219 protein-coding genes and 2 tRNA genes (1 of these 221 cut by a window edge) are annotated in these 226711 nt (G+C 66.8%); 142 read left to right on the forward strand and 79 right to left on the reverse strand.

Going from position 1 to position 226711, the window contains the following annotated elements:
• Positions 1 to 107: 107 nt before the first annotated feature.
• The 6 genes from OLX02_RS00005 to infA form a co-directional block, all read right to left on the reverse strand.
• A complete protein-coding gene (locus OLX02_RS00005) occupies positions 108 to 629 on the reverse strand; it encodes a tyrosine-type recombinase/integrase (RefSeq protein ID WP_264419286.1) in 522 nt (173 codons plus the stop codon).
• A gap of 171 nt (positions 630 to 800) precedes the next feature.
• Positions 801 to 876, reverse strand: a tRNA-Phe gene (locus tag OLX02_RS00010).
• Between the two features lie 106 nt (positions 877 to 982).
• Positions 983 to 1150: a DNA gyrase inhibitor YacG gene (gene yacG / locus OLX02_RS00015; protein WP_264419287.1), complete on the reverse strand. Its 168-nt coding sequence runs from the start codon at positions 1148 to 1150 to the stop codon at positions 983 to 985.
• Positions 1147 to 2139, reverse strand: coding sequence for a ribonuclease E/G (locus tag OLX02_RS00020; protein ID WP_264419288.1), 993 nt, complete (start codon positions 2137 to 2139; stop codon positions 1147 to 1149). Before OLX02_RS00020 ends, yacG begins: the two co-directional genes overlap by 4 nt.
• Entirely contained in the window at positions 2132 to 2734 is a 603-nt protein-coding gene (locus OLX02_RS00025) for a Maf family protein (protein WP_264420290.1), read from the reverse strand. The genes OLX02_RS00020 and OLX02_RS00025 overlap by 8 nt, the downstream gene beginning before the upstream one ends.
• A gap of 11 nt (positions 2735 to 2745) precedes the next feature.
• Entirely contained in the window at positions 2746 to 2991 is a 246-nt protein-coding gene (gene infA / locus OLX02_RS00030) for a translation initiation factor IF-1 (protein ID WP_264420292.1), read from the reverse strand.
• A gap of 256 nt (positions 2992 to 3247) precedes the next feature.
• On the opposite strand from infA, the gene OLX02_RS00035 reads away from it, so the two are divergent.
• Positions 3248 to 5794 (forward strand): TonB-dependent receptor domain-containing protein, encoded by a 2547-nt coding sequence (locus OLX02_RS00035; protein WP_264419289.1) that lies wholly within the window; start codon positions 3248 to 3250, stop codon positions 5792 to 5794.
• Between the two features lie 21 nt (positions 5795 to 5815).
• Here OLX02_RS00035 and OLX02_RS00040 read toward each other — a convergent pair whose 3' ends face one another.
• Positions 5816 to 6202, reverse strand: coding sequence for a PilZ domain-containing protein (locus tag OLX02_RS00040; protein ID WP_264419290.1), 387 nt, complete (start codon positions 6200 to 6202; stop codon positions 5816 to 5818).
• An 85-nt stretch (positions 6203 to 6287) separates the two neighbouring features.
• Between OLX02_RS00040 and OLX02_RS00045 the strand changes: the two genes are divergently transcribed.
• The 4 genes from OLX02_RS00045 to OLX02_RS00060 all read left to right on the forward strand — a co-directional run bounded on the left by OLX02_RS00045 (position 6288) and on the right by OLX02_RS00060 (position 11458).
• Positions 6288 to 7973 carry a hypothetical protein gene (locus OLX02_RS00045; RefSeq protein WP_264419291.1) on the forward strand — a complete coding sequence of 562 codons (1686 nt, stop codon included), beginning with the start codon at positions 6288 to 6290 and terminating at the stop codon, positions 7971 to 7973.
• Positions 7974 to 8015: 42 nt separating this feature from the next.
• Positions 8016 to 9959 (forward strand): excinuclease ABC subunit UvrC, encoded by a 1944-nt coding sequence (uvrC, locus tag OLX02_RS00050; protein ID WP_264419292.1) that lies wholly within the window; start codon positions 8016 to 8018, stop codon positions 9957 to 9959.
• Positions 9960 to 10082: 123 nt separating this feature from the next.
• On the forward strand, positions 10083 to 11000 hold the full coding sequence (locus tag OLX02_RS00055; protein WP_264419293.1) for a hypothetical protein: 918 nt from the start codon (positions 10083 to 10085) through the stop codon (positions 10998 to 11000).
• Positions 11000 to 11458 carry a hypothetical protein gene (locus tag OLX02_RS00060; RefSeq protein ID WP_264419294.1) on the forward strand — a complete coding sequence of 153 codons (459 nt, stop codon included), beginning with the start codon at positions 11000 to 11002 and terminating at the stop codon, positions 11456 to 11458. The genes OLX02_RS00055 and OLX02_RS00060 overlap by 1 nt, the downstream gene beginning before the upstream one ends.
• 9 nt (positions 11459 to 11467) lie before the next feature.
• Here OLX02_RS00060 and OLX02_RS00065 read toward each other — a convergent pair whose 3' ends face one another.
• From OLX02_RS00065 to OLX02_RS00080, 4 genes are all read right to left on the reverse strand, one after another.
• Positions 11468 to 12370 (reverse strand): acyl-CoA thioesterase, encoded by a 903-nt coding sequence (locus tag OLX02_RS00065; protein WP_264419295.1) that lies wholly within the window; start codon positions 12368 to 12370, stop codon positions 11468 to 11470.
• 145 nt (positions 12371 to 12515) lie between these two features.
• Positions 12516 to 14612 carry a sodium-translocating pyrophosphatase gene (locus OLX02_RS00070; protein WP_264419296.1) on the reverse strand — a complete coding sequence of 699 codons (2097 nt, stop codon included), beginning with the start codon at positions 14610 to 14612 and terminating at the stop codon, positions 12516 to 12518.
• Positions 14613 to 14722: 110 nt separating this feature from the next.
• Positions 14723 to 15601 (reverse strand): thiamine-phosphate kinase, encoded by an 879-nt coding sequence (thiL, locus tag OLX02_RS00075; RefSeq protein ID WP_264419297.1) that lies wholly within the window; start codon positions 15599 to 15601, stop codon positions 14723 to 14725.
• A 4-nt stretch (positions 15602 to 15605) separates the two neighbouring features.
• Positions 15606 to 16412: a crotonase/enoyl-CoA hydratase family protein gene (locus OLX02_RS00080; protein WP_264419298.1), complete on the reverse strand. Its 807-nt coding sequence runs from the start codon at positions 16410 to 16412 to the stop codon at positions 15606 to 15608.
• A 102-nt stretch (positions 16413 to 16514) separates the two neighbouring features.
• On the opposite strand from OLX02_RS00080, the gene OLX02_RS00085 reads away from it, so the two are divergent.
• The 9 genes from OLX02_RS00085 (at position 16515) to OLX02_RS00125 (ending at position 24718) form a co-directional block, all read left to right on the forward strand.
• Positions 16515 to 17654 (forward strand): acyl-CoA dehydrogenase family protein, encoded by a 1140-nt coding sequence (locus OLX02_RS00085; RefSeq protein ID WP_264419299.1) that lies wholly within the window; start codon positions 16515 to 16517, stop codon positions 17652 to 17654.
• Between the two features lie 10 nt (positions 17655 to 17664).
• Positions 17665 to 18630 carry an acyl-CoA dehydrogenase family protein gene (locus tag OLX02_RS00090; protein WP_264419300.1) on the forward strand — a complete coding sequence of 322 codons (966 nt, stop codon included), beginning with the start codon at positions 17665 to 17667 and terminating at the stop codon, positions 18628 to 18630.
• Positions 18631 to 18720: 90 nt separating this feature from the next.
• Positions 18721 to 19893, forward strand: a complete 1173-nt coding sequence (locus tag OLX02_RS00095; RefSeq protein WP_264419301.1) for an acetyl-CoA C-acetyltransferase — start codon at positions 18721 to 18723, stop codon at positions 19891 to 19893.
• A gap of 23 nt (positions 19894 to 19916) precedes the next feature.
• Complete coding sequence (locus OLX02_RS00100) at positions 19917 to 20702, forward strand: SDR family NAD(P)-dependent oxidoreductase (protein WP_264419302.1); 786 nt, start codon at positions 19917 to 19919, stop codon at positions 20700 to 20702.
• A gap of 64 nt (positions 20703 to 20766) precedes the next feature.
• Positions 20767 to 21639 carry a crotonase/enoyl-CoA hydratase family protein gene (locus tag OLX02_RS00105; protein WP_264419303.1) on the forward strand — a complete coding sequence of 291 codons (873 nt, stop codon included), beginning with the start codon at positions 20767 to 20769 and terminating at the stop codon, positions 21637 to 21639.
• Entirely contained in the window at positions 21636 to 22283 is a 648-nt protein-coding gene (locus tag OLX02_RS00110; protein WP_264419304.1) for a TetR family transcriptional regulator, read from the forward strand. Before OLX02_RS00105 ends, OLX02_RS00110 begins: the two co-directional genes overlap by 4 nt.
• A complete protein-coding gene (gene mtnP / locus OLX02_RS00115) occupies positions 22264 to 23145 on the forward strand; it encodes an S-methyl-5'-thioadenosine phosphorylase (RefSeq protein WP_264419305.1) in 882 nt (293 codons plus the stop codon). The genes OLX02_RS00110 and mtnP overlap by 20 nt, the downstream gene beginning before the upstream one ends.
• 110 nt (positions 23146 to 23255) lie before the next feature.
• Positions 23256 to 23714 carry a MarR family winged helix-turn-helix transcriptional regulator gene (locus tag OLX02_RS00120; protein WP_264419306.1) on the forward strand — a complete coding sequence of 153 codons (459 nt, stop codon included), beginning with the start codon at positions 23256 to 23258 and terminating at the stop codon, positions 23712 to 23714.
• Entirely contained in the window at positions 23711 to 24718 is a 1008-nt protein-coding gene (locus OLX02_RS00125; RefSeq protein ID WP_264419307.1) for a fumarylacetoacetate hydrolase family protein, read from the forward strand. The genes OLX02_RS00120 and OLX02_RS00125 overlap by 4 nt, the downstream gene beginning before the upstream one ends.
• An 82-nt stretch (positions 24719 to 24800) precedes the next feature.
• Here the strand turns inward: OLX02_RS00125 and OLX02_RS00130 are convergent, their stop codons facing one another.
• The 7 genes from OLX02_RS00130 to OLX02_RS00160 form a co-directional block, all read right to left on the reverse strand.
• On the reverse strand, positions 24801 to 25838 hold the full coding sequence (locus OLX02_RS00130) for a type II secretion system F family protein (RefSeq protein ID WP_264419308.1): 1038 nt from the start codon (positions 25836 to 25838) through the stop codon (positions 24801 to 24803).
• 17 nt (positions 25839 to 25855) lie between these two features.
• On the reverse strand, positions 25856 to 26827 hold the full coding sequence (locus OLX02_RS00135; protein WP_264419309.1) for a type II secretion system F family protein: 972 nt from the start codon (positions 26825 to 26827) through the stop codon (positions 25856 to 25858).
• A gap of 70 nt (positions 26828 to 26897) precedes the next feature.
• Positions 26898 to 28169: a pilus assembly protein CpaE gene (locus OLX02_RS00140; RefSeq protein ID WP_264419310.1), complete on the reverse strand. Its 1272-nt coding sequence runs from the start codon at positions 28167 to 28169 to the stop codon at positions 26898 to 26900.
• 3 nt (positions 28170 to 28172) lie between these two features.
• Complete coding sequence (locus OLX02_RS00145) at positions 28173 to 28832, reverse strand: CpaD family pilus assembly protein (RefSeq protein WP_264419311.1); 660 nt, start codon at positions 28830 to 28832, stop codon at positions 28173 to 28175.
• A gap of 14 nt (positions 28833 to 28846) precedes the next feature.
• The gene (locus OLX02_RS00150) at positions 28847 to 30388 is read right to left on the reverse strand and encodes a type II and III secretion system protein family protein (protein ID WP_264419312.1); all 1542 of its coding nucleotides are present in this window, start codon (positions 30386 to 30388) and stop codon (positions 28847 to 28849) included.
• A 56-nt stretch (positions 30389 to 30444) separates the two neighbouring features.
• Positions 30445 to 31476, reverse strand: a complete 1032-nt coding sequence (cpaB, locus tag OLX02_RS00155; protein WP_264419313.1) for a Flp pilus assembly protein CpaB — start codon at positions 31474 to 31476, stop codon at positions 30445 to 30447.
• Between the two features lie 81 nt (positions 31477 to 31557).
• Complete coding sequence (locus tag OLX02_RS00160) at positions 31558 to 32046, reverse strand: prepilin peptidase (protein WP_264419314.1); 489 nt, start codon at positions 32044 to 32046, stop codon at positions 31558 to 31560.
• Between the two features lie 109 nt (positions 32047 to 32155).
• Here OLX02_RS00160 and OLX02_RS00165 point away from each other — a divergent pair, with 109 nt between their 5' ends.
• From OLX02_RS00165 to OLX02_RS00175, 3 genes are all read left to right on the forward strand, one after another.
• The gene (locus tag OLX02_RS00165; protein WP_264419315.1) at positions 32156 to 33121 is read left to right on the forward strand and encodes an alpha/beta fold hydrolase; all 966 of its coding nucleotides are present in this window, start codon (positions 32156 to 32158) and stop codon (positions 33119 to 33121) included.
• Between the two features lie 8 nt (positions 33122 to 33129).
• On the forward strand, positions 33130 to 34233 hold the full coding sequence (locus tag OLX02_RS00170; RefSeq protein WP_264419316.1) for an NAD(P)/FAD-dependent oxidoreductase: 1104 nt from the start codon (positions 33130 to 33132) through the stop codon (positions 34231 to 34233).
• Positions 34234 to 34305: 72 nt separating this feature from the next.
• Positions 34306 to 34488 (forward strand): YegP family protein, encoded by a 183-nt coding sequence (locus OLX02_RS00175; protein WP_264419317.1) that lies wholly within the window; start codon positions 34306 to 34308, stop codon positions 34486 to 34488.
• Between the two features lie 43 nt (positions 34489 to 34531).
• Here OLX02_RS00175 and rnhA read toward each other — a convergent pair whose 3' ends face one another.
• Genes rnhA through ispH form a run of 3 tightly spaced genes read right to left on the reverse strand, consistent with a single transcriptional unit; the run spans position 34532 to position 36920 of the window.
• Positions 34532 to 34963, reverse strand: coding sequence for a ribonuclease HI (gene rnhA, locus OLX02_RS00180; protein WP_264419318.1), 432 nt, complete (start codon positions 34961 to 34963; stop codon positions 34532 to 34534).
• Positions 34960 to 35931: a homoserine kinase gene (gene thrB / locus OLX02_RS00185; protein ID WP_264419319.1), complete on the reverse strand. Its 972-nt coding sequence runs from the start codon at positions 35929 to 35931 to the stop codon at positions 34960 to 34962. The genes rnhA and thrB overlap by 4 nt, the downstream gene beginning before the upstream one ends.
• 11 nt (positions 35932 to 35942) lie before the next feature.
• Entirely contained in the window at positions 35943 to 36920 is a 978-nt protein-coding gene (gene ispH, locus OLX02_RS00190; protein WP_264419320.1) for a 4-hydroxy-3-methylbut-2-enyl diphosphate reductase, read from the reverse strand.
• A gap of 164 nt (positions 36921 to 37084) precedes the next feature.
• On the opposite strand from ispH, the gene OLX02_RS00195 reads away from it, so the two are divergent.
• The 9 genes from OLX02_RS00195 to tatC all read left to right on the forward strand — a co-directional run bounded on the left by OLX02_RS00195 (position 37085) and on the right by tatC (position 44580).
• On the forward strand, positions 37085 to 37753 hold the full coding sequence (locus OLX02_RS00195) for a hypothetical protein (protein WP_264419321.1): 669 nt from the start codon (positions 37085 to 37087) through the stop codon (positions 37751 to 37753).
• 79 nt (positions 37754 to 37832) lie between these two features.
• The gene (argS, locus tag OLX02_RS00200) at positions 37833 to 39581 is read left to right on the forward strand and encodes an arginine--tRNA ligase (RefSeq protein ID WP_264419322.1); all 1749 of its coding nucleotides are present in this window, start codon (positions 37833 to 37835) and stop codon (positions 39579 to 39581) included.
• Positions 39582 to 39585: 4 nt separating this feature from the next.
• Positions 39586 to 40389 (forward strand): SPOR domain-containing protein, encoded by an 804-nt coding sequence (locus OLX02_RS00205; protein WP_264419323.1) that lies wholly within the window; start codon positions 39586 to 39588, stop codon positions 40387 to 40389.
• Positions 40390 to 40535: 146 nt separating this feature from the next.
• Positions 40536 to 41552: a beta-N-acetylhexosaminidase gene (gene nagZ / locus OLX02_RS00210; RefSeq protein ID WP_264419324.1), complete on the forward strand. Its 1017-nt coding sequence runs from the start codon at positions 40536 to 40538 to the stop codon at positions 41550 to 41552.
• A gap of 10 nt (positions 41553 to 41562) precedes the next feature.
• Positions 41563 to 42402 carry a segregation and condensation protein A gene (locus OLX02_RS00215; protein WP_413630021.1) on the forward strand — a complete coding sequence of 280 codons (840 nt, stop codon included), beginning with the start codon at positions 41563 to 41565 and terminating at the stop codon, positions 42400 to 42402.
• The gene (gene scpB, locus OLX02_RS00220; RefSeq protein ID WP_264419325.1) at positions 42399 to 43004 is read left to right on the forward strand and encodes an SMC-Scp complex subunit ScpB; all 606 of its coding nucleotides are present in this window, start codon (positions 42399 to 42401) and stop codon (positions 43002 to 43004) included. Before OLX02_RS00215 ends, scpB begins: the two co-directional genes overlap by 4 nt.
• 55 nt (positions 43005 to 43059) lie before the next feature.
• A complete protein-coding gene (locus OLX02_RS00225; RefSeq protein WP_264419326.1) occupies positions 43060 to 43308 on the forward strand; it encodes a Sec-independent protein translocase subunit TatA in 249 nt (82 codons plus the stop codon).
• A 25-nt stretch (positions 43309 to 43333) separates the two neighbouring features.
• Positions 43334 to 43753 (forward strand): Sec-independent protein translocase protein TatB, encoded by a 420-nt coding sequence (tatB, locus tag OLX02_RS00230; RefSeq protein ID WP_264419327.1) that lies wholly within the window; start codon positions 43334 to 43336, stop codon positions 43751 to 43753.
• On the forward strand, positions 43750 to 44580 hold the full coding sequence (gene tatC / locus OLX02_RS00235; protein WP_264419328.1) for a twin-arginine translocase subunit TatC: 831 nt from the start codon (positions 43750 to 43752) through the stop codon (positions 44578 to 44580). Before tatB ends, tatC begins: the two co-directional genes overlap by 4 nt.
• A 283-nt stretch (positions 44581 to 44863) precedes the next feature.
• On the opposite strand, the gene OLX02_RS00240 is transcribed toward tatC, so the two are convergent.
• Positions 44864 to 46603 carry an amidohydrolase gene (locus OLX02_RS00240; protein WP_264419329.1) on the reverse strand — a complete coding sequence of 580 codons (1740 nt, stop codon included), beginning with the start codon at positions 46601 to 46603 and terminating at the stop codon, positions 44864 to 44866.
• A 132-nt stretch (positions 46604 to 46735) separates the two neighbouring features.
• Positions 46736 to 47650, reverse strand: a complete 915-nt coding sequence (locus OLX02_RS00245) for an NAD(P)-dependent oxidoreductase (protein WP_264419330.1) — start codon at positions 47648 to 47650, stop codon at positions 46736 to 46738.
• Positions 47651 to 47821: 171 nt separating this feature from the next.
• Here OLX02_RS00245 and OLX02_RS00250 point away from each other — a divergent pair, with 171 nt between their 5' ends.
• The 5 genes from OLX02_RS00250 (at position 47822) to OLX02_RS00270 (ending at position 56955) form a co-directional block, all read left to right on the forward strand.
• Entirely contained in the window at positions 47822 to 48172 is a 351-nt protein-coding gene (locus tag OLX02_RS00250) for a hypothetical protein (RefSeq protein WP_264419331.1), read from the forward strand.
• A gap of 45 nt (positions 48173 to 48217) precedes the next feature.
• Entirely contained in the window at positions 48218 to 49477 is a 1260-nt protein-coding gene (locus tag OLX02_RS00255) for a threonine ammonia-lyase (protein WP_264419332.1), read from the forward strand.
• A gap of 218 nt (positions 49478 to 49695) precedes the next feature.
• Complete coding sequence (locus OLX02_RS00260) at positions 49696 to 50541, forward strand: arginyltransferase (protein ID WP_264419333.1); 846 nt, start codon at positions 49696 to 49698, stop codon at positions 50539 to 50541.
• A gap of 31 nt (positions 50542 to 50572) precedes the next feature.
• Positions 50573 to 52735 carry an autotransporter assembly complex protein TamA gene (locus tag OLX02_RS00265; protein WP_264419334.1) on the forward strand — a complete coding sequence of 721 codons (2163 nt, stop codon included), beginning with the start codon at positions 50573 to 50575 and terminating at the stop codon, positions 52733 to 52735.
• Positions 52735 to 56955, forward strand: coding sequence for a translocation/assembly module TamB domain-containing protein (locus tag OLX02_RS00270; protein WP_264419335.1), 4221 nt, complete (start codon positions 52735 to 52737; stop codon positions 56953 to 56955). The genes OLX02_RS00265 and OLX02_RS00270 overlap by 1 nt, the downstream gene beginning before the upstream one ends.
• A 100-nt stretch (positions 56956 to 57055) precedes the next feature.
• Here the strand turns inward: OLX02_RS00270 and OLX02_RS00275 are convergent, their stop codons facing one another.
• Together OLX02_RS00275 and OLX02_RS00280 are read right to left on the reverse strand one after the other, a co-directional pair.
• On the reverse strand, positions 57056 to 58480 hold the full coding sequence (locus tag OLX02_RS00275; RefSeq protein ID WP_264419336.1) for an aldehyde dehydrogenase family protein: 1425 nt from the start codon (positions 58478 to 58480) through the stop codon (positions 57056 to 57058).
• 116 nt (positions 58481 to 58596) lie between these two features.
• Positions 58597 to 58746 (reverse strand): lmo0937 family membrane protein, encoded by a 150-nt coding sequence (locus OLX02_RS00280; RefSeq protein WP_264419337.1) that lies wholly within the window; start codon positions 58744 to 58746, stop codon positions 58597 to 58599.
• Between the two features lie 197 nt (positions 58747 to 58943).
• On the opposite strand from OLX02_RS00280, the gene OLX02_RS00285 reads away from it, so the two are divergent.
• Positions 58944 to 61190 (forward strand): putative bifunctional diguanylate cyclase/phosphodiesterase, encoded by a 2247-nt coding sequence (locus OLX02_RS00285; protein ID WP_264419338.1) that lies wholly within the window; start codon positions 58944 to 58946, stop codon positions 61188 to 61190.
• Between the two features lie 7 nt (positions 61191 to 61197).
• Here the strand turns inward: OLX02_RS00285 and OLX02_RS00290 are convergent, their stop codons facing one another.
• From OLX02_RS00290 to OLX02_RS00315, 6 genes are all read right to left on the reverse strand, one after another.
• Positions 61198 to 61776 carry a lysozyme gene (locus OLX02_RS00290; protein WP_264419339.1) on the reverse strand — a complete coding sequence of 193 codons (579 nt, stop codon included), beginning with the start codon at positions 61774 to 61776 and terminating at the stop codon, positions 61198 to 61200.
• 177 nt (positions 61777 to 61953) lie between these two features.
• Entirely contained in the window at positions 61954 to 62454 is a 501-nt protein-coding gene (locus tag OLX02_RS00295) for a CHAP domain-containing protein (protein ID WP_264419340.1), read from the reverse strand.
• 211 nt (positions 62455 to 62665) lie between these two features.
• Positions 62666 to 64075 carry a type I glutamate--ammonia ligase gene (gene glnA, locus OLX02_RS00300; RefSeq protein WP_264419341.1) on the reverse strand — a complete coding sequence of 470 codons (1410 nt, stop codon included), beginning with the start codon at positions 64073 to 64075 and terminating at the stop codon, positions 62666 to 62668.
• Positions 64076 to 64214: 139 nt separating this feature from the next.
• The gene (locus OLX02_RS00305; protein WP_264419342.1) at positions 64215 to 64553 is read right to left on the reverse strand and encodes a P-II family nitrogen regulator; all 339 of its coding nucleotides are present in this window, start codon (positions 64551 to 64553) and stop codon (positions 64215 to 64217) included.
• A gap of 260 nt (positions 64554 to 64813) precedes the next feature.
• Positions 64814 to 65644, reverse strand: coding sequence for a type I methionyl aminopeptidase (gene map / locus OLX02_RS00310; RefSeq protein WP_264419343.1), 831 nt, complete (start codon positions 65642 to 65644; stop codon positions 64814 to 64816).
• Positions 65645 to 65695: 51 nt separating this feature from the next.
• Complete coding sequence (locus OLX02_RS00315; protein ID WP_264419344.1) at positions 65696 to 66538, reverse strand: DUF4163 domain-containing protein; 843 nt, start codon at positions 66536 to 66538, stop codon at positions 65696 to 65698.
• A gap of 53 nt (positions 66539 to 66591) precedes the next feature.
• On the opposite strand from OLX02_RS00315, the gene OLX02_RS00320 reads away from it, so the two are divergent.
• The 4 genes from OLX02_RS00320 to OLX02_RS00335 all read left to right on the forward strand — a co-directional run bounded on the left by OLX02_RS00320 (position 66592) and on the right by OLX02_RS00335 (position 69982).
• Positions 66592 to 67998 carry a leucyl aminopeptidase family protein gene (locus OLX02_RS00320; RefSeq protein WP_264419345.1) on the forward strand — a complete coding sequence of 469 codons (1407 nt, stop codon included), beginning with the start codon at positions 66592 to 66594 and terminating at the stop codon, positions 67996 to 67998.
• Between the two features lie 72 nt (positions 67999 to 68070).
• Positions 68071 to 68442 carry an SH3 domain-containing protein gene (locus tag OLX02_RS00325; RefSeq protein WP_264419346.1) on the forward strand — a complete coding sequence of 124 codons (372 nt, stop codon included), beginning with the start codon at positions 68071 to 68073 and terminating at the stop codon, positions 68440 to 68442.
• Positions 68442 to 69374, forward strand: a complete 933-nt coding sequence (gene argC, locus OLX02_RS00330) for an N-acetyl-gamma-glutamyl-phosphate reductase (protein ID WP_264419347.1) — start codon at positions 68442 to 68444, stop codon at positions 69372 to 69374. The genes OLX02_RS00325 and argC overlap by 1 nt, the downstream gene beginning before the upstream one ends.
• A gap of 5 nt (positions 69375 to 69379) precedes the next feature.
• Positions 69380 to 69982 carry a DJ-1/PfpI family protein gene (locus OLX02_RS00335; protein ID WP_264419348.1) on the forward strand — a complete coding sequence of 201 codons (603 nt, stop codon included), beginning with the start codon at positions 69380 to 69382 and terminating at the stop codon, positions 69980 to 69982.
• 84 nt (positions 69983 to 70066) lie between these two features.
• Here the strand turns inward: OLX02_RS00335 and OLX02_RS00340 are convergent, their stop codons facing one another.
• Positions 70067 to 70384 (reverse strand): 2Fe-2S iron-sulfur cluster-binding protein, encoded by a 318-nt coding sequence (locus tag OLX02_RS00340; RefSeq protein WP_264419349.1) that lies wholly within the window; start codon positions 70382 to 70384, stop codon positions 70067 to 70069.
• A 110-nt stretch (positions 70385 to 70494) separates the two neighbouring features.
• Between OLX02_RS00340 and OLX02_RS00345 the strand changes: the two genes are divergently transcribed.
• A complete protein-coding gene (locus OLX02_RS00345) occupies positions 70495 to 71112 on the forward strand; it encodes a DNA-3-methyladenine glycosylase family protein (RefSeq protein ID WP_264419350.1) in 618 nt (205 codons plus the stop codon).
• A gap of 38 nt (positions 71113 to 71150) precedes the next feature.
• Entirely contained in the window at positions 71151 to 71951 is an 801-nt protein-coding gene (locus OLX02_RS00350; RefSeq protein ID WP_264419351.1) for an SDR family oxidoreductase, read from the forward strand.
• 6 nt (positions 71952 to 71957) lie between these two features.
• Here the strand turns inward: OLX02_RS00350 and OLX02_RS00355 are convergent, their stop codons facing one another.
• Positions 71958 to 72251: a 4a-hydroxytetrahydrobiopterin dehydratase gene (locus OLX02_RS00355; protein ID WP_264419352.1), complete on the reverse strand. Its 294-nt coding sequence runs from the start codon at positions 72249 to 72251 to the stop codon at positions 71958 to 71960.
• Positions 72252 to 72316: 65 nt separating this feature from the next.
• Between OLX02_RS00355 and ccmA the strand changes: the two genes are divergently transcribed.
• The 31 genes from ccmA to OLX02_RS00510 all read left to right on the forward strand — a co-directional run bounded on the left by ccmA (position 72317) and on the right by OLX02_RS00510 (position 105099).
• Entirely contained in the window at positions 72317 to 72892 is a 576-nt protein-coding gene (gene ccmA, locus OLX02_RS00360) for a heme ABC exporter ATP-binding protein CcmA (protein WP_264419353.1), read from the forward strand.
• Positions 72889 to 73566 carry a heme exporter protein CcmB gene (gene ccmB / locus OLX02_RS00365; RefSeq protein ID WP_264419354.1) on the forward strand — a complete coding sequence of 226 codons (678 nt, stop codon included), beginning with the start codon at positions 72889 to 72891 and terminating at the stop codon, positions 73564 to 73566. The genes ccmA and ccmB overlap by 4 nt, the downstream gene beginning before the upstream one ends.
• Before the next feature lie 73 nt (positions 73567 to 73639).
• Positions 73640 to 74638, forward strand: coding sequence for a cysteine synthase A (locus OLX02_RS00370; protein WP_264419355.1), 999 nt, complete (start codon positions 73640 to 73642; stop codon positions 74636 to 74638).
• Between the two features lie 84 nt (positions 74639 to 74722).
• Positions 74723 to 75025: a hypothetical protein gene (locus tag OLX02_RS00375; protein ID WP_264419356.1), complete on the forward strand. Its 303-nt coding sequence runs from the start codon at positions 74723 to 74725 to the stop codon at positions 75023 to 75025.
• Positions 75026 to 75141: 116 nt separating this feature from the next.
• A complete protein-coding gene (locus tag OLX02_RS00380; RefSeq protein WP_264419357.1) occupies positions 75142 to 75798 on the forward strand; it encodes a GldG family protein in 657 nt (218 codons plus the stop codon).
• Positions 75799 to 76111: 313 nt separating this feature from the next.
• Entirely contained in the window at positions 76112 to 76612 is a 501-nt protein-coding gene (locus OLX02_RS00385; RefSeq protein ID WP_264419358.1) for a division/cell wall cluster transcriptional repressor MraZ, read from the forward strand.
• Positions 76609 to 77607: a 16S rRNA (cytosine(1402)-N(4))-methyltransferase RsmH gene (rsmH, locus tag OLX02_RS00390; RefSeq protein ID WP_264419359.1), complete on the forward strand. Its 999-nt coding sequence runs from the start codon at positions 76609 to 76611 to the stop codon at positions 77605 to 77607. The genes OLX02_RS00385 and rsmH overlap by 4 nt, the downstream gene beginning before the upstream one ends.
• Positions 77604 to 78416 carry a hypothetical protein gene (locus tag OLX02_RS00395; RefSeq protein ID WP_264419360.1) on the forward strand — a complete coding sequence of 271 codons (813 nt, stop codon included), beginning with the start codon at positions 77604 to 77606 and terminating at the stop codon, positions 78414 to 78416. Before rsmH ends, OLX02_RS00395 begins: the two co-directional genes overlap by 4 nt.
• The gene (locus OLX02_RS00400; RefSeq protein WP_264419361.1) at positions 78413 to 80137 is read left to right on the forward strand and encodes a peptidoglycan D,D-transpeptidase FtsI family protein; all 1725 of its coding nucleotides are present in this window, start codon (positions 78413 to 78415) and stop codon (positions 80135 to 80137) included. Before OLX02_RS00395 ends, OLX02_RS00400 begins: the two co-directional genes overlap by 4 nt.
• A complete protein-coding gene (locus OLX02_RS00405) occupies positions 80134 to 81585 on the forward strand; it encodes a UDP-N-acetylmuramoyl-L-alanyl-D-glutamate--2,6-diaminopimelate ligase (protein ID WP_264419362.1) in 1452 nt (483 codons plus the stop codon). Before OLX02_RS00400 ends, OLX02_RS00405 begins: the two co-directional genes overlap by 4 nt.
• On the forward strand, positions 81582 to 83051 hold the full coding sequence (locus OLX02_RS00410) for a UDP-N-acetylmuramoyl-tripeptide--D-alanyl-D-alanine ligase (RefSeq protein WP_264419363.1): 1470 nt from the start codon (positions 81582 to 81584) through the stop codon (positions 83049 to 83051). Before OLX02_RS00405 ends, OLX02_RS00410 begins: the two co-directional genes overlap by 4 nt.
• Positions 83052 to 84116, forward strand: coding sequence for a phospho-N-acetylmuramoyl-pentapeptide-transferase (gene mraY, locus OLX02_RS00415; RefSeq protein ID WP_264419364.1), 1065 nt, complete (start codon positions 83052 to 83054; stop codon positions 84114 to 84116).
• Positions 84113 to 85459, forward strand: a complete 1347-nt coding sequence (gene murD, locus OLX02_RS00420) for a UDP-N-acetylmuramoyl-L-alanine--D-glutamate ligase (RefSeq protein ID WP_264419365.1) — start codon at positions 84113 to 84115, stop codon at positions 85457 to 85459. Before mraY ends, murD begins: the two co-directional genes overlap by 4 nt.
• Before the next feature lie 53 nt (positions 85460 to 85512).
• Complete coding sequence (locus OLX02_RS00425) at positions 85513 to 86691, forward strand: FtsW/RodA/SpoVE family cell cycle protein (protein WP_264420294.1); 1179 nt, start codon at positions 85513 to 85515, stop codon at positions 86689 to 86691.
• On the forward strand, positions 86688 to 87884 hold the full coding sequence (gene murG, locus OLX02_RS00430) for an undecaprenyldiphospho-muramoylpentapeptide beta-N-acetylglucosaminyltransferase (protein ID WP_264419366.1): 1197 nt from the start codon (positions 86688 to 86690) through the stop codon (positions 87882 to 87884). Before OLX02_RS00425 ends, murG begins: the two co-directional genes overlap by 4 nt.
• The gene (murC, locus tag OLX02_RS00435; RefSeq protein ID WP_264419367.1) at positions 87881 to 89293 is read left to right on the forward strand and encodes a UDP-N-acetylmuramate--L-alanine ligase; all 1413 of its coding nucleotides are present in this window, start codon (positions 87881 to 87883) and stop codon (positions 89291 to 89293) included. Before murG ends, murC begins: the two co-directional genes overlap by 4 nt.
• Positions 89290 to 90186 carry a UDP-N-acetylmuramate dehydrogenase gene (murB, locus tag OLX02_RS00440; RefSeq protein ID WP_264419368.1) on the forward strand — a complete coding sequence of 299 codons (897 nt, stop codon included), beginning with the start codon at positions 89290 to 89292 and terminating at the stop codon, positions 90184 to 90186. Before murC ends, murB begins: the two co-directional genes overlap by 4 nt.
• Positions 90183 to 91148 carry a D-alanine--D-alanine ligase gene (locus OLX02_RS00445; RefSeq protein WP_264419369.1) on the forward strand — a complete coding sequence of 322 codons (966 nt, stop codon included), beginning with the start codon at positions 90183 to 90185 and terminating at the stop codon, positions 91146 to 91148. The genes murB and OLX02_RS00445 overlap by 4 nt, the downstream gene beginning before the upstream one ends.
• A gap of 5 nt (positions 91149 to 91153) precedes the next feature.
• Positions 91154 to 92143 (forward strand): cell division protein FtsQ/DivIB, encoded by a 990-nt coding sequence (locus OLX02_RS00450; RefSeq protein WP_264419370.1) that lies wholly within the window; start codon positions 91154 to 91156, stop codon positions 92141 to 92143.
• A 4-nt stretch (positions 92144 to 92147) separates the two neighbouring features.
• The gene (gene ftsA, locus OLX02_RS00455; RefSeq protein ID WP_264419371.1) at positions 92148 to 93428 is read left to right on the forward strand and encodes a cell division protein FtsA; all 1281 of its coding nucleotides are present in this window, start codon (positions 92148 to 92150) and stop codon (positions 93426 to 93428) included.
• 177 nt (positions 93429 to 93605) lie between these two features.
• Positions 93606 to 95132 (forward strand): cell division protein FtsZ, encoded by a 1527-nt coding sequence (ftsZ, locus tag OLX02_RS00460; RefSeq protein ID WP_264419372.1) that lies wholly within the window; start codon positions 93606 to 93608, stop codon positions 95130 to 95132.
• Positions 95133 to 95244: 112 nt separating this feature from the next.
• On the forward strand, positions 95245 to 97425 hold the full coding sequence (locus OLX02_RS00465) for an SPOR domain-containing protein (RefSeq protein ID WP_264419373.1): 2181 nt from the start codon (positions 95245 to 95247) through the stop codon (positions 97423 to 97425).
• Between the two features lie 183 nt (positions 97426 to 97608).
• On the forward strand, positions 97609 to 98112 hold the full coding sequence (locus OLX02_RS00470; RefSeq protein WP_264419374.1) for a YbjN domain-containing protein: 504 nt from the start codon (positions 97609 to 97611) through the stop codon (positions 98110 to 98112).
• Positions 98113 to 98173: 61 nt separating this feature from the next.
• Positions 98174 to 98983, forward strand: a complete 810-nt coding sequence (proC, locus tag OLX02_RS00475) for a pyrroline-5-carboxylate reductase (protein WP_264419375.1) — start codon at positions 98174 to 98176, stop codon at positions 98981 to 98983.
• A gap of 124 nt (positions 98984 to 99107) precedes the next feature.
• Entirely contained in the window at positions 99108 to 99848 is a 741-nt protein-coding gene (locus OLX02_RS00480) for a Bax inhibitor-1/YccA family protein (RefSeq protein ID WP_264419376.1), read from the forward strand.
• A 161-nt stretch (positions 99849 to 100009) separates the two neighbouring features.
• Positions 100010 to 100789, forward strand: coding sequence for a hypothetical protein (locus OLX02_RS00485; protein ID WP_264419377.1), 780 nt, complete (start codon positions 100010 to 100012; stop codon positions 100787 to 100789).
• A 139-nt stretch (positions 100790 to 100928) separates the two neighbouring features.
• Positions 100929 to 101004, forward strand: a tRNA-Ala gene (locus OLX02_RS00490).
• A 169-nt stretch (positions 101005 to 101173) separates the two neighbouring features.
• The gene (obgE, locus tag OLX02_RS00495; RefSeq protein WP_264419378.1) at positions 101174 to 102235 is read left to right on the forward strand and encodes a GTPase ObgE; all 1062 of its coding nucleotides are present in this window, start codon (positions 101174 to 101176) and stop codon (positions 102233 to 102235) included.
• 107 nt (positions 102236 to 102342) lie between these two features.
• Complete coding sequence (proB, locus tag OLX02_RS00500; RefSeq protein ID WP_264419380.1) at positions 102343 to 103476, forward strand: glutamate 5-kinase; 1134 nt, start codon at positions 102343 to 102345, stop codon at positions 103474 to 103476.
• Positions 103476 to 104396: an NAD-dependent epimerase/dehydratase family protein gene (locus OLX02_RS00505; RefSeq protein ID WP_264419381.1), complete on the forward strand. Its 921-nt coding sequence runs from the start codon at positions 103476 to 103478 to the stop codon at positions 104394 to 104396. Before proB ends, OLX02_RS00505 begins: the two co-directional genes overlap by 1 nt.
• A gap of 28 nt (positions 104397 to 104424) precedes the next feature.
• Entirely contained in the window at positions 104425 to 105099 is a 675-nt protein-coding gene (locus tag OLX02_RS00510) for a spermidine synthase (RefSeq protein WP_264419383.1), read from the forward strand.
• 7 nt (positions 105100 to 105106) lie between these two features.
• On the opposite strand, the gene OLX02_RS00515 is transcribed toward OLX02_RS00510, so the two are convergent.
• The 10 genes from OLX02_RS00515 to OLX02_RS00560 all read right to left on the reverse strand — a co-directional run bounded on the left by OLX02_RS00515 (position 105107) and on the right by OLX02_RS00560 (position 114881).
• Entirely contained in the window at positions 105107 to 106738 is a 1632-nt protein-coding gene (locus OLX02_RS00515; RefSeq protein ID WP_264419384.1) for a hypothetical protein, read from the reverse strand.
• Positions 106739 to 106821: 83 nt separating this feature from the next.
• Positions 106822 to 107634 (reverse strand): phosphoadenylyl-sulfate reductase, encoded by an 813-nt coding sequence (locus OLX02_RS00520; protein ID WP_264419385.1) that lies wholly within the window; start codon positions 107632 to 107634, stop codon positions 106822 to 106824.
• Between the two features lie 31 nt (positions 107635 to 107665).
• Positions 107666 to 108094 carry a DUF934 domain-containing protein gene (locus tag OLX02_RS00525; RefSeq protein ID WP_264419386.1) on the reverse strand — a complete coding sequence of 143 codons (429 nt, stop codon included), beginning with the start codon at positions 108092 to 108094 and terminating at the stop codon, positions 107666 to 107668.
• Entirely contained in the window at positions 108087 to 109721 is a 1635-nt protein-coding gene (locus OLX02_RS00530) for a nitrite/sulfite reductase (protein ID WP_264419387.1), read from the reverse strand. Before OLX02_RS00530 ends, OLX02_RS00525 begins: the two co-directional genes overlap by 8 nt.
• A 2-nt stretch (positions 109722 to 109723) precedes the next feature.
• Complete coding sequence (locus OLX02_RS00535; protein ID WP_264419388.1) at positions 109724 to 110020, reverse strand: DUF2849 domain-containing protein; 297 nt, start codon at positions 110018 to 110020, stop codon at positions 109724 to 109726.
• A complete protein-coding gene (gene cobA / locus OLX02_RS00540; RefSeq protein WP_264419389.1) occupies positions 110017 to 110799 on the reverse strand; it encodes a uroporphyrinogen-III C-methyltransferase in 783 nt (260 codons plus the stop codon). The genes OLX02_RS00535 and cobA overlap by 4 nt, the downstream gene beginning before the upstream one ends.
• A 74-nt stretch (positions 110800 to 110873) precedes the next feature.
• Positions 110874 to 111803 carry a mechanosensitive ion channel family protein gene (locus tag OLX02_RS00545; protein WP_264419390.1) on the reverse strand — a complete coding sequence of 310 codons (930 nt, stop codon included), beginning with the start codon at positions 111801 to 111803 and terminating at the stop codon, positions 110874 to 110876.
• Complete coding sequence (gene metC, locus OLX02_RS00550; RefSeq protein ID WP_264419391.1) at positions 111800 to 113056, reverse strand: cystathionine beta-lyase; 1257 nt, start codon at positions 113054 to 113056, stop codon at positions 111800 to 111802. Before metC ends, OLX02_RS00545 begins: the two co-directional genes overlap by 4 nt.
• A gap of 69 nt (positions 113057 to 113125) precedes the next feature.
• The gene (gene sseA / locus OLX02_RS00555) at positions 113126 to 113971 is read right to left on the reverse strand and encodes a 3-mercaptopyruvate sulfurtransferase (RefSeq protein WP_264419392.1); all 846 of its coding nucleotides are present in this window, start codon (positions 113969 to 113971) and stop codon (positions 113126 to 113128) included.
• Between the two features lie 130 nt (positions 113972 to 114101).
• On the reverse strand, positions 114102 to 114881 hold the full coding sequence (locus OLX02_RS00560; protein ID WP_264419393.1) for a hypothetical protein: 780 nt from the start codon (positions 114879 to 114881) through the stop codon (positions 114102 to 114104).
• Here OLX02_RS00560 and OLX02_RS00565 point away from each other — a divergent pair.
• From OLX02_RS00565 to OLX02_RS00575, 3 genes are all read left to right on the forward strand, one after another.
• Positions 114871 to 115206, forward strand: coding sequence for a hypothetical protein (locus OLX02_RS00565; RefSeq protein ID WP_264419394.1), 336 nt, complete (start codon positions 114871 to 114873; stop codon positions 115204 to 115206). The genes OLX02_RS00560 and OLX02_RS00565 overlap by 11 nt on opposite strands.
• A gap of 232 nt (positions 115207 to 115438) precedes the next feature.
• On the forward strand, positions 115439 to 115894 hold the full coding sequence (queF, locus tag OLX02_RS00570; protein ID WP_264419395.1) for a preQ(1) synthase: 456 nt from the start codon (positions 115439 to 115441) through the stop codon (positions 115892 to 115894).
• A gap of 5 nt (positions 115895 to 115899) precedes the next feature.
• Positions 115900 to 116901: a zinc-dependent alcohol dehydrogenase family protein gene (locus OLX02_RS00575; RefSeq protein ID WP_413630022.1), complete on the forward strand. Its 1002-nt coding sequence runs from the start codon at positions 115900 to 115902 to the stop codon at positions 116899 to 116901.
• 11 nt (positions 116902 to 116912) lie between these two features.
• On the opposite strand, the gene OLX02_RS00580 is transcribed toward OLX02_RS00575, so the two are convergent.
• The 8 genes from OLX02_RS00580 to OLX02_RS00615 form a co-directional block, all read right to left on the reverse strand.
• Entirely contained in the window at positions 116913 to 117242 is a 330-nt protein-coding gene (locus OLX02_RS00580) for a hypothetical protein (protein WP_264419396.1), read from the reverse strand.
• 254 nt (positions 117243 to 117496) lie between these two features.
• Positions 117497 to 119110: a TolC family outer membrane protein gene (locus tag OLX02_RS00585; protein WP_264419397.1), complete on the reverse strand. Its 1614-nt coding sequence runs from the start codon at positions 119108 to 119110 to the stop codon at positions 117497 to 117499.
• Between the two features lie 13 nt (positions 119111 to 119123).
• Entirely contained in the window at positions 119124 to 120470 is a 1347-nt protein-coding gene (locus OLX02_RS00590; protein ID WP_264419398.1) for an HlyD family type I secretion periplasmic adaptor subunit, read from the reverse strand.
• Positions 120467 to 122224 (reverse strand): type I secretion system permease/ATPase, encoded by a 1758-nt coding sequence (locus OLX02_RS00595; protein WP_264419399.1) that lies wholly within the window; start codon positions 122222 to 122224, stop codon positions 120467 to 120469. The genes OLX02_RS00590 and OLX02_RS00595 overlap by 4 nt, the downstream gene beginning before the upstream one ends.
• Positions 122225 to 122368: 144 nt before the next feature.
• Positions 122369 to 123325: a sensor histidine kinase gene (locus OLX02_RS00600; protein ID WP_264419400.1), complete on the reverse strand. Its 957-nt coding sequence runs from the start codon at positions 123323 to 123325 to the stop codon at positions 122369 to 122371.
• A gap of 204 nt (positions 123326 to 123529) precedes the next feature.
• Positions 123530 to 123901 (reverse strand): hypothetical protein, encoded by a 372-nt coding sequence (locus tag OLX02_RS00605; protein WP_264419401.1) that lies wholly within the window; start codon positions 123899 to 123901, stop codon positions 123530 to 123532.
• Between the two features lie 86 nt (positions 123902 to 123987).
• Positions 123988 to 124611, reverse strand: a complete 624-nt coding sequence (locus tag OLX02_RS00610) for a response regulator (RefSeq protein WP_264419402.1) — start codon at positions 124609 to 124611, stop codon at positions 123988 to 123990.
• Positions 124608 to 126263, reverse strand: a complete 1656-nt coding sequence (locus OLX02_RS00615) for a sensor histidine kinase (protein WP_264419403.1) — start codon at positions 126261 to 126263, stop codon at positions 124608 to 124610. Before OLX02_RS00615 ends, OLX02_RS00610 begins: the two co-directional genes overlap by 4 nt.
• Positions 126264 to 126378: 115 nt before the next feature.
• Here OLX02_RS00615 and OLX02_RS00620 point away from each other — a divergent pair, with 115 nt between their 5' ends.
• Genes OLX02_RS00620 through OLX02_RS00635 form a run of 4 tightly spaced genes read left to right on the forward strand, consistent with a single transcriptional unit; the run spans position 126379 to position 128592 of the window.
• Positions 126379 to 127077 carry a helix-turn-helix transcriptional regulator gene (locus OLX02_RS00620; protein WP_264419404.1) on the forward strand — a complete coding sequence of 233 codons (699 nt, stop codon included), beginning with the start codon at positions 126379 to 126381 and terminating at the stop codon, positions 127075 to 127077.
• A 54-nt stretch (positions 127078 to 127131) separates the two neighbouring features.
• The gene (locus OLX02_RS00625; protein WP_264419405.1) at positions 127132 to 127488 is read left to right on the forward strand and encodes a hypothetical protein; all 357 of its coding nucleotides are present in this window, start codon (positions 127132 to 127134) and stop codon (positions 127486 to 127488) included.
• Between the two features lie 44 nt (positions 127489 to 127532).
• The gene (locus OLX02_RS00630) at positions 127533 to 127979 is read left to right on the forward strand and encodes a hypothetical protein (RefSeq protein WP_264419406.1); all 447 of its coding nucleotides are present in this window, start codon (positions 127533 to 127535) and stop codon (positions 127977 to 127979) included.
• 58 nt (positions 127980 to 128037) lie between these two features.
• Positions 128038 to 128592 carry a MarR family winged helix-turn-helix transcriptional regulator gene (locus tag OLX02_RS00635; RefSeq protein ID WP_264419407.1) on the forward strand — a complete coding sequence of 185 codons (555 nt, stop codon included), beginning with the start codon at positions 128038 to 128040 and terminating at the stop codon, positions 128590 to 128592.
• A gap of 45 nt (positions 128593 to 128637) precedes the next feature.
• On the opposite strand, the gene OLX02_RS20150 is transcribed toward OLX02_RS00635, so the two are convergent.
• Complete coding sequence (locus OLX02_RS20150) at positions 128638 to 128904, reverse strand: glycine zipper 2TM domain-containing protein (RefSeq protein WP_319641216.1); 267 nt, start codon at positions 128902 to 128904, stop codon at positions 128638 to 128640.
• Between the two features lie 125 nt (positions 128905 to 129029).
• Complete coding sequence (locus OLX02_RS00645; protein ID WP_264419408.1) at positions 129030 to 129878, reverse strand: kinase; 849 nt, start codon at positions 129876 to 129878, stop codon at positions 129030 to 129032.
• 62 nt (positions 129879 to 129940) lie between these two features.
• On the opposite strand from OLX02_RS00645, the gene OLX02_RS00650 reads away from it, so the two are divergent.
• The 44 genes from OLX02_RS00650 (at position 129941) to OLX02_RS00865 (ending at position 165269) form a co-directional block, all read left to right on the forward strand.
• A complete protein-coding gene (locus OLX02_RS00650; protein WP_264419409.1) occupies positions 129941 to 131014 on the forward strand; it encodes a hypothetical protein in 1074 nt (357 codons plus the stop codon).
• A gap of 310 nt (positions 131015 to 131324) precedes the next feature.
• The gene (rpsL, locus tag OLX02_RS00655) at positions 131325 to 131696 is read left to right on the forward strand and encodes a 30S ribosomal protein S12 (protein ID WP_010127208.1); all 372 of its coding nucleotides are present in this window, start codon (positions 131325 to 131327) and stop codon (positions 131694 to 131696) included.
• A gap of 95 nt (positions 131697 to 131791) precedes the next feature.
• Positions 131792 to 132262, forward strand: coding sequence for a 30S ribosomal protein S7 (gene rpsG / locus OLX02_RS00660; RefSeq protein WP_264419410.1), 471 nt, complete (start codon positions 131792 to 131794; stop codon positions 132260 to 132262).
• Positions 132263 to 132348: 86 nt separating this feature from the next.
• Positions 132349 to 134421, forward strand: a complete 2073-nt coding sequence (gene fusA / locus OLX02_RS00665; RefSeq protein WP_264419411.1) for an elongation factor G — start codon at positions 132349 to 132351, stop codon at positions 134419 to 134421.
• A 138-nt stretch (positions 134422 to 134559) separates the two neighbouring features.
• Positions 134560 to 135750, forward strand: coding sequence for an elongation factor Tu (gene tuf, locus OLX02_RS00670; protein WP_264419412.1), 1191 nt, complete (start codon positions 134560 to 134562; stop codon positions 135748 to 135750).
• A 151-nt stretch (positions 135751 to 135901) separates the two neighbouring features.
• Positions 135902 to 136213: a 30S ribosomal protein S10 gene (rpsJ, locus tag OLX02_RS00675; RefSeq protein WP_068072885.1), complete on the forward strand. Its 312-nt coding sequence runs from the start codon at positions 135902 to 135904 to the stop codon at positions 136211 to 136213.
• 284 nt (positions 136214 to 136497) lie between these two features.
• The gene (rplC, locus tag OLX02_RS00680; RefSeq protein WP_264419413.1) at positions 136498 to 137256 is read left to right on the forward strand and encodes a 50S ribosomal protein L3; all 759 of its coding nucleotides are present in this window, start codon (positions 136498 to 136500) and stop codon (positions 137254 to 137256) included.
• Between the two features lie 3 nt (positions 137257 to 137259).
• Entirely contained in the window at positions 137260 to 137883 is a 624-nt protein-coding gene (gene rplD, locus OLX02_RS00685) for a 50S ribosomal protein L4 (RefSeq protein ID WP_264419414.1), read from the forward strand.
• Positions 137876 to 138181 carry a 50S ribosomal protein L23 gene (locus OLX02_RS00690; RefSeq protein WP_264419415.1) on the forward strand — a complete coding sequence of 102 codons (306 nt, stop codon included), beginning with the start codon at positions 137876 to 137878 and terminating at the stop codon, positions 138179 to 138181. The genes rplD and OLX02_RS00690 overlap by 8 nt, the downstream gene beginning before the upstream one ends.
• A 10-nt stretch (positions 138182 to 138191) precedes the next feature.
• Positions 138192 to 139028: a 50S ribosomal protein L2 gene (gene rplB / locus OLX02_RS00695; RefSeq protein ID WP_264419416.1), complete on the forward strand. Its 837-nt coding sequence runs from the start codon at positions 138192 to 138194 to the stop codon at positions 139026 to 139028.
• Positions 139029 to 139034: 6 nt separating this feature from the next.
• Complete coding sequence (gene rpsS, locus OLX02_RS00700) at positions 139035 to 139313, forward strand: 30S ribosomal protein S19 (RefSeq protein ID WP_264419417.1); 279 nt, start codon at positions 139035 to 139037, stop codon at positions 139311 to 139313.
• On the forward strand, positions 139313 to 139690 hold the full coding sequence (gene rplV, locus OLX02_RS00705) for a 50S ribosomal protein L22 (RefSeq protein ID WP_264419418.1): 378 nt from the start codon (positions 139313 to 139315) through the stop codon (positions 139688 to 139690). Before rpsS ends, rplV begins: the two co-directional genes overlap by 1 nt.
• A 2-nt stretch (positions 139691 to 139692) precedes the next feature.
• On the forward strand, positions 139693 to 140388 hold the full coding sequence (gene rpsC / locus OLX02_RS00710; protein WP_264419419.1) for a 30S ribosomal protein S3: 696 nt from the start codon (positions 139693 to 139695) through the stop codon (positions 140386 to 140388).
• Positions 140389 to 140409: 21 nt separating this feature from the next.
• Entirely contained in the window at positions 140410 to 140847 is a 438-nt protein-coding gene (rplP, locus tag OLX02_RS00715) for a 50S ribosomal protein L16 (protein WP_264419420.1), read from the forward strand.
• Positions 140848 to 140855: 8 nt separating this feature from the next.
• Complete coding sequence (gene rpmC, locus OLX02_RS00720) at positions 140856 to 141062, forward strand: 50S ribosomal protein L29 (RefSeq protein WP_264419421.1); 207 nt, start codon at positions 140856 to 140858, stop codon at positions 141060 to 141062.
• Between the two features lie 10 nt (positions 141063 to 141072).
• Entirely contained in the window at positions 141073 to 141342 is a 270-nt protein-coding gene (gene rpsQ, locus OLX02_RS00725; protein WP_264419422.1) for a 30S ribosomal protein S17, read from the forward strand.
• A 65-nt stretch (positions 141343 to 141407) separates the two neighbouring features.
• The gene (rplN, locus tag OLX02_RS00730) at positions 141408 to 141776 is read left to right on the forward strand and encodes a 50S ribosomal protein L14 (RefSeq protein WP_264419423.1); all 369 of its coding nucleotides are present in this window, start codon (positions 141408 to 141410) and stop codon (positions 141774 to 141776) included.
• A complete protein-coding gene (rplX, locus tag OLX02_RS00735) occupies positions 141776 to 142093 on the forward strand; it encodes a 50S ribosomal protein L24 (protein ID WP_264419424.1) in 318 nt (105 codons plus the stop codon). The genes rplN and rplX overlap by 1 nt, the downstream gene beginning before the upstream one ends.
• Entirely contained in the window at positions 142086 to 142667 is a 582-nt protein-coding gene (gene rplE / locus OLX02_RS00740) for a 50S ribosomal protein L5 (protein ID WP_264419425.1), read from the forward strand. Before rplX ends, rplE begins: the two co-directional genes overlap by 8 nt.
• Positions 142668 to 142694: 27 nt before the next feature.
• The gene (gene rpsN / locus OLX02_RS00745) at positions 142695 to 143000 is read left to right on the forward strand and encodes a 30S ribosomal protein S14 (protein WP_264419426.1); all 306 of its coding nucleotides are present in this window, start codon (positions 142695 to 142697) and stop codon (positions 142998 to 143000) included.
• Between the two features lie 10 nt (positions 143001 to 143010).
• Positions 143011 to 143406: a 30S ribosomal protein S8 gene (gene rpsH, locus OLX02_RS00750; RefSeq protein ID WP_264419427.1), complete on the forward strand. Its 396-nt coding sequence runs from the start codon at positions 143011 to 143013 to the stop codon at positions 143404 to 143406.
• Positions 143406 to 143939, forward strand: a complete 534-nt coding sequence (gene rplF / locus OLX02_RS00755; RefSeq protein WP_264419428.1) for a 50S ribosomal protein L6 — start codon at positions 143406 to 143408, stop codon at positions 143937 to 143939. The genes rpsH and rplF overlap by 1 nt, the downstream gene beginning before the upstream one ends.
• Entirely contained in the window at positions 143939 to 144289 is a 351-nt protein-coding gene (gene rplR, locus OLX02_RS00760; RefSeq protein WP_264419429.1) for a 50S ribosomal protein L18, read from the forward strand. The genes rplF and rplR overlap by 1 nt, the downstream gene beginning before the upstream one ends.
• A 2-nt stretch (positions 144290 to 144291) precedes the next feature.
• Positions 144292 to 145005 carry a 30S ribosomal protein S5 gene (rpsE, locus tag OLX02_RS00765; RefSeq protein ID WP_264419430.1) on the forward strand — a complete coding sequence of 238 codons (714 nt, stop codon included), beginning with the start codon at positions 144292 to 144294 and terminating at the stop codon, positions 145003 to 145005.
• 5 nt (positions 145006 to 145010) lie between these two features.
• Positions 145011 to 145187: a 50S ribosomal protein L30 gene (gene rpmD / locus OLX02_RS00770; RefSeq protein WP_264419431.1), complete on the forward strand. Its 177-nt coding sequence runs from the start codon at positions 145011 to 145013 to the stop codon at positions 145185 to 145187.
• A 92-nt stretch (positions 145188 to 145279) separates the two neighbouring features.
• A complete protein-coding gene (locus tag OLX02_RS00775) occupies positions 145280 to 146359 on the forward strand; it encodes an acyltransferase family protein (RefSeq protein ID WP_264419432.1) in 1080 nt (359 codons plus the stop codon).
• 100 nt (positions 146360 to 146459) lie between these two features.
• On the forward strand, positions 146460 to 146936 hold the full coding sequence (gene rplO, locus OLX02_RS00780) for a 50S ribosomal protein L15 (RefSeq protein ID WP_264419433.1): 477 nt from the start codon (positions 146460 to 146462) through the stop codon (positions 146934 to 146936).
• Positions 146937 to 147080: 144 nt separating this feature from the next.
• Positions 147081 to 148448, forward strand: a complete 1368-nt coding sequence (secY, locus tag OLX02_RS00785) for a preprotein translocase subunit SecY (RefSeq protein WP_264419434.1) — start codon at positions 147081 to 147083, stop codon at positions 148446 to 148448.
• A gap of 28 nt (positions 148449 to 148476) precedes the next feature.
• On the forward strand, positions 148477 to 149121 hold the full coding sequence (locus tag OLX02_RS00790) for an adenylate kinase (protein ID WP_264419435.1): 645 nt from the start codon (positions 148477 to 148479) through the stop codon (positions 149119 to 149121).
• A 54-nt stretch (positions 149122 to 149175) separates the two neighbouring features.
• Positions 149176 to 150132, forward strand: coding sequence for an SRPBCC domain-containing protein (locus OLX02_RS00795; protein ID WP_264419436.1), 957 nt, complete (start codon positions 149176 to 149178; stop codon positions 150130 to 150132).
• Positions 150133 to 150283: 151 nt separating this feature from the next.
• Complete coding sequence (gdhA, locus tag OLX02_RS00800) at positions 150284 to 151639, forward strand: NADP-specific glutamate dehydrogenase (protein ID WP_264419437.1); 1356 nt, start codon at positions 150284 to 150286, stop codon at positions 151637 to 151639.
• Between the two features lie 217 nt (positions 151640 to 151856).
• A complete protein-coding gene (locus OLX02_RS00805) occupies positions 151857 to 154274 on the forward strand; it encodes a beta strand repeat-containing protein (RefSeq protein WP_264419438.1) in 2418 nt (805 codons plus the stop codon).
• Positions 154275 to 154634: 360 nt separating this feature from the next.
• Positions 154635 to 155003, forward strand: a complete 369-nt coding sequence (gene rpsM / locus OLX02_RS00810; protein WP_264419439.1) for a 30S ribosomal protein S13 — start codon at positions 154635 to 154637, stop codon at positions 155001 to 155003.
• Between the two features lie 68 nt (positions 155004 to 155071).
• Positions 155072 to 155461, forward strand: coding sequence for a 30S ribosomal protein S11 (gene rpsK, locus OLX02_RS00815; RefSeq protein WP_008065643.1), 390 nt, complete (start codon positions 155072 to 155074; stop codon positions 155459 to 155461).
• A gap of 117 nt (positions 155462 to 155578) precedes the next feature.
• Positions 155579 to 156640 (forward strand): DNA-directed RNA polymerase subunit alpha, encoded by a 1062-nt coding sequence (locus OLX02_RS00820; RefSeq protein WP_264419440.1) that lies wholly within the window; start codon positions 155579 to 155581, stop codon positions 156638 to 156640.
• Positions 156641 to 156754: 114 nt separating this feature from the next.
• Entirely contained in the window at positions 156755 to 157180 is a 426-nt protein-coding gene (gene rplQ, locus OLX02_RS00825; protein ID WP_264419441.1) for a 50S ribosomal protein L17, read from the forward strand.
• Between the two features lie 150 nt (positions 157181 to 157330).
• Positions 157331 to 159487 (forward strand): prolyl oligopeptidase family serine peptidase, encoded by a 2157-nt coding sequence (locus OLX02_RS00830; RefSeq protein WP_264419442.1) that lies wholly within the window; start codon positions 157331 to 157333, stop codon positions 159485 to 159487.
• 89 nt (positions 159488 to 159576) lie between these two features.
• The gene (locus OLX02_RS00835) at positions 159577 to 161811 is read left to right on the forward strand and encodes a prolyl oligopeptidase family serine peptidase (protein ID WP_264419443.1); all 2235 of its coding nucleotides are present in this window, start codon (positions 159577 to 159579) and stop codon (positions 161809 to 161811) included.
• Positions 161812 to 161956: 145 nt separating this feature from the next.
• Positions 161957 to 162574 (forward strand): hypothetical protein, encoded by a 618-nt coding sequence (locus OLX02_RS00840; protein WP_264419444.1) that lies wholly within the window; start codon positions 161957 to 161959, stop codon positions 162572 to 162574.
• Positions 162575 to 162729: 155 nt separating this feature from the next.
• Positions 162730 to 163053, forward strand: a complete 324-nt coding sequence (locus tag OLX02_RS00845) for a DUF1476 domain-containing protein (RefSeq protein WP_264419446.1) — start codon at positions 162730 to 162732, stop codon at positions 163051 to 163053.
• Positions 163053 to 163286 (forward strand): BolA family protein, encoded by a 234-nt coding sequence (locus tag OLX02_RS00850; protein ID WP_264419447.1) that lies wholly within the window; start codon positions 163053 to 163055, stop codon positions 163284 to 163286. Before OLX02_RS00845 ends, OLX02_RS00850 begins: the two co-directional genes overlap by 1 nt.
• Before the next feature lie 26 nt (positions 163287 to 163312).
• On the forward strand, positions 163313 to 163639 hold the full coding sequence (gene grxD, locus OLX02_RS00855) for a Grx4 family monothiol glutaredoxin (protein ID WP_264419448.1): 327 nt from the start codon (positions 163313 to 163315) through the stop codon (positions 163637 to 163639).
• A 479-nt stretch (positions 163640 to 164118) separates the two neighbouring features.
• The gene (locus OLX02_RS00860; protein WP_413630026.1) at positions 164119 to 164913 is read left to right on the forward strand and encodes an NUDIX domain-containing protein; all 795 of its coding nucleotides are present in this window, start codon (positions 164119 to 164121) and stop codon (positions 164911 to 164913) included.
• Between the two features lie 86 nt (positions 164914 to 164999).
• The gene (locus OLX02_RS00865) at positions 165000 to 165269 is read left to right on the forward strand and encodes a hypothetical protein (RefSeq protein WP_264419449.1); all 270 of its coding nucleotides are present in this window, start codon (positions 165000 to 165002) and stop codon (positions 165267 to 165269) included.
• Positions 165270 to 165610: 341 nt separating this feature from the next.
• Here OLX02_RS00865 and OLX02_RS00870 read toward each other — a convergent pair whose 3' ends face one another.
• On the reverse strand, positions 165611 to 166075 hold the full coding sequence (locus OLX02_RS00870; RefSeq protein ID WP_319641217.1) for a MarR family transcriptional regulator: 465 nt from the start codon (positions 166073 to 166075) through the stop codon (positions 165611 to 165613).
• Positions 166076 to 166077: 2 nt separating this feature from the next.
• Positions 166078 to 166503, reverse strand: coding sequence for an organic hydroperoxide resistance protein (locus OLX02_RS00875; RefSeq protein ID WP_264419450.1), 426 nt, complete (start codon positions 166501 to 166503; stop codon positions 166078 to 166080).
• Positions 166504 to 166730: 227 nt separating this feature from the next.
• Between OLX02_RS00875 and OLX02_RS00880 the strand changes: the two genes are divergently transcribed.
• From OLX02_RS00880 to trxC, 3 genes are all read left to right on the forward strand, one after another.
• The gene (locus tag OLX02_RS00880; protein ID WP_264419451.1) at positions 166731 to 167231 is read left to right on the forward strand and encodes a hypothetical protein; all 501 of its coding nucleotides are present in this window, start codon (positions 166731 to 166733) and stop codon (positions 167229 to 167231) included.
• A gap of 102 nt (positions 167232 to 167333) precedes the next feature.
• Positions 167334 to 167663, forward strand: a complete 330-nt coding sequence (locus OLX02_RS00885; RefSeq protein ID WP_264419452.1) for an ArsR/SmtB family transcription factor — start codon at positions 167334 to 167336, stop codon at positions 167661 to 167663.
• Positions 167660 to 168094, forward strand: a complete 435-nt coding sequence (gene trxC, locus OLX02_RS00890) for a thioredoxin TrxC (protein WP_264419453.1) — start codon at positions 167660 to 167662, stop codon at positions 168092 to 168094. The genes OLX02_RS00885 and trxC overlap by 4 nt, the downstream gene beginning before the upstream one ends.
• Before the next feature lie 3 nt (positions 168095 to 168097).
• Here the strand turns inward: trxC and OLX02_RS00895 are convergent, their stop codons facing one another.
• The 4 genes from OLX02_RS00895 to OLX02_RS00910 form a co-directional block, all read right to left on the reverse strand.
• Complete coding sequence (locus tag OLX02_RS00895) at positions 168098 to 169519, reverse strand: efflux transporter outer membrane subunit (RefSeq protein WP_264419454.1); 1422 nt, start codon at positions 169517 to 169519, stop codon at positions 168098 to 168100.
• On the reverse strand, positions 169516 to 172650 hold the full coding sequence (locus OLX02_RS00900; protein WP_319641218.1) for an efflux RND transporter permease subunit: 3135 nt from the start codon (positions 172648 to 172650) through the stop codon (positions 169516 to 169518). The genes OLX02_RS00895 and OLX02_RS00900 overlap by 4 nt, the downstream gene beginning before the upstream one ends.
• 7 nt (positions 172651 to 172657) lie before the next feature.
• Positions 172658 to 173821 (reverse strand): efflux RND transporter periplasmic adaptor subunit, encoded by a 1164-nt coding sequence (locus tag OLX02_RS00905; protein ID WP_264419455.1) that lies wholly within the window; start codon positions 173819 to 173821, stop codon positions 172658 to 172660.
• 327 nt (positions 173822 to 174148) lie between these two features.
• The gene (locus OLX02_RS00910) at positions 174149 to 174826 is read right to left on the reverse strand and encodes a murein L,D-transpeptidase catalytic domain family protein (protein ID WP_264419456.1); all 678 of its coding nucleotides are present in this window, start codon (positions 174824 to 174826) and stop codon (positions 174149 to 174151) included.
• A 76-nt stretch (positions 174827 to 174902) separates the two neighbouring features.
• On the opposite strand from OLX02_RS00910, the gene OLX02_RS00915 reads away from it, so the two are divergent.
• Positions 174903 to 176069, forward strand: coding sequence for a L,D-transpeptidase family protein (locus OLX02_RS00915; RefSeq protein WP_264419457.1), 1167 nt, complete (start codon positions 174903 to 174905; stop codon positions 176067 to 176069).
• 7 nt (positions 176070 to 176076) lie between these two features.
• Here OLX02_RS00915 and OLX02_RS00920 read toward each other — a convergent pair whose 3' ends face one another.
• Both OLX02_RS00920 and OLX02_RS00925 read right to left on the reverse strand, forming a co-directional pair.
• The gene (locus tag OLX02_RS00920; RefSeq protein WP_264419458.1) at positions 176077 to 176670 is read right to left on the reverse strand and encodes a nitroreductase family protein; all 594 of its coding nucleotides are present in this window, start codon (positions 176668 to 176670) and stop codon (positions 176077 to 176079) included.
• 67 nt (positions 176671 to 176737) lie between these two features.
• Complete coding sequence (locus OLX02_RS00925; RefSeq protein ID WP_264419459.1) at positions 176738 to 177160, reverse strand: DoxX family protein; 423 nt, start codon at positions 177158 to 177160, stop codon at positions 176738 to 176740.
• A 259-nt stretch (positions 177161 to 177419) separates the two neighbouring features.
• Between OLX02_RS00925 and OLX02_RS00930 the strand changes: the two genes are divergently transcribed.
• The 3 genes from OLX02_RS00930 (at position 177420) to OLX02_RS00940 (ending at position 183757) form a co-directional block, all read left to right on the forward strand.
• Complete coding sequence (locus OLX02_RS00930; RefSeq protein ID WP_264419460.1) at positions 177420 to 179768, forward strand: TonB-dependent receptor; 2349 nt, start codon at positions 177420 to 177422, stop codon at positions 179766 to 179768.
• Positions 179768 to 181153: an alkaline phosphatase family protein gene (locus tag OLX02_RS00935; protein WP_264419461.1), complete on the forward strand. Its 1386-nt coding sequence runs from the start codon at positions 179768 to 179770 to the stop codon at positions 181151 to 181153. The genes OLX02_RS00930 and OLX02_RS00935 overlap by 1 nt, the downstream gene beginning before the upstream one ends.
• Before the next feature lie 213 nt (positions 181154 to 181366).
• The gene (locus tag OLX02_RS00940; RefSeq protein ID WP_264419462.1) at positions 181367 to 183757 is read left to right on the forward strand and encodes a TonB-dependent receptor; all 2391 of its coding nucleotides are present in this window, start codon (positions 181367 to 181369) and stop codon (positions 183755 to 183757) included.
• A 134-nt stretch (positions 183758 to 183891) separates the two neighbouring features.
• Here the strand turns inward: OLX02_RS00940 and OLX02_RS00945 are convergent, their stop codons facing one another.
• The gene (locus OLX02_RS00945) at positions 183892 to 186174 is read right to left on the reverse strand and encodes an ATP-dependent helicase (RefSeq protein ID WP_264419463.1); all 2283 of its coding nucleotides are present in this window, start codon (positions 186172 to 186174) and stop codon (positions 183892 to 183894) included.
• A 49-nt stretch (positions 186175 to 186223) separates the two neighbouring features.
• Entirely contained in the window at positions 186224 to 186478 is a 255-nt protein-coding gene (locus OLX02_RS00950; RefSeq protein WP_264419464.1) for a hypothetical protein, read from the reverse strand.
• Positions 186479 to 186851: 373 nt separating this feature from the next.
• Between OLX02_RS00950 and OLX02_RS00955 the strand changes: the two genes are divergently transcribed.
• Both OLX02_RS00955 and OLX02_RS00960 read left to right on the forward strand, forming a co-directional pair.
• Positions 186852 to 187517, forward strand: coding sequence for a hypothetical protein (locus OLX02_RS00955; RefSeq protein ID WP_264419465.1), 666 nt, complete (start codon positions 186852 to 186854; stop codon positions 187515 to 187517).
• Positions 187518 to 187705: 188 nt separating this feature from the next.
• Positions 187706 to 188965, forward strand: coding sequence for an MFS transporter (locus tag OLX02_RS00960; RefSeq protein ID WP_413630049.1), 1260 nt, complete (start codon positions 187706 to 187708; stop codon positions 188963 to 188965).
• A gap of 13 nt (positions 188966 to 188978) precedes the next feature.
• Here OLX02_RS00960 and OLX02_RS00965 read toward each other — a convergent pair whose 3' ends face one another.
• The 5 genes from OLX02_RS00965 to OLX02_RS00985 are packed head-to-tail and all read right to left on the reverse strand — an operon-like array spanning position 188979 to position 193596.
• Entirely contained in the window at positions 188979 to 190163 is a 1185-nt protein-coding gene (locus OLX02_RS00965; protein ID WP_264419467.1) for a glycosyltransferase, read from the reverse strand.
• Positions 190163 to 190693 (reverse strand): DUF2141 domain-containing protein, encoded by a 531-nt coding sequence (locus OLX02_RS00970; RefSeq protein ID WP_264419468.1) that lies wholly within the window; start codon positions 190691 to 190693, stop codon positions 190163 to 190165. Before OLX02_RS00970 ends, OLX02_RS00965 begins: the two co-directional genes overlap by 1 nt.
• On the reverse strand, positions 190690 to 191607 hold the full coding sequence (locus OLX02_RS00975) for a hypothetical protein (RefSeq protein ID WP_264419469.1): 918 nt from the start codon (positions 191605 to 191607) through the stop codon (positions 190690 to 190692). Before OLX02_RS00975 ends, OLX02_RS00970 begins: the two co-directional genes overlap by 4 nt.
• Positions 191608 to 191626: 19 nt before the next feature.
• Positions 191627 to 192784, reverse strand: a complete 1158-nt coding sequence (locus OLX02_RS00980; RefSeq protein WP_264419470.1) for a glycosyltransferase — start codon at positions 192782 to 192784, stop codon at positions 191627 to 191629.
• Between the two features lie 26 nt (positions 192785 to 192810).
• Positions 192811 to 193596 carry a polysaccharide deacetylase family protein gene (locus tag OLX02_RS00985; protein WP_264419471.1) on the reverse strand — a complete coding sequence of 262 codons (786 nt, stop codon included), beginning with the start codon at positions 193594 to 193596 and terminating at the stop codon, positions 192811 to 192813.
• Positions 193597 to 193996: 400 nt separating this feature from the next.
• Between OLX02_RS00985 and OLX02_RS00990 the strand changes: the two genes are divergently transcribed.
• On the forward strand, positions 193997 to 194665 hold the full coding sequence (locus OLX02_RS00990; RefSeq protein ID WP_264419472.1) for an RBBP9/YdeN family alpha/beta hydrolase: 669 nt from the start codon (positions 193997 to 193999) through the stop codon (positions 194663 to 194665).
• Here the strand turns inward: OLX02_RS00990 and glgX are convergent.
• The 8 genes from glgX to OLX02_RS01030 form a co-directional block, all read right to left on the reverse strand.
• Positions 194645 to 196465 carry a glycogen debranching protein GlgX gene (gene glgX / locus OLX02_RS00995; protein WP_264419473.1) on the reverse strand — a complete coding sequence of 607 codons (1821 nt, stop codon included), beginning with the start codon at positions 196463 to 196465 and terminating at the stop codon, positions 194645 to 194647. The two genes, OLX02_RS00990 and glgX, sit on opposite strands and share 21 nt — an antisense overlap.
• The gene (locus OLX02_RS01000) at positions 196462 to 198090 is read right to left on the reverse strand and encodes an alpha-D-glucose phosphate-specific phosphoglucomutase (protein WP_264419474.1); all 1629 of its coding nucleotides are present in this window, start codon (positions 198088 to 198090) and stop codon (positions 196462 to 196464) included. Before OLX02_RS01000 ends, glgX begins: the two co-directional genes overlap by 4 nt.
• A complete protein-coding gene (gene glgA, locus OLX02_RS01005; protein WP_264419475.1) occupies positions 198090 to 199535 on the reverse strand; it encodes a glycogen synthase GlgA in 1446 nt (481 codons plus the stop codon). Before glgA ends, OLX02_RS01000 begins: the two co-directional genes overlap by 1 nt.
• Positions 199532 to 200794, reverse strand: coding sequence for a glucose-1-phosphate adenylyltransferase (gene glgC, locus OLX02_RS01010; RefSeq protein ID WP_264419476.1), 1263 nt, complete (start codon positions 200792 to 200794; stop codon positions 199532 to 199534). The genes glgA and glgC overlap by 4 nt, the downstream gene beginning before the upstream one ends.
• Positions 200791 to 202974, reverse strand: a complete 2184-nt coding sequence (gene glgB, locus OLX02_RS01015; RefSeq protein WP_264419477.1) for a 1,4-alpha-glucan branching protein GlgB — start codon at positions 202972 to 202974, stop codon at positions 200791 to 200793. Before glgB ends, glgC begins: the two co-directional genes overlap by 4 nt.
• An 8-nt stretch (positions 202975 to 202982) precedes the next feature.
• On the reverse strand, positions 202983 to 205406 hold the full coding sequence (locus OLX02_RS01020) for a glycogen/starch/alpha-glucan phosphorylase (RefSeq protein ID WP_264419478.1): 2424 nt from the start codon (positions 205404 to 205406) through the stop codon (positions 202983 to 202985).
• 303 nt (positions 205407 to 205709) lie between these two features.
• Positions 205710 to 206240 (reverse strand): cytochrome b, encoded by a 531-nt coding sequence (locus OLX02_RS01025; RefSeq protein WP_264419479.1) that lies wholly within the window; start codon positions 206238 to 206240, stop codon positions 205710 to 205712.
• Entirely contained in the window at positions 206240 to 208264 is a 2025-nt protein-coding gene (locus tag OLX02_RS01030; RefSeq protein WP_264419480.1) for a TonB-dependent receptor, read from the reverse strand. The genes OLX02_RS01025 and OLX02_RS01030 overlap by 1 nt, the downstream gene beginning before the upstream one ends.
• A 250-nt stretch (positions 208265 to 208514) precedes the next feature.
• Here OLX02_RS01030 and OLX02_RS01035 point away from each other — a divergent pair, with 250 nt between their 5' ends.
• The 3 genes from OLX02_RS01035 (at position 208515) to OLX02_RS01045 (ending at position 211493) form a co-directional block, all read left to right on the forward strand.
• Complete coding sequence (locus OLX02_RS01035; RefSeq protein WP_264420331.1) at positions 208515 to 208679, forward strand: hypothetical protein; 165 nt, start codon at positions 208515 to 208517, stop codon at positions 208677 to 208679.
• 272 nt (positions 208680 to 208951) lie between these two features.
• A complete protein-coding gene (locus tag OLX02_RS01040) occupies positions 208952 to 210571 on the forward strand; it encodes a hybrid sensor histidine kinase/response regulator (protein WP_264419481.1) in 1620 nt (539 codons plus the stop codon).
• Position 210572: 1 nt separating this feature from the next.
• Positions 210573 to 211493 carry a response regulator gene (locus OLX02_RS01045; protein WP_264419482.1) on the forward strand — a complete coding sequence of 307 codons (921 nt, stop codon included), beginning with the start codon at positions 210573 to 210575 and terminating at the stop codon, positions 211491 to 211493.
• A gap of 51 nt (positions 211494 to 211544) precedes the next feature.
• Here OLX02_RS01045 and OLX02_RS01050 read toward each other — a convergent pair whose 3' ends face one another.
• Entirely contained in the window at positions 211545 to 212066 is a 522-nt protein-coding gene (locus OLX02_RS01050) for a Rid family hydrolase (protein ID WP_264419483.1), read from the reverse strand.
• Between the two features lie 328 nt (positions 212067 to 212394).
• Here OLX02_RS01050 and OLX02_RS01055 point away from each other — a divergent pair, with 328 nt between their 5' ends.
• The 4 genes from OLX02_RS01055 (at position 212395) to OLX02_RS01070 (ending at position 219155) form a co-directional block, all read left to right on the forward strand.
• The gene (locus tag OLX02_RS01055) at positions 212395 to 214932 is read left to right on the forward strand and encodes a TonB-dependent receptor plug domain-containing protein (protein ID WP_264419484.1); all 2538 of its coding nucleotides are present in this window, start codon (positions 212395 to 212397) and stop codon (positions 214930 to 214932) included.
• 90 nt (positions 214933 to 215022) lie between these two features.
• Positions 215023 to 216975 carry a tetratricopeptide repeat-containing sulfotransferase family protein gene (locus OLX02_RS01060; RefSeq protein ID WP_264419485.1) on the forward strand — a complete coding sequence of 651 codons (1953 nt, stop codon included), beginning with the start codon at positions 215023 to 215025 and terminating at the stop codon, positions 216973 to 216975.
• Positions 216976 to 217028: 53 nt separating this feature from the next.
• A complete protein-coding gene (locus OLX02_RS01065) occupies positions 217029 to 217484 on the forward strand; it encodes a c-type cytochrome (RefSeq protein ID WP_264419486.1) in 456 nt (151 codons plus the stop codon).
• 81 nt (positions 217485 to 217565) lie between these two features.
• Entirely contained in the window at positions 217566 to 219155 is a 1590-nt protein-coding gene (locus tag OLX02_RS01070; protein ID WP_264419487.1) for a flavin monoamine oxidase family protein, read from the forward strand.
• Between the two features lie 181 nt (positions 219156 to 219336).
• Here the strand turns inward: OLX02_RS01070 and OLX02_RS01075 are convergent, their stop codons facing one another.
• Positions 219337 to 219624: a UrcA family protein gene (locus tag OLX02_RS01075; protein WP_264419488.1), complete on the reverse strand. Its 288-nt coding sequence runs from the start codon at positions 219622 to 219624 to the stop codon at positions 219337 to 219339.
• Between the two features lie 254 nt (positions 219625 to 219878).
• Here OLX02_RS01075 and OLX02_RS01080 point away from each other — a divergent pair, with 254 nt between their 5' ends.
• The 3 genes from OLX02_RS01080 (at position 219879) to OLX02_RS01090 (ending at position 223823) form a co-directional block, all read left to right on the forward strand.
• The gene (locus tag OLX02_RS01080; RefSeq protein ID WP_264419489.1) at positions 219879 to 220793 is read left to right on the forward strand and encodes an aldo/keto reductase; all 915 of its coding nucleotides are present in this window, start codon (positions 219879 to 219881) and stop codon (positions 220791 to 220793) included.
• An 85-nt stretch (positions 220794 to 220878) separates the two neighbouring features.
• Positions 220879 to 221868 carry an NADPH:quinone oxidoreductase family protein gene (locus OLX02_RS01085; RefSeq protein ID WP_319641219.1) on the forward strand — a complete coding sequence of 330 codons (990 nt, stop codon included), beginning with the start codon at positions 220879 to 220881 and terminating at the stop codon, positions 221866 to 221868.
• Positions 221869 to 222419: 551 nt separating this feature from the next.
• Entirely contained in the window at positions 222420 to 223823 is a 1404-nt protein-coding gene (locus OLX02_RS01090; protein ID WP_264419490.1) for a M20/M25/M40 family metallo-hydrolase, read from the forward strand.
• Here OLX02_RS01090 and betI read toward each other — a convergent pair.
• Positions 223804 to 224406: a transcriptional regulator BetI gene (gene betI, locus OLX02_RS01095; RefSeq protein WP_264419492.1), complete on the reverse strand. Its 603-nt coding sequence runs from the start codon at positions 224404 to 224406 to the stop codon at positions 223804 to 223806. The two genes, OLX02_RS01090 and betI, sit on opposite strands and share 20 nt — an antisense overlap.
• Before the next feature lie 77 nt (positions 224407 to 224483).
• Here betI and OLX02_RS01100 point away from each other — a divergent pair, with 77 nt between their 5' ends.
• Together OLX02_RS01100 and OLX02_RS01105 are read left to right on the forward strand one after the other, a co-directional pair.
• Entirely contained in the window at positions 224484 to 225665 is a 1182-nt protein-coding gene (locus OLX02_RS01100) for an aromatic ring-hydroxylating oxygenase subunit alpha (RefSeq protein WP_264419494.1), read from the forward strand.
• Between the two features lie 29 nt (positions 225666 to 225694).
• Positions 225695 to 226711: the 5' portion of a phytoene desaturase family protein gene (locus OLX02_RS01105; protein WP_264419495.1), read on the forward strand. It continues 600 nt past the right edge of the window; only the first 1017 of its 1617 coding nucleotides appear in the window; its start codon is at positions 225695 to 225697; the stop codon falls past the right edge of the window.

The following is a 226711-nucleotide window of genomic DNA, read 5'->3' on the forward strand; positions in this document are numbered from 1 at the left end:
CAGCAGGCAAGACCCCGAAAGGAGAAACCCGCATCTTGACCCACCGATGATACTCGAAACATAACCTGCAGGCGGGTCACTTCTCGGTGAAAACCCCGGGTCACTTCTCAGCGGCAATCAACACTCCGCAGCCTGGTTGCGGTTTCGTAACGCCCACGGACCTCGATCGATCGCAGGACATCGAGCAGCTCCGGAGCAGTGATTTCCGCAATTGGTCGTTGGCCGAGCGTTGGCGTCGCCATGCTGACCATCCAACGAAGTTTTGCGAGAGTCTTTTCTGCGCGCCCTTCGAGCTGGAGGCGATCGAGCCATTCCTCGCTGATGACGCCGAAAGTTTCGATGAGTCGGGCAGTGGCTTCTCGCTCTCGGGCCTTCCGTTCCTCTGCGGGATCGCGCCCCAAGGCAAGGGCTTCTCGGGCTGCAGCCCGCAACTCGCGGGCCTTTGCCAGCGACAGGTCGGGAAAGTTTCCGAAGGAGAGTGTCTTCTGTTTGCCTGCAAAGCGATAGTTCATGCGCCACAGCCGTCCGCCGGTGGGAGTGACCAGCAGATACAGGCCCATCCCGTCGGTCAGTTTGTAGGCCTTAGCCTTTGGTTTTGCGGCATTTATCGCGGTTGCTGTGAGGGGCATGATGGTATCGCAATGATGGTATTTGCGGGGTACCATCAACGATACCATCAATCCGTCCGGCTGCAATTGGCAGTCAGAGGACCCAAGCGGGATCGATCTCCAAAGAAATGGCGGAAATCAGCCATTTTTTGGACGTATATGGAAGGTTCTGGATGCCTCGAAAGTAGGCAATGGTGCCCGGGGACGGAGTCGAACCGCCGACACCGTGATTTTCAGTCACGTGCTCTACCAACTGAGCTACCCGGGCATCGTCTCCGTCGCGCGCTTTCTGGCGGCTTCGGGCGTTGGAAGCGCGCCTATGGCGAAGCGATGACGGCTTGTCCAGCCCCGTCATGCAGATTTTTTGGGAAGCCCTATTCGGTGTCTTCGGGGTCGACCGGCGGGCCGGGCAGGGCGTAGCCGTCCTCCAGCCACCGCATCAGATCGCGATCGCGGCAGCGGGGGGAGCAGAACGGGCTGTGGGCTTCGCTGCGGGGCTTGCCGCAGATCGGGCAGCGCTTTTGCGAGGGACGGGTGGTCATGCGGGCACCGCCTGCGCGAAACCGGCGGCAAGGGCAAGCCCCGGTTGCTCGTGGCGGCGGATGGCGCGGCCGGTCCGCCGCGCGAGTTCGGTTTCCCACGCGGGCGAAACTGCGCGCAGCACGGCGGGGTGGGCGGTGAGCAGGAGGACGCCGGGTTCGGACACCCGTTCCGCCTGTCGCAGCAGGATGCGCGCGGCCGCTCCCACGGGATCGCGGGCGAAGCGCGCGACCAGAGAGGGGCGCTCCAGCCGCGCAACGAGCTGGACGAAGCCGTAGCCGTTCATGGCGGTGCGTTCACCGCGCCAGCCAGCCAGTGCTGATGTCAGAGCGGCGTCGACCGCCTGTCGGTCCTTGCGTTCCGACAGGGTGGGAAAGTCGATGCCGATCGAGCCGCCGATGTCCAGCCGGGGCAGGGCGGCGGCGATGGCGGGCACGGCGGCCAGCGCCAGGCCGGGCAGCGGAGGTGACCCGTCGATGTCGATCAGGGTCATTGCCGGGGTTGGGCTGATCGTCAGGCTGCCGCCGGGAAAGGCGATTTCGCCCGACATCGCTTCTTCGACCAGTTCGTGCCAGCCGGCCTCGTCGAAGCGGCGGTCGGTGGCGGGCATTGCGCGCACCGGATGATCCTCGTCCGCGAGCGTATGGAGCAGGGTGGGCGCGGGGCGGGGAGCCTCGTCAGCACCGGCGGGGCGGGCCTGTGCCAGCTTGGTGCGGCCGCGCTCGGCGATCGAGGCGCGGGTGACGCGCAGCAGCAGGTCGCGGCCCTCGGTGGCTTCGGGTGGCAGGGAATCGACCTGCGCGGTGGTACCGTCCGCGAAGCGTGCCATGCCGCGCCGCGTGCCGGCCAGCCGCCGGACGATCCGCGCGCGGGCGACGAGGCCAGGGCGCAGCGGTTCGCCCCAGTCGATCCTTGCGGCGAGAATGGTGCCGCCCTCGACCAGGATGGCGCGTTCCTCGCCGATCCCGGCTTCATGGAGCCATTCAGGCAATTGGCAGTCCTGCGGCGCGCAGCAGGCGGCGGGTTTCGAACAGGGGAAGCCCGACCACGCCCGAATGGCTGCCCGAAAGCCACGCGCAGAAGCCTTCGGCGCTGCCCTGGATGGCATAGCCGCCGGCCTTGCCGTGCCATTCGCCGCCCGCGATATAGGCGTCGATCTCGTCGTCCGTCAGGCGCTTGAAGCGCACCACCGTCTCGCTCAGCGCTTCGCGCAGGGTACCGTCGGGGGCGAGCGTGGCTATGGCGGAGAACACGCGGTGGCGGCGGCCCGAGAGCAGCGAAAGGCACTGGCGGGCGGTTGCCTCGTCCTCTGCCTTGGGCAGGATGCGGCGGCCGACGCCGACCACGGTATCGCCTGCGAGGATCAAGGCGTCTGGTGCCAGCGCGGCGGCGGCGCGGGCCTTTTCGGCGGCCAGCCGCACCGCGTGGCTGCGCGGCAGTTCGCGCGGATGAGCGCTTTCGTCGATATCGGCGGGGAGCACGCGGTCGGGCGTGAGGCCCAGCCGCGCGAGCAGTTCGAGCCGGCGCGGGCTGGCCGAGGCGAGAACCAGCGGTGCGCGCGGTTGCGGCGTTTCCGCCGGTGCGATGGGACTGGCGATCAGAAGCCGCCTGGGCCGCCGCGGCCGGGCATGAAGCGGTAGGTGATCCGCCCCTTGGTCAGGTCATACGGCGTCAGTTCGACGAGAACCTCGTCGCCCACAAGCACGCGGATGCGGTTCTTGCGCATCTTCCCGGCGGTGTGGCCGAGGATTTCATGGCCGTTTTCCAGCCGCACGCGAAACATCGCGTTGGGCAGGAGTTCGACGACCGCGCCGCGCATCTCGAGGAGTTCTTCTTTCGCCATAGGCGGGGTCAGCTGCCTTTTCGCTGGTCGGGGCAAATGAAACACGAGGTGCGGGCAATGGCCCGCGCGCCGCGCGCATAGCGGCCCGCAAGGCAAAAGAAAAGCCCGCCCGTTGCCGCCCGTTTCATGCTGCAACGCGACAAATTGATACGATTTGCCCGTTGTCCGGCCGGGACCGTCCGGCCAGCCTTTGTGTTGTCTCGTGAAGCCGTTTCGCACTGTTCGGCTTCCTTCCAGCAGGCAATCCAGATCGATGATGACCCGAAGCCTTTCCTCTCTTGCCGCAGCCACGCTGCTGACGCCTTTCGCCCCGGCCTTCGCGGCCGAAGGGCAGGATGCCCCTACGGCGACCGCGCCCGTGTCGATCGGAGGCGATAACCTGCCGGTCGACAGCAATGGCGACGGGGTGGACGATGCAGGCGAGATCCTGGTCGTGGCGACGCGGCTGAAGGGGCAGGTATCCTCGGTCCAGCCGCCGCTGGTGACGCTCGATGAAGAGGAAATCGCGTCTTACGGCGCTGGCTCGATCCAGGAACTGCTGTCCGCGCTGGCGCCGCAGACCGGATCGGGGCGCGGGCGCGGCGACGGGGCGCCGGTGGTGCTGCTCAACGGGATGCGGATTTCGGGCTTCCGCGAGATGCGCGGGCTGCCGCCCGAGGCGATCCGCCGGGTGGAAGTGTTGCCCGAGGAAGTGGCGCTGAAATACGGATACCGCCCCGACCAGCGCGTGGTGAACTTCATCCTGAAGGACAACTTCCGCAGTTTCGGCAGCGAGACCGACCTCAACCTGCCGGGCGGGGGCGGATATAGCGACTGGAAGCAGGAGTTGACGCTGGCGCGGATCGACAACGGCGCGCGGTTCAACGTGACCGGCACGTTCGAGGACCAGAGCCCGCTGACCGAGGGCGAGCGCGGTATCGTGCAGGCTGGCGGCGCAGGCACGGCGGTGACCGGAGATCCCGTGCCGGCCGACTATCGCACGTTGCTGGCGGATACGCGCAGCGCCGCGCTGAATGCCACACTGGCGAAGCCGCTGGGGGGCGGGGCGGGCCTGACCGTGAACGCGCTGCTCCAGCGCGACGACAGTCGGAGCCTGAATGGCCTGAATTCGGTGGTGCTGACGGACCCGGACGGCACCGCCTATGCGCGCAGTGTGCTGACGCCGGAACCGCTCGCCACGCGCAAGCGGACGACGACGATTTCGGCAGGCGCCGCACTGAACAAGCCGCTAGGCGGGTGGCAGCTCGCGTTGACGGCAGACGGTAGCCACGTCGTTACCGAAAGCACCATCGACAACCGCGCGGATCTTTCAGGATTGCAGGCGCTGGTCGATGCGGGGACGATTTCCGCGTCGGGTGCTTTGCCCGGCAGCGCGATCGCGGCAGTGGGGCCGGATCGGGCGCGCAGCCGCACCAACAGCTTCACCTCGCTTGCCACGCTGACCGGCCAGCCGCTGCGCCTGCCGGGGGGGGAGGCTTCGCTGACGGTCAAGGCGGGCTATGCCTATTCCGGCATCCGCAGTTCGGACACGCGAACCCTGAGCGGAGAGACCAGCCTGACGCGCGGGGACGCGCAGGCGGGGTTCAGCCTGGACCTGCCGATTACCAGCCGGCGGGAGAACTTCGGCGCGGGGGTGGGCGACCTCTCGCTCAACCTCAACGGCGAAGTGCATCACTTGTCCGATTTCGGGAGCCTGACCGACTATGGGGCGGGTCTGACCTGGGCACTGACCGAGAAGCTGTCGCTGTCCGCCAGTTATATCGCGACGCAGGCTGCACCGGGTCTTTCGGATCTGGGCGCGCCGACCACGGTGACCACGGGCGTGGCGCTTTATGACTTCACGCGGGGGGAATCGGTGCTCGCCACGGTGATATCGGGCGGCAATCCAAACCTGCAGAAGGAACAGCAGCGCGACATCAAGCTGGCTGCGAACTGGGATCTGCCGTTCCTCAAGAACTCGTCGCTGATCGTCGAATATTTTCGCAACCGGTCGACCAACACTACCAACGCCTTTCCGCTGCTGACGCCCGAAGTGGAAGCCGCGTTTCCGGGGCGGGTGGTGCGCGACGCGGCGGGTCGGATCGTCTCGGTGGACCAGAGCCCGGTGACGTTCGCCGAGGAGACAAGCTCACGGCTGCGTTTTGGCATCAATCTGTCGGGCAGTTTCGGCAAGCCCGACCCCAACGCACGGCGTGGCGGGATGCGGGGGATGATGGCCGGCGGTCCGCCTCCGGGCGGCGCCGGTGCGGGTGGTCCGCCTCTCGGCGGCGGTTTCGGGCGCGGTATGCGCGGCGGTGGCCCCGGCGGCGGTGGCGACGGGCGCGGACGGTGGAACCTGTCGCTGACCCACACCATCCAGTTCATGAACAGGGTGCAGATCGTCCCGGGCGGCGCGGTGCTGGACCTGCTGGACGGCGACGCCGTTTCGGGCGGCGGTGTGGCGCGGCACAGCTTTCAGCTGGAGGGCGGCGGGTTCTATCGCGGCTTCGGGCTGCGCGTGAACGGCACCTACACGGGTGGCACGCACGTCGATGCGAGCGGTGCGCCGGGATCGACCCGGCTGGACTTCGCCCCGATCGCCAAGGTCAACCTGCGGGTATTTGCCGATCTTGGCAGGCAGCCGAAGCTGGTCGAGAAGGTGCCCTTCTTCAAGGGCGCGCGGCTGTCGTTGGGCGTGGACAACCTTTTCGATGCGCAGCAGCGCGTGACGGACGCGAACGGCGATGTGCCGCTGCGTTACCAGCCGGGTTATCTCGATCCGGCGGGCCGGGTGTTCAAGCTGGAATTCCGCAAGCAGTTCTGACGCGGGAGGGACGTGGGGAAATCAGGAAGACCGGCGGCCGGTGACGAATTCCTGCGCCAGCCGTTCGCGGCGGCGGCGCTCGTGTTCGTTGAAGCTGTCGGCGAAGTGGCGCAGGCGCACCACGATGTCGAGCGGGAGACGTTCGTCGAAACGGAAGCCGACGCGCCCGGCGCGGACCCAGACCACTTCGCCAAACGCCTCGATACCGTTCACCACCATCACGCCTTCGGACCCGATCGCGGCGGGCGGAGACAGCATGATCCGCGCGCCTGTGCAGGAGACGTCCTCTAACTGGCCGACAAGATTGCCGCTGAGCAGCACCAGCGTGCAGGGAATGCCGAGACGGACGCGGGCATCGGCGCGGCGGCCGGTCTGGCGTGGCTGATGGAAAGATGGCGGTGCCGACATGGTGACATCCATCGCACCGGCAGTATTATCGCGGGGCTTCGGACGACCTCCGCAGCATCACGTAGGGTCGGCAGGGGGCATCTTGATGGGATTTGGCGGCGCGCGCACGCTTGTGGGCGGAAGTGCGGGCGACCCTGTCTGGCGCGAGCGGCTGGCGCTGCTGGCGGCGGTGCTGATCCCCGCGCTGTTCTATCTGCCCGGGCTTGGCCTCTATACCGATGACTGGGCATTTCTGGCGCTTTTCCGCGATGCCCCGCATCGCAGTGTGGCCGACCTCTACCAGGGCGCGCTGATCTACGACAATGTCGCGGTGCGGCCGCTGCAGATCCTGCTGTTCATCTTCTATGGCAAAGTCGCCCCCGGCAGCGTGCAGTTTCCGCACCTTTTCAACACGGCGATGTTCGCGCTGGCGGTGCTGGTGATGCATGACGCACTGCGCACCGTGCCGGCGATGCGGAAGGGGGCCGCCGATGCGCTGCTGCTGTTCGTCTGCCTGCCGGACTATCTGACGATCCGCCTGTGGTTCGCGGCGCATCAGGCGGCGTTGTCGCTGCTGCTCTTCGCGCTGGTGCTGCGGATCGTGCTGAGGTGCAGCCGTGAGGGCAGGGCGCCGCGCGCGCCGACTCTGGTCCTGCTGTTCGCGCTGGGGCTGGCAAGCAGCCTGTCCTACGAGGTTCTGAGCTTCACGATGTGTGCGATCCCGGTGTTCGCCCGCACGCTGCACGGTGTGGGGTGGCGCGATCTGCCGCGCGACCGGGCCGCACTGGCCATGTCGCTTGTGCTGGGTGCCGCAGTGTACCTCGCGATGCAGTTCAAGCTGGTGGTGGCAGCCGACATGGTGGCGACCACAAGTCCGCTGCACCTGCTGCGCGCGGTGGTGGTGGTGCCCGGCTGGGCGGCGATCAACCTGTTCGGTTCGATGGGGCTGGCCCTGCCGGTCTACGCGGTCAGGATGGCGCTGGGGCCGTTCGCTTCCCCGCTGGCGGCCGTGGCTGCATTGCTGGTGACGATGGTAATTGTTCTGGCGGCGCGGTCACGCGTGCCGTTCGGCGGATCGGCGACCGAAGAACCGGCAGTCAGTCCGTTGTTCCTCGTCGCTTGTGCGGTTCTGACGTTCGGATTGGGCCTTATGCCGCTGGTGCCTTCGATGTCCTACGGGTCAAGCCTGTTCGGCATCGGTAACCGGGTTGCGCTGGGGCCGGCGTTGTCGGTGGTGTTCGCGGCGTGGGCAGGGCTGCAATGGCTGGGGGCAAGGCGGCCGATGCTGGCCCGCGTGCTGTTCTGCACATGGTGCGCCTGCGGGATTTTCATGCAGGTTACCGTCGCGCGCACCTGGGGCGAGGCGTGGACGGTGCAGCAGGACCTCTATGCGCGAATGCGCGGGGCCTTGGGGGGGCTGCGCGATGGCGAGACGGTGCTGCTCTATGGTGCCTGCCCCTATCACGGCGCGGCGCCTGTCTTCAGTTCGAGCTGGGGGCTGGTCGACCGGCTCGCGCTCGACAGCGGGGCGCACGGTCTGAAGGCGGACACGATTACCGAAACCACGCGTGTGGCGCCCGACGGCATCCACATCGAGGAATACGGCGAGCCGACGCTGTATCCCTATGGCGACACGGTGGTGTTCGACGCACGCACGAACACCGTCCACCCGCTTCGCTCCCATGCCGAAGCCCTGCGCTTTTTCGGCCGCTTTCCCATTGATCGCTCGACGGGGTGCGCGTTCCGGGTGGCGGAGGGGGAATCGTTCCTCCGCTGGTGGCCGCAGCGCTGAAATTGGCTGGACCCGCGCGGAACAGACCCTATCTCACGACCCATGCCCCGTACCCCCGCCGGATCTCCGACCAGTCCCCAAGGTGCCGAACGCTTTCACGAAGAGAAGGCGACCTACACCGTGCGCGGGGCCGAACAGCCCGATATCGAGGCGGGCGTGGCCGCGATCCGCGAGGTGGTGCAGACGCTGAAGCCCAAGCCCGGCGTCTACCGGATGCAGGATGCGCGCGGCGAAGTGCTCTATGTGGGCAAGGCGCGCGCGCTGAAGAACCGGGTGGCGAGCTACGTCCAGGTCGACCGGCTGTCGAACCGGCTGCGGCGCATGGTCAGCCAGACGCGCAGCATGACCATCGTCACCACCAATTCGGAAGCCGAGGCGCTGCTGCTCGAAGCGCAACTGATCAAGCGCTATCGCCCGCCGTACAACGTGCTGCTGCGCGACGACAAATCGTTCCCATTCATCCTGCTGCGCGCCGATCACGCCTATCCGCGGATCACCAAGCATCGCGGCGCGCGCAAGGCCAAGGGCAATTACTATGGCCCGTTCGCCAGCGCGGGGAGCGTGAACACCACGATCAACGCGCTGCAGAAGCTGTTCCTGCTGCGCAGTTGCAACGATGGCTTCATGGCGCGGCGCGACCGGCCGTGCCTGCTCTACCAGATCAAGCGCTGTTCCGCCCCTTGCGTAGGCCGGATCGGCGAGGCGGAATATGGCGAGCTGGTGCGGCAGGCGAAGGACTTCCTGGGCGGAAAGTCCGGTGCTGTGCAGCGTGAGATCGAGGGGCAGATGGCAGAGGCGGCCGAATCGCTCGATTACGAGCGCGCGGCCATGCTGCGCGACCGGCTGCGCGCGGCGACGTTCATCCAGGGCAGCCAGGCGATCAATGCCGAGGGCGTGGGCAATGCCGACGTTTTCGCCTTGGCGGAGAAGGGCGGGCAGATCGGCATCCAGGCGTTCTTCATCCGTGGGGGGCAGAACTGGGGCCACCGCGCCTTCTTCCCCAGCCACACCGAAGGGCTGGAGCTGGAGGAAGTGATGACGGCGTTCCTCGCCCAGTTCTATGAGGAGGTGCCGCCCCCGCGCCTGATCCTGGTGGACCGTATCCTGCCCGAGGGGGAACTGCTGGCCGAGGCGCTGCACGAAAGCGCGGGCGGCAAGGTCGAGGTTTCGGTGCCGCAGCGCGGTGACCGGCGCCGGTTGATGGAGCAGGCCAGCCGCAATGCGGTCGAGGCACTGGAGCGGCGGCTGGCCGAAAGCGGGACCAAGGCGCGCACCAACCGCGAGATGGCCGAGTTCCTCGAACTGCCCGAAGTGCCGCAGCGCATCGAGATCTACGACAACAGCCACATCCAGGGCACCAATGCACTGGGCGCGATGGTGGTGGCCGGGCCGGAGGGGTTCCTCAAGGGCCAGTATCGCAAGTGGAACATCAAGGCGGCGCAATCGAACGACGATTTCGCCATGATGCGCGAGGTCTTCCAGCGCCGCTTTGCGCGCGCACAGGAAGACGATCCCGACCGCGAGAACGGCACCTGGCCCGATCTGGTGCTGATCGATGGTGGCAAGGGGCAGATGAGCGCGGTCAAGGAAGCGCTGGAGGAACTGGGCGTCGAGGATGTGCCGCTGATCGCCATTGCCAAGGGGCCGCACCATGGCCGCGAGGGGCGCGAAGTGTTCCATTTCCCTGACGGGCGTGAGAAGATGCTGCCCGTCAATTCGCCCGTGCTGTTCCACCTTCAGCGGCTGCGCGACGAGGTCCACCGCTTTGCCATCGGCGCGCACCGCGAAAAGCGCAGCCGCGCGATTACCGCCAGCCCGCTGGACGAAATTCCCGGCATCGGCCCGGCGCGCAAGCGGGCGCTGCTGCTGCACTTCGGCACGGCGGGCAAAGTGCGCGCGGCCAGCCTGGAAGACTTGCAGCGCGCCCCCGGCGTCAGCGCCGCGGTGGCGCAGACCGTCTATGACTTCTACCATCCCGGAGGGTGAAAACATCGTTTCCGGGCCGATAACCTGTCCTGTTGAAAGTCCGTGCAGGATGCTGGTGTAGCCCATGCACCATGGCGGCGCTTCGATCGGGAAACGGGGCGCACGATGGACGGGATCGGGCGCATGGCATCGGGACTTTCGCGGAAACGACTTTGCCTGACGGCAGCGCTGACGCTTGGTTGGCTGGCGATGGCGCCACTCGCGCAGGCGCAGGGCGTGCCACAGGCCGCCAATGGCGTCGGGTCGCCGTTCGAGCTGGCGTTCTGGCAATCGGTGGGCAACGGCGAGGATCCGGCGCTCTACGAAGCCTATCTCCAGCAATATCCCACCGGCACGTTCGCGCCGATCGCGCGGGCCAAGGTGGCGGCTCTGCGCAAGGCAGCGACGACGGTGGCAGCACCCGCCCCTGCACCCCAGGTTGCCTTGCCAGCCGCGTCGCCGGTCGCGCCCGCCGAGCCGACGCCCGTCAGCACGCCAAGGCCCGCGGGCAACGGACCCGCGCTGGCCATGGCGATGCCTATGCCGCTGCCAGCCGCGCCTGGAGCGCCGCTGCCGTCCCCGGCCGCATCGGCCGCCAGTGGCGCCATGCTGGGTCAGATGCTGGCGGAACTGGCGCGGTCGCAGGAAACGCCGGGCGCCGGCGCAACGTCGCTGCCCCCGGCGGTGGCGGCCGTCTCCCCCGTTTCGTCCCGCCATGCGCTACCGGCGCGTCCGCAACTGGCGCCGGTGCCGGACCTCACGCTGCCGACCAGCTTCTGTTCGGCAGACGAACGCAACCGGTTTCATGATGGCATCTACGCCCCCGCACTGGAGGCGGCGAAGCGCAACAACGATGCGGCTGTGGCCTATCTCACGCAGTTGCAGGGCATCTACGATGGCTACCAGCTGGGGCGCGACACCGAGGCGATGAATGCGCTGGCGGCGGAATCCCGCTCCTATCAGGCCGATGCGGCAGCGACGTTTTCGGCGCAGGCAGCGATGGTGCGCACGTTCGATGCCTTGATGGCGGTGCCGGTGCGCCCATGCGGCGCGGCGCGTTGATGCGCCAGGGCGCGGTGCTGGCGGCGGCGCTGGCCAGCTTGGTCGCGGGGCAGGCCGCGCAAGCGGCGAACTGCGCGGGGCCGGAGATCGCCGAGGCCGCGCGGGTGGTCGAATTCGAGGCGATGATGATGGCCGTGTCGCTGCGCTGTGCACGCGCGGGGGTGGATATGCGGCCGACGTTCGACCGGATGGTCGGCACCCATGCCGCGCGCTTCGGCGCGGCCGATACGGCGATGCACCGCTACTTCGCACCCGCCGGCCCGCGCGCTTTTGATCGCTACGCCACCGGCATCGCCAACAAGTATGGCGGCGGCGCAACCGACGGCGGCACTTGTCGCGTGTTCAACGGCCTTGCTGGCGAACTGGCCAGTCCTGCCAGCGACGGGCGCGTGCTGGGTGCGGTGGTGCGCGCGATGATCCGGATGCCCGAAGGGCTGGACTGTCCCGCCAAGCCCTGAAGCGCCCTATCAGGGCTTGGGTGTGATCGGGCGGATCAGGCCTTCCTGCGCGACATTGGCGACCAGCCGGTCGTCCTGCGTGTAGATCCGGCCGCGGTTGAAGCCGCGCGCCCGGCCCGCCCAAGGGCTGTCGCAGGTGTAGAGCAGCCATTCGTCGGCGCGGAAATCGTCGTGAAACCAGATCGCGTGATCTAGGCTGGCGCTCATCAGCGTGCCCTTGACCCAGCTGATGTCCTCGTGCGGCATAGTGCAGGTGCCGAGCAGGGTCATGTCGCTGGCATAGGCGAGCACTGCGCGGTGGATCTTGGGGTCGTCCGGCAGCGCGGCCGCCGAGCGGAACCAGACATGGGAAATCGCCTCGCGCGCGTCCTCGCGTATCCAGCGGCCGGGATCGACCGGACGCATCTCAATGGGGCGCTGGCGCAGGTTCTCGCGGAAGGTGCGGCCCACGGCCTCGGCGGCGCGGCGGCGCAGCGTGACTTCGTTTTCAAGCGTTTCCGGAGCCGGCACTTCGGGCATCGGTTCCTGATGATGGACGCCCGGTTCGCGCTTGTGGAACGAGGCGAGCATATTGAGGATCGTCTGTCCCTGCTGGCTGGCGACCACGCGGCGGTTGGAGAAGCTGCCGCCATCAAGGTCTCGCTCGACGCGGAAGTCGATCTCGAAATCCTCGTTGCCGCCCCGCACGAAATAGGCGTGGAGCGAGTGGACCGGGCGATCGTCCGGCACGGTGCGTTCCGCCGAAGCGAGCGCCTGCCCGATTACCTGCCCGCCAAACACGCGGCCGACGCCGCCTTTCTTGCGACGGCCACGGAATCGGTCGCCGCCGCGATCTTCGACATCAAGCAGTTCGAGGAGATCGGCGACAAGCTCTTCGGGCGAAAGCACGGGGGCGGGGGAATCGTTGCTCATCGCAACTCGATGCTACGACTTTACGTTTGCGTCAACGTCAATCGCGGGGTGCCAAACGACCGGCATCGCCAAAAAGCGAACCCCGCCCGGATCGCTCCGGACGGGGTTGCCTTCTCTCCCCAAACTCGGGTTGTCTGCGCGAAGGTTATCCCACCGCGTGACCTGCAAGAGCCGCGAGCAGAAGCAGCGCGACGATATTGGTGATCTTGATCATCGGGTTGACGGCAGGGCCGGCGGTGTCCTTGTAGGGATCGCCGACGGTGTCGCCCGTCACCGCGGCCTTGTGGGCATCGCTGCCCTTGCCGCCGAAGTGGCCGTCCTCGATGTACTTCTTGGCGTTGTCCCACGCGCCGCCGCCCGAGGTCATCGAGAGCGCGACGAACAGGCCGCTGACGATGACGCCGAGAAGCAGGGCCCCGAGTGCGGCAAAGCCGTTTTCGGCACCGGCCACCGCCGCGATCACGAAGTAGACCACGATCGGCGCAAGCACCGGCAGCAGCGAGGGAACGATCATTTCCTTGATCGCTGCCTTGGTGACCAGATCGACGGTGCGGGCATAGTTGGGGCGGCTGGTGCCGGCCATGATGCCCGGATCGTTGGCGAACTGTTCACGCACATCGACCACCACGTCGCCGGCGGCGCGGCCCACGGCGGTCATACCCATCGCACCGAACAGGTACGGGAGCAGCGCGCCGAGCAGCAGGCCGACGATGACATACGGGTTTTCAAGGCTGAAGTTGACGTTCAGCGACGGGAAGAATTCCCGCAGGTCGGTGGTGTAGGCGGCGAACAGGACGAGCGCGGCAAGGCCGGCCGAACCGATCGCATAGCCCTTGGTAACGGCCTTGGTGGTGTTGCCCACGGCATCGAGCGCGTCGGTCTTTTCACGGACCGAATCCTCGAGACCCGCCATTTCGGCAATGCCGCCGGCGTTGTCGGTGACAGGACCGTAGGCATCCAGCGCGACGACCATGCCGGCCAGCGCCAGCATCGCGGTGGCCGCATAGGCAATGCCGATCAGGCCGGCGAGCTGGTAGGCGATGATGATGCCGGCGCAGATCACAAGCGTGGGCAGCGCGGTGGCTTCAAGGCTGATGGCAAGGCCCTGGATCACGTTGGTGCCGTGGCCGGTGACCGAGGCCTTGGCGATGGACTTCACCGGGCGGTAGTTGGTGCCGGTGTAGTATTCGGTGATCCAGATGATCAGCCCGGTGATGGCAAGACCGACCAGCGCGCAGTAGAACAGCGTACGGCCGGTGAAGCCTTGTTCGCCGATCGGCGTTTCCATGCCGCCGAGCGCGTGGGAAATGGCCCACCAGATCGCCGGGATGGAAAGGACGGTGGTGACAAGGAAGCCCTTGTACATCGCGCCCATGATGTTGTTCGAGCTGCCGAGGCGGACGAAGTAGGTGCCGATGATCGAGGTGACGATGCACACGCCGCCGATCAGCAGCGGCAGGCTCATCAGCGCCATCAGGTTGTCGACGCCCTTCACCAGCAGTGCGGTGAGCACCATCGTGGCGCCCACGGTGACGACGTAGGTTTCGAACAGGTCGGCAGCCATGCCGGCGCAGTCGCCCACGTTGTCGCCCACGTTGTCGGCGATGACGGCGGGGTTGCGCGGATCGTCCTCGGGGATGCCCGCTTCCACCTTGCCGACAAGGTCGGCTCCGACGTCGGCCGCCTTGGTGAAGATGCCGCCGCCCAGACGGGCGAAGATCGACACGAGCGACGCGCCGAGCGCGAGGGTGGTGAGCGCGGTAACGACGGTGCGGTCGTTGGGGGCGAAGCCGGCGGGGCCGGTCAGATACCAGAAGAAGCCCGCGATCGCGAGCAGCGCGAGGCCCGCCACCAGCATCCCGGTGATCGCGCCCGCGCGGAACGCGAGCGTAAGGCCCGCCTGCAGCCCGCTTTGCGCGGCGGCAGCGGTGCGGACGTTGGCGCGCACCGAGACGTTCATGCCGATGAAGCCGGCCACGCCCGAAAGCACGGCGCCGATGACGAAGCCCGTTGCAGCGATGGGCTTGAGCGTGAGCGCGACGATGACGGCCACGACGACGCCGACGACGGCAATGGCGGTGTATTGGCGCTTGAGGTAGGCTTGCGCGCCTTCCTGGATGGCGCCGGCGATTTCCTGCATCTTCGCATTACCGGCGGGCGCACCAAGCACCTGCCGGCTGGTCACGAAGCCGTACACGACGGCCAGCAACCCCAATATGATTGCGGTTACGACTAAGTTCACGTTGGCATCCCCCTTATTCAACCGGCCCCGAAGGGCCGCACCCCGTCGTTGCGGGTTGACGGGGAGGCTATAGGTTTATTGGGGGTGCGCAAGCCTTTCGATGATCTCGGTCAATCGTGCTCGTAACCCAGCTTTCCTGCGGGCGGCGCGCCATCCAGCAGCAGCGAATCCGGCCCGGCGGGGAGGACGCGCCCGATGCGGTGCGCCAGGCAGGGAGGCGCAATGTCCGCGGGCAGGGTGAACAGCAGTTCGTAGTCGTCACCCCAGGAAAGCCCCTCGTCGATGCGCGCTGCGGGCAGGCCGGGGGCAAGCGGCACGGCGGTGCGGTCGATGGCGATGGTCACGCCGCTGGCCTGCGCCATGCGCGCAGCATCGAGCAGCACCCCGTCCGATACGTCCATCATCGCCGTGACCAGCGGGGCCAGCGCGCGCCCTTCGGCAAGGCGCGGGCGCGGGCGGCGGAAAGCGAGCGTGTCGACGTTGGTGCGGCCATCGCGCAGCGCCTCGAACCCCAGCATTGCCCCGCCGACCGGGCCGGTGATCCATAGGTCGTCGCCCGCGCGGGCACCCGAGCGCGAGGGGATGGCCCGGCTGGTCGCCCGGCCGAGCGCCGTCAGGCCGTGCGAACGCCGTCCCTCTCCGCCAACGGTGTCACCGCCGAGCAGCGGCACGCCGAACGCTTGTAGCACTTCCCCAAGGCCGGCGAGAAAACGCGCGTCATCGTTGCCCAGCGCATAGCCGAGGAGCACGCCGAGCGGCTCCGCCCCCTTGGAGGCGAGATCGGACAAGTTCACGGCGACGAGCTTCCAAGCCACATCGGCCGCGTCCTGCCCCGGCAGCCAGTGGACGCCTTCGACCATCATGTCGTGCGTGAGCACCAGCGTCTCGCCGCCGAAGGGCAGGACGGCGCAGTCGTCGGCCAGCCCGCGCGCCGCGGGCGAGGAGGCGATGCCGCGCAGGGCGGCGATGAACTGCGCCTCGCCCGTCACGGGGTCACTCGCCGGTGAACACGGGCGCGCGCTTTTCAAGGATCGCGGCGACGGCTTCCTTGTGGTCCTGCGTCTCGTGCGCGATGGCCTGGAACGCGGCGGAAAGTTCCAGCACATCGTGCGCGCGGGCGTGCTGGGCTTCGCGCAGCAGCTTCTTGGTGAGGCGCAGCGCGCGCGGGGAGTTCGCGGCAATTTCCTGCCCGAGCGCCACGGCGGCGTCGATCAGTTCGGCATCGGGCACCACGGTGCCGACAAGACCGATGGATTGCGCATAGGCGGCATCGAACGTGCGGCCGGTCAGGAACAGTTCCGCCGCCTTGGAATAGCCGACGATCTTCTGGAGCGTCCACGCGCCGCCGTCGCCGGGGACGATGCCCACCTTGATGAAGCTTGCCGCCATCTTCGCGCTTTCGGCAGCGACGCGCACGTCGCACAGGCAGGCAAGATCGAGGCCGAGGCCGATGGCATGGCCGTTGATCGCGGCGATCATCGGGATTTCACAATCCAGCATGGCGCGCGTGGCGCGCTGCACGCCGCGGCGATAGTTGGCGCGGGTGGAATCGGGCTGTTCCAGCACGCCGATGCCCTGACGTTGCTGCATCCCCTTGATGTTGCCGCCGCTGGAAAAGGCGCGGCCCGATCCGGTGAGCACAATGGCGCTGACCGAGCGGTCGTTGCCCAGCGCGAAGAAGGTTTCGACGATGTTGTCGCAGTCTTCGATGGTGCCGATGGCGTTCATCGATTCGGGCCGGCTCATGGTGAGCACGGCCACGCGGCCGTAGCGCTCGACGGACAGGAACGGGGTGGTCACGACGCATCTCCTCCAGGTTCGATTATTCGGCCGGTTTTCACGCTCATGAAAACGGACCTTTCGGTTTGCTGTTGATTCGGGGCTGCCATACGACAGTGGGCGATGCAAATATTCCCGCTCCACCCGTTCCGCCCGCAAGGCGATATCCCGGCGCTGCGACAGCAGGTGCGCGATCTTGTTGCGCAGCACGAAAACCGCTGGTCCGTGCTCCAGCGCGCGAACTGCTGGTTCAGCTTCGATGCCGAGTTCTCGAAGGCGCTTGGCGCGGCGGGGCTGCTCGGCATGACCTGGCCGAAGCAATATGGCGGGCACGAGCGGACCATGCTGGAACGCTATGTCGTGCTGGAGGAACTGCTTGCGGCTGGCGCGCCGGCGGGGCTGCACTGGATTGCGGATCGCCAGACGGGCGCGCTGCTGGTGCGCTATGGCACCGAGGCGCAGCGCGAGAAGTACCTGCCCGGCATGGCGCGGGGTGAAATCTACGCCTGTATCGGCCTGTCCGAGCCGAACTCGGGATCGGACCTTGCCAGCGTGCGGACATCGGCGCGCAGGACCCAGGAAGGTTGGCGCGTCAACGGCCAGAAGGTGTGGACCAGCGGCGCGCACAAGAGCCATGCCGCGCTGACCCTGCTGCGCACCGAGGAAGGCAGCGAGCGCCAGCAGGGCCTGTCGCAGCTGATGATCGATCTCGATACGCCGGGTATCACCATCCGTCCGATCATCGACATGACCGGCACCCACCACTTCAACGAGATCTTCTTTGACGACGTGCTGCTGCCGCTGGATGCGCTGGTGGGCGTGGAAGGGCAGGGCTGGAAGCAAGTCACGGCCGAACTTGCGCTCGAACGCTCGGGGCCTGAACGCTACCTTTCCAGCCACATCCTGCTGGTCGCGCTGATCGATGCCATCGGGCCGGAGCCGACGCCCGAAATCGCGCAGCAGATCGGCCGGCTCACCGCCGAGATGTGGACGCTGCGGCAGATGTCGATGTCGACCGCGGCCAAGCTCGATGCTGGCGAGGATCCCATCGTGGAGGCAGCGATCGTCAAGGATCTGGGCAACGCCTATGAGCAGGCGCTGCCGCGTCTGGTCCAGGCAGCGGTCGATGTTGATCTTGCCGGGAGCAGCGCGCTGTCGCAGCTGCTCGCCTATTACCTGCTGGCCGCGCCCAGCTTTTCCCTGCGCGGGGGCACGCCCGAAGTGCTGCGCGGGATCATTGCCAAGGGGCTGGGGCTCCGGTGAGGAATTTCCGATGAGCGAGAACCGCGCACTTCTTGTCGAGATGGCCGAAGGCCTGTTCGCCGACCTTGCCGGCGCATCTTTCGAGGCCGCCTGGCCGCGCGTGGCGGAGGCCGGCTTTGCAAGCCTGCTGGTGTCTGCCGATCAGGGCGGCTTCGGCGGTGACTGGGGCGACGTGCTGGCCGTGCTGCGGCTGGCCGGGCTGAACGCCGTGGCCGCGCCCGTAGCCGAACCGATCATCGCGCACGCGCTGCTGGCGCAGGCCGGCATCGCCGCGCCGGCCGGGCTGGTGACGTTGGTGGGGCGCAGCGGACGCACGCCCTTCGGCCGCCATGCCGACGCGGTGGTCTCGGTCGCGGACGGCGTGCTGTCGCTCCATGCCCGGGGCGCGTTCACGGTCGAGGAAGGCACGTCGCTGGCCGGTGAGCCGTCCGATCTGGTCAAGCTGACGGGCGCGCCTGCCGCAAGCGCGCCGTGCGCCGCCGATCTTGACGGGTTGGGGGCTTTCGCCCGCGTCGCGCAAGCTTCCGGTGCGCTGGAATCGGCGTTCACGCTGGCCATCGACCACGTCAATACGCGGGTCCAGTTCGGGCGCACGCTGGCGAAGTTCCAGGCGGTGCAACAGGCGCTGGCCGAATTTTCGGAGGAAGCAGCCGCAGTCGACGCCGCTGCTGCTGCCTGTGCCGCGGCGCTCGATGTCGGGGATGCCGGGTTCGAGATCGCGGCTGCCAAGATGCGGCTGGGCCTTGCGGTGGACCGCGCGACTCCGATCGCGCACCGGATGCATGGCGCCATTGGCTTCACCATGGAATATGCGCTCAACCGGTATACGCGCCGGCTCATGGCGTGGCGCAGCGAGTTCGGCAACGATGCGTTCTGGGCAGAGGCGCTGGGCCGCCGGGTGGCCGTTCTGGGTGGGCACGGGCTGTGGCGAGAGGTCGCCGCGCGGACCGACCGGCTGATCGGGCAGGAGGCCTGACACAAGAATCAGCGTGATGCCCGCTTGACCACCTCCTGTGTCCTGTTTAATCGTTCAATTAAATAGGATCGTTCGAGAGGAGTCGAAGTCATGGGCACCGCCTATATCGTTGATGCAGTGCGTACCGCCGGCGGGCGGCGCGGTGGTCGTCTGGCCGGGGTGCACCCGGTCGATCTCGCCGCGCACACGCTCGATGCACTCGTGCTGCGCAGCGGGATCGATCCCGCCGCCGTCGAGGACGTCATCATGGGTTGCGTGGGCCAGGGCGGCGAACAGGCCCAGCAGGTCGGCCGTATGGCGGTTCTGGCGTCGAAGGTTCTGCCGGAATCGGTTCCCGCCGTCACCATCGACCGCCAGTGCGGTTCCTCGCAGCAGGCAATCCACTTCGCCGCGCAGGCCATCATGAGCGGCACGCAGGACGTGGTGATCGCCGCGGGCATCGAGAGCATGACCCGCGTGCCGATGGGCACGCCCGCCATCCTGTTCATGAAGGAAGGCCTCGGCAACTACCGTTCGCCGGGCATCGTCGAGCGTTACGGCGAAGCGGGCTGGACCCAGTTCGGCGGCGCCGAGGAAATCGCGCGCAAGCACGGGCTGTCCAAGGACATGATGGACCAGTTCGCGCTGGAGAGCCATCTCAAGGCCAAGGCCGCGACTGAATCGGGCGCTTTCAATGCCGAGATCGTGCCGATCGACATCGAAACCCCGGACGGCCCGGCCAAGCACACCGTCGATGAAGGCATTCGCTTCGAAGCCACGCTCGAAGGCATCGCCGGCGTCAAGCTGCTCAGCCCCGAGGGCCGCCTGACGGCTGCAACTTCCAGCCAGATCTGCGATGGCGCCAGCGCCGCGCTGGTCGTCTCGGAAGCCGCGCTCAAGAAGTACAACCTCACCCCGCTCGCGCGCATCCACACGCTGGCCGTGACGGCTGGCGATCCGGTGATCATGCTGGAAGAGCCGCTGTTCGCCACCGACCGCGCGCTCAAGAAGGCGGGCCTCAAGATCGAAGACATCGACCTGTACGAAGTGAACGAAGCGTTCGCCTCGGTGCCGATGGCCTGGCTGAAGCACGTCGGCGCCGATCCGGCGAAGCTCAACGTCAATGGCGGCGCGATCGCGCTGGGCCACCCGCTCGGCGCTTCGGGCACCAAGCTGATGGCGACCCTGCTGCACGGCCTGAAGGCGCGCGGCGGCAAGTATGGCCTCCAGACGATGTGCGAAGGCGGCGGCGTCGCCAACGTCACCATCGTCGAGGCGCTCTGAAATTCCCGAGGGAGGATAATACCATGAATCTCGACAATACCGTTTCCGCCGTCATCACCGGCGGCGCCTCGGGCCTTGGCGCCGCGACGGCGCGCGCGCTGGCGGCCAAGGGCGTGAAGGTCGCCCTGTTCGACCTGAACAAGGAAAAGGGCGAAGCGCTCGCGGCTGAACTGGGCGGCGTGTTCTGCGAAGTGAACGTGACCAGCGACGAAAGCGTCGACGCCGGTTTCGCCAAGTCCCGCGCCGCGATTGGCCAGGAGCGTATCCTGGTCAACTGCGCCGGCACCGGCAACGCGATCAAGACCGCCAGCCGCTCGAAGGAAGACGGCTCGATCCAGCACTTCCCGATCGATGCCTTCAACATGATCATCCAGATCAACCTGGTCGGGACGTTCCGCTGCATCGCCAAGTCGGCGGCAGGCATGATGACGCTCGACCCGGTGGGCGAGTTCGGCGAGCGCGGTGCAATCGTCAACACCGCGTCGGTGGCGGCTGAAGACGGTCAGATGGGCCAGGCATCGTACTCGGCTTCGAAGGCCGGCGTCGTTGGCATGACCCTGCCGATCGCGCGCGACCTGATGGCCGAAGGCATTCGCGTCAACACGATCCTGCCGGGTATCTTCAACACCCCGCTGCTCGCTGCCGCGCCCGACAATGTGAAGGCCGCCCTGGCCGCGTCGGTGCCGTTCCCCAAGCGCCTCGGCGATCCGGCGGAATATGCCAATCTCGCGCTTTGCATGATCGAGACGGGCTACTTCAACGGTGAAGACGTCCGCCTTGACGGTGCCATCCGCATGGCGCCGCGCTGATCCAACGATAATGATGGGCCGGGGCGCAAAGACCCCGGCCCTTTTTCTTCCCCGGGAGAGGGCCATGACCGAATACAAGCAGATCAAGCTCGATATCGCGGATGGGGTTGCCACCCTGACGCTCCATCGCCCGGAGAAGATGAACGCCTTCACCGGCACGATGATGTCGGAAATCATCGACGCTTTCGATCGCACCGATGCCGATGACAGCGTGCGCGCGGTGATCATCACCGGTTCGGGCGACCGCGCGTTCTGCGCCGGCGCCGACCTGACCCCCGAAGACGGCAAGCACGTGTTTTCGAGCGGCGAGCAGGTGGCTGACCTGTCCGACCCGCGCGTGCGTGATGGCGGCGGATTGCTGACGCTGCGTCTCTACCAGTCGAAGAAGCCGATCATCGGCGCGATCAACGGCGCGGCCGTGGGCATCGGCGTGACGATGCAGCTGCCGTTCGACATTCGTCTCGCATCGACCAAGGCGCGCTTCGGTTTCGTCTTCGCCCGCCGCGGCATCGTGCCCGAGGCCGCTTCGAGCTGGTTCCTGCCGCGCATCGTCGGGATGCCGCAGGCGCTCGAATGGACCATGACCGGCCGCATTTTCGATGCCGAGGAAGCACTGCGTGGCGGGCTGGTGCGCTCGGTTCACGCGCCCGAGGATCTTTTGCCCGCAGCCAATGCGCTGGCACGCGAAATCGCCGACAACACCAGCTCGGTGTCGGTCGCGATGACCCGCGCGATGCTATGGCACAATCCGCAATACGATCACCCGATGAAGGCGCACCGGATCGACAGCCGGGCGATCTACACGCTCTCGCGCGGGGCCGATGCCAAGGAAGGTGTGGCCAGCTTCCTCGAAAAGCGCGCTCCCAGCTACCCTGCGCGTGTTTCTTCGGATATGCCCGACTTTTATCCGTGGTGGGACGAGCCGGGTTACGAATGAACGATACGACGGGAAGCACGGACAACGTGGAACAGCAGGGGGCGCGCGAGCTTTTGCTCGATACGGCTTCGGCCATCATGCGCGAAGGGGATCAGGTCGACATTTCGCTGTCGGAACTGTCCCTTCGCTCTGGGCTGAACTCGGCACTGGTCAAATACTATTTCGGCAACAAGGCGGGGCTTCTCAAGGCCCTGCTGGACCGGGACATGACGACTATCGTCCGTTCGGTCGATGCCCTGCTGGCGAAGGACGCGATGCCGCCCGAAGCCAAGCTGAGGCGCCATATCGGCGCCTGCATCGACACGTACTATGCCTACCCCTACCTCAACCGGCTGCTGATGCGGCTGGTGCGCGACAGCGATGAGGCCGAGGCGAAGCGAATCGCGGACAAGTATCTGACTCCCCTGGGGCAGGCTTACGACCGGTTCATCGGCTCGGGCGTGAAGGCGGGCGTGTTCCGGCCTATCGACCCGCAGCTGTTCTACTTCACCGTCACCGGGGCGGCGGACCGGTTCTTCTCGGCGCGGCTGGTGCTGAAGCATTGCTACGGCACTGACACGCTGACGCAGGAACTGCGCGACCGCTACCGCGAGCATACCGTCGACTTCATCATGGCGGGCATTCTTGCGCACCCGTCGGCCTGACGGCGGCTGGCGCATCGGTGTGATCGGCGGCTCGGGGCTCTATGCCCTGGGGATGCTCGATGACGTGCAGACGATCGAGGTCGGCTCGCCTTTCGGGCAGCCTTCGGGCCCGGTAACGCTAGGCCGGATCGGAGACGTCTCGTTTGCGTTCCTGCCGCGCCACGGGGCAGGGCACCGCATCTCACCCGAGGCGGTGAACTACCGCGCCAACATTGATGTGTTGAAGCGCTGCGGCGTGACCGACCTTCTCGCGATCTCGGCCATCGGTTCGCTGCGCGAGGAACTGGCCCCGGGCAGCTTCGTCGCGGTCGACCAGTTCATCGACCGGACGCATGCGCGGCCCCAGAGCTTTTTCGGTGAAGGGCTGGTGGCGCACGTGTCGCTCGCCGATCCGGTTTGTGCGCGGCTTTCCGCCATTGCCGCGGATGCCGCGGTGACGGCGGGCGCGGTGGTCCACCGCGGCGGGTGCTATCTGGCGATGCAGGGGCCGCAGTTTTCAACTCGCGCGGAAAGCCGGATGTACCGGCAGTGGGGCGCCGACGTGATCGGCATGACCGCGCTGCCCGAGGCCCGGCTCGCTCGCGAGGCGGAGCTGCCTTATGCGCTGCTGGGCATGGTCACCGATTACGACAGCTGGCGCGAAGGCGACCACGTCGAGGTGTCTGACGTGCTGGCGGTCATGCACGGCAATGCCGCTCTGGCGCGCGCGACCGTGGCCGGACTGGCCGCGGCGCTTCCCCAGGTGCGCGATGCCAGCCCGTTCGACCGGGCACTCGACGGCGCGATCATGACCGCGCCCGAACAGCGCGATCGGCAGCTGATGGCCAAACTCGACGCGATAGCTGGGCGTGTGTTGACGTAAAGAAAATTTCATTTGGTGATAGGCAGGCGCATTTTCTAAGGGGGCCTGCTCAATACGGGCGCCACATTCTTTCGCTTGCACGCAAGCTGGTTTCAGTGGATACCAATTACATGCCCGGAACTCACACCCGCCTCGCCGATTTCGTTCCCTATCGGATGGCCATCACCTCCAATGCGGTGAGCGGCCTGATATCGGACGAATATCGCAACGAGTTCGGGCTCAAACTGCCCGAATGGCGGATCATGGCGGTGCTGGGCGATGCCGGCGCGCTGACCCAGCGCGATCTCGTCCGCGCCACCTTGATGGACAAGGTCGCCGTGAACCGCGCGTGCAAGGTGCTGGAAGAGCGCGCGCTGGTCCAGCGCAGCCCCAACGTGGCGGACGGGCGTTCGCACCATCTCGAACTGACCGAGGCGGGCAGGGCGATGCATGGACAGATCTGGCCGCAGGCCTTGGCGATCTACGAGAAGATCTTCGCCGCTCTCACTCCGCGCGAAACTGACAAGCTGCGCGGGCTGCTCGACAAGTTGCTCAAGTCCGTGCGTACGCTGGAAGGGGACGTCAAGTGAAGCTCGCATCGCTGCCGCAGGGGCGCGACGGTCGGTTGATCGTCGTGTCGAACGACCTCGCCTGGTATACCGACGCTGATCATATCGTGCCCACGATGCAGGGCCTGCTCGATGAGTGGGAGCGTCATGCGCCCCATCTTGAAGCGCTGGCAATCGAGCTGGAGCATGAGGCCATCCCGCGCAAGCGCTTCCACGAGCGCGAGGCGGCGGCGCCGCTGCCACGCGCCCATCAGTGGGCGGACGGCAGCGCCTACGTCAATCACGTTGAACTGGTGCGCAAGGCGCGCGGTGCGGAGCTGCCCGAAAGCTTCTGGACCGACCCGCTGATGTACCAGGGTGCCAGCGATGACCTGCGCGGCGCGCGTGATCCGCTGGTCCTGCCGGATGAGGCATGGGGCGGCGATTTCGAAGCGGAAGTGGTGGTCGTGACCGGCGATGTCGCGCAAGGCGTATCGGCTGAGGAAGCGCGCGCTGCCGTCCGGCTGGTGGGGCTGGTCAATGACGTTTCGCTGCGCAACCTGATCCCCGCTGAACTCGCCAAGGGCTTCGGCTTCGTGCAGTCAAAGCCGGCCAGCCACTTCTCGCCAGTGTTCGTGACGCCGGAGACGCTGGGCGACGCCTGGCAGGGCGGCAAGCTGCACCTGTCTGTTTCGGTCGATCTCAACGACCAGCCGTTCGGGCGGCTGGCCGCGGCGGAGGACTGCACGTTCGATTTCGGAGTGCTGATCGCGCATCTGGCCAAGACGCGGAACATAGGCGCGGGCTCGATCGTCGGCTCGGGCACAGTCTCCAATCGCGATGCCGATGGATCGCCGGGCCGGCCGGTGGCGCAGGGCGGGCATGGGTATGCCTGCATCGCCGAACAGCGCATGGTCGAGCAGATCGCGACCGGCGTAGCGGCCACGCCGTTCCTGCGGCACGGCGACAAGGTGCGTATCGAAGTGCGCGACAAGGCCGGGCACAGCATCTTCGGTGCCATCGAACAGGTGGTCGTGCCGAGCTGATCGGTCCGCCTCGGCAGTAACATGAAAGGCCCCGGATCTTGCTGATCCGGGGCCTTTTGTTGTGTTGGCGGTTTACGCTGTGTCAGGAGGCAGGGGCGGGGGCCATGGCTCCAGGTTTCCCGCTGCCGCCCAGCATGCTGTCGCTGATCGAGCAGGCGGCAGGGCCGAGAATGACGATGAACAGCGTGGGCAGGATGAACAGGATGAGCGGCACGGTCATGATCGCGGGCAGACGTGCCGCCTTTTCTTCCGCGCGCATCATGCGTTCGTTGCGGAACTCGGCCGAGAGCACGCGCAGCGCGGAGGCGAGCGGCGTACCGTAGCGCTCGGTCTGGATCATGGTCGTGACCACGCCCTTCACCGATTCAAGATTGACGCGGTAGGCAAGGTTCTCGAACGCTTGGCGCCGTTCGGTGAGGAAGGACAGTTCGATCGCGGTGAGCGCGAATTCGTCGCCCAGTTCGGGATAGGCGCGGCCGAGTTCGCGCGCGACGCGGCTGAACGCGGCGTCGACGGTCAGGCCGGCCTCGGCGCAGATCACCAGCAGGTCGAGCGCGTCCGGCAGGCCCTTGCGGATTTCCACGGTGCGCTTGCCGACAAGGTTCTGGACGAACAGGTCCGGCCCCTTGTAGCCCGCGATGACGAGGATCGCGAAGACGGTGAAACGCTTCATCGAACCCCATTCGGGGAAGAAGTTGACCAGGTAGATCAGCACGAATGCGGTCAGGCCGAGCACGATCGGCCCGATCATGCGGCCCAGGATGACAGCGACGGCCCATTCCTTCTTGCGGATGCCGGCCTGCGCCAGCTTCTGCTGGACCACCTTGAGCTGGCTGTCCTGAAGCACGCGCAGCGATTCAAGGAACGAGCGGATCGAATCGGTCGTCTGGTTGCGGCGGACGATGCTGGCGCGCTTGCGCGCGTTGGCGGTGATGATGCCGGCCTTGAGCTGTTCGCGCCGTTCGTTGAGCGCCTTCACGCGCTTGGCCATCGGATCGCGGACCGTCACCGCGGCGTAGATTGCCAGCATGATCGCGGCGGCGGCGATGCCGACCATGATCGAGCCGACGGCGATCACGTCGAAGCCGAGCAGGGTGGGTCCTTGCGGGGTCCTGAGCATTACTTGTTGCCTCCCCGTCAGATTTCGAAGTTGACCATCTTGGCCATGATGAATGCGCCAAGGGAGAGCCAGATGAACCCGCCGATGCCGGCGATGATCAGGCGTTCGTCGACGAAAAACTTGCCGATGTAGGTCGGGTTGACCCAGTAGATCAGGCCGAACACGATGAACGGCAAGGCACCCACGATATAGGCAGAGGCTTTCGATTCCGAACTCATCGCGCGAATCTTGAGCTTCATCTGCGCGCGCTTGCGCAGCACGTCCGAGAGGTTGGCGAGCGTTTCCGCCAGGTTGCCGCCCGTCTCGCGCTGGATTGCCAGGGTGATGCAGAAGAAGCTGAACTCGGCCATATTGAGCCGGTCGGCGGTTTCCTGCAGCGATTCCTCCATCGTGCGGCCGACCCTGATGCGATCGTTGACGAGCTTGAACTCCTCGCCCACCGGACCGGGCAGTTCGACCGCGACGAGTTGCAGGGTCTCGCTGATCGGCAGGCCCGAGCGCAAGCCGCGCACCAGCAGTTCCAGAGCTTCGGGAAAGCGCGTGACGAACGAATCGAAGCGTTTGTTGATCGCTCGTCCGACGAGGAAGTGCGGCACGCCGGCGCCCACGACCACGCCGACGCCGAGCGCCAGCAGCGGCGCACCGGACTTGAGATAGACCAGCAGCAGCACCGCCATGCCCAGGCCGCCGGAGAAGTAGAGGTACTGGCTCAGCGTCCAGTTCCGGCCGGTGCGGTGCAGGCGCAGTTCCAGCGCTTCCAGCCGCGAGGCGGAGCCGGCAAGGCGGTAAGCTTTGGGTTTGCGCGCCGCGACCGCCTTGCGATACTGCGCCTCCACCTTGTCATTGGCGTTGTCCGAGTGGCGGAAGCGGACCTGCTGGAGCCGGCGCGCGCTTTCCTTGGTCGGCGAAGGCCCGCTGAACGCCGCATAGCCCAGCACCAGCACCGCCATGATGCCGATGGACATGATCAGGAACTGGACGATGTTCATCGGGCTATCCTGCCTTGTTCTTCACCAACCTGTTGGCGCCGTGCGGCCCCGCCGTCGGTCATCCCGCCGGTCACGCCGGGGTCTTGGCCTTCGGCGCCAGCATCTTCTTGAGGTCGAACCTGCCGAGCAGCGATCCCGTGGGCGTCTTGCGCGGCGTCTTGTCGACCTCGCCCTTTTCGTCCTGCAGCGCGATGATCGCCTCGCCAAGGTCGCGCATCATCACGCCGGCCTTGGTCCCGCGGTTCGCACCGACGAACGTCTGGCCCAGCTTCGCGGCGTTGGCCGCCGCCTTCACGTCGTAGGGGATCGTGAAGTTGATCTTGCGCTCGATCGAGGCTTCGAAATCCGACTTGCTGATCTCGCCCACGCCCGCGTGGACCTTGTTGGCGATGACCAGCGGGTGCGCATGGCTGGCGTTGGTCTTGAGCCATGAAAGCAGGCGGATCGCATCGCGCGCGCCCGCCAGCGTGAGCTCGGTGGTGACGACCACCACGTTCACGTCCGCCAGCAGGTGCGGGAAGTTGATCAGCATGTTGCGCGGCAGATCGATGATCGTCATCTCGAACGCGTGGCGGAATTCCTCCTCCAGCTGCACGAAAGCGCTGCCATCGGTCATCAGCGGGGCGCTGATCGGCGCTTCGGCCGAGAGAATCGCCAGATTGTCATTGGCGCGGATCATCGCGCGTTCGATGAACAGTCCGTCGATGCGGCTGGGATTGTCGATTGCGTCGGTCAGGCCGCGGCCTGGTTCGAGATCTAGCGTCAGCGCGCCGGTGCCGAAATGCACGTCAAGATCGAGCAGCGCGGTCGGCAGCTTGTGATCGCTGCTGAACAGCCACGCCAGCGACGTGGCCAGCGTGGAGGCGCCGACGCCGCCACGCGTGCCGACCACGGCGGTGGAGATGTGGCGCTTGACCGTGGTCGCGTCGTGGCTCTTGGGCGCGGTGAAGATCGCCTGCGCCTGTACCAGTGCATCGCGCACCTGGCCCGGCGAGAGCGGCTTCAGCAGGTAGTCCTGGATGCCCGAGGCGATGAGATCGCGGTAGAGGCGCACGTCGTTGACCTGGCCCACCGCAATCACGACGGTGCCCGGCTCGCACACTTCGGCCAGCGCGTTGATGTCGTTTAGCGGATCGCCGCTTTCCGACAGGTCGACCATCAGGATCGCCGGGCTGGCCGTGATCGACAGTGACTGGACCGCGTTGCGAAGGCCGCCCTTGGCGCACTTCTCGGGCTGCCAGCCCATGTCCACCGCGACCGGGCGCAGCACGTCGAGCGCCGCGTCGTCGCACATGAAGGCAGCAAACATGTCGCGGCTGCCGTTTTTCCAGGGTGCGCTCATGGATCAGTTACCCCCCCCTGCGGACTTGCTGGTCGAATTGACCTTGAGGCCTTCCTTCCCGGTCGGCTCCTGCGTGCGATAGGCGTCGATTGCCTTGCTCGAACTCATCACCACGGTATCGCCACGGCCGCGGGCGCCGCGCACAAGGTCTTCCTTGTTGGCGACCATCGCGGCGAGGTTCGCGTTGACCGCGCAGCCGTAGCCGGGCGAGGTCGCGTTGCGCGCGTTGGCGTCGGACTTCGCGGACCAGTCCGGGCAGCCCGGCACAGAGGCGACAGTGCGGGTGACCACGACCCGGACCGTGCCGGGATAGACATCGCCTTCGGTGACCGGGGCGGTTTCCGCGATCACGATGGCGAAGCGTGCGGCCACGGCCTCGATCGAGGCACGGGTGCCAGGTGAGCCGAGCGGATCGTCGATCGAGACGCGGTCGCCATAAGCGAGATCCATCGTCTCGAACCAGCCGGCGAGGCGACGCTGTTCGGCGACGGCCAGCGTGCCATCGGACTGCGTGGCGAGGTCGAGCACGTAGTTGTTGCGTTCGACCACCGGCTGGTGGACGCTGTCGAGCGAGGCGTTGGTCGCCATGCCGCCGCATCCCGAAAGGACCAGGGCGAGCGAGAGGGCGAGCGCGGCGCCGGCAAGAGGCTTGGTCGTGGGCATCCGGAAGTCCCTTCTCACTTGAGGTTGAAGCCGGGCGCGGCACCGCCGGACGCATGGTCCTTGGCGAGCTTGCGCGACTGGCGATCATCGGCGACCGGTGCGGTCGGGCGATCGAGCGCACCGACCTTCGGGTTCGACGGGGCGGGGCCCTGCTTCTCGCTCGGCTTGGGGCGATCGCCGCCGGTCACGCCGTTGTTTTCCTGGTTGCCGAGCAACTGGCTGAGCGCGTCGGCAGCGCGGAAGCCGTCGGTCGGCAGCTTGATTGCGCTCGCATCCACCGGCGTGACCAGATAGGGCGTCACCACGATCACCAGCTCGGTCTCGCCCTTCTTGAAGGCGGTCGAGCGGAACAGCGAGCCGAGGATCGGCACGTCGCCCGCCCCCGGCATCTTGGTGACGTTGTTCTGGTTGCCGTTGCGCATCAGGCCGGCGATCATGAAGCTCTGGCCCGAACCCAGTTCCACCGTGGTTTCGGCGCGGCGGATGGTGAGTGCGGGGATCGAGTAGCCGTTGAGGCTCACCGCGCCGTCCGCCGAGAGTTCGGATACTTCGGGGCGAACCCGAATGGAGATGCGCCCGTCCGCCAGCACCGTGGGGGTGTAGGCGAGGCTGACGCCGTACTTCTTGTACTCGATCGACGTGGCGCCGAGTCCCTGGCTGATCGGGATCGGATATTCGCCGCCGGCAAGGAAGTCCGCCGTTTCACCCGACAGCGCGGTGAGGTTCGGCTCGGACAACGTCGTGACGAGGCCGACCGTTTCGCCCGCATCAAGTGCGCCGAGGAGATCGAGGCCCAGCAATTTGCCCGCGCCGGCCAGCGTGGTTCCGCTCGAGTTGGGGGTTACCACGGTGGTGCCGTCGGAACCCTTGGTGCCGATCACCAGCGGGCCGCCGGCGGTCGCCTGCGGGTAGAAGGCGCGGCCCTGGCCCAGTCCGAACTTGAAGCCGCTGCTGGCGTCGGCACTCGTCCAGTTCATGCCGAGGTTGCGCACCAGCGTGCGGCTGACTTCGGCGAACTTGACGTGCAGGCTGACCTGAAGCGGCGTCGCCATCTTCAGGCGGCTGATGACGGTGGTCTTCTCGCCGACGAAAGCCTTGACCAGGCGCTCCGCCTCGGCCGCGTCTTCGGGCGCCGCGACGGTGCCGGTCAGCAGCACCGTGTTGTTCATCGTCGAGGTGGCGATGCGCGCTTCGGGCATGGCGAGATGAAGCATCTGGTCGATGCTGTCGAGATTGGTGCCGACCCGGACGTTGGCCGACCAGATCACGGCGCCGGCGGCATTGCTGGCATAGACCGTGGTCTCGCCGCCCGCCTTGCCGAACACGTAGAGCTGGTTGGCCGACTTGACCTGCACGTCGGCGATCTCGTCGTTGGCGACGAACACGTCGGCCATGCTGCCGGGCAGGGTGACAAGCTCACCGCGGCCGATCGACAGGGCGATGCTGCGTGCCGGGCTGGTCACGCTCTGCGCCTGGGCGCTGTCGAACGCGGGGACCGCGATGGCGCCTGCGGCGATGGTCGCACCCAGCAGGGTGGAAAGAAGCGGTGCCTTCATGATCTTGCCTTTCGCAAGCGGGCGGCGGAGAGCGGCGGTGTGGGCTGGGCGACGCATCAGCGGCTGCTCACCGGAACGGCTTCGGTCGTCTTGCCGCGAGTAATCCGGACCACCGGGCCGCGGGGGGCCATCGGGGCACCGCCCATTGCGGGGCCGCGCATCATCGGCGGAGCGGCGGGGGCAGGATCCTGGCGCGGTGCGCCGTTCAGTTCGGTCAGCGGCATGGTCTTGCGCTGGAAGCGCGAGACGTCGCCGCCGGTGACAAACGTGCTGCCACGGTCAAGCGGGCGGGTCATCGCGGCCTTGAGCAGGCGTTCTTCCTCGGCCTTGCTGGCACCGGCGGGAACCTTGACCGTACCGGAAGCGACCGCCTGTTCGAGTTCGGAGGAGTTGTCGGACAGCGAGCGGAGCGACAGGCTGATCGTGCCGATGGTCTGCGCCACCGCGACTTCTTCCGCGATCTTCGGCGTGACTTCGAGCGTGACGGTGCTGAACGTGCGGACGCGGGTCTTGCCTTCGACCATTTCCTGTTCGGTCGACTGGTCGGTGGCGAGCACGCGCAGGTTCTTGAGGATCGTTTCGGACGCCTTGAGCGCCTGTCCCTCGTTGACCTTGACGGTCTGCGTCAGGACCAGGTCGATGTGGTCGCCCGGGAAGACGAAGCCGGCGACGCCGGTGCGGGCGCTGACGGGGATGGTGACGGCGCGCATTCCCGGCTGCAGCGCGGCGGCCAGGAAGCCGCGGTCGCCCGGTGCGACCAGCGAGCCCTGCGTGACCGGCTCGCCGGCGGTGATGGGGTTGCGCACCACGGTGCCCAGCAGCTTGGCCATGTCCGCCTCGCCTTCGACGAAGTAGGCGTCCTGGACCATGTCCTTGGGCCAGTTCTGGTAGCCGATGGAGTCTGCGGTGATGATCGTGCCGACCGGCAGCCCGCGCTGTGCAACAAGCACCTTGGGGCCGAGCGGCATTTTCGCTGCGGCTTCCGCCTGCGGCGTGGACGCGCCGGAGAACAGGCTCCTGGCGGCAAAGGCGGTGCCGATCGCAACGATCAGTGCCCCCACCAGCAGCAACAGCTTCTTCTTGTCCATGGCTACAATCCCGCCCTGTTAAAACCGTGTCAAACGTTGTCCAAGTGCCCGTCTCAATCGGACAAAATGGTTAAAATTGGCCTATCCCGCGCTGGCCGCGTGCAATGCGGCAGCGAGTGTGGGGCTGAGTACCCACAGCCCGGCGCCGGCGATCGCCACGCCGTAGGGGATCTTGAGCTTGTCCTTGCGGCGCAGCGCGGTGTGCCACATGGCCAGGACCACGGTGAGCACGCCGCCGGCAATCGCCATGATGACGAGCAGCTTGAGGAACAGCATCGCCGGCAGCCACAGCGCCAGCGCGGTCAGCAGCTTCACATCGCCGCCGCCCATCATCTTCATCGCGAACAGGCCGGCGAGCGCAAAGAACGCGAGTGCCGCCACGCCCAGTTGCAATGCCACCTCTGGCCACAGGCTGAGGCCAGAAGCCCACCAGTACAGGGGGGCGCCAAGCGCCACCGCCGCGTTCAGCCAGTTGTCGATCTGGCGACGCCGGATGTCGGTGAAAGCAGCGACAAGCAGTGCGATTGCCAAGGCGCCGACCAGTGCGTAGACGAAGGTGTTTTCCTGCATGGTTTGAGGCCATACGGGGCAATCACTTACCAAACGGTAACCAAGATTATCCCCGGAACCGGGCGGATTTCCCGGTGGCGCGAAGGCAGGCAGGCACGCACTCGGGACCATGACGGACGCTTTCGACAGACGCAGCATTCCCCCCGCCGCGCACGAGGGAACGTGGCTCGCGCCCGATGGCTACGCGATCCGCCGGATCGACTGGCCGAGCCCGCCGGGCACGGGCCAGGCGGCGCCACGGGGATCCCTGCTGTTCCTTCCGGGACGCGCCGACTTTTATGAAAAGTATCTGGAAACACTGGCTTACTGGGCGGATGAGGGTTGGCACGTAACTGCCGCCGACTGGCGCGGGCAGGCCGGGTCCGGTCGCTTCACCAGCGACCCGTTGACGGGCCACGTCGAGGACTTTTCTGTGTGGGTGGAGGACCTTGCCGCGCTGTGGCGGGACTGGACCGAGACCACCCCCGGACCGCACGTGCTGGTGGGCCATTCGATGGGCGGCCACCTTGTGCTGCGCACGCTGGCGGAACGGAAAATTACACCCGATGCGGTTGTTTTAAGTGCGCCGATGCTCGGATTCGTCACGCCGATCCCCGCCTTTGTCCAGCACGCAGTCGCCCGATTGATGTGCCGTATTGGCGATTCGCGGCGCATGGCCTGGGCATCGAGCGAGAAGCCGGGCGCGAGTCTGGCCGGACGGGCCGCGCTGCTGACCCACGATGTCGATCGCTACGCCGACGAACTGTGGTGGAAGGAGCATCGCCCCGCGCTGGCGATGGGACCGGCGAGCTGGGGCTGGGTGGAGCGCGCCGCCGATTCGGTCGCGCGGCTTTCCGCGCCGGGGGTGCTGGAAGCGATCGAAACGCCGGTGCTGGTGCTGGCTGCTCGCTATGACGGATTGGTCGCGTGGAAGGCGTCCGAGCGCGCGGCGCGGCGTCTGCCGCGCGCGCAGCTGGCGGTCTGGGGGCGCGAGGGACGGCACGAGCTGCTGCGCGAAGTGGACGCGGTGCGCGACCGCGTGCTGGCTACCATCGACGACTTCCTTGACCGCATGGCCCCGCGCTTGCAGGGCTGATCGCCGACATGACCGAACATTTCGACGTCGCCATCATCGGCGCGGGCATGGCAGGCGCGAGCCTTGCCGCCGAATGCGCTCCCCATGCCCGTGTGCTGCTGGTCGAGGCGGAGGACGCGCCCGGCTACCACACTACCGGCCGCTCCGCCGCGTTCTGGGAAGAAGCCTATGGCGGGCCGGGCGTACTGCCGCTGACCGAGGCTTCGGGCCGGTTCCTGCGCGAGGGCGGCTTCCTTTCGCCGCGCGGCGCGCTCAACATCGGCCGCGAGGAAGACCGGACCAAGGTGGAGGCCTTCGTCGAGCGCTTCGCCCCGCTGGGGGTGACGGTCGAACTGCTGGAAGGCGCGGCGCTGGCGGCGCGTGTGCCGGGTCTTTCGCCCGCGTGGTGCGTGGCGGCGTGGGAGCCGGACTGCGCCGACATCGACGTGGCGGGCCTGCACCAGCACTATCTGGCGGTCGCCGCGCGCATCGGCAGCGTGCTTCGCGTGCGGGCTCGAATCGAACACATCGAGCGCGAGGGCGAGGCATGGCGGATCGCCTGGCGCGATGGCGAGGCGCGCGCAGGGCGGGTGGTCAATGCCGCCGGGGCCTGGGCAGACACGGTCGCGTCACTGGCGGGCGCGGCTCCGCTGGGCATCCGCCCGCTGCGGCGCACCGTGGTGCAATTGCGCACCGAGCCCGTCCCGCCGGCCGATCTGCCGCTGACCCTGGGCATCAACGAGGACTTCTACTTCAAGCCGCAAGGCGGGCGACTGTGGCTCTCGCCGCACGACGAGACGCCGGACGTGGCGCGTGATGCCGCGGCCGAGGAACTGGACGTGGCCATCGCCATCGACCGCATGAATCACGTGGTCGACTGGAAAGTCGAGGCGGTCGAACGACGCTGGGCGGGGCTGCGCAGCTTCGCGCCCGACCGGCTGCCAATCTACGGTTTCGATCCGGCGGTGGACGGATTCTTCTGGTTCGCCGGGCAGGGCGGCTTCGGCATCCAGACCGCACCGGCCGCCGCGCGGCTGGGCGCGCAGTTGTTGCTGGGCCTTGGTTCCGACGCGTTGACGGCGCGAATCGATCCTGCCGCCTATGCACCGTCGCGCTTCACCGCCGCGGCATAGTTACGGTTTGTGCGCGCCGGGCTGCGTGCTATTCCCCGCCGGGGGCTTGGACGCACAGCTGGGAGAGCCGCAGTGGCGCACCGTTTCGAGATCCGTAAGAACAAGGCGGGCGAGTTCGTCGCCTATTTCTGCTACAACAGCGAAACGATTTTCTGGACCGAGGGCTATGCCTCGAAGGCCAGCGCGAAGAACGCGATCGATTCGATCCTGAAGAACGGGCCGACGGCTGAAGTGGTGGACACGACCACGGCCTGACGCCGCCAGACTCCCCCTCCTCGCCCGGGGAGGGGACTGGACATCAGGCGGCCAGCGCGGCGTCGCTCGCCAGCTTGTCCACTCGCTCGTTTTCGGGGTGGCCGTCATGGCCGCGCACCCAGACCCATTCGACCTCGTGCGTTTTTACCGCCGCGACGAGTGCACGCCACAGGTCCTCGTTCTTGACCGGCTTGTTGTCGGCTGTCTTCCAGCCCTTCTTCTGCCAGCCGAACACCCACTTGGTGATGCCGTCCAGCACGTAGCGGCTATCGGTGTGGAGCGTGACCTTGCACGGCGATTTCAGCGCTTCCAGCGCGCGGATCGCGCCCATCAGCTCCATGCGATTGTTGGTGGTGAGCTTTTCCGAGCCGACCAGTTCGCGCTCGTGCTCGCCCATGCGCAGCAGTGCGCCCCAGCCGCCCTTGCCCGGATTGCCCTTGCATGCGCCGTCGGTGAAAATCTGGACGTGCTTCATGCGAACACCTGCGGGTTGGCGACGTAGAATTGCAGCCGGCGGGCGAAGGCCAGCGGGTCCTTCTTCGTCACCAGCGCATCGGCGGGCGTGTTCAGCCAGTCGTAGGCGCGGCTCATGATGAAGCGCATCGCCGCGCCTTGTGCGAGCAGGGGCAGGGCCGCGCGTTCCTCTGCGGAGAGCGGACGTTCGGCCTCGTACCCGGCAAGCAGCGCTTCCGACAGGTCGGGGCGGAAACCCGTGCCGCTGGCGTCGAAACACCATGCGGCGTGAGTCACCGCCACGTCGTAGGCGGCCATGTCGTTGCAGGCGAAGTAGAAGTCGATCAGCCCGGTGACGGTGTCGCCCAGCATCAGCACGTTGTCGGGGAACAGATCGGCATGGATGACCGTGCGCGGCAAATCGCCCGGCCACGCGCTGGCGAGGCGGGGGAGGTGCCCGGCCACGATCTCCGCCAGTTCGGGGGCGATCTGGGCAAGCCCGTCCGGCCCGCATTCGGCGGCCAGTCGCTGCCATTCGGCCACGCCCATGCCGTTGGCACGGTTCCCGGCGAAGCCTTCGGCGCGCAGGTGCATCTGCGCCAGCGCCCGGCCCACCGCGCGTGCCTGTCCTGGCGTGGGATCGCTCACTGAAACGCCTGGCAGATATTCGATGAGCGCCAACGCCTTGTCGCCCCGCATCCGGTAGAGGTTGCCCTCGCGGTCGTGGATCGTGCGCGGTACCGGGCAACCCTGCGCGGCCAGATGGTCGAGCAGCGAGAGGAAATAGGGCAGGTCGCCCAGCTCGATGCGAAACTCGTACATCGTCAGGATGAAGCGCGCGCCGCGCCCATCCTGGCCGGTGGTGTCGATCAGCCAGTTGCTGTTCGACACGCCTTCCGCGATGCCCTTGGCCGAAACCAGTGTGCCGACATCGAACGCGTCGATCAGCGCCGCCATGTCCTCGGCGCCGAGGTGCGTATAGACTGCCATGGTCCCGCCTCTCAGCCGACCAGCTGGCGCGGCAGCTTGAACACCATGTGCTCCTCGGCGGTGGTCACCGTTTCCTCGGTCACGGTGCGCCACTGGGCCACGCGGTCGGCCACCTCGCGCACCAGCAGCTCGGGCGCGGAGGCCCCGGCGGTGAGGCCCAGCGTTGTCACGCCGTCGAGCCAGCTTTCCTCGATCTCGCTCGCGCGCTGAATCAGACGCGAGCGCGTGCCCTCGCGCTCGGCCACTTCGACCAGCCGCAGCGAGTTCGAGCTGTTGGGCGCGCCGATCACCAGCACCAGCTGGCACTTCGCGGCGATGGCTTTCACCGCGGCCTGCCGGTTGGAGGTGGCGTAGCAAATGTCTTCGGCGCGCGGCCCCACGATCTGCGGGAAGCGCGCCTTCAGCGCCGCGATGATCTCGGCGGTGTCATCGACCGACAGCGTGGTCTGCGTCAGGAACGCGAGCGGCGTGCCGGCGGGAAAATCCAGCCCGGCCACGTCTGAGACGGTCTCCACCAGCGTGATCGATCCTTCGGGCACCTGGCCCATCGTGCCGATCACTTCGGGGTGGCCCTTGTGGCCCACGAACAGGATGTGCTTGCCCGCTTCCACCTTGCGCTCGGCCTGGCGGTGGACCTTGCTCACCAGCGGACAGGTCGCGTCGAGCCAGTCCAGGCCACGCGCCGTGGCGGCCTCGGGCACGATCTTGGGCACGCCGTGCGCGGAAAAGACCACGGGGGCGCCATCGGGCACTTCGTCGAGTTCCTCGACGAAAACGGCGCCCTTGGCCTTCAGGCTGTCGACCACGAACTTGTTGTGGACGATCTCGTGCCGCACGAACACGGGGGCACCATACAGATCGATAGCGCGCTCGACGATCTCGATGGCGCGGTCGACGCCGGCGCAGAAGCCACGCGGCGCTGCGATCAGAAGCTGGAGCGGGGGCTTTGCGGCCATCGGCGCGGCGGAGTCTGGAAAGCTGGCGTTCATCGGCGCCCCCTTAGCAGCGGCGGCGCGTCAGCGGTAGCCCGCTGGCGCCGGGCAGGCCGGTCCGGGCGACCATTGCCGAACCCGGCGACGGTGGGTAGAGGTGACGCGCAAGCCCGGTGCCGCATTCGGCGCCGCACGGTTCGTCTATTGAGGAAATTGCGCCCATGATCGCCACGCCCCGCCGTCTTGCCGTGATCGGCGCTTCCCTGCTGGCGGTCGCGCTTTCCGGTTGCTCGAAGAACAAGGGCGAACTCGTGGTGGACGACAGCGTGGGCGTGACCGCGCTGCGCAGCCCGTGCCCGGTGGTGGCGATCCCCGAGATGACCGGCGACGTCACGCTCTTCTCGGTGCCCGGCCGCACCGATTCGGCAGCCATCGACGTGACGGCGGCGATCACCAACCTGCGCAGCACCTGCAACGATGCGGCCGGCGAGCCGAAGCTCTATACCGAGGCGACGTTCGACGTGCTTGCCCGCCGCGCCGACACCCGCGGCGCACGCCATGTCGACCTGCCCTATTTCAGCACCGTTGTGCGCGGGGGCAACGCCGTGATCTCGAAGCGGATCGGCACCATCGGCATCGATTTCGCCGACGGGCAGGAACGCGCCAGCGCGCAGGGCCGCGCCGGGTCCTATGTCGATCGCACCGAGGCGACTCTGCCCAAGCCGATCCGCGATCGCCTGTCGAAGAAGCGCCGCGCCGGCGATCCCGATGCCGCCGTCGACCCGTTGGCCCAGCCGGACGTGAAGGCCGCGCTCGCCAGGGCCAGCTTCGAACTGCTCGTGGGCTTCCAGCTGACCAACGACCAGCTCGCCTACAACGCCACCCGCTAAGGCCGCGGGCCCGGCGAGCGGGCCAGCCGCACAAGCGCATGGTGGCGCTTTGGCTCAAGGTCCGCTAACGGCCCGTCCCATGACGAGCCACACCATTCCGCTGTTCGCCGAAATCGCGAACGTTATCGACGCCGCGCTCGATGCGCTCGAAACCGCTGGCACGCTGCCTGCCGGCCTGCCGCGCGGTGCGGTGACGTGCGAGCCGCCGCGCGATCCCAGCCATGGCGACATGGCCACCAACGCCGCGATGGTGCTGGCCAAGCCCGCCGGCACCAATCCGCGCGCGCTGGCCACCGCGCTGGTCGATGAGCTGACGAAGGACGCGCGCGTCACCTCTGCGGAAATCGCCGGCCCCGGCTTCATCAACCTGCGCCTCGCGCCCGCCGCGTGGATCGACGAACTGGCGCTGATCGCGCGCGCCGCCAACGACTATGGCCGCTCGGGCATGGGCGGCGGCAGCGTGGTCAATGTCGAATATGTTTCGGCCAACCCGACCGGCCCCATGCACATGGGCCACTGCCGCGGCGCGGTGGTGGGCGATGCGCTGGCTGCGCTGCTCGAATATGCCGGGCACGAGGTCATCCGCGAATATTACGTCAACGACGCCGGCGCGCAGGTCGACGTGCTCGCGCGGTCGGCGCACATCCGGTACCGCGAGGCGCTGGGCGAGGCCGTGGGCGAGATTCCCGAAGGCCTCTATCCGGGCGACTATCTGGTTCCTGTGGGACAGACGCTCGCCGCCGAATTCGGGGACAAGTACGCCGCCGCGCCGGAAGCCGAATGGCTCGTGCTGTTCCGCGAGAAGGCTGTTGCCGCGATGCTGGTGATGATCCGCTCGGATCTCGCGCTGCTGGGCATCCACCACGACCTGTTCAGCTCCGAAGCCGAGCTTCAGGCATCGGGCAAGGTCGATGCGGCCGAAGCCTGGCTGCGCGCCCACGATCTCGTCTACGACGGGTTGCTTGAGGCACCCAAGGGCAAGACGCTCGAGGACTGGGAGCCGGTGGAGCTGCCCCTGTTCCGCTCGACGAAGTTCGGCGACGATCAGGATCGCCCGATCAAGAAGTCGAACGGCGCGTGGACCTATTTCGGTGCCGATCTCGCCTATCACTTCCAGAAGGCGCAGACCGCCGACGCGCTTGTCGATATCTGGGGCGCCGACCATGCCGGCACGGTCAAGCGGATCAAGGCTGCCGTTGCCGCGCTGACCGGCGCGGAGGGCAAGCCCAAGCCCTTCGAGGTCAAGCTGGTGCAGATGGTCCAGCTGCTGCGCGATGGCCAGCCGGTCAAGATGTCGAAGCGCGCGGGCACGTTCGTGACGCTGGCCGATGTCGTGCGCGAAGTGGGCAAGGACGTGGTGCGTTTCACCATGCTCACCCGCAAGCCCGACGCGCAGATGGACTTCGACTTCGCCAAGGTGGTCGAGGCGAGCAAGGACAACCCGGTGTTCTATGTGCAGTATGCCCACGCGCGCATCTGCTCGACCCTGCGCAAGGGCGCGGCCGAGGGCTTCGGCCCGTCGGATGCGAACCTGCCGCTGCTGGGCGAAGAGGAACTGGGCGTGATCAAGCTCGCCGCGCAGTTCCCGCGCGTGGTCGAAGGCGCTGCCGCCGCGCGCGAGCCGCACCGCGTGGCCTTCTTCCTCGCCGATCTGGCCGCCGCGTTCCATGCTTTCTGGAACGTGGGCAATGATCGGCCGGACAAGCGGTTCATTGTGGCACAGGATGCCCGCCTGACCGAGGCACGCCTTTTCCTCGCCGCGCAAATCGGGCAGGTAGTCCGCAATGGCCTCGCCCTGCTCGGGGTGGAGGCCGCCGAGGAGCTTTGACGCGATGGTAAATGGGGTGAACGGGGCAAGTGGGGCCGGAAACGGCCTGCACAACGACTGGGACGAGCATCTGCCCGAGGATGAGCCGCTGGAAGCCGGGCCGAATGCCGCGCGCCCGGGCGATCCCACCCCGTTCGACGAAGATCACCGCGCTTCGGCCGATCGGCTCGCGCTCGGCGACGAGGAACGGTTGCCGTGGCTGGAAAGCGCCGACGATGTCGATCTTGACGAGCCGCTGGCCGATAACGGCCGGCTGGTCGGCTTCGGCGTGCTCGCCGTGATCCTGCTCGCCGTGATCGTTGGCGCGATCTACTGGGCCTCGCACCGCGCCAGCGCGCCGGCGCAGGCTGATGGCAGCCTGATCGAGGCGAGCAAGGAACCCTACAAGATCGCGCCCAAGGAGCCGGGTGGAAAGACCTTCCAGGGCACCGGCGATTCGAGCTTCACCGTCAGCGATGGTGGCCGTCCGGTTGCCAACATCGCGGGCAGCACGGCACCAGCGCCGACGCCGTCGGCAGCACCCAAGCCCGCGCCTTCGGCCAGTGCGGCCCCGGCACCCGCGCCTGCGCCCAGCGGCATTGGCGTCCAGATCGGCGCTTTTTCCAGCAGCGCCGCCGCGGAAGCCGCGTGGAGCAAGCTGTCCACCACGCACGAGGCGCTCAAGGGCCTGAACCACCGCGTTGTCGAAGGCCGCGCGGACATCGGCACCGTCTATCGCCTCCAGGCGCTCGCCGGGGATGTGGGCGCCGCCAATACGCTGTGCGGCACGCTCCAGTCGGGCGGCCTGAAGTGCCAGGTGAAGCGCTGACCTGACCTGATCCTCCCCGTTGGCGCAAAGGCGCGGATGGGGAGGTGGCAGCCGCGGCAAGCGGCTGACGGAGGGGCGGGGGCTTTTCCCCCGCCAACGCCCCGGTCGCCCTTGCCAAACCGCCGTAAATCCGCGATTCTCCGGCCATGCTACCGGCGATCTTCGGCCTTTCCGGACTGGCCCTCACCGATGACGAGCGTGCCTTCTTCCGCGATGCGGACCCGGCGGGCTACATCCTGTTTGGCCGCAACGTCGAAAGCCGCGCGCAGCTGCGCGCGCTGACCGACGAACTGCGCGCGCTCCATGGACGGGACCGCACGTTCATCTCCATCGACCAGGAAGGCGGCCGTGTCGCACGGATGAAACCGCCGGTCTGGGCGGCCTATCCGCCGGGCGAACGCTTCGACCGGCTCTATGACCTGGCCCCAGCCAGCGCGATCGAAGCGGCGCGCGCCAATGCCGAGGCGTTGGGGCTGGACCTTGCCGAGGCGGGGATCTCGGTCGACTGCCTGCCTTTGCTCGATGTCCGCCAGCCGGGTGCGCACGACGTGATCGGCGACCGTGCGCTGGGCTGCGAGCCGCTGCGGGTCGCAGCGTTGGGCCGCGCCACGCTCGACGGGCTGGCGCGCGCCGGAGTGGCGGGCGTGGTCAAGCATATGCCCGGCCACGGCCGCGCGCTTGCCGACAGCCACAAGCAGCTGCCCACCGTCACCGCCTCCGCCGACGAGCTGGAGCTCGATCTGGCGCCCTTCCGCACGCTGAAGGATGCGGCGATCGCGATGACCGCACACGTGCGCTACACCGCGTGGGATGCGCAGAACCCCGCGACCCAGTCGCCTTTCGTGATCGACGAGATCATCCGCAAGGCCATCGGCTTTGGCGGCCTGCTGCTCACCGACGATCTCGATATGCAGGCACTGGACGGCACCGTGCCCGAACGCGCGGCGCGCGCGCAGGCGGCGGGATGCGATCTGGCGCTCAACTGCTGGGCGAAAATGGACGACATGGTCGGCATTGCCCGCGCGCTTGCATCGATGAGCGCGGAAACGCGGGTCCGACTGGACCGCGCGCTCGCGCCCACCGCACCGTTCGACGGACCGGCCGACCTCGGCAAGCAGGCGGCGCTGGCCGAAAAGCGCGACCGGCTGCTCGCACTGGCATGACAGCCGCGGGATGATGGACGACGTCGCCCCCGCCAACCTCCCAGTCCCCAGCCTGTTCGACGGCGACGAGGCATGGGACGGCCTGCCTTCCGGCGGCGCGGCGGGCGGTGAAGGCGGCGCGCTCTATCTTGAGCTGGAAGGGTGGGAAGGGCCGCTCGACTTGCTGCTCGACCTTGCGCGGCGGCAGAAGGTGGACCTGCGCACGATTTCGATCCTCGATCTGGTCGACCAGTATCTCGGATATATCAACCAGGCCGAGGCGCTGCGGCTGGAACTGGCCGCCGACTACCTCGTGATGGCGGCGTGGCTGGCCTATCTCAAATCGCTGCTGCTGCTGCCGCGCGATCCGGAAATGCAGCCCAGTCCGGAAGAACTGGCGCTCAAGCTGCAATTGCGGTTGCAGCGGCTGGGCGCGATGCGCGAGGCGGGGGCGCGGCTGATGGCGCGCGACCGGCTGGGGCGCGATGTCTTCGCGCGGGGTGCGCCCGAGGGGCTGCGCGTTGATCGCCGGAACCGCTGGCAGTGCGAGCTGTTCGACGTGATCCAGGCCTATGGCACGGTCAAGGCGCGCACAGTCCCGGTGGTGCACATGGTGCGCGAGCGGCCGGTGATGACGCTGGAATCCGCGCTTTCGCGCGTTGGGGCCATGCTCGGCACTTCGCTCGAATGGCGCGAGCTGCGCAGTTTCCTGCCGTCCGGCGAAGGGGAGGGGTGGGACAACCCGCAACTGCGCCGTTCCGCGCTCGCTTCCAGCTTCGTCGCCGCGCTGGAACTTGCCAAGCAGGGCAAGGCCGAACTGGTGCAGGACGAGATCTTCGGTCCGTTGCTGCTGCGTGCGGTGGCGGCGTGAGCGCGCCCGATGATCTGGTCCGCGCGGTGGAGGCGACGCTGTTCGCGGCGGACAGGCCCTTGAGCGTGGACGAGATTTCCCGGCATCTTGGCGGTGCGTCGGTGCGGGGCGCGCTGGCCGAATTGCAGGCGCACTATGCCGGGCGCGGCGTCGAACTGGTCGAGCGCGGCGGGCGGTGGCATTTTCAGACCGCCGGCGATCTGGCGCACCTGTTGCGCCGCGAGAAGGAGGACGTGCGCCGTCTATCGCGCGCGGCGACCGAGGCGCTGGCGATCATCGCCTATCACGAGCCGGTCAGCCGTGCCGAGATCGAGGCGATCCGCGGCGTGCAAACTGCCAGGGGCACGCTCGACGTGCTGATGGAGGCGGGCTGGGTGCGGATCGCGGGACGGCGCGAGGTGCCGGGGCGGCCGACGATCTATGCCACGACGGGCGAATTCCTCGCGCATTTCGGCCTTTCTTCGCGCCGCGACCTGCCGGGAATCGAGGAATTGCGCGCCGCTGGCCTGCTCGACCCGGTGGACGACGCCTTTGCCGTATTGACGGGAGGCATGGAGGACGACAGGGGCGGCAGCGCCGATGGGGAAGATGAATCTTCCTGACTTGCTGGCAGTTTGCCTCGGCATGTCCTATCTGTAGGACGAAGGAGAATTTACGATGGGTGGCCTTTCCCTACCGCACCTGATCATCCTGGCGCTGGTGGTTCTGATCCTGTTCGGCCGTGGTCGCATTTCCGAAATGATGGGCGATTTCGGCAAGGGAATCAAAAGCTTCAAGCAGGGCATGAACGAGGAAACCGATCGTCCGGTGGTTCCGCCCTCGGCGCAGATTCCGCAGCAGGCACCGCCGCCGGCCGCGCCCGTGCAGACCCCTGCCGATCCGCAGAACACCAACGGAAACGCCTGATTTCGTCCGCTTTCCGGGGTAGCCGATGTTCGATATAGCACCTTCGGAGCTGTTGTTGGTGGTCATTGTGGCGATCGTGGTGATCGGCCCGAAGGACCTGCCGCTGGCCTTGCGCACGGCGGGCCGATGGATCGGCAAGATCCGCCGCGTTTCCAATCACTTCCGTTCCGGCATCGAGAACATGATCCGCGAAGCGGAGCTGGAGGAGATGGAACGCAAGTGGAAGGAGCAGAACGCGGCGATCATGTCCGCGCATCCCGGCACCGATCCTGCCGCCGGCCAGACGCCGGACGCTGCTGCGGACCAGAATAGCGTTCCCGTTCAATCGGTTGCGCCTGAACTGGCGCCGCACGCGCCGACCGACCCGAACCATACCCGAACGACACCTGACGGCACCGAAAGCGCGCCGGACACCACCGGCCGACACCCGGCGGCGCCCCGATGATCGCGCCCGTGATCAAGGATCTGGACGAGACCCAGGCACCGTTGCTCGATCACCTGCTCGAGCTGCGCACCCGGCTGCTGCGCTGCGTCTACGCGCTCGCGATCGCATCGGCGGCTAGCTATTATTTCGTCGACCAGATCCTTGCGATCCTGGTCCATCCGCTGTCGGCCGCGTTCCCGGACGGGCATGGCAAGCTGATCTACACCAAGCTCTATTCGGCGTTCTTCGTGAACCTGAAGGTGGCGCTGTTTTCGGGCTTCCTGTTCAGCTTCCCGGTGGTGGCCAACCAGCTGTGGGCCTTCGTGGCGCCGGGGCTGTATGCGCGCGAGAAGAAGGCGTTCCTGCCGTTCCTGGTGGCGACGCCGGTGCTGTTCGCGATGGGCGCAAGCCTGGCCTACTTCATCGTCATGCCGACCGCGTTCAAGTGGTTCATCGGCTTCCAGGGCGACAAGGGCGGGTTGCAGTTGGAAGCGTTGCCGGGGATCGAGGAATACCTCAGCCTCGTCATGCAGTTCATCCTCGCCTTCGGGGTGAGCTTCCTGCTGCCGGTGCTGCTGATGCTGCTCAACCGCGCGGGCATCGTCACGCGGGCGCAGCTGGTGGGCGCGCGGCGCTATGTCGTCGTCGGGATCACGGCGGTGGCCGCAGTGATCACTCCGCCGGACGTGGTTTCCCAGCTGATGCTGGCGATCCCGTTGCTGGTGCTGTTCGAGGGAACGCTGGTGGTGATGCGCTTTGTCGAGCGCGCCGACGCCAAGGCGAAGGCCGAGGAGGAAGCGGCAGCGGCTTCCGCTGCGGCGGAGGGGCCGACTTCGCTGGTCCCCTGATTTTACGAGCCTTGCCCTGACTTGGTGCGTGTCCTTCGGCAGGCTCTGCTCATGGGCATGAGGCTTTACCGAGACATTTCCTGACAAAGCGAAGGCGGGAGCGCTGGCGCTCCCGCCTCTTGAATGACTGGATTCGATCCGGACCGGTGCCAGTGAGGCCTGAGGGGGGTGGTCCCACCAGAACCGGACCCGGACGCGACGGGGAAAAGGTGTACGCCTGAAAAGTCCCGCCGCAACGCAGCTCGGGGCATCGCAGACCCCCCTTGCCTTCCGCGTCGGGGTGCTAACGGTTCTTGCCGGATTTGGTTTCCGGATTTGCAGCTGGAGAGGCGGCATCGGGCTTGTCGGCCGACCACACCTTGCCGCCGCCGATCCACGTTTCGAGCACGCGGGTACGGCGGATCTGCGCCGGTTGCGCGGTCATCGGATCGGTGTCGACGAAGATGAAATCGGCGCGCAGGCCGGGCGCGAGGCGGCCGAACTTGCGCTCGGCAAAGCCTGCATAGGCCGCCTGCGCGGTGTAGCCGGCCAGCGCGGTGGCCCGGTCGACCTTTTCCTGCGGTTGCCAGCCGCCCGGCGGGTTGCCGTTCTCGTCCTCGCGGCTGATCGCGGTGGCAAGGCCGGCCCATGGGTCCGGTAGTTCGACCGGCGTGTCGGAGCCGAAGGCCAGTGTGGCCCCTGTCGCCTTGAGCGATTTCCACGCGTAAGCGCCCTTGAGCCGGTCGGGACCGAGCCGGGCTTCGGCCATGAGCCGGTCCGAGGTCTGGTGCAACGGCTGCATCGAGGCGACGATCCCGCCGTTGCGCGCGATCTGCGCCATGATCGGCCAGTCCGCCGGGTCGATGACCTGCGCGTGTTCGATCCGCCAGCGGCGATCACCCTTGTAGGTGTGGGTGAGATCGTCGATCGCGTTCAGCAGCAGCGCGTTGCCGGCATCGCCGATGGCGTGAACGGCCACCTGGAAATCGTCCATCGCGGCGCGGCTCATCAGGTTGCCGAGCTGGGTCTGCGACAACTGGGGCAGGCCGCGCGTATCGGGCTTGTCGGCATAGGGCGCCTTGAGCCAGGCCCCGCGCGAGCCGAGCGCGCCGTCCATGTAGAGCTTCACGCCGTTCATGCGCAGGCGGTCTGCATAGAGCCAAGGCGAGGGACCGGGACCGCCGATCAGCTTCATCGCGTCGATACCGCCCGCGTAGGACATGATGCGCACGTAAAGCTGGTTGGCATCGCCCGCGCGGCGGAACGCCAGCCAATCCTCCACCGACGACCCCATGTCTGCCACGGCGGTGAGGCCGCGCTGGAAGAACAGGCGCTGCGCGGTGGCGAGCGCGAGATCGTAGTCGCGCGGGCCGGGAGCGGGCACGGACTTGCCGACGAGGTCCATCGCCGTATCGACCAGCACGCCCGACGGCGCGCCGGCGGCATCATGTTCGATGCTGCCGCCCGCCGGCGCCTTGCTGGCGGCGCTGACGCCGGCGGCCTTGAGTGCCGCGGTGTTGGCCCAGCCGGCATGGCCATCGACGCGTTCGAGCCAGACCGGCCGGCCGGGGACGATGGCGTCAAGTTCGGCGGCGGTGGGGAAACGGCCAAGGCTCCACTTTTCCTGATTCCAGCCGCGCCCGACGATCCATGCCCGGTCCGGGTGGGCCGCGGCGAAGGCGGAAATGCGGTTGAGCGCGTCGGCCAGGCTTTTGGTGTCCGACAGGTCGAGCGTGAGCGCGGCAAAGCCGGTGCCCATGACGTGGACGTGAGCGTCGATCAGGCCGGGCAGCAGCACGCGGCCCTGCCCGTCGATGTGGAACTTCACGCCCTTCTTCGACGGCTTCTGGCCGGGGGCGTAGACCGCCTTGATCACGCCGGCATCATCGAACACGAGCGCGGCGAGAGGCTGGACGCTGCCATCGGGGGCGATGGTCTGGCCCTTGAAATTGTCCACCAGCGTATCGGCGTGGGCGGGGACGGCCAAGGCGGTCAGGGCAGAGGCGGTGGCTGCCAGGACAAGGCTGCGGGGGCGAGGGGGCATGGGCCTTGATCCTTGGACTGGGGTTGGCGTGCGCCCTTCGACAGGCTCAGGACGAGCGGCGCATTGTGTTCTGACAGACGCAGGACGGCGGGATTCGTTGCAGCGGTGTTTCAGGAACAGCGTGCGCAGCGATCAGGCGCTGCCCTTCCTGGGCAGGCGGCGGATCAGCGCGCTGGTGTCCTCGCGGCCACCGCCCAGTGCCTGCACGTCGGCATAGAACTGGTCGATCAGCGCGGTGGTGGGCACGCTGGCGCCGAGATTGCGCGCTTCCTCGATCGCGAGGCCAAGATCCTTGCGCATCCAGTCCACCGCGAAGCCGAAGTCGAATTCGTCGCGCGCCATGGTGTGGAAGCGGTTGTCCATCTGCCACGACTGCGCGGCGCCGCCCGAAATCGCGTCGAACACCCGATCAAGATCCAGCCGGGCCGCCTGCGCGAAGCGGATGGCTTCGGACAGGCCCGCGAGCGCGCCCGCGATGCACATCTGGTTGGCCATCTTGGCGGTCTGGCCCGCGCCCGACTTGCCGACATGGACCACGCGCTTGGCGTAAGCGCCGAGGATCGGGCGGGCGGCCTCGATCGCCTTTTCGCTGCCGCCGCACATGATCGCCAGCGTGCCCGCTTCGGCGCCGGACTGGCCGCCGGTGACGGGGGCATCGACGCAGAGCAGTTCCTTGTCCCGCCCTTCGACGGCGATCTGACGGGCGATGCGCGCCGAGACGGTGGTGTGGTCGATGAACACCGCGCCGCGCCGCAGCGAGGCGAAAGCGCCGGTGGGGCTGAGCACGACATCGGCGAGGTCGTCGTCGTTGCCGACGCAGGAAATGACGACATCGGCGTCCTCGGCCGCTTCGGCCGGGCTGGCGGCAGCGCGCACGGCAAGGCCGGGATTGGCCACCATCCACGCTTCGGCGCGGGCCATCGTGCGATTGTAGATCGTCAGGCGGTGGCCGGCCTTGCCGAGATGGCGGGCCATGGCCCCGCCCATCGTGCCGAGACCGAGGAAGGAGACGTTGCGGGGTTCGCTGCTGGGCCGGATGTCGTTCATGAAGCGACTTCTTACCGGCTTTGCCGTGTTGCGCCAGCCCCTGCGGGGACTGGATCCAGGTCGGCGCGGGAAGGACGGGGAGGGCAGCGGGTGACGTGCGCCTTATGCACTTGCCTCCGGCGGCGGGGGCAGGCTAGCGAGCGCGCCATGTTGCGGCGCAAGAACAGCGGGTTGTCCCTCGAATCGATAGCCCGGGCCGGGTTCTGGCTGGCGGCGGCCTTCGCCGTGGTGATGGCGGTGATGCCGACGCCGCCGCGCGTGCCGCTCGACCGCTATGGCGACAAGGCCGAGCACATGATCGCCTTCGCCACGCTGGCGCTGCTGGCCGGTTTTGCCTTTCCGCGGATGCCGCGGCTGCGGATCGCCGAACGGCTTTCGTTCCTGGGCGCGCTGATCGAGGTGGTGCAGTCCATCCCCGCGCTGCACCGCGATTGCGACATCCGCGATTGGGTGGCCGATACGCTGGCGATCGTGGTCACGCTGGCGGTGGTCAATCTCGTGCGTCCCGCCGGGCGGCGCTGACGCGCGCTTTCCTTCGCGCGCGGTTTCGATTAGTGCGCTGACCCCATGGAAAACCTCGCTCTTCAGCCCGCCACGCAGCCCGGCTTCGATGCCGATGCGCTGACCCTTGCCGATGTGCGCGCGGCGGCGGAGCGAATTTCAGGGCAGGTGGTGCGCACGCCCACGCTCTACAGCAAGACGCTGAGCGCGCTGACGGGCGCGGATATCTGGCTGAAGTTCGAGAACCTGCAGTTCACCGCGGCCTACAAGGAACGCGGCGCGCTGAACGCGCTGCTGCAACTGAACGACGAACAGCGTTCGCGCGGGGTGATCGCGGCATCGGCCGGCAACCATGCGCAGGGGCTGTCCTATCACGGCACCCGGCTGGGCGTGCCCGTAACCATCGTGATGCCGCGCACCACGCCGACGGTGAAGGTGATGCAGACCGAAGCGGTGGGCGGCACCGTGGTGCTGGAGGGCGAGACCTTCGACGAAGCCTACGCCCACGCGCGCAAGCTCGAGACCGAGCTGGGCCTGACGTTCGTCCATCCTTTCGACGATCCCAAGGTGGCCGCCGGGCAGGGCACCGTCGCGCTCGAAATGCTGGAGGACGCGCCGGACATCGAGACGCTGGTGATCCCGATCGGCGGCGGTGGGCTGCTCACCGGCATGGGCGTGGCCGCCCGCGCGCTGAAGCCTTCCATCGGGCTGGTGGGTGTGCAGGCCTCGCTGTTCCCGTCGATGTACGCCAAGCTCAAGCATCTCGACGTGCCCTGCGGCGGTGACACGCTGGCCGAAGGCATCGCGGTGAAGGAGCCGGGCACGTTCACCTCGGCCGTGCTGGCGAAAATCGCCGACGACGTGGTGCTGGTGGGCGAACCGGCGCTGGAAAGCGCGGTGGCGCTGCTGCTCCAGATCGAGAAGACCGTGGTCGAAGGCGCGGGCGCGGCCGGGCTCGCCGCGGTCATGACGCACAAGAAGCGCTTTGCCGGACGCAAGATCGGTCTGGTGCTGACCGGCGGCAATATCGACACGCGGCTGCTGGCCAACGTGCTGCTGCGCGATCTTGCCCGCTCGGGCCGGCTGGCGCGGCTGCGGCTGACCCTGCAGGACCGCCCCGGCGCGCTGTTCAAGGTGGTGGAGGAGTTCAACCGCCACCAGGTGAACATCCTGGAAGTGTGGCACCAGCGCATCTTCACCTCGCTGCCGGCCAAGGGCCTGACGGCCGAGATCGAGTGCGAGGCGCGCGACCGCGAGCAGATCGACCTGCTCGTCGCGGCGCTGCGCGGCAATGGCTATGATGTGACGCGCGTGGAGCTGGGCTGAGCCCGGGCTGGCGCGGTCGGACGTTAACCGATGACCGCGCCGGTGTCCGCAAACGGGACGATCCGCGAGGCCATCGGCACGGGACGGCGCTGGAGCCGGGTAAAACTTTCCGGCGACCCAACAATCGTGGTTAAGGGTCTTTCACCAATCGGCCGGCTCATGCATTGTTGCCTTGCAAGCCGGCGGGTAGGCCACCGGCGAAAGGAACATCGCTGGTCGTGACCGCGCCCGTACGCTTCCCCCGCTTCTTCGTCACCAGCCCCGCGCCGTGCCCCTATCTGCCGGGCCGGAGCGAGCGCAAGGTGTTCACCGAGCTGAAGGGTTCCAACGCCGACGAGCTGAACGACGCGCTTGGCCGCATCGGCTTCCGGCGCAGCCAGACCGTGGCCTATCGCCCCAGCTGCCTGGATTGCACGGCTTGCGTCTCGGTGCGCGTGGTGGCGAACGAGTTCCAGCCCTCGTCCACCCAGAAGCGGAATTACAAGCGCAATTCCGACCTTGTCGTGACCGCTTGCAAGCCGTGGTCGACTCCGGAACAGTTCGAGCTGTTGCAGCGTTATCTCTCTGTCCGTCACCCGGGCGGGGGGATGGCCACCATGGACGAAATGGATTTCGCCGACATGGTGGAACATACGCCCGTGAAAAGTTATGTGATCGAATACAGGGAGCCCACGGCCGATGGCAGTCCGGGCAAACTGGTGGGGGCCTGCCTGACCGACCAGCAGGGCGACGGGCTTTCCATGATCTACAGTTTCTACGACCCTCATCACGAGACGCGGACCGGGCTTGGCAATTTCATCATCCTCGACCACATCCTCCACGCCGCGAGGATCGGCCTGCCCTATGTCTACCTCGGCTATTGGGTCGAGGGATCGGACCGGATGCAGTACAAGGTCCGTTATCGCCCGATGGAAAAGCTGGGCCGCGATGGCTGGATGCGTTTCGATCCCGATGAGCAGGCCGGGGCCATCGATCGCGCCGCCGCGATGCACCGCAGCGGGATTTCTCCGGCCGGCGGGACCGGCAAGGACGGGGTTCCTGCAGCGGAGTTCACGCGCGGCTGACCAGCTTTCCGGCGTTCTCGCCGCGCTGGCCGTGCTGCTGGTGCCGGTGGGTGCGGCAGCGCAATCGCGTGACGCCGACAAGGAACTGGAAGACCTGATCCCCGACGCGGCGATCGACCATCCCGACGCCTGGGCGCTGGATACGGATGCTGCGCGCACCCCGGTGCCGGACGTCTCCACGCTCGATTCGGCGGACACGCTGGCGCCGATGACCGCGATGCCCGAAATGACCATCGCCTGGCCCGACGAGGCCGAACTGCCGGTGATCGTCCCGTTGACGGCCGACCCGGACATTGCGCTGGCCGAGGAACAGGCGAAGCAGGCGGGCGACCTGCTCGATACCGCAGTCCCCGAAGGCGAGGGCACCGCGAAGACGCAGATCGCCAATGCCTCGATCAGCAAGGTGGGCGGGCAGGTCGAACTGGCGTTCCCGCCGGATGCGGTCTTCCCCGAACGCGATGCCGTGGTTGCGCGTTTCGCCGGGCTGTCGAGCCTCAAGGCATTGGACGGCAACAACGACAATCTGGCCCAGCTTTCGCGCCGCGCGCGCGAGGACATCGACCTGCTGCAGCACGTGCTGCGGGTCTATGGCTATTATGATGCGCAAGTGATCCAGTCGCTGGCCGGGATCGAGCGACCGGCCGAGGGCGAGGTGCGCAGGCCGATCGATGGCGAGAAGGTCATGGTCCGCTTCGACGTGATCCCCGGGCCGCTGTACAAGCTGGCGACGATCGACCTGGGCGATATTGCGCAGGCGGCTGACGCCGCGAAGCTGCGCACGGCGTTTGCGCTGAACGTCGGCGATCCGGTCAATTCCGACCGGATCGTGGAGGAGCGGACGCATCTCGACACCGCGCTGGGCGAGAATGGCTATGCCTTTGCCAAGGTGGGTTCGCCGAGCCTTGCCATCGACCACGAACCGCGCACCGGCGACCTGTCCATTCCGGTCACGACCGGCGGGACATATCGGTTCGGGCAGGTCACCAGCTCGCTGCCGAAATACCTTTCATCCGGGCACATCGCCCGGATTGCGCGGTTCGATAGGGGCGACCTTTACCAGCGCTCGCTTGTGGACGACCTGCGCCAGGCGGTGCTGGCGACCGGGCTGGTTTCTGCCGTCACCATCGACACGCGCGAGGCTGCGCCGCCTGCATCCGGCCAGCCGGGGACGGTGGATGTCGACGTGACGCTGACCAAGGCTCCGCAGCGGACCATCGCCGGGCTGGTGGGTTATTCGAGCGGCGAGGGATTCCGTCTGGAAGCCAGCTGGGAGCACCGCAATTTCTTCCCGCCCGAAGGGATGCTCCGTTTCCGCGGCGTGGCGGGCACGCGCGAACAGCTGGCGGGGGTGACGTTCCGCCGCAACAATTTCCTCGGCCGCGACCAGGTGCTGACCGCCGATCTCTATGCCCAGACGCGCGACACTGACGCCTACAACGCGCGCACGGCCTCTTTCATCGCCAGCTTCGAGCGGCAGACGACGCTGATCTTCCAGAAGCCGTTCGTGTGGTCCGCCGGGCTGGAAGCGGTGGCGACGAGCGAAATTCAGGATTCGGTCGCGCGCGCAGGCGGGGCGCGGACGACCTACTTCGTCGCCGCGTTGCCGCTTTCGGCACAGTTCGACGGCAGCGACAGCCTGCTCGATCCCAAGAAGGGCTTCCGCGTGGGCCTGCGCCTTTCGCCCGAGCTTTCGGTGCAGGACAGCGTGCGCTCCAACTACGTCAAGGCACAGTTCGACCTGAGCGGATACCTGCCGGTGAACGACAGGCTGGTGATCGCGGGCCGGACCCGGCTGGGGACGATCCAGGGCGCGGACATCGCCGCCATTGCGCCGTCGCGGCGGTTCTACGCGGGCGGGGGCGCCTCGGTGCGCGGCTATGCCTATCAGGCGGTGGGGCCCAAGGATGCCGCGGGCAGCCCAAGCGGCGGGCGCTCGCTCAGCGAGTTTTCGCTCGAAGCGCGGGTCAAGACCGGACTGGTCGGCGGCGCGGTGAGCCTTGTCCCGTTCATCGATGCGGGCGCGGTGGGCACCGGGACCACGCCGGGGCTGAGCAACCTGAAAGTCGGCGCGGGCATCGGCGTGCGCTATGAAACCAACTTCGGCCCGATCCGCATCGACCTTGGCACGCCGCTCAACCCGTCGAAGGGGGACAGCCGCATCGGCGTCTATGTCGCGCTGGGGCAGGCGTTCTGATGGGCGAGGACGCGCCCGGCCCGGCTGCCGCCCCCCAACCGGCGGCGGTGCCGCCGCGTCGGCCGCTTTGGCGCTCGCCGCTCGCCTGGAGCCGGCGACTGGCGCTGCTGGGCATCGTCGTCGTGGGTTTGTTCGTGGCGGGGCTGGTCGTGCTCGATTCGTCGCTCGGCCACCGCTTCGTGGTCGACCGGATCGCCGCCCTGGCGCCGGGATCCGGGCTGCGCATCCGCATCGGGCGGATCGAGGGATCGCTGTTCGGCACGTCGAAGCTGCGCAATGTGGTGCTGAGCGATCCGCAGGGGCGGTTCATGACCATCCCCGAGGCGGAGCTGGACTGGCGGCCGCTGTCGTGGATGAAGCGCGGGCTGGATATCCGCAAGCTGCTGATCCATCGCGCGACGTTGCTGCGCACTCCGCGAATGAATCCCGGAGATCCCAACCAGCCGATCCTGCCCAATTTCGATATTCGCATCGACCGGCTGGCGTTCGACAACCTGACGGTTGCGCCCGGCGTGATGGGCCGCGGTGCGCTGCGCGAGCGGCGACGCATCGACGCATGGGCGCGCGTGGATATCCGCAAGGGCCGTGCGCTGATCGACGTGAATGGCCGGCTGGGCGGCCGCGACCGGTTGGTGGTGCATCTCGACAGCGAACCCGACCGCGACAAGTTTGAGCTGGCGCTGACATATGACGCGCCAAAGAACGGGCTGCTGGCGGCGCTTTCGGGCGTGAAGAAGGATGTGCATGCCCGCGTCGGCGGGCGCGGGGGCTTCAGCGACTGGCACGGCCTTGCCTGGGCTTCGCAGGACGGTGCGAAGCTGGCGGCGTTCCTCGTCGACAATCGCGCGGGGCGGTATCACGTGGCGGGGCAGGCCTTTCCGGCGGCGTTCCTGAAAGGAACGACCAAGGCCGCGGTGGGGGACCGGCTGTCGCTGGTCTATGACGGGACGCTGTCGAACAGCGTGCTGGACGGGCAATTGTTCGCCAAGGGCGGGGCGTTCCTGCTGGCGGGCAAGGGCGGGCTGGATCTTGGCAACAACCGCGCCAACGACCTGGGACTGAAGCTGGCATTGACCCGTCCCGAGCGCGTGATGGCGCAGCCGCAGCTTTCGGGCGTGCGGATCGACGCCCAGCTCGACGGGCAGTTCACCGACCTTGCGATCGAGCACGAGGTGCGCGTGGCGCGGCTCCGCTCGGGCAGCATCGACGCGCAGGGGCTGCGCACTGCCGGGACCGCGACCTGGGACGGCAAGCGGCTGCGCTTGCCGCTGGCGATCACGGCAAAGCGCGTGGTCACCGGCAATGCGCAGGTCGATCCGCGCTTTGCCGGGGGCAGCGTGAAGGGCGAATTGGTGCTGGCGGGCAACAGCCTTTCGTCCGAAGCCATTGCCATCGAGCTGAAGGGGCTGTCGGCGCGCCTGACGCTGCGCGGCGACGTGGCGCGCGGCGGCTATGCGCTGGCCGGGCCGGTACGGGCGCAGGGCTTCACCCTGACCAACCTGGGCGCCGTGGATGCCGACGCGAAGATCCTGTTCAAGATCGGCACCGGCCTGCCCTGGTCGGTGCAGGCCAATGCGGCCGGGCGGATGACGCGGATCGACAACGCCACGCTGGCGAACCTCACCGGCGGCAACATCCGTTTCACCGGGGCAGTGACGGTGGGGCAGGCGATCCCGCTTACCGTCCGCGGGGCGCGGATTTCCTCGCGCAAGCTGGCGCTGGCCGTGGACGGCCGGGTATCGCCGGACGGGCGCACCACCGTCATCGGCAAGGGCCGACACCTCGACTATGGGCCGTTCACGGTCGATGCGGCGATCGGCCAGGACGGTCCGCGCGCGGTGCTGGTCTTCGCCAGCCCATTGCCGGCGGCGGGCCTGAAGGACGTGCGCGTGGCGCTTTCGCCGACGCGTGACGGGTTCGATATCGAGACCAAGGGCGATTCGCGGCTGGGCGAGTTCGCCGGAACGCTGGGTCTGGTTGCTCCGCGCGGCGCTGATACGCGGATCGAGGTCCGCACTTTCCATGTTTATGAAACCGACGTCACAGGCGCTGTCGTGCTGGGCAAGGCGGGCATCACCGGCGATCTGGCGCTGGCGGGCGGCGGCCTGAACGGCACGGTCCACCTTGCGCCGCGCGATGGCGGGCAGGGCGTGGAAGCGCTGGTCAATGCGCGCAACGCGCGGTTCGGCGGCAACAAGCCTATTTCCATCGGTGCGGCGAAGATCGAGGTGAACGGGCTGTTCGCCGACGGCAATTCGACCGTCGATGCCTCTGTGGCGGCGCAGGGCATCGGCACCGGCAAGCTGTTCATCGGCCGGCTGGCGGCGAATGCCACGCTGGTCAACGGCTCCGGCTCGGTCACGGCATCCATGTCTGGCCGGCGCGGCACCGACTTTGAATTGCAGGGCACCGCCGCCTTCGAGCCGGACAAGGTGATCGCGTTCGTGTCCGGCGAATATGCCGGGCGCGAGATTTCGATGCCGCGCCGCATGGTGATGGAGCGCGAGGCCGGCGGGTGGCGGCTCCAGCCCGTGCAGCTCAATTTCGGGCGCGGCGCGGTGATCGCGCAAGGCCACGTGCTGGGCGGGCCGACCGAACTGAACCTGCAGGTCTCGCGGATGCCGCTGTCGGTGCTCGACATTGCGGTGGCCGATCTGGGGCTGGGCGGACTGGCCTCGGGCATCATTGATTATCGGAACGACGGCAAGGGCGCGCCGCAGGGCCACGCTGCCTTGCAGGTGCGCGGGCTGACGCGGTCGGGGCTGGTGCTGACCTCGCGCCCGCTCGACGTGTTCCTTGTCGCCGATCTCGACCAGACCTCGTTCCAGTCGCGCGCGGTGATGAAGGAGGCGGGATCGGTGCGTGGGCGCTTGCAGGCGCGGATCGATTCGCTGCCGCGCGGCGGGACCATCGCCGAACGGCTGCGCGCCGGGCGGCTGCGCGGGCAGGTGCGCTATTCCGGCCCGGCGGATGCGCTGTGGCGGCTCGCCGCGATTGAGGTGTTCGACCTGACCGGTCCGTTGGGGGTGGCGGCCGACATGACCGGCACGCTCGACGATCCGGTGCTGTCGGGCGCCGTGGCGTCGCGCAGCCTGCGCGTGCAATCGACTCTGACCGGATCGGACATCCGCAATGTCGAAGTGGCGGGCAGCTTCAACGATGCGCGCCTGTCGCTCGCAAAGTTCAGCGGGACCACGCCCAATGGCGGGCGCGTGACGGGCAGCGGCACGGTCGACCTGTCGGACGTGGCCACGGGCGGCGTGAAGCTGGACCTGCGCGTCGGCGCGACCAACGCGCAGCTCATCAACCGCGACGACATGGGCGCGACCGTGACCGGCCCGCTGCGGATCGTCAGCAGCGGCGTGGGCGGCACCATTGCAGGACGCGTGCGGATCGAGCAGGCGCGCTGGCGGCTGGGCGCGGCGAGTGCGGTGGCCGAGCTTCCCGACATTGCGACGACCGAGCGCAACACCCGTGCGGATGTCGCGCCCGCGCGGCGCATTGCCGCGCCCTGGCGGTTCCTGATCGACGCTGCGGGCGAGAACCGCATCGACGTGCGCGGCATGGGGCTGGACAGCGAGTGGGGCGCGAACATCCGGCTGCGCGGCGATACTGCCGCGCCGCAGATCTTCGGCAGCGCCGACGTGGTGCGCGGCGGCTACGAATTTGCCGGCAAGCGTTTTGAACTGACGCGCGGGCGCATTCGTTTCGCCGGCGAAGTGCCTGTCGACCCGCGGCTCGACATCGTGGCTGAAGGCGATGCCAACGGGGTGAGCGCGAAGATCGCGATCACCGGATCGTCGCAGAAGCCGATCATCAATTTCACCTCGACTCCGGCGCTGCCCGAGGAGGAACTGCTCAGCCGGCTGCTCTTCGGCAGCTCGATCACGCAGATTTCCGCGCCCGAAGCCGTCCAGCTGGCCTCTGCGCTGGCGTCGCTGCGCGGCGGCGGCGGGCTCGATCCGATCAACAAGCTGCGCAGCGCTATCGGGCTGGACCGGCTGCGTATCGTCGGCGCCGACGCCAGCGTGGGACGCGGCACGGCCATTGCGGTGGGCAAATACCTGGGGCGGCGGTTCTTCGTGGAACTGGTGACCGACGGGCGTGGATACAGCGCGACCTCGATCGAGTTCCGCATCACGCGGTGGCTGGCGCTGCTGGGCACGGTTTCTACCGTGGGCAGCGAATCGGTGAACCTGAAGGCAAGCAAGGATTACTGAGGCGCGGGCGCGCGCGGCAGGATGACGAGGCCGCAAAGCACCGCACAACGAAAAAGGGCCGCCCGGTGGGGCGGCCCTTCTTGTGTGCGAGGCTTGAAAATCAGGCGGGAAGGCCGCTGATCGCCTTCATTTCCATGAAGTCCTTCAGGCCGTAGAGCCCGCCTTCGCGGCCGTTGCCCGACTGCTTGTAGCCGCCGAACGGCGCGCCCGGGGTCGGACCCCAGTTGTTGATCGCGACCATGCCTGCGCGCAGCTCCGGCGCGACTGCAGCGGCCTTGGCCGGATCGCCCGAGATGACAGCCGAAAGGCCATAGGCCGTGTCGTTGGCGATCTCGATGCCCTGTTCAAGGCTGTCATAGGCCATGATCGTGGCGACCGGGCCGAAGATTTCTTCCTGCGCGATGCGCATGTCCGGGGTGACACCCGAGAACACGGTCGGCTGGATGAAATAGCCACGATTGACGTTGGCGGGCAGGTCGGTGCCGCCGGTTTCGAGCTTGGCGCCCTGGTCGATGGCCGACTGGATGAGGTCGCGGATCTTGTCGTACTGCGCCTTGTTCACGACCGGGCCGAGGTGCTGGCCTTCCTGCATCGGATCGCCGACCGGGGTGGCCGAATACATCGCCGAGACGAACGCCGCGGCTTCGGCTTCACGCTCACGCGGGACGAGGATGCGGGTCGGCGAGATGCACGACTGGCCGGTGTTGACCAGCGGGCCCATCGCGGTGGGGGCGAGGTGGGCGGCGAAATCGGCATCGGGCAGGACGAGGTTGGGCGACTTGCCACCGAGTTCCTGGTGGACGCGCTTGACCGTGTCGGCCGCCGCCTTGGCGACGAGAATGCCCGCACGGGTCGATCCGGTGAAGCTGACCATCTCGATGTCGGGGTGCGAGCTGATCGCCTGGCCAACGCCCGGACCATCACCCTGGACGAGGTTGAACACGCCCGGGGGCACGCCAGCGGCGTCGAGGATTTCCGCGAAGATTGCCGCGTTGGTGGGGCATTCTTCCGAAGGCTTGAGCACCATGGTGTTGCCGGCGGCGAGGGCCGGGGCAACCTTGAGTGCGATCTGGTTGAGCGGCCAGTTCCACGGCGTGATCATGCCGACGACGCCGATCGGCTCGTAAGCCACCTTGAAGGCGCCAGCGTCTTCGACGAATTCGAAGTTCTGGAGCGCGGCGATGGTGCCGAGGAAGCCGCCGATGCCGGCACCGACCTGCGCAGCGCGGGCGAAGGCCACCGGCGCGCCCATTTCCTCGGCCATCGAGACGGCGAGGTCGTCAGCGCGCTTCTTGTATTCCTCGACGATGCGGTTGAGCAGCGCGAGGCGCTCTTCGCGCGTGGTCTTGCTGAAGGTCTTGAACGCGCGCTTGGCGGCGGCAACCGCCTTGTCCACGTCGGCCTTGGTGCCAAGCGTGATGACCGTGGTCGGCTCTTCCGTGGCCGGATTGATCACGTTGTGGCGGACACCGCCTTCGCTGTTGACCCACTGGCCATCGATGTAGTGCTGAAGCCGCTCGCGCATCTTATTACTCCCGGAGTTTATCTGAATGGATTCGCTCCGGGAGGATGGCAGGTTTGCGTAGCGCTTTGCAACCCGTTTGGCGAAGGCGCTCGCCGCGTCGGCTGCGAAAAAGGGCGTCAGACCGTGCGACGGCCGCGGAAAAGCTGGATCAGCCCCACAACGATGGCGACAATCAGCAGCAGGTGGATCACGCCGGCGGTAATCTTGAACGCGAACACGCCAAGCGCCCAGAGGACGAGGAGGATGAGGGCAAGAGTGAGAAGCATGGCACGTCTCCCGAAGGGTTCGGCCCGGTGATCGGAGCCGCTTTCCTCCAGAACATCTGGCGGAGCGCACGGTTCCACAACGCCGTCCTGCACGGACAGTGCCTGCGTAAATCGCGCTAACCATTTGTTCGGATGGGCGCGCTAGGGTGGGGGCAATGGGGACGGGTCCAACCAAGCGCATACGCGTCACACGGCGCATGGCCGATGGCCTTCGCACCGGTTGGGTTGCGTTGGGGACATTCCTCGCGCTTGTCGCGCTGTCGGGCGCACTCGTCGCCGCTTTCAACCATTCGACCCGCGTTGCCGACGATCTCGCGCGGGAGGACGAGCGCGTGCTCGCGCGGCGTTATGTCGATCGTGCGATGCGCGCGTTCGTGGCGACCCAGAAGGTCCAGTTGACCTGGGACGACGCCATGAACGGAGCGGTTCTCCGCGATGACGTGGCCTGGTCGAACTATTACCTCGGGCAGTTCTTCTGGAACAATTTCGGCACGGACGAGCTGTTTCTGGTCCGCCCCGACGGGAGCATGGTGCACGGTTGGCGGGAGGGCCGCACGGCCGATGCCGCGGCCTTTGCGCAAGTGCGCCGCGATGTCGGCGCTTTGCTGGCGGCAGCGCAAAAGGACGGAGCCACCTTTGGCCAGCCCGCCGCAATGCGCTCTCTGGCTGACACCGTCTGGCCGGTGGATGCCCATGGCCGTCCGCTGACGCGGTGGGCGGCGCGGCCGGTGTTGCACAACGGGCGACCCGCGTTCCTCGCGGTTGCCTCGATTGTCCCCGATCGCGATTATGCCCTGCTGCGCGCTCAGCCCAACTACGTTGCCAGTCTGCGCTACATCGACACCGGCACGCTCATCCAGATGCGGCAGGACCTGCTGCTTCCGCAGCTCCATTTCGGTACGGAACGGCCGGCGGTGCATTTCAACGTGATATCGCTGAGCGGGATCGGCGGGGGGAAAATCGGCTGGCTGGGATGGGTGGCAAAAACCCCGGGGCCGAAGATCGTGCGTCGCACGGCCCCGCTTCTGGCCACGTATATCCTGTTCTTCCTGGGCGTTATGGTGGGCGGTGCCATCATCGTACGCCGGATGCGCCGAACCGCGCAGGAGCTTTCGGCCAGCGAGGCGCAGGCGCAGCACAACGCGCTTCACGATGCGATGTCGGGCCTGCCCAACCGCGTCCACTATATGCAGAAGCTGCGCAGCGAACTGGCCGACTGCATCACCGGACGCGCGAAAGGCGATGTCTTTGTCGCCTATATCGACATCGACAGCTTCAAGGTCGTGAACGACACGCTGGGGCATCATGTCGGGGATGAATTGGTGCGTCAGGTGGCCCTGCGCCTGCGCCGGATGCTGCCGACGGGCGATTTCCTCTCGCGCTTCGGCGGGGACGAGTTCGTGCTGATGCGCCGGGCCGAAGGCGGCGGCGCGGCGGCGGATACGTTCGGCCGGCAGCTGATGCAGGTGATGCGTGAGCCGTTCGTGATTTCCGGGAACTCGCTGGAGGTCACCTGCTCGTGCGGCATCAGCTGGGGGCCGGAGCAAAGCGAGGACCCGGGCGAATTGCTGCGCCGTGCGGACATCGCGCTTTACCGCGCCAAGCAGCGCGGGCGCTCGCGCTATCGCCGCTTCACGCGCGACATGGACGCTTCGGTCAAGCTGCGGCGCGAAATGGAGATGGAACTGCGCCGCGCAATCACGCGCGACGAACTATCGGTGGCGTTCCAGCCGATCGTGGGCATCGACAGTGCCGAGATCGACGGCTTCGAGGCGCTGCTGCGCTGGAATCATCCGGAGCGCGGCGAGATCCGGCCTGGCCTGTTCGTGCCGATTGCCGAGCAGGCGGGCCTGATGATACCGCTCGGCAACTGGATGCTGCGGCACGTCTTTGCCGAATGTCGCGACTGGCCCGCGTGCGACGTTTCGGTCAACCTTTCGCCCCTGCAGATCATGGCGGGCGATTTCCTCAAGACGATCGCCGGCATCGTTACCGAAACCGGCGTCGATCCCCGGCGCATCGTGCTGGAAGTGACCGAGGGCATCATGCTCGACCGGTCGGACCACGTGGTCACCGTCCTGCGCGAGTTGAACCGCATGGGCTTCCGCATCGCGCTGGACGATTTCGGGATCGGCTACTCCTCACTGTCGTACCTGCGCTCGTTCCAGTTCGACCGGATCAAGATCGATCGCTCGTTCGTGCAGAACATCGAGGGCGACATGGACGCGCATTCGATCCTCTGCGCGATCGTCTCGCTCGGCCACACGCTGCGGATGAAGGTCGTCGCGGAAGGGGTCGAGACCGACGTCCAGCGCCGGCTGGTGCAGGCCGCCGGGTGCGAACTGGTGCAGGGACATCTGTTCTGGCAGGCGCTGCCCGTGGCCGATGCGCGGGCGCTGCTCTACCGCCGCACGCCGAGCGAAGCGCTGCGCATGGTCGGCTGAACGCGGGCTACGCGCTGCGATAAAGCCGGGCCTCGTCGGCGCGGCGACGGACCAGACCGGTCATGACCTTGCCATCGTTGTGGACCCAGCGGTCGAACTGCTGCGCGGCCTCGGCCTGGCGGCCCTGCCGGTGCAGCCGGACAAGGCCGGCCGTGGCGATCGCGCCGGTATTGTAGTGGAACGAAACCAGCGCATCGAACTGGTTCTGCGTGGTGGGCACAGCGCCCAAGGTGCGGACGACATCGGCGACATAGCGCGCCATGTCATGGTCGAAGCGGGCGTCGCATTCGGCCTTTGTCCAGATGGTGCCCCTGGCGATGTCCGGGCCGGTCGAACCCCAGCCGATGGTCCATGGATGGCCGTCGCTGCTGCCGGGATCGGGGTAGGCGTCGAAACGGCCGTCCGCGCGGAGGCGGTGGCAGCCCTCCCACTTCTTGATGAGCGCCGTGCCTGCGGCGCCGAGTGTACGGACGGGCGCGGGAATGGACGGCGCGTCGATGGCGCGGTCGAGCGTCTCGATCTCTGCACCGGTAAACGGGCGGCCCAGCATCGTGCGGACGGCGTCGAAGATCGGCTTGCGGTTCATCGGTGGTCTCCCTGCGGGTGGAACGGCAGGGAAAGAGGCGCGATGGGAACGCGAGGATACGCAGGGAGCGGCGTGTAGGAAAGCGCGGCGTGTGCTGGAACGTCGCCACCTGACGCGCGAAGGGCGCCCGGATCCGCTCCGGGCGCCCTTCGCGCGTCAGGTCATGCCGGGCAGGGCTCAGCCGTTGCCCTTGTCCGACGCCACATCGTTGCTCGCCGTGACGGTAACCGGGGCCGAGCCGGGATAGATGAAGCCGAAGGTCGGTGCTTCGCGCAGGCCCAGCGAGCGGGTCGGGCCGTACCACACGCGCACCTTGCTCCAGTCGCCGGCTTCGGAAACGTCGACCGCCATCACGCCGCGCTCGATCAGGCCAGGGCCGGACCAGTTGGCGTGATTGAGCAGGACGTGGCGTGCATCGACGACCTTGCTGACAACCGCGACGTGGCCAAAGGGCATCGCCGAACTGGCCTTGAACGCCAGGACCGCGCCGGCTTCCGGGCGCTGGCCGCGTTCATAGGTGCCGGCGGCGTTGCCCCACCATTCGCGCGCATTGCCGGTCAACTGCACGTCGCCGACCTCGCGGGCGTAGGCGACGCACTGCAGCCGCGCCTGGGCGGCGGTGGGCATCGCGACGAGCGACAGGAAGGCGAGGAGGGTTGCGAGAGCGGCACGAAGCATGAAGCCTACCTAGGGCGCTGTGCGGATTCGCACAGTCCGGCTCGGCTCGGCTTGCCCTGCAGTGCCAACGGCTCATCCCGCACGTGCGAAGGGCTGTGGAAAAAACCGACGAGGGGCTTGGTCGGTTCCCGCGTGAGGTAAAATTCCGCTGCAAGCGAAAAGGGCGCCCGGTTTCCCGGACGCCCCTTCGTTGTCTCGATGATCCGAAGGATCAGGCCGAGTAGTACATGTCGAACTCGACGGCCGACGGCGTGGTTTCCCAACGCAGCACTTCCGGCCACTTCAGTTCGATGTACGAATCGATCTGGTCCTTGGTGAACACGCCGCCTTCGAGCAGGAACGCGTAGTCGGCTTCGAGCGATTCCAGCGCTTCACGGAGCGAACCGCAGACGGTCGGCACGGCGGCGAGTTCGGCCGGCGGCAGGTCGTAGAGGTTCTTGTCCATGGCTTCGCCCGGGTGGATCTTGTTCTTGATCCCGTCGAGACCGGCCATGAGCAGCGAGGCGTAGCACAGGTAGGGGTTGGCCATCGCGTCCGGGAAGCGGAACTCGACGCGCTTCGCCTTGGCGCCTGCGCCATAGGGGATGCGGCACGAGGCCGAGCGGTTGCGGGCCGAGTAGGCGAGCAGAACGGGGGCTTCATAGCCCGGCACCAGGCGCTTGTAGCTGTTGGTGGTCGGGTTGGTGAAGGCGTTCAGCGCCTTGGCGTGCTTGATCACGCCGCCGATGAAGTACAGGCACATGTCCGACAGGCCGGCATAGCCGTTGCCGGCGAAGAGCGGCTTGCCCGAATCCCAGATCGAGATGTGGGTGTGCATGCCCGAGCCGTTGTCGCCCTTGATCGGCTTCGGCATGAACGTGGCGGTCTTGCCGTAGGCGTGCGCAACCTGCTGCACGACATACTTGTAGACCTGCATGCGGTCGGCGGTCTGGACGAGCGTGCCGAAGGTCAGGCCCAGCTCGTGCTGTGCGGCGGCGACTTCGTGGTGGTGCTTGTCGCAGGGCAGGCCCATGTCGAGCATGGTGCGAACCATTTCACCGCGGATGTCGACGCAGCTGTCGATCGGGGCAACGGGGAAATAGCCGCCCTTCACGCCGGGGCGGTGCCCCATGTTGCCGCCTTCGTATTCCTTGTTGGTGTTGGTCGGCAGCTCGATGTCGTCGATGCGGAAGCCGTTGCCGTCGTAGCCGTCATAGAACTTGACGTCGTCGAACAGGAAGAATTCCGCTTCCGGGCCGACATAGACGGTGTCGCCGATGCCGCTCGCCTTGACGAAATCTTCGGCGCGCTTGGCGGTCGAGCGCGGGTCGCGCGAGTAGAGTTCGCCGGTCGAGGGCTCGACGATGTCGCAGCAGATGATCAGCATCGGCGTGGCCGAGAACGGATCGACGAAGACCGAGTCGAGGTCGGGCTTGAGGATCATGTCCGACTCGTTGATCGCCTTCCAGCCTTCGATCGACGAACCGTCGAACATCAGGCCGTCTTCGAGCTCATCCTCGCCGAGGATGGTCGCGACCATGGTCAGGTGCTGCCACTTGCCCTTGGGATCGGTGAAGCGGAGATCGACCCATTCGATTTCCTCGTCCTTGATGCGGGCGAGGATGTCCTTTGCACTTGCCATCGCTGGTCCTTCTTTTCTCCCTGCTTTCCGATAGCTGCCGGAAGCAGGGTTTCAGGGGTGGTTGTTTGTGTGGAGGCCGCCCGTCCCAAGGCCACCCCCGGTTGATGCCTTCCGCCCGATACCGGCGAAAGGCGCCAATTCAGATCGCGTCGTCGTCGCGTTCGCCGGTGCGGATGCGCAGCGCGCTTTCCACCGCCATCACGAAGATCTTGCCGTCGCCGATGCGGCCGGTCTGCGCGGCGGAGGCAATGGCCTCGACCACGCGCTCGACCAGCGCATCGCCCACGACGACCTCGAGCTTCACCTTGGGCAGGAAGTCGACGACATATTCAGCGCCGCGATAGAGTTCAGTGTGTCCCTTCTGGCGCCCGAAGCCCTTGGCTTCGGTGACGGTGATGCCGGACACGCCGATTTCATGCAGCGCCTCCTTCACTTCGTCCAGCTTGAAGGGCTTGATGATCGCTTCGACCTTCTTCACCTGAGCAGACCCCTGCAACGCGAGGCCGGACCGGTTGGACCGGTCCGGCGATTGTTCCATGCAGCACGACCTAACAAGAATCGTGCCACGCCACAGGCTCCTGCACTAGGCGATCAGGATGGGTTACGAAAGCGGGAAAAACGCGAGGTGCGCAAGAAATGGAATGCGCACGCCCACCTTGGAGATTTAAAATTTCCGCGCGGCGATTTTTTTGTGCACAAATTTTGCGCATCAACTGCCTAAAATTTAGGCAGTAAATCTCACGCGGCGTAGGGCGGCCGATCGAGCCCCTTGGGGCTGGCGGTGAAGATCTCGCAGCCGTCCTCGGTGATGCCGATCGAATGCTCGAACTGTGCCGACAGCGAGCGGTCGCGGGTGACCGCCGTCCAGCCGTCCTCGAGGATCTTCACCGCGGCCTTGCCCAGATTGATCATCGGTTCGATGGTGAAGAACATCCCCGGCCGCAGTTCAGGCCCGGTGCCCGCGCGGGCGGCGTGGACCACTTCGGGCGCATCGTGGAACAGGCGGCCGAGGCCATGGCCGCAGAATTCGCGCACCACGCCGTAGCGCTGCTTCTCCGCATGGGCCTGGATTGCGGCGCCGATGTCGCCCAGCCGGGCGCCGGGGCGCGCCTGCTCGATGCCGAGCATGAGGCATTCGTACGTCACGTCGACCAGGCGGCGCGCCTTCAGCGGCACGTCGCCGACAAGGTACATACGGCTGGAATCGCCGTGCCAGCCATCGAGCAGGGGGGTCACGTCGATGTTGACGATGTCCCCGTCCTTCAGCGTCTTGTCGGACGGGATGCCGTGGCAGACGACATGGTTGATAGAGATGCAGCACGAATGGCCATAACCGCGATAGCCCAGTGTCGCGGGGATCGCGCCGGCATCGAGCGTCATCTGGCGGACGACATCGTCCAGCTGGTCGGTTCGCACGCCGGGTTGCACCAGCGGTGCCAGCGCGTCGAGGATTTCGGCGGCCAGGCGGCCTGCCTTGCGCATGCCTTCGAAGCCCGCGGGTCCATGCAGCTTGATGGTCCCGTCGCGGGGCAGGACTTCGCTGTCGTCGGCGATCACATATTCGGTCATGGCCGCGATGTAGCGATTTCCGTTACAAATTGCGAGCCGCGCCGGCGCATTTCAACGCGCGGCGAAGGCGGCCCGGTATTCGGGCTTCACCGCCGCCAGCACGGCAGGCGTGACCGGCAGGGTCACTTCATAGCTGCCTTCGGCATAGGGACCGGCTTCGTAGGGCGCGATCAGGAAGCCGATCCGATCGAACGCGGTGCGGCTGGCCGAGCCGAGAATGACGGTCTGCGCCAGCGGATCGATGCATTTGTCGAATTCGGAAATGCTGCCGCCCAGATCCTCGCCGCCGCGCTTCTTGGTGCGCTGGCGATCGAGTTCGGCGCAGAACGGCCTGGCGATCGCGGCGGACAGCGCGGCCTTGGACGTGAACAGGTCCAGCGCGGCGCGGCGCGTGTTCGCGGCCTTGTCCCACAGAATGGCGTCGAACACGTAGTTGGGATGGGCGCCGCCGGTGTAGAAGCCGACCAGCGTCGACAGGCTGAGCCAGCCGGGCAGGTCGGTCACCACCTGCCAGTCGGTGGAGTGGCTGTAGGCGTGGAAGGGGAAGTCGTTTTCCTTCGCATCCTTCCGCCCGTCGCTGGCGTCCTTGACGAGTTCGGCCTTGGCCTTGTCCAGATCGGCATCAAGGATCTGCCTGAGCGCGGGGATCGCCGCAGCCTGCGCCGGATAGGCATAGTCGAATTCGTAGAGGTCGCTGTGCTCGCTGACCTTGCGCGCGGCGGCGGCTGGCGTGGGCGGCTGCGGCGGCGCAGGAGGCGCGGCTTCCGCGCTGGCGGGGGGAGCGGCCATGGCCGGGCTTTCGGCGGGGGCAGGCTTGGCGCAGGCGGCCAGAGCCAGTGCGAGGGACAGAGTCAGGACGGTTGGCACGGCGGGCGGCGTCGCGGACTGGGGCACGGCGTCAGATTCCTCTCGCACTGGCCGCGTCGCTGCGGCAAGGTCGGGCCAAGATGACTGACAAGAACGCGCTGATCCAGCCCGATCATGGCCAGAGCGCCATTTCGCTCCACCTCATCGACAAGGCGGGCCTTGCCGACTGGCTCAAGACGTTGAGCGCCGGCCAGCGGGCCGCGCTGGCGGCGCAGAAGTTCGAGGCGGGTGGCTATGAAACCGCCATCGTGCCCGATGGCGACGGCTGGTTCGCGGTGGCGGGCATCGCCAACACCGCTTCGCTGTCGAGCTGGTGCCTGGCCAAGCTGGCGGAAATCCTGCCCGGCGGCACATACCGGCTGGCCCATGCGGAAAAGCTGGGCAGCGCCGGACCGGGCGTAGGACAGGCGCTGCACGGCTGGATCACCGGGCAATACCGTTTCGACCGCTATCGCAAGGATGCGAAGGGCGCCGAGCCGCGCGTGCTGCTGACCAAGGCGGTCAAGGCGATCGAACCGGCGCTGGCGGAGGCCGGTGCGGTGCTGATGGTGCGCGACCTGGTCAATACGCCCGCGGAAGACATGGGGCCGGCGCAGATCGAGGCCGAGGCGCGCGCGCTGGCCAAGGTTCACCATGCGGTGGTCCACGTGGTGACCGGCGACGTGCTGGAGCGCGACTATCCGATGGTCCATGCGGTGGGCCGGGCGGCCTCGCGCCATCATGCGCCGCGCCTGATCGAGCTGGAGTGGGGCGATCCCGCGCACCCGCGCCTCGCCATCGTGGGCAAGGGCGTGTGCTTCGATTCGGGCGGGCTGGACATCAAGCCGTCGGCAGGCATGGCGCTGATGAAGAAGGACATGGGCGGCGCGGCGCATGCGCTGGCGCTGGCCGGGCTGGTGATGGGCGCGGGGCTGAAGGTGCGGCTCCACCTGCTGGTGCCGGCGGTGGAGAACGCCGTTTCGGGCAATGCTTTCCGCCCTGGCGACATCCTGCGCACGCGGCAGGGATTGAGCGTGGAAGTGACCAACACCGATGCCGAAGGGCGGCTGGTGCTGGGCGATGCCCTGACGCGCGCCAGCGAACTGAAGCCGGAGCTCGTTATCGATTTCGCCACCCTGACCGGCGCGGCGCGCGTGGCGCTGGGGCCGGACCTGCCGGCGATGTTCGCGCGGCGGGACGAAACCGCCGACGGGCTGTTGCGGGCGGGCAAGGCGCGCGACGATGCGTGCTGGCGCCTGCCGCTGCACGAAGGATACCGCGAATACCTGAAATCCGACGTGGCCGATCTCCAGAACTCGCCGGCCAACGGCTTCGCCGGGGCAAGCGTGGCGGCGCTGTTCCTCGACCGTTTCGTGGGCGAGGGGATCGACTGGGCGCACTTCGATACGTTCGCCTGGCGCCCGGCAGCCAAGCCCGGACGGCCCAAGGGCGGCGATGCGCTGGGGCTGCGCGCGGCATGGGGGCTGCTGCTCGAACGCTTCGGCTGATACGTGCACTTCTTGAATGGATCGCCGGACGCCGCTAAGCGCCCGCTTTTCCGCTTCGATGGGACTCGTGAATTGAGCGCAGAGGCCGCCCTGACGTCTGATACCCTGCCCACGGGACAGCTCACGCTGTCGGGGCCGTCCGCGAAAGTGGATTCCGAGCGCCTGCCGGTGCGCGGCGATCTTGCCCACATCCGCCTCGCCGGCAAGGTTTTCGTGCCGCATTATGCGGTGCCGATGCCGCGCGTGATCGCTGCGGCGGGGACGGCGCTGCGCAAGGCCGGCCGCGCCGATGCGGACGTGCTGGCGGAGCTGGCGGCAGGCACCGTGTTCAACGTGCTGGATCTCGCGGGGGCCTTTGCCTGGGGTCAGGTGGGCGAGGATGGCCTTGTCGGCTATGTGCTGATCGAAGCGCTCTCCGGGCCGAACGATGGGGGCGCGGCCTGATGGGTACGACCAGTGTTTTCATCGACGGCGCCGCCGGAACGACCGGACTGGAAATCGCCGACCGGCTGGCCGGCCGGAGCGAATTTTCGCTGATCGTGCTCGATGATGCCCGCCGCAAGGACGATGCCGCGCGGGCGGAGGCGATCAACGACGCCGACGTGGTGATCCTGTGTCTGCCCGACGACGCGGCCAAGGCATCGGTGGCGATGATCGCTAACGATCGCACGCGCGTGATCGATGCTTCCACCGCGCACCGCGTGGCGGACGGCTGGACCTATGGCTTTCCCGAGATCGTCGGCCGGGAGACCGTGGCCGAAGCAAAGCGCGTGGCCAATCCGGGATGCTATCCCACCGGCTTCATCGGGCTGCTGGCGCCGCTGGTCCACAATGGGCTTCTGCCGGCCGCCTGGCCTTACAGCTGCAACGCCATTTCCGGTTATTCGGGCGGCGGCAAGGCGCTGATCCAGCGCTTCGAGGAAGAGGGCGACATTGCCTGGCGCGGCTATGGGCTGACTTTCGGTCACAAGCACGTGCCCGAGATGCAGCGGTATTCCGGCCTGATGATCGCCCCGCTGTTCAGTCCGGCGGTGGTCGCGGCGCATCGCGGCATGGTGGTGGAAGTGCCGTTGCCGCTGGGCGTGATGCCCGGCAGCGTTGCACCTGAACTGCTGCGCGCCGCGCTCACCCAGTTCTATGCCGGATCGCCGGTGGTCACCGTGGCGCAGGATCTGCCGGAAAGCGGCGAGATGCTGCTGCGCGCCTCGATGGAGCCTTGGGACGGGTTGACGCTGCACGTGATGGGCAGCGAGGACGGGGAACAGGCCCGGCTGGTGGCGGTGCTCGACAACCTCGGCAAGGGTGCCAGCGGCGCTGCGGTACAGAGCCTCAACCTGATGGCGGGACTGGACGAGACGGCCGGCCTGCGCCTCTGACGGCAATGCGGATCGCGGTCCTGACGCTCGACGGGTTCAACGAGCTCGATTCGTTTGTCGCGCAGGCGATTCTCAATCGTCTGCGCGGGCAGGGCTGGCGTGCGGAGATCGTCGCGCCCACCCCGCGCGTCACGTCGATGAACGGCCTGACGGTCGAGCGGCAGCAGCCGATGGCATTCCTGACCGATGCGGATGCGGTCATCCTGGGCAGCGGGCTTCGCACGCGTGACCATATGCGCGATGCTGGCCTGCTGGAGCAGATCCGGCTCGATCCGGCGCGCCAGCTGATCGGCGCGCAATGTTCGGGCACTCTGCTGCTGGCCAAGCTGGGTCTTGTCGGCAACCTGCCCGCCTGCACCGACCTGACGACCAGGCCGTGGGTGATCGAGGCGGGGGTGGATGTGCTGGACGCGCCTTTCGTGGCGCACGGCAATGTCGCCACGGCAGGGGGCTGCCTTGCCTCGCAATATCTCGCCGCGTGGATGATCGCCCGGCTTGCCGGCCGCACCGAGGCCGAAGCCGCGCTGCATTACGTGGCGCCGGTGGGCGAAAAGGAAAGCCACGTCGCGCACGCTATGGGCGTGGTGGAGCCGTTCCTGGCGTCATGACCCTGTCATGCCAAGCCGGCCCTACGAAAAAGGCCCGCCTTCCGAAGAAGGCGGGCCTTTTTGTGTCGGGCATGGCCCGTCAGCTCAGTCTTCCGGTGCGATCGTGACCTTGAGGCCGTCGACGTCGCCGGTGATCTGCACCTGGCACGACAGGCGCGAGGTTTCGTTGCGGTGGTCCGAGCTGTCGAGCAGGTCGTTCTCGTCTTCGCTCATCGCCGGGATCTTGTCGCCGAAGGCCGGATCGACATAGACGTGGCAGGTCGCGCACGAGCAGCAGCCGCCGCACAGGGCGAGGAGTTCGTCGAAGCCGTTATCACGGATGGCTTCCATGACCGAAAGGCCGGCATCGACCTCGATCGTCTTTTCTTCACCGGCGCGGTTCACGACAACAAGCTTCGGCATCGTCCAGGTCTCCTGTCGGGAGGATCTCTCCCTCTGTTCGCATTTGGGGCGGGCTGCTATCGCGTCCCCCCGGCTTTGGCAAGGCTGGCCAAAAGAAGGAGCGCGCTGCCATGGGCCTGACTGCCGTCCAGATCGCCGAAGGACTGGACCATATCGCTGCGCTGCATCCCGCCATGGCGGGCGCGATCGGCCGGGTGGGCTATCCCGAACCGCGCATCCGCGCGACCGGCTATCGCACCTTGTTGCGGACCATCGTGGGCCAGCAGGTGAGCGTTTCCGCGGCAGCTTCGGTCTGGGCAAAGCTGGAGGCGCTGCTGGGCGAGGACATGCCGCCGAGCGATCTGCTTGAGGCGGATTTCGATTCGCTGCGTGCCTGCGGCCTCTCGCGGCAGAAGCAGGGCTATGCCCGGTCCTTGTGCGAACTGGTGGTTTCGGGCGAACTCGATCTGGACGCGCTGCCGCCGGACGACGAGGAGGCCATCGCCGAACTGGTCAAGATCAAGGGCATCGGCCGCTGGTCGGCCGAAATCTACCTGCTGTTCGCCGAAGGTCGGCCGGACATCTGGCCCGCAGGCGATCTTGCGGTGCAGGTGGGGCTGGGCAAGCTGCTGGGCCTGCCCGACCGGCCGAGCGAGAAACAGACGCGCGAACTGGCCGAAGGCTGGCGCCCGCACCGCGGCGCGGCGGCGATCTTCACCTGGCATTGCTACAACAACCCCGCGCTGTAGGGTGCGGCCCCGAAAACGATAATTCGGGAGAGTCCTGCATGAGGAAGGCCATCTTCATCACCGGCGGCGGGTCTGGCATCGGCCGCGCGGTGGCGCAGCGGTTCGCGCGTGAGGGCTGGTTCGTCGGGCTGGCCGACATCAGCGAAAGCGGCATGGCCGAAACCGGCGCTCTGTTGCCCGCCGACCAGTGGTCCGCGCATCGACTGGACGTGCGCGACCGGGCCGGCTGGGATGCCGCGCTCGCCGATTTTTCGGCAGCGGCGGGGGGACGGGTGGATGTGGTGTTCAACAACGCCGGCATTCCCATCGGCGGACAGATCATCGATCTCGCGCCCGAGGAAATCGAGCGGACGCTCGACATCAACCTGAAAGGTGCGATCTTCGGCGCACAGGCGGCTTTCCCGCACCTGAAGCGCACCGCGCCCGGCTCGGTCCTGCTGAGCACCGCGAGCGCGGCGGGCATCTATGGCACGCCCGGCGCTTCGGTCTATTCCGCAACGAAGTTCGGGGTGCGTGCGCTGACCGAATCGCTCGACGGGGAATGGGCGGCGGACGGGATCGCGGTGCGCGACCTGATGCCCGGCTTCATCGACACCCCGCTGCTCGATCACGCGCCGAACCGCTCCTCCAACGAGGACATACGCGCGCGGGTGAAGGGGGCAGGGCTGGAGATTACGCCGGTGAGCGCGGTCGCCGACGCGGCCTGGGCGGCAGTGCACGGCGAAAAGCTGCACACATTGGTGGGCAAGACGGCAAAGCGCATGGGCTTCGCCGCGCGGTTCCTGCCCGGCAGCGTGCGCAAGCAGGTGCGCGCGATGGCCCGCCCGCTCGGCGGGTGAGGCTGCTCAGGCGGCGAAGCGTTCCATCATGGTGGCCATCGCGCTGTCACGCTGGCTGATGCCGCCGGCGTCATGCGTGGTCAGCGTCACATCCACCCGGTTGTAGACGTTGAACCATTCGGGGTGATGGTCGGCCTTCTCCGCCGCAATCGCGGTGCGGGTCATGAAGGCGAAGGCTTCGGAGAAGTCGGCGAAGGTAAAGGTCTTGCACAGCGCGAGTCCATCGGCGCGCAGCGACCAGCCGGGCAATTGCGCCAGCGCGGCTTCGATCTCGGTCTGGGTCAGGGGGGAAATCGCCATGGTCGCTCTCCTTGGCAGGCGCCCCGCTTTCCCCTATCGCGGCCGCTCATGCAAGCCCGCCGCCCATGCCCCACTGCCGTCTAGCCGCATACGACATCGCCTGCCGCAGGGGGGACCGCGTGCTGTTTCGCGGGCTGTCGTTCGAGCTGAATCCCGGCGAGGCGCTGCATCTGTCCGGGCCCAACGGCATCGGCAAATCCAGCCTGATCCGCATCCTTTGCGGCCTGCTGCGCCCGGCGTGGGGGCACGTGGAGCACGAGGGAGAAATGGCGCTGTCGGATGAACGGCTGGCACTCGACCTGCATCGCCCGCTGGGCGAAGCGCTCGCATTCTGGACGCGGATCGACCAGGCAGGCGGTTCCCGCGCCGACTTCGGACTGGAAGACCTGCTCGACGTGCCCGTCGGCTACCTTTCCACCGGCCAGCGCAAGCGCGCGGCGCTCGCGCGGCTGGCGGCGAGCGGAGCGCGGATCTGGCTGCTGGACGAGCCGCTGAACGGACTGGACGCACACTGGGGCGCGGCGGCGCAGGCGGCGATCGAAGCGCACCGCGCGATGGGCGGGATCGCCGTCGTTGCGTCACACCAGCCGCTGGGGCTGCAACGCCTGCGCGTAATGTCGCTGCTGGAGCACCTGCCATGAGCGGGCGGAGGATCACCGCCTCGCTGCGCGCGATCTTCGCGCGGGACCTGTCCACCCTGCTGCGCGGGGCGATGGGGCGGGGCGGGGCGGTGCTGCCGCTGCTGTTCTTCCTTGCCGTGGCGATGCTGTTTCCCTTCGCGATTGGTCCCGATGCGAAGCTGCTGGCGCGCACCGGCGCTGGGGTGATATGGGTCGCGGCGCTGCTGGCGGCGATCCTGCCGCTTGACCGGCTGGTAGAGCCCGATGTCGAGGCGGGCTTCTTCGACCAGTGGGCCTTGCGCGGCATTGCCGAGGAAGTGCTGCTGGTGGTGCGGATCGTGGCCCATTGGCTGAGCTTTGGCGTACCGCTGATGCTGGCCGCGCCGATTTCCGCCGGGCTGCTCTCGCTCAGCCGCGAGCAACTGATCGTGATCGAGCAGGGGCTGCTGCTGGGCACCCCGGGGCTGGCGGCGATTGGCGTCACCATTGCGGCGTTGACCGCGGGCTTGCGCGCCGGATCGGCGCTGGGCGGCATGCTGGCGATCCCGCTGGCGGTACCGCTGCTGATCTTTGGCGCGGGATCGCTTCAGCCGGGCGGCGAGGGCGGACTGGTATTGCTGGCCGCCAGCAGCGTGGCGGCGCTGGCCATCGCCCCCTTTGCCGGCGCGGCAGCGATCCGGGCGGGGCGCGAATAGTCGGAGAAGGACTTGGCTTGTCCCAAGCGCAATTTCATTGCCGATTGCGCGCGGGCATCTTAACTCCACCCGCATGACCGTACCCGCGCTTCTTCCCGACACGCTTTCGCTTATCGGCAACACGCCGCTCGTCCGCCTGGCAGGCCCCAGCGAGGAGGCGGGCTGCGAGATCTACGGCAAATGCGAATTCGCCAACCCCGGCGCTTCGGTGAAGGACCGTGCGGCGCTGTGGATCGTGCGCGATGCCGAGGAACGCGGCGTGCTCAAGCCGGGCGGGACCATCGTGGAAGGGACCGCCGGCAACACCGGGATCGGCCTCGCGCTCGTCGCCAATGCGCTGGGCTACAAGACCGTGATCGTGATGCCGGAAACGCAATCGCGCGAGAAGATGGACACGCTGCGCGCCCTGCGGGCCGAACTCGTGCTGGTGCCGGCCGCGCCCTTTTCCAATCCGGGCCACTTCGTCCACACATCGCGCCGCATTGCCGAGGAAACCGAGGGCGCGATCTGGGCCAACCAGTTCGACAACATCGCCAACCGCCGCGCCCACATCGAAAGCACTGCGCCCGAAATCTGGGAGCAGATGGAGCACCGCATCGACGGCTTCACCTGCGCCGCGGGTACGGGCGGCACGATCGCGGGCACCGGCCTTGGGCTCAAGTCGTTCGACGAGAACGTGACCATCGCGCTGACCGACCCGCACGGCGCGGCGCTCTACAACTATTACGCGCACGGCGAACTGAAGGCCGAAGGGTCGTCGGTGGCCGAAGGCATCGGGCAGGGGCGCATCACCGCCAACCTCGAAGGCGCACCCATCGACACCCAGTTCCGCATCTCGGACGAGGAGGGGCTGTACTGGGTCCGGCGCCTGCTGGCCGAAGAAGGTCTGTGCCTTGGCCTGTCGAGCGGGATCAACGTGGCCGGCGCGGTGGCGCTGGGCAAGCAACTGGGCAAGGGCAGCCGCGTTGCCACGATCCTGTGCGACACAGGCTTCCGCTATCTCTCGTCGCTCTACAATGCCGACTGGCTGGCAGCGAAGGGACTGCCGGTATTCCCCTGGCTGGAGCAATAGGCTAGGATCGCAGGGATGGCGCTGTTCGGCTTCCCGTCCCGATCCCCAAATCGTAGTGCCGCCGTGGTGGTAGGCACGGACGGCTTGCCGCTGGTCCCCGTGCACCACGTGCCGCCCACCCGCCGCGAACTTCGCGCGCAGGCGGTTCATCGGCTTCAGGTCGGGATGTTCGGCCTTGCCGGGATGCTGCTGCTGGTCAGCCTTGCCAACGTGATCATGGACCGCGCGCAGATGGGCGATGCCGGCGCCGCGAACGCGCCCGATGCCGCCGCGAGCGCGAGTGCCTCGCCGGCGAACGATCCGCTGGTCGATATGGGCGTCGCGCCGGAACTGCCCGTGGACGGCAGCGCCAAGAAGCCCGCAGCGGCGGGCGGCAGGAACCGCTGAAAGCGCTTTCCCCGCGCGCGTGGCTGCTGGCGGCACTCGCGCTGGTGCTGCTGTGCCTTGGCGCGTGGCTGGCTGTGGGCCGAGCTCGGTCATCTCAAGACGTAGCGTCCGCTTCAGTGGCCCATCGGCCTGCGCTGGGTCTGTTCACCAGCCTGCCGATCCTTTGGAACGAAGCGCCGGACGTCGCCGCGATGCTCGCTCCGGCATCCGGTCCGCCGCATTGGGCCAGGACCGCGCTGGAGCAGCGCTATGCGCTTGTTCCGCTCGATACGCTGACCGCGCCGGGCAAGCTGCGCCTGCTGCTGATGGCGCAGCCGCGCCCGCTCTCACCGCAGGAGAACGTTGCGCTCGATGGCTGGGTGCGCGGCGGAGGGCGGCTGTTGCTGTTCGCCGATCCGATGCTGACATGGGAAAGCGCTTTCGCGCTGGGCGACCGGCGGCGACCGCAGGATGTGGTGCTGCTCTCGCCGATCCTTGCGCATTGGGGGCTGGAGCTGCGCTTTGACGAGGACCAGCCGCCGGGCTTGCGGGAAATTGAGGGAAGCACCCTGCCGGTGAACCTCGCCGGCCATTTCGCGCTGCGTGCCGGCGGGGCCGAGGGCAGCCGTTGCCGCATCGTCGAAGCGGGATTTGTCGCGGATTGCGCGATCGGCAACGGCCGCGCCTTGGTCGTGGCCGATGCCGCGCTGCTCGAACCAGGCGATTCGGCGGGATCGCGCAAGGCCGCACTGGACGGACTGCTCGACCGGGCGTTTGGCGCACCTGACCGGTAAACTACGGGAAAATACGGGAACGACGCGGGGACTATGCTGTCGCCGTGCGATGAATCGCGTGTTTCCGCCATTTCTTGACTGACGCATTTGGCGCGGATCGCCGCCAGCAGCTTCCTGCTGGTCGCGAAAACCTACGTAATTCTAACGTCTGACCGTGTTTTCCCGCAAATTCCCGTTGTGGCCCGTCCAGTCCCGGGTTAAGACTGCGGCTCATCGAGACGAACTCCATGTCGCATCCGCGGGGGATGGCTGGCAGCGCGCATGCGCTTGCCGGCGGATGGGAGATTTTGTGTCGGGCGCGGGGAAGTCTTGGGTGACGGGAGGGCCGTCAAATTATTGGGGGCAGGGCTTTTCGCCGCGCGGCGAGAAGAGCCGCTTCGTCCTCCCCGCCGACTTCCGCGGCGCGGTGCGCGACGCCTCGGCCGGGCAGCGCATCCTTTGCCTCGACAAGCATCACAAGCATCCCTGCCTCGTCGGCTTCGGCCTGTCGCGCGCCGAATCCTTTGCGGAGCAGATCGCGCACGAGGAGCGCATCGCGCTTGAGCGGCGCGAGGATTTCGATCCCGATATGCGCGCCGCCCAACTGTTCGGCTTTCTGCGCGTGAGCTTTGACGATTCCGGTCGCTTTGTCCTGCCCGACCATCTTGGCGAGCAGGCTGACATTGGTGAGGCGCTCTATTTCCACGGTGGTGGCGCCAATTTCACCATCTGGTCGCCCGATGTCCTGTTCGGCATGGGGCCGGGCTGGGAATCCGCCAAGGCGACCTGCCGCGCACTGATGGCCGAGGCCGCTGCCAAGGGGAAACGCAAGTGACCGCCGCTCCCGCCTCCGCCCCTGTGAATGCGCCCCATATTCCCGTCCTGCTCGATGAAGTCGTCGCCGCGCTGGCTCCCCAGCCGGGGGCGATCATCGTCGATGGCACGTTCGGCGCGGGTGGCTACACCCGCCGCCTGATCGAGGCCGGCGCTGTCGTCCACGCTTTCGATCGCGATCCCGACGCGATTGCGGCTGGGCGGCTCTGGGGAGAAACCTGTGGAAATCCTGTGCAGCTTGTTCTCCACCCGCGCCGCTTTTCGGAGCTGGTGGAAGGGCTTGCAGAGGCCGGAATTACGCAGGTTCAGGGCGTGGTGTTCGACATCGGCGTCAGCTCTATGCAGCTCGACCAGGCTGAGCGCGGGTTTGCGTTCTCGTCCGACGGCCCCCTAGACATGCGGATGTCGCAGGAAGGGCCGAGCGCGGCCGATTTCCTGAACGAAGCGGACGAGGGGGATATTGCCGACGTTCTCTACCGCTATGGCGAAGAGCGTCAGTCGCGCCGCATCGCGCGGGCCATCGTGGCTGCGCGCCCGCTTACGACCACCGGCCAGTTCGCCACCGTCGTGCGCAAGGCGCTCGGCTGGCGTCCGGAAGCTCGCGGCAAGGGCGCGCCCAAGGACCCTGCCACGCGCAGCTTCCAGGCGGTGCGCATCCACATCAACGGTGAGCTGGACGAACTGGAGGCGGGCCTTGCCGCCGCCGAGAAGGTCCTGGCTCCGGGCGGGCGGCTGGCGGTGGTCGCCTTCCACAGTCTGGAAGACCGGATCGTCAAGCAGTTCCTGCGCGAAGGCGCTGGTGCCACGCCGGCCGGATCGCGTCACCTGCCGCAACTCGCGTCCACCGTAGCGCCGGTATTCGAGAAACCTTCGGCGGCGATCCGTCCGACCGCAGCCGAAGAGGCGCGCAATCCGCGCGCCCGGTCCGCAACCTTGCGCTGGGCGGTTCGCACCGCCGCTCCCGCGCGTGGCACCAAGGGGAGCATCGCGGGATGATCGTGACGGCGCATCGCATCCGTTCCATCGGCTGGATCGTCTTGCTGGCGATTTGTGCCGCGCTGGTCATGGTGCTTGCCTTCCGCGTCAACGCGGTGCGTAGCCAGGTGCATCACGCGGAGATGAAGATCGTCGCGCTCCGTCAGGAGAAGATGTATCTCGAAACCGAGTTCGAAACGCGCGCGAACCAGCAGCAGCTGAAAGCGTGGAACGATGTCGAGTTCGGTTATGTCGCCCCCACCGCCGGCCAGTATCTGGAAAACGAGCGCCAGCTCGCCGCGCTGTCGAAGGTCGCCGAGCCGGATGCGCCCGCGCCGATCCGCGTTGCCAGCGTGGACGATAGCGTGATCGCGCAGGCCGCCTTCCCGGCGATGGTCTCGCCGCTTTCGGGCAAGCCGCTGTCCGACGAGAAGCCGGTGGCGGACGATCATATCGTCAAGCTCGATCATGCGGCGGCCACCGCCTCGCTGGGCGAACGCCTCGCCACTGTCGATCACAAGCGCAAGTCCGACGACGAAGACAAGGCGCCGGGCAAGGCGAAGGCGGCGAGCAAGGAAAAGGCCAAGCGCACCGCGGACAAGGCCGACGCCAAGGCCGACAAGTCGGTGGAGAAGCGCAAGGCCAAGGCTTCCACGGTCGATGCCGCGCCGACTAAAGCGCAGAAGGGCAAGAGCGAGAAGGTCGTCAAGGTTGCCAAGGCCACCAAGACCACCGCATCGATCCCCGCGAAGAAGCCCGTGAAGCTGGCGGTTGCCAAGCCGAAGACCGCTCCGGCAGCCGGCAAGAAGGAGGTGAAGGCGAACAAGTGAACGCGCTGACCGCCTCGGCCGCCATCGCTTCTGGCCGCGTCCAGCTGGCCAACGTGCGCCAGCGCTCGCTGGTGACGGCCAAGGTCCGCGTGCTTTGGGTCCTGCTGCTGTTCGTGTTCGCTACGCTGACCGCCATCGTCCGCATTGCGCAGCTCGGCCTGTTCGAGGATGCGCCCGAGCGCCGTTCGATGGCCGATGCGCTGCTGCCCCCGCGCGGTGAGATCACCGACCGCAACGGCATCGCGCTGGCCCGCGCCTTCCCGTCCTATTCGCTCTGGTACAATCCCAAGGCATTGGGCGAAGCTGGCTCGCCGCTGGTCAAGACGCCCGAGGAAGTCGCCCGGGCACTGATGACGATCTTCCCCGATGCGGACTACAAGGACCTGCTGGAGCGGCTCAAGTCCGACCATCCCAGCTACCTGCGCAAGCGCGTGCTGCCCGAGGAGGCGAACAAGGTCTTCGCGCTCGGTGAGCCGGCGCTGGAGTTCCCGCGCGAGAACCAGCGCTACTATCCGCAAGGTTCGCTGGCCGCCCACGTGCTCGGCTATGTCGATGAAGAAGGGCAGGGCCACGTCGGCATGGAGCAGGTGCTGGAGAAGCGCCTGCTCGATCCGGCGCAGCGTGGGCAGCCGGTCACGCTCTCGATCGACGCACGGGCGCAGGGCGCGCTCGAGGACGAACTGGGCCGGGGGATGCTCGAATCCAACGCCAAGGGCGCGGCCGGCATCGTGCTCGATGTGGATACCGGCGAAGTCGTGGCGCTCGCCTCGCTGCCCTCCTTCAATCCCAACCGTTCCGACCGGGCCTTCAACGATCTCGTGTTCAACCGCGTCTCGAACCAGGTCTATGAACTCGGCTCGGTGATGAAGCCGGTCACCGTCGCTTCCGCGATCGATGCCGGCGTGATCACCAACATGGCGGTGCGTTACCCGGCCGGGGCATTGCACATCGGCCGTTTCACGATCCACGACAGCCACAATTTCGGCGCGTCGCTCAATGTGCCCGAAGCGCTGATTCACTCGTCGAACATCGTGACTGCACAAGTGGCCGACAAGCTTGGCGGGCCCGCGCTGCGGCAGACGATGATCCAGCTTGGGATGAACGAACGCCCGACCATCGAGCTGCCCGCCCGCGGTTTTCCGATCTGGCCGCGTGGCGAATGGGCGCGGCTGACAACGATGACCGTCAGCTACGGTCACGGCATGGCGGTCACCCCGCTGCATCTCGCCGCGGCCTATGCCGCACTGGTCAACGGCGGCGTGTGGCGCCCCGCCACGCTGTACAAGCTTGCACCGGGACAGGTGCCTGCCGGTCGCCGCGTGTTCAAGGCTTCGACCAGCGCGCGGATGCGCCAGCTGCTGCGCATGATCGTGGTCGATGGCACCGGCAAGAAGGCCGAGGCATCGGGCTTCCGCGTGGGCGGCAAGACGGGTTCGGCCGAAAAGCCCGGCAGCGGCGGTTATCGCCGCACGTCGCTGATCGCCACGTTCGCCGCTGCCTTCCCCATGGACAAGCCGCGCTACGTCGTCGTCGCCATGCTCGATGAGCCGCAGGGCACGCAGGCGACCTCGTTCCAGCGCACCGCCGCATGGAACGCCGCGCCGATCGTCGGCCGGGTGGTGCCCCGCATCGGGCCGCTGCTGGGCGTGGTGCCGGACGCGAGCCGCGATGTCGATATTTCCGACCTCAGCCCGCTGGTCGGCAACGGAGATGGCGAATGAAGCTGGGCGTTCTTGCCGCTGCCGCCGGGATCGTTCCGGGCGAAAACAGCGATGCCAACGTGACCGGCTTCGCCATCGATCATCGCAAGGTGGCGCCGGGCACGGTGTTCGGTGCCTTTCCCGGCACCCGCTTCAACGGCGAGGACTTCATCGAGGCGGCGATCAAGGCCGGCGCGGTGGCGGTGGTCGCGCGTCCCGAGGCGCGAGTGGTCGGAGCGGCGCACATCGCGGATGCCGAGCCGCGCCGCGCTTTTGCCCGGCTTGCCGCCGGCTTCTTCACGCCCGTGCCGGAAACGGTCGTCGCCGTCACCGGGACCAACGGCAAGACTTCGACCGCCGAAATGACGCGTCAGTTGTGGCGCATGGCGGGTCATTCGGCTGCCTCCATCGGCACGCTGGGCGTGACCACGGCCGACGAAAGCGTTTCGACCGGCCTGACCACGCCGGACATCGTGACGTTCCTGTCGAACATGACCGGGCTGGCCCGCGAAGGCGTGACCCATGTGGCCTACGAAGCGTCGAGCCACGGTCTCGACCAGTTCCGCAACGAGGGCCTGCGCGTTGCCGCCGGGGCCTTCACCAACCTCAGCCGCGACCATCTCGATTACCACGCGACGATGGACGCCTATTTCGCGGCGAAGATGCGCCTGTTCGACGAAGTCGTCGCCGATGATGGCACTGCCGTCATCTGGGCCGACGATGCCTGGTCGCAGCAGGCGATGGAGCGCGCCGGACAACGGGGGTTGGCGCTGCTCACGGTGGGAGAGCAGGGGAACTCGATCCGCCTGCTCTCCCGTACCCCCACCCAGCTCGGCCAGGTGCTGGAAATTGAACACGGCGGCACCGCGCGCAAGGTCAACCTGCCGCTGATCGGCGCCTATCAGGCCGCGAACGCGCTGGTCGCGGCGGGGCTGGTGCTGGCGACCGGCGGCGATCCGGCGCAGACCTTCGATGCGCTCGCCCGGTTGCAGCCGGTGCGCGGCCGCCTGGAGCGCGCCGCGATCAACCGCGCCGGCGCGCCGATCTATGTCGATTACGCGCACACTCCCGATGCCATCGAGGCGGCCATTGCCGCGCTGCGCCCGCACGTGGCGGGGCGACTGATCATCGTGCTGGGCGCGGGCGGCGACCGCGATGAGGGCAAGCGTTCGGAAATGGGCCGGGCGGCCTGCGCGGGGGCAGACGTGGTGATCGTCACCGATGACAATCCGCGCGGCGAGGAGCCCGCGACGATCCGTGCCGCGATCCTGCGTGGCTGCGACGACAAGGCCCGCGAAACGGGCGACCGGCGCGAGGCAATCGGCGCCGCCATCGCCATGGCTGCGGCGGGCGACATCGTGCTCGTGGCGGGCAAGGGCCACGAACAGGGCCAGATCGTCGGGCGGGGCGAGTCCATGCGCGTCTTGCCGTTCGACGATGTGCAGGTGGCAAGGGAGTGCACGGCATGAACGCCCATCCCGCGATGCTCGACTGGCCGGTGGACTCGTCCGATAGGCGCGGGCTGGCGCTGTGGACCTCTGACGAGATCGTCGCGGCAACCGGCGGCACGGCCTCGGCCGCGTTCGAGGTCTCCGGCTGCGAGATCGACAGCCGCGAAGTGCGCGAAGGCGACCTGTTCTTCGCGCTCAAAGGCGAAAGCGCCGACGGTCATCGCTTCCTGGACGGTGCGTTCCGTCGCGGTGCGGCGGCGGCCATCGTGGATCGGCCGATCGAGCACCCTCACGTGCTGGTTTCCGATACCTCAAGTGCGCTTGAGGATATGGGAAAAGCCGCGCGAAACCGGGTAGATGCGGGCATTATCGGAGTCACCGGCTCAGCCGGGAAGACCGGCGTGAAGGAAGCGCTGTTCGCGGCGCTCGACCGGGGTAGCCGAGGCCGCGCGCACCGTTCGGTGAAGAGCTACAACAACCATGTGGGCGTTCCGCTCAGCCTGGCGCGGATGCCGGCGCGCACCCGCTTCGGCGTGTTCGAGATGGGCATGAACCACGCGGGCGAACTGGCCGCGTTGACCCGGCTTGTCCGTCCCCATGTCGCCATCGTCACCACGATTGCGCCGGCGCACATCGGTTATTTCTCCGGTGAGGAGGCCATCGCCGATGCCAAGGGCGAGATCTTCGAAGGGCTGGAACCGGGCGGGGTGGCCATCATTCCGGCCGACAGTCCGCACTATCTGCGTCTTCGCGCCAAGGCGGAGCGGCACGCCGAGCGGGTGATCGGCTTCGGATCGGGACCGGACGCGCAAGTGCGGCTGCTCGACGCGGTGCCCGCGCCCGGCGGCGGCACGCTCGTCACCGCCGATCTCGGCAGCCACAAGCTGTGTTACACAGTGGCGATGCCCGGCGCGCATTGGGTCGCCAATTCGCTCGCGGTCATGGCCGCGGTGGAAGCCATCGGCGGTGACCTCGGCGCAGCGGGGCTGGCCCTGTCCGAAATGGAAGGCCTGGCCGGCCGCGGCGCGCGCCACACCGTCCCTGCGCGCGGCGGCGACGGTTCGGGCGAGGCACTGCTGATCGACGAAAGTTACAACGCCAACCCGGCCTCGATGCGCGTGACCATCGCGCAACTGGGTGCCACGCCGGCCCGGCGCCGGGTGGCGGTGCTGGGCGCGATGCGCGAACTGGGCGCCGAGGAAGATCGCTATCACCGCGAGCTGGCCGAACCGCTGCTGGCCGCCATGGTCGACCGTGTGATCCTCGTTGGTCCGGAAATGGCGGCTTTGGCCGAAGCGCTGGGGAAAAGCGCGCAGCCCGCGCTTGCCGGAACAATCGAAGTCGATCATGTCGAAACGGCGGCCGAAGCGGCGGAATGCCTAGCTTCGGAGGGGCCGCAGGGTGGCGACGCCATCCTCGTAAAAGGGTCGAATTCGGTCGGACTTGGCGCGCTGGTGCGCGCTCTGACGGCCAGGGAAAACTGAATGCTCTACCTGCTGGCGCACTGGCTTCACTACGAGGGGTTCAGCAACCTCTTCCGCTACCAGACCTTCCGGGCCGGCGCGGCGCTGCTGACCGCGCTGATCATCGGGTTGCTGATCGGTCCGCGCTTCATCAACATGTTGCGCGTCCGCCAGGGCAAGGGCCAGCCGATCCGCGAGGACGGTCCGCAGACGCATCTCGCCAAGCGCGGCACGCCGACGATGGGCGGGCTGATGATCGTCACGTCGCTCACGCTCGGCCTGCTGCTGTGGATGGACCTGTCGAGCCGCTATGTCTGGGCGTGCCTGGCCGTGACCATCGGCTTCGGCCTGATCGGCTTCCTTGACGATTACGACAAGGTCACCAAATACGCACACAAGGGCGTGCCGGCGAAAATCCGCCTGCTGGCCGAATTCGTCGTGGCCGGCATCGCCGCCGCGCTGGTGGTGACAGAAACCAATCTCTACGTGCCGCTGTTCAGCAATCTCTACATCCCGCTCGGGCCGTTCTATTACCTGTTCGCGGCTTTCGTGATCGTGGGTGCCGGCAACGCGGTGAACCTGACCGACGGGCTCGACGGTCTGGCGATCATGCCGGTGATCATCGCCTCGGGTACGTTCGCGATCATCGCCTATCTCGCCGGCCGTGCCGACTTCGCGCACTATCTGGGCATTCCCCATGTGCCGGGGGCGGGCGAACTGGCGATCTTCTGCGGCGCGGTGATGGGCGCGGGCCTTGCCTTCCTGTGGTTCAACGCGCCGCCGGCGGCGGTGTTCATGGGCGACACGGGCAGCCTTGCACTGGGCGGCACGCTGGGCGTGATCGCAGTGTCCGCGCATCACGAGATCGTGCTGGCCATCGTCGGCGGGCTGTTCGTGATGGAAGCCGTCTCGGTGATCGTGCAGGTCTTTGTCTACAAGCGCACGGGCAAGCGGGTGTTCCGCATGGCCCCGATCCACCACCACTTCGAGCAGCTGGGCTGGAAGGAATCGACCGTGGTGATCCGCTTCTGGATCGTATCGATCGTGCTGGCGCTGCTTGGCCTCGCCACGCTGAAGGTGCGATGATCGTCTCGCCCGCCTTTGCCGGCAAGCGCTATGCTGTGCTCGGTCTCGCCCGGTCGGGCCAGACGAGCGTCGACACGCTGCTCGCCAGCGGAGCGGACGTCACTGCCTGGGACACGCGCGAGGAAGCGCGTGCCGCCTGCGATCCGCGCGTCACCATCGCCGATCCGCTGACGCTGGACCTCACCGGGTTCGCGGGCGTGGTCGTGTCGCCGGGCGTTCCGCTCAATCGCCACCCCATCGCCGCCCATGCCGCCTCGTTCGGCGTGCCGGTGATCGGCGACATCGAACTGTTCGCGCAGGCGCGGCCCAGCCTGCCGCCGCACCGCGTGGTGGGCATCACCGGCACCAACGGCAAGTCGACCACCACCGCGCTGGTCCATCACTTGTGCGAAGCCGCCGGCCTGCCCGTGCGCATGGGCGGCAATATCGGGCTGCCGGTTCTGGGGCAGGACCCGCTGCCCGAAGGCGGCGTCTATGTGCTCGAACTGTCGAGCTACCAGATCGACCTGACGTTCAGCCTTGAAGCGGACGTGGCCGCGCTGATCAATCTCAGCCCCGACCATCTCGACCGCTATGACGGCTTCGAAGGCTATGCCGCGTCCAAGGCGCGCCTGTTCGCGATGCAACGGGCGGACCAGCACGCGGTGTTCGGCCGGGGCGATGCGCACACGCTGCACATCGCCGGGCAGGTTTCGGGCACCCGCGCGGGCGGCCTTGTCCACATCGTCGATCCGCTGTCGCTGGAAGGGCAGGCGAACTGGCCTTCGCTGCAAGGGCCGCACAATCTCCAGAACGCGGCGATCGCGGTGGAGATCGCGCGCGCCCTTGGCATTGCCGACGACGTGTGGCGGCGCGGGCTGGAAACCTTCGTCGGCCTGCCGCACCGCATGGAGCGCGTGGCCGAAGCGCGCGGGGTGCTGTTCATCAACGACAGCAAGGCGACCAACCCGGCGTCCACCGCACCCGCGCTAGGGGCTTTCCCGCGCATCCACTGGATTCTCGGCGGACTGCCCAAGGGCGACGACCTTGATGAATGCGCGCCCTATTTCGGCAACGTGGTGCAGGCCTATACCATCGGCGAGGCGGGGCCGCGCTTTGCCGAGATCCTTGAGCCGGTCATGCCCGTTCAGCGCAGCGAGATGCTGTGCGACGCAGTGCGCCAGGCGATGGACGCAGCCCACCCCGGTGATGTGATCATGCTTTCGCCGGCCTGCGCCAGCTTCGACCAGTTCCGCGATTTCGAAGCGCGGGGCGACAGTTTCCGCCAGATCGTGGAGGCGCTGATCGAGGATCAGTCCGCCCCCTGTCCCACGGCCGGAGCGCCGGAAGGGCACAAGGGGTGAGCACCGCGACCAGCCCCACACGCCACGTTACCACCACCACCCGCGACGGCGGTGTGCGCGTGGTCGGGCGCGGCAATCGCTATCGCCGCAGCCGCCGCAGCGAGCTGGTGATCTGGTGGCGCGAGATCGACCGCGTGCTGCTCGGCCTCGTCCTGTCACTGGTCGTGATCGGAACGATCGCCGTGGCCGCGGCCTCCCCGGCGAGTGCCCACCGTCTTTCGACCGCGCAAAAGTCGCTGGGCGATCTCTACTTCTTCTGGCTGCACTTGCGCTGGCTCGCGCTGGGGCTTGTCGCGATGTTCGTGGCTTCGTTGCTGCCCAAGGAGTCCGCGCGGCGGCTTGCCATCCTGATCGCCGGCGCGATGATCGTGGCGCTCGTCCTCGTGCCGCTCGTCGGCAGCGAGGTGAAGGGGGCCAAGCGCTGGCTGTGGATCGGCTTCAGCCTGCAACCGTCCGAATTTCTGAAGCCCGGCTTTGCCATTGCGGTGGCCTGGATCCTGTCGTGGCGGCTGCGCGATCCCAATATGCCGGTCATCGCCATCACCATGGGCCTGATGGGCCTGACCGGGGCGCTGCTCATGGCGCAGCCCGATTTCGGATCGACGGTGCTGTTCGGCGGGGTGTGGTTCGTGCTCGTCCTGCTTTCCGGCCTGTCGGTCAACCGCATCCTGTGGAGCGTGGGCGGCGGCATTGTCGTCGTGGTCATGGCCTATCTGTTCTATCCCAACGCCACCCACCGCATCGATGCGTTCATTTCGGGCGGCAGCGAGTTCGATCAGGTCGATCTGGCCATGCGCACCATGCTCAACGGCGGGTGGAGCGGTGCTGGGCTGTGGCTGGGGAGCCGCAAGAACGCGCTGCCCGAAGCGCATACCGACTACATCTTCTCGGTGATCGGCGAGGAGTTCGGTCTCATCGCCTGCGCGCTGATCGTGGTGATCTACTGCGCCATCGTGATCCGCGTGATGCTGCGCCTGATGGACGAGGATGATCTTTTCACCATTCTCGCCGGGGCCGGGCTGACCGCGCAGCTCGCCGGGCAGGCATTCATCAACATCCTCGTCAATCTTCAGCTCTTCCCCTCGAAAGGCATGACCCTGCCGCTCATCAGTTACGGCGGATCGTCGACCATCGCGCTCCTGCTCGGTGTTGGCTTCCTGCTCGCCATCACGCGCCGCAATCCCTATCTGAGCCGCGAAACCTTCGACTTCAGGGAGCTTCCGCGCAAATGAGCGCCCAACATCCCCCCGGTGTCTCGCGGCACTACGTTCTCGCGGCAGGCGGTACGGGCGGGCACTTGTTGCCCGCCTTCGCGCTTGCGGTGGAGCTGGAACGGCGCGGCCACCACGTTGCGCTGGTGACGGACGAGCGCGGCGCGAAGATCCCCGGCAAGCCCTCGTTCCTGCCCGCGCACGTGCTGCCGGCGGGCCGGCTGGGCAAGAACCCAGTCGCTCTCGCAAAGGGGCTGCGTGCGATCTGGCGCGGCCGGGCGATGGCGCTGCGCCTGTTCGAAAGCTTCGAGCCTTCGTGCGTTGTGGGCTTCGGTGGCTACCCGGCGCTGCCCGCGCTGCTGGCGGCGCGTTCGGCGCGCATCCCCACCGTGATCCACGAACAGAACGCCGTGCTGGGCCGGGTCAACCGCTTCCTGGCGAAGCGCGTCGATGCCATCGCCACCGCCTACCAGGAGGTCGACCGGCTCGACCCCAAGCTGTCGGGCAAAGTGCATCTCGTCGGCAATCCGGTGCGCCCGGAAGTGCTGACCCTGCGCAGCGAACCGTTTCCCGAATTCGATGAGGACAGCCTGTTCCGCGTGCTGGTAACCGGCGGCAGCCAGGGCGCGTCGGTGCTGTCCGACGTCGTTCCCGATGGCCTCGCCATGCTGCCCGCCGCACTGCGCCACCGGCTGCAGGTGACCCAGCAGTGCCGGCCCGAGGATATCGAGGCGGTGCGCGCGCGCTATGCCGGGCATCAGATTCCGGCTGAGCTCGGCACCTATTTCGAAGACATGGCCAGCCGCCTTGCCGAAGCGCACCTGTTCATCGGCCGTGCCGGCGCTTCCACCATCGCGGAGCTGACTGCGGTTGGCCGTCCGGCCATCCTCGTGCCGCTGCCCATCGCCACCGACGATCACCAGGCCGCCAACACGCGCGAGATCGTGCGCGCGGGCGGGGCGCGGGCGATCCGCCAGACCGGCTTTACCCCCAAGGAACTCGCGAAGCAGATCCAGACGATGGCGCTCCATCCCCACTCCCTCGCCAACGCTGCCCATGCCGCGTGGAACTGCGGCCTGCCCAATGCCGTGTCCGACCTTGCCGATCTGGTCGAAGGCTTCGGCGGCGCGCCGCTGATGGACGTGTTCCGCGTCGATGCCGCGGCCCCGGCGGCCCGCTCGGGCGAAGCGCTCGCGCACGGAGGCGCGGCATGAAGGGCGTCGGCATCGAGATCGGGACGATCCACTTCGTCGGCATCGGCGGCATCGGGATGTCCGGCATCGCCGAAGTGATGCACAACATGGGCTATTCGGTGCAAGGCTCCGACATGGCTGAAAGCTATGTCGTCGAAGGCCTCCGCAGCCGCGGGATCAAGGTGATGATCGGCCAGACGGCCGAGAACGTCGACGGCGTGTCGGTCGTCGTCACCTCCACCGCCGTGAAGCGCGACAATCCCGAAGTCGTGGCCGCACTGGAAGCCCGCGTTCCCGTGGTGCGCCGCGCGGAAATGCTGGCCGAACTGATGCGGCTCAAGAACACCGTGGCTGTGGCCGGCACCCACGGCAAGACCACTACCACCTCGATGGTCGCCTGCCTGCTCGATGCCGGCGGGATCGATCCGACCGTGATCAACGGCGGGATCATCAATTCCTACGGCTCGAACGCTCGCCTTGGCGACAGCGATTGGATGGTGGTCGAAGCCGACGAAAGCGACGGTTCCTTCCTGCGCCTAGACGGTACGATCGCGGTCGTGACCAACATCGATCCCGAACACCTCGATCACTACGGTTCGTTCGACAAGGTCAAGGATGCCTTCGTCGAATTCATCGAGAACGTGCCCTTCTACGGCGCGGCGATGCTGTGCATCGACCATCCCGAAGTGCAGGCGATCATTCCCAAGGTGCGCGATCGCCGCGTCATCACCTATGGCTTCTCCGCGCAGGCTGACGTTCGCGGCGAGGCGGTGACGCCGATCCCCGGCGGCAACCGCTTTAACGCGGTGCTGCGCCAGCGCGATGGCTCGTTCCAGCGGATCGAGGATATCGAACTGCCGATGCCCGGCCGCCACAACGTCCAGAACGCGCTCGCCGCCGTGGCCGTCGCGCGCGAGATGGGCTGCTCGAACGAGTGCATCCGCACCGGCTTCGCCAAGTTCGGCGGGGTGAAGCGCCGCTTCACCAAGGTGGGCGAAGTCGCGGGCGCAACGATCATTGACGACTACGGCCACCACCCGGTCGAAATCCGCGCCGTGCTCGCTGCGGCGCGCGAAGGGGTGAAGGGCCGGGTCATCGCCGTGGTCCAGCCGCACCGCTTCACCCGCCTGCGCGATCACATGGAAGACTTCCAGGGCGCGTTCAACGATGCCGACGTGGTCTATGCCGCGCCGGTCTATCCCGCGGGCGAACAGCCGATCGAGGGCGTGGACAGCGCCGCGATGGTCGAAGGCATCAAAGCGCGCGGCCACCGCAGCGCGCACCTGATAGCCGGGCCGGACGCGCTGGCGAAGGAACTGGCCGGCACGGTGCAGCCGGGCGACATGGTCGTCTGCCTGGGGGCGGGCGATATCACCAAGTGGGCGGCCGGCCTTGCTTCTGCCATCGAGCGGGAAAGGGGCGCCGCGTGACGACGTCCGTGCTTCCCCCGGTTCGCGGGAAGCTCACCGAAAACGCGCCGCTCGCGCCGCTGGTCTGGTTCAAGTCCGGCGGGGCGGCGCAGTGGCTGTTCGAGCCGAAGGACGTGGCCGATCTCCAGCAGTTCCTGCGTGAACTCGATCCGGCGGTGCCGGTCATGGCGCTGGGCCTCGGCTCGAACCTGATCGTGCGCGACGGCGGTGTGCCCGGCGTGGTCGTGCGGCTGGGCAAGGCTTTCGCAAAAGTCGGCCAGGTCGATGAAATCACGCTCGATTGCGGCGGCGGGGCCAGCGGCATTCTCGTTTCCTCGACCGCGCGCGACAGCGGCATCGCGGGGCTGGAATTCCTGCGTTCGATCCCCGGGACGGTCGGCGGCTTCTGCCGGATGAACGGCGGGGCCTATGGCCGCGAGGTCAAGGACGTGCTGGTGACCTGCGACGTGGTGCTGCGGTCCGGCGATCTGGTGACTCTGCCCGAACGCGACCTGAACTACACCTACCGGCACTCAAGCCTGCCTGAAGGCGCGATTGTCGTCGCCGCGCGGTTCCGGGGCCACCCCGGCGATCCCGAAGCGATCCAGGCCGAGATGGACCGCATCAGCGCCGCGCGCGAAGCGAGCCAGCCGCTGCGTTCGAAGACCGGCGGATCGACCTTCAAGAACCCCGATGGCGCCAAGGCGTGGGAACTGGTCGACAAGGCCGGCTGCCGCGGGCTGGCCAGGGGCGGGGCGCAAGTCTCAGAAAAGCACACCAACTTCCTGATCAATACCGGCAGTGCGACCAGCGCCGACATCGAAGGACTGGGCGAGGAAGTGCGCCGCCGGGTGCGCGAGAATTCCGGCGTCGAGCTGGAATGGGAAATCCAGAGAGTAGGCAAGTCGTCGTGACCCTTCCGAAACTTCATGTCGCCGTCCTGATGGGAGGCTGGTCGAGCGAGCGCCCCGTCTCGCTGATGAGCGGCAACGGTGTGGCCGACGCGCTGGAGGCGCGCGGGCACCGCGTGACGCGGATCGACATGGACCGCGACGTGGCGCTGCGGCTGTCCGAGGCGAAGCCGGACGTGGTGTTCAACGCGCTGCACGGCACGCCGGGAGAGGACGGCACGGTGCAGGGCATGATGGACCTGATGGGCCTGACCTACACGCATTCGGGCCTCGCCACGTCGGTCATCGCGATCGACAAGGAACTGACCAAGCAGGCACTGGTCCCCCACGGCATCCCGATGCCCGGCGGGCGCATCGTTACCACCGAGGAACTGTTCCAGCGCGATCCGCTGCCGCGCCCATATGTGCTGAAGCCGGTCAATGAAGGATCGTCCGTCGGCGTGGCGATCGTCACCGCCGAGGGCAACTACGGCAATCCGATCGACCGTTCGTCCAAGGGTCCGTGGCAGGAATTCGGCCAGCTGCTGGCCGAACCGTTCATCCGCGGGCGCGAACTGACCACCGCCGTGCTGGCTGACCGGGCGCTGCTCGTCACCGAACTGAAGCCCAAGTCCGGCTTCTACGATTTCGATGCGAAATACACCGATGGTATGACCGACCATATCTGCCCGGCCGAGATTCCCGATGACGTGACCGAGGCGTGCAAGGATATCGCCTTGCGCGCGCACCGGCTGCTGGGCTGCAAGGGCACCAGCCGCTCGGACTTCCGCTGGGATGACACGCAGGGCGTCGAAGGGCTGTTCCTGCTGGAAGTGAACACCCAGCCGGGGATGACCCCGCTGAGCCTTGTGCCTGAGCAGGCGCGCAAGCTGGGCATGGACTACGGCGATCTGGTGGAAGCGATCATCGCGGACGCTCTGGCGGCAAAAGCCGCAGGTGCGGGCGTGAGCGGGGGGAAGGGCTGAACGCCATGGCGCAGACGATCCGGCGAGGCGGCAAGGGGGTGCGGCGCGCCGCAGCGGCCAAGGGCGCGAAAGCCAAGGTCGCCACCGCGAAGAAGCAGACCGGCAGTGCCATCGATCAGGCGATGCGCTGGCTGCCGTTCAGCGATGAGACGCTGCACCGGATCATCCTGACGGGCATTCTCGTCGGCGCGGGCGGGCTGGTCTGGACCGTGGCGAGCATGGCCGGGGTGCCGGCGCTGGCCGAGGACAAGATGGCGCTGGTCGCCGCCGATGCCGGTTTCGAGGTCAAGCGCGTGGAAGTGCGCGGCGTCAACCGCATGAACGAGCTGACCATCTACGAGAAAGTGCTGGGCCAGCGCGACCAGGCCATGCCGCGGCTCGATCTGGCGGGCCTGCGCGAGGGTCTGCTGCAATTGCCGTGGGTGAAGGACGCGCGTGTTTCGCGCCAGCTGCCCGATACCTTGGTGGTCGACGTGGTCGAGCGCAGCCCGCACGCGGTGATGCGCAAGGACGGCAAGCTGGTGCTGATCGACGAGACCGGCCACGCGCTCGAACCCGTTTCGGCGGCGCGTGCCAAGGGCATGTTCGTGCTTTCGGGCGAAGGCGCGGAGGAGCGGGTGGCCGACCTTGGCAAGCTGCTGGAGGCCGCGCCCGCGATCAAGCCGCAAGTTGCCGAGGCCGAATGGGTCGGTCATCGCCGCTGGAATCTGACGTTCAAGACCGGGCAGGTGCTGGCGCTGCCCGAAGGCGACGAGCAATCGGCCGGGGCGCTGCTGACGTTCGCGCGGATGGACGGCGTCAACCGTCTGCTGGGCGGCAAGGTGGCGAGCTTCGACATGCGCGCGCCCGACCGGGTCTATCTGCGCGTGCCGGGCCATGCCGACGAAATGGCGGCCGAACAGCGCGCCGCCGCACAGGCCAAGGCCGAAGCGAAGAAGCAGGCTGCCGCCGTGTCTTCGCCCGTGCCCAAGCCTGCCGCCACTGCGAGGGACTGAGGACATGGCGGTTCCGCGCATCACCAAGGTTTTCGCCGCGGTCAATCTCGGCTCGTTCCGCACCTCCGCGATGATCGCGGGCCTGTCGGAAACGGGCGAAATGGTCGTGCTCGGGTCCGGCCACCGCGCCAGCCAGGGCATCAAGCGCGGCTATGTCACCGATATGCAGGCCGCCACCCATTCGGTGCGCGATGCGATCGAGCGCGCCGAGAAGATGGCCAATGCCAGCGTGCAGTCGGTGTGGATCGGCTGTTCGGGCGCGGGGCTGGCCAGCACCACGGCCAAGGTCGAGGTGGAAATCGGCGGGCGGCGGATCGAGCAGGACGATATCGAGCACCTGCTGGTGGCTGGGCGAGAGGTGATCCAGCCCGACGGGCGCACGGTGCTGCACGCGCAGCCCGCGCACTACACGCTGGACGGAGCGCACGGGGTGCCCAACCCCAAGGGGCTTCATGCCGAGCGGCTGGCGGTGGATATCCACGTCATGCTCGCGGACGGTGCGCCGGTGCGCAACATCAAGGAAACGGTCGAGAACGCGCACTTGCGCGTGGAAGCCGTGGTCGGATCGCCGGTGGCGACGGGCCATGCTTGCCTCACGCCGGAGGAGCGCGAACTGGGCGTGGCGCTGGTGGAATTCGGGGCCGAAGTGACCACCGTGTCGGTCTATGCTGCGGGGATGCTGCTGGGAATGCAGGTCATCCCGTTCGGTTCGGGCGACATTACCGATTCCATCGCCAGCGCCTTCGGGATCCGGCGCTATCAGGCCGAGCGGCTCAAGTGCATGTCCGGGTCGGCCATCGCCAGTCCGGCAGACCATCGCGAGATGATCCCGGTGAACGCACCGGGCGATCCCGACGGGGGGCCGATCGCGCGCCATGCCGACGACAAGAACCGCATCCCGCGCGCGGAGCTGATCTCGGTCATCACGCAGCAGCTCGGCCATTTCACGGAGGAAGTGGGCAAGTCGCTCAAGGCGATGGGCTTCACCGGCCAGCGCGGTCAGCAAGTGGTGCTGACGGGTGGCGGCGCGCAGCTTCCCGGCCTTGCCGACTATGCCCAGTCGGCGCTGGGCCGTCCGGTGCGGATCGGCGCGCCGCCGACGATGCTGGGGCTGCCGCCGGGCCACGCGACTCCGAGTTCGTCGACGCTGGTGGGGCTGGTGCTCTATGCCGCGGCCGACCCGGTGGACATCCGCGCGGTCGGCCCGAGATGGAATCCGGAGACGCCCTATTCCGGCCTCGGGCTGGTGAATCGGGTGTGGAAGGCGGTCAAAGAGTATTTTTGATCTGCCCGCGGCATAGGTTTGATACCGGATTGGCCGGATTCCCGGGCATTCGGTCACTCCATCCTGTGGAAAAGCCGAGTTTAACTTTGATTCGTCGAATCGTTGTGTGCCAAAGCTGAGCCAAGCTGCATCGCGGCGAACCGTCCGCCACAAATCCTGACCCGAAAGGGAGACGAAATGAGCATCAACATCGGACCGCCGGCCATCGACGAGCTTCGGCCCCGGATCACGGTGATCGGGGTTGGCGGCGCAGGCGGCAACGCTATCGCGAACATGATCAACGCCAAGATCGAAGGCGTGGATTTCATCGTCGTCAACACCGACGCACAGGCGCTGAACAACTCGATCGCGGACCACCGCATCCAGCTTGGCCCCGATATCACGCAGGGTCTGGGTGCAGGCGCCCGCCCCGAAGTGGGCCGCGCCGCTGCCGAGGAAACGCTTGAGGACATCGAGCGCGCGCTGGAAGGCGTGCACATGGTGTTCATCGCCGCCGGCATGGGCGGCGGCACCGGCACCGGCGCCGCGCCGGTCATCGCCGAGGCCGCGCGCCGCAAGGGCGTGCTGACCGTGGGCGTGGTGACCAAGCCGTTCCTGTTCGAAGGCACGCGCCGGATGCGCTCGGCCGATACCGGCATCGAGGAACTGCAGAAGCACGTCGATACGCTGATCGTCATTCCGAACCAGAACCTGTTCCTGGTCGCCAAGGCGGAAACGACCTTCAAGGAAGCGTTCCAGCTGGCCGACGAAGTGCTGCAGCAGGGCGTCCGCTCGATCACCGACCTGATGGTGATGCCGGGCCTGATCAACCTCGACTTCGCCGACGTGCGTTCGGTGATGGGCGAGATGGGCAAGGCGATGATGGGCACGGGCGAGGGCGAAGGCCCGAACCGCGCGCTGGAAGCGGCTGAACGCGCCATTGCCAACCCGCTGCTCGACGGCGTGTCGATGCAGGGCGCGAAGGGCGTCATCATCTCGATCATCGGCGGCGAGGACATGAAGCTCCTCGAAGTGGACGAGGCGGCGAACCACATCCGCGAGCTGGTCGATCCCAACGCGAACATCATCTGGGGTTCGGCGTTCAATCCCGACCTCGACGGCAAGATTCGCGTTTCGGTGGTCGCCACCGGCATAGAGCAGACGACCGAGCAGGCCGAGATCGCCTCGCGTCCGGCGAGCATCCCCGGCGCCTCGCGCGGGCCGGCGTTCCCCGGCTCGACCCCGGTCCGTTCGGCCGCCGAACCGGCGCCCGCGCCGGTGGCCCAGGCTCCGGTTCAGCCCGAGCCGGCGCCTGCGCCCGCTTCGTGGACCGCGCCCGAACAGGGCGGCGTTGCCCCCGTGGCGGACAGCACCGGCCACACCGCGCCCGGCGCGCAGCCCGGTTTTGCCTCGGCCGAGGCCGAGCCGCAGGAAACGCTCGACCTGACGCTGGACCTCAGCGAGGAACAGACGGAGCCGGCACCTGCCGCTCCGGCTGGCGAAGAGCTGCAGCTCGATCCCGCGCAGGAAGAGCCGGTGTCGCCGCGCTTCGGCCGTGCCCAGCCGGCGCCTGCCGCGCCGCGCCCCGCCGCTGGCGGCAGCACGCTGTTCGAGCGCATGGCAAACCTCTCGCGCGGGGGTGCCCGCAGCGGCGACGACGACGATCAGGATGACGGCGGTTCGCTGAACATTCCGCGTTTCCTGGGTCGCCAGAACAACCAGTAACCGTCCGGCCCGGCCGCACTCCCATCGCGGGAGCGCGGCCGGGCGGACTTGTCCGCCAGCCGGCGCGCCTGTTGCCGCCGCTTAAGGTCAGCGCCGCTATGGGGTCGGCACGATGATGCGCCGAATCGCCCGTTCGCCGAACGCCTCCACCCGCGCCGCGATGGCGCTCGCCCTGCTGCTTGCCGGAGCGGCCCCGCTCGCGGTGCGCGCCGCGCAGCCCAGCGACGATCCGGGCAGCGGCCCGATGGTCTCGCGCCCGGTCATCCAGCAGATCGGCGGGGGCGCGCCTTCGCCCGGACAGGCGCTCAATTCCGCATTGGGCCGGCTGGCGCGCGATCCGCGCAACCTGACCGCGCTGCTCGATGCCGGCACCGCCGCGCTGCAACTGGGCGATACCGATGCTGCGGTCGGCTTCTTCAGCCGCGCCAACGAGGTTGCGCCCGGCAATGCGCAGGTCAAGGCGCAGATCGGCACGGCGATGCTGAAGGCCGACAAGCCGATCGAGGCGATCCGGGCCTTTGACGAGGCTGAACGTGCGGGCGCCGACGTGGTGGCGATGGCGCCCGACCGGGGCCTGGCCTACGATCTGGTGGGCGACAATGCCGCCGCCCAGCGCTCCTACCAGCTTGCTCTCAATCGCGGGCCGAACGACGAAGTGCTGCGGCGCTATGGGCTGAGCCTGGCGATCGCGGGCGACCGGCGCGCCGCCGAAGGCGTGCTGGCACCGCTGGTGCAGCGGCAGGACCGCGCCGCGTGGCGGGTGCGCACGTTCGTCATGGCTATCACCGGTACGCCGGACGAAGCCGTGTCGGTCGCCTATGCCTCGATGCCGCAGGATCTGGCGGCGGGGATCGCGCCATACCTGCGCTTCATGGGGCGGCTCACCCCCGCGCAGCAGGCGGCTGCGGCCAATCTCGGCCACTTCCCGCGCGCGGCGGACATCGGGCGCGACGATCCGCTGATCGTGCAATACGCCGCGCTCCATCCGCGCGCGCCGCGTGTCGATTCCGGACTGATCCCCGCGGGTGATGCGCTGGGCGGCAAGGGCACCGCGCCCAGCCGCGAGAAGCGCCGCCGCCCCGGCCGCGAGGACCGCGTGGCGGTTGCCATGGCGGCACCTCGTCCGGCGGCTCCGGTTGCCGTTGCTGCGCCGCCGCCTCCGGCTCCGCAGGCTGTTTCCGTGCCGGTGGTGCAGCCCGTGCCGCGTCCGGCGGCGATGGCATCGCAACCGGTTGTGCAGCCGCTTCCGGCCCCGGTCAGGCCGCAGGTGCAGCCCCAGATCCAGTCCCAGCCCCAGCCAGTGCAGGCTGCGGCGGCCAGTCCTGCGCCGGGTTTTGCCAGCGTTCCTGCTGCATCGGCGCCGACGCCGGGCTTCGACCTGGCGCGCACGCCGGGGTCCCAACCGGTTCAGGCGTCACCGGTTCAGGCGTCGGTTCCTGCACCCGTTTCCGCACCTTATCCCGCGCGGATCGACCTGCCGCCGTCTGCGCCGGCCCCGGCGCCCGTGCCGATCCCCGTTTCCGTCCGCGCCCCGGTGTCCGCGCCGCAGCCCGCTCCGGTCCGCACCGCAGCGGTGACCGAAGCGCCGCCTTCGCCGGCCGATTTCCGCGCTCTGTTTGAAGGCTTCAAGGCGCCGGAGGCGGAACAGCAGGAAAGGGTCGTCGCGGTCGACATCACCCGGATCGCGCCGGTGCGTCCGCGTGCGCCCGAGCCGAAGCTGGCGGCCAGGCCTGCGATCGCGGTGCCGGCACCCGAGGAAAAGGGCGCGAAGGCCACGGCCCGCGATGCGAAGGGCGCTGCAAAGGACGTCAAGGCGAAGCTCGACGCACGCGGGGAACGGCCCGATGCGCCGACCGCCGTTTCGCGCACTACCGAGCGCGATGCCAAGCTGGCGCTGGCCGAAAAGACCGCGCCCGGCGCGAAGGGGACCAAGGGCGCCAAGGATGCCGCCAGGGATGCCAAGGTTCTCAAGGACGAGAAGGACGCCAAGGCCGGCAAGGGCAAGGCCGCAGCGCCCAGCCATCCCAGCCGCATCTGGGTGCAGGTGCTGACCGGCGCCAACCGCGACCTGATGGACAAGGAATGGCGGCGGCTCGTCAAGGAGGCCGCCGTGCTGAAGGCGAAGAAGCCCTACATCACGCCGTGGCGCGGCAATTTCCGCCTGCTGGCCGGGCCGTTCGAGAGCGAGGCGGCAGCGCAGGACTTCGTCAAGGCACTGCGCAAGGATGGGGTCAGCGGGTTCCAGTGGACCAGCCCGGCGGGGCAGTCGGTGGACACGCTTCCGCTCAAGTGAAGGTGGCCGTGCGGGCGTTCATGCACCGCGTGTCCACAGCTTTTGCACAGCCTTGTGTAGTTTTGCCCAAGCCGCTGGTAACCTGTCATTGTCCGCCGGCCCTCGCTCGGCGATGGATCGGCGCGAACGAACGGCGGGGATCATCCTGCCGTCTTGCGGGCCTTGGCCCTGGAGAACGCGAAGATGCGGACCGGCCACGACGAAAGCGAACGCGACGACGCCGCACCCGTCGACATGCTCGCCTCGCTGTTCGAGGCGCGGGGCTGGCCCTGCGAATTCGTGTCGGACGACGAGATCCACGGCGAGATCCAGGGGTCGTGGGCCAACTACCAGATCCGCTGCATCTGGCGGACCGAAGACCACGTGCTCCAGATCCTGTGCCTGCCGGACATTCGCGTGGCCGAGGACAAGCGCAGCGCCGTCTACGAAGTCATGGCGCTGATCAACGAGCAGGTGTGGCTCGGCCATTTCGACATCTGGTCGAACGGAGCGGTCCTGCTCTATCGTCACGGGCTGATGCTGGGCGACGACGGACTGCTCAGCCTGACTCAGGCGCAGACGGCGATCGAGGCCGCCATCGACGAGTGCGACCGGTTCTACCCCGCGTTCCAGTTCATCCTGTGGGGCGACAAGAGCCCGGCCGAAGCGCTCGCGAGCGCGCTGGTGGACGCCGCGGGCGAAGCCTGACATAGGCGCAGGCCTCGCGCGGCGAGGCGGTTCTCGCCCGCGCGCAGCAAGGATGCGGGCGATGACGGGCATTTCCTTTCTCCAGTTCGGTTGCGGCAATATGGGCGGCGCGATGCTCGCCGGCTGGCTGGCGGGCGGCATTCCCGCCGAGAGCTTCACCGTTGTGGATCCCTACCTGGCCGCCGCGCCCGAAGGCGTGCGCCTGCTGAAGGAAGCGCCGGCCGCAGGCGCGCAGCCGGATGTGGTGCTGCTCGGTTTCAAGCCCCAGCAATTGCCCGATGCGGCCGCCGCCGTGGCCCCGCACGTCGGGCCGGGCACGCTGCTCCTGTCGATTCTCGCGGGTGTGGACCTTGCCACGCTGCGCGCCGCCTTTCCGCAGGCCGGCGCGATCGTGCGGGTGATGCCCAATCTCGCCGCCGCGCTGGGGAAATCGCCGATCGCGCTGGTGGGCGATGCACAGGGCGAGGCGAAGGCGCTGACCGAGCGGCTGATGGCGCCACTGGGGCAGGCCGAATGGCTTTCGGGCGAGGACCAGATGGACCTCGTCACCGCGCTCGCCGGCTCCGGCCCCGCGTTCGTCTACCGAGTGATCGACGCGCTGGCCGAAGGCGCCGCCGCGCTGGGCCTGCCGCGCGACCAGGCCGATCGGCTCGCACTGGCGATGGTGGAAGGCGCGGCCACGCTCGCGGCGCAGTCGCCTTACGGTCCGGGCGAGCTGGCGCGGCGCGTCGCCAGTCCGGGCGGGGTCACGCAGGTCGGGCTCGATGTGCTCGATGCGGACCGCCGGCTGGTGAGCCTGATGGAAGATACGCTGCGCGGCGCGCGCGATCGCAGTGCCGAAATGACCGAGGAGGCCCGCCGCAAGCGCTGACGGGCCCGCGGCCAGATACACTTTGTCACAAAGGTCACATTCCGGTTTCGCTTGAATCCGCATGAGGCAAGGGCGATATTGCACGGACCGGGCCGATCCTGGCCCGAACGGAGTCTAGAAGCACATGGCAAATTGGAACGACCCCCAGCCCCGGACGGGCTTCGGCGCGTCTCCGAGCCTTTCCGGCGTCAACAGCCGCAGCGAAGTGTTCGATGCGGGCCTGCGGCGCTACATGCTTTCGATCTACAACTACATGGCCTCGGGCGTGTTGCTTTCGGGCATCGTCGCGCTGCTGTTCGCGAGCAGCGGCGCCGCCGCCGCCGTGTTCGGCACGCCGCTGCGCTGGCTTGTGGCGCTGGCCCCGCTGGCTTTCGTCATGGTGATGAGCTTCGGCATCAACCGGCTTTCGACCACCGCGGTGCGTGGCCTGTTCTGGGCTTTCAGCGTCGTGATGGGCATGTCGCTGTCGTCGATCTTCTTCGTCTACACCGGCCCCTCGATCGCGGCGACGTTCTTCGCCACGGCGGGCGCCTTCGCGGGTCTGAGCCTGTTCGGCTACACCACGCAGAAGAGCCTGTCGGGCATGGGCACGTTCCTGATCATGGGCCTTGTGGGCATCCTGATCGCGTCGCTGGTCAACATCTTCCTGCAGTCGCCGGGCCTTGCCTGGGGCATCAGCTTCCTTGGCGTGCTGATCTTCGCGGGATTGACCGCTTATGACACGCAGCGGCTCAAGGACCAGTATGCCTACCTTGCCGGCACCGATTTCGCGGGCAAGGCCGTGGTCATGGGTGCGCTGACGCTCTACCTCGATTTCATCAACATGTTCACGTTCCTGCTGCAGTTCATGGGCGATCGCCGCTGAACAGGGCCGGATAGGACGTCAGTTCGAGATGCCCGGTGGGTCGAATGACCTGCCGGGCATTTTCTTTGTCTGCCAATGTGGTTATATTCCCGTTCATCACGGAGAAAGTACCCCGTCCGCAACCTGGCGGATCGTTTGTGGGCGCTTTCGGGGGAGTTCTGATGTTTCATTCACCGCGCCTTGCCGTGCTTCTGCGTTCCGCTCCGGCCATGGCCGCCGCCGGGCTGGCCCTTGCGCTTGCCTCGTGCGCGAAGCCGCCGCCGCCCCCTCCGCCGCCGCCGCCGCCCAAGGTGGTGATCATTCCGCCGCGGCCCACGCCGCCGAATGGGGCCAGCCTGAACGTGGCGCTGCCGCCTGCCGATGCATCCGGCCTGCGGCAGTCGGTCAATCGCAACATTTCGCCGGCGCAGATGCTGTGGAACCTGCGTTCGGCCTACAACGTCGCCGCGCTGAATTGCAGCGCCCCGCAGCACGTTGACATCCTGCCGCGCTACCGTGCCTTCCTCACCTCGAACGCCAAGGTGCTGACCAGCACCAACAAGGCGGTCGATGCGGATTTCCGCAAGAAGTACGGCGCCCGCTTTGTCGCCCCGCGTGAAGCGTACATGACCTCGGTCTACAACCATTTCGCGCTGCCGCCGACGCTGTCGGACTTCTGCGATGCTGTGCTGGCGGTCAGCCGCGACGGCATGGTGGTGAAGCCGGTGGAGCTTGAGGCATTCGCGGTGCGCAGCCTGCCGAACATCGAAGTTGTGTTCGACGATTTCTACCGCCGCTACGAAAAGTATCGCACCGATCTGGCGATCTGGGAGGCGCAGTATGGTACGGCGTCGGCTTCTGCCGGCCTTGGGACGCCGTCCGCGGCGAACCAGCCGGCGATCGTCCTGTCGTCGCTCTCGGCCGGGCAGGGGAGCAATCCGGCGAACGGCGGCGCGCGCTGAGGTGCAGCGGGCGCCGATCCGGGGCGGCGCCTGCAAAAAAGTCAATTTTGCTCTTGGCGAATCTGCCGGCCCTGCGCTAAGGGCCGCGCTCCCGGCAGGGTATGGTTCTTCGGAGCGCCATGCCGGACGATACTGGAACGGGGCCGTAGCTCAGCTGGGAGAGCGCGTCGTTCGCAATGACGAGGTCAGGGGTTCGATCCCCCTCGGCTCCACCAGATATCGGGCAATGTCATATACCGAAAAGGCCGCCGGTCCCGCCGGCGGCCTTTTCGGTATATGGCCGTCCGGTGGATTGACCGGGCTGGGCATTTGATCGACCCTTGCAGGCTGCGGGATCGCGCCCCACCTCGCTAGCCGCCCTCGTTTTTCCGGAATTTTAAGCCCATGCATTTCCTCGACCAGGCCAAGATCTTCATCCGCTCCGGCGCGGGTGGCCAGGGTGCGGTCAGCTTCCGGCGCGAAAAGTATGTCGAATACGGCGGCCCCGACGGCGGCGACGGCGGCAAGGGCGGGGACATCATCTTCGAGGCCGTGGTCGGTCTCAACACCCTGATCGACTTCCGCTACACCCAGCATTTCAAGGCACAGCGCGGGCACGGCGGCGCGGGCAAGAACCGCACCGGCGCCGGCGGCAACGATCTGGTCATCAAGGTGCCGGTGGGCACGCAGGTGCTCGACGACGACCGCGAGACGGTGCTGGCCGACCTGACCGAGGCTGGCCAGCGCGTGACCCTGCTGCGCGGCGGCGATGGCGGGCGCGGCAACCTCAGCTACAAGACCTCGACCAATCGCGCGCCGCGGCAGTGCGGTCCGGGCTGGCCGGGCGCGGAGATGTACGTCTGGCTGCGCCTGAAGCTGATGGCCGACGCGGGCCTGCTCGGCCTGCCCAATGCCGGCAAGTCGACCTTCATCAACCAGATCACCAACACCAAGGCGAAGGTAGGCGATTACGCCTTCACCACGCTGCGTCCGCAGCTGGGCGTGGTGCGCCATCGCAACCGCGAATTCGTTCTGGCCGACATTCCCGGCCTGATCGAGGGCGCGGCCGAGGGCGCGGGCATCGGCGACCGTTTCCTGGGGCATATCGAACGCTGCCGCGTGCTGATCCACCTGATCGACATCCACAGCGATACCGATCCGGTCGAGGCGATGCACATCGTCGAGGGCGAGCTGGAGGCGTATGGCGCCGGGCTGGACGACAAGCCGCGCCTTGTCGCGCTCAACAAGATCGACCTGGTCGACAAGGAACTGGTCAAGGCGTTCGGCGACGAATTGCTCGCGGCCGGCGCGGACCGCGTGTTCCCGATTTCGGGCGCGACGGGCAAGGGCATCGATGCCCTGCTCGATGCGGTGCTCGAATACCTGCCCGTCGCCACCGTTACCGAGCGGCCGACGGGCGAGGTGGTGGTCGAGGAAGATCGCAAGCCCTGGTCTCCGCTGGGCTGATGCGCCTGCCGGGCTGACGGGTTTCCTTTCCCGCATCGCCCGGCCGTGCGCAAAGCGGCCCGAAGCGCCCTTCCAGTCCCGTCACAATTCCCTTAAGCCGCGCCCTCATGAAGATCAGCCAGCTTGCCCATCTGACCGACGCCGCCACCTGCTCCCGGCTGGTGGTGAAGGTCGGTTCCGCCCTGCTTGTGGGCAAGGACGGGCAGCCGCGGCGCGAATGGCTGGCCGCGCTGGTGGCCGAAATCGCGGCGATGCGTGCGCGCGGGCAGGAAGTGATCGTGGTTTCCTCGGGCGCAATCGCGCTGGGCGCGCGCAAGCTGGGCCTCGCCAAGGGTGGTCGGGGCAGCCTGTCCGATGCGCAGGCGGCGGCGGCCGTGGGCCAGATCGCGCTCGCCGGGCTGTGGGCCGAACTGCTGGCCGGGCACGGCATCACGGCGGCGCAGGTGCTGCTGACTCTGGAAGACCTTGAAGACCGGCGGCGCTATCTCAACGTCACCGCCACGATGGGCACGCTGCTGGCAGCAGGCGCGGTGCCGGTGATCAACGAGAACGACACCGTCGCCACGCAGGAAATCCGCTTTGGCGACAACGACCGGCTCGCGGCGCGCGTGGGCCAGGCAGCGGGCGCGAAAGGCGTTCTGCTGCTGTCCGACATCGACGGGCTGTATGACCGCGATCCGCGCCAGCCGGGCGCGGTGCGCATTCCCGTGGTCAAGGGCGTCACGCCCGAAATCCACGCGATGGCCACCGGCGGATCGTCGTCGGGCCTTGGCTCGGGCGGAATGACCTCGAAGTTGCAGGCGGCCGAGATCGCCGAGATGGCGGGCATCGCCCTGGCGATCATCGACGGCCAGCCGCTTTCGCCCGTGCAGGCGGCGCTTGGCGCGGACCGGGGCACGCTGTTCCTGCCGCGCGGGCGCAAGCAGGCGCGCAAGGCATGGCTGGGCGGCAAGCTGCGCGTGCGCGGCGCGGTCCATGTCGATGCCGGTGCGGCGGCGGCGCTGGCGAAGGGGTCCAGCCTGCTGGCGGCGGGTGTCACTGCCGTGGATGGCGATTTCCGGCGCGGCGATGCTGTCGAGGTGCAGGGACCGGACGGAGCGACCCTGGCACGCGGGCTGTCGGAGTACGATGCCGCCGAATGCGCCCGCGTCATGGGCCGACAGAGCGCCGAGCACGAGGAAATCCTGGGCTATGCCCCGCGTTCGGCACTGATCCACCGCGACCAGATGGTTCTGATCTGATGGGGGCAGAATTGCTGGCGGTGACCGGCGCCACCGGGTTCGTCGGGCAGGCGGTGCTGGATCTGGCGCAGCGGCAGGGGCTGGAAGTGCGCGCGCTCGCCCGCCGCCCGCAGGAACCGCGCGCGGGTGTGGAATGGGTGCAGGGCGATCTGGCGGACAAGGCGGCGCTGCGGCGGCTGGTCGGCCGCGCCACCGTGGTCGTCCACATCGCCGGCGTGGTCAACGCGCCCGATCCCGCCGGGTTCGAGGCGGGCAACGTCGCGGGCACGCTCAACGTGGTCGAGGCGGCGATGAAGGCCGGCGTGCCGCGTTTCGTCCACGTCTCCTCGCTTTCCGCGCGGGAGCCGCAGCTTTCGGTTTATGGTGCGTCCAAGCTGAAGGGCGAGCGGATCGTTACCGCCGCCCCGCTCGACTGGTCGGTGGTGCGCCCCCCGGCGGTCTATGGCCCCCGCGATACCGAGATGCTGGAGCTGTTCCGGCTCGCCCGGCGCGGTTTCATGCCCTTGCCGCCAGAGGGCAAGCTTTCGATCATCCATGTCGGCGATCTCGCCCGCCTGCTGCTGGCGCTGCTGCCGGGCGGCGAGGACGTGACCAGCATGACGTTCGAGCCGGACGACGGCCAGCCGGGCGGTTGGACGCACCACAGCCTTGCCCGCGCCATCGGTGTGGCGGTGGGCCGGCGCGTCACCCCGATGTCGCTGTCGCCCGGCCTGCTGCGGCTGGGCGCCCGCGCGGATCGCTTCTGGCGCAAGGACCGCGCCAAGCTGACCGAGGACCGCGTCGGCTATATGTGCCATCCCGACTGGATGGCCGGCGAGGCGATGCAGCCGCCCGGGCATTTGTGGAAGCCGCAGGTGGAAACGCGCATGGGTCTCCACGCCACTGCGGCATGGTACCGCGAGGCCGGGTGGCTGAAATGAAGCGCCCACGCAACAAGAGGCATAGCCGATGATCAAGCGCGAACTCCTTGGCACGGCGCAAGTGCCCGGCGGGGTGGAGCTGAAGCTGTACCAGCACGATCGCGACTTCATGATCGTGCTCGGCCACAACGAACTGATGAGCAGCCGCATGAGCGGCTCGGAAGTCGCGCTCGCGGTGGAAACCTGCGCCCGGCTGGACAACAAGGCGTCTGCGCGCCTGTTGGTCGGCGGTTACGGCATGGGCTTCACCTTGCGTGCGGCGCTGGCCACGCTCGGCCCGAAGGCGCAGGTGGTGGTGGCCGAACTCGTGCCCGAAGTGATCGATTGGGCGCGTGGGCCGATGGCGGACCTTGCCGCCGGTTGCCTTGATGATCCGCGCGTCACGGTGCGCATGGGCGATGTCGCCGACGCCATCGGCAACGCGAAGGCGGAAATGCCCGGAGGCTACGACGCGATCCTGCTCGATGTCGACAATGGCCCGGACGGACTGGTGCGCCGCGACAACAACCGGATCTACACAAGCCGAGGCCTGCGCGCCGCGCGCGAAGCGCTCCGCCCCGGCGGCGTGCTTGCGGTCTGGTCCGCCGCCCCCGATCCCGCGTTCACCCGCCGCCTTCAGGAAGCCTTCACGGTGGAAGAAATCACCGTCCGCGCCCGCGCGAACGGCAAGGGACCGCGCCACGTCATCTGGTTCGCCCGCTGATCGCGGCCTAGTACAGGGCCACGCCGCTCGTGCCGTAGAACGTGCAGCCGGTGGACGCGGCGAGCGGGTGGGCGGCGAACCACGTCGTCGCGGCGGAGCGCGTGGGCAGCGGTGTTGCCATGCCGGTGCGCGCGTCGAACACGGTCAGCTTGCCGTAGGGATAGGTTTCAGCGCCCCAGCGGTCGGCGATGCGCAGGCCTTCGGGGGTGACTTCGCTCTGGTTGCGGATGGTGTTGGCGGAAAGGTCGCGGCCGGGGAAATCGGCGTAGAGCCTGTCGCCAAGGCCATAGGAGCCGACGAAAACCGGAACCGCCCCGTGATAGGGGCAGGTGCCATAAAGCAGCACCGCCGTGTCCTTGGCCGGCGTGCCCACCGCAGCCCGGAGCCGGGCGTAGAGCGCCTCTTGCCGGGCGGAGGCCTCCGCCCAGTTCATGCCGAGCTGCGTCACCAGCGTGCTGCCGCAGCCGATCATGCCCAGGAACAGGCCGGTGGCCGCGCGCGGATAGCGGCGGGCGAGCGCACACAGGCCGGCCGCCAGCAGCAGCGCGGCACCAAGCGTGCCGGCAACATTGTCGCGGTTGCCGATGCCGAAAGCGCCATCCTCGTAGAAGCCTACGGGCACGAAACCGGCGTAGCCCAGAACGAAGGCGACAAGGCCGCTGAGCGCGAGGAAGCGTGGTGACGGCGCTTCGAGCGATGGTGCAAAGGCGCGGCGGACCAGCGGGGCGGCGGCCACCGCCACAGCCACGCCGGGAAGCAGCGCGACGGGGTGGCCGAACGGTCCCGCCAGCACGCGCAGGGTCTGCCAGGGCAGCAACACGCCGAGCGTGCCGAAATCGGTGATGGCGGCCCGGACATAGATCACGGCGGTGCGCAGCGCGAAGTCGAGGGCGCCGCGCCGGGGCATCAGTTCGCCGCCGATCCACAACTGGAACGCGCATGTCGCGGCGAGCGGCAAGGTCACCGCCGCGACCGTCACCGCGAACCTGCGGTCGCGTCGCAAATCTCGCAATGACGACCCTTGCGCGGTCCACACGAACACCGGCACGGCCAGCAGCACGAACGCGAACAGGATGTAGGACAGCGCGCCCAGCAGCGCCGTCCCCGCCAGCGCGGCGAGCAGCGCAGGGCGGCGGCGCGTTTCGCCTTGCGCCAGTGCGACGACCAGCCACAGCGCCAGCGCGAAGCACAGCAGCGCCAGCGTCGCCATGTGGTTGGCATACCACATCCGCGTGGTGCTGAAGTGCGGCGCGCAGGCATAGGCCAGCACCAGCGGCAGCGCGAGCGGGGCGAAGCCGCGCAGACGGCGCAAGGCGTCGTGAAGCAGCAGCACCGCGCCCGCCAGCATCGCATGGTTGATCAGGTGCGGGCCGAGCGCGCTGCCCGGCATCGCTTTCCACGTGGCGATGTAGAGCAGGATCTGCGGTGGCCGCACGGCGAGGTTCGGCGCGGCGGCAAGTGTGCGGTACAGTCCCGCGACCGACTGGTCCGGGCTGGCCTTCAACAGCGCGAGGAAGCCCCAGTCGTCGGTGACGAAGCCCAGCCCGGCCACATAGAACAGCGCCGGAAGCACCACCGCCAGCAGCAGCACGAGCCGTTCGGCCAGCAGGCGCGGCGGGGTGGTTACGGACGTGCGCAAGCCATGCTCCGATCGGGAAGCCGGAGCCTAGAAGCGGTCGATATGATGTTCAACCTTTGCGGCTGGCAGCCGCCGGACGCCGGTCAGAATGCCGGATCGTAGCCGGGGGGCAGTTCGCCGGGCTTGTCCTCGGCGGCACCGGGGGCGTGAATGCCGCACTCGGTCTTGTCCCAGCCCTTCCAGCGGCCCGAACGCGGATCTTCGCCCGGCGCGACCTTGCTGGTGCAGGGGGCGCAGCCGATCGAGGGATAGCCTTCGGATTCCAGCGGGTGCCGGGGCAGGCCATGCGCGGTGAAGTAGCCGTCGAGCTGCTCCTTGTTCCACGATGCCAGCGGGTTGATCTTCAGCCGCCCTTGCGCGTCGGACTTGTCGATCTCGAAGCGCGGCAACCCGGCGCGGGTGCTGGACTGGAAGCCCTTGCGCCCGGTGATCGAGGCATCGAAGTGGAGCAGCGCCTTGGCCAGCGGCTGGACCTTGCGGATTTCGCAGCAGCCGTCCGGGTCCCACGACCAGCGCAGGCCATTGTCGTCCTTCTTCGCCAGCACATCGGCCTCGGGCGCGATGATCTGGAGATTGGTGAGGCCAAGATGCGCCGCGAGTTCGTCGCGGTAGGCGACGGTTTCGGGGAAGTGCTTGCCGGTTTCCAGGAACAGCACCGCCACGCCGGGATCGACCTCGGCAATCAGGTGGAGCAGCACCGCGCTCTCGGCGCCGAAGCTGGAGACGACCGCGAGGTCGCCGGCCAGCCCGTCGCGGATGACCGAGCGCAGCATGTCCTGCGTGTCGGTGCCGCGGAACAGGTTGTTCAGGCGGATCGCGTCGCTCTCGGTGAAGCGCGGCGCGGTATCGATCAGGTCGATCCGGCGATCCTGCTGCTGGCGCGTGGTGCTGCTCATGTGCGGTTAGGTTCCCTTCAGGTCACGGGTTTCAGCCGTGACGCTTGGCCCAGATCGCGGGACGGCCATCGACCGTCTTCTGGTAGACTTCAGGCCAGGTCGCGAAGGCCTTGTCGGCGGCTTCGCGGCTGATGTCCTGCTCGGGTGCGAAGCTGTCGAAGCCGCAGCGGCGCATGTGCGAAAGCTGGTCCACCAGCACGTCGCCCACGGCGCGCAGTTCGCCGGCATAGCCATGCTCACGCAGGATCCGCGCCGCCGAATAGCCGCGGCCTTCGGTGTAGGCGGGGAAGTTCACCTCGACCAGCGCGATGCGGTCGAGGTGGGGCAGCAGCGCGCGCGCATCGTCGCCAGGCTCGATCCGGACGGCGGTGGCGTTGGACTGTTCGGCAAAGGCGTCGACGGTGACGGCCGGATCGCCCACCGGCTCGTCATCGCGGTAACGCAGGGTCTGCTCAACCATAGATCGCTTCCTTGAACGGGGCCATGCCGATGCGGCGGTAGGTATCGAGGAAGCGTTCCCCGTCGCTGCGCTGGGCGAGATAGACATTGGTGGCCTTTTCGACCGCATCGACGATGCCGTCCTCGCTGAAGCCCGGCCCGGTGATCGTGCCGAGCGAGGTATCCGCCGCTTCCGAGCCGCCGAGCAGCAGCTGGTAGTTCTCGGTGCCCTTGCGATCCACGCCGAGGATGCCGATGTGGCCCGCGTGGTGGTGGCCGCAGGCGTTGATGCAGCCCGAGATCTTCAGCTTCAGTTCGCCCAGCTCGCGCTGGCGGCCAAGGTCGGCGAAGCGTTCCGAGATCTTCTGCGCGACCGGGATCGAGCGCGCATTGGCGAGGCTGCAATAATCGAGGCCCGGACAGGCGATGATGTCGCCGATCAGGTCGAGGTTGGCATCGGCCAGACCCGCCGCGTCGAGCTTCTGCCACAGCGCGTAGAGATCGGCCTTGCGGACGTGCGGCAGGACGATGTTCTGCGCATGGGTGACGCGCAGTTCGTCGAAGCTCAGCTCCTTGGCCAGATCGGCCATCAGGCGGATCTGGTCGGCGGTGGCATCGCCCGGAATGCCGCCCACCGGCTTGAGGCTGATCGTGACGATCGCATAGCCCGGCTGCTTGTGCGCGTGGGTGTTCTGGTCGACCCACAGCGCGAAGTCGGGATCGGACAGGTCGAGATCGTCGGACAGGCCGGCTTCGAAGCCGGGCTGCTCGAAGAAGCCCTTGATGCGCTCCAGTTCGGCCGGCGGCGGCTCAAGCCCAAGCGTGAGGATGTGCGCGAACTCTTCCTCGACCTGGCGGCGATATTCGTCGGCGCCGATTTCGTGGACGAGGATCTTGATGCGCGCCTTGTACTTGTTGTCGCGGCGGCCGTAGCGATTGTAGACGCGCAGGCAGGCTTCCAGATAGGAAATCATCTGGAGCGGCGGCACGAAATCGCCGATCACCGGCGCGATCATCGGCGTGCGGCCCATGCCGCCGCCCACGTAGAAGCGGCAGCCGATCTCGCCCGCGTCGTTCTGCACAAGCTGGATGCCGATGTCGTGCAGCTTCATCGCGGCACGGTCGGTATCCGAACCGATGATCGCGATCTTGAACTTGCGCGGCAGGTAATCGAATTCCGGGTGGAAGGTCGACCACTGGCGCAGCAGTTCGGCATAGGGGCGCGGATCGACGAGTTCATCGGCAGCGGCGCCGGCGAACTGGTCGGCCGTGGTGTTGCGGATGCAGTTGCCGCTGGTCTGGATGGCGTGCATCTCGACCGAGGCCAGATCGGCCAGCAGGTCGGGCGCCTGTTCCAGCTTGATCCAGTTGTACTGGATGTTCTGGCGGGTGGTGAAGTGGCCGTAGCCGCGGTCGTACTTGTCCGCGATATCGCCCAGCATCCGCATCTGCGCGCTGCTGAGCGTGCCATAGGGAATGGCCACGCGCAGCATGTAGGCGTGAAGCTGGAGATAGAGGCCGTTCTTCAGGCGCAGCGGCTTGAACTGGTCCTCGGTGATTTCGCCGGCGAGGCGGCGGCTCACCTGGTCGCGGAACTCCGCGACGCGGGTATCGACCATCTGCTGGTCGTAGCTGTCGTACTGGTACATGGTCAGATCACCCAGTTGCCGGCAGTGGGATCGGCAGGCTTGAGGGAAAGGTCGAGGCGGACCGTGGGGCCGAGCGCGCGGATACGGTCCTTGATGTGCGCGGGGCGCACACCTTCGGGCGTCTGCGTGGCGTCGATCACGTGGGTGTCGGTGACGATCTGCTTGGCGTTTTCGCGCGCGATGATCGCTTCCGCGCCTTCGGGCACGTCGACCGCATCGTTGACATGGCGCGACCAGCCTTCGCCGGCCCACCAGATCACGTCGCCGGTCCTGAGTTCGTTGCCGGTGATGATCTTCACTTTACGGCCTCCAGCACTCGTTGGATTTCCATCATGTCTCCCCGGCCTGCCACTTCACCGATGACGATGAGCGCAGGACTCCTGACCTTGTTGCTTGCCACCAGCGCGCCAAGGCCCGCCAGTTGCCCACGCAGCACCCGCATTTCGGGGCGTGCGGCGTTTTCGATCACGGCCAGCGGCATCTCGGGCGAGAGGCCGTCGGCAATGAGCTTTTCGGCGATCGCCTCGCTGGTGGCGACGCCCATGTAGATGACGAGCGTGCGGCCCACGCCGGCCAGCCCCGCCCAGTTCTGGTCCGACAGGCCCTTGCACTGGCCCGCGACGAAGCTGACGATGCTGGCGTTCTCACGGTGGGTGAGCGGAAGCTGTGCCGCCGCCGCCGCGCCCATCGCGGCACTGATACCGGGCACGACCTGCACCGGCACGCCCGCCGCGTGGCAGGCCTCGGCTTCTTCGCCGCCGCGGCCGAAGATGAACGGATCGCCGCCCTTGAGCCGCACCACGTCATGCCCGGCCAGCGCCTCGCGCACGAGCAGGGCGTTGATGTCCTCCTGCTGCATGGTGTGGCGCGCACGGCTCTTGGCGACGGAGACGAAGCGCGCGCCGCGCGGCGCCATCGCCAGGATCGCGGGATCGACCAGCCCGTCATGCACGACCAGCTTCGCAGCCATCAGCAGCCGCGCGGCGCGCAGGGTCAAGAGATCGGGATCGCCGGGGCCGGCACCGACCAGATGGACCGTGCCGACACGGGAATCGCCGGAAGGGAGGGTCTTGCTCATGCTCGCCAGATGGGACGGGGGCCGGCAAGGTGCCAGCGAGAATGGTTTGGGGGTAGGCTAGGTCAGCTTTAGCGTCACGCCTTGCCGCGTTCCGCGAGGATGCGCGCCACTTCGCGCAAACCATCGGAATCGCGCAAGTGCACGTCCGCCTGGGGGAAGGGGATTTCGACGCCCTGCTGACGGAACAGGCGCCATGCCGCCTTGAGCACTTCCGAGCGCACGTTGCCGACGCCCATTTCCGGATCGTCGATCCAGCAGACCACCTGCATCTCGATTGCGCTGGGGCCGAAGGCATTGAGCAGCACACCGGGCGCGGGATGTTGCAGAACCCGCGGGCTGGAACGCGCGGCTTCGAGCAGAAGGCGCTCGGCCAAGTCGATGTCGCTGCCATAGGCCACCCCCACCGGGATTGAAATGGCGACTTCTCTTGAGGAATAGGACCAGTTCTCGACCTGCGAGGTCATCAGGTTCTCGTTCGGGATCAGGTATTCGCGGTTGTCGCGCGTGGTGACGGACACGGCGCGGATACCGATGCTCTTGACCTCGCCGAAGGTGTTGCCCTTGCCGTCGCTCACCGCGATCACGTCGCCCGGCTTGATCGATCGGTCCATCAGCAGGATGATCCCGGCGATCAGGTTGCCGAAGGTCTTTTGCAGGCCGAAACCGATGGCAAGGCCGAACGCGCCGGAAAACACGGTCAGCGCGGTCAGGCTGATGCCCAGCACGTCGATCGCGGCGAAGACGGCGAAGGCCCAGATGGCCATGCCGGCCAGCTTTTCGGTGAGCACTTTCTGCGCGGCGTCCAGTCCGGTCATCCGCCGCACCATTGCGCGCGCGATGCGGGCGCCGAGCCGTGCGCCGAGGATGGCGAGGGCGACCACCAGCGCCATCCAAAGGGCGTTGAGCAGCGAGATGTGATAATGGCCGATGTCGATGGAGATTTCGTCCAGCTTGTCGTGGACGTCGCGCAGCGCACGGCTCACGTCGCGTAGCTGCTTGTTCACAGCAGCGCGCTCCAGGCGGCGAGGCCGCGTTCGAGATCGGCGATGAGGTCTGCGGTATCCTCAAGCCCGATCGACACGCGCACGCCGAAGCGGTCTGCGTCGGCCATGCCGGGGAGCGGCCAGGGCGAGGCGGTGCGGATCGTGGCCGGATCGACCGGCGTGGCAAGGCTTTCGAAGCCGCCCCAGGAATAACCGATGCCGAACAGCGACAGCGCGTCGATCAGCGCGTCGCGCGCTTGGGATGTGCCGCCCTTCAGCACGAAGCTGAACAGGCCGCAGCCGCCGGTGAAATCGCGCTTCCACAGGTCATGCCCCGGCGATCCGGGCAGCATGGGGCAAAGCACGCGCGCCACTTCGGGGCGCGCGGCCAGCCACTCGGCGATGGCGAGCGCCGAGGCCGTCTCGGCCGTCAGCCGCAGGTGCATCGTGCGCAGTCCGCGCAGCATGAGGGCCGCGTCATCGGGCGAGACGACATTGCCCAGCCCCTGCGCGCGCAGGCGCAGCTTGCGGTACCATTCCCGTCCGGCGGTGGCGCTGCCCATCATGCAGTCCGAATGGCCGGAAACGTGCTTGGTCAGGCTCATCACGGCAATGTCTGCGCCGTGTTCCAGCGCGGCAAAGCCCAGTGGCGAGGCCCAGGTGTTGTCCAGCACGGTGACGATGCCGCGCGCCTTGGCGATGGCGGCCAGTGCGGGCACGTCCTGCACTTCGGCGGTCAGGCTGCCGGGGCTTTCGAGCAGGACCGCACGGGTGCGCTCGCAGATCGCGGCTTCGAAAGCGGCCGTGTCGGTCGGATCGAACCAGCGCGTGGTCACGCCGAAATCGGCGAGCAGACCGCGCCCCATGACTCGGCTCGGTTCATAGGCATTGTCCGTCATCAACAGGACGTCGCCGGGGCGCAGCACCGTGAGCAGCGCGCCCGCGATGGCCGCCACGCCGGACGGATAGAGCACAGTGCCGCCGCCGTCCTCCGCCGCGCCGGGTTCGAGCCGGGTCAGCGCCTCGGCCAGCGCCCACTGCGTCGGCGCGCCGCGGCGGCCGTAATAGAAGCGTCCGTCCTCGTTGGCGGGGTGGGCGCGCAGGGCGGCCATGTCCGGGTAAAGGTGGGTGCTGGCCCGCCACACGGGCGGGTTGACGACAGCGGAAGGGTGGCCGGGCGTGCCGGTCCATTCGGGTCGGCGGCCAGCACCGGCAAGACGGGTGCCGGGCCCGCCGTGGGAACCGTCGTGTGGGTTGTCGCTGCTGCCGCTCATTGCGCGGTAAAAGCAGTATTTCCGCCGGATCACAAGGTGCCCGGCGGTATAGGAAGGCGAAGCCGGTCTTTAGCGGGCGGGCCCGGTTTCCTTGGGAAGCGCGGGATCGGCGCCCCATTCCGACCAGCTGCCATCATAGAGGGCGACGTCATCCTTGCCGAGGAGGTGGAGCGCGAAGATCACCACGTTGGCGGTCATGCCCGATCCACACGAACCGATAATCGGGCGGGACAGATCGACGCCCGCGGCGTCGAACGCGGCGCGCAGGGCTTCGGGCTTCTTCCATGTACCGTCGGGCGCGAACAGGCTGGCGTAGGGCACGTTGAGCGCGCCGGGGATATGGCCGCTGGCAAGACCGGGCTTGGTTTCGGCGACTTCGCCGGTGAAGCGCCCCGCGCCCCGCGCATCGACCAGTTGTTCGGCCTTGCTGTCGATATTGGCGAGGACGTCGGCTTTCGTGCGGACATTGCGATTATCGCTCCACACGGTGAAGTGGCGGTGGCGCAGCTGCTCGCGGCCTTGCGCGCAGGGGCGGCCTTCGGCTTTCCACTTGGCGATGCCGCCGTCGAGCAGCGCGACATTCTGCGCGCCGAACATGGTCAGCATGAACCATGCGCGGGTCGAGGTCTTGATCGGACCGTCATCGTAAACGACGATCCGGCTGCCATCACCAAGGCCAAGGCTTTGCATCCGGCTGGCGAATTTTTCCGCGCTGGGCAGGCTGTTGGCGACGGGGGCGCCGCTGTCCACCAGATTGGCGAGGTCCATGAACACCGCGCCGGGGATGTGGCACGCCTCAAACTCGCGCAGCGGATCGCGCGCGTGCTCGGGCAGGAATGCGCTCGCGTCGACGATGCGCAAGTCGCTCGCGCCCATCTCGTCCGCGAGCCATTGGGTCGAGACCAACGAATCCATCTTTTGCTCCTGCCTGCCTGCGTCCGGACCGTCTTTGCGGACTCGGAAGGGTCAGAGTAACCGGGGCGGAGGATAGCGTCGACCCCCAATGGCTCCGATCAGGAGGTCGTCAGGTATGCCGTGGTCGCGTTCAGGTATCGGGCAAGGCCAGCGCGCGCTGCCCAAGATCGGCCCAGATGCGCGGGCCGAGATCGAGGCGGAACGGCTGGAGCCGGTCGGCGGCAGGCGCGCTCTCCTGCCCGATGAGGAAGGCTGCGCGTGCATGAACAGCGCCGCCGCCGGGCGTGCTCGCCCAGGCATCGAACCGGGCCAGCGGCACGAACAGCGCCGCCTCGCCATTGCGGATCGGCGTGATCGCGGAGAGCGGTAGGCGGATTTCGCCCGGCACGGCCACTTCCTCGCCCGCCCCCAGATGTTCGATGCGGTGAAGCGGCGGGAAATCGGGTCCGGTCAGGCCGAGCTGCTCGTCCATCGACTTCGAGGCATGGGCGGACGTCATGTCCCCGCCGACCGCGATGTCGGTCATGGGCGCGGTGCCACGATTGGCAACCACGAGGCGGTAGGAGAGCGTGGTGCTGACCAGCGTTGCCGACAGGCGCGTAGCTTTGAGGGTTAGCACCAACGGTTCTGCGAAGCGCGGCTCGGGAAGGGGCGAAGCAGGGGTGGGCGGGGTGAAAGGCGCTGGCGCCGGTGTCGGCTTGGGCGCGTCGGTGCGAGGCGCGGGCGTGGGCTCCGGGACGGGGCGAACGATTTCGGGCACGGTCGGCGCTTGTGCCGCGCGGCGGCGCCAGAACACGAAGGCGCCTGCCGCCGCGGCGATGGCGGCAGCGAGCGCAGCGTAGGGGCGCCAGTCGAGATTCGTCGGAGCCGGCGCAGGTTCGGGCGCGGGGGAGGCGCTGATGGGAGGCATTTCGGTCGGCAGGGGCAATACTGCCGCAGATGGGGCCGGGGCCGCCGGAGTCGGTGCAGGGACCGTCGGCGCCGGTGAGACTGCGGACACGGCGCTGGTTGCGACCGGGCGCGGAGCAGGGGCGGCGCGCGGCGCAGGGCGCTGGGCCGGGCTGCGCGTCGCGGCAGGCGTCGGAATGACAATGGCCGGCGTGGGCGTTGGCGCGGGAGCCGCCGTGGCGCTCTCCGAAGGCGCGGGCGTGGCCGGACGCGGCGGTGCGGCACCGTCGTCGACCGGGCCGGCTGCGCGCGGCGTGGCGCTTGGGCTGGCAGGCGGAAGTTTGTAGTCGCCAACCGATTGTGCGCCCGCGCTTCCCGGCGCGAGCAGCGCCGCCAGCGCGGCGGTGGTAAGCGTGGTCCACTCCCTGTTCACGATTGCCCGGTCCCGTTCCTCGAATGTTTACCCCGCCAAGGCGGGCGGGGTTGAATAGCGGCTGAATGCCCGGTGCGAAACCGCTCACTTGCCTCCATCCGGGGACAGGTGCATGGCGCGATCGATCAGGAAAGGAGCCACCCTTCATGGCCGAAACCGGACCGATCCACCTTGGACGGACCAGCACGCTGCCCGCCTCGCCCGACGAGGCGGTGCTGGATTATGTGCCCAACCCGCGCACGGGCACGCTTTATCTCGTGCGCTTCGTCTCGCCCGAGTTCACCTCGCTCTGTCCGGTGACCGGGCAGCCCGACTTCGCGCATATCGTGATCGACTATGCGCCGGGCGAGACCATCGTCGAATCGAAATCGCTCAAGCTGTTCCTTGGATCGTTCCGCAACCACGCGGGCTTTCACGAGGACGTCACCGTGGGCATCGGCCAGCGCCTGTTCGATGAAATGAAGCCCAGGTGGCTGCGCATCGGCGGGTACTGGTATCCGCGGGGCGGCATCCCGATCGACGTGTTCTGGCAATCGGGCACGCCGCCCGAAGGCCTGTGGCTGCCCGACCAGGGCGTGCCCTCCTACCGCGGGCGGGGCTGAAGCCCATGACCGTGGGCGCCGATGCGATGGTGGCCATGGTCTGTGATGGACCCGGCCGCCCCTTGCGCGAGGAGCGCCGGCCGGTGCCGGTTCCTGCCCAAGGCGAAGTGCTGGTTCGCGTTCTCGCCTGCGGTGTCTGCCGCACCGATCTCCACGTGTGCGACGGGGAAATTCCGGCGCGCTATCCGGTGATTCCGGGGCACGAGATCGTGGGGCAGGTCCTGGCGCTGGGCGCAGGAGTTCAGGGCTTCGCGCTCGGCCAGCGCGTCGGTATTCCGTGGCTGGGCCATGCCTGCGGCATCTGCGATTATTGCCGCGATGGGCGCGAAAACCTGTGCGATGCGCCGTTGTTCACGGGCGCCACACGCGATGGCGGCTATGCCACGCACACCGTGGCCGACGCGCGCTTCTGCTTTCCGCTGCCGGACGGGATCGACGATGTCCATGCCGCGCCCTTGTTGTGCGCGGGGCTGATCGGCTGGCGCGCGTTCCGCATCGCGGGGCCGGGGCGGCGCATCGGGCTTTACGGTTTTGGCGGTGCGGCACATCTGCTGACGCAGCTCGCAGTGGCCGAAGGGCGCGAGATATTCGCCTTCACCCAACCCGGCGATACGCGCGGGCAGGCGTTCGCCCGTTCGCTGGGATGCGTTTGGGCCGGCGGTTCGGACGAGCGGGCGCCGCATGAACTTGATGCGGCGATCCTGTTCGCACCGGTAGGCGCGCTGGTGCCGGCGGCGCTCAAAGCGGTGCGCAAGGGCGGCCGCGTGGTGTGCGCAGGCATTCACATGAGCGACATTCCCGCATTCCCCTATGCCGACCTGTGGGGCGAGCGCGAGATCGTCTCGGTCGCCAACCTGACGCGCGAGGACGGGATCGGCTATCTGGGCCATGCACGGCTGGGGTGCGTGCACAGCCACATCACCACGTTTCCGCTGAGCGAGGCCAACGCGGCCCTCGCGGCGCTGCGCGAGGGCCGGTTCGATGGTGCGGCGGTGCTGGTGCCCTGAGCGAGCGGCGGCTACCAGCCGCGGCGGTCGTCATCCCAGCGCTGGGGCCGGCCAGCTTCCGAATCGATCCAGCGGCTGATCCGCATATAGTTTTCGCCGATGCCGCGGGCGGCGCGCCAGTCGCCCTCGCTGCACTCGTGGCGGCCCTTGTCTTCCAGCCTGTCGATCTCGCGGTGCATGCGCCATGCGGTGTCGCGGTCGATGTCGCCTTCGCTGGCCTCGCGCTGCACGCGGTTTTCAAGCACGGCGGCGAACCGGCCATTGCACGTCCGCTCGACCAGAATGCTGTCGCGGTCGCGCTGGGCATAGACGTTGCTGGCCCCGCCAGCCGCGATTGCCATCGTAGGGGTTGCCCAAGCACCGCCGTTCCAGCGCGGCGCACCCCAATCGTCCGCATGGGCGGTGCCGGCGATGCCCGCCAGGGCGGTGAAAGCGGCAAGTCCGGTGGCAAGTGTGCGTAGTGCGGTTATGAAATCCCTCCTTCGGTCCGGCAGTCCCCGGCCGGTGGAGCGATCATGCCCGCCACGCATTCGCGCAGGGCTGAACGGCGCATTTTACTGCGGTTAAGCTTCCCGGCCGGCACGCGGCTGGCGGATCAGGGGACGGGAATCTCGCGCACGGGATCGATCTTGACCGCTGGCGTGGTCAGCGGAGCTGCGGGATCGCGAAGCGGCCGGTCGCCCTTGCTGCCGAGCGGGGCGCCATCGATCGCCCGGATCAGCGGGGTCAGCAGCGGCACGTCGCCATTGTGGCGAACATCGTTGTAATGACTTTCGACGTTGTAGCGCGGCGCATCGGGCAGCAGCCACGATTGTTCGAGCGCACCCATCGCGGCAAGCACGCGCGCCTGCGCCACATAGGCGCCGGCGATCGCGGCATTGTAGTTGCTGCGTGCCTGCAGCAGCTCACGCGCAAGATCGATCACGTCGAGCGTGGTGCGAAGCCCCGCCTTTTCCTGAAGCAGCGCACCCTCATAGGCGGACTTGGCCGAGGAGACGGCGCCGGCGAACCGCTCGATCGCGGCGCTTTGGGCCTTCCAGTCGTCCCATGCGGAAGCGAGCGTCGCGCGGTTTTCGCGCAGCGATGCATCGATCAGGCGCCAGTCGGCGTCGTTCGCGGCCGATGCCTCGCCCACGCGGGCCTGGCGCAGGCCGCTTTCATAGATCGGACCGGAGATGATGACCTGCCCGCGCAAGTCGCGCAGATCCTGCCGGCCGGTCTGGTTGAAGACCGATGGAGGGTTCCACTCTTTGGAATAGTCAGCCTGTCCCCGCAGATCGACCCGGGGCATGAGGTCGGCCTTCGCCGAGGCCAGGCTGGCGCGCGAAACCTTTTCCCGCTGCTGCGCGGCGAGCAGGACGGGATTGTGCCCTTCGGCATACCCGTAGGCCTGTTCCAGCGTCTCGACCGGGAGGCGCAGCGGATTGGGAGCCGCGAGGGTGCCAGCCGGACCGCCGATCATGCGCAGGAACGTGGCCTCGCTGGCGGCGGCATCGCGCTGCGCGGTATAGACCTGCGCGCGGCCAAGCTCGACGCGGGTTTCGACCTGCTGCACGTCGGTGGAGGTTACTTCTCGCCCGGCGAAGCGGGCGCGGTTGTCGGACAGCTCGCGCTCAAGCGTATCGAGGTTGTCGCGCGCGATGGCCACGCTGGCGCGGTCGCGCAGCAGCCCCACATACGAGGTGATCGCATCGAGCATGGCCTGTTGCTCGGACGAGCGCAGCACCTGCCGCTGGTAGGCGAGCTGCGCCAGCGCGAAGCGCTCGGCCGCGGCGTTGCGGCCGAAAGTGAACAGCGGCTGGGTCAGGATCGCGGAGGCTGTCGCGCTGCGCGCGGTGCCATCGTTCCAGCCGTTGCCGGGCGCAAGCGTGCCGCTGCGGGTGAGCCCGTAAGTCAGCTCGAAATCCAGCTTGGGGCCATAAGCGGCGCGCGCTTGCGGCACGCGGTAGTCCACGCTTTTCACTGCCGACCGCTGTGCGAGCAGGGTGGGGCTGGTCCAGTAGGCGCGGCGGAGCGCATCGGGCAGCGCGGTGACGGCCGCACCCGCGGTGGCGGCTTCGGCCACGTCGGCGGGCGTGCCGTCGGGCAGCGAGACCGAGATGGGCAGGCCGTCCTCGCGGTCTTCCACCGCCGTGCTGTCCTGCGCCGAAGAGGCGGCCGGGATCAGCGCCGAGGCGGCGAGCAGGAAGGGGAGCAAGGTGCGGCGCATGGCTCTTGCCCCCTCAGTTGTCGCGGAAGGCGCGCATGAACTGGTCGCGCAGCGGCTTGGTCAGGTAGGACAGCAGCGAGCGGTCGCCGGTCTCGATATAGACTTCCGCGGGCATCCCGCTCTTGAGATCGAGCTGCTCGCGCTTCACGGCGGCGAGATCGACCGCGATCCGCACCATGTAGTAAGCCTGTTTGGCTTCCTGGTTCTCGCTACGATCGGTCGCGACATAGACGACCTTGCCCGGGATTTCGGGCGTGGATGCGCGGTTGAACGCGGAGAAGCGAACGCGTGCTTCCTGGCCCTTCATCACCTGGTCGATGTCGGTCGGGCTGATCATGGCCTCGACGACCATGATGTCCTTGTCGGGCACGATTTCCATGATCGGCTCCGCCGCGCGGACGACGTCACCGATGGCGGCGAAGGCGATCTTTTCGACCGTGCCCGAATAAGGAGCGCGGATCTCGCTGCGGTCCTGCTGGTCGGCGGCGGCCACCGAGCGCACCTGCTGCTGGTTGAGCGCGGTGTTGACCTGCGTCAGGTCGGTACCGGCCTGCACGCGGCGGGTCTGGGCAAGCTGGATCGACTGTTCCTGAGCCTCGGTGATGCGGGCACGGGCCTGCGCGATCTGCGCCTGGAGCGATCCTGCGTTGCCATCGAGATCGACTGCGGTGCGCTCAAGCTGGTTCAGGCGGTTGATGGTGACAAGCTGCTTGTCCCACAGATCCTTCACGCCCTGCCGTTCCGGCTCGATCAGGCGGCGCTGCTCCTTGAGCGCGGCGATCTGCACTTCAAGTCCGCGGATTTCCTGGTTGTACTGCGAGACGCGCGCGGCAAGCTGGGCGCGGATCTGCGATTCCTCGGTCTGGCGCAGGCGAAACAGCTTTTCCTCGTCGGCCATCGCCTTGCGCGCGGAAGCGGTGGTCGCGTTCGTCAGCTCGGCGGGGAACACGATGCGGCCGACGCCGAGCCGCTCGGCCTCGAGCCGGGCGCGCTGGGCCAGCAGCTGTTCGACGGTGAGGTTCGAGAGCGACGCGTCAATACCGGTAACGCGGTCGTCCAGCCGCATCAGCAGCTGGCCTTCCTTCACGTGTTCGCCATTGTGGACGAGGATCGATGAGATCACGCCGCCGGTGGGGTGGGCGATGCGCTTCACGCGCGATTCCACTCCGACCTGACCGCCGCCGATCACCGCGCCGCCGATCGGCACGATCGCCGCGAGCAGGAACAGGAGGGCGAACAGGCCGCCGATGGTCATCAGCAGGCGGTTGAGCAGCCGGGGATGCTCGGCCTTGTCCGCGCCGTCTTCCCACAGGACGGGCAGGATCTGCCGGGCGGGGTCGCTGGGCAGGGGGTGGTTCATGCCGAGGCTTCCTTGCCCTTGGGGCCTGCATCGTTGGAGGCCGCCGCTCCGGCCGGGCCGATGCGGGAGGGGTCTTGCCCTTGCTGGAGGCGGGCCATGACCGCGTCACGTTCGCCGAAATCGGCCAGGCGGCCGTTCTGCATCAGCGCGACGTGGGTGGCCGGGCCGAGCGTGGCCGGGCGATGGGTGATCATGATGACGATCCCGCCGCGCTGGCGGACGCCCATTACCGCGTGGGCAAGAGCGGCGTCGCCGGCGGAATCGAGGTTGGAGTTGGCCTCGTCCAGCACGAGCAGGAACGGATCGCCATACAGTGCCCGGGCAAGGCCGACGCGCTGGCGCTGGCCGGCCGAGAGTTCCACGCCGCCACCCGAGCACGGCGTCTCGTATCCATCGGGCAGAGCGAGGATCACTTCGTGCATCCCCGCCGCCTTGGCCGCCGCGATGACGGCTTCGGAGGTTGCGTCGGGATCGAACCGGGCGATGTTCTGGCCGATCGTCCCGTCGACGAGGTCCACCGTCTGCGGCACGTAGCCGAAGTAGCTGCCGAGCGTTTCGGCGTCCCACTGGTCCAGCGTGGCGCCGTCGAGCCGGACTTCTCCGCGCGCCGCCCGCCAGATGCCCAGCACGGCGCGTACCAGCGTGGTCTTGCCCGCCGCGCTGGGGCCGATGATGGCGAGTGCCTGACCGGGGGAAAGCGTGAGCGATACGCCCGACACGGTGAAGCGCTGCGTTCCCGGCGGCGCAACCCAGATGTCGCGCAGCGCCAGTTCGCCGGAAGGGCGCGAGAGTTGCACTTCGCGGGGCGGAGGCTTGCGGAAGGCGGACACGGCCTGGACCACGCGGCCCCAGCCGGTGCGCGCCGCGACCAGGCCGCGCCAGTTGGCGATGGCCTGATCCACGGGCGCGAGCGCGCGGCCCGACAGGACCGACGAGGCGAGGATGACGCCGCCGCTGGCCTTGCCGTCGATGACCAGAAGTGCGCCGACCGAGAGGATCAGCGATTGCAGCAGCATGCGGAACGTGCGGCTGGCGCCGCCCAGGCGGGCGACGGTGCGCGACAGGTAGGACTGCGCCTCGATGAAGCTGCCTTCCCAGGCCGAGGTGCGGTTGACCAGCCGTTCCTGCATGCCCATCGCCAGAGCGGATTCGGCAAAGCGGATTTCGGATAGCGCGGCGGCGGAACGGCGGCTGGTGATGTTTGCCAATTCGCGCGATCCGCCCTGCGTGCGGCGGTTCGAGATCAGCGCGATAGCGGCCATCACCACCACACCGGCCAGCGCCGTCAGCCCCAGCCACCAGTGCAGCGCGGTCAGCACGATCAGGAACATGATTACCCACGGCAGGTCGATCAGCGCGATCGGACCCTGACCGGCAAGGAACGTGTGGATGGAATCGAGGTCACGCGTGAATTGCAGGCCATCGCCCTTGTCGGGACCATTGCGCAGCGGCCGGGTGACCGTGGCGTAATGCACGGCCGTGAAGAGATCGTCATGCACGCCATTGGCGACGCCAAGCAGGGCTTCGCTGCGGATCGCCTCGAACACGGCCTGGAAGGCGTAGACGAGAACCAGCATGAAGAAGAGGCCGATCAGCGTCGGGATACTGCGGCTGGGCAGGACCGAATCGTACACCAGCATCATGTAGGCAGAGCCGGCGAAAACCAGTACGTTGAGCAGTAGGCTGGCGATGCCTACGAGGATGAGGCTGCCTTTGTAACGGCGCGCAAATAGGTTCAGGAACTGGCGATCCACTTGGCTTGGTCTCCCCCTACCGCGTGGGCTAGAAGAAACCCGACGGCCCCGCAAGCGGCAAAGAAGAGGAGCCTCTTGCGCAAAAGTGTTGCGCAAGCATGACGAAGCCGGAAATCAATGCCGGCGTTTGTGCCGGATGCTGTTTTATTCGACTGTTCGTGCTCCCTCGATCATCAGCTCGCACCATACTCCCTTGCGGTCAAAGCTGATCTCCACGGCATCGAGGCCAGGCTGGGGCATGAGCAGGCGGGTGCCTATGCCTTCGCGTTTCGGTGGCACTACTGGCGGTCCGCCAGTCTCTTTCCACAGGATGTAGAGGTTGCGCCCGTCCGAGGCGATGAACCAGCTGAGTTCGATGCGGCCCTTCGTGTCGGACAGCGCGCCGTGCTTGACCGCATTGGTGGCCAGTTCGTGCAGGGCCATGATCAGCGGGATGCAACTGGCATCCGGAATGATGCACGGCTCTCCCTGGATGCGGATGCGCTCTCCAAAACCGAACGGGGCCAGCGTGCGTTCGGCCAGTTCGGGCAGGCGGCCTTCGGCTTCGGTGCCGATGCGCAGAAGGTCGCTGGCATGGGCCAGTCCTTCGAGCCGACTGGAGAACTCGCGGTAGAAATCGAGCGGCGATTCTGCCTTCGGCCCGCGTGAGGCCAGCGCCTGGATGATCGCCAGCATATTGCGGACCCGGTGGCGTAGCTCGCTGTTGAAGCCTTCCGCCTGTAGGTGCAACTGATCGAGTTCGCGCACGAGGCCGCGCAACGAGGCGCCTACGGCGATGACCAGCGAGGCGGACAGCGCGAACAGCACGAAGAACGCGGTGCGCACGGGGTTGATCTCGGCAAACCAGGGGCCGCCGCCGAACAGGCGCTGCGACATCATCGCGGCAATCCACGCAAACACCACGGCAAAACGCGCGTCGAGAATGAGCGATGCGATCAGCAGGCTGGGCCAGTAGGTGAGAAACGGCAGGCCCAGCGCGCCGCGGTCGAACAGTGCACGCAGCGCGGTGGGCGCGGCGAGCAGGATCAGAATCCAGCCCACCTGCTCGACCAAGGAGCGTCGGCGGGTCAGCGCTCTGCGGACCGCCGCACCTCTGTACATGGAAATTAGCTCCCAGTGTTCGGACCGCCGTCCAAGCTTGGCAATGTTTTGTCCGGATCGGATCATTTAGGGCCGACCGACGTCCAACGCCATATGAAACATGATAATGTTCGGTGACCCAACCGCAAAGATACGCGATTATCCGGGGGTTAACCAGTAATTCAAAGGTCGCAGGCAGACCTTGCGGGTGCGTCGAAGGCGGCTTCAGGCCGCGACCGGCAGGTTCCAGGCGCGCGGCGGTGCGAGGCGCAGCGCGTCGGCAATGGCGATCAGCGTGGCGATGGCGCGGGCTTCTTCCGCAGTGAGGCCCGCGAAGTCCGGAAGGAACGCGCGGCAGGCCTGCAGCAGGTTGCCGGGATTGCGCTCCAGCTCCGACCGGTAGTGCTCCAGCGTTTCACAGCCGTCGATATCGGCCCAGATCAGGCCGGACGGGGCAGGGCGTTCGTGAAACGACCAGAGCGCGGCGACCGCGCGTTCGGCGGCATCGCGCGCCTGGTCGGCGATCGCGGCGCCCGATGCGCGGGCTTTCAGCTTTTGGCGATAGCGGCGCTGCCGCTCGGCGTTGGTCATGGCCATGGTGCCCGCACCATAGCGCGGGGCCGCCAGCGAAGCGTTAGGGCGGTGTTACGTAACCACCCTGATTGCGCCCCTCCGCGGCCTTATCACTCGCCGGGATCGCTCACGGCCAGCAATGCGAGCTCGGTGCGGTTCTCGATGCCGAGCTTCTGGTACATGGCGTGGAGGTAGACCTTGACCGTCCCCTCGCCGATGTTCAGCTCCTGCCCGATGTCGCGATTGCGCATACCGCGCGCCACCAGCCGGGCAATCTTGCGCTCGCGCGGATTGAGCCGGTCGAGAGGGCCTGCTTGCGGGCTGAGCGACAGGTCGAGCGCGCGCTGCAGGAACATCGGCGCAATCGCCTTCTGGCCCGTGTGGACCTTTTCCAGAACGCTCACCAGCTCGTCCTCGGCACCGTCCTTCGATACGATCCCGTCCACACCCGCGCGCATGACCGCCAGCAGCTGGCGGTCGTTGATTTCTGCGGTGAGCAGGACCACGGGGCGCTTGTCGCCGCGCGCGCGCAACGCTTCGAGTGCCTCCACGCCGTTCATTCCCGGCATGTTGATGTCGAGCAGCACGATCGCCGGATCGTGGGTTTCCACTGCGGCCAAGGTCTCCTCGCCGCTGGCCGTGGCGGCGACAACCTGGAACGGCGTGCCGCGAAGCACAGCCTCTACGCCCGCGCGGATGAAGCCGTGGTCGTCTGCAACAAGTACGGGAATCATGCGGCGATCCTTGCAGGTAAAGCGATGTCGAGCAGGGCGCCCGGCAGGTTGTCGGCTATGTCGAGCCGGCCGCCCAGCGCCTCTACCCGTTCGCTGATCGAACGGGGGCGGCAGTCTGCCCGGTCCTTGGGAAAACCATCGCCGTCGTCGCTAATCCGCAACCGCAAAGATTCACTCTCCCCGGCAATCGATACCGTCACCTGCGAGCAATGCCCGTGGCGTGCGGCATTGGCAACACCTTCGCGCACCAGCTGGCGCAACTCGTAGGCGAGCTGGATCGAGACCGGCAGCTGGCTGACGGCGGAATCGAGGCGTGTCTCGATGTGCCAATGGTGGGCCAGTTCGACGAGAAGCACCTGAAGTTCCTCGACAAGGTCGGTGCGGCGGTCACCGTCCTCGCCCCGACGCAGTCGGTCGATCATCGTGCGCAACTGCGTTTGCTCGCGGCGTAGCGCTTCCTTGATCGCGTTGATTTCTCCGTCGGGATCGTTGCCCTCGCGTATCCAGCGGCGCAGCGCCTCGATGCGGAACAGCGTACCGGCCAGGAATTGTGCCACGCTGTCGTGCAGATCGCGGGCCAAGGCGTTGCGGATCCCCGAAACTGCCGCATCCTGCGCGAGCGAGGCCATTTCCTCGCGGTCGAGCGCGAGACCGATCTCGCGGGCGAACGCCCCTGCGCTGGGCAGGTCGTCGACACACAGATCGGGGATGCCCCAGACCAGCAGTTGCCCTTGCCCGGTCGCGGTGGAGATCGACACGAGGATCGCCTCGGTGATCTCGCAGTGGGCCGCCAGCGGCACGGATATAGGACCCGCTGTGGCGACAAGACCGACGCCGGCCACGCTGGCGATACGGCGATGGCGGGCCGTATCGAACAGAGTCGGCGGAATCTGCTGGGCAAGGTCTTCTGCCAGCGCGCCGGGCCCGACCAGCGTGTGCGTGCACACGTCGTCGAAGTCGCGGACCACGTCGACGAAGGGCTCCTCGTTGCGGAGCAGGGCAATGGCCGCGCCGCGTGCGCGCAGCGCCTTGCGGACCTGGACGAGCGCTTCGGCCATGACGCGGATACGGCGCTCGCCGGGGATGCCCGGGGGTTCGGGCAACTGCACCGGACGGAGGAGGCGCTGGTCGCTGCTCAGCCACACCATCATGATGGAGAGAACCACCATGTAGATCTGGCGTCGGCCGAAGCGGTAGATGTCGAGATCGAGGTGGAGGTAGTAAAGCGCTCCGCCCACCAGCGTGTTCGCGGCGAGGAGGCCGAGGGCGGTCAGCGCGATCCCCGTCCAACCCCAGCGCAGGCTCGCGGTGACCAGAAGAAACGCGGCGAAGGCCATGAAAGGGCTGGCAAAATCGCCGCTGCCGGTTTCGGTGAAATAGACTCCGGCGATGAACGCCGCGATATCCAGCACATGGACCAGCCTGGCCAGGCGGAACTCGTACCACCAGCTTTCCCAGGCCAGGATGACGAGGGCGGCGGACAGCATCAGATAGCCTGACAGAATGGCTAGTCCGATGGTCGCAGAACGCGCTGGCTGGCCGGGGTCAACCAACACTGCCAGCAGGAACACGAACGCGAGGATTGCCCGGCTTGTCGCCAGGATCTTGCCGGTGCGGCGCATGAACATACGATTGCGCTCAGCGCGTGTCATCGCCCCCCTCCCTCTCCATCCGTGCTGCACAATCGCGGCCCTGACCGGGCGCTTAGCCCGAAATGGTTTTCACCATCTTGCGGCATCGGGCGTATTAGCCCATTTTCGACGGGCAATGGGTCAGAAAAACTATCACCCCTTCAAGGCGGCCATCTCGCGGGTCGCGAAGGATGGGGCCGGACCCGCAAAGCGCGAGCCCGCCGCCGGAGCGGAGAAGCCCTGTGGGGGGCAAGAGGGCGGCGAAGACCAGATGACGGCGTTGCAATTGCCCGGGGATGAAGGCCCGCTCGACGCGCTGACCTCGAAGCAGCGCGCCGTGCTCGACCTCCTCATCCAGCACAAGACCTCAAAGGAAATCTCGCGGTTGCTCGGCATTTCGCCGCATACTGTCGATCAGCGAATCATGCTGGCGCGCGCCAAACTGCAAGTCGCGACGCGCGGTGAAGTGGCGCAGGCATACCGGCGATTGCTGGACGAACAGCGGATTCCGGCGCCGAACGGCATATACGAGAGATCCGTATATGGGTCTTCCCACGTCGAAGTCCCCGGCTCCGCCATGCATAGCCCGGATCGGGAAGACGAGGTGCCGGTCCGCCAGCCGAACAAGCTTTTCCGCTCGCTGCCATCACAAGCGGCAGCGGTGGGTCCTGACGGTACGACGGAATACTACCACGTCCTCCCGGAGATTTTCGACGGGCCGAATGGAACCCTGCTGCGTCTCGGCGCGATTGCCGTGATCACCGTGTTTCTGATCCTCATCATTCTTGGCGGGCTGACGATCTTTTCGCAGCTTTCCGAGATACTGGGACACTGACCCGCTCGAAGTCTCCCGTTCATGGGGCCCGGTACGGCCGGGGGAGGGGGAAACATGAAGTTCGAGACGATGACCGGGGCAGCGATGTCCACCGACGTGGCGCAGCTGCGCATTACCCGTGATCTGCGCGACGCAGAGGCGGCGCTGGACGAGGCGCTGATCCGTCAGGCGCGGCTGCTCGCCACGATGGTCGATGCCCGCCGCGAGACCGGCGTTGCGCCGTTCATGGGGCAGGATGCCTTGATGCGGCTGCACAAGTCGCAGCAGGGGCTGCTGGATGCCGGTGGCGAACTCGCCCGCGTGCATGGCCGCCTGAGCCACATCGCAACCGAAACCAATGGCGGCAACGACGCCTGCCCGCCGGCCGCGAAGCGCGCCGAGGAGGAGAACGCGGCGACGAGGGCAGCCTGATGACGGCTTGTCTTCCGGCGCCCCGTGGACTTGTGTGATGCGCAATGCTCTCGCTTTGGATCCCACGCATCATCCTCGCCCTCACGGTGACTTTCGTCGTCCGCAGAGGTGGTGAACCGGAGCGGCTGGTTGCCGCAATCCTGTTCGCCACCTTCGGCCTCGACGTCGCCAACCATGCCTGGTTCGGCGATCCGGGGTGGTTCGCGGTCAATCCCGGGCACCTGGTGATCGATGGCTGGGCCTTCGTCACCCTCCTCTGGATTGCGCTGCGCGCCAATCGTGGGTGGCCGCTCTGGGTCAGTTCGTCGCAGGTAATCGTGGTGCTCGGCCACTTCGCCAAGCTCTGGGAACTGGATACGGTGCGTTGGGCCTATTGGGTCATGACCCAGGTGCCTTTCGTGTTCCAGCTTGGAGTGCTGGCGCTGGGGACGGCGACGCACATTGCCCGCCAGCGACGGATCGGAGCCTATCACGCTTGGCGGATATCCTGACTTTCTTTCACGCGGCGGCATCGCGCCTTGTCGGTGTCGGTCGCAGACTGGATACAGCATGACAGTTCGTTCGATGATCGCGGCGGGGCGCACGGGCATTGCTGCCCGGCTCTCGCCGCCCGCGCCATCGGGTCAGCCAACGCCTTTGGGAGGGCGCGGCGATCACGAAGCTCCCTCACTCGTCCCGGTTGACGGGCGGGGCCGCGCCGCGCTCGCGCTGGCGCATGAATTCTACGTCGGCCGCCGCCGACGTGAACGCTTTCTCACCGGTGACCTGTTTGGCGAACCGACGTGGGACATCCTGCTCGATCTATACGTCGCGGCACGCGAGAACCGGCGGGTTCCGACGACCAGTGCCTGCATCGGCGCGCATGTGCCGCCGACGACCGCGCTGCGCTGGCTGCGCATCCTCGAGGCGCGTGGCCTGGTCGAGCGTGAGGACGATGGCCGGGACGGGCGGCGTACCTTCGTGCGCCTGACGGGGCGAGGCCTTGCCGCCATGGATGGCTGGCTCAACGGGATGATGGTGTCGCTGGAAAGGGCCTTGGCCCATTTGCCCCCGCCTGAAGCAGCCGCAGGCGAAACGGGTGAAAGCAGCGACGCGACGACGTGACTCTGCCGTCCCGCCGCGTGGCAGGACGGCAGCATCGTTGATCGATCAGCGGCGGTAGTAGCGGCAGTTGCGGCGGTTCTTCCGGGCGATCTCGTGGCCGGCGATGCCGCCCGCGGCGGCACCCAGAACCGTGCCGGTGGTGCCGCCAGCGATCACGTTCCCCAATACGGCACCGCCGACCGCGCCGATCACCGCGCCGCCGGTCTTGCTGATGCGCTTGCTGCAATTGCGCGCTTCGGCGGGATTGGCCGCAAGCATGGCCAGAGCGCCGGTGGCGGCGAGGATAACGCGGGCCGGGGTCTTCAGGATCATGCGATGTAACTCCTTGATGTGGATGAATGCATAAACGGCAATCCTAGCCGGTGCCTGCGATAGTACGCCAGCATCATGCGGCGAACCGTCCGTCGCAGCGGCAGGTCCGACTGGCGAGGGATGCGTCAGGAATTCTGTTCCCCCAAGCGTTCGCCGCGTTGGCGCACTTCAAGCACCTTGCGCTGATCGTCGAGCCTGAGGACCAGATCGGCGCGCGCGGGCATTTCGGCCAGGATGTGCCGTGTCAGCCGCTCGTAGTGCATCACGAAGCGCGCGATCTCCGCGTTGTTCATCCCACGGCCCTCCCTGCGGAGCGGCTCCTCCTGTTCGCCGCGCCACCGGGCGACGATGTCGAAGCCGGGCGCGGCCAGAAGCACCAGCAGATCGATCCGCTCGAACAGGGCGCGGTAGGGGCCGGCAAGCTGGTCGTTGACGTATCGGCGCCAACGCCCGTCGGGATCTTCGTCGCGTTCCAGCACGTTCACGGGTGCGGAAAGCGCGGTAGGGGGCTGGGGCAGGGCGCCTACACACCATCCTTCCAGCACCAGCGCCTGCGTCGCCAGGGGGGCTGTGCTCCATGTGCCGCGCGGTGTCCGGTCGTCCTCGCCCTTGTCGAAGCGGGGAAGGGGCGCCTGCTCGCCGCGCGCCACCGCATCAAGCGTGTCGAGACCGAGTTGCAGGTCGTGCGTGCCGGGTACCCCGCGCGTGCCGAGCAGCGGGTGGACCGTTGCCGCGAGCGAGCGGCGCTCTGCGTGGGTCAGATAGAGATCGTCCAGGGACAAGGTGGCAGCCGGAATGCCCGCTTCGTTCAAAGCCCGGACCAGTGCCGCGGCGAGCGTGGATTTGCCCGAGCCTTGTGCCCCGCACAGGCCGACGACGAGAGGTCGCGGCGGGCGGGGGAGAGCGAGCTGTCGCCGCACTGCATCCGCCAGCGACGACAGTGCGGATAACTGCCCGTTCTGTTCCTGCGTCATGTGCTTGCACCTTTTATCCGTACGGATAATATATCCGGATAAACAGACGAGAGAGGACCGCCATGCCCCGCTTCACTGCGCTGGACGAGCGTTTTGCGCATCAGATCCCCGAGCCGTTCCCTGCGACTGTCACTTATCACCGCGATTGGCGCGAGAGCCTGTTTCATCATATGCACCCCAAAGACCGGCCGGGCGACGTGGTCATTCTCACACTCGCCCACTACCCTGCGCGCGGCGTGATGGACTCGCTCCAGCTTGGCCGCGTGGGTGCCGCGCCGACCTTCGCGCTGCATGAGCGCAAGGTCGATGGTGACCAGGACGACTTCCGCGTCGGCCCGGTGACGATCGACGTGGAGGAGCCGCTGAAGCGCATCCGCATGCGTGTGGCCGAAACGGCGGAGGCCCCCGTGGCCATGGACCTGACCTTCACGGCGCGGACCCAGCCCTACGGCCTGCGCCGCGGAACGATGAAGGCCGGGCACGACATCGTCTGGGACCAGTCGCACATGTTCCAGTCTGGTCGCTATGATGGCTGGTATCGGCACGAAGGCGTGACTTACGAGGTCAACGACTGGGTCGGCCAGCGCGATCACAGCTGGGGTATCCGCACCCATGATCGCTGCCCTTGCTGGATCTGGCTGGCGATCCAGCTCCCGGAAGGAATGCTGGCGGTGTGGCACTGGGAATATCCCAATGGCGCTATCGTTTTTTCAGACGGGTGCTTCGCGCCGGCGGACGGGAGTGCGCCGGTGCCGGTCACGCGCTTCCATCACGATCTGCACTGGCTCGACGTGGCCGGCAACCCGACCAGCTACGAGCGCATCGGCGATCATGTGATGGGCCTGGCCGGTCACGTGGCCTTCACGCTCGAGGGCGGACGGGTGATCGAGATCGAGGCGACGGGCCGCTGGGCGCAGCGCTACAGCGATCCGTCGCAGCCTTACGACCCCAATGCGGACCACGCCCCGGTCGGCGGCGGGCTGTGCGAGATGATGGTGGAAACGAAGGACGGCTCGAAGGGTACCGCGATTTATGAAGTGACCGGCCAGTGGCATCACAAGTACTTCCCTCTCGCCCGGGGCCGTGCGTTTCCGCCGCACGCCTATACCCCTGCGTTCGACGAGCGGGCGCGTTGAACCCTCGCGGAGGGCAGCGATCCGACTCCCTCCGCCTTGACCGTATGATGCCCCTCCTGTAGGGGCGCGCAATTCCGCAGGTGGATTCGCCATGCGGGAAGAGCTGAACATTGCCGGTGCGCGCAGGGCTTCCGCCTTTCGTAACCCGTCAAAGTAACCCGGTGCCGCTGTTGCCGGGTGGAGCGTTTTCGGCTCACTCTGCGCGTTTCCGGCCCGGCATTCCGGCCACCGGCGGCATGCTGCGTGAGATATTCCGCGAACTCTTCATCCGATCCTTCGGTTTCGCCACAAGCAAGGTGAAGAGTACTTCATGCCCACGATCAACCAGCTGATCCGCAAGGGTCGCGAACCGCAGAAGGCCAAGTCGAAGGTCCCTGCGATGGAGCAGAACCCGCAGAAGCGCGGCGTTTGCACCCGCGTCTACACGACCACCCCGAAGAAGCCGAACTCGGCGCTTCGCAAGGTCGCCAAGATTCGCCTGACCAACCAGCGCGAAGTCATCTCCTACATCCCCGGCGAAGGTCACAACCTTCAGGAGCACTCGGTCGTGCTCATCCGCGGCGGCCGTGTGCGCGATCTTCCCGGCGTGCGCTACCACGTCCTGCGCGGCGTGCTCGACACGCAGGGCGTGAAGGACCGCAAGCAGTCGCGTTCGAAGTACGGCGCCAAGCGTCCGAAGTGATGGCGCTGGCGGGGCCGGGCGAATCGCCTGCGTGCTGCCGCCGCACCATCTCGCTGGAATACTGAGGGCCTCGGCCCGATCGGAAGGAATACAAGATGTCCCGTCGTCGTCGTCCGGAAAAGCGGGTGATCCTGCCCGATCCGAAGTTCGGTGATCAGGTGCTGTCGAAGTTCATGAACAACCTCATGCTCGATGGTAAGAAGTCGGTCGCCGAAAGCATCGTCTACGGTGCCATGGAAACCATGCAGACCCGCGCCAAGGCGGACCCGCTGCAGCTGTTCCACGATGCGCTGAACAACGTGAAGCCGCAGATCGAAGTGCGTTCGCGCCGCGTCGGTGGTGCCACCTACCAGGTTCCGGTCGAAGTCCGCACCGAGCGCGCTCAGGCGCTGGCCATCCGCTGGCTGATCACGGCTGCGCGCAACCGTTCGGAAACCACCATGGCGGCGCGTCTCTCGGGCGAACTGCTTGATGCGGCCAACAATCGCGGCAACGCGGTGAAGAAGCGCGAAGACACGCACCGTATGGCCGACGCCAACCGTGCGTTCAGCCATTACCGCTGGTAAGGTTCCCGTCTTTAAACGGTCACGCAAGTAACCATATGGGGCGAGCCTGACACCACAGGCTCCCCCAGCACCCAAGGAAGACTCCCATGGCCCGCAGCCATCCGCTCGAGCGCTACCGCAACTTCGGAATCATGGCGCACATCGACGCCGGCAAGACGACGACGACCGAGCGCATTCTCTACTACACCGGCAAGTCCTACAAGATCGGCGAAGTGCACGAAGGTGCCGCGACGATGGACTGGATGGAGCAGGAGCAGGAGCGCGGCATCACGATCACGTCGGCCGCGACGACCTGTTTCTGGAACGACCATCGCCTGAACATCATCGACACCCCCGGCCACGTCGACTTCACCATTGAAGTCGAGCGTTCGCTGCGCGTGCTCGACGGCGCGGTCGCCGCGTTCGACGGCGTTGCGGGCGTGGAGCCGCAGTCGGAAACCGTGTGGCGCCAGGCTGACAAGTACGGCGTGCCGCGGATGTGCTACATCAACAAGCTCGACCGCACCGGCGCGAACTTCTATTACTGCGTGCAGACGATCATCGATCGTCTGGGTGCGAAGCCTGCGGTGCTCTATCTGCCGATCGGCGCGGAAGGCGACTTCATCGGTCTGGTCGACCTGGTCGAGCAGCGCGCCATCATCTGGAAGGACGAAAGCCTCGGCGCCGAGTTCTTCTACGAGGAAATCCCGGCCGACATGGCCGACAAGGCTGCCGAATACCGTGAAAGGCTGGTCGAGCTCGCCGTCGAACAGGACGACGAGGCGATGGAAGCCTATCTGGAAGGCAACCTTCCCGACGTGGCGCAGCTGAAGGCCCTGCTTCGCAAGGGTACGCTGGCGCAGGCCTTCGTGCCGGTGCTGTGCGGCTCCTCGTTCAAGAACAAGGGCGTGCAGACGCTTCTCGACGCGGTTGTCGACTTCATGCCTTCGCCGCTCGACATTGCCGACGTGCAGGGCGTGAACCCCGACACGGACGAGCCCGACACTCGCAAGACTGCGGACGATGCGCCGTTCTCGGCGCTGGCGTTCAAGATCATGAACGACCCGTTCGTCGGTTCGCTGACCTTCACCCGCATCTATTCGGGTACGCTGACCAAGGGCAGCTATCTGAACTCGGTGAAGAACAAGAAGGAAAAGGTTGGCCGCATGCTGCTGATGCATGCCAACAGCCGCGAAGACATCGACGAAGCCTATGCGGGCGACATCGTGGCGCTGGCGGGTCTCAAGGAGACCACCACCGGCGATACGCTGTGCTCCGAGCGCCAGCCGATCATTCTCGAGCGCATGGAATTCCCTGAGCCGGTGATCGAACTGTCGGTGGAACCCAAGACCAAGGCCGACCAGGAAAAGATGGGCCTCGCGCTCAATCGCCTCGCCGCCGAGGATCCCTCGTTCCGCGTGTCGACCGATCACGAATCGGGGCAGACCATCATCAAGGGCATGGGCGAACTTCACCTGGAAATTCTCGTCGACCGCATGCGTCGCGAGTTCAAGGTAGAAGCCAACGTCGGTGCGCCGCAGGTGGCCTATCGCGAATATCTCGCGAAGCCGGTCGATCTCGACCACACGCACAAGAAGCAGTCGGGCGGCACCGGCCAGTTCGGCCGCGTGAAGGTCAAGGTTGCTCCGGGTGAGCGCGGTTCGGGCTTCGTCTTCAAGGACGAGATCAAGGGCGGTAACATTCCGAAGGAATACATCCCCGCGATCGAAAAGGGCTTCCGCGAAACCGCCGAGACCGGCTCGCTGATCGGCTTCCCGATCATCGACTTCGAAGTCCTGCTCTATGACGGCGCCTACCACGACGTCGACTCGTCGGCGCTGGCCTTCGAAATCTGTGCTCGCGGCGCCATGCGCGAAGTGGCTCAGAAGGCGGGGATCAAGCTGCTCGAGCCGATCATGAAGGTCGAAGTGATCACCCCCGAGGAATACCTCGGCGACGTGATTGGTGACATCAACTCGCGGCGCGGGCAGATTCAGGGCACCGACAGCCGGGGCAATGCCCAGGCCGTTCTTGCGATGGTGCCGCTGGCCAACATGTTCGGTTATGTGAACCAGCTCCGCTCGTTCACGCAGGGCCGTGCGAACTATTCGATGTTCTTCGACCACTACGACGAGGTCCCGGCGAACGTCGCGACCGAGATCAAGGAGAAGCTCGCCTGATCGCCTGCGATCGGGTGACAATCGGAAAGCTTGCCTGATCCTCCGGATCAGGCTAGGGGCGGCGCCTGATTTTCTGGCGAGTCCGGCTGGTGCCGCCTCCAAGAGCAATCAACATTCAGCGAAAAGAAGGTTTGAGCAATGGCTAAGGCTAAGTTTGAGCGGACCAAGCCGCACTGCAACATCGGCACCATCGGTCACGTCGACCACGGCAAGACCACGCTGACGGCCGCGATCACCAAGGTGCTCGCGGAAACCGGCGGCGCGACGTTCACCGATTACGCCAACATCGACAAGGCTCCGGAAGAGCGCGAGCGTGGCATCACCATCTCGACCGCTCACGTCGAGTACGAGACGGCCAACCGTCACTACGCGCACGTCGACTGCCCGGGTCACGCCGACTACGTGAAGAACATGATCACCGGTGCCGCCCAGATGGACGGCGCGATCCTGGTCGTGAACGCTGCTGACGGCCCGATGCCGCAGACCCGCGAGCACATCCTGCTTGCCCGCCAGGTCGGCGTGCCGGCGCTGGTCGTGTACATGAACAAGGTCGACCAGGTCGACGACGAGGAAATCCTCGAGCTGGTCGAGCTGGAAGTGCGCGAGCTGCTTTCGTCGTACGACTTCCCGGGCGATGACATTCCGATCGTCAAGGGTTCGGCCCTGGCCGCTCTTGAAGGCCGCGATGACAACATCGGCAAGAACTCGATCAACGAGCTGATGGCCGCTGTCGACAGCTACATCCCGCAGCCGCCGCGTCCGACCGACAAGCCGTTCCTGATGCCGGTGGAAGACGTGTTCTCGATCTCGGGTCGCGGCACGGTTGTGACCGGTCGTATCGAGACCGGCATCGTGAAGGTTGGTGAAGAAGTCGAGATCGTCGGCCTCAAGGACACCACCAAGACCACCGTTACCGGCGTCGAAATGTTCCGCAAGCTGCTCGACCAGGGCGAAGCCGGCGACAACATCGGTGCGCTCGTTCGCGGCGTGAAGCGTGAAGACGTCGAGCGCGGCCAGGTTCTCGCCAAGCCGGGTTCGGTCAATCCGCACACCGAGTTCTCGGCCGAGGTCTACGTGCTGTCGAAGGACGAAGGTGGCCGTCACACGCCGTTCTTCGCCAACTACCGTCCGCAGTTCTACTTCCGCACCACCGACGTGACCGGCGAAGTGATCCTCCCCGAGGGCACCGAGATGGTCATGCCGGGCGACAACGTTACCCTGTCGGTCAAGCTGATCGCGCCGATCGCCATGGACGAAGGTCTTCGCTTCGCCATTCGCGAAGGCGGCCGTACCGTCGGTTCGGGGGTTGTCAGCAAGATCACGAAGTAATATAGGCCGCGCTCCGGCGGAGAGATTCGTCTCTCCGCCGGCCGGTTTTTGATCAGTTGGCCCGCTTTCCCCGCGCTCTGCCAGGCAGAGGATGGGTGAGAGGGCGGGGCAGCTGGTTTTTGTTTTTGCTCTTTCGCATCGGTAGACGGACATGGAAGCCCAGAATATCCGCATTCGCCTTAAGGCCTTTGATCATCGTGTGCTTGACCAGGCCACTGGAGAAATCGCGGACACTGCCCGCCGTACCGGCGCTCTCATTCGGGGCCCTATTCCGCTCCCGACGCGCATCGAGAAGTTCACCGTCAACCGCGGTCCGCACATCGACAAGAAGTCGCGTGAGCAGTTCGAGGTTCGTACCTACAAGCGCCTGCTCGACATCGTGCAGCCCAATGCGGCCACTGTCGACGCGCTGATGAAGCTGGACCTCGCGGCCGGCGTCAACGTCGAGATCAAGCTGGCGTAATTCGCCTCGATCTGAACGACGCAAGTTTTCGACCCTCGGGTCAAAATATCCTTTCCGGCCCAGGCCGGGTTCGCGGAATGCTTCCGCAGCGATGAAACGGCAGGGCTTCCTGCCCGGACATAGGGATACCTCCGGCGCCGTCCGCAAGGGCATAGTCGGGAAAGCGTCCCCCGTTTGCTCCCGTCTCCGCGGGGGCACTCAGCCCGGACGGGGGCGCGCTTCACATACGGGCTGAGCACGCCTGTCGGGATAGGCCCGGCAGGCCTCTGTGAGGAGTATGGATCATGCGCACCGGCGTGATCGCGAAGAAGGTCGGGATGACCCGCCTTTTCCAGGATGATGGTCGGCACGTGCCGGTTACCGTCCTGTCGCTTGAAAATTGCCAGGTGGTTTCGGTTCGCACTGCTGAGCGTGACGGGTACGTCGCTGTTCAGCTCGGTGCCGGCGAAGCCAAGCAGAAGAACGTTGCCAAGCCGCAGCGCGAACATTTCGCCAAGGCGGAAGTGTCGCTGAAGATGGAAGTCGCCGAATTCCGCGTTGCCGATGATGCAACGCTTGAAGTCGGTTCGACCATCGCTGCTTCGCACTTCGTTCCCGGCCAGTACGTCGACATCACCGGCAACACGCAGGGCAAGGGCTTTGCTGGCGCCATGAAGCGTTGGGGCTTCGGCGGTATGCGTGCAACCCACGGTGTGTCGATTTCGCACCGTGCCCACGGTTCGACCGGCAACCGCCAGGATCCGGGTCGCGTCTTCAAGAACAAGAAGATGGCCGGCCACATGGGCGATCGCCAGCGCACCCAGCAGAATCTCGAGATCGTCCGCACGGACGATGAGCGCGGCCTGATCTTCGTCAAGGGCTCGGTCCCTGGCTCGAAGAACGCCTGGCTGCTGGTTCGCGACGCCGTCAAGGTCTCGCGCCACGCTGAAGCGCCCTATCCCGCCGGTCTGAAGCAGGCCGCCAACAGCAACGATTCGGCTGCCGCCGACACCCCCGCCGAGACCGGCGCGGCTGTCGAGGCGACCGAAGGCCAGGAGGGCTAAGTCGTGAAGGTTCAGGTCCTCAATCTGGACGGGTCCGCCGCCGGCGACGTCGAGCTGTCGGATGCCGTGTTCGGTCTCGAGCCGCGCGCAGACATCCTGCATCGCGTCGTGACGTGGCAGCTGGAAAACCGTCGCGGTATCGCCCGCAAGGCGCGTGAGCGTTCGGACGTTGCCCGCACCGGCAAGAAGTTCGGCCGTCAGAAGGGTGGCGGCACCGCCCGTCACGGTGACCGCAAGGCGCCGATCTTCATCGGTGGCGGCAAGGCGCACGGTCCGCGCGTTCGCGAGTTCAACATCTCGCTGAACAAGAAGGTCCGTGCTCTGGGTCTCCGCATGGCGCTCTCGGCGAAGGCCCAGGGTGGTCTGGTCGTGGTCGACAACCTTGATGTTGCCGAAGGCAAGACCAAGGTTCTCGCCGGTACGCTGGCGAAGGCCGGCTTCGGCAAGAAGGTGCTGGTCGTCGATGGCGAGCAGGTGAACGAGGGCTTCGCCCGCGCCGCCCGCAACATCGTTGGCGTGAACGTGCTCCCTGCCATCGGCGCCAATGTCTATGACATCCTGAAGCATGATACGCTGGTGCTGACGCGCGCCGCGGTCGAAAAGCTGGAGGCGCGTTTCAATGGCTAAGGACGCAATCGACACGCGTCACTACGACGTGATCGTGGCTCCCCACATCACCGAGAAGGCGACGCTGCTCAGCGAGCACAACGCCGTGGTCTTCAAGGTCGCCGACAAGGCGACCAAGCCGGAGATCAAGGCAGCGGTCGAAGCCCTGTTCAATGTGAAGGTGACGGGTGTGAATACCCTGAACCAGAAGGGCAAGACCAAGCGCTGGAAGGGCAAGCCCTACAAGCGCTCTGACGTGAAGAAGGCCGTTGTGACCCTGGCTGCTGGCCAGTCGATCGACGTCACCAGCGGTATTTGAGGCGCGGATCATGGCACTCAAGAACTATAACCCGACCAGCCCCGCTCGCCGCGGCCTGGTCCTCGTCGACAAGTCGTCGCTCTGGAAGGGAAAGCCCGTCAAGGGTCTGACCGAAGGCAAGAGCAAGACGGGCGGCCGCAACAACAAGGGTCACGTGACCTCGCGCGGCATCGCCGGCGGCCACAAGCAGAAGTACCGCTTCATCGACTTCAAGCGTCGTAAGTGGGACATGCCGGCCACCGTCGAGCGTCTGGAATACGACCCCAACCGCACGGCGTTCATCGCTCTCGTCAAGTACGAGGACGGCGAACAGACCTACATCATCGCACCCCAGCGTCTCTCGGTCGGTGACGTCGTCGTCTCCGGCGAAAAGACCGACGTGAAGCCGGGCAACGCGATGCTGCTGTCGCAGATGCCGGTGGGCACCATCATCCACAACGTGGAGATGAAGCCGGGCAAGGGCGGTCAGATCGCTCGTTCGGCCGGTACGTATGTCCAGCTCGTCGGTCGTGACCGCGGCATGGTCATCGTCCGCCTGAACTCGGGCGAGCAGCGCTACCTGCGCGGCGATTGCATGGGAACGGTTGGCGCGGTTTCGAACCCCGACAACTCGAACCAGAACCTCGCCAAGGCCGGTCGCAACCGCTGGCTCGGCCGCCGTCCGCTGACGCGCGGTGTCGCCAAGAACCCGGTCGACCACCCGCACGGCGGTGGTGAAGGCCGCACCTCGGGTGGCCGTCATCCGGTTACTCCGTGGGGCAAGCCGACCAAGGGCGCACGCACCCGTCACAACAAGCAGACGGATAAGATGATCATCCGTTCGCGCCACGCGAAGAAGAAGAGGTAAGACCCCATGGCACGTTCCGTCTGGAAGGGCCCCTTCGTTGACCTGCACCTCCTGAAGAAGGCGGAAGTCGCTCAGGACGCAGGCAGCCGCGCTGGCCCGATCAAGACCTGGTCGCGTCGTTCGACCATTATCCCGCAGTTCGTTGGCCTGACCTTCAGCGTCTACAACGGGCAGAAGTTCATCCCCGTCTCCGTCTCGGAAGAGATGGTCGGCCACAAGCTTGGCGAGTTCGCTCCGACGCGCAACTTCCCCGGCCACGCCGCTGACAAGAAGGGCAAGCGCTAATGGGCAAGGAAAAGTCCCCCCGTCGCGTTGGTGACAAGGAAGCACTGTCGGTCGGAACGCAGATCCGCGGTTCGGCCCAGAAGCTGAACCTCGTCGCTGCCCTGATCCGTGGTCGCCGCGCCGAAGACGCCATGAACATCCTCTCCTTCTCCAAGAAGGCGATGGCTGTTGATGCGCGGAAGGTGCTCGCTTCGGCGATCGCCAACGCGGAAAACAACCACAACCTGGACGTCGACGCGCTCGTCGTGGCGGAAGCCTCGGTCGGCAAGTCGATCACGATGAAGCGCTTCCACACCCGTGGTCGCGGCAAGTCGACGCGCATCCTCAAGCCGTTTTCGCGGCTCCGGATCGTCGTCCGCGAAGTCGAGGAGGCCTGATCATGGGTCACAAGTCGAACCCCATCGGTCTGCGCCTGCAGATCAACCGTACCTGGGACAGCCGCTGGTACGCTGAAGGTCGCAACTACGAGCAGCTGCTCAAGGAAGACCTCCAGATCCGCAAGTTCATCGTCGAGAACCTGCCCCAGGCAGCGATCTCGAAGGTGGTGATCGAGCGTCCGGCCAAGCTGTGCCGCGTTTCGATCTATGCGGCCCGTCCCGGTGTGATCATCGGCAAGAAGGGCGCGGACATCGAAAAGCTGCGCGCCAAGCTGGCCACGATGACCCGCAGCGACGTCAAGCTGAACATCGTCGAGATCCGCAAGCCGGAAATCGACTCGAAGCTTGTCGCCCAGGGCGTTGCCGACCAGCTGGTCCGCCGCGTTGCCTTCCGCCGCGCGATGAAGCGCGCCGTGCAGTCCGCTCTCCGTCTTGGCGCCGAAGGCATCAAGATCACGTGCGGCGGCCGTCTCGGTGGTGCAGAAATCGCCCGCGTCGAGTGGTATCGTGAAGGCCGCGTTCCGCTGCACACGCTGCGCGCGAACATCGACTACGCCGAAGCCGAAGCTCTTACCGCCTATGGCGTGATCGGCATCAAGTGCTGGATCTTCAAGGGCGAGATCCTCGGGCACGACCCGATGGCACAGGACCGGCTGATGATGGAGGCTCAAACCTCCGGCGTCCGCCCGGCCCGCTGAGCCCAGGAAGAGTAAAGCACCATGCTGCAACCGAAGAAGACCAAGTTCCGCAAGGCCTTCAAGGGCCGGATCAAGGGCGACGCCAAGGGTGGCACCGACCTGAACTTCGGCTCCTACGGCCTCAAGGCCCTCGAGCCGGAACGCGTCACCGCCCGCCAGATCGAAGCGGCTCGCCGCGCGATCACGCGTCACATCAAGCGCCAGGGTCGTCTCTGGATCCGCGTGTTCCCGGACGTGCCGGTGTCGAAGAAGCCTGCTGAAGTCCGTCAGGGCAAGGGCAAGGGTTCGATCGAATACTGGGCTGCCCGCGTGAAGCCCGGCCGCATCCTGTTCGAGCTCGACGGCGTTGCCGGCCCGCTCGCTGCGGAAGCGTTCAGCCGCGCTGCGATGAAGCTGCCGATCAAGACGAAGGTCGTTGCCCGCCTGGGTGACACTTCGCACCTTGGCGGCGAGGACTAAGGAGAGACATGATGGCCAAGTTCGAAGACCTTCGCGTCAAGAGCGAAGACCAGCTCTCCGCTGATCTCGCCGAGTTGAAGCGCGAAGCGTTCAACCTGCGCTTCCAGGCTGCGACCAACCAGTTGGAGCGCCCGGCACGCATCAAGGAAGTGCGCCGCGACATCGCTCGCATCAAGACGCTGCAGACTGAGCGTTCTCAGTCGGCCAAGGCGTAAGGAGTTCACGATGCCCAAGCGTATTCTTATCGGGACCGTGGTCTCCGACAAGACCGACAAGACCGTGGTGGTCAAGGTCGAGCGTAAGGTGAAGCATGCCCTCTACGGCAAGATCATCCGTCGCTCGAAGAAGTACCACGCGCACGACGAGGCGAATGCCTTCAAGACCGGCGAAACCGTCCGCATCGAGGAAACGGCGCCGATCTCGAAGCTGAAGACGTGGAAGGTCATCGACCGCGTCCAGGCCGGCAAGACCGCCGCGATCGAAGCGGACGTCTAAAAGCAGCGACAAGTTTTGGAACTGCCGGACTGGTTCCGGCAAGCCATTGAGAAGGAACCGGATCGATGATCCAGATGCAATCCAATCTCGACGTCGCGGACAACAGCGGCGCGAAGCGCGTCCAGTGCATCAAGGTGCTGGGCGGGTCTAAGCGTCGTTTTGCCGGCGTTGGCGACATCATCGTGGTGTCGGTGAAGGACGCGCAGCCGCGCGCCCGTGTTAAGAAGGGCGACGTGCACCGCGCCGTGATCGTTCGCACCCGCAAGGACGTTCGTCGTCCCGACGGCAGCGTGATCCGCTTCGACAGCAACGCCGCCGTGCTCGTCGGCAAGAACGAAGAGCCCATCGGCACCCGTATCTTCGGCCCCGTGGTCCGCGAACTTCGCGGCAAGGGCTTCATGAAGATCATCTCGCTCGCTCCGGAGGTGCTGTAATGGCCGCCGCGAAGATCAAGAAGGGTGACAGCGTCGTCGTCCGCTCGGGCAAGGACAAGGGCCGCACCGGCACGGTGCTGCAGGTCCTCCCGAAGGAAGACAAGGTTGTCGTCGCCGGCGTGAACATCGCCGCGCGTCACCGCAAGGCCAGCCAGCAGAACCCGCAGGGCGGCATCGACCGCAGCGAAGCTCCGCTGCACATCTCGAAGGTCTCGGTCGCCGACAAGGATGGCAAGCCCACCCGCGTCCGCTTCGAGGTCAAGGACGGCAAGAAGGTCCGTGTGGCCGTGAAGTCCGGGGAGACGATCGATGGCTGATAAGTACACGCCCCGTCTGAAGACGAAGTTCGACGCCGAAATCGCCCAGGCGATGCAGGCGAAGTTCGGCTACGGCAACGTGATGGAAATCCCGCGCATCGAAAAGATCACGCTCAACATGGGCGTGGGCGAAGCGAGCCAGGATAAGAAGAAGGTCACGACCGCCGCGGCCGAGATGGAACTCATCGCCGGCCAGAAGCCCGTGATCACCAAGGCGAAGAAGTCGATCGCGCAGTTCAAGCTGCGTGAAGGCATGCCGATCGGTTGCAAGGTTACCCTGCGCCGCGAACGCATGTACGAATTCCTCGATCGCCTGATCACCATCGCCATGCCCCGCATCCGCGACTTTCGTGGTCTCAACCCGAATTCGTTCGACGGTCGCGGTAACTACGCGATGGGTCTGAAGGAGCAGATCATCTTCCCGGAGATCAGCTACGACCAGATCGAGAAGGTGCGTGGGATGGACATCATCGTCACCACCACTGCGAAGACCGACGAGGAAGCGCGCGAACTGCTCCGTCTGTTCGGTTTCCCGTTCCCGCTGGAAGCTGCTGAACAGCAGCAGGCCGCGTAAGTCAGGTTCAAGGAAGAGCTTAAGTCCATGGCGAAACTGAGTTCGATCAACAAGAACGAGCGGCGCAAGAAGCTCGTTGAGAAGTACGCGGCGAAGTTCGTCGCGCTCAAGGCCCAGGCCGACGATGAATCGCTCGATGAAACCGAGCGCCTCATTGCCCGTCTCAAGATGGCCGAGCTGCCGCGCAACGCGAACCCGACCCGGGTGCGCAACCGCTGCAACACCACCGGCCGCCCGCGTGGCTATTATCGCAAGTTCGGCCTTTGCCGCATTGAACTGCGCGATCTCGCCAACAAGGGGCTCATCCCCGGCGTGACCAAGTCGAGCTGGTAAGGATCATCCGATGGCATTGACCGACCCCCTGGGTGATATGCTCACCCGCATCCGCAACGGCCAGCAGGCGAAGAAGGACACCGTCCTCTCGCCCGCTTCGAAGCTGCGTGCGCACGTGCTCGAAGTCCTTCAGCGTGAAGGCTACATCCGCGGTTTCTCGGAGGACACCACCGGTGCCCATCCGCAGCTGCGCATCGAGCTGAAGTATTTCGAGGGCCAGCCCGCTATCAAGCACGTGGCCCGCGTCTCGAAGCCGGGCCGCCGCGTTTACTCGGGTTCCAAGGAACTTCCGGTGATTCGCAACGGGCTTGGCATCACCATCGTCTCGACGCCGCGCGGCGTGCTCTCGGATGCCGAGGCTCGCGCTGCCAACGTCGGCGGCGAAGTGCTTGCGGAGGTGTTCTGATGAGCCGCATCGGCAAGAAGCCGGTGACGATCCCGAGCGGCGTCACCGCTGACATCGCGAATGGCATCCTGACTGTTAAGGGCCCCAAGGGCTCGATGACGCTCAGCCTTCGCGAGGAAATCAGCTACATCGTCGAAGGCGACAGCATCCTTGTGAAGCCCGCCAACGACAGCAAGCAGGCGCGTGCCTTCTGGGGCATGCAGCGTACGCTCGTCGACAACCTCGTCACCGGCGTGACCCAGGGCTACACCAAGGTCCTGGAAATCACCGGCGTCGGCTACCGCGCGAACTCGCAGGGCAAGAACCTGAAGCTTCAGCTCGGCTACAGCCACGATGTGGACTTCGCGGTCCCCGAAGGCATCGAGATCAAGACCCCGGATAACACCACGGTTGAAATCTCTGGTATCGACAAGCAGAAGGTCGGCCAGGTTGCGGCCGAGATCCGTCGCTGGCGCAAGCCCGAGCCTTACAAGGGCAAGGGTATCAAGTACCGCGGCGAGTTCATCTTCCGCAAGGAAGGGAAGAAGAAGTAATGGCCAAGCTGTCTCTCTTCGATCGCCGCCGTCGCCGTGTCCGCACTGCGCTCAAGGCGCGCTCCGGTGGGCGTCCGCGCCTTTCGGTGCACCGTTCGGGCCGTCACATCTACGCCCAGATCATTGACGATGCCGCCGGCAAGACCGTTGTCGCTTCGTCGTCGCTGGTGAAGGGCGAGAAGTCGATCGGCGCCACCGTCGACGCGGCCGTCCAGGTCGGCAAGGACATCGCTGAAAAGGCGAAGGCTGCCGGCATCACCACCGTCGTGTTCGATCGCGGCGGCTTCCTGTTCCATGGCCGCGTCAAGGCGCTGGCTGACGCTGCCCGCGAAGGCGGCCTGGAGTTCTGACGATGGCTGACGAAACCAACCTGGAAGGCGCCGTCGCCCCGGTCGAAGCGACCGGCGGTGAGCAGCGTGAAGGTCGCGGTCGTGGCCGTGGCCGTGGCGGAAACGATCGTGGCGGTGACCGCGGTGGCCGTGGTGGCCGTCGCGACGACCGTCGTGGCCGTGGCAACGACGATGACGGTGGTGAGGAGCTGATCGAAAAGCTCGTCCACATCAATCGCGTTTCCAAGACCGTGAAGGGCGGCAAGCGCTTCGGCTTTGCTGCGCTGGTCGTGGTCGGCGACGGCAAGGGCCGCGTGGGCTTCGGTCATGGCAAGGCACGCGAAGTGCCGGAAGCCATCACCAAGGCGACCGCTTCTGCCAAGAAGAAGATGATCCGCGTTGCTCTCAAGGAAGGTCGCACCCTTCACCATGACGGCAAGGGCCGTTTCGGTGCCGGTAAGGTGAACCTTCGTTCGGCTCCGCAGGGTACCGGCATCATCGCCGGTGGCCCGATGCGCGCCGTCTTCGAGAGCCTGGGCGTTGCTGACGTGGTGACCAAGTCGGTCGGCACTTCCAACCCCTACAACATGATCCGCGCCACTTTCGACGCGCTGCAGGAGCAGACTTCGCCGAAGTCGGTTGCGCAGCGTCGTGGCAAGAAGGTCGCCGACCTGCTCGGTCGCGGCGGCGCCAGCGCGGTGGAGGCTGAGGCCGCTGCCGACGCCATCGTGGAGTAAGCGACATGGCGAAGATCAAGATCAAGCAGATCGGTTCGCCGATCCGTCGCCCGGAAAGCCAGAAGAAGATCCTCGTGGGTCTGGGCCTGGGCAAGATGAACCGCGTGGTTGAGCTGGAAGACACAGCTGAAGTCCGCGGCGCCATCGCCAAGCTTCCCCACATGGTGGCCGTGGTCGACTGACCCATCGGCTCCCTTACGGGAATACGAGAAGCCCCGGCAGCGATGCCGGGGCTTCTTGCGTTTGGGCTTGGGTTGTTGCCTAGAGGGACGGGATGACGGACCTTGCGCGCCTTGGACGAGTTTTGCCCGGCCGTCTGGTCTGGCCGGTCGGGTCGGGAGCGTTCCGGTTGTTCCTGGCGCTGCTGGTGGCGGTGCACCACCTCACCGATTTCTGGTTCGGCAAGTATGCCGTCTATGTATTCTTCGTCTTGTCCGGGTTTTGGGTCGAGACGATGTGGCAGGGGCGTTACGCGCTAACGCGCCGCCCGTGGCTGACCTTTGTGGTCAGCCGGCTTTGGCGGCTTGCGCCGGTCATGCTGCTGGCGGGGGGCCTGGCGATGCTCGCGCTTCCCGCGATGGGCGGGACGACCGCGGACCTGAACTTGGATCATCCTGTCCATCTGGCCCTCTCCAGCGCTTTGCTGTTGGGATACGCGTGGTTGCCCTTCCAGCCGGTGCCGCCTGCATGGTCGCTCGACATAGAGATGCAATTCTATCTCGCGGCTCCGATGATGGTGCTTGCTGTGCGCAGCTTCCCAGCGCTGTGGGTCTTGGTCGGGGCGGGGGCTGTGGCGCTCGGGGCGACCGTGCTCGGTGGGCCTTCGACGCTGCCTAAATATCTCGTGCTGTTCGCCGCCGGCATGGTCGCGGCGCGAACAGGCTGGAGGCCGCCGGGATGGATGGCCGTGCTTTCGGCTGTGCTGTTCGTCGTCTTGGTGCCTTTGCTCGGGCTTAGCCCGTGGCGCGGCATCTACGTTGTGGTGGACGGTGTGCAGGGGGCGCTGTTTCGGTGGAATCTGGCCTACAACCTTGTGCTTGCGGCGAGTTCGATCCCCTTTGCGCTGTACACCGTGCGGCAGCCGAGCGATGCGGCGGACCGCTGCATGGGCGATTTGTCCTACATCGTTTATCTGTTGCACTGGAGCGCGGTGCAGTGGGTGCTGCTCCATGTTCCCTCCCTGGTCGGCAGGGCCGTGTTCGGCGCGGCGGCGACAGCGGGCGTGGTGGTGCTGTCCTGGGCGATATGGCGCTGGTTCGATCGGCCGATCGACGCGTTGCGATCACGCTGGGTGGCGTCTCGTCTCCTGCCGGCGGCGAAGGATGCGGGGGTTCCCGAGCCGGCGGGGCCGTGACCGCGGGGACGGTTTCCCCGCAAGGGGTGACAAGCTGCACGCTTTCGCGTAGGGGCGCCGCTTCCATTAGCGCGACTCAAAGCGAAAGCGAGTGCAACACATGAAACTGAATCAGCTCTCCGACAACAATGGCGCCCGCAAGGGCCGTATGCGCGTTGGCCGTGGTATCGGCTCGGGCAAGGGCAAGACCGCCGGTCGCGGTCAGAAGGGTGCCAAGGCACGTTCGGGCGTTTCGGTCGCCGGCTTCGAAGGCGGCCAGATGCCGCTTCACATGCGTATCCCGAAGCGCGGCTTCAACAACATCTTCGCCAAGGACTACGCTGAGGTGAACCTCGGCATGATCCAGAAGATGATTGACGCCGGCAAGCTCGACATCTCGGCTGTCGTCGATCATGCGGCGCTGAAGGCGGCCGGTCTGGCCCGTGGCGGCAAGAACGGCGTGCGCCTGCTCGCCAAGGGCGAACTGACCACCAAGGTCAGCTTCAAGGTTGCCGGCGCGTCGAAGGGCGCGCTCGCCGCGGTCGAGAAGATCGGCGGCGCGGTCGAAGTGATTGCGCCCAAGGCTGAGGCTGCCTGATCACATTTAATCGCGTATTGCGGGCGCGGGGGTTCTTGAATCCCTGCGCCCGCTCTATATGGGCTTCCCGTAGCTCTCTTTGAGCATCCCGTGGGAGCGGCGCCGGACCCGTCCGGAGCCCCAGCAAGGCTTGAAACCAGACCAATGGCATCACGCGCCGACAACATCGCCAGCAACCTGAACCTCGCGAACTTCTCGAAGGCCACCGAGCTCAAGACGCGCATCTGGTTCACGATCGGCGCGCTGATCGTTTTCCGGTTCCTCAGCTTCGTGCCCCTGCCGGGCGTGAACCCGCTGATCATGGAAACGCTCTACAGCCAGACCCGCGGCGGTATTCTCGATATCTTCAATGCGTTCTCGGGCGGTTCGCTCCAGCGCATGAGCCTCATTGCGCTGGGCGTGATGCCTTACATCACCGCGTCGATCGTGGTGCAGCTGGCCGCTTCGCTCCATCCGTCGCTTGCCGCGATGAAGAAGGAAGGCGAAAGCGGGCGCAAGAAGCTCAACCAGTACACCCGCTATGGCGCGGTGTTCCTCACCGCCATTCAGGGCTGGTTCCTCGCGTCGGGCCTGGAAGCCTACGGCGCGTCGAGCGGATTGCAGGCGGTGGTCAACCCTGGCCTGCTGTTCAAGGTTGGCGCCGTGATCAGCCTGATCGGCGGCACCATGTTCCTGCTCTGGCTGGGTGAGCAGATCACCAGCCGCGGGATCGGCAACGGCGTCTCGCTGATCATCATGGCCGGCATCGTCGCCCAGATGCCCAAGTTCTTCGGCAACCTGTTCGAGCAGGGCCGCACCGGGGCACTCAACCCGTTCGTGATCGCGGGCGTGCTCGCGCTGATCGTGGCTGTCGTGATCTTCATCTGCTTCTTCGAGCGCGCTACGCGGCGCCTGCTGATCCAGTATCCCAAGCGGGCAACGCAGCGCGGCATGATGGCGGCGGATCGCAGCCACCTGCCGCTGAAGCTCAACACCGCCGGCGTCATCCCGCCGATCTTCGCCAGCTCGCTGCTGCTGCTGCCGCTGACCATCACCCAGTTCGCCGGAAACGCGGTTTCGCCCGATTCCACGACCGGTCAGGTGATCGTGACGCTCAACCAGTACCTGGGTCACGGCAAGCCGCTCTACATGGTCCTCTATGCGCTCGGGATCATCTTCTTCAGCTTCTTCTACACCGCCGTTGTCTTCAATCCGGAAGAGACTGCGGAGAACCTGAAGCGCAACGGCGGCTTCATCCCCGGCATTCGCCCGGGCAAGAACACCGCCAACTATCTCGATTACGTGCTGACCCGCATCACCGTGCTGGGCGCCGCGTACATCACCATCGTCTGCGTGGTCCCCGAATGGATCATGGCGGAAACCGGCATGGGCACGCTGTTCTTCGGCGGCACCAGCCTGCTGATCGTGGTCAACGTCACGGTCGACACCATCACCCAGATCCAGTCGCACCTGCTGGCCCACCAGTACGGGGACCTGATCAAGAAGGCCAAACTGAAGGGACGTCTGCGCTAAGCGCGGCGCCATTGGGGGACTAAGGCACGTGAACATCATCCTGTTGGGACCGCCGGGGGCGGGTAAGGGCACCCAGGCGCAGCGGCTCGTCGAGCGTCACGGCATGAAGCAGCTTTCGACCGGCGACATGCTGCGCGCCGCGGTCAAGGCTGGCACGCCGGTTGGTCTCAAGGCCAAGGCCGTGATGGACGCCGGCCAGCTTGTCTCGGACGAGATCGTCTCCGCATTGATCGGCGACGAACTGGACGCGATGCCGCTGGAGCAGGGCGCCATCTTCGACGGTTATCCGCGCACGGCGCCGCAGGCAGAATCGCTCGATGCGATTCTTGAAGCGCGCGGGCGCAAGCTCAACCACGTGATCGAGCTGGACGTGAATGAAGACGCGCTCGTCGAGCGCATCACCGGCCGCTACACCTGCGCGACTTGCGGCAAGGGCTACCACGACACGTTCGAGAAGCCCGCTGTCGAAGGCACCTGCGACAAGTGCGGTGGACATGAGTTCAAGCGCCGGCCCGACGACAACGAGGAAACCGTGCGCACGCGCATGGCCGAGTATCGCGCCAAGACCGCGCCGATTCTCCCGATCTACGAAGCGCGCGGCATTGTCGCCCGCGTGGATGGGATGGCCGACATGGATGACGTGACGGCTGCCATCGAGGCCATTATCCGCTAAGCTATTGCACACCCGGCGTCTTGCCCGGGGATTCCGGGCAAGACGGGGGTATGTATGCGGATCTGGTGCGGTATCGGAGCCGGGGCGGCATTGCTCGCCTCGACATCTCCCGCCAGTGCGGACGTGGTGGTCAAGGAGCCGAACGGCTTTGTCGTCCGCGTTGCCGCTGAAGTCACGGCGACCCCGGCCGAAGCATGGCGCACGCTCGTCGCGCCTGCGCAGTGGTGGACCAGCCAGCACACCTTCTCGGGCGATGCCGCCAACCTGACGCTCGAGCCGGTGCCGGGTGGTTGCTTCTGCGAGAAGCTGCCGGTTCCGAAGGACGCCCCGAAGGGCCAGCGGCCGGGCGGCGTGCAGCATATGCGCGTGCTCTATGTCGAGCCGGGCCGTGCCATCCGCCTGAGCGGTGCGCTGGGGCCGCTGCAGAGCGAAGCGCTGAACGCGACGATGACCATGACTGTCAAGCCGACCGAGACGGGCAGCCGCGTGCTGTTCGAATACGTGGTCGGCGGGTTCATGCGCTACAAGATCGACGAGATCGCACCTGCGGTGGACCGGATGCTGTCCGGCCAGATGTCGGCGCTGGCCAGGCAACTGGGACCTGTCGCGTCGGCACCCGCGGCAGAACCGGTCGCACCGCTGCCCGAAGCAGCTCCAACTGCCGAGCCTGATGCTACGCCCAGCGCAGCGGTTGCGCCGCAGGGATGGAGCTTGCCGCCGGGGCCGAAGCAGGGCCAGAAGCCGGGGCTGGGTGCAAGGGCTGCAACCACGGTGCCGCCGGCGAAGGCTTCGCCTGCAAAAGCGGCGGTCATGAAGGCGCCTGCTGCAACGACACCAGTCGCCAAGGCAAGTCCGGTGAAGGCCAGCGCGGCAAAGGCAGCAGCCACACGCCCCGCGCCTGTGCGGGCTGCGGCGACCAAGTCCGCCAAGCCGGTGGACAAGGAGCATGAGGACGCGAACGCGGCCTTCGATGCGCTGCTTGGCGGGAGCGGCACGCCGACCAACCCGTGATGGTGATGGCGACTATTCCGTTCCCCAAAACCGTTTAGACTTCGAGAAGACGAAAGGCGCGACTCGGGCTTTCCCCGAGGCCAGACGCCAGGCCGGGCCGCATCCACCGATACCGGGAGCCGATCAACGGTTCCTTACAGGGGAGAAGACCATGGCCGTGAGCGATCACGTCGATCTGCCGACCTTCATGGAGGGCGTGAAGAAGCGCAATCCGCATCAGCCCGAGTTCGTCCAGGCGGTTCAGGAAGTTGCCGAGGACATCTTCGAGTTCATCGGCGACAAGGAAGACTATCACGCCCAGCAGATCCTGCGCCGCATTGCCGAGCCGGACCGCGTGGTCTCGTTCCGCGTCTGCTGGGAGGACGATGCCGGCAACATCCGTGTCCAGCGCGGCTACCGCGTTCAGAACAACAACGCGATCGGGCCGTACAAGGGTGGGATCCGTTTCCATCCCAGCGTCAACGAAAGTGTGCTCAAGTTTCTTGCCTTCGAGCAGACGTTCAAAAATGCACTGACCGGGCTGCCCATGGGCGGTGGCAAGGGCGGGTCGAACTTCAATCCGAAGGGCAAGAGCGTGCGCGAGATAATGCGCTTCTGCCAGAGTTTCATGACCGAGCTTTATCGCCATATCGGGGCCGACGTGGATGTGCCGGCGGGCGACATCGGCGTGGGTGGGCGCGAGATCGGCTATATGTTCGGCCAGTACAAGCGCATCACCAACGAGTTCACCGGCGTGCTGACGGGCAAGGGGCTGGAATGGGGCGGCTCGCTGATCCGCACCGAGGCGACCGGCTATGGCGCGGTCTATTTCCTTGCCAACATGCTAGCGACCAAGGGCGAAGATCTCGTCGGGAAGACGGCGGTGATTTCCGGTTCGGGCAACGTCGCCACACACGCCGCGGAAAAGATCGTGCAGCTGGGCGGGAAGGTGCTGACGCTCTCGGATTCGGGCGGCTTCGTGCATGATCCCGACGGCATCACCCAGGAAAAGATCGATTGGGTGAAGACTCACAAGACACACCGGCGCGGCCGTATGCAGGACTATGTCGCCGCGTTCCCGGGGGCCACGTTCCACGAGGGCAAGACGCCATGGGGTGTCCCGTGCGACGTCGCGCTGCCCTGTGCGACGCAGAACGAACTTCTGGGTGAGGACGCGCGGACGCTGGTTGCCAATGGTTGCCGGGCGGTGGCCGAGGGCGCGAACATGCCGACCGACCTTGACGGTGTGCACGTCTTCAAGGCGGCGCGACTGCTCTATGCGCCGGGCAAGGCTTCGAACGCGGGCGGCGTGGCGGTCTCTGGCCTGGAGATGAGCCAGAATTCCGCCCGCCGCGCGTGGAAGGAAGAGGAACTCCAGCAGATGCTCAAGGACATCATGCTGGGCATCCACCAATCGTGCCTGACCTATGGCGACCAGGGCGGCGGCTATATCGATTATGTGAAGGGCGCGAATATCGCGGGCCGCAAGAAGGTGGCCGACGCGATGCTGGCCTTCGGTGTGGTCTGACGCGAGCGGTTTGCATCACATACGGGAAGGTCCGGCCCTTTTTGTATTGGAGGGGATGCCGTTTTCCGCTCGCGAAGCTTTCCCGAAAATATTTAACAGAATAAGTATAATGCCTTAGGGGAAGGTTCTGAAATATTACACATATGACTATCTTTGGTCAGATGTTCGATCCAGTGCCGCCGCTCTATCGCCCCGAACGAAAACGGGGGCAGCAGGCATGGCAACTTATATTGGCACCAACGGGGACGAAACGCTGATCGGCACGAGCGACAGCGATACTTTCGTGCCGATGCTCGGCTTCGACGTGGTTGAAGGCGGCGGCGGCAGCGATACGCTGGTGCTCGATTATACCGGTTTGCTCGCCGCCACGCGCTTCAGCTTCGGCACGGGCGCGGGCGCGGTCGAAGTTGTCGAGTATCTCGGCGGCCTGACCACTTACCTGCAATATTCCGGCATCAGCACGGCGTCCGCCGCGCTTTCGGATGGTGACGACGAAGCGACCGTCGGCGTTGCCTCGATCCTCGCAGGTGCCAGCCTCAACATTGACGGCGGGCTGGGCACCGACCGACTGATCCTCGACTTTGCCGGGCTGCCCGGCGCCACCTTCGCGCTCGACGCGCTGGGGCAGGTGCCCGCGCTCTATGGCACGTACACCGGCTTTGAGAATTACACGGTCAAGCTCGCGGGCGGCATCAATGCCGTGACGCTGGGCGCGGGGGACGACGATGTCTGGTCCAATGGCGGCGTCGACGCGATCGACGGTGGCGACGGCCTCAACCGGTGGTATGGCGATTACAGCGCCACAACCACGGACCTCGCCATCACCGCGAACGGCGCCACCAACACCGCATCGCTGTCCAACGGCACCACCATCGCCAACTTCGACCATGGCGACATCGTTTCCGGCAGCGGCAACGACACGTTCACACTCACCAATTCGCAGTTCTCCGTGCAGGGCGGCACCGGGGTGGATACGCTGATCGAGCGCTTTAGCGGTACCCACAACAGCTACGGCGAAGGCGGCAGCAATTCCTCCATCGCCACCGATGCCGACGGCTTCTCCGGCCAGTTCCACGACGACGGCGGTTATTTCAGCGGCATCGAAAAGCTCGACATCGTGCTCGGCGACGAGGACAAAACCATCTATCTCAACATTGATGGGCCGATGTTTACCGGTGCTTCGCTGAAGCTCGACGCCGGCCTCGGCGCCAACACGTTCCGGGTCTATGCCCCGGCGGTTACCGACACCACGCTGGTCCTCGCGGCCGATGGCTCGATCTCGTCGAGCTTGGGCACGCTCTCCCATTTCGGCATCTTCGATCTTAACCTGGGCGGCGGCGTCAACACGATCACCACCGGCGCGGGCTACGACAGAATTTCTGTCGTGGGCAGCGGGAACAACACCATCAGCAGCGGTGACGGCGACGACATCGTCCACACGCGCGGCGGCACCGCCACCATCGATATGGGATCGGGCTTTGACAGTCTGACCATCGACAACCGGTCCGATGCGCGGGGCCAGACCTACGCCATCAACCTTGGCCCGCAGACCATTGCGGATTCGCGCATCGAAGGCGTCGAGTTGCTTCGGCTCACCGGCAGCGCAGGGGTGGACAGCTTCTCCGTCGGCTCCGGTATTACCGATGGCGATATCCAGGGCAGCGGCAATGACGCGTTCTACGCCAATTTCGCCGGCACGCTCGGCACCGGCACCTTTTCGGGCTACATCAGCACCGGGCAGTACGGGATCAGTGGCCAGATTTCCGGCCTGCGCGGCGCCAACGACAGGCTGTCGTTCGGCAGCATGGACAAGGTGGACATCACCTTCAACGACAGCGACAACGAATTCCGCGTCTATGGCTACGGCGCGTCGCAGAACCCGGCGCGGATGCGTCTGGATGGCGGGCTGGGCAACGATACCATCACCATCTTCGGGGAAGCCGCAGGGTACTCGGCCGTGAAGAACGGGACGGGCGGCTACGTCGTGGTCGATATCGATCCCTCGGACGAGATCGTACCCGAATTCACCGTCACCAATTTCGAGCACCTCCACATCCAGGGGCAGGCCACCGACACGGTGATCGATCTGCCGGCCTATGGCGCGGGCGTGAACACCAGCGGATCGGTGGGCAACGACACGATCACCGGCACCGAATATGCCGATACGCTAAGCGGCCTTGCCGGCAACGACACGCTGCTGGGCCTTGGCGGCAACGACGTGCTCAATGGCGGGGCGGGCGACGACAAGATCGACGGTGGCGACGTGATCTCTGGCGGCCTGGGCGCTGATATCCTGACCGGCGGGCGCGGGGCGGACGTGTTCGTGTTCGACGTGCTGGAAACCTCGGCCAATCGCGACATGATCCGCGATTTCACCCACGGCACGGACAAGATCGAGCTCGATCACGCTGTGTTCGCCGGACTGTCATCGGTGGCCGCCTATCCGGGCAGCCTGGCCGCCAGCGATTTCACGATCGGCAAGGCAGCGACGACCGCCTCGCACCACATCATCTACAACGCGGGCAACGGGCAGCTGTTCTACGATGCCGATGGCGTCGGCGGTGCGGCGCAGGTCCAGATCGCGATGTTGCAGGGCAAGCCCGTGCTCAGCGCGGGTGACTTCCTGGTGATCTGAGCCGTGCCGGGCAGTCGGGGCGGGCGGTGTGCGGCCGTCTGCCCCGGCCGCGCGGGCATGTGCATTGCGGTCGGCTTTGTCCTTCGCGCCTTTGACCTTCGTGGCAGCATCCGGTAAGATGCCAATGCAAAGGACGCAGCCGCCCCCATGCGTGAGGGATGGCGCCCTTTTTGCGTTGCTTTGTGGTTGACGTCGCGCTCGAAACCACTTATCCGCGCCTTTCACTCCGAACCAGAAGGGTATCCAGCAGTCAGGGCAGAGTCTTGCACTGGCTTGGGTTTCTGCCGTTCCGGACCGGGTGGACCGCTATGAGATGGGGTCTCGGCACGAGTCGGCACCCCGTGGAGCATGGAGAAACAAGTGGCTCGTATTGCCGGGGTCAATATCCCCACCAACAAGCGCGTGATCATCGCGCTTACCTACATTCACGGTATTGGCGCTCACAAGGCCAAGCAGATCGCCGACAAGCTGGGCATCGATCATGCCCGCCGCGTTCAGGATCTCTCGGACGCTGAAGTCCTGCAGATCCGCGAAGCGATCGACGCCGATCACACCGTGGAAGGCGATCTTCGTCGTGAAACCGCGATGAACATCAAGCGCCTGATGGACCTGGCCTGCTATCGCGGCCTGCGTCACCGCAAGGGCCTTCCGGTCCGCGGTCAGCGCACGCACACGAACGCCCGTACCCGCAAGGGCAAGGCCAAGCCGATCGCCGGCAAGAAGAAGTAAGATCGGCCTGCCGGTCCTGATGTGTCCGGCCTGATCTTCCCAACGGTTTCTCGACAGGAATTCAACACATGGCACGCGAACCTCAGCGCATTAAGCGCCGCGAGCGCAAGAACATCACCAGTGGTGTCGCGCACGTCAACGCCAGCTTCAACAACACCATGATCACCATCACCGACGCGCAGGGCAACGCCATTTCGTGGTCGTCCGCCGGCATGATGGGCTTCAAGGGCAGCCGCAAGTCGACCCCGTACGCCGCTCAGGTGGCCGCGGACGACGCCGGCAAGAAGGCCGCCGAGCACGGCGTCCGCACCCTGGAAGTCGAAGTCAAGGGCCCGGGTTCGGGCCGTGAGAGCGCCCTGCGCGCCCTCCAGGCGGTTGGTTTCACGATTACCGCGATCCGCGACGTGACTCCGATCCCGCATAATGGCGTGCGCCCTTCGAAGCGTCGCCGCGTCTGATTTGCCTTTCGGCGCGTGGCGCGGCGGTACCACCGCGCCACGTCCGCCCAATACCTTGACCGGTCGCGGCTGTCCTCAGTCGACCTCCGGCTCCCGAACAAACCCCAGGGGAATTCCATGACTGTCAACATCAAGAACTGGCAGGAACTGAAGAAGCCCAACAATCTCGAGATCAAGCCCGGCAACGATCCGAAGCGCCGCGCGACGTTCGTCGCCGAGCCGCTGGAGCGTGGCTTCGGTCTCACCCTCGGCAACGCGCTGCGGCGGGTGCTGCTCTCTTCTCTCCAGGGCGCGGCCGTTACCTCGATCAAGATCGAGAACGTGCTGCACGAATTCTCGTCGCTGGCCGGCGTGCGCGAGGACGTGACCGACATCGTCCTCAACGTGAAGCAGATCGCCCTCAAGATGCAGGGCGAAGGCCCGAAGCGTCTGCAGCTCTCGGCCACTGGCCCGGGCGAAGTGAAGGCGGGCGACATCGCTGTCACCGGCGACATCGAGGTCATGAACAAGGACCTCGTGATCTGCCATCTCGATGAAGGCGCGACCTTCAACATGGAACTGACGTGCGACACCGGCAAGGGCTACGTCCCCGCGGTGTCGAACCGTCCCGTGGACGCGCCGATCGGCCTTATCCCGATCGACTCGCTCTACTCGCCGGTTCGCCAGGTGTCCTACAAGGTCGACAACGCGCGCATCGGGCAGGAGCTTGACTACGACAAGCTGAGCCTGACGATCGAGACCGACGGCACCGTGACCCCGGAAGACGCCGTGGCTTATGCTGCGCGCATCCTTCAGGACCAGCTTAGCCTGTTCGTGCACTTCGACGACCAGCTGCCGACCGGCCACGTGCCTTCGGTTGCCGGCGTTCCGGCCCATGCGCCGGAAGAAAGCGACGCCAACCAGCTCAACCGCTACCTTCTCAAGAAGGTCGACGAGCTGGAGCTGTCGGTGCGTTCGGCGAACTGCCTCAAGAACGACAACATCATCTACATCGGCGACCTGGTCCAGAAGACCGAGGCCGAGATGCTCCGTACGCCGAACTTCGGCCGCAAGTCGCTCAACGAGATCAAGGAAGTGCTCTCGTCGATGGGCCTGCGCCTCGGCATGGACATCCCTGGCTGGCCGCCGGAAAACATCGAGGAAATGGCGAAGAAGCTCGAGCAAGAGCTTCTCGGCTGACCGGATTTCGGGGTGCTGGCAACGGCGCCCCGCTTTCGGGTGACTTGGCGGCGACCCTGACAGCCGCCTGGATCGGGCTACCTGACACGGGCCCCCTACGAACGGAGAAAGATTATGCGTCATAAACTCGGCCAGCGGAAGCTGGGTCGTACCTCGGCTCACCGTATTGCGATGCTGCGCAACATGGCGGCTGCTCTGATCAAGCACGAGCAGATCACCACCACGGTGCCCAAGGCGAAGGAACTTCGCCCTTACCTCGAAAAGCTCATCACGCTGGCGAAGAAGGGTGGCCTGTCCAACCGTCGCCTCGCGCACGCTCGTCTTCTCGACGACGCGCAGCTGGTGAAGCTGTTCGACGTGCTGGCCGCGCGCTATGCCGACCGCAACGGCGGCTACACCCGCGTGATCAAGGCCGGTTTCCGCGCTTCGGACGCTGCGCCGATCGCCGTGATCGAGCTGGTTGACCGCGATGTCTCGGCCAAGGGCCAGGATTCGGGTCCGGTCGTGACCGCCGACGAGGACGAGTACGAAGCTGCGTAATTCGCGCTTCCTCTCGCAGGATAAGGATAGGGGCGGGCCGCGAGGCACCGCCCCTTTTCGTTGGGGCTGGCGCCTCTTGTTAGGACTTGCGGCGACGCGCGTGCCGACTAGGTTCGCTGCCTTCAAGATGTTGTCCGCGAAAGCCCTGTAATGCCCTCGAAAGCCGTTGCCCGGCTCGCCTCTGCGGCGATGCTGGCTCTTGTACCCTGCCTTGCTCTTGCCGCCGAGGACCATGCCGTGACCGACCCGCAGCCCGTGCTTGCCTATCCGCCGACTGAGCGCGAGGACGTTGTCGAAACGGTGTTCGGCCAGCAGGTCGCCGATCCCTATCGCTGGCTTGAAGCGGATGTGCGCGGCGATGCGAAGGTCGAGCGCTGGGTCGCGGCGCAGAGCGCCTTTACCGACGCTTATCTCAAGGCTCTGCCTGAGCGGCCGGCTTTCGAGCGGCGGCTGAAGGGGCTGTTCGACTATGCCCGCTTCGGTGTTCCGCGTGAGGAGGGCGGGCGGCTGTTCTATGCATGGAACTCCGGTCTGCTCAATCAGGCGCAATTGCTGGTGCGTGAGCCCGGCGAGAAGAAGGGCCGCGTCCTGCTCGATCCCAATGGCTGGGCAAAGGACGGCGCGACCGCGCTCGACGCGTGGGAGCCATCGCCCGATGGCGAGACGGTCGCCTATACCGTGCAGGACGGCGGGTCTGACTGGCGGACCATGAAGTTCGTCCGCGCGGCCGATGGCAGAACGCTGGCGGACGAGTTGAAGTGGGTCAAGTTCAGCGCCATCGCGTGGGTGGGCAGCGAAGGCGTGCTTTATTCGCGCTTTGCCGCGCCCAAGGAGGGCGAGGCGTTCCAGGCGCGCAACTACGACCAGACCGTCTATTTCCACAAGCTGGGCACGCCGCAGGCGGATGACGTTGCCGTCTATGCCACGCCTGACAAGCCGACGTGGGGGCACGCCGCGCAGATGACCAGCGACGCGCGCTGGATGGTGGTGACCAGCCACGAGGGTACCGATCCGCTCAATGCGGTCCATGTGGCGCCGGTTGGCCGGGGTGAGTGGAAGACAGTGGCGCTGGTGCCCGAACTGTCGGCGCAGTGGGACCTGATCGACGGCATCGGCGACACGCTGTGGTTCGTGACCAGCGACGGCGCGCCGCTCAAGAAGATCGTGCGCGTGGATCTTTCGGGCGACAAGCCGGTGATCACCACCGTGGTGGCGCAAAGCGATGCGAACCTGGAAGGCGCGCTGATCGTGGGCGATCGGCTGGTGGTGCAATATCTGCGCGACGTGAAGGCGGACGTGAAGCTGTTCGCGCTGGACGGGACGCCGCTGGGCGATCTGGCGCTGCCGGGCGTGGGCACGGTGGCTGGCATGACCGGCAAGCCGGGGCGCCCGTCGGGCTACTTCGCCTTCACCGGTTTCACCACGCCGGTCACGGTCCATGCCTTCGACGCCGGCACGGCCCGGGCGAAAGTGTGGGAGCCGATCCGGCTGAAGTTCCGGCCCGAGGACTATGCGGTCACCCAGGTGTTCTATCCCTCGAAGGACGGCACGCGCGTGCCGATGTTCGTGGTGCGGCGCAAGGATGCGACAGGGCCGGTGCCGACGATCCTTTATGGTTATGGCGGGTTCAACGTGTCGCTGCCGCCGGCGTTTTCCTCGGCGCGGATGGCGTGGCTGGAAAGCGGCGGTGCCTATGCCGTGGCCAATCTGCGCGGGGGCGGCGAATACGGTGATGCCTGGCACGACGCCGGCCGACGCGCGCGGAAGCAGAACGTGTTCGATGATTGCATCGCTGCGGGCGAATGGCTGATCGCAAACGGCGTGGCGCCGAAGGGGGGCCTGGCTGTGGAAGGCGGGTCCAATGGCGGGCTTCTTGTGGGCGCGGTGATCAACCAGCGACCCGACCTGTTCGCCGCCGCACACCCGGCGGTGGGGGTGATGGACATGCTGCGCTTCGACCGCTTCACCGCCGGGCGATACTGGGTGGATGACTATGGCCATCCCGACCGCGAGGCGGACTGGAAAGTTCTGCGCGCCTATTCGCCCTATCACAACATCCGCAGCGGGGTGGACTACCCCGCGGTGCTGGTGACCACGGCGGACACCGACGATCGGGTCGTTCCGGGGCACAGCTTCAAGTATGCGGCGGCGTTGCAGGCAGCCGCGACCGGGGCGAAGCCGCATCTGATCCGCATCGAGACGCGCGCTGGTCACGGCGCGGGCAAGCCGGTGGACAAGACGATCGCCGAAGCGGCGGATGTCTATGCCTTCCTGGCGCGCTGGACCGGCCTGAAGCCCCGTCCGTGACGATGAGGTTCTGACGACAAGGCCCTGAAGCACCGACGGAAATATCCTCGCGCGCGGCGCCTGCAATGCTATGACAGGCGGCGAAGAACATGGAACGCGCGGAGAGGACAGGATGGGGGCGGCGCCCGCTGGCGCTGCTGGTCGCAGGGGCACTGTTGGCCCCGGTAGCACCCGCGCGCGCAGAATCGAGCGATGCCTCGGTCATTCACGACGCGAAGGATGGGGCTGCGCAGAGCGCCCCGCTGGCCTTGCCGCGCCTGTCTCTGCCGCCCTATCCGCCGACGCAGCGCGATGCGCTGGTGGAGCGGGTGTTCGGCGAGGACGTTGCCGATCCCTATCGTTGGCTGGAACAGGACGTTCGCAGCAGTCCGCAGGTGGCACAATGGGTGGCGCGCCAGAACGCCGCCAGCGCTGGCTATCTTGCGCGATTGCCGGGGCGCGATGCGATGGCAGCCCGCATTCGCACGCTGTTCGATTACGAGCGGATCAGCCTGCCGCGCCGGGCCGGCAAGTCCTATTTCTACTTGCGCAATCCCGGCCTTCAGAACCAGCCGGTGCTCCATGTGCGCAAGGGGCTGGCGGGCGAGGAGCGCGCGCTGCTCGATCCCAATGGCTGGTCGAAGGACGGCACGGCCGCGCTCGATTCGTGGGTGCCTTCGCCCAATGGCCGGTGGTTGGCCTATTCGGTGCAGGAAGGCGGCAGCGACTGGCGCACCATCGGTGTGGTCGACGTGCGCAGCGGCCGCGTGCTGGAAGATCGGCTGGCCTGGGCGAATGACACGCAGATCGCCTGGGTGGGCGAGGAAGGCTTGCTCTATTCGCGCTTTCCCGCGCCCGCGCCGGGCGAGGAATATCGCGCACCGACGTTCAACAAGGCGGTGTGGTATCACCGCATCGGCACGCCGCAGGAGCAGGACCGACTGGTCTATGCCACGCCCGAGCATCCCGAGTGGGGGCACAAGGCGGCGGTGACCGCCGACGGCCGCTGGGCCGTGATCAGCAGCGAGATCGGCACGCAGCCGCGCCGGGCGATCCACCTGATCGATTTGCGCGGCGGCCGGCCCGAATCGTGGAACAACGCCACGCTGGCGGCAGATTTCGACCATGACTGGAAGTTCGTCGACGGCTTCGGCGACCGGCTGTGGTTCATCACCAACGATGGCGCGCCGCGTTACCGGCTGGTGCAACTCGATCTTTCAGGCGCGCCCACATGGAAGGTGGTGGTGCCCGAGCGCACCGAGACGCTTGCCGCCGGCAACGTGGTGGGCGACCGCATCGTGCTGTCCTACTTGCGGGACGGCGCGAGCGTTGCGGTCATCACCGACCTGAAGGGACGGCCGTCGCGGGCGATCACCCTGAACGACATCGGCTCGGCGACGGGGTTCGGCGGGCGTCCCGGGGATCCGGAGACGTTCTACCAGTTCGCGAGCTTCAACCGGCCGCCCACGGTCTATCGCATGGACCTGGCCAGCGGCACGGTCACGCCCTTCGCGGCGCCAAAGCTTGCCTTCGATCCTGACGACTACCTGGTGGAGCAGCGCACCTATCCGTCGAAGGACGGGACGAAAGTGCCCATCTACATCGTCCGCAAGAAGAGTCTGGCGGGCAAGCCGGCACCGACGCTGCTCTATGGCTATGGTGGGTTCGACATCGCGCTGACGCCAGGATTCTCGCCGGTGCGAATGGCCTGGCTTGAAAGCGGGGGGGTGTTCGCGCTCGCCAACATCCGCGGTGGCGGTGAATTCGGGCGCGAGTGGCACGATGCCGGGCGGCTGAACCGGAAGCAGAACAGCTTCGACGATTTCATCGCGGCCGGCGAATTCCTGATCCGCGAAGGGATCACGCCCAAGGGTGGGCTGGCGGTGCAGGGCGGATCGAACGGCGGCCTGCTGGTGGGTGCGGTGGTCAACCAGAGGCCCGACCTGTTCGCGGCGGCCAATCCCGATGTGGGCGTGATGGACATGCTGCGCTTCGACAGGTTCACCGCCGGGCGATACTGGGTGGAGGACTATGGCCGGCCCGAACGCGAAAGCGACTGGAAGGTGCTGCGCGCCTATTCCCCCTATCACAACATTCGCGGCGGCGTTGACTATCCGGCGGTGTTGGTGACGACGGCGGACACCGACGACCGCGTCGTTCCCGCGCACAGCTTCAAGTATGTCGCCGCGCTGCAGGCGGCGGCGATCGGCGACCGGCCGCATCTGCTGCGGGTGGACAGCAACGCCGGGCATGGCACGGGCAAGCCGGTGGACAAGGTCATTGCGGGCGGGGCGGACGTGCTTTCGTTCCTGGCCTACTGGACAGGGCTGAACCTCCAGCCCTGACATACCCAGCCCTGACATTGCGTTCATGAAAATATAGTTTTTTATGAACAAAAACTGTCGTGCCGGTTCAGCGGCGTCTCACGGCGAGCATGGCAAACACTTCTTCAAGGCGGGACGACCGCCGATTGCGAAGGAAGGACTGTCCATGAACACCATCACCAAGGGCCTGCTCGGCACCGCCGCCGCAGCGGCGGTTGCGGTCTCGTCGGCGTCGCCGGCGATGGCGCGGGATCACGGCGGGATCGATGCCGGCGAAGTGATTGCCGGGGCGCTCGTCATTGGCGGCATTGCCGCCATCGCCAGCGCCGCCAACAACCACGGCGATGCCTATTACGACCGTGCGGGCTACGATCGCTATTCCAGCGGCTATGGCTACGGATATGACAACCGGGGCTACGGCAACCGCGGCTATTACAGCAACGGTGGCGGCTACTATTCCCGCGGCAACCCGCGAACTGCGGTGGAGCAGTGCGTGCGCACCGCCGAAAGCAACGCCTCGCGCTATTCCTCGGGCAGGGCCGACGTGACCGATATCCGCGATGTGCGGCCGACCCGTGAAGGCTACGAGGTCCGTGGCCGGATCGCGGTGAACGGCATGGGCCGTGATTGGCGCGGCGGCGACAGCTGGTACGGCCGCGGCTGGAACGGCGACTATCGCGGCTGGAACAGCGGGCTGCGCGGTTACGACAGCGGTTCGTTCCGCTGCAAGGTGGCCTGGGGCCGCGTCGTCGATCTCGATTATTCGGGCATTCGCGGCCTCTGAGGGCCATCTGTAAGCCATACCGACAGGCCGGTCCCACGAGGGACCGGCCTTTTTTTATGCCAATTGTTTGCGCTCGCGCAAAACTCGCACGTTGGCAGCTTGCGGCGGGGGCGGGGGCCGATTATCCGCGAGGGGAACCGCAAAGGGACCATGCCATGACCATGTTCGATGATCGCGAGCGCGCCGAGGAAGCCAAGTTCGCCCGCGACGAGGAAATGCACTTTCGCATCAATGCCCGCCGCAACCGTCTGCTCGGCCAGTGGGCGGCCGAACGTATGGGCCTCGACGCCGCCGAGACCGAGGCTTACGCCAAGTCGGTCGTCCAGGCCGATTTCGAGGAAGCCGGTGACGAAGACGTGATCCGCAAGCTGTTGGGGGATCTGGTTTCGGCCGGCGTAGAGATCGACGAATCGGAAATCCGCACCGCGCTTGAAGCCAGGTCGGTCGATGCGCGCCGCCAGCTGATGGGCGAAGCCTGATGGCCATGACCGCCGGCGAAATCGAGGCGATGATCAAGGCCGCGTTGCCCGATGCGGACGTGACGATCACCGACCTTGCCGGCGACGGTGACCACTACGCCGCCCACGTCGTTTCGCCCGCCTTCAGGGGCATGACCCGCGTCGCCCAGCACAAGGCTGTCTATGCCGCGCTGGGTGGGCGTATGGGCGGAGTGCTCCACGCCTTGCAACTGACCACCGCAGTCCCCAACTGAAGGCTGCGAAAGGATTTCCTGAACCCATGTCTACCGATCAACGCATCGCCGATATCGTGAATGGCCACGACGTGGTCCTTTTCATGAAGGGCACACCGCTGTTTCCGCAGTGCGGTTTCTCGAGCAAGGCTGTAGCCATTCTCGATCATCTCGGCGTCGAATACGCCGGCGTGGACGTGTTGCAGGACATGGAGATCCGTCAGGGGATCAAGTCCTATTCGGACTGGCCGACCATCCCGCAGCTTTACGTAAAGGGCGAATTCGTCGGTGGTTCGGACATCATGATGGAAATGTTCGAGGCTGGTGAGCTTCAGCAGCTGATGGAAGAAGCGGAGGTCAAGGCCGCTTCCTGACCGGCCTTGGCCGACCAGTAGACAAGCGCGGTTCCGCTGATGCGGGGCCGCGTTTTTTGTTGTCCCGATGTCGCTGGCAGACGCGCGAGCGGATGGCGTGCCGGCGCATCGCGGGCCTGTCGACGGGGAAGGGCGGGGGCCGGGATGCCGGGCGCCATGGTCTTGCCCTGGCGTTTCCTGCAGCATTTCACGCGCCCGGATTGAGTGGTGCCTGCACCAGGTTTCAGCGATCTTTCGGGGAAGTCCCGGGAGAGGCGGAGCCGGGAGACTAAATCGGCTCCGCCTCTTTTGAAGAAGACATCTTCGGGACACGAACCTCTATGCAGGTGCCGTGCCAAACGGCGGAAAGGTCCGAAAACTGGCGATTTTATTGTCGGCCGGCGTGGCTCCTTCGCGCGGCTTGTAAAACTGGCCGACACATTGTGCAGCCGTCATCCTGACGCTTGGCAAGAGCGACGCGGGCGCGCATGGTGCGGCCAATGGACGAGATGGATGACCTGGGGGACAACGAAGCCCCGCCGCCTGCCACGCCCGCCGCGACGGTTGTGGTGTTTCGCCGCGATCCGCAAGGTGGCCCGGCGCAGATCCTGCTGGTCGAACGATCCAGCACGATGAATTTTGCAGGTGGAGCCACCGTGTTCCCCGGCGGAAAGATCGATCCCGGCGACTACGAACTGGCCGAGCGCTTCGGCGCAGGCCTTGATCCCGAGGACGCCGCCGCCCGCATCGCTGCGGTGCGCGAGGCGCTGGAGGAAACCGGCCTCGCAGTGGGTATTTCGGGCGAGGTGAATGGCGAGATCGCGGCAGAAGCGCGACGCGTGATTCTTTCGACCGGCCGGCTGGAAGACGCGCTGTCGCGATTTGGCTGGGCGCTCGATCTGGACCGGCTGGTGCCCTTCGCGCGGTGGTGGCCGCGCCATCGTCACATCCGCGTGTTCGATACGCGGTTCTACCTGGCGGATCTGGGCACCGGGGCCGTCGACATCGCCGTGGACGCGACCGAGAATCGGCACCTGTTCTGGGCCAGCGCGGCCGAAGCGCTGCGACTGGCGGATGAAGGGGCGATCAAGGTGATCTTCCCCACCCGGCGCAATCTTGAGCGGCTGGCCTGCTATCCCGATTTTGAAAGCTGCCGCGCCCACGCGCTGGAAACGCCGGTGACGACGATCTCTCCGCGCGTCGAATTGCGGGATGGCGTGCAGTGGCTGACGATCCCCAAGGAGGCAGGCTATCCCTATGACGGTGAACCGCTCGACACCGCGAGCCGTGCCTAAGGGTATGTCCTTAGGCGATAATCCTTAGGGGGAGCGGTTTGCGGATTAAGGCGAAGGCGGTAGAGCGGGGTCGGAGGATCTTTCCGATGCCGCTGCCCAATGTTCGACTGCCGAAAAGTGCCGCCTTCGATCCGGAAGCGGATCAGTCGCAGGCTGCGCTGCGTCTGGCTGACGCTGCAGATGCACCGGTGTCCTCGCCAGTTCACCGGCTCCAGTCCGAACTGTCTGTGTTCGAAGCGCGCGCGGCAGGTCGAACTGACGGGCACTATCCGGGGTGGTTCCGGCTGGGCTTTCCCATGGCAGGCTCAGCTGCGCTGTGGGGCGCGATCCTGTGGAGCGTAGGCCTGGTCCGCTGACCGCGCCTGCCAGGCCAGAATATGGCGGGCTCAGAATATCAGCAGCGCGATTGCTACCCAGAACACCTGACTGAGTGCGAGGCCAAGGAGCAAACCGCGCGTCGCTGCCGCGCCTTCGCGATCGGCGCGTAATCGGAGAAAGCCTGTGCGGCTCTCGCGTCGCCTTGTCATCATGGCGGCCTCTTTCCCGTTTTGCCGGTTCGTGCCGGCTTTGATCCCCTCGCCACGGCGACCGCTTTGCGGGCCGTAACTTCATAAGAAATACATAATGCAGGGCCGCTCGCAATGGCGATGTGCGCGTTCCTGCCAGAACGGCATATTTTCCGGGTCTGTATCGGGGATCAGGCCTGTCCGTTGAGGCCCCTGATCAGCTTCCACACCGTTTCGTGGAGATTCTCCGCCTCGCACAGCGTGAGCTTGGGGCTGCTGGCGATCTTCAGCGGGATTTCGCGCGCCGCCTCGCGCAGGGTCGAGCCCTTGTCTGTCAACGAGACGATCACCCGCCGCTCGTCTTCCGGATCGCGCTGCCGGGTCACGAGACCGGCGGTTTCCATCCGCTTGAGCAACGGCGTGAGCGTGCCGGTATCGAGGAACAGCTGGTGGCCGATTTCTCCCACCATGCGGGGCGCGCGTTCCCACAGCACCAGAAGCACGAGATACTGGGGGTAGGTCAGCCCCAATTCCTCCAGCAGCGGCCGATAGGCGCGCGTCAGCATGTTGGAGGCGGCGTAGAGCGGAAAGCACAGCTGCCGGTCAAGACGCAGGACCTCGTCGCCAGATTGTGCCGTGCTTTCCGTTTCGTTCATCGTCAGGCCGTTGTTACGTTGATGCCCACGTCAATATTGCCTTTTACCGCATTAGAATAGGGGCAGGTCGCATGGGCTGCGGCGACGACCTTTTCGGCCTCGTCCTGATCCATTCCGGCGATCGCAACATCGAGCGAAACGGTCAGCTGGAAGCCGCCGGTCGCGTTGGGCTCCATGCCCACGGTGGACGTCACCGTGATCGCATCGTCGGCCACTTTGCTGCCCATGGCCCGGCCCACATGGATCACCGCGTTTTCAAAGCAGGCGGCATAGCCGGCGGCGAACAGCTGTTCGGGATTGGTCGCGCCGCCTTTGCCGCCAAGCGACGGCGGCAGGGCCAGTTCCACATCGAGCAGGCCATCGTCCGAACGGACCCGGCCGCTGCGCCCGCCAACCGCGATCGCGCTGGTGCTGTAAAGCGTGCTCATCAATTTGCTCCTCTGCATTGGGCGGACCATCCGCTCGCCGGTTCATGTAGTGCGATATTATATTGCGCGCAATCTAATATCGCATCGAAGCGGCTGGCGGGGAAAACCCCTTAGAGTGCGTTAGGTGTCTGTTGGCCGCGTTTCGGGGCCGTTCAGCGCCATTTCAAGGTGGCATTAACCACCGCCGTGAACGTCATGTTGAGGCGGTGAGGCGATCCTCCCTGCTCATGAACAGCATCCTTGCACGCTTCACCCCCGCCTCCCTGGTCCGGCTTGCGCGCTTGCTCGCGCTTTTGACGACGATCGTGATGATGATCGGCTATGCGGGCAACCTGCTGACCATCGAGACGGCCGGGATGGGCGCTTTCGGCCTTTCCGTGCTGCTGCTGCTGGCCGTGCCGGACCAGCGCGCATCGGAACTGCTGGGCGCGGTGGCCATATGGATGACGACAGCGGAATTCATGTCCGCGGCGGAAACCGGCTATTTCAACCACTGGCGCTGGGCGGTTGCGGTGGCGACGCTCGCGCTGGTGACTGTGCCGCTCAAGGTCCAGTACCTGCGGCTGCTCGCCCGCACCGTGCCCGACGCGCCGATCGGCGATCTGGATCGCCGCGCCTGGTCGGCAGGATCGTTGCCGCATTCGGCCGCGGCGCTTGCCACTTTGCGTGGCGAATCGCACGATGAGGCAGCAGAACGCCAGGTCTCGGGCACCACACAAATGGCCTGATCCACACTTTCGGGCACTTTGTCACATTCCGGGCGTTCCTCCCCCTTGCCCGGTCCGCCAATCCGCGCGAGAGGTCCGGTAAGGAGGCTCCGCAAGCGGTTCATGAATACGAGCGCCATTGAAACAATGCGGGTGCAGGCCCGGGAAATCGCCGACAAGCTGCGCGCGATGGCAAACCGTGACCGGTTGCTGATGCTGTGCCGGATGTCCGAGGGCGAGGTGTCCGTGGGCGAACTCGTCCAGTTGACCGGAATCAGCCAGTCGCTGGTCTCGCAGCACCTTGCCATGCTGCGCGACGCCGGCGCCGTGGCTGTGCGGCAGGAGCGCCAGATGCGGTTCTATTCCATCTCCGATCCCAAGGTCGCCGCCATTTTCGACGCACTGTGCGAGGTGTGCGCGGCGGATGACAACATCGGCGAGAAGGCGGCGTGAGCGACGAGATCGTCGTCTGCCCGGCCTGTGGCGGCCTCAACCGCGTCCCGGCATCGCGGCTTGCGCAGGGTCCCAGTTGCGGGAAATGCCATCGCCCGCTGTTTTCCGGCGCTCCCGCCGATGTGGACGAAGCGATGTTCGAGCGCATGGTGCAGAAGGGAACACTGCCCGTGCTGGCAGATTTCTGGGCCGCATGGTGTGGTCCCTGCCGCACGATGGCTCCTGCCTTCGCCGCTGCCGCTGCCAAGCTTGAGCCGCACGTGCGGCTGGTAAAAGTCGATACCGAGAAGGCGCAAGCCCTTTCCGGCCAGCTGGCTATCCGTTCCATTCCCACCCTGGCCCTGTTCAGGCAGGGTAGGGAGGTGGCGCGGCAGGCCGGCGCTTTACCCGAAAGCCAGATCGTCGGCTGGGCGCGCGCCGCCCTGCAATAGCCGTCAGGGCGTCAGCCCGCCGCCCAGGCTGCGGTAGAGTTCCACCATGTTCGTAGCTTTCGCCAGCCGAGCGCTGACCAGGGCCTGCCTCGCCGAATAGGCTGTGCGCTGTGCGTCCAGTGGTTCGAGGTAACTGGCGACGCCGTTGGCGAAGCGCGACTGAGAGATGCGGGCGGCCTTCGCCGCATTGTCCGCCAGCGATTGCTGCGCGCGCACCTTGGTATCGATCGTGCCGCGCCGGGCGAGCGCATCGGCCACTTCGCGAAAAGCGGTCTGGACCGCGCCTTCGTACGTCGCCACCGCCGCATCGCGCGCGGCCTTGCTCGCGGCCAGGTTGCCCGCGTTGGTGCCGAAATCGAACAAAGTCTGGCTGGCCGTGCCGCCCGCGCTCCAGCGAAAACTGTCGCTGCTGAACAGCGAGGACAGGCTCTGGCTGGCAAGACCAAGCAGGCCGGTGAGCGAGATCGACGGGAAGAACGCGGCGCGGGCGACGCCGATATCGGCATTGGCGGCCTTCAGCTGGTGCTCCGCTTGAAGAACGTCTGGCCGGCGCAGCAGCACACCAGAATCGAGGCCGACAGGAAGCGAGGGCAGCACCTGGTCGCCCATGCCCAGCGTCTGCGGCAGCAGTGCCTCGTCCACCGGCGCACCGGCCAGCAGGTCGAGCGCGTTCTTCGCCTGTGCGAGGCTGGTCGTGTAGTCGGCCACGGCGGCGCGGGCGCTGTCCACCTGCGTCTGCGCCTGCGCGACGTCGAGCGCGGTGCCAATACCGTTCGCCTCGCGGCGGCTATTGACGGTGAGCGACTGTTCCTGGCTGGCCAGCGTTTCACGCGCCACGGCCAGCGCGTCTGCGGTCGCGGCATGGGTCAGCCACGCATTCGCCACTTCGGCGACCAGCGCGATCTGCGCGGACTTGCGGCCTTCATCGCTGGCGAGATAACTCTCGAACGCCGCGCGGCTCATGTTGCGGCGGCGGCCGAACAGGTCCAGCTCGAACGCAGAGACGTTGGCCGATGCGCTGTAGCTTTCGGTGGTTCCGCTGCCGAAATTGCTGCCGGTGCCCGCGGAAGTGCTGGAATTGTGTGTAACCGTCGCTCCGGCGCTGGCGCCGATGGTGGGGAACTGTCCCGCTCGTTCCACCCGGTAGAGCGCCCGCGCGCGCTCGACGTTGGCGACTGTCGCGCGCAAATCGCGATTGTTCGCCAGCGCCAGCGCGATCGTGTCCTTCAGCCGCTGGTCGGTGAAGAACGCTTGCCAGCCCATCCCGTCGATGGCGCCGTCCCCGGCGGCCAAGGCCGGATAGGCAGTGCCCTGCGGCAGCGATGGTGCGACCGGCGCATCCGGCCGGACATATTTCGGGGCAAGGTTGCAGGCGGAAAGCGCCAGCAGCGATGCGGCGGCAAGGATGGGGCGGGCGCGGATCATGCCGTGGCCTCCGGCGTTTCAGGTTGGTTCGCAGCAGGCGTCGACCTCCGCGCGAACACGCGCTTCACCAGGACGAAGAACAGCGGCACGAAGAAGATGGCCAGCGCCGTGGCCGAGAGCATCCCGCCCATCACTGCGGTTCCGATGGCGCGGCGGCCATTGGCACCCGCGCCGCTCGCCAGCACCAGCGGCACGACGCCGGCGATGAAGGCCACGCTGGTCATCACGATCGGGCGGAAACGCAGGCTGGCCGCTTCCAGCGCGGCCTGCATCGGCGACAGCCCGCGGCCGAGCGCGGCTTCGGCGAACTCTACGATCAGGATTGCGTTCTTGGCGGACAGGCCGATGGTGGTGAGCAGCGCCACCTGGAAGTAGATGTCGTTGTCGTAGCCGCGCAGGGTCACCGCCAGCACCGCGCCGATCACGCCCAGCGGGATGACCAGCAGCACAGAGACCGGCACCGACCAGCTTTCGTAAAGCGCGGCAAGGCACAGGAAGATGAAGAAGATCGACGCGGCATAGAGCACGCCCGATTGCGAACTGGCGGCCCGTTCCTGGTAGGAAAGCCCGCCCCACGCCACGGCATAGCCGCTGCCGAGCTGGCCGGCCTTGGCCTCCATCAGGTTCATCGCCTCGCCCGAACTGGTGCCCGGTGCGCCGGTGCCCTGCATCTGCTGCGCGGCGACGCCGTTGAAGCGGCGCAGGATCGGCGGTCCGCTGGTCCACGAAGTGGTGGCGAAGGCGGAGAAGGGCGCCATCGTCCCGTCCTGACCGCGCACGTACCATTGGCCCATGTCGGCCGGGCTGCTGCGATAGGGTGCATCACCCTGCACATAGACGCGCTTCACGCGGCCGCGATCGACGAAATCGTTGATGTAAGTGCCGCCCCACGCGGTCGAGAGCGTGGCGTTCACATCCGAAGGGGCGATCTTGTAGGCCGTGGCCGCATCGTCGTTCAACGCGACTTTCAACTGAGGCGTGTCCTCCAGCCCGTTGAAGCGGACCTGCGACAGGCGGGTATCGGCATTGGCGGCCTCGACCAGTTGCTTGCGCGCGGCGGTCAGCGCCGGCACGCCGTTGCCGCCGGCATCCTGCAACCACATCTCGAAGCCGCTGGAATTGCCGAGTCCGCGGATTGCGGGAGGCGAAAGCGCAAGGATCTGCGCTTCGCGGTCGCCCGCGAAATGCTTGCTGATCCGCTGGGCGATGGCGGTGGCGCTGTGTTCGGCGCCCGCGCGTTCGTCCCAGTCCTTCAGCATCAGGAAGCCCATGGCGATGTTCTGGCCGGAACCCTGGTTGCCGCGTCCGGCGGAGGTGAACGTGTGGACCACGTCCTCGCCTTCGGTCTGGCGGATATAGTCGGCCACCCGCGCCGCGACTTCCTTGGTCTGGTCGAGCGTGGCGCCCGCGGGAAGGGTGATCGACAGCATCAGGTTGCCCTGGTCTTCCTCGGGCAGGAAGCTGGTCGGCAGCCGCACATAGAACAGCGCCATGGCCCCGCTCAGGCCCAGGAACGCCAGCATCCACGGCGCGGGGCGGCCGACGAAGCGCTGCAAACGGCCCTGATAGCCGGTTTCCAGCCTGCCATAGCGATGGTTGAACGCGCGGAAGAAACGCCCCTGCGGCTTCTCGTGTTCTTTCAGCAGCGTCGCGCAGAGCGCCGGGGTCAGCGTGAGCGCGACGAGTACCGAGAGCGCCATGGCCGAGACGATGGTGACCGAGAACTGGCGGTAGATCGCGCCGGTCGATCCGCCGAAGAAGGCCATGGGCACGAACACCGCGGTCAGCACCAGCGTGATGCCGATCAGCGCCGAGGTGATCTCGTTCATGGACTTCACCGTCGCCTCCAGAGGCGGCAGGTGTTCCTCGTGCATCACGCGCTCGACGTTCTCGACCACGACGATGGCGTCGTCGACGAGCAGGCCGATCGCCAGCACCATGCCGAACATGGTCAGCGTGTTGATGGTATAGCCCGACAGCGCCAGCACGCCGAAGGTGCCCAGCAGCACCACCGGCACCGCGATCGCCGGGATCAGGGTGGCGCGCCAGTTCTGGAGGAACACGAACATCACGACGACGACGAGGGCGATGGCCTCGAACAGAGTCTTGACCACTTCCTCGATCGAGATCTTCACGAACAGGCTGCTGTCGCGCGGATAGGCGACCGCATAGCCGGGCGGCAGGTCCTTTGACAGCTCGTCCACCTTGTCCTTGACCAGCTGCGCGGTGCGCATGGCGTTCGCGCCGGAGGACAGGCTGATCGCAAGGCCGACCGAAGGTTTCCCATCGAACCGGTTGAAATTGGCGTAACTTTCCTGACCCAGTTCAACCCGGGCCACGTCGCGCAAGTGAACCACGCCGCCGTTCGCGTCGGTCTTCAGGATCACATTCTCGAATTCGGGCACCGTTTGCAGGCGCGAGCGGGCGGTGACCGTCGCGTTCAGCCGCTGGCCCTGCGGCGCGGGCTGCGCGCCCACTTCACCGGCGGAAACCTGCGTGTTCTGGGCCTGGAGCGCGGCGTTGACGTCCGAAGGCATCAGGCCGACTGCGGCCAGCCGGGCGGGGTCGAGCCAGATCCGCATGGCATAGGGCGCGCCGAACACGTCTGCGCTGCCCACGCCTTCGACGCGCGAAAGCGGGTCCTGGAAATGGGTGGTGATATAGTCGGCGACGTCCGCGTTGGAACTGCGGCCGCTATCGTCGCGCAGGCCCACCACCAGCAACATATCGGCCTGCGCCTTGGTGACGTTGACGCCCTGCTGCTGCACCGCCTGAGGCAGGCGGCTGGTCGCGCGGCTGATTGCGTTCTGGACCTGCACCTGCGCGGTATCGGGGTCGGTGCCCTTGTCGAACGTCGCGGTGATCTGGGCCGAACCCTGGTTGCTGCTCGATGTGAAATAGAGCAGCCCGTCGATGCCCTTGAGCTGCTGCTCGAGCACCTGGGTGACACTGTTCTCGATCGTCTGGGCGTCGGCGCCGTTGTAGGTCGCGTTGATCGAGACGGTCGGCGGGGCGATGTCGGGATATTGCTCGACGCCCATCCGGGTGATGGCCAGTGCGCCGGCCGCCATGATGACGATGGCGAGGACCCAGGCGAAGATCGGGCGATGCGCGAAAAAGCGGGACAGCATGGGCGGGTTACTTCGCCGTCTGCTGCGCAGGGACGGTGTCTGCCGGCACGGCCTTCACCTTGGCGCCGGGGCGCGCCTTCATCAGGCCGTCGACGATGACCTTTTCGCCCGCCTTGAGGCCGGCGGTGACGAGCCACTTGTCGCCCACCGCGGTATCCGCGGTGACGTCGCGCGTCTCGACTTCGCCCTTCGCGTTGACCAGCAGCACCGAGGCGCCGCCGCGCGGGGCGCGGGTGATCGCCTGCTGGGGCACGAGAATTCCCTGCGGCACGCTGGCCTGAACAAGCCGGGCGCGCACGAACAGGCCGGGCAGGAGCACGCCCTGCGGATTGGCCACCGTGGCGCGCAAGGTCACTGTGCCGCTGTCGGCGTTCACGTCGACATCGGCGAAGCTCAGCCGGCCCTCGACCGGGTATTCGCTGCCATCTGCCAGCACGATGCGTACCGGCACCGTGCCCACCGGAGCCAGCGCGCCTTTCTGGAACGAGCGGCGCAGCGCCATGAAATCGTTGCTCGACTGCTGGATGTTCACGAACATCGGATCGAGCCGCTGCACCTTGGACAGCGGGTCCGCCTGGCTTGCCGTGACGAGCGCGCCCTTGGTCACGCTCGAACGGCCGATCCGGCCGGTGATGGGCGAGGTGACGCGGGTGAAGCCCAGGCTGACCTGGCTCGATGCCAGTGCAGCGCGGTTCGCCGCGACCTGCGCGCGCGACTGGTTGTAGGTGGCGCGCGCGTCGGCCGCGTCCTGCTTGCTGACCCCGCCTTCGGCGGCGAGCAGTCTGTAACGCTCGGCCTTGAGCCGGTTGGCCTCCACCGTGGCTTCGGCGGTGGCGACGGCGGCGCGCGCCTGCTGCGCCGAGGCTGCGTAGAGGCGGCTGTCGATCTGGTAGAGCGGCTGACCGGCGCGGACCATGCTGCCCTCGGTAAACAGCCGGTCGGTGATGATCCCGGAAACCTGCGGGCGTACTTCGGCCACGAGCGAGGCTTCGGTCCGGCCCGACAGGTCGGTCACAAGCGGCACGGCCTCGGTCTTGACCGTCATCACGCCGACAACGACCGGAGGCGTTTCCTTGCCGGCTTTGGCGCCGCAGGCGGACAGTGACAGCGCCAGACAGATGGCGGAAGCGGCGGGAAGCAGGCGGGGAAGGGGATAGGCGGGGCTGCGCAAGGCGGATCTCTCTGGCTGACGACCGGGGAAGGCGATGGATCGGCAGGGATCAGGATGGTGGCGGGTGAACGCTGGCCACGAAAGCTCCATCGACGGTTCCGGTTCCCGCGAAAGGCACCGACGACAGGGAGCGGCCGTCGACATCTGCGCGAGTCGATGGGGCGTTAACACAGCAATGCCGGCTTGAGTCCCCCTTGTTATCGGGAACTTGCCGGCGGCGACACATTGATACAATTGTCTTTTGCGCGCACGATCATTGCGTGGGCGCGATTTTGCATGTCGGGTCTGCGCAATAGACCTTTGCGCAACGGGCCTGTGTGCGCGGCCTTATCGAGCGGCGAAAAGCAGCCTGCCCGGTCCCAGCGCCTGAAGCACGCCCGAGATTTCGTCCTGCGACACCGCGAAGCAGCCCTGGCTGCGACCGATCCGGCCTAGGTTCGACGCCATGCCGTGATCGACGTAGCTGGCCGCGTGAATCACGATGCCGCGGCTGTCGGCCAGGTTGTTTTCCGGATCGAGGCCGATCAGCCGGCGCGAGCGGCCGTGCTTGCCCACATAGGTGGGGCCGGTCATGAACGCACCGCTGCACGATGCCTCGGAGCCCGGCGTGTTCGACAGGCGCTCGACCCACCCCTTGTTGGCCGGGTCCGATCCCTTGCCGTGGGCGACGAGGTGCGTGGACAGCACGCGCCCGCCGGCGATATCGACAAGGTGGAAGCGCGGCTCGCGCGAGGGGACCGAGAAATCGACGATCCCGATCACGTCGCGTTCGGCGATGCGCGCATGGTGCGTCTGAAGCGCGGCCAGCGCCTGGGGCAGCAGGGCGGGCGCGCCGGGGATGGATAGCCCCGCAGGCGCGGTCAGGCCCGGCGGCGTCACCGGTGGCAGCGCCAGGCCCGCGCCATGCGTCGCAGGCGCAATGGCGTTGGCCGCGGAGCGCGGGAAAAGGAATGTGGTGGCGGAAGCAGCCACGGCGCCAAGGAACTGGCGCCTGCCAAGCGTCATGATGCGAGACCCCGATTATTCTTTGAACACGATCTAGGTTCGCTTACCGTTGGATTCAAAGGGTAACGGTGATTTCATGCGGCGAAACGTGCTTGGTGCGGCATTGGCCGTTATATTAACGGGAACGAATTGCTCGTCCGCACTGGCCCAGCCAGCGGTGGCCGCGTTGCCGCACTGGAGTGCCGAATCGCTCGCCGTTCTGCACCACCGGCTGGAATCGGCGCCGCTGGAAGCGCTGCCCGTGCCCGATTGCACAGCGCTCGCCGCCGCGGAACGTGCGGGGGACGGGGCGGTGATCGACCGTGAGGCAAGCGCGGTCGCGGTGAAGATGGCGCGCCTGATCGCGCTCGGCTGGATGCCCGCCGAAGCGCGCGCTGCCTGGCATATCGCCGACAGTGATGCGCGGATCGACTTCGCCGGCCAGCTCGCCACCGCGCTGGGGGCGGGAACGCTCGATGCATGGTTCTCCTCGCTCGAACCGCGCCGGCCTGATTATGCGGCGCTACGCACAGCTTATGCGGCCGAGACCGATCCGGCGCGGCGGCAGACGCTGGCGCGCAATCTTGAGCGCTGGCGCTGGATGCCGCACGATCCGGGGGCGGAATACCTGCTGGTCAATGCCGCCGCGTTCCGCGTCGACCTGTGGCGCGACGGGCGCGTGGCCGACAGTCACCGCGTGATCGTGGGCAAGGTATCCTCGCCCACCCCGGTGTTCGGCGCGACCGTGAGCGGGGTGACGTTCAACCCCTGGTGGGACATTCCCGCGAACATCGTGCGCGAAAGCGTGGGGCGTCTCGTCGCGCGCCACCCGAAGCTGGCGCGCCAGCGCGGCTATGTGTGGGGCGGCGGGCGGTATCGCCAGCGGCCCGGACCCGGCAATTCGCTCGGGCTGATGAAGCTCATCATGCCCAACAGCTACAACGTCTATCTCCATGACACGCCAAGCAAATCGCTGTTCGAACGGCCCGTGCGGACGTTCAGTCATGGCTGCGTGCGCGTGGACGATGCGCTGGGGCTGGCGGCCGACCTGCTCGCGCCGACGACGCCGCGCGAGGAGATCGACGGCATCGTCGCCAGCGGGCGCACCACCGATGTGCGGCTTGGCCGCAACGTGCCGATCTATATCGCCTACTTCACCGCAGAGGCGACGCCGGACGGCACGGTGACCGTGCTGCCCGACGTCTATAATCGCGATGGGGCGATGGGCGATGCGGCGGTGGTGCAGCGCCTTTGCGCGTTCTGAGCGGCGTTCAGTCCGCCGGCAGGTCGGTGAACTTCCCGCCGACCGCGAATGCCGACACCGGTTTGCGGCCGCTGGGGGCCTCGCGCTCGCGGTAGCCATCGGGCAGCTTTTCCGGGGCATCCTTGCGGCCGATGACGATGGCGGCGTTGATGTGGAAGTCCTCGGGGATCGCCAGTTCTTGCCGCACGCGCGGGAATTCCATGCCGACCATGGCGTGCGCGTGATAGCCCATGTGCGTTGCCTGCAGGGCCAGCAGCGCCCATGCCGAGCCGGCGTCGAAGCTGTGGCTGCGGTTGGGCTTGGCGCCGTCCGGGCGGGGGAAGGTGGTTTCGGACACGGCGAACAGAAGCGCGCCGGCATCCTTCGCCCAGACCGCGTTGCCCGGCACCAGCAGCGAGACGAAGTGGTCCCAGTTGGCATCGCCGCGCACGGCGTAGAGGAAGCGCCACGGCTGCTGGTTGTAGGCCGAAGGCGCAAGGCTGGCCGCTTCGAGGATCACCGCGAGGTCTTCCGCCGGGACGGCGCTGCCGTCGAACGAGCGGGGCGACCAGCGGTCGGCGATGGCGGGAAGGACGCGCGGATCGGTGGTGCGGGCGGTCATGGTCGTCTCCGGGGCAGGGGCGGCGCACCCGGCCGGGCACGCCGCGCAATCGCTGGTATTTCTGCGGTCAGTCGCGGTGAATGGCAATGCGCCCGCCACCAAAGGCGGCAACCTGCATCAGGCCGCCGGCCATCGCGATGTTCTTGAAGAAGTGGATGAACTGGTTCTGGTCTCCCAGCTGGCCGTGGAAGGCGAAGGCGGTGACGACCGAGAAGCCGGCGAGCAGCAGCGCGACCAGGCGGGGGCGGTAGCCGGCGATCAGCGCGAGGCCGCCGCCCAGTTCGATCAGGATCGCCGCGGCGAGGGCCACCTGCGGCAGGGGCAGGCCGGCGCTGGTGATATAGGCGAGTGTTGCGGCCGGGGCGGTCAGCTTGCTTACACCGCTCAGCACGAAGATCGCGGCCAGCAGCACGCGGCCGCCGGCGGCGAGCAGTGGCTGGGCAGGGGTGGCGGTCGAAGCGGAAACGGGGGTGGCAGCGGCGGTGGTCATCGGCGGGGATCCTTTGGCAGAAGAAGGGGCGGTATCGGCCGCCCGGTGCTGCAGCCTTCTCTATGTCTCCGCGAACCATCGTGAAATCAGGATAAAATCATTCCGAACGTTCCAATGAATGGAAAAGTGTGGTGCCGGCGCCTCACTCACGGGATTGCGTGATCCTTGCAATCAAACCGTCACGGAACTGGCACGAACCTGCAACGGAGGAGGCCTAGCCGCCGCAGCGCAACAACTAAAATCCATGAGGGATTATCCTATGCGCTTCATGACTTATCTCCTCGCCGGGACCGCGATGCTCGCGGCTGCACCCGCGTTCGCAGCCGAAGCCGCTGCCGAAGCCGCACCCGCTGCCGAGGCTGCCGGATCGGGCGAGATCGTCGTGTTCGGCGCTGGCCAGACCCGCCAGGTCCAGGAAATCTCGAGCGCGGACATCGCCATCCTCGCTGCCGGTTCCAGCCCGCTGAAGGCGGTCGAGAAGCTGCCCAGCGTCAACTTCCAGTCGGCCGATCCCTTCGGCGCGTATGAATGGTCGACCCGCATCACCATCCGCGGCTTCAACCAGAACCAGCTGGGCTTCACGCTGGACGGCATTCCGCTCGGCGACATGAGCTACGGCAACTATAACGGCCTGCACATCAGCCGCGCGATCTCGCCCGAGAACGTCGGTTCGACGCTGGTCTCGCAGGGTTCGGGTTCGATCGACACGCAGTCGACCAACAACCTGGGCGGTACGCTCGAATTCTCCTCGATGGACCCGGCCTCGATGCTCGGTTCGGCGAACCAGGCGATCGACTTCAACGCCACTGCCGGCTCCGACAACACCTACCGCGGCTTCGTGCGCGGTGCGATTGGCGAGGCCGCCGGCGCACGCGTGATGGGTTCGTTCGCCTATGGCACCGCCGACAAGTGGAAGGGTGACGGCAAGCAGCGCCAGTGGGCGGTCAATGCGAAGGCGATCGTACCGGTGGGCGACGTGCAGTTCGACGGCTTCTTCAGCCATTCGGACCGCGCCGAGCAGGACTACCAGGATCTCAGCCTCGAGATGATCAACCGCCTCGGCTACGACTGGGACAACTTCGGCCCGTCGAACTATGCGCTCGCCGTGCAGGTGGCCGATATCGCGGCCAACCGCGGTGACAGCGGCACCACCCCGCTCAACCCTGCTGCCGGCAAGGTCTATCCCGGTAACATCAAGTCGGTCGACGATGCCTATTATGACGCATCCGGCCTGCGCCGCGACACGCTCGGCGCGATCGGCATGACCGCGTCGCTGACCTCGAACGTCACGTTCAAGGTCAAGACCTACCTGCACAAGAACGATGGCCAGGGCACCTGGGGCACCCCCTATGTCAACAGCCCGACCGGCGTGCCGATGGCCGTCCGCACCACGGAATACAGCATCGACCGTCGCGGCGTGTTCGGTAGCATCAATGCCGATCTCGGCATGAACAACCTGACCATCGGCGGTTGGTACGAGAACAACGACTTCGAGCAGGCCCGCCGCTTCTATGCCTACGAAAGCCGCACCAATCCGGGCCGCGATCACCTGCACTTCATGCGCAACCCCTTCTTCACGCAGTGGGACGTGCAGTTCAACACCAAGACCTACCAGTACTTCGTCGAGGACGTGATCTCGCTGGGCGATGCGCGCATCAACCTGGGCTGGAAGGGCTTCAAGGTCGACAACAAGGCGCGCGCCATCGTCGCCGGCGGCCGCACCGTGGGCGATCTTTCGACCAAGGACTGGTTCCAGCCGCACGCCGGCGTGAACTACAAGTTCGGCAATGGCATCGAAGCCTTCGCCGGCTTCACCTCTGTCACGCGCGCCTTCGCCTCGGCCACCACCGCCGGTCCGTTCTCGTCCACGCAGGCCGGGTTCGACGCGATCAAGCCGTTCCTCAAGCCGGAAAAGTCGGATACCTATGAAGGCGGTCTGCGCTACACCTCGGGCAGCTTCCAGGGCGTGCTCGCCGGCTACTACGTCGACTTCAAGAACCGCCTGCTGACCATCCCGACTTCGGTCGGCATCGTCGGCGCGGCCAATGCGCTGCAGAACGTGGGCGGCGTCCGCGCGCAGGGCATCGAGGCCAGCGGCGAATACAAGTTCGGCAACGGCCTCTCGGTCTTCGCGTCGTACAGCTACAACGACAACAGCTACCGCGACAACGTGGTGATCACCACGAAGGACCCGGCCGACCCCACCAAGAACATCGTCACCACGATCGCCACCAAGGGCAAGACGGTGGTCGATTCGCCCAAGCACCTGCTGCACGGCGAAGTCGCTTATGACAGCGACACGGTGTTCGGCCGCGTCGGCGTGAATTTCATGTCGAAGCGCTACTTCACCTACACCAACGACCTGCTGGTTGCGGGCGACGATCGTGGCAGCGTTCCCAGCCGCGCCATCGTCGATGCCGCGCTTGGCTACCGCTTCGACATCGGTGCGCGTCAGCCGGTGGAGATCCAGGCCAACGTCACCAACCTGTTCGACAAGCGCTACATCTCGACCATCGGGTCGAATGGCTTCGGCAACATGGGTGACAACCAGACGTTCCTCGCCGGCGCGCCGCGCCAGGTGTTCGTGACGTTGAAGGCAGGCTTCTGATGAAGCACAAGGGAGCGATGAAGAACGCTCTCCTCGGGGGCGCCGCGCTGATCATCAGCGCGGCGTTTGCCGCCGTTCCCGCCGCGGCTTCGGCCCGGCCCGTCCTCCTCGTGTCGATCGACGGGCTGCGCCCGGGCGACGTGCTGGAGGCGGAAAAGCGCGGGCTGAAAGTGCCCAACCTGCGCCGGTTCGTGAAGGAAGGCGCGTCGGCCACCGGCGTCACCGGCGTGCTGCCCACGCTGACCTATCCCAGCCACACCACGCTGATGACGGGCACCGCCCCCGCGCGGCACGGTATCGTGGCAAACAACACGTTCGATCCCAAGCAGATCAATTACGGCGGCTGGTACTGGTATGCCGAGGACGTCACCGCGCGCACACTGTGGGATGCGGCGAAGGACGCCGGCCTTTCCACCGGCAACGTCCACTGGCCGGTGAGCGTCGGCGTGAAGTCGCTGACCTGGAATCTGCCGCAGATCTGGCGGTCGGGCCATGCCGATGATCGCAAGCTGCTCAAGGCGCTCGCCACCGACGGCCTCGTCGATGAGCTGGAGCACGATTGCGGCGGCTATGCCGACGGCATCGACGAAAGCATCGGCGGCGACGAGACCCGCGCGAAGTTTGGCGTGCGCCTGATCGAACGGCACAAGCCCGGTTTCGTCACCGTCTATCTCACCGCGCTCGATCACGAGCAGCACGCCAGCGGCCCGGGTTCCCCTGAAGCGCACGCCGTGCTGGAACGTATCGACGCGCTGGTCGGCAAGCTGGTCGCGGCGGAAATGGCGGCGCATCCCGACGCGGCCGTGGCCGTGGTCAGCGATCACGGTTTTGCCGCCACCGATACCGAAGTGAACCTGTTCCGGCCTTTCATCGATGCGGGGCTGATCACGCTCGACGCCGACGGCAAGGTTTCCGCGTGGGAGGCGATGCCATGGCCGTCGGGCGGCTCGGTCGCCGTGGTGCTGGCACGGCCCGGCGATGCCGCGCTGAAGGACCGGGTGGAAGCGCTCCTGAACAAGCTCGCGGCCGATCCGCAGGCGCGTTTCGCGCACATCGCCGGCAAGGACGAGATCGCGGCGGCCGGCGGCAATCCGCAAGCTACGTTCTATGTCGATCTCAAGCCCGGTGCGGTGGCGTCGCCGTTCGCGGGCGCCAGCGCACCGCTGGTGCGCGCTGCACGGGTGAAGGGGATGCACGGGTATTTTCCCGGCCTTGCCGATATGCGCTCGACGTTCCTGGTGATGGGGCCGGGCATTGCGTCCGGACTTTCGTTAGGAGGCATCGATATGCGCTCCATCGCGCCGACTCTGGCCGGATTGATGAATGCCTCGCTGCCCGCTGCAGAAGCGGTGACGCTAAATGTCAGTCAACCTAAAGTCAGATAGATGAAACATTACTGTAACATTGCGTGCTCGCATTCACGGCGTTCCGTGAAAAAAGCACGGAATTCGGCAGTCCGGTCACCGATGGTCAAATCGCAGTCTATTTTCAGAGATAGATTACAACCGGTTCATCAAAACTGTCACAAAACTGCATTCTTCACAGCGTAGTGGCTGCCTCGCCCGGGGGGACAAAAAGTCTTCGCAAGTGAGGGAACTATGACTTTCGATTATCAGATTCGTGCCGGCCTGCTGGCCGGAGCGGGCGCCATCGCGCTCGCGGCCAGCCCTGCATTCGCCCAGACCTCGATCTCGGTGGCTCCTGCCGCCGATGCAACCAGTGCCGACCAGTCGGGCGGCACCTACAGCTCGGGACTGACCGAGATTGTTGTTACCGCGACCAAGCGTGAGACCAATCTCCAGAAGACCCCGATCTCGATCTCGGTCATGGCGCCGGAGGCGTTGAAGGATCGTCACGTCCAGAGCCTGATCGACCTTGCGGATGGTGTCGTGCCCTCGCTGCGCGTCGCCACCTTCGAAGCCCGCCAGTCGGCGCTGACCGTCGGCATTCGCGGCATCGTGCCTTTCGACGCCAACCAGACCGCCCGCGACACCGGCGTCGGCGTCTACATCGACGGTGTCTATCTCGGCCGTTCGCAGGGCCTCAACGCGGCGCTGCTCGACGTTGAGCGCATCGAAGTGCTGCGTGGCCCGCAGGGCACGCTGTTCGGCCGCAACACCGAAGGCGGCGCGGTCTCGATCGTGACGCGCAAGCCCACCGGTGAATTCGGTGGCCGCGTCTCGGCCGGTGCCGGCAACTTCGGCAGCTACAACGGTGAAATCCACCTCAACCTGCCCAAGATCGCCAACGTCGCGTTCAAGCTTGACGGCATCGTCCAGCATCAGGACCCGACCGTGAAGAACCCGCTCGCGGGCCAGGCCGGCTGGAACCAGTACGACCGCAAGGGCGGCCGCATTACCGCGCTTTGGGAGCCGATCGACGGCTTCTCGGTCGAAATGTCGTATGATCGCGCTCGCGACGAGAACACCCCGTTCTACAGCCAGCTGGTCAATTACAACCCGAACGGCCTGCCGGTCGCCACGATCGCCCAGATCAACGGCAATGGCGGCAAGGTTCCGTCGGGCATGATCGCTCCGCTTTCGCCGCTCGTGACCGTCAGCGGTGACAAGCGCATGTCGACTGCCGACATCGGCGTGCCGCAGCAGCCGAGCGTGGACGACACTCACGGCTTTACCTCGCTGATCAAGTACAAGGTCAGCCCCGCGCTGGAACTGCGCTCGATCACGGCCTGGCGCGGCGTGGACACCCACCAGTGGGACAACTCGGGCGGCGCACACCGCACGATCTTCTCGCCCAACGCCAACTTCAGCCGCTACTCGCTGTCTGACCTGCACCAGCGCCAGTTCAGCCAGGAACTGCAGGCGGTCGGCAGCCTCGATAGCGTCGACTACGTGGTTGGCCTCTACTACTTCACCGAAAACGTGCGCGAATTCGCCGCCACGCCTTCGACGAACAAGTGGAACGCGGACGGCACCGGCTACACCATCAACGATGCGCTCGCCTGGAACGAATCCAACTGGTCGCGCCAGCGTGACAGCAACGCCGTGGCGCACAGCTATGCGGCGTTCGCCCAGGCAACCTGGACCCCGGTGGATCCGCTGCACATCACGGTGGGCGGCCGCTACACCAAGGACAAGCGTCGCGGTACGCTGACCACGGTTCAGAACAAGCCGACGAACTTCCCGTTCACCTTCGACAAGGATCGTTTCGATCCGATGGTGACCGTGGCCTACGACGTCGCACCGACCGTCAACGTGTTCGCCAAGTATTCGACCGGCTATCGCGCCGGCGGTGCCAACTCGCGTTCGCAGACCTTCGCGCCGTTCAATCCGGAAGTCGTGAAGTCCTACGAAATCGGCGCGAAGATGGACCTGCTTGACCATCGCGTCCGCCTGAACCTGGCGGGCTACATGATGGACCGCACCGGCACCCAGATCGACTTCGACAACGTCGACACCGATCCGACCAGCCCGACCTACAACCTCCACACCGAGGAAACCGGCAACTCGCCCGGCAAGTCGAAGATCCGCGGCGTGGAAGCTGAGCTGACGGTCAAGCCGATCGACAGCGTCACCCTGGGTGCGTCTTACGCCTACACCTACACCAACGTTCCGGCGACGCTGAACCCGTTCCTCAGCACGCTGGCGAAGCCGGTGTACACGCAGGTGTTCGTGGTGTTCACGCCTGAGCACGCTGCGGCTGCCTATGCGGACTACACCGTGCCGATCGGTGGTGCCGGCACTTCGCTGCGCTTCCACGTCGATGCGAACTACGCCAGCAGCATGTATAGCTTCCAGAACGAGACGACCAAGACTCAAGCCAGCTTCATCGTGAACGGCCGCGTTGCGCTCGCCGACATCCCGATGAACGACAACGGCCAGAAGCTGACTCTCTCGGCTTGGGCGCGCAACCTGCTGAACGAGACGCACATCTATCGTCGCTCGTCGGCAAATGCGAACACGCTGGGCGATTATGCCAACTTCAACGCGCCGCGGACCTTCGGTTTCGACGCGACCGTCAACTTTTGATGTAAAGGACGGGGCGGCCTCACCGGGCCGCTTCGTTCGGGTTTCCACCCTGACTTGACGGGCGGCGGCAAGGTTTCTTGCCGCCGCCCTTTTCTTTGGATGGGGGAGGGGGCGCCGGGGCGCCCCGCGGCGCGTCAGGCCGGCTTGACGAAGCTGTCGATCACGCGCTTTCGGCCGGCCGTCTCGAAGTCGATTTCCAGCTTGTTGCCTTCCTGCGCGGCCACCGTGCCATAGCCGAACTTGTCGTGGAACACGCGCGCGCCCGGCCCGATATCGGCGCGGGGCTTCGCGGCAAAGCTGGCGGCGGAGCGGGTTGCTTCGGGCAGGCGACGCGGCGCCGGATCGTATCCTTGCGTTGCCGCGCGCTGCCAGCCGGGGCCGCGCGTCACCGTGCGGGCCGGCTGGGCGCGGGCGACATCGGCGAACGGGTCGGAATGTTCGGACCATTGCGCGCGCCACAGCGAAGCGCCGCCCGACAGGGTGGTTTCCTCCTCGACATGGTCGGCCGGCAATTCGCCGATGAAGCGCGAGGGGATCGAGCTGGTCCACTGGCCATAGATGCGGCGGTTGGCGGCATGGAGGATGGTGCAGCGCTTCTTCGCGCGGGTGATCGCCACATAGGCCAGTCGGCGCTCTTCCTCCAGGCTGGCAAGGCCGCCTTCGTCGAGCGCGCGCTGCGACGGGAACACGCCTTCCTCCCAGCCGGGCAGGAACACCTGGTCGAACTCCAGCCCTTTCGCCGCATGGATGGTCATCACCGTGACCTTCTCCTCATGCTCGCCGCGGTCGTTGTCCATGACCAGGCTGACATGCTCGAGGAAATCGCCGAGCGTTTCGTATTCCTCCATCGCGCGGGCAAGCTCGGACAGGTTTTCGAGGCGGCCATTCGCCTCGGCGCTCTTTTCGGCCTGCAACGCGGCGGTATAGCCGCTCTCGTCAAGCAGCGTGCGCGCCAGTTCGGCGGGAACCAGCGTGCGCGCCTCGTCGCGCCAGCGCGCGAAATCGCGCATCAGCGCGGCCAGCGTATTCCGCGCGCGCGTGGGCAGTTCGTCGGTATCGCAGATCTCGACCGCGGCGGCGGCCAGCGGGATGGCCCGCGCCCGCGCATGGCGATGGAGCTTCTCCAGCGTCTTGTCGCCAAGGCCGCGCTTGGGGGTGTTGTAGATGCGCTCGAACGCGAGGTCGTCCGACGGCTGTGCGACCAGCCGCAGGTAGGCCAGTGCATCGCGGATTTCCGCGCGCTCATAGAAGCGGAAACCGCCCACGATCTTGTACGACAGGCCGATCTGGATGAACCGGTCCTCGATCTCGCGCGTCTGGAACTGCGCGCGCACAAGGATGGCGATGGAGTTCAGCGAGCAGCCCTCGCGCTCCAGCCGCTCGATGTCCTCGCCGATGCGGCGCGCCTCTTCCGGCCCGTCCCACACGCCGATCACGCGCACCTTGTCGCCGCCATTGCGCTCGGTCCACAGCGTCTTGCCCAGCCGTTCGGCATTCTCCGCGATCAGGCCCGATGCCGCGCCCAGGATATGCGGGGTGGAGCGATAGTTCTGCTCCAGCCGGATCACCTTCGCGCCAGGAAAATCCTTCTCGAAGCGCAGGATGTTGGCCACCTCAGCGCCGCGCCAGGAATAGATCGACTGGTCGTCGTCGCCCACCACGCAGATGTTCTTGCGTGTCTGGGCGATCAGCCGCAGCCACAGGTACTGCACCGCGTTGGTGTCCTGGTATTCGTCCACCATCACGTACTTGAAGCGCTCCTGGTACATCGCAAGGATGTCGCGCTCGCGCTTGAAGATGTTGAGCATGTGAAGCAGCAGGTCGCCGAAGTCGCAGGCGTTCAGGTCCTTCAGCCGGTTCTGGTAGAGCGCGTAGAAGCGCTGGCCCTTGCCGTTGGCATAAGCCTCGTTGTCCAGCGCATCGAGATCGGCGGGGTTGAGGCCGCGGTTCTTCCACTTGTCGATCAGCCCGGCGAGCTGGCGCGCGGGCCAGCGCTTTTCGTCCAGTCCTTCGGCCTGGATCAGCTGCTTGAGCAGCCGCAGCTGGTCGTCGGTGTCGATGATGGTGAAGTTCGATTGCAGGCCGACCAGTTCGGCATGGCGGCGCAGCATCTTGGCCGCCACCGCGTGGAACGTGCCAAGCCACGGCATCCCTTCCACCGACGGCCCGATCAGCTGGCCCACGCGCTCGCGCATTTCGCGCGCGGCCTTGTTGGTGAACGTGACGCACAGAATTTCGCTGGGCCAGGCAAGCCGCTGGCGCAGCAGGTGGGCGAGGCGCGCGGTCAGCGCCGCCGTCTTGCCCGTGCCGGCGCCGGCCAGCATCAGCACCGGCCCCTCGGTGGTCAGCACGGCTTCGCGCTGCGGTTCGTTCAGGCCGGCGGCAAAGCCACCGTTTGATTCATGGATTGCGTTCACCCGGAACGATTAGTGAACAAGCGGCTCTTCGGCAAGGGGATTGGCGCGGTCAGTTCTCATAGTTCTCGTAGTAGTCCGCCTGATAATCGTCGCGCTCGTGGACCGACGCTTCGCGGTTGGCGCGTTCGTTGTGCTCATTCAGCTCGTATTCGCGGTGCTTGCGCGCGATCTTTTGCGCAGTCTCGGAACGGGAGAGGCCGTCTATCATCATGATGCTGCCCGCGCCCATCATGCCGCACGAGGCCATCGCCAGTATCCACACGAAGAAGCACCCCCCGAAGATATATTTGGCAATGTTCGGCACTTCCCGGGTCTCCTGTTGGATCTGCCGCGCTTTTCCCCTGTTTCGGGTTTCAAGCAGGTAAATCTCGGAGGGAAAATGATAAGGTACTGGCGGTATTGATAAAAATCGGGGTGATCGACACAGAGGGGTGGGGTGAAGTATAGATTTCCGTTAATTTACAGTTCATGATCGAAATTCGTCGACGCATCTGTCGATGCACATTCCATTCCGGGAATGATTCATCTCTGACTGGAAACGATTCATCGAACTTGAGAAAAGATGTCGTCAATTCATCTTCTTAATTCAACAACTCACCGCCCGGCGCGGAACAAGCCGAAATTCGCCGCGTAGTCTCCCCAAACCTCCGGGTCATAAGAGAAACAGGAGACCATGAATGCGCAAACTGCTTTTCCTCAGCGCGGCGGCGCTGGCCATGACCGGCGTGCCGGCGGCCATCAACGCCCAGACGGCGACGACCTCGGCTGACGCCGCTGCCACCGCAGCCACGCCCGCGGGCACCTTTACGCTAAGCGCTGACCAGAAGACCCAATATGATGCATGGGCGGCCGAGCAGCGGACCAAATATGATGCGTGGCCGTCCACCTACCAGGAATATTTCTGGACGCTCGACGCTGCCCAGCAGAAGGGCTGGTGGGCACTGACCGACGAACAGCGGGCGCAGATTTATGGCATGACGCCTGAACAGCGAGTGCAGGTGTGGCCTTCGATTGTCGCGCAGGTGAACGGCCGGGCCACCCCGGCAACGCCTGCGCAGCCCAGCCCCGGCACTGGCACGCCGGCAACACCGGCCGAGCCGGCCACGCCGCCGAGCGGCGCATCGACCGGCAAGCCGATGGCCGACGCCACGGCCGATGCCAACGCGCCGGCTCCCACGGCGGCTGGAACGGTTGATGCGGCCGCTGCCACCCCGGGCGCGGCTTATGCCGCCACCACCACCAGCAGCGCCGTTCCGCCTCCGCCGGCCGATGCAATGAACAAGAAGTATCCCGTCTGCACCAAGAAGGGGCAGGACAACTGCCGCAACCGCGGCGGGATCTGATTTTCCACTTCAACCCTCCCGAGTTCCCCCCTCTCGGGTCGCAAGCGGAAAGGGCGCCGGGCAACCGGCGCCCTTTCACGTTTTGCGCCGGGGGCGCCTGCCGCTATGGCGAGGGCGACAGACGCTCGCTCGGGGATGGCAGGGATGATCGAAACGCAAGCCGCAACGTGCCGGAAGGCCCGCGCATGATGAACCCGGTGCGGCAACACGCGCGGGTGCTCACGGCCAGCCTCGTCGGCACGGCGGTCGAGTTCTACGATTTCTATATCTACGCCACGGCCGCCGCGCTGGTGATCGGGCCGCTGTTCTTCCCGGCGGAATCCGCGGCCGCGCAAACGCTGCTGGCGTTCATGACCTTTGGCCTCGCGTTCTTTGCGCGGCCCGTGGGGGCCATCGCCTTCGGCCATTTCGGTGACAGGATCGGCCGCAAGTCCACACTCGTCGCCTCGCTGATGATGATGGGCGGGTCGACGCTGCTGATCGCCTTTCTGCCGACCTACGCCATGGCCGGCCCGATCGCCCCCGCGCTGCTGTGCCTCCTCCGTTTCGGGCAAGGCTTCGGCCTTGGCGGCGAATGGGGCGGTGCCTCGCTCCTCGCGGTCGAGAACGCGCCCAAGGGCTGGGAAGCGCGCTTTGGGTCGGCGCCGCAGCTGGGCGCGCCGCTGGGTTTCCTGTTCGCCAACGGACTGTTCCTGCTGCTGAGCTTCACGCTGTCGGAGGCGCAGTTCACCAGCTGGGGCTGGCGCATTCCCTTCCTCGCCAGCGCCGTGCTCGTGGGGCTTGGCCTGTGGGTGCGGCTCAAGATCGGCGAGACCGCGGCTTTCAAGGAAGCGATGGCGCACGAAGCACCGCCCGCGGTGCCCGTCGGCCAGTTGCTGCGCGCGCATCCCGGCGCTGTGGTCGCGGGGATCGCCGGCGTGGTGGCGTGCTTCGCCATCTTCTATCTTGCGACCACGTTCGCGCTCTCGTTCGCCACGACCAGGCTCGGCTATGCCAAGCAGGAGTTCCTCGCCGTCCAGCTGGGGGCCAACACCTTCCTCGCCATCGGTATTTTCGTCGCGGGATATTGGGCCGACAAGACCAGCGCCAAGAACGTGCTCGGTAAGGGCGCGCTGCTCACCGCGCTGGTCGGGCTGGTGTTCGGCAGCGGGCTGGGGTCGGGATCGCTGCCCGTGGTTTTCGCCACGCTGGCGCTGTCGCTGTTCGTGATGGGGCTGGTCTACGGTCCGCTCGGCAGCTGGCTGCCCACGCTTTATGCAGTGCCGGTCCGCTACACCGGCATCAGCCTGGCCTTCAACATGGGCGGGATCATTGGCGGCGCGATGGCACCGTTCGCCGCGCAGATGCTGGCGGCGCGAGGCGGAACGCCGTTCGTCGGGCTGTTCCTGACCGTGGCGGGCGGGCTGACGCTGGCGGGCGTGCTGCTTGCGCCCAGGCTCAAGGCCTGACGGAAAAGCTCGATCAGGCTGCGCGCAGGCGCCGTGGGCGGGGCAGTGCGATCAGCCGTTCGTAGGACGCGAACAGCTCTGCAAAGTGATCGTCCATCGTGCGCGGCGGCGGAATGTCGGCGCGCGGTCCGGCCAGCCCGGCGCGGCGCTCTGCGGCATAACGCACGACCATCTCGGCCGCCGCCGCCGCATTGGCGGATTCGTAGATGTATCCGCCCGAAGCCCGCGCCTGGTCCGCCGCGCCGCCTTCGTCGGGCGTGATCAGCGGCAGCCCACTGGCGCGCGCCTCGGCCGCGACCATGCAGAACGTCTCGGCTTCGCAGCCGTGGAGCAGCGCGTCGGCGCTGGCCATCACCCGCGCCAGTTCGCCGCGGTCGGTGATGGGCGCCAGGATGCGGATATGCGGGTTGCCCGCGATCTTGCGCTCGATGGACTTGCGGTCGCGCCCCTGGCCCGCCAGCACCAGCCCGATCGGTGCGTGCGTGCCGGCGGCGGTGACCGCTTCCACCAGCATCGGCCAGCGCTTTTCCGGCGCGAAGCGGCCCACGCCCAGCAGCAGCGTGGCATCGGCGGGAAGCTCGCACATCGCCAGCAGCCCCTCGCGCAGGCGTTCGTCGCGCAGCGCGGGAGAAAACACGCCGGGATCGACGCCCATCGGATTGGTCACCACGTGCTCCAGCCCGCCCGCGATCAGCCGGTCGGACAGCCCCTGGCTGGCGCTCACGATCATGTCGTAGCGATCGTCCAGTCGGCGCAGGTGCCGCCAGTAGCGGTCGAACAGGTTGTCGATCGTCGGCCGCGTGGCCACCGGATCGAGCCAGCGGTAGGCATAGGCAGAAAGCGGATCGGCGTGCATGATCAGCGCGCGCGGGGCATCGCCTGGCCAGTCGGCGATCGTGCTGGCGCTGCGCCAGGGCGAGGACGCCTCGACGAAATCGGGCTGCTCGCGGTCCAGCGCGGCATAGAGCGCTTCGGTATCGTTGAAGTAGCGGTAATTGAAATCGAGCGGGAACAGCGTGGATTTCAGCCACACGATCCGCGCGTTCGGCCCGCGTTGTTCGATCAGGTCGCGTTCGCCCGGCGCGATCACCACCACTTCGTGGCCCAGTGCCGCGCCGGCCTTCAGCTTGCGATCCACATAGGTGCGGACTCCGCCACCCTTGGGGGCATAGAACGCACAGACATCGACGAGCTTCATCACGCTCCCCTGATGGGTCCGACTGACATGAGCCCGTTACGGTAGTTGAGCACGATGCGCAACGGCGTCACGCCGGAGCCGGCCGTGGCGGAAACGCTGCGCGCCTTGGGCTTGGACCAGCCCAGCTTCGGGTTGCCCGAAAAGCCGATGCCATCGTGCGTCCAGTTGAACTTGCGGTTGCCGTCCCGGTCATGGAGCACGGTCACTGCATAAGCGCCGGGAGCGGGCACGCGCACGCACAGGTGCGGCGTACCGGCAGCGGGCACGGCCACTTCCACGCGGCGAAAGGTCTTGCCGGCCGCGACCAGCACGTTGTCGTCGGCCAGGAAATCGGCGTCGTTGGCAGGATAGACTTCCAGCTTCAGGCGGCCGGTATGGTCCTTCAGCCCGGCCACTTCGACCATGAAGGCCGGGCCGCTCTCGTTCGGGCGGCACTGGGCCTCGGCCTTGCCCAGATCGGGGGTGGAGCGCAGCGGACCCGCGCCGGGCAGCAGCGCGAGCGCGGCAGCGAGCAGGGCGATGCGTTTCATGCGGTTTTCTCCTTTTGCACCAGATCGATCAGCAGCAGGATGATGAAGATCACCACGTGCATCGCGACGGTCAGCATCGACAGCATGGCGACCATCACCCCGGTCTTGACCTGCGCGCCCACAAGCAGCGCGGCCACGCCGGCAAAGGCGATGTCCTTGTTGGGGATGAGCGGCAGGCGCGACAGCAGCAGGCGGACGGTGGACAGCAGCAGCCACGCGCTCAGCGGCACTTCCGGCAGGATCATGGCCCAGGCCAGCGCGGTCAGGGCCGTCTTGCCGACAAGACGGACGCAGTGCATCCCGAACACGAACCACAGTTCGCGGCGCGGCAGGCTGAGCAGTCCGTTGCGGAAATACATGATGACGACAGAGGTCAGCAGCATGATGCCCAGCGACATCGCGAGCACGTTGCCGCTCTGTCCGAAGCCCAGCTTGCTGATCATCGGCCAGGTCAGCGCCAGCATCACAAGGGTCATGATGTTGCCGGACAGGGCGGAAAGGATCGCCACGTCCTTCACCGCGCCGAAGGGCGAACCCTCCATCTTTACATGGCGCCGCGCCCAGTCGTAGAAATAGACTTCGCCGATGTAGCCAAGCAGCAACTCGTTGCCGACGACCTTCTTCAGCAGCGGAAGGATGCCGGACCACGGGATGCCCCACAGCCGGCGGAAAATGACGAGATCGGTGAACGGGCTGAGGAAATAGCTGAACACGAAGATCAGCCAGATCACCGGGTCGGTCGGCAGAATCGACCAGACGATGCTCCAGTTGAGCTTGCGCAGTTCCAGCAGCACCGCGATCAGGATCGCGGCCGAGATCGCCGGGCCAAGATAGGCGCCCCACTTTCGCAGGCCGCTTTGCACGGTGGGGGCCGCAGCCGGCAGGGAAGGCTGGACAAGGGATGATTCGGGCATCGGGAAGACCTTTAGCGGATCACGGTGCGCATGGCGTGGAACACGGAACAAGATCCTCCATCGCCTGCAGATAGCGGCGCGCAGCTAAATCAACGGTGAACCGACGCGCCTCATCGCGCGCCAATTCGGGATCGAAGGGATGATCGGCAATGCGGTCCATGGCCGTGGCAAGCGCGCCCACGTCACCGGGGGGAACCAGCAGGCCGAAGCGCCCGTGGCCCAGCAGGGATGCCATCGAGGCGCTGCAATCGGTCGCCACCACCGGCAGCCCGGCGGCATAGGCTTCGAGCACGACCGAGGGCAGGCCCTCGTAATCGGATGAAAGCACCAGTGCGTCGGCTTCGGCCAGCGGCGCATCGAGCGGGTGGGTATGCCCGGGCAGCAGCACGCGGTCGGCCACGCCCAGCCTGCGCGCGCGCGCCTCGATCGCCGCGCGCTGGCCGCCTTCGCCGCAGATGGTCAGCCGGTCGTCGTGCCGGGCGATGCGGGCAAATGCATCGACCAGCCCGGTGAAGTTCTTCTGCGCGGCCAGCCGGCCCACGGCAAGAAAGCGCCGCCCGCCGTTGTGGGGTGCGCGCGGGGTGCCGGCCAGACGGTCAAGCTCCTCGCCGGTCATCGCGGGATTCTCGATTACCGCCACGCGCTCCAGCGGCACGGCCATCAGTTCCACGATCTCGTCGACCATGGCCGGGGCAATCGCCACCAGCCGGTCGATGAACCGCCCCTGCATCCGCAGCCAGATGCGATAGAACGGCATGGCGAAAGCGGGGAGGTCCAGCCGCAACAGATCGTTGCTCACCTTGGCCATGATCGGCGGGCAGCGACGGCCCAGCAACAGCTTCATCGCCACCGCCACCACGGTATAGGAATTGCCCGCGCAGAACAGCACGTCGGGGCGGTGCCGGCGGATCGCTCCGGGCAGGCGCAAGATCATCCACAAGGTTTCCAGCGGCCCGGTGTCGATGCCCCGGCTTCCGAACACGTCGGGCTCCAGCCCCGGCCATTCGGCGCGCATCGCGCCGTCCAGCCGACCCATCACCAGACGCGCATCCGCGCCTTCATCCACCCATGCGCGGTGAAGACGCAGCGCCACGCGCTCCACCCCGCCCGGCTCGAAGCTGTGGAGGAAGGTCAGCACGCGCGGCTGGCGGCCGGCATTGGTTGCCTGTGCGGTCATGGTCTGTGGTCGGTCCCCGTCCGCGCTCAGCCTGACCCGCGAAGGTCGGCATAGCGCGAGGGCGCATGGCTGCGGACAAAGCGCGCCAGCGTGCTGTCGATGCTGTCCAGCAGCGCAGGCACGGTGGTGTCGCCGGGGTGAACGGCCAGGCGCAGCGTGCGCGTGATCGGCAGTGCGGCGCGGGCCAGCGCGGCGAATGCGCGCGAACTGGCGATGCGGCCGGGGCTGCGGCTGGCCCAGGTCACCACCGGGCCGCGCGCCAGCACTTCGCCGGTCGCCGGGCGCCACACTTTCATGTGATCCTCCGCCAGTGCAAATCCGGCTCGGGCCATCGCCGCGTGGGCGCCGGGACCATAGAGCCAGGCCGGCGCGATGAAACCGGCGACGGGCCGGCCCAGGATATCTTCCAGCAGCGCCTTGCCGCGCTCCATCCGGGCCAGCGCCTCGGCTTCGGGCAAGTTGAGGAACTCGCCTTCGCCGGCGGTCATGTGCTTGCCCTTGAACCCGGCGAGGCCCTGCGTCGCGGGCGTCTCGTCGCGGTGGCACCAGCCGTGCAGGAACATCTCGATTCCGGCATCGGCCCATCCGCGCAGCCGCGCGGCGAAGGCAGCGTTGCCTTCGATCGGGGCGCTGCGCCAATGGTCGGGGATCACCAGCATGGCGAAGCTGGCGTGGCCCGCGCGGCGCTCGATCAGTTCCGCCAGCCGGTCCACCTGCGCTTCCGACCGCGGCGAGACGTCGTGGATCGAAACCAGCAGGCGCCGCTTTCCGCTCGTGCGGTCGGTGGCGGATGAGAGGGGGGCTGGGTTCAAGGTTTCGATCATCCGGATGACGGTTGTCGGCCCTGTACCGTGTGGCAAGTGCTCTGCGTCCACCCCGACAGGTGGTGCGCGCGGGCCGAGCCTTCAAGGTCACCGCAAGGGCATCTTCGCGCCGGGCATGGGCGGCGTTTGCCCCTGTCCGGATGGCCCGGACCTGTCGCAACCGTGAGCAATTTGCAACGATTAATTGACCGGGCGGCGCCCGGCTGCGTGCCGCAGCGGACAGATTTCGTCCTTCCCGAAACCCCTTCGGCGATCGGCCTTCACTCTGGCGAAGACCCCGCGCGTTTCGTCGCGGATCTATTGTCTATCGTATAAGTTGAGTTATCGTGATGGCCTGTCGGGACGTAATCCGAGTCGACCGGCCACCCCCAATTTCGGGAGAAACACGATGGCCTTCCAGCAAGCATCCGCGGCAAGCGGCGATCCCCTGATCCTTATCGTTCCGGGCCTTGGCAACAGCGGTCCCGGCCATTGGCAGACGCGTTGGCAGGAAACGCTGCCCGATTGCCGCAGGGTCGATCTGGGCCTCTGGGACGATCCGCACCGCAACACCTGGGTCAACAAGATCAACCTCGCCGTGCAGCGTGCCGAACGCCCGGTGGTTCTCGTGGCGCACAGCCTCGGCTGCCACGCGGTGGCTTGGTGGGCGGAATACGAGCGGCTGGCCGACGGACCCAAGGAGAGCAAGGTTGTCGGCGCGCTGCTGGTCGCTCCGCCGGACGTGGAGGAACGCCCGCTCGACCGGCGCGTGACCCGCTTCGCCCCGGTGCCGCAGAGCGAACTGCCCTTCCGCTCGATCCTCGTCGCCAGCCGCGACGATCCCTACATGCCCTTCGTCGGCGCGCGGGCGCTGGCGCGGACCTGGGGGGCGAGCTTCGCCGACGCAGGGGCGCTGGGACACATCAATGCGCAGTCGGATCTGGGGGAGTGGGCTTTCGGCCGCCTGCTGCTCAACCGCCTGTTGCCGCGCCCACTTTCGCTGGACGATGGCCCGGCCCGCTACGGGGCGATACAGCGTCCGTTCAACGATCCTGCGCTACGCAGGCTGGGAGCCTGAGGCCCGCCCACTCGGGGCGGCTGCTTCCCAAGGCTCGGCGTACGGGCCGGCGCGGTCGATGGCAAAGCCGAACGACCGCGCCGGTTCGCCGTGCCGCCACCGGACCCCCGTGGTCGCCGGATCTTCCCACCGCGCTGCGTCCATTTCTCCGTTGTCCGGCCCCAGCCACGCGCCATCCTCCGGAAACGCGGTGAAGCGCTCCCGATGCGCCGCGCGCCATGCGGACAGCGCCGCCACGTGGTCCTCCAGATCGCGGTCGCGGCTTTCCCAGTCGATCCAGGTGACCGCGTTGTCCTGCGCATAGGCGTTGTTGTTGCCGCCCTGGCTGCGGCCGAACTCGTCGCCGGCGGTCAGCATGATCGTGCCCGTGGAAACGAACAGCGTGCCCAGCATCGCCTTGGCGAAAGCGCGCCGCCGCGCCAGCACCGCCGGATCGCCCGTCGGCCCTTCGGCGCCATTGTTCCAACTGAAGTTCTCGCCGTGCCCGTCGCGGTTGTCCTCGCCGTTGGCCCAATTGCGGCGATGCTCGAAGGCCAGCGTGTCGGCCAGCGTGAACCCGTCGTGCGCGGCAAGAAAGTTCACCGATCGGCACCGCTTGCCGAACACGTCGGCCGATCCCGCGATCCGCGTCGCCAGCACGCCCACGCCGCAATCGCCGCGCCAGAACCGGCGCACGTCATCGCGGAAGCGGTCGTTCCATTCCAGCCAGTTCGCGGGAAATTGCCCCAGCTGATAGCCGCCCGGCCCGATGTCCCACGGCTCGGCAATCAGCACCCTGTCGGCGAGCCAGGGATCGGCCGCGATCTCCGCAAAGATCGGCGCTGCCGGATCGAATCCCGGTCCCCGCGCCATCACCGTGGCAAGATCGAAGCGGAACCCGTCCACCCCGCCATGCCGCACGAAATGGCGCAGCGCGTCCAGCACCAGCGCACGCACCGCTGCGTTACCGAAATCAAGCGTGTTGCCGGTGCCGGTGTCGTTGATCAGGTTGCCGCCGGGTGCATGGGCATAGGCTTCGTTGTCCAGCCCGCGCAGGCACAGCACCGGCCCCAGCACGTCGCTTTCGCCGGTGTGGTTGAAAACCAGGTCCAGGATCACCCCGATTCCCGCTGCGTGCAGCGCGGCCACTGCTGCGCGCAGTTCGGCCACGCCCCCGGGGCACAGCCGCGGATCGAGCGCCATGGGCGCCACCGGGTTGTAGCCCCACGCGTTGGCAAGGTGCAGCGGCGGCAGGTGCCGCTCGTCGATCCAGGCGACGATGGGCATCAGTTCCACCGCCGACACGTGAAGCTTCTTCAGGTGCGCGATCACCGCCGGATGCGCCAGCGCGGCCACCGTCCCCCGCTGCCCCTCGGGCACGTCGGGGTGCAGCATGGTCAGTCCGCGCACGTTCACTTCATAGACCAGCCCGCCATGCGCAAAGACCGGCGGCGCCGGCGGCACGTCGGGCAGGGCGGGCAGAACCCGGGCCTTGGGCACAAGGTCCGCCGTATCGACGCCAAACTGCGCCAGCGCAGTATCGTGGCGGAACGGCCCATCGAGTTCGGCCGCGTGCGGATCGACCAGCAGCTTGGCAGGATCGAACCACAGTCCGCGCTCGGGCGCCCATGGCCCTTCGGCGCGAAATCCGTATCGCGCGCCGGCCAGCTCGCCGGGCAGGTCCACCGCCCAGTCCTCGCCATGCCGCGTCATCGCGATGCGGCGCTCGCCCCCATCGCCGAACAGGCAGAGCCACACCGCTTCGGCGCGGGGGCTGCGCACCGTGAAGCGGGTGCGCCCCCCTTCGACGCGCGCGGTCACGTCACCACGTCGGGCGCAATCCGTCCGGTGTGGCGCACGATCCCCGCCAGCCCATCCGCGGCGGCGATCAGGTCCGACAGCATGGCGGGAGTATCGCGGTCGAGCAGCCCCTCGGCCGGCTCATAGCGTTCCAGATAGACGCGCAGCGTCGCGCCTTCGGTCCCGGTGCCGGAGAGGCGGAACACGATGCGCGATCCGCCCGTGAACAGCACGCGCAGCCCCTGGTTCATACTGGTCGAACCATCGACCGGATCGCGGTAGGAGAAGCTGTCCGCCGCCGCCACGGTCAGCGGGCCGAACGTCTTGCCGGGCAGTGCGGGCAGGGCGGCGGTCAGTTCCGCGATCAACGCATCGGCGGTGTCCGTCGGCAATGCCTCGTAATCGTGGCGGGCGTAGTAATTGCGGCCATATGTCTGCCAGTGCTCGCGCGCGAGCTTCTCCACGCTCGTCTTGCGCACGGCGAGGATGTTGAGCCACAGCAGCACGGCCCACAGCCCGTCCTTCTCGCGCACGTGGTCGCTGCCGGTGCCCGCGCTTTCCTCGCCGCAGATCGTCGCCATGCCCGCATCCAGGAGCGTGCCAAAGAACTTCCAGCCGGTCGGCGTCTCGAAGCAGGGAATGCCCAGTGCCTCGGCCACGCGGTCGGCCGCCGCGCTTGTCGGCATCGAGCGTGCGATGCCTTTCAGCCCGCCGGCATAGCCGGGCGCGAGGTGGGCGTTCGCGGCCAGCATGGCCAAGCTGTCGGAAGGGGTGACGAAACATCCCTTGCCCACGATCAGGTTGCGGTCGCCGTCACCGTCCGATGCCGCGCCGAAATCGGGCGCGTCCGGCCCGAACATCAGGTCGAACAGTTCGTGGGCGTGGACCATGTTCGGATCGGGATGGTGCCCGCCGAAATCCTCCAGCGGCACCCCGTTGCGCACGGTGCCGGCAGGGAAGCCCAGCCGCCTTTCCAGAATTTCGACCGCATAAGGCCCGGTCACTGCGCTCATCGCGTCGAAGGCCATGGTGAAGCCGCCCGCTACCGCCGCGCGGATCGCGCCGAAATCGAACAGCGTCTCCATCAGGTCGGCATAGTCGGCCACCGGATCGATCACGGAAACGATCATCCCGCCCACCTCGACCGAGCCGCAACTGTCGAGATCGACGTCCTCGCATTCCACCGTCAGCCAGCGGTCGATGGTCTGCGTGCGGGCATGGACCGCCTCGGTGATCGCCTCGGGCGCGGGGCCGCCATTGGCGATGTTGTACTTGATGCCGAAATCCTCGTCCGGCCCGCCGGGATTGTGGCTGGCGGACAGGATCAATCCGCCGCCAGCGCCATATTTGCGGATCACGTGGCTGGCGGCCGGGGTGGAAAGGATGCCGCCCTTGCCGACCAGCACCTGCCCATAGCCATTGGCGGCGGCGATGCGGATCGCCTGCTGGATCACCGTGCGGTTGTGATAGCGCCCGTCGCCGCCGATCACCAGGCTGGCGCCCGGCTGCGGCTGCACCACGTCGAACACGGCCTGGATGAAATTTTCGGCATAGTTCGGCTGGGCGAACACGCGCACCTTCTTGCGCAGGCCGGAAGTGCCCGGCTTCTGCCCGGCATAGGGTGCGGACGGAACGGTGGTGATCATCAGCCCTCCAGCAGCGAGGCGTAGAGCGCGGCATAGGCCGCCCCGCTGCGTCCCCACGAAAAGTCGCTTTTCATTCCTGCGCGCTGCAAGCCGCGCCAGCTGTCCCGGTCGTAATAGAGCGCGATCGTGCGGCTCACCGCATCGGCCAGCGCCCCGTAGTTCACCGCATTGAACTGCACCCCGGTCGCCGCACCTGCCGCGATGGCGGCAAGGTTGGCATCGATCACGGTATCGGCCAGACCGCCGGTCCGGCTCACCACCGGCACGCAGCCATAGGCCAGCCCGTAAAGCTGGGTCAGCCCGCAAGGCTCGAACCGGCTGGGCACAAGGATCGCATCGCCGCCCGCCTGCATCCGGTGCGACAGCGCCTCGTCATAGCCGATGCGGATGCCCACTTTGCCCGGATGGCGCGCGGCGGCGGCATGGAAGCCCGCCTCCATCGCCATGTCGCCCGATCCCAGCAGCGCCAGTCGCCCGCCAAGGCCGACCAGATGGTCGATCACTTCCAGCAGCACGTCCATGCCCTTCTGCCAGGTCAGGCGGCTGATGACCACGAACAGCGGCCCGTCGTGGCTGTCCAGCCCAAACGCGGACTCCAGCGCGCGCTTGTTCGCGGTGCGCTTCGCCAGCGTGCGCAGCGAATAGTGTTGCGCCAGCGCCGGGTCGGTTTCCGGGTTCCACTCGTGCGTGTCGATGCCGTTGACGATGCCGTGGACGCGCTCGCCGCGGCTGCGGATCAGTCCTTCCAGCCCCATGCCGAACTCGGCCGTGCGGATTTCGCGGGCATAGGTCGGGCTGACTGTGGTGATCGCGCTGGCCGCTTCCAGCCCCGCTTTCAGGAAGCCCACGCCGCCGTGATACTCGACCCCGTGGATCGACCACGCCTCTACCGGCAGCCCCAGGCCGGGGAAGATTTCCGCTCCGTAGTGCCCCTGGAACGCCATGTTATGGATCGTCATCACCGAAGGCACCGCCACGCCTTCGGGAGCGAACCGCAGATAGGCGGGGACCATCGCCGCCTGCCAGTCGTGCGCATGGACCAGGTCGAACGCCAGCCCTTTCACCGCGCCGCCGGCCACGTCCGCCGCCGCGCGGGAAAACGCGGCGAAGCGGCGCCAGTTGTCGGCCCAGTCGCGGCCGCTGCCATCGGCATAAGGCCCTCCGTCGCGCTGGAAAAAAGCGGGGGCGTCCACCACCAGCAGCGGCTGTTCGCCCAGCTTCGCCGCCAGCAGCCGCGCCGGCTCGCCCAGCAGCGACGGCCAGGCATGAACCGCCTTGGCCTTGCCGATGGCTTTCAGCACCTTGGGGTATCCGGGCACCATCGTCGTCATCGCCGCGCCGTGCGGCGCCACCGCGGCGGGCAGGGCGCCCGCCACGTCGGCCAGCCCGCCGGTCTTGACCAGCGGCACCGCCTCCGACGCCACCGACAGGACGCGGATGGTCATTTCAGCGCCTCGATCATTCGCTTGGTGATCAGGCATATGCCGTTCTCGGTGCGGCGAAAGCGCTGCGCGTCGAGTTCCGGATCCTCGCCCACGACAAGGCCTTCCGGAATGCGCACGCCGGAATCCAGGATCACTCGGCTCAGCCGCGCGCCGCGCCCGATGTTGCAGTAAGGCAGGATCACGCCTTCCTCGACGGACGAGAACGAGCCCATCTTCACGCCCGTGAACAGCAGGCTGCGCTTTGCCAGCGCGCCCGATACGATGCAGTCCTGCGAGATCAGCGAGGAGATCGCCATGCCGCGCCGCCCGTCCTCGTCGTGCACGAACTTGGCCGGCGCAGCCACGACCTGATCGGTCCAGATCGGCCAGTCACGGTCGTACATGTTGAGCTTGGGCACCGTGTCGGTCAGGTCGAGGTTGGCGTCGAAATAGGCATCGAGCGTGCCGACATCGCGCCAGTATTCGCCGATTTCCTCTGCCGCGCGGATGCAGCTGTCGGTGAAGCGGTGGGCCACCGCCTTGCCGTGCTTGACGATGTAGGGGATGATGTCTCCGCCGAAATCGCGGCCCGACCCCTGCGTCGCGGCGTCGCGGCGCAGCTGCTCGAACAGGAACTCGGTGTCGAACACGTAGATGCCCATCGAGGCGAGCGAATGTGCGGGATCGCCGGGGATCGTCGGCGGATCGGCCGGCTTCTCGACGAAGGCGGTGATCGTGCTGTTCTCGTCCACCGCCATCACGCCGAAGCCGGTGGCTTCCTTCTTCTTCACCACCAGGCAGCCCACGGTCACATCCGCGCCCGAGTTGACGTGCTGTTGCAGCATCAACTCGTAGTCCATCTTGTAGATGTGGTCGCCGGCCAGGATGACCATGTATTTGGGCGCGTGCGCCTGGATGATGTCGATGTTCTGGTACACCGCATCCGCCGTGCCTTCGTACCACAGCAGCTCGGAAATGCGCTGCGACGCGGGCAGGATGTCGAAGCTTTCGTTGCGTTCCGGGCGCATGAAGTTCCACGCGCGGTTCATGTGGCGGATCAGCGAGTGCGCCTTGTATTGCGTCGCCACGCCGATGCGGCGGATGCCCGAATTGATCGCGTTCGACAGCGCAAAGTCGATGATGCGGCTGACCCCGCCGAAATAGACCGCGGGCTTGGCGCGGTTGTCGGTCAATTCGCTCAGGCGGCTGCCGCGTCCCCCCGCCAGCACATAGGCCATCGCATCGCGCGCCAGCGGCTGACCGTAAGACCTGTCCCTCATCCCTGTTCTCCGGTTCCCGTGAATTCAAACATCAGCGTGGAAAGTCCGGGCAGGACGATCAGCGCCGCACCATCTGCGGCTTCGACCTGCCCCATATTGCCTTGTCCGGCGCCGCCATAGTGAGCGGCATCGGAATTGAGCACTTCGCGCCACGTGCCGTCATGGGGCAGGGGCAAGCGATAGTGATCGTGGGTGGCGGGCGTCATGTTGCAGACCACCGCCACCGGGTTCTCGCCGGGGCACTTGCGCAGCCATGCGAACACGCTTGCCGCCGCGTCGTTTACCACCAGCCATTCGAAGCCCTCGGCCTCGCAATCGCGTGCGTGGAGCGCCTTCAGGTCACGGTAGGTGCCGTTCAGGTCACGCACCCAGCGCTGCATTCCGGCGTGGGGTTCGTGCTGCAGCAGGTCCCAGTCCAGCGAGCGCGCCTCGCTCCATTCGCGGCGCTGGGCGAACTCCTGGCCCATGAACAGCAGCTTCTTGCCGGGATAGCCCCACATCAGCCCGTAATAGGCGCGCAGAGACGCAAACTTCTGCCAGTCGTCGCCCGCCATCTTGTTCAGAAGGCTGCCTTTCCCATGCACCACTTCGTCATGGCTCAGCGGCAGGACGAAGTTCTCGCTGAAGGCATAGACCAGCCCGAACGTGATCTCCTCGTGGTGATAACGCCGGTGCACCGGATCGCGCGCCATGTAATTCAGCGTGTCGTGCATGAAGCCCATGTTCCACTTGAACCCGAAGCCCAGTCCGCCGTTTTTCGGCCCCTGATCATGCGCGGGCAGGGTGACACCCGGCCACGAGGTCGATTCCTCTGCGATGGTGGTCACGCCGGGGTGCTCGCCATAGACGGCCTTGTTCATCGCCTGGAGGAACCGCACCGCCTCCCAGTTCTCGCGCCCGCCGCTTTCGTTGGGGATCCACTCGCCCGCTTCGCGCGAATAATCGCGGTAGAGCATCGAGGCGACGGCATCCACGCGCAGCCCGTCGACGTGGTATTGCTCGGCCCAGAACAGCGCGTTGTTGACGAGGAACGAGGACACCTCGCGCCGCCCGAAGTTGTAGATCGCGGTGTTCCAGTCGGGGTGGAAGCCCAGCCGCGGGTCTTCGTGCTCATAGAGATGCGTGCCGTCGAAGCGCGACAGGCCATGCGCGTCGGTGGGGAAATGCGCGGGCACCCAGTCGATCAGCACCGACAGCCCGGCCTGGTGCGCGCCATCGACGAAGCGCGCGAAGCCGGCCGGTTCGCCGAAGCGCGCGGACGGAGCGTAAAGCCCGGTGGTCTGGTAGCCCCACGAAGGATCGTAGGGATGTTCCGACACCGGCATGAACTCGATGTGGGTGAAGCCCATCTGCGCGCAGTAGGGGATGAGAAGGTCGGCCAGTTCGTCCCACGAATGGAACTCGCGCGTGTCAGGCTTGCGCCACGATCCGGGGTGAACTTCGTATATCGACATCGGCGCGCGGCGGGGATCGGCGCCGGCCCAGTGCGCACGGTGCGCGCCGTCGTCCCAGTCGGGCTTGCCCGGGAGCGCCACGATCGAGGCCGTCGCAGGCCGCAGTTCGGCGGCGAAGGCATAGGGATCGGCCTTGAGCGGCTGGACCATGCCGTCCGCGCCGACGACGCGGTACTTGTAGGCGCGGCCCGGCCCTATATCGGGCAGGAACACTTCCCATACCCCGATGTCCGCGCGGCGGCGCATCGGGTGGCGGCGGTGGTCCCAATCGTTGAAATCACCGACGACCGACACGAGGCTGGCATTGGGTGCCCACACCGCGAAATGCACGCCCTGTGCGCCTTCGTGCTCGATGGGATGCGCGCCCATCTTGTCGAACAGGCGGTGGTGCGTGCCTTCGGCGATCAGGAAATCGTCCATCGGCCCCAGCACCGGCCCGAACGAATAGGGATCGGTCACCCACCACACGTGCTGGCCGTGGCTGCACCGGTACTTCACCGGCTGGCGCGGGCCGGCAACCTTGCCCTCGAACAGTCCGCGCGGATCGATCCGCGTCAGCGTGCCCAGCGGCGTTCCGGCGAGCGAGTGCGCCTCTGCCGCCTCTGCTCCCGGCAGGACCGCGCGGGCGAACGCGCCGCCCGGTCCCTCGTGGATGCCGAGCAGCGAGAACGGATCGGAATGCGTGCCTTCCAGCAGGGCTTCGATGGCACGCGCGGGCGGTTGCATGGCTGGTCTCAAACCCCCCAGATGTCGCGGGCGTATTCGCCGATGGTGCGGTCGGAGGAGAACCAGCCGACGTTGGCGATGTTGCGGATGGCGCTCGCGCGCCAGCCCTTCGGGTCTTCCCAGCGCGCGTCCACGCTGCGCTGGGCGGCGTGGTAGCTGTCGAAATCGGCGGCGAGCATGAACCAGTCGCTGTCATAGATGCCGCCCATCAGCGCGGCATAGCGCGTGGGATCGTCGGGGCTGAACACGCCGCTGGCGATGGCATTGATCGCCTGCTGCAATTCGCGGCTGCCCTCGATCACCGCGCGCGGGTCATAGCCGCTGGCGCGCTTTTCCATCACTTCGTCGGCGGTCAGTCCGAAGATCACGATATTGTCGTCACCCACGCGATCCTTGATCTCGATGTTCGCGCCGTCGAGCGTGCCGATGGTGAGCGCGCCGTTGAGCGCGAACTTCATGTTGCCGGTGCCGCTGGCTTCCATGCCGGCGGTGCTGATCTGTTCCGACAGGTCGGCCGCGGGGATGATCCGCTCGGCCAGCGTGACGTTGTAGTTCGGCACGAACACCACCTTGAGCAGTCCGCCGACCGAGGGGTCGGAATTGACGCGGCGGGCGATGTCGTTCGCCAGTTTGATGATCAGCTTGGCGTTGTGGTAGCTCGGCGCCGCCTTGCCGCCGAAGATCTTGACCCGCGGCACCCAGTCGCGCTCCGGATGGCTGCGGATCTGGTCGTAGAGCGCCACCGTCTCGACCAGGTTGAGCAACTGCCGCTTGTATTCGTGGATGCGCTTGATCTGCACGTCGAACAGCGCGTCCGGATCGACCCGCACGCCGGTCAGGTGCTTGATGTGCGCGGCGAGCGCGACCTTGTTGGCGCGCTTCACTTCGGCGATGCGTTCGCCCAGCGCGGCATCGTCGGCCAGCCCGTTCAGTTCGACCAGCTTTTCGGCATCGTCGAGGAAGCCGGGGCCGATCGCGTCCTTCAGCACCGCGACAAGGCCGGGATTGCACTGCTGCAACCAGCGGCGCGGGGTGACGCCGTTGGTCTTGTTGTTGATCCGCGTGGGGTAGAGCTGGTGCAGGTCCGAGAAGACCGTGGATTTCATCAGCTCGGTGTGGAGTGCGGCCACGCCATTGACGCTGTGCGCGCCGCAGAAGGCCAGGTTGGCCATGCGCACGCGGCGCTCGCCATGCTCGTCGATCAGGCTGATCGCGGCGATCTGCGCATCGTCCATGCCCGACCGGCGCGCCTCGCGCAGGACCCGGCTGTTGATCGCGTAGATGATCTGCATGTGGCGCGGCAGCAGCCGCTCGAACAGCGGCAGAGGCCAGCTTTCCAAAGCTTCGGGCAGCAGCGTGTGGTTGGTGTAGCCCACGGTCTGCCGGGTGACGTCCCACGCTTCGTTGAATTCAAGCCCATGGTCATCGACCAGCAGGCGCATGATTTCGGCCACGGCCACCGCGGGGTGGGTGTCGTTCAGCTGGATTGCGGCCTTCTGCGGCAGGGTCCGCACGTCGCCATGGTATTGCGCGTGGCGCCGCACGATGTCCTGGATCGAGGCCGAGGTGAAGAAATACTCCTGCCGCAGCCGCAGTTCCTGACCGGAGGCGTTGGAGTCCGCCGGATAGAGCACGCGGACCAGCGCGTCGGCGCGGGCGTCCTCCACCAGAGCGCCGACATGGTCGCCGGCATTGAACGTATCGAGCCGGATGGGATCGAGCGCGCGCGCGGTCCACAACCGCAGCGTGTTGACGCGCTTGCCGCGCCAGCCGACCACAGGCGTATCGAACGCGCTGGCTTCCACCTGCTCGGCGGGCTTCCATTCCACGCCGCTGCCGCTTTCGATCACTTCGCCGCCGAAGCCGATCCGGTACGCACTTTCGCGGCGGTCGAACTCCCAGGGGTTGCCGTGGCTCAGCCAGGTTTCGGGCAGTTCGACCTGCCAGCCATCGTCGATGCGCTGGCGGAACATCCCGTTCTTGTAGCGGATGCCATAGCCGTAGGCCGGGATGTCGAGGCTGGCGAGGCTTTCCATGAAGCACGCGGCCAGCCGGCCCAGGCCGCCGTTGCCCAGCGCGGCGTCGGGTTCCAGATCTTCCAGCGCGGCAAGGTCGAAGCCGTGGTCGGCCAGCGCCTTTTCCATCTCGCGCGTCAGGCCCATGTTCGACAGAGCATCGCGCAGCAGACGGCCGATCAGGAATTCAAGGCTGAGGTAATAGACCCGCTTGCCGCCCTCGTCGTAGGTCTTGCGCGTGGATTCCATCCAGCGGTCGATCACCGCATCGCGCAACGCGAGCACGGTGGCGGTGAACCAGTCGTGCGGCTTGGCCGCGCGCTCGTCCTTGCCCACGCGGTGGCGCAGGACGTCGATGATGTGGGCATCGATCTCGGCCGCGTTCGAGCCGGTGCTGAGGGGGATGTCGAGGCTCATGGCAATGCGCTCCACCTGCTGGGGCCTCGCCGGCACGAGGGCGATTGCCCCCGCGTTGGCGGGCCAGTGTTCCCGGCCTCTCAAGGCGCCTGCCGCCCGATGTCTCCGACCGGCGGCTTTTTGCCCCCGGTTCTCCCGCTGCCATGGGTAAGGCAGACTTCGCGTGTTCCACAAGCGCTCAGATTGCTGCGGTGCAAAAAAGAACCCGCCGCCGGCGCAGGCCGGGGCGGGTTTGTCTTGTTTTTACAGATGTTTGCTTAAGCGGAGCGCGTTTCGGAAATACGTCTTCGCGAACGTTTGCGGTTACAGCATTCGCCGCAGCGTGGCATCCTTCAGCGCGACGTGATGATAGAGCGCGGCGCCCACGTGCAGCACGACGAGGCCGGCAAAGGCGAAGCCGAGCACTTCATGCAGTTCGTGGCTGGCGCCGACGATGGCCATGTCCTTCGTCACGCCCAGCTTCGGCCAGTCGAACAGGCCGTAGATCGACAGCGGCCACTTGCCGGCCGAGGCGAAGATCCAGCCGGTGATCGGCAGGGCCAGCATCAGGATGTAGAACAGGCCGTGCGTGGCGGCGGCGAACTTGCGGAACGCCGGCTTGAAATCGACCGGGTAGTCGGGCGTGCGCCAGCGCAGCCGCCAGCCGAGGCGGACGAGCGAAAGCAGCAGGATCATGAAGCCGGTCGCCTTGTGCGCGGGCATCGATGCCCAGATCTTCTCGAACCCTTCGCCGAACAGGCCGGTCGTCAGGTTGAAGATGATCAGCGCCGCGATGACCCAGTGCAGCGTTCGCGCCAGGGCGTTGTAACGAACCGGATCGGCGATAGTTGCCATCAGCGTATCTCCACGCGAAGCCCCGCCCACAACGTGCGGGGCGCTCCCCAATCCATAGAGCCACCCGAATTGCGCGTCACCACCGTTTCGTCAGTCAGGTTCTCGCCGCGCAGCACCAGGCTGAAGACGCTGCCCAGCGGCACCTGCGCGAAAGCGTCGATGGTGGTGGCGGGGGGGAGGACGTCGGTTTCGAGATCGTCCTCGAACTGCGCGCCTACATGGCGAAGGGTGAGCGCGAGTGTCCAGCGGTCCGCAGGGCGCCAGCTGGCGGTCGCGCTCGCGGCCCAGCGCGGGGTTTGCGAGGGGCGCTTGCCGTCAAGCGCCTGCCCCGGTGCCTGCACTTCGGCATCGGTATAGCTGAACGATCCGCCGAGCGAGAACGCGCCTGCCGCCACCGCGCCGGCCAGCTCGATGCCGCGCGATTGCACGGCATCGACGTTCTGGCGTTCGCGCGTGGTGGCATTGATGGTCACGTTGGCGATGGCGTCGCGCACGCGGTTGTCGAACGCCGTCGCGCTCAGCGTCACGCCGGGCAGCAGGCGCAGGTCGATCCCGCCTTCGAAACCGCGCAGCTTCTCGTTCTGCAGCGCCGCGTTGGCGAGCGTGGTGATCGGAAACACCGTGAACGCGCGGTAGAGTTCGTTGAGCGTCGGCTGGCGCAAGCCGGTATAGGCAGCGAGCCGCAGGTCCACCGATTTCGCGGCGTGCACCACGGCGCCGCCGCGGAAGCTGCCATCCCAGCCCGAACGGTCGGGATATGCGATGTCCGACGTGACTGCGCCGGCAAGGTTGGCGCTCTGGAACGTGCCGCTGCGCACCGACCAGCGATCGGCGCGCGCGCCTGCCGTCAGCACCAGCGGGCCGACGCTCCAGTCGTCCTCGATGAACAGGCCGACGTCGCTGTTGGTGCCGCCCGCCTTGCGATGGCCGGACAGCGCACCGAAGCGGTAGGTGTCCTCGATCGTGTGCCCTTCGGCCGAGCGCCAGTCCGCGCCGAGCTTCAGCGCATGGCCGCCGCCCACAGGCGGGCGCACTTCGATCTTGCCGCCCGCGCCGGTGGAGGGCGTCTTGCGCTGATCCAGCGTGGGCAGGAAAGTGGTCGCGCTGATCACGCGGTTGTTGAAATCGCGCGACTGGAGGTAGCCGAGCACGTCGAACTGCCAGGCGCCGCGCCCGACCAGTCGCAAGCTCGCGTCCTGCCCGCTCATGCCGGTGTCCGCGCCCTTGAAGCGCAGCGTGCGGTTGTCCTCGAACGCTGCGACCCGTGCTTGCAGTTCGATGCCGGGGGCCAGCGGCGCGACCGCGCGGATGCCGGCAGACCAACTGTCATACCGGGCGCGGACCGACGCGGGGACGCGCTGGCTGTCCGGCGTTGTCCAGAAACCCTGACCCCGGTCCCAGCGTCCGGAAACGACAGCGAAACCTTCGCCCAGTTTTGGCGCGAGCGTGCCGGAAAGCTCGGTCTCGCCGCGATCATCGACCATGGCGCTGGCGTTCAGCAGGCCGAGCTGGTCCGCGCCGGCGCTGGTCAGGTCGATCGTGCCGGCCACGGCGCCTGCGCCGAACGCGCCCGACCCGCCCCCGCGGATTACCCGCGCCGAGGCCAGCCGTTCGGGCGCGATGGCCGAAAGCGGGATGTAGCCGAAGAACGGATCGGCCATCGGCACGCCGTCGAGCAGCACCAGCGTGCGGCTGGTGGCGTTGCCGCCCAGCGCGCGCAGCGTCACGCCCTGGGCCGAGGGGTTGGACGAGCGGCTGTCCGACCGGCGGAACTGCTGGAAGCCGGCGGCGGCGGACAGCGCGTCCTCGATCCGGCCCGAAGCCGCGATCAGCAGGCGGTCGCGGTCGATCTCTTGCACGCTGTAGGCAGGGGTGGCGGGCGTATCGGCAAGGCCGCGCCCGGTGACGACGATCTGGCTGGTCGGACTGGCGGGCGGCGAATCAGCCGGAGCGGGTGCTTCCTGCGCGGCGGCAGGAATCGCAATCAGCGCGGAAAGCGCACAGGCAGACATCAACGAACGCATCGGGACCCCTCGAACCGGCGAAACTTGCCGCGTTCCTAGCCAAGTCCTTGCCCCGCGCCAGTCTTTTCGGGCCTTGGTCGCGCGCTGGCCGCACAGGCCGAATGACCCTGCATAGCCCAGCGCCGCGAGCGGGGGGATGCGAGAAATGACGTATGGGCCATGCCGCGCCGCCGCATAGATTTGGTGTGCATCGCATCATCGAAGAGGAACCATGCGCGCTCAGAGACTCACCCACCTGGAACCGCAGGTCGTGGCCAAGATGAAGTCCGTCATCACGTGCCAGAAGCCCGACGTGATCCAGAACCATTTTGGAATCGGCCTGAACACCTGGGTCAAGTTGCGGGATGGCAAGGCAATCCGCCATTCGGTGGCGATCCGGTTGCTGCAAAGGCTGCAACGCGACGAGGTGATTTGACGATATCCACACCCGGCGGCGCGGTCGCCGCCGGGGCGTGCTTCGGGGGTTGAAGCCCGCTGCGTTGCAGTGCACAATGACAAGCGGCGCCGGTCAACCAACGGCGACCAGGGTCGAACAAAACAAATGAGCAGTGCGTTGGGGAGGGGTCCGGCGCGATGTGCCGTGATCCCGGCTAGTCCAATGAGGACCGGGCGACTGTCACCACCGGTGGCTGCGTGACCGTCTCGCCATCATCCGTGGTGCCTCCGCGCGGGGACGGGCGAGGCCGGATGGCGTTGGCGCTGCGGAAATCCAGCCCTGCCGTTGCCATGCTGCTGGCAGCCCTGCTGGCTATCGGACTGCTCGCCGGAGATGCCTGGCAGCCCGGCGACAATCCCGTGCTTCACCTGCTGACCGCGCTGGCCATCGTGTTGATGGGGATCGCGTGCCTTGCTTCGTGGCGGCCGCGTGCAACCGTTCCCGCATCGCAAGCACTGCCGGCCGACTCGCTCGCACAGCTGATGCGCGACAAGGAGGCGGCCGAGGCAGCCAATGCTGCCAAGAGCCGCTATCTCGCGAATGTCAGCCACGAGATCCGCTCGCCGCTCAACGCCATTTATGGTTACGCCCAGCTGGTGGAGCGCCAGTCCGGCGTCGACCCGCGCGAAGCGGCCCGCGTCATCCGCCGCAGCGCGGAACACCTGACCGATCTGGTCGAGGGCTTGCTCGATATCTCGCTGGTCGAAAACGGCGTGATGCGCGTGGCGCACGACGTGGTGCGCCTACCCGCGTTCTTCGATCAGATCGTGCGGATGTTCGGCCCGCTCGCTGCGGCGAAAGGCCTCTCGTTCCGGTTCGAGCCGGAGGGGCGCTTGCCCGAATTTGTTCGCACCGACCAGAAGCGGCTACGCCAGGTGCTGATCAACCTCGTCAGCAATGCGATCAAGTTTACCGAGGCGGGGCAGGTCACGCTGCGCGTGCGCTGCTCGGGGCAGGTCGCTGCGATCGAGGTGTGCGACACCGGGCCGGGCATCGCGCCCGAACACCGAGAGGGCATCTTCGCGCCGTTCGATCGCGGGGAACCGGGCGAGAACAAGGCGCAGGGCTTCGGCCTCGGCCTGCCGATCACGCGCGCCATCGTGCAGATCCTGGGCGGCGAACTGGACCTCGACAGCACCGTGGGCCGGGGTTCGTGCTTCCGTGTCCGCCTGCTGTTGCCGCACGTCGCCGGGCACCGCGAAAGCGACGAAGCCGCCGGGCGCGTCACCGGCTATGCCGGGCGCCGGCGCTCGGTGCTGGTGGTGGACGACGACGTTCGCCAGCTCGCCATCATGCGCGAAGTGCTGGAGGAAATCGGCTTCGAGGTGGCGGTTGCCCCCGATGGGGACACCGCCATCGCGCTCTGCGGCGGCCACGCCTTCGACCTTGCCTTGCTGGACGTGCAGATGCCTGGTCGGTCCGGATGGGACACCGCCGCGCACTTGCGCGCGACCTGCGGGAAGGGCCTGCGGATCGTGATGCTTTCGGCCAACGTCCATGAACGCGGCGGGCCGGAAGGCCACGTCGGCGCGCCGGATCACGACCAGTTCCTCGCCAAGCCGGTCGAGATCGGTGAACTGGTGGACAGCATCGGTCGCCAGCTCGGTCTCACGTGGACCCGCGCTGCGACCAAGGGCGAAACTGCGGGCGATGCGGCAGAAACAGCCGAGAAGCCGTTGTCGGAAGCCGCGCGCACGCACGTCCGGCGGCTGCGCGAATTGCTCAAGATCGGGCACGTGCGCGGCATCGAAGCGGAAATCCGCGCGCTCGAACAGGCGGCGCCCGAAGCGCACGTGCTGATCGCGATACTCTACGATTGCCTGGACCGGTTCGACCTTTCGTCGCTCGGCCGCAGGCTGGAAGGACTGTGACATGAGCGAAATTCCCCTGCGCCGCGACACGGTCCTGGTCGTCGATGACGAGCCAAATTCGCTCCGGCTGCTGACCGACACGCTCGAAGCGGGGGGGATCACGGTGCTCGTGGCAACCTCTGGTGCGGCCGCGCTCGACCTGCTGGGTCATGTGGTGCCCGATCTGGTGCTGATGGACGCGGTCATGCCCGGGCTGGACGGGTTCGAGACAACCGTGCGGATCAAGGCGAACCCCGTCACCGCGCACGTTCCGGTGATCTTCATGACCGGGCTGACCGAAAGCGAGCACGTCATCGAGGGCTTCGAGGTCGGCGGCGTCGACTACGTGCGCAAGCCGGTCAACGTCCATGAACTGCTCGCCCGCGTGCGCGTCCACATGGGCCACGCCCGCGCGGTGCAGGCCAGCACGACCGGGCTGGACGCGACAGGGCGCCTGATGATGGCGACCGACACCAGCGGTTTCCTGCTGTGGTGCACGCCACTGGCCGAACAGGCGATCCACCGGCTTGCGCCCGGATGGAGCCGCGACGATTCCGAACTCCCGCAAGTGCTGCGCCATACCGTGGAGCGCCTGCTCACGCGGCGCGACGCGCGCGGCGCCAGCGTCAAGCTGGAGCAGGGCGAGGGAACGCTGGAACTGGTGCTGATCGCGCAATACCGCGAAAACGAGGTCCTGATCCGGCTCAACGAGCTCAATCCGCAGTTTGACGCAGCGAGGATGCAGGAGCGGTTGGGGCTGACCGAGCGCGAGGCGGAAGTGCTGCTGTGGATCAGCTACGGCAAGTCGAACGCCGACATCAGCGACGTCCTGTCGATCAGTCCGCGCACGGTGCAGAAGCACCTTGAACGCATATACGAAAAGCTGGGCGTGGAAACCCGCGCTGCGGCGGCGGCCATCGCGATCAAGGTGATCGGGCAGTAACGCCTTCCGCCCCGGCGCCGTGCGAAAAGCGGCGCACCGGGGCGGTGCGCCTCACTTCTTCTTGGCGGCGATCGCCTCGATCTCGATCAGGAAATAGGGACCGGCCAGCGCCGCCACCTGGAAGGTCGAGCGCGCCACGGTGTTCGGGTTCTCGGCAGTCTTGAAGAACTGCTTGAAGCCTTCGTTTGCACCCGCGAAATCCATGTGGCCCAGCTTGGGGTCGGCCGCGACGAACAGTGTCAGCTTGATCAGGTCCGACATCGCATAGCCGCGGCTTTCGAGGATCGACTTGATCTTGCCCAGCACGCTGATCGTCTGCGTCTTGGTGTCGCCCAGATCATCGACCGACTTCACGTCGGCGAAAGTCTTGGCCGGATCGACCGGCGCTGCCAGCTGGCCCGAAAGGTAGATCAGGTCGGTGCCGGCCTTCACGTCGGCCGCATCGAGAATCAGCGCCGAGGGATTGGACTGGATCCGCGTGACCTGCGCCTGCGCGGTGCCGAGGGGAACAATCGCGGCGGCAAGCGCCGTGGCGGCGAGGGCGAACGTGCGGGGCGTGAACGTGAAGCGCATGGCTGGTCCTCGGTCTGTGGGTGAAGCGTCGCGGTGGTCGCACGGCACGCGAGGCGCGCAGCCGGACGGGGGGCGACTATCGTACGAATTTCCCCGTCGCGCCACACCGTAAGGCCGCCGGGCGCGAGCGTGATACGCTGATCGGCGTATGGGCAACCGCCCCCGAATGCGGTCCATTCCTCATGCTGCACCGCAAAAAGCCACGAGCGGGCCGTGCAGCGACGAGGGACCGGACAAGCGCGGGGCGAGGGCAATTTCTCCGCGACAAGTCAGAACAATCCGGCCTGGGGGGATGCGGGAAGCGGCACGACACATGGGGGTCCAGAGTATGTTGCCACTGTCCAGGATTGCATTTACCGCGCTTCTCGCATCGACCGCGATTTCCACCAGCGCTTTAGCACAGGAAGCGCCGGCAGAAGCGGAAGCCGCCGATAGCGGCGGTTCCGACATCATCGTTACTGGCACCCGCGTAACGGGCATGCGCGCGGCAGACAGCGCTGCGCCGGTGCAGGTCGTCGGCACGCAGGCGATGCAGAATATCGGCCAGCAGGACCTTACGCAGGTCCTTGCGCAGACGCTGCCGTCGCTCAACTTCCAGGCCTTTGGTGGCGATACCGCCAACCTCACGCTCACCGCTGCACTGCGCGGCCTTTCGCCCAACGACACGCTGGTGCTGATCAACGGCAAGCGCCGCCACTTCACCGCCAACCTCGCGGTGCTCGGCGGTTCGCCCTATTCGGGCGCGGCGACCACCGATCTCAGCTTCATTCCCACCAACGCCATCGGCCGTATCGAAGTCCTTCAGGACGGCGCCGCCGCGCAATACGGCTCGGACGCGATCGCCGGCGTGGTCAACATCATCCTCAAGAACCAGTCCTCGGGCGGCCTGTTCACCGTCACCGGCGGCCAATACTACGAAGGCGACGGCGAGACTGCCTCGGCCGCGCTCAACATGGGCTTCGCGCTGGGGGATCGCGGCTACGTCAATGTGACCGGCGAATACAAGTTCCACAACTACACCCAGCGCGGTGGCTGCGATCGCCGTTACTTCACCGAAGGCTGCGAGGTCCGCAGCGACATCAATCCGATCGACGCGGCAGGCGTGAAGGCCAACCCGTTCTACCCGCGCGTCAACAACATCCTCGGCGATGCGCGCTACAGCCTCTACAACGTGATGGTCAACGCAGGGTACGAGCTGACCGACAATGTCGAGGCCTATGCCTTCGGCAGCTACGGCAACCGCACCGCCTTCGCCTACGAAAACTACCGCCGCGCCACCCGCGTCTCCGGCGTGACCAGCGAGGGCGAGAAGGTCTACCCGCTCACGGCCGGTTTCAATCCGCAGGAAAGCCTGCGCGAGGAGGACTTCTCGCTCACCACCGGGCTGAAGGGCGATGCCTCGGGCTGGCTGTGGGATCTCTCGCTCACCTACGGTCGGGACTCGGTCGCGATCTCCACGGTCAACTCGGCCAACCCTGCGCTCTATGCGCAAGTCCAGTCGCAGAACCCCAACCCGGTCAGCCTCCAGCGCGATTTCTATGACGGCACGCTCGTCAACAGCGAGTGGGCGGTCGAAGCTGGCGTGACCAAGGATGTCGAAGTCGGCATGGCCAAGCCCCTGACGGTGGCGTTCGGCGGCCAATGGCGCAAGGACACCTACGCGATCCAGTCGGGCGAGTTCGCCTCTTACTTCGCTGGCGGTGCGCAGTCCTATCCCGGTTTCGCCCCCACCGATGCGGGTGCGAACAGCCGCACCGCCTGGGCGGGTTACGTCGATCTCGCGCTTGATCCGGTCGAAGGCCTGCACCTCGATCTCGCCGGCCGCTACGAGCACTATTCCGACTTCGGCAAGGTGTGGACCGGCAAGGCCACCGCACGCTACGATTTCAGCCCGGCAATCGGCATTCGCGGTACCGTCTCGAACGGCTTCCGCGCCCCGACGCTCGCCGAATCCTACTACTCTTCGGTCAATGTCGGCCCCGGCACGATCTTTGGCCAGTTCCCGCCGAACTCGCCGGCGACCGCCGCGCTGGGCTTCGGCAATCTCCAGCCGGAAAAGTCGACCAACTTCTCGTGCGGCTTCGTCACGCACCCGCTGCCGGGCTTGCAGCTCACGGTCGATGCCTACCAGATCAAGCTGAAGAACCGCATCGTCCCTTCGGCCGCGATCTTCGGCTATGACGGCAGCTACGGCGTCGTTTCGCAGGCGGTCATGGATGCGCTGGTGGCGCGCGGCATCGATACCACCGACGCCACGTCGTATGCGGGCATCAACATCTTCACCAACGGCGCGGACACCCGCACCCGCGGCGTGGAAGCCACGCTCGATTACGCCAGCGACTTCGGTGATGCGGGCAAGGTCAACTGGTCGCTGGGCTTCAACTACAACGAAACCAAGCTGCTTAAGATCAACCCGCTCCCCGCGGCGGTGACCAACGCCGATTATGGCCAGACCAATCTGCTCGATCTCAATTCGATCGACGGACTCACCCGGTCGACCCCGCGGGTCAAGGTGATCGCCAACGCGCTTTGGACGATCGGCGATTTCTCGATCAACCTGCGCGAGGCCATCTACGGCGTCACCAGCCAGGCGACCAGCTTCAGCGGCAGCGGCGCGGGCGGCGGAGCCACTGTCCTGCGGATCGGCACCAGCGCGATCACCGACCTGAACGTCGGGTACAAGATCACGCCGAAGATCCGCTTCGACGTCGGCGCCAACAACCTGTTCAACAAGAAGGCGCCGACCGTGCCGAACACCGATGGCCGTCCCACCAATGGCGGCAACATCTATGGCGCGCCGATCACTTTCACGCCGTGGGGCATCAACGGCGGTTACTACTACGCCCGCGCCACTTTCACGTTCTGACGCATACCCCCCGTCCCGGCCGTACGCTTCCCTTGCGGCCGGGACACCCCTTTCCCAAGGACCGATCCGGACAGGGCCATGTTGACCGCGATGACCGATCCCGTTGAACAGGCCGCCAGGGCGCTTGCCGGCAACCCGGCGCGGGCGGAACAGCAGGCCAGGGCGCTGATCGTGCGCAATCCCGCTGATCCTCGTGTGCGCCTGATCCTCGCTTCTGCGCTGCGCCGGCTGGATCGCGCAGCCGAAGCCCTGCCGCTGCTCGCAGACCTGGCCAAGGCCTGGCCGCGCGCTGCGCGCACCCGGTACGAGTATGGCCTGTGTCTCTGCGCGGCAGGACAGGCCCGCGATGGCGCCGCCCAACTGGACGAGGCGGTGCGTCTTGATCCCGATCTGGCCGACGCATGGCAGGCGATGGCGGACATGGCCTTCGCCGACGGCGACCCGCTGCGCGAACGACGCGCGCTGGCCGCGCTCGCGCGCATCGGTGCCGGTCATCCCGAACTGGGCCGCGCCGCCGAACTCGTCGCGCTCGGTCGTCACCGCGAAGCGGAGCCGCTGCTGCGCCGCTGGCTGATGGCCCGGCCGCGCGATGCCGCCGCAGCGCGCCTGCTCGCACAGTGCTACGTCGCCTTCCGCGCTTTCGACAATGCCGAGACGCTGTTGCGCCACGCACTCGCGGTCGATCCGGCATCGAGCGGCGCGCGCTTCGATCTCGCCCATGCCCTGTTTGCCCGACAGCAGGCGGCGGATGCGCTCAAGGAACTCGCGCCCCTGCTCGCCGCCGATCCGCGCAATCCGGCTTGGCGCAATCTTCAGGCGGGCTGCCTTGCCCTGCTCGGCGACGATATCGGGGCCGAGGCGATCCACGCGGAACTTGCCGCCGCCTTTCCCGCCAACGCGCGCATCGCCATCAACCACGGTCATGCATTGCGGACGACCGGCGAGCGCGAGCGAGCCATTGCCGCCTATCGCCACGCAGCCACGCTATGTCCGCAGGCGGGCGAGGCATGGTGGAGCCTTGCCAACCTGAAGGTCGGCGCGCTGACCGATGCGGACGAGGCCGCGATGCGCGGGCTTCTCGCCGGTAATCTGCCCGACGCGGAGCGGATGCACCTTGAATATGCACTCGGTCGCCGGTGCGAGGACGCGGGCCGGGCCGGAGATGCCTTTGCCCGCTATGCCGCCGGGGCGGCGCTGGCCCGCCGGCATTTCGGCGGCGCCGGGCGCGACTGGGCGGCACAGGCGCAGGCCACCGCCGACCTGTTCACGCCCGCGTTCCTGGCTGCGCGCAAAGGCTGGGGCGCGCAGAGCGATGCGCCGATCTTCGTCGTCGGGTTGCCGCGCTCCGGCTCCACCCTGGTCGAGCAGATCCTCGCCAGCCACCCGGACATCGAAGGCACCATGGAACTGCCCTATATCGGTGCGCTCGCCGGCCGGATCGAGGCCGCCGGCGGAGCCGATGCGCTCGCCGCCGCAACGCCGGAGCAGGTGCGGGCGTGGGGCGAGGAATACCTCGAGCGCGCAGCGGTTCACCGCCGCCTCGGCCGGAAGTGGTTCATCGACAAGATGCCCAACAACTTCCGGCATATCGGGCTGATCCGTCTGATCCTGCCCCATGCGCGGATTGTCGATGTGCGCCGCCACCCGATGGCGTCGGGCTTTTCCTGTTACAAGCAACTCTTCGCCGAAGGTCAGGAGTTCTCATACGACCTTGCCGATCTTGCTGCCTACTATCGGCACTATCTGGCGATCGTCCGCCATTTCGGGAAAGCAGCGCCGGGGACCGTGCACAACCTGATCTACGAGGATCTCGTCGACCATACCGAAGCCGAGGTTCGCCGCCTGCTGGCGGCCGTTGGCGCCGGGTTCGATCCTGCGTGCCTGCGCTTCTTCGCCAACGACCGCGCTGTTCGCACCGTCAGTTCAGAGCAGGTCCGGCAACCGATATACCGGAGCGGCCTCGACCAGTGGCGCGCATTCGAGTCGTTCCTTGCCCCGCTCGCCGCCGGGCTTGGCCCGGAACGCGAAGGGTGGCGTGCATGATTTCCCGTATTTCCCGGAATTTCCTGAAACCCGGCAACAAAAACGAGAACGGAATGGGCAAGAAAACAAGGATTGCGGCGCTCGCCCTGGCGGGCATCACGTTCGCGGGAGCAGCCACGCTGTCTTCGCCCGGCTTTGCGCAGGATCGGCCCGGCCCCGGTGCGGAGGCGGTGCAGGTCTCGGACGAGGGCAAGGAAGTCTACGAAACCATCTGTCAGGCCTGCCACATGGCCGACGCCAAGGGCGGCGGGGAGTCGGGTGCGATGATCCCGGCGCTCGCGGGGAACAAGAACCTGGCCGACAAGGATTATCCCACGATCATCCTGCTCAAGGGACGCGGCGGTATGCCGTGGTTCACCGATATCCTCACCAAGCAGCAGATCGCCTCAGTCATCACGTACGTGCGAGGCCACTTCAACGATTACCACGATCCGGTGACGGTGGCGGACATCGACCGCGTCGGCAGCGCCAATCCCCCCGTGCCCGAATGCAACACCTGCGGCCATTGAGACCCGCGTCACTGCGTCAAGACATGCCCTGATCCAAGGGACCGGCACACACCGGACCTGTTCTCAAAGGAAAACAAGAACATGATCGAGAACTTCTCGGCCCCGACCCGCCGCGACCTCCTCTCGCTGATCGGGAAGGTCGGCGGTGGTGCCGCGCTCTATCAGGCGATGACCGCGCTCGGCCATGCCACCGAAAGCCAGTTCACCGGCCCGCCGAAGCTGACCGGCGCGCGCCCCGGTGCATCGGTGCTGGTGCTGGGCGGCGGGCTTGCCGGGATGTCGGCCGCCTATGAGCTGACCAAGGCCGGTTACAAGGTGCAGGTTCTCGAATTCCAGGGCCGCGCGGGCGGGCGCAATTACACGCTCCACGGCGGCGACACGGTGACCGAGATCGGCTCGACCCAGAAGGTTGGCTTCGCGCCGGGCAACTACCTCAATCCCGGTCCCTGGCGCATCCCCTATCACCACCGCACCGTGCTGCATTATTGCAAGCAGCTCGGGGTGGAACTGGAGCCGTTCAGCCAGATCAACCACAACGCGCTGGTCCACCACAAGAACGCGTTCGGCGGAAAGCCGCAGCATTTTCGCGACATGATGGTGGACTTCAAGGGCCACGTTTCGGAACTGCTGGGCAAGGCTCTCAACGCGGGCGCTCTCGATCAGCAGGTGACCGCGGAGGACAAGGAGAAACTGCTCGAAGCGATGCGGGAATGGGGCGTGCTCGACAAGAACATGACCTATTCCAAGTCGATGGCGGTGGCCGATCAGCGCGGCTACGAGCGTGCGCCGGGCGGCGGCGTCAACGGCGCGCCGATCCCCAACGATCCGGCGAGCCTGTCGGATATGCTGTCCGGCAAGGTGTGGCAGCAGATGGGCTTCTATGCCGAATACGTGATGCAGACCACGATGTTCCAGCCCAAGGGCGGCATGGACCAGATCGGCAAGGCGTTTTTCAAGCACGTGGGCAAGCTGGTGCGGCTCAACACCAAGGTCACCAAGGTCACGCAGGACGACAAGGGCGTGACCGCGACGTGGCAGGATGCGGTCACCGGCGCCGTGGGGGAAAGCAAGGCGGACTTCATGGTCTGCACTATCCCCGCAACCGTGCTCAACCAGCTCGACATCCAGCTCTCGCCCGAGAAGAAGGCGGCGATCCGCGCGCTACCCTATGGCAACTCGGTCAAGATCGGGCTGGAGATGAAGCGCCGGTTCTGGGAAACCGACTATGCGATCTATGGCGGGCACAGCTTCACCGATCAGGCGATCTCGCTGATTTCCTATCCCAGCGCGGGATTCTTCAAGGAAGGACCGGCAGTGCTGCTGGGGGCCTATCCGTTCGGCGCGGGAGCCTACCAGCTGGCAGGAATGACGCCTGAAAAGCGGATCGAGGCGGCGCTGGCGCAGGGTTCCGTGTTCCACCCGGCCGAATACCGCGCCGAGTTCCTGAGCGGGGCGTCGGTGGCGTGGAGCCGGATGCCCTGGATTCTCGGCTGCTGCGCGACCTGGACCGAGGAAAGCCGTGCGGCGCACTACCAGAATCTTGTCTCGATGGAGAACCGCATCGTGCTCGCGGGCGAGCATTGCTCGTATTACGGTTGCTGGCAGGAAGGCGCGCTGCTGTCCTCGCTCGACGCCGTCACCCGCCTGCACCAGCGCGCTCTGGCGGCGTGACCTGAACGACACCTAACGGCACCTGAGGGTGCCCGAGGGGCACGTAACAGCGCCGGGACCGTCCGGGGAAACTTTGGACGATACCCGGCGCTGCCGTGCCCGCATCGCGCAGCCACCGCTCCCAGGGAAGGGCGAGGCCGGCGCGCGCGGAGCAAGGTAACTCTCTCTCCTTCAGCGCTCCTTACTTCAGCGAGAGCGCGGCATCGGCGCTGGCGCGCATCTCGCGCCGGCACTGCCAGTCGGGCGTGACCTGACCGATGCGGTCATCGGGGTTGCACGCGGCGTCGATCCGCTTGCCGATCTCGCCGCGCAGGCGGACCACGTCGGACAGGCGGGCGAGGTCGTAGCCTTCGGTCGAGACGGACATCGTCACGGCTTCACGCGGTCGGGCGAGCGCGGCGCCGGGCGCGAGCAGTGCGGGGACGACGAAAAGGCTCGCGGCCGCGAGTGCGGCGCAAGGGTGCTTCATGGCATTCTCTCCTGCATCGTTGTTTGCCCGGTCGGTTTTGCGATTCCGGGGAGCGGCTCGCCCGCTTTTCGGGTCGATCCGTTTACCAACATAAGCCCGGCGAGGCGGGGCGACAAGGTGGCCCAAGCGCATTTTCTCCAGCATTTCTGCGGGTTCGCGCGTGCAGCATGAAAATGGCCATTCGTATGCAGCGGCATCGACCTTTGTTCGCGGGCGCGGCATGGAAGCGGCCTGACCGAACGAGGAAACCACCGATGAGCCTGCTGCCCCCGCCGCCCGCCAGTCGCCCGCTGGGCGCCTCGGGCCTTGCCGTCTCGGCGCTTGCCTGGGGAATGTGGCGGCTGGTCGAAGAAGGCCTGTCGGCGGCCGAGACGGCGCGGCTGGTCCATGCCGCACTCGATGCCGGGATCAACCTGATGGACACGGCCGACATCTATGGTTTCGACGGGAAGGTCGGCTTCGGCGATGCCGAGGCGCTGCTGGGCGAAGTTCTGGCGCAGGAACCGGCCTTGCGCGACCGGATGGTGCTGGCGACCAAGGGCGGGATCATGCCGCCGCTGCCCTATGACCAGTCACCCGGCTATCTGGCGCAGGCCATCGACGCCTCGCTGCGGCGGCTGCGCACCGACCGCATCGACCTGTGGCAGATCCACCGGCCCGACATCCTGGCGCATCCGCAGGAAGTGGCGCGCGTGCTGGAGGAGGCCGTTGCGGCGGGCAAGGTGCGCGCGCTGGGCGTGTCGAACTTCACCATCCACCAGATCGCGGCCTTGCAGCATTTCCTGACCGTGCCGCTGGCGTCGACCCAGCCAGAGGCAAGCGCGCTGCGGATCGACGTGTTCGAGAATGGCGAACTGGATCAGGCGATGGTGCTCGGCCTTGTCCCGATGGCATGGTCGCCGCTGGGCGGCGGGCGGATCGTTGCGCCCGAGACCCCGCGTGAGCGCGCTGTCGCGGCTGCGCTCGACGCTGTGGCCGATGCACAGGGCGCGGCGCGCAGCGTGGCGGCGCTGAGCTGGCTGATGACGCATCCGGCCGGGATCGTGCCGATCGTCGGCTCGCAGCGCGCGGAGCGGATCGCGGCGGCGGCGCGCGCCTGCGACGTGCGCTGGACCCGCGCCGAATGGTACGCGGTGCTGGTGGCCGCGCGAGAGGCTCCGCTACCCTGAAGGTGTTTAATTGCTTGATTGAAAAGTTTGGCGCTTGAAACGCGGGCGCCTTCTCCGCCATGTCTGGCGCGGGAGAAACAATGCCATGACCATGATGCGTGCCGTCGAAGTGGGGGCGCTGGCGCCCGACCTTGCAGGTCTTGCGATCGTCGAGAAGCCCGTGCCCGAACCGGGACCGGGCGAAGTGCTGGTGAAGATCGAGGCCGCCGCGCTCGGCTTCCCCGACTTGCTGATGACCGAGGGGCTGTATCAGGCGAAACCGCCGGTGCCGTTCGTGCCGGGCATGGAAGCAGCGGGCACGGTGGCCAAGGTGGGCGAGGGCGCGCCCTTCGCGGTGGGCGATGCGGTGATCGTCGGCGGGCTGACCGGCGGCTTGCAGCAATACGGCGTCTATCCGGCGGCGGCAGTCTCGCCCAAGCCCGCGCGGCTGAGCTTTGCGCAAGGCGCAGGACTTCGGGCAGCCTACCTGACGGCCTATGTTTCGCTGGTGCGCTGCGGTCAGGCGCAGCCGGGCGACTGGGTGCTGGTGCACGGCGCGGCCGGCGGCGTGGGACTGGCAGCGGTCGACATGGCGCGCGCGCTGGGCCTGCGCGTGATCGCGGTGGCATCAAGCGAGGACAAGCTGGCGCGTGTGCGCGACCTGTTCGCGCCGGAGCATTGCATCCTGGGACCGACCGGCTTTCGCGAGAAGGTGCTGGAAATCACCGGCGGGAAAGGCGTGCAGATCGTCTACGATCCGGTCGGCGGCGACGTGTTCGACGAATCGACGCGCTGCATCGCCTTTGGCGGGCGACTGCTGGTGGTCGGCTTCGCCAGCGGGCGCATACCCGAAGTGCGGGCGAACATTCCGCTGATCAAGGGTTTCTCGGTGGTGGGCGTACGCGCGGGCGAGTTCGGTCGGCGCTTTCCCGAACTGGGGCGCGAGAACATCGCGGCAGTGATGCGGATGGCGGCGGAAGGCGCGATCACGCCGACGGTTCACGCCGAAGTGCCGCTTGACCGATTCCGCGAGGCTTATGCGGCGATGCGCGACCGGACCGTGGTGGGGCGGACCGTGGTGCTGCCACACGGATAGGCCCACTGGCGCGCCGGGGAGGCCGGCGCGGGTCCCTTCGACAGGTTCTGGGCGAGCGGGCGCGGCGACCGGGCGTGCAGCCGCGTGCGGCGTGCCCGCGCGGTCCGGACAAAAAGAAAGGGCCGTCCCGAAGGGCGGCCCTGAAAAGTTTGGGAGAGGATGCCTGAAAGGCCCCCCCTATGTGCGTTCGAAGGCCGATTCCGGCAAGTGCGAAACGCGCTCGTTCAATTGCCAAAAATGCAACTGAACCCGAATGCAAGTTCGCTGGCGCAAGCGCTGAGCCGCAGAACGCCTGAGAAAAATATATATAATACAATGGTTGCATTCGTATTCATGACAATCGTGACGGTGGCGTTCGTTGCGTGCTTCGCAATCCATACCTGTCCCTAAGGGTAGGTGGGCTGGGCAAAAGGACAGGCGGAGCGGCTCATCGCTGGTTGCGGATGAGACTTTTCGGCGGTTCAGGGCTGGATTTTCGGGGCGGCAGGAAAGAGGTTGCACCTGAAAGGGGGCGGCGTCAGCTTCGCCGCCGCAAAGGAGTCGCCAAGTCCATGACAATTCGTCCCTTCCTGATGTCCGCCAGCCTTTCGGTGCTTGCCTTGGGGGGAATCGCCCACGCGGCCTCCGGTCCGAGCGCGGCCGCGCAGGCGCAAGTGCTCGACCTGTCGAAGCAGATCATGGCCATGCGTTCGGTTGCGGGCGAGGGGAACGAGACGGGCAAGGTTGCCGCCGCGATCCGCGACACCCTGGTGGCGGGCGGCTGGGCTGCGGCAGATTCCGAGATCGTGCCGGTGGGCGATACCGCCTATCTTCTCGCGACGTGGAAGGGCCGCGACCCCAGGCTGAAGCCGCTGGTGTTGTCGGGCCACATGGACGTGGTGGAGGCCAGGCGCGCCGACTGGGTGCGCGATCCCTTCGTGCCCGTGGTGGAGAACGGATATCTGTTCGGGCGCGGCGCGACGGACATGAAGTTCAACGCCGCGCTGGCGGTGTCCTCGCTGATCGATTTGCGCAAGGCGGGCTACAAGCCGCGCCGCACGATCATCGTCGCCTTTTCGGGTGACGAGGAAACGACGATGAAGACTTCGCAACTGATCGCCGAGCGGCTGAAGAACGCCGAACTGGTGATCAATGTCGATGGCGGCGGCGGCAAGCTGGACGAGACGACCGCCAAGCCGCTGTTCTGGGCATGGGACGGGGCGGAAAAGACGTATGCCGACTACAAGCTGGAAGTGACCAACGCGGGTGGTCACAGTTCCGCCCCGCGCGCGGACAACGCCATCGTCCAGCTTTCTACCGCGCTGGAGCGGATCGGCGGCTATCATTTCGCGGCCGAGCAGAACCCGTTGACCAAGGCCTATTTCGAGCGCGCTGCCGCATTCGAACCGGACGCGAAGATCGCCGCCGCGATGCGCGCGTTCGCGGCCAATCCGGGCGACCAGCAGGCCATCGACACGCTGCGCGCCAATCCGGCGACGGTCGGCAAGGTGGGCACGACCTGCGTGCCGACGATGGTGAACGGCGGCCATGCACTGAATGCCCTGCCGCAGCGCGCCACCGCCAACATCAACTGCCGCATCTTCCCCGGCCACAAGCCGGCCGCCATCATGGCCGAATTGCAGAAAGTGGCGGGGGTGAGCGCGGTGACTTTCACCGACGTGACCGAAGGCTCGATCGCCTCGCCCGCATCGCCGATGCGCGCCGATTTCGTGAAGGCGGCGGAAGGCGCGATCCGCAAGGCCTGGCCCGGCGTGGCGGTGATCCCAGTGCAGGCATCGGGCGCATCGGATTCGATGTGGTACCGCGCCGTGGGCGTGCCCGCCTATGGCGCCAGCCCGGTGTTCACCAAGGACAGCGAGGACTTCTCGCACGGGCTGAACGAGCGCGTGCCGCTGTCGAACATCAAGCCCGGCCTGATCTATTTCGGCAGCCTGTTCACCGACCTGTCGAAATGAGCGCATCGAGGAAGCGGCGGGCGATCCCGTCCGCTTCCTCGGCGCTGAAGCAATCGGGCGAGAGGCACAGCTCCAGCCACAGCCCATCGACCAGCGCGGTGACGCCGATGGCAGTGCGGCGCAGGGCTGCCGGCGCCACGCCGCAATCGGCAAGCAGCGCTTCGAGCGTCTGGCGAAATCCGGCGTAATGCTGATCGTGCTGGCGCGCGATTTCGGGCCGCGCCGCGACCAGCGACCAGAACGCGATCCACGTGGCGAGCAGGCGCGGATCGGCGATGGGAGCGGTGAAGCTGCCGGTGACGAACGCTTCGAGCCGGGCGCGCGGATCGCTGCCCGCGCCTTCGACCGCAGCGGCGAGATGCGCGCGGACGGTGCGGTCCACCTCGCCATAGGTTTCCGCGATGAGCGCATCGACGCCGTCGAAGTAATGATTGACCAGGCCGGGGGAAACGCCCGCCTCGCGCGCGATGGCACGCACGCTGGCGCCCGCCGCGCCTTCGCTGCCGAGCACGCGCATGCACGCCTCGATCAGGCTGCGGCGGCGCGCATCGGGTTCGGAGCGGCGGTAGGCTGGCTCTTTCATCTTGGACGTCCGGTCGGATTTGTTATACGGTTGTTCAACAAGTCTGCGTCGGATTCGACATACAGGTTATCGCGCGCATGGGTGATCTTTCTTCCGCTTCCATCGGGATCGCTGCGGCACCGGTCGACCCTGATGCCGACTGGAGCCTGCCGGGCTGGCTCTATACCGATCCCGAATATTTCGCGGTGGAGATGGACCGGGTGATCCGTCCTTCGTGGCAGATCGTGTGCCATGAAAGCGATATCGCCGGGCCGGGCGAATACCGCACGCTGGACTATCTGGGCGAAAGCGTGATCGCCATTCGCGGCGAGGACGGGCAGGTGCGCGCCTTCACCAATGTGTGCCGGCACCGCGCGATGCGGCTGGTGGAAGGTCCGGCGGGCTGCGCGAAGAAACTGGTATGCCCCTACCACGCCTGGGCGTTCGAGACCGATGGCCGGCTGACCGGCGTGCCGATGAAGTCCGACTATCCCGCGCTGCGGATGGAGGACAACGCGCTGCACGCCGTCTCGCTGGAGATCTGGCGCGGGTTCGTGTTCGTGCGGCTGGAGGATGCCGGTTTCCCCAGCGTGGCCGAGATGATGGCCCCGTTCGAGGAGGAAGTGGCGCCCTATCGCTTCGAGGAGATGCGCCGCATTTCGGACGTGCGCCTGCGCCCGCGCGCGGTGAATTGGAAGAACGTGGGCGACAACTATTCCGACAACCTGCACATCCCCGTGGCGCACGACGGGCTGACGCGCATTTTCGGCAAGTCCTACGAGATTTCGAACCACGGCTGGGCCGACCGGATGAAGGGCGATCTGGTGGACAAGCCGTCTGCCCATTTCTGGGAGCGGTTCTACCAGACGCACCTGCCGGAGGTGCCGCACCTTTCGCCGCAGGCGCAGCGGCGCTGGCTCTATTACAAGCTGTGGCCGAACATCGCGTTCGACATCTATGCCGATCAGATCGACTTCATGCAGTGGATCCCCACCGGCCCGACGACGTGCGTGCTGCGCGAGATGGCCTTCGCGCTGCCCGACGGCCGGCGCGAGATGAAGCTGGCGCGCTATGCCAACTGGCGGATCAACCGCGTGGTCAATGCCGAGGACACCTGGCTGATCGAGCGCATCCAGCAGGGCATGGCATCGAAAAGCTATGGCGCGGGTCCGATCGGGCGGAGCGAGGTTTGCCTGCGCGGCTTCGCGCGGAAGATCCGCACGCTGGTGCCTGAGGCGCGGGCGCATCACGCGCCGGCGGCCGGGTGGTCGAAGAAGTAGAGAAACAGGGTATTCCGGGGAGTTATCGCATGACCAACCGCTACGACGCGATCATCATCGGCGGCGGCCACAACGGCCTGACCTGCGCGTTCTATCTCGCCCGCGCCGGGATGAAAGTTCGCGTGCTGGAACGGCGGCACGTGGTGGGCGGCGCGGCGGTGACCGAGGAGTTCCACCCCGGCTTCCGCAATTCCACCGCGAGCTACACCGTCAGCCTGCTGCGGCCCAAGGTGATCGCGGACATGAAGCTGCACGAGCGCGGATACCGCGTGATCGAGCGGACGATCAGCAACTTCTTCCCGTTCCCCGATACCTACCTCAAGCTGGGCGGCGGGCCGGGACGGACCGAAGCCCAATTCGCGCGGTTCTCGAAGAAGGACGCCGAGGCTTATCCCAGGTATGACGCAGCGCTGGAGAAGGTGGCGCAGGTGCTGCGCGACATCGCGCTTCAGACCCCGCCCAACGTGGGGGGCGGGCTGGCGGCGCTGGCCAATGCGGCCAAGCAGGGCTGGCCGCTGGCGCGCATGGACATCTCCACCCAGCGCGACCTGCTGGACATCTTCACCAAGTCCGCGCGCGAGTTCCTGGACGGGTGGTTCGAGGATGATCATGTGAAGTCGGCCTTCGCCTTCGACGCGGTGGTGGGCAATTATGCCGGGGTTTCGACCGCCGGCTCGGCCTATGTGCTGCTGCACCACGTGTTCGGCGAAGTGAACGGCAAGCTGGGCGCATGGGGCCATGCGGTGGGCGGCATGGGCGCGATCACGCAGGCGATGGCGGCAGCGTGCGAAGAGGAAGGCGTCGAGATCAGCCTGGAGGCGCCGGTGGCCAAGGTGCTGGTGAACAACGGCAAGGCGCAGGGCGTGAAGCTGGAAAGCGGCGAGGAGCTTTACGCGCCGATCGTGGCGGCCAACGTGGGCCCGGCGCTGCTCTATCGCCAGATGGTGGATTCGAGCGATCTGGACGAGGATTTCAACCGCCGGATCAAGGGGTACAAGACCGGATCGGGCACGTTCCGCATGAACGTGGCGCTGTCCGAACTGCCC

It is taken from the genome of Novosphingobium sp. KCTC 2891, from assembly GCF_025938155.1.
Taxonomy (GTDB): Bacteria; Pseudomonadota; Alphaproteobacteria; order Sphingomonadales; family Sphingomonadaceae; genus Novosphingobium.

Excerpts from the sequence above, each read along its gene's own strand:
- OLX02_RS01070 (WP_264419487.1), top strand. The coding sequence starts at position 217,566 with ATGATCGAGAACTTCTCGGCCCCGACCCGCCGCGACCTCCTCTCGCTG.
- OLX02_RS00520 (WP_264419385.1), bottom strand. The coding sequence starts at position 107,634 with ATGAGCAGCACCACGCGCCAGCAGCAGGATCGCCGGATCGACCTGATC.
- rplQ (WP_264419441.1), top strand. The coding sequence starts at position 156,755 with ATGCGTCATAAACTCGGCCAGCGGAAGCTGGGTCGTACCTCGGCTCAC.
- OLX02_RS00830 (WP_264419442.1), top strand. The coding sequence starts at position 157,331 with ATGCCCTCGAAAGCCGTTGCCCGGCTCGCCTCTGCGGCGATGCTGGCT.
- OLX02_RS00970 (WP_264419468.1), bottom strand. The coding sequence starts at position 190,693 with ATGAAACGCATCGCCCTGCTCGCTGCCGCGCTCGCGCTGCTGCCCGGC.
- OLX02_RS00935 (WP_264419461.1), top strand. The coding sequence starts at position 179,768 with ATGAAGCACAAGGGAGCGATGAAGAACGCTCTCCTCGGGGGCGCCGCG.
- rpsC (WP_264419419.1), top strand. The coding sequence starts at position 139,693 with ATGGGTCACAAGTCGAACCCCATCGGTCTGCGCCTGCAGATCAACCGT.
- metC (WP_264419391.1), bottom strand. The coding sequence starts at position 113,056 with ATGAGCGGCAGCAGCGACAACCCACACGACGGTTCCCACGGCGGGCCC.
- mraY (WP_264419364.1), top strand. The coding sequence starts at position 83,052 with ATGCTCTACCTGCTGGCGCACTGGCTTCACTACGAGGGGTTCAGCAAC.
- OLX02_RS00965 (WP_264419467.1), bottom strand. The coding sequence starts at position 190,163 with ATGAAGCTCGTCGATGTCTGTGCGTTCTATGCCCCCAAGGGTGGCGGA.
- OLX02_RS00170 (WP_264419316.1), top strand. The coding sequence starts at position 33,130 with ATGACCGAACATTTCGACGTCGCCATCATCGGCGCGGGCATGGCAGGC.
- OLX02_RS00140 (WP_264419310.1), bottom strand. The coding sequence starts at position 28,169 with ATGAGCGCACCCTGGAAAAACGGCAGCCGCGACATGTTTGCTGCCTTC.
- OLX02_RS00335 (WP_264419348.1), top strand. The coding sequence starts at position 69,380 with ATGCGGATCGCGGTCCTGACGCTCGACGGGTTCAACGAGCTCGATTCG.
- OLX02_RS00610 (WP_264419402.1), bottom strand. The coding sequence starts at position 124,611 with ATGATTCCCGTACTTGTTGCAGACGACCACGGCTTCATCCGCGCGGGC.
- OLX02_RS00875 (WP_264419450.1), bottom strand. The coding sequence starts at position 166,503 with ATGAGCACGCTTTACAGCACCAGCGCGATCGCGGTTGGCGGGCGCAGC.
- OLX02_RS01050 (WP_264419483.1), bottom strand. The coding sequence starts at position 212,066 with ATGCGCTTCACGTTCACGCCCCGCACGTTCGCCCTCGCCGCCACGGCG.
- OLX02_RS01025 (WP_264419479.1), bottom strand. The coding sequence starts at position 206,240 with ATGGCAACTATCGCCGATCCGGTTCGTTACAACGCCCTGGCGCGAACG.
- secY (WP_264419434.1), top strand. The coding sequence starts at position 147,081 with ATGGCATCACGCGCCGACAACATCGCCAGCAACCTGAACCTCGCGAAC.
- OLX02_RS00820 (WP_264419440.1), top strand. The coding sequence starts at position 155,579 with ATGACTGTCAACATCAAGAACTGGCAGGAACTGAAGAAGCCCAACAAT.
- OLX02_RS00240 (WP_264419329.1), bottom strand. The coding sequence starts at position 46,603 with ATGCCCCCTCGCCCCCGCAGCCTTGTCCTGGCAGCCACCGCCTCTGCC.
- rpsG (WP_264419410.1), top strand. The coding sequence starts at position 131,792 with ATGTCCCGTCGTCGTCGTCCGGAAAAGCGGGTGATCCTGCCCGATCCG.
- ccmA (WP_264419353.1), top strand. The coding sequence starts at position 72,317 with ATGCCCCACTGCCGTCTAGCCGCATACGACATCGCCTGCCGCAGGGGG.
- ccmB (WP_264419354.1), top strand. The coding sequence starts at position 72,889 with ATGAGCGGGCGGAGGATCACCGCCTCGCTGCGCGCGATCTTCGCGCGG.
- OLX02_RS00145 (WP_264419311.1), bottom strand. The coding sequence starts at position 28,832 with ATGCCCACGACCAAGCCTCTTGCCGGCGCCGCGCTCGCCCTCTCGCTC.
- OLX02_RS00645 (WP_264419408.1), bottom strand. The coding sequence starts at position 129,878 with ATGACGCAGGAACAGAACGGGCAGTTATCCGCACTGTCGTCGCTGGCG.
- OLX02_RS00090 (WP_264419300.1), top strand. The coding sequence starts at position 17,665 with ATGAGCGAGAACCGCGCACTTCTTGTCGAGATGGCCGAAGGCCTGTTC.
- rpsQ (WP_264419422.1), top strand. The coding sequence starts at position 141,073 with ATGCCCAAGCGTATTCTTATCGGGACCGTGGTCTCCGACAAGACCGAC.
- nagZ (WP_264419324.1), top strand. The coding sequence starts at position 40,536 with ATGCTACCGGCGATCTTCGGCCTTTCCGGACTGGCCCTCACCGATGAC.
- proC (WP_264419375.1), top strand. The coding sequence starts at position 98,174 with ATGACGGGCATTTCCTTTCTCCAGTTCGGTTGCGGCAATATGGGCGGC.
- OLX02_RS00955 (WP_264419465.1), top strand. The coding sequence starts at position 186,852 with ATGCGCAAACTGCTTTTCCTCAGCGCGGCGGCGCTGGCCATGACCGGC.
- OLX02_RS00410 (WP_264419363.1), top strand. The coding sequence starts at position 81,582 with ATGAACGCCCATCCCGCGATGCTCGACTGGCCGGTGGACTCGTCCGAT.
- OLX02_RS20150 (WP_319641216.1), bottom strand. The coding sequence starts at position 128,904 with ATGATCCTGAAGACCCCGGCCCGCGTTATCCTCGCCGCCACCGGCGCT.
- OLX02_RS01065 (WP_264419486.1), top strand. The coding sequence starts at position 217,029 with ATGGGCAAGAAAACAAGGATTGCGGCGCTCGCCCTGGCGGGCATCACG.
- rplR (WP_264419429.1), top strand. The coding sequence starts at position 143,939 with ATGGCCAAGCTGTCTCTCTTCGATCGCCGCCGTCGCCGTGTCCGCACT.
- proB (WP_264419380.1), top strand. The coding sequence starts at position 102,343 with ATGAAGATCAGCCAGCTTGCCCATCTGACCGACGCCGCCACCTGCTCC.
- OLX02_RS00860 (WP_413630026.1), top strand. The coding sequence starts at position 164,119 with ATGGACGAGATGGATGACCTGGGGGACAACGAAGCCCCGCCGCCTGCC.
- OLX02_RS00110 (WP_264419304.1), top strand. The coding sequence starts at position 21,636 with ATGAACGATACGACGGGAAGCACGGACAACGTGGAACAGCAGGGGGCG.
- OLX02_RS00870 (WP_319641217.1), bottom strand. The coding sequence starts at position 166,075 with ATGAACGAAACGGAAAGCACGGCACAATCTGGCGACGAGGTCCTGCGT.
- OLX02_RS00880 (WP_264419451.1), top strand. The coding sequence starts at position 166,731 with ATGAACAGCATCCTTGCACGCTTCACCCCCGCCTCCCTGGTCCGGCTT.
- OLX02_RS00280 (WP_264419337.1), bottom strand. The coding sequence starts at position 58,746 with ATGCTTCTCACTCTTGCCCTCATCCTCCTCGTCCTCTGGGCGCTTGGC.
- murG (WP_264419366.1), top strand. The coding sequence starts at position 86,688 with ATGAGCGCCCAACATCCCCCCGGTGTCTCGCGGCACTACGTTCTCGCG.
- fusA (WP_264419411.1), top strand. The coding sequence starts at position 132,349 with ATGGCCCGCAGCCATCCGCTCGAGCGCTACCGCAACTTCGGAATCATG.
- OLX02_RS00805 (WP_264419438.1), top strand. The coding sequence starts at position 151,857 with ATGGCAACTTATATTGGCACCAACGGGGACGAAACGCTGATCGGCACG.
- OLX02_RS00160 (WP_264419314.1), bottom strand. The coding sequence starts at position 32,046 with ATGCAGGAAAACACCTTCGTCTACGCACTGGTCGGCGCCTTGGCAATC.
- OLX02_RS00255 (WP_264419332.1), top strand. The coding sequence starts at position 48,218 with ATGGAAAACCTCGCTCTTCAGCCCGCCACGCAGCCCGGCTTCGATGCC.
- glgA (WP_264419475.1), bottom strand. The coding sequence starts at position 199,535 with ATGACCATCCGCGTCCTGTCGGTGGCGTCGGAGGCGGTGCCGCTGGTC.
- OLX02_RS00060 (WP_264419294.1), top strand. The coding sequence starts at position 11,000 with ATGCGCCAGGGCGCGGTGCTGGCGGCGGCGCTGGCCAGCTTGGTCGCG.
- OLX02_RS00135 (WP_264419309.1), bottom strand. The coding sequence starts at position 26,827 with ATGAACATCGTCCAGTTCCTGATCATGTCCATCGGCATCATGGCGGTG.
- rplE (WP_264419425.1), top strand. The coding sequence starts at position 142,086 with ATGGCTGATAAGTACACGCCCCGTCTGAAGACGAAGTTCGACGCCGAA.
- glgC (WP_264419476.1), bottom strand. The coding sequence starts at position 200,794 with ATGAGGGACAGGTCTTACGGTCAGCCGCTGGCGCGCGATGCGATGGCC.
- argS (WP_264419322.1), top strand. The coding sequence starts at position 37,833 with ATGACGAGCCACACCATTCCGCTGTTCGCCGAAATCGCGAACGTTATC.
- OLX02_RS00395 (WP_264419360.1), top strand. The coding sequence starts at position 77,604 with ATGATCGTGACGGCGCATCGCATCCGTTCCATCGGCTGGATCGTCTTG.
- OLX02_RS01090 (WP_264419490.1), top strand. The coding sequence starts at position 222,420 with ATGACAATTCGTCCCTTCCTGATGTCCGCCAGCCTTTCGGTGCTTGCC.
- rpsH (WP_264419427.1), top strand. The coding sequence starts at position 143,011 with ATGGCATTGACCGACCCCCTGGGTGATATGCTCACCCGCATCCGCAAC.
- OLX02_RS00840 (WP_264419444.1), top strand. The coding sequence starts at position 161,957 with ATGAACACCATCACCAAGGGCCTGCTCGGCACCGCCGCCGCAGCGGCG.
- rplP (WP_264419420.1), top strand. The coding sequence starts at position 140,410 with ATGCTGCAACCGAAGAAGACCAAGTTCCGCAAGGCCTTCAAGGGCCGG.
- OLX02_RS01085 (WP_319641219.1), top strand. The coding sequence starts at position 220,879 with ATGACCATGATGCGTGCCGTCGAAGTGGGGGCGCTGGCGCCCGACCTT.
- obgE (WP_264419378.1), top strand. The coding sequence starts at position 101,174 with ATGCATTTCCTCGACCAGGCCAAGATCTTCATCCGCTCCGGCGCGGGT.
- OLX02_RS00340 (WP_264419349.1), bottom strand. The coding sequence starts at position 70,384 with ATGCCGAAGCTTGTTGTCGTGAACCGCGCCGGTGAAGAAAAGACGATC.
- murC (WP_264419367.1), top strand. The coding sequence starts at position 87,881 with ATGAAGGGCGTCGGCATCGAGATCGGGACGATCCACTTCGTCGGCATC.
- OLX02_RS00215 (WP_413630021.1), top strand. The coding sequence starts at position 41,563 with ATGATGGACGACGTCGCCCCCGCCAACCTCCCAGTCCCCAGCCTGTTC.
- OLX02_RS00920 (WP_264419458.1), bottom strand. The coding sequence starts at position 176,670 with ATGACCGCCCGCACCACCGATCCGCGCGTCCTTCCCGCCATCGCCGAC.
- OLX02_RS00320 (WP_264419345.1), top strand. The coding sequence starts at position 66,592 with ATGACTGACAAGAACGCGCTGATCCAGCCCGATCATGGCCAGAGCGCC.
- OLX02_RS00120 (WP_264419306.1), top strand. The coding sequence starts at position 23,256 with ATGCCCGGAACTCACACCCGCCTCGCCGATTTCGTTCCCTATCGGATG.
- OLX02_RS00775 (WP_264419432.1), top strand. The coding sequence starts at position 145,280 with ATGACGGACCTTGCGCGCCTTGGACGAGTTTTGCCCGGCCGTCTGGTC.
- OLX02_RS00245 (WP_264419330.1), bottom strand. The coding sequence starts at position 47,650 with ATGAACGACATCCGGCCCAGCAGCGAACCCCGCAACGTCTCCTTCCTC.
- OLX02_RS00055 (WP_264419293.1), top strand. The coding sequence starts at position 10,083 with ATGGCATCGGGACTTTCGCGGAAACGACTTTGCCTGACGGCAGCGCTG.
- OLX02_RS00450 (WP_264419370.1), top strand. The coding sequence starts at position 91,154 with ATGGCGCAGACGATCCGGCGAGGCGGCAAGGGGGTGCGGCGCGCCGCA.
- OLX02_RS00045 (WP_264419291.1), top strand. The coding sequence starts at position 6,288 with ATGGGATTTGGCGGCGCGCGCACGCTTGTGGGCGGAAGTGCGGGCGAC.
- OLX02_RS00650 (WP_264419409.1), top strand. The coding sequence starts at position 129,941 with ATGCCCCGCTTCACTGCGCTGGACGAGCGTTTTGCGCATCAGATCCCC.
- OLX02_RS00900 (WP_319641218.1), bottom strand. The coding sequence starts at position 172,650 with ATGCTGTCCCGCTTTTTCGCGCATCGCCCGATCTTCGCCTGGGTCCTC.
- OLX02_RS00225 (WP_264419326.1), top strand. The coding sequence starts at position 43,060 with ATGGGTGGCCTTTCCCTACCGCACCTGATCATCCTGGCGCTGGTGGTT.
- betI (WP_264419492.1), bottom strand. The coding sequence starts at position 224,406 with ATGAAAGAGCCAGCCTACCGCCGCTCCGAACCCGATGCGCGCCGCCGC.
- OLX02_RS00865 (WP_264419449.1), top strand. The coding sequence starts at position 165,000 with ATGCCGCTGCCCAATGTTCGACTGCCGAAAAGTGCCGCCTTCGATCCG.
- OLX02_RS00505 (WP_264419381.1), top strand. The coding sequence starts at position 103,476 with ATGGGGGCAGAATTGCTGGCGGTGACCGGCGCCACCGGGTTCGTCGGG.
- OLX02_RS00370 (WP_264419355.1), top strand. The coding sequence starts at position 73,640 with ATGACCGTACCCGCGCTTCTTCCCGACACGCTTTCGCTTATCGGCAAC.
- tatC (WP_264419328.1), top strand. The coding sequence starts at position 43,750 with ATGATCGCGCCCGTGATCAAGGATCTGGACGAGACCCAGGCACCGTTG.
- OLX02_RS00275 (WP_264419336.1), bottom strand. The coding sequence starts at position 58,480 with ATGCGCGAGCGGCTTCAGCACTACATCGATGGCCAGTGGGTCAACAGC.
- OLX02_RS00295 (WP_264419340.1), bottom strand. The coding sequence starts at position 62,454 with ATGCTTCGTGCCGCTCTCGCAACCCTCCTCGCCTTCCTGTCGCTCGTC.
- cpaB (WP_264419313.1), bottom strand. The coding sequence starts at position 31,476 with ATGGACAAGAAGAAGCTGTTGCTGCTGGTGGGGGCACTGATCGTTGCG.
- murD (WP_264419365.1), top strand. The coding sequence starts at position 84,113 with ATGATCGTCTCGCCCGCCTTTGCCGGCAAGCGCTATGCTGTGCTCGGT.
- OLX02_RS00980 (WP_264419470.1), bottom strand. The coding sequence starts at position 192,784 with ATGACCGCACAGGCAACCAATGCCGGCCGCCAGCCGCGCGTGCTGACC.
- rpmC (WP_264419421.1), top strand. The coding sequence starts at position 140,856 with ATGATGGCCAAGTTCGAAGACCTTCGCGTCAAGAGCGAAGACCAGCTC.
- OLX02_RS00150 (WP_264419312.1), bottom strand. The coding sequence starts at position 30,388 with ATGAAGGCACCGCTTCTTTCCACCCTGCTGGGTGCGACCATCGCCGCA.
- OLX02_RS00940 (WP_264419462.1), top strand. The coding sequence starts at position 181,367 with ATGACTTTCGATTATCAGATTCGTGCCGGCCTGCTGGCCGGAGCGGGC.
- OLX02_RS01075 (WP_264419488.1), bottom strand. The coding sequence starts at position 219,624 with ATGAAGCACCCTTGCGCCGCACTCGCGGCCGCGAGCCTTTTCGTCGTC.
- OLX02_RS00165 (WP_264419315.1), top strand. The coding sequence starts at position 32,156 with ATGACGGACGCTTTCGACAGACGCAGCATTCCCCCCGCCGCGCACGAG.
- OLX02_RS00885 (WP_264419452.1), top strand. The coding sequence starts at position 167,334 with ATGAATACGAGCGCCATTGAAACAATGCGGGTGCAGGCCCGGGAAATC.
- OLX02_RS00930 (WP_264419460.1), top strand. The coding sequence starts at position 177,420 with ATGCGCTTCATGACTTATCTCCTCGCCGGGACCGCGATGCTCGCGGCT.
- OLX02_RS00575 (WP_413630022.1), top strand. The coding sequence starts at position 115,900 with ATGACCGTGGGCGCCGATGCGATGGTGGCCATGGTCTGTGATGGACCC.
- rplN (WP_264419423.1), top strand. The coding sequence starts at position 141,408 with ATGATCCAGATGCAATCCAATCTCGACGTCGCGGACAACAGCGGCGCG.
- OLX02_RS00835 (WP_264419443.1), top strand. The coding sequence starts at position 159,577 with ATGGAACGCGCGGAGAGGACAGGATGGGGGCGGCGCCCGCTGGCGCTG.
- OLX02_RS00465 (WP_264419373.1), top strand. The coding sequence starts at position 95,245 with ATGATGCGCCGAATCGCCCGTTCGCCGAACGCCTCCACCCGCGCCGCG.
- OLX02_RS00565 (WP_264419394.1), top strand. The coding sequence starts at position 114,871 with ATGGGAGGCATTTCGGTCGGCAGGGGCAATACTGCCGCAGATGGGGCC.
- OLX02_RS00580 (WP_264419396.1), bottom strand. The coding sequence starts at position 117,242 with ATGGCAATCGCGGCTGGCGGGGCCAGCAACGTCTATGCCCAGCGCGAC.
- OLX02_RS00350 (WP_264419351.1), top strand. The coding sequence starts at position 71,151 with ATGAGGAAGGCCATCTTCATCACCGGCGGCGGGTCTGGCATCGGCCGC.
- rplX (WP_264419424.1), top strand. The coding sequence starts at position 141,776 with ATGGCCGCCGCGAAGATCAAGAAGGGTGACAGCGTCGTCGTCCGCTCG.
- OLX02_RS00100 (WP_264419302.1), top strand. The coding sequence starts at position 19,917 with ATGAATCTCGACAATACCGTTTCCGCCGTCATCACCGGCGGCGCCTCG.
- OLX02_RS00590 (WP_264419398.1), bottom strand. The coding sequence starts at position 120,470 with ATGAACCACCCCCTGCCCAGCGACCCCGCCCGGCAGATCCTGCCCGTC.
- OLX02_RS00480 (WP_264419376.1), top strand. The coding sequence starts at position 99,108 with ATGGCAAATTGGAACGACCCCCAGCCCCGGACGGGCTTCGGCGCGTCT.
- ftsZ (WP_264419372.1), top strand. The coding sequence starts at position 93,606 with ATGAGCATCAACATCGGACCGCCGGCCATCGACGAGCTTCGGCCCCGG.
- rpsS (WP_264419417.1), top strand. The coding sequence starts at position 139,035 with ATGGCACGTTCCGTCTGGAAGGGCCCCTTCGTTGACCTGCACCTCCTG.
- OLX02_RS00040 (WP_264419290.1), bottom strand. The coding sequence starts at position 6,202 with ATGTCGGCACCGCCATCTTTCCATCAGCCACGCCAGACCGGCCGCCGC.
- rnhA (WP_264419318.1), bottom strand. The coding sequence starts at position 34,963 with ATGAAGCACGTCCAGATTTTCACCGACGGCGCATGCAAGGGCAATCCG.
- OLX02_RS00470 (WP_264419374.1), top strand. The coding sequence starts at position 97,609 with ATGCGGACCGGCCACGACGAAAGCGAACGCGACGACGCCGCACCCGTC.
- OLX02_RS00560 (WP_264419393.1), bottom strand. The coding sequence starts at position 114,881 with ATGCCTCCCATCAGCGCCTCCCCCGCGCCCGAACCTGCGCCGGCTCCG.
- OLX02_RS00195 (WP_264419321.1), top strand. The coding sequence starts at position 37,085 with ATGATCGCCACGCCCCGCCGTCTTGCCGTGATCGGCGCTTCCCTGCTG.
- OLX02_RS00895 (WP_264419454.1), bottom strand. The coding sequence starts at position 169,519 with ATGATCCGCGCCCGCCCCATCCTTGCCGCCGCATCGCTGCTGGCGCTT.
- OLX02_RS00630 (WP_264419406.1), top strand. The coding sequence starts at position 127,533 with ATGCTCTCGCTTTGGATCCCACGCATCATCCTCGCCCTCACGGTGACT.
- OLX02_RS00635 (WP_264419407.1), top strand. The coding sequence starts at position 128,038 with ATGACAGTTCGTTCGATGATCGCGGCGGGGCGCACGGGCATTGCTGCC.
- OLX02_RS00065 (WP_264419295.1), bottom strand. The coding sequence starts at position 12,370 with ATGAGCAACGATTCCCCCGCCCCCGTGCTTTCGCCCGAAGAGCTTGTC.
- OLX02_RS00485 (WP_264419377.1), top strand. The coding sequence starts at position 100,010 with ATGTTTCATTCACCGCGCCTTGCCGTGCTTCTGCGTTCCGCTCCGGCC.
- rplV (WP_264419418.1), top strand. The coding sequence starts at position 139,313 with ATGGGCAAGGAAAAGTCCCCCCGTCGCGTTGGTGACAAGGAAGCACTG.
- OLX02_RS00525 (WP_264419386.1), bottom strand. The coding sequence starts at position 108,094 with ATGGTTGAGCAGACCCTGCGTTACCGCGATGACGAGCCGGTGGGCGAT.
- OLX02_RS00615 (WP_264419403.1), bottom strand. The coding sequence starts at position 126,263 with ATGACACGCGCTGAGCGCAATCGTATGTTCATGCGCCGCACCGGCAAG.
- OLX02_RS01045 (WP_264419482.1), top strand. The coding sequence starts at position 210,573 with ATGAGCGAAATTCCCCTGCGCCGCGACACGGTCCTGGTCGTCGATGAC.
- queF (WP_264419395.1), top strand. The coding sequence starts at position 115,439 with ATGGCCGAAACCGGACCGATCCACCTTGGACGGACCAGCACGCTGCCC.
- OLX02_RS01040 (WP_264419481.1), top strand. The coding sequence starts at position 208,952 with ATGGCGTTGGCGCTGCGGAAATCCAGCCCTGCCGTTGCCATGCTGCTG.
- gdhA (WP_264419437.1), top strand. The coding sequence starts at position 150,284 with ATGGCCGTGAGCGATCACGTCGATCTGCCGACCTTCATGGAGGGCGTG.
- rpsJ (WP_068072885.1), top strand. The coding sequence starts at position 135,902 with ATGGAAGCCCAGAATATCCGCATTCGCCTTAAGGCCTTTGATCATCGT.
- OLX02_RS00345 (WP_264419350.1), top strand. The coding sequence starts at position 70,495 with ATGGGCCTGACTGCCGTCCAGATCGCCGAAGGACTGGACCATATCGCT.
- ispH (WP_264419320.1), bottom strand. The coding sequence starts at position 36,920 with ATGAACGCCAGCTTTCCAGACTCCGCCGCGCCGATGGCCGCAAAGCCC.
- uvrC (WP_264419292.1), top strand. The coding sequence starts at position 8,016 with ATGCCCCGTACCCCCGCCGGATCTCCGACCAGTCCCCAAGGTGCCGAA.
- glnA (WP_264419341.1), bottom strand. The coding sequence starts at position 64,075 with ATGGCAAGTGCAAAGGACATCCTCGCCCGCATCAAGGACGAGGAAATC.
- rplF (WP_264419428.1), top strand. The coding sequence starts at position 143,406 with ATGAGCCGCATCGGCAAGAAGCCGGTGACGATCCCGAGCGGCGTCACC.
- OLX02_RS01000 (WP_264419474.1), bottom strand. The coding sequence starts at position 198,090 with ATGATCACCACCGTTCCGTCCGCACCCTATGCCGGGCAGAAGCCGGGC.
- OLX02_RS00035 (WP_264419289.1), top strand. The coding sequence starts at position 3,248 with ATGACCCGAAGCCTTTCCTCTCTTGCCGCAGCCACGCTGCTGACGCCT.
- OLX02_RS00355 (WP_264419352.1), bottom strand. The coding sequence starts at position 72,251 with ATGGCGATTTCCCCCCTGACCCAGACCGAGATCGAAGCCGCGCTGGCG.
- OLX02_RS00850 (WP_264419447.1), top strand. The coding sequence starts at position 163,053 with ATGGCCATGACCGCCGGCGAAATCGAGGCGATGATCAAGGCCGCGTTG.
- thrB (WP_264419319.1), bottom strand. The coding sequence starts at position 35,931 with ATGGCAGTCTATACGCACCTCGGCGCCGAGGACATGGCGGCGCTGATC.
- infA (WP_264420292.1), bottom strand. The coding sequence starts at position 2,991 with ATGGCGAAAGAAGAACTCCTCGAGATGCGCGGCGCGGTCGTCGAACTC.
- OLX02_RS00270 (WP_264419335.1), top strand. The coding sequence starts at position 52,735 with ATGGGCGAGGACGCGCCCGGCCCGGCTGCCGCCCCCCAACCGGCGGCG.
- OLX02_RS00205 (WP_264419323.1), top strand. The coding sequence starts at position 39,586 with ATGGTAAATGGGGTGAACGGGGCAAGTGGGGCCGGAAACGGCCTGCAC.
- OLX02_RS01055 (WP_264419484.1), top strand. The coding sequence starts at position 212,395 with ATGTTGCCACTGTCCAGGATTGCATTTACCGCGCTTCTCGCATCGACC.
- OLX02_RS00510 (WP_264419383.1), top strand. The coding sequence starts at position 104,425 with ATGATCAAGCGCGAACTCCTTGGCACGGCGCAAGTGCCCGGCGGGGTG.
- grxD (WP_264419448.1), top strand. The coding sequence starts at position 163,313 with ATGTCTACCGATCAACGCATCGCCGATATCGTGAATGGCCACGACGTG.
- ftsA (WP_264419371.1), top strand. The coding sequence starts at position 92,148 with ATGGCGGTTCCGCGCATCACCAAGGTTTTCGCCGCGGTCAATCTCGGC.
- OLX02_RS00285 (WP_264419338.1), top strand. The coding sequence starts at position 58,944 with ATGGCCGATGGCCTTCGCACCGGTTGGGTTGCGTTGGGGACATTCCTC.
- OLX02_RS00085 (WP_264419299.1), top strand. The coding sequence starts at position 16,515 with ATGCAAATATTCCCGCTCCACCCGTTCCGCCCGCAAGGCGATATCCCG.
- OLX02_RS00915 (WP_264419457.1), top strand. The coding sequence starts at position 174,903 with ATGCGGCGAAACGTGCTTGGTGCGGCATTGGCCGTTATATTAACGGGA.
- OLX02_RS01020 (WP_264419478.1), bottom strand. The coding sequence starts at position 205,406 with ATGAGCCTCGACATCCCCCTCAGCACCGGCTCGAACGCGGCCGAGATC.
- rplO (WP_264419433.1), top strand. The coding sequence starts at position 146,460 with ATGAAACTGAATCAGCTCTCCGACAACAATGGCGCCCGCAAGGGCCGT.
- OLX02_RS00530 (WP_264419387.1), bottom strand. The coding sequence starts at position 109,721 with ATGTACCAGTACGACAGCTACGACCAGCAGATGGTCGATACCCGCGTC.
- OLX02_RS01060 (WP_264419485.1), top strand. The coding sequence starts at position 215,023 with ATGACCGATCCCGTTGAACAGGCCGCCAGGGCGCTTGCCGGCAACCCG.
- OLX02_RS00690 (WP_264419415.1), top strand. The coding sequence starts at position 137,876 with ATGGCTAAGGACGCAATCGACACGCGTCACTACGACGTGATCGTGGCT.
- OLX02_RS00625 (WP_264419405.1), top strand. The coding sequence starts at position 127,132 with ATGAAGTTCGAGACGATGACCGGGGCAGCGATGTCCACCGACGTGGCG.
- cobA (WP_264419389.1), bottom strand. The coding sequence starts at position 110,799 with ATGAGCAAGACCCTCCCTTCCGGCGATTCCCGTGTCGGCACGGTCCAT.
- rplC (WP_264419413.1), top strand. The coding sequence starts at position 136,498 with ATGCGCACCGGCGTGATCGCGAAGAAGGTCGGGATGACCCGCCTTTTC.
- tuf (WP_264419412.1), top strand. The coding sequence starts at position 134,560 with ATGGCTAAGGCTAAGTTTGAGCGGACCAAGCCGCACTGCAACATCGGC.
- OLX02_RS00105 (WP_264419303.1), top strand. The coding sequence starts at position 20,767 with ATGACCGAATACAAGCAGATCAAGCTCGATATCGCGGATGGGGTTGCC.
- rpsE (WP_264419430.1), top strand. The coding sequence starts at position 144,292 with ATGGCTGACGAAACCAACCTGGAAGGCGCCGTCGCCCCGGTCGAAGCG.
- OLX02_RS00600 (WP_264419400.1), bottom strand. The coding sequence starts at position 123,325 with ATGTACAGAGGTGCGGCGGTCCGCAGAGCGCTGACCCGCCGACGCTCC.
- OLX02_RS00095 (WP_264419301.1), top strand. The coding sequence starts at position 18,721 with ATGGGCACCGCCTATATCGTTGATGCAGTGCGTACCGCCGGCGGGCGG.
- OLX02_RS00585 (WP_264419397.1), bottom strand. The coding sequence starts at position 119,110 with ATGCGCCGCACCTTGCTCCCCTTCCTGCTCGCCGCCTCGGCGCTGATC.
- OLX02_RS01100 (WP_264419494.1), top strand. The coding sequence starts at position 224,484 with ATGGGTGATCTTTCTTCCGCTTCCATCGGGATCGCTGCGGCACCGGTC.
- OLX02_RS00130 (WP_264419308.1), bottom strand. The coding sequence starts at position 25,838 with ATGCTCAGGACCCCGCAAGGACCCACCCTGCTCGGCTTCGACGTGATC.
- OLX02_RS00795 (WP_264419436.1), top strand. The coding sequence starts at position 149,176 with ATGCGGATCTGGTGCGGTATCGGAGCCGGGGCGGCATTGCTCGCCTCG.
- rpsL (WP_010127208.1), top strand. The coding sequence starts at position 131,325 with ATGCCCACGATCAACCAGCTGATCCGCAAGGGTCGCGAACCGCAGAAG.
- OLX02_RS01080 (WP_264419489.1), top strand. The coding sequence starts at position 219,879 with ATGAGCCTGCTGCCCCCGCCGCCCGCCAGTCGCCCGCTGGGCGCCTCG.
- OLX02_RS00290 (WP_264419339.1), bottom strand. The coding sequence starts at position 61,776 with ATGAACCGCAAGCCGATCTTCGACGCCGTCCGCACGATGCTGGGCCGC.
- rpsN (WP_264419426.1), top strand. The coding sequence starts at position 142,695 with ATGGCGAAACTGAGTTCGATCAACAAGAACGAGCGGCGCAAGAAGCTC.
- argC (WP_264419347.1), top strand. The coding sequence starts at position 68,442 with ATGGGTACGACCAGTGTTTTCATCGACGGCGCCGCCGGAACGACCGGA.
- map (WP_264419343.1), bottom strand. The coding sequence starts at position 65,644 with ATGACCGAATATGTGATCGCCGACGACAGCGAAGTCCTGCCCCGCGAC.
- rpsK (WP_008065643.1), top strand. The coding sequence starts at position 155,072 with ATGGCACGCGAACCTCAGCGCATTAAGCGCCGCGAGCGCAAGAACATC.
- OLX02_RS00975 (WP_264419469.1), bottom strand. The coding sequence starts at position 191,607 with ATGCCCGAATCATCCCTTGTCCAGCCTTCCCTGCCGGCTGCGGCCCCC.
- OLX02_RS00960 (WP_413630049.1), top strand. The coding sequence starts at position 187,706 with ATGAACCCGGTGCGGCAACACGCGCGGGTGCTCACGGCCAGCCTCGTC.
- glgB (WP_264419477.1), bottom strand. The coding sequence starts at position 202,974 with ATGCAACCGCCCGCGCGTGCCATCGAAGCCCTGCTGGAAGGCACGCAT.
- OLX02_RS00910 (WP_264419456.1), bottom strand. The coding sequence starts at position 174,826 with ATGACGCTTGGCAGGCGCCAGTTCCTTGGCGCCGTGGCTGCTTCCGCC.
- yacG (WP_264419287.1), bottom strand. The coding sequence starts at position 1,150 with ATGACCACCCGTCCCTCGCAAAAGCGCTGCCCGATCTGCGGCAAGCCC.
- OLX02_RS00605 (WP_264419401.1), bottom strand. The coding sequence starts at position 123,901 with ATGGCCATGACCAACGCCGAGCGGCAGCGCCGCTATCGCCAAAAGCTG.
- OLX02_RS00990 (WP_264419472.1), top strand. The coding sequence starts at position 193,997 with ATGGCCTTCCAGCAAGCATCCGCGGCAAGCGGCGATCCCCTGATCCTT.
- OLX02_RS00405 (WP_264419362.1), top strand. The coding sequence starts at position 80,134 with ATGAAGCTGGGCGTTCTTGCCGCTGCCGCCGGGATCGTTCCGGGCGAA.
- tatB (WP_264419327.1), top strand. The coding sequence starts at position 43,334 with ATGTTCGATATAGCACCTTCGGAGCTGTTGTTGGTGGTCATTGTGGCG.
- OLX02_RS01030 (WP_264419480.1), bottom strand. The coding sequence starts at position 208,264 with ATGCGTTCGTTGATGTCTGCCTGTGCGCTTTCCGCGCTGATTGCGATT.
- rpmD (WP_264419431.1), top strand. The coding sequence starts at position 145,011 with ATGGCGAAGATCAAGATCAAGCAGATCGGTTCGCCGATCCGTCGCCCG.
- OLX02_RS00845 (WP_264419446.1), top strand. The coding sequence starts at position 162,730 with ATGACCATGTTCGATGATCGCGAGCGCGCCGAGGAAGCCAAGTTCGCC.
- OLX02_RS00005 (WP_264419286.1), bottom strand. The coding sequence starts at position 629 with ATGCCCCTCACAGCAACCGCGATAAATGCCGCAAAACCAAAGGCTAAG.
- OLX02_RS00925 (WP_264419459.1), bottom strand. The coding sequence starts at position 177,160 with ATGACCACCGCCGCTGCCACCCCCGTTTCCGCTTCGACCGCCACCCCT.
- sseA (WP_264419392.1), bottom strand. The coding sequence starts at position 113,971 with ATGGATTCGTTGGTCTCGACCCAATGGCTCGCGGACGAGATGGGCGCG.
- rplB (WP_264419416.1), top strand. The coding sequence starts at position 138,192 with ATGGCACTCAAGAACTATAACCCGACCAGCCCCGCTCGCCGCGGCCTG.
- OLX02_RS00620 (WP_264419404.1), top strand. The coding sequence starts at position 126,379 with ATGGGTCAGAAAAACTATCACCCCTTCAAGGCGGCCATCTCGCGGGTC.